Origin of the sequence: Reichenbachiella ulvae, assembly GCF_025833875.1 — a bacterium.
Lineage (GTDB): Bacteria > Bacteroidota > Bacteroidia > Cytophagales > Cyclobacteriaceae > Reichenbachiella > Reichenbachiella ulvae.
This window is the reverse complement of the sequence record NZ_JAOYOD010000001.1, coordinates 4657844-4888529: the sequence shown is the minus strand read 5'-3', so window position 1 is coordinate 4888529 and position 230686 is coordinate 4657844. Positions and strand designations below refer to the sequence as shown.

Here is a 230686-nt window from a genome sequence, read left to right as displayed (position 1 = left end):
CGATTTCCAAAGTCTAGGAGATCGAGCGGGCGTATATGCAGAGCCCAGCATGCTAAAGAAATCTGCTGCAGAATTCGAAGATCTAGAACAAATGATCACTGCGGCAGAAAACCTATATGGCGACTACAGATGGGATAGGTACGACATCATTGTCCTCCCTCCTAGTTTCCCCTTCGGAGGCATGGAAAACCCAAGGCTAACCTTCGCGACTCCTACTATCATAGCTGGAGACAAAAGTCTCACCTCTCTAGTGGCTCATGAACTGGCTCACTCCTGGTCAGGAAATCTGGTTACTAATGCCACATGGAACGATTTCTGGCTAAATGAAGGTTTTACGGTATATTTCGAATACCGCATCATGGAAGCATTGTATGGTAGAGAGTATTCGGAAATGCTGGCCTTACTCTCTTATCAAGATCTGAAGGAAGAAATTAAAGACATTTCTGAAGTCAATCCAGCTGACACTCACCTAAAGCTTGATCTCGAAGGCAGAAATCCCGACGATGGGCTGACAGCTATCGCTTATGACAAGGGTTATTTCTTCTTAAGATTATTAGAGGAAAGTGTAGGAAGAGAAAAGTGGGACCAATTCCTAAAGAACTATTTCAATCAAAATGCTTTTGAGGTAATGACAACAAAGGAGTTTGTGGAAATATTAAACAAGGAATTGCTTTCCCAGACTGAAACAGGACTTGATTCCAATTTCTACGACGCGTGGATCTATGGACCTGGTCTTCCAGACAATTGCCCTGTCCCTGTATCTAACAAATTTGAAAACGTAGATCAAGCCCTGACGAATTGGTTAGAAAATGAGGATGCAGGACAACTAATAGAAAGCTTTGGCAGTGACAGCTGGAGCACGCACGAATGGATGCACTTCATTCGCTCGATTCCTGACAATTATAGTTCAGAAAAAATGGCAGCTCTTGATGAAGCTTTTGGTTTTACCCAATCGGGGAATAGTGAAATTTTCTCAGCATGGGCGATTCACATTATCAACAACCAATACGAACCGGGGTATGACGCCTTGAGTTCCTTCCTGATTCAGACAGGTAGGAGAAAATTCCTGACGCCATTATATAAGGCCATGATCCAAACAGAGAGTGGAAAGGCCATGGCACTTGAAATCTATGAAAAAGCCAGACCCAACTATCATTCCGTGGCTTACAACACGATGGATGATTTGTTAGGATATAATTAAAAAGAAGAGGCTGTTTCAAAAGGTTTAAAAAATAGAGTTTGTCACATTGAGCTTAGTCGAAATGTACCTTTGAAGGTTGCAATTAATGTTTCGACTTGGCTCAACATGACAAAGAAAGACTTTTGAGACAGCCTCTTCTTTTAAAACTGATCGTAATATTCTTTGAGTCGCTCATCTGTCTCAGACTCCTTTATTTCGTCCAGCAAATCACTGACACCTTCTAAATCCGACATCAACACTAGTCCCTGGTAGGCGGACAATCTGGTATAATAGGTCGGATGGTTTTTGGCTATCTCTGCATAAGTCGACACAGCTGCCTTTCTTCTTGCATCAGAGGCTTTGATCAACTTCTCTGAATAACTATGAAGCAAGAAATATAGCGTCTCATCATCGACTACTTTGATTTTTTCTTCGAACCAATCAAAAGAATCTTCCCCATCCTGTTTCAAATAATAAGCCGACATGGCTAATACTACATTGATGTTTTTCTCTGCAGACAATCCCGCGATCAACTTCGGATCTACTGGCAAATCATATTCGAACAAATAAGTCAAGGCTGTGCTCTGCACCAGGTATGACTCATCTTCCAAAGCTTTTTTAAACTCCTCCAGATATTCTTCGAAATCCGTCTCTGCCAGATAAGACAAGGTGTAACTTCTTACCTGAGAAGATTCGTCTTTCAGACATGCCAAAACAAGAGACTCATACTTTTTGATCTTCACTTTGTTGTCTATCATGTAATTCAGAGCATATTGTTTGATCGCATAAAAAGGATCCTTCAATGCCTGAATCAGTATTTGCTGAATCAATTTCTTGTCACTGATCTCAGCAAGAGCTTCCATGACTTCCATGCGGCTTTCGAACCGATCAGAGTGGCTCATCTGAAAAGCTAAAGCCTCTGGAGATTTGGCATGGTTCACCTCAGCCAGCAACTGTCTTTCTGTATCGAAAATCACCAAACTCGGCTCCTCCTTCATGGCAAACTGATAGGTTTCTACCTCTGACTCCAGAATGATGGGGTAAGTCTCACTTTCTTCTCCTTGCCAGATCTCAACAAACAAAGGCAATTTGTAAGTCGGAAAATCTTCACTTTGGATCTGCTGCACTAAAAGAGTCAATGAGTCATTTTCAAAAGTTTCGGTGACAACAATCTCAGGATGGCCTGGAAAGAAATACCACTGATCAAAAAACCAATTCAAATCCTCTCCGCTCACCTCTTCAAAAGCCATTCGAAGATTGGCTAACTCTACTGATTCCAGCGCATTTTCTTCCAGATATAAATTAAGTGCAGCAAAAAAGGCCTCATCTCCTACATAGTTTCTCAACATATGCAGTACCGCCGCTCCTTTATTATATGAGTGACGATCAAACATATCCTCTTTATCCTCATAATAGTATCTCAAAAGATCTTTTGGGTCCTCGGCTGCTTCTTCAAAATATGACTCTCGGTCGTTGATAAAATTGTAGTCTGCCTCGTCTAATCCATATTTGTGTTCATTCCATAGATATTCGGAGTAGCTAGCAAAGCCCTCATTCAATGTCAGGTTGGACCAGGATTCACAAGTCACATAGTCGCCAAACCACTGATGAAACAATTCATGAGCAATAATATCATCCCAATGACTGTCCAAAAGCTCCTTTTTACTCACTTGCAATTGCTCCATGAAAACCGAGGCGGTGGTATTTTCCATCGCGCCAGACACAAAGTCCCGTACCACCACCTGATCATACTTAGGCCATGGAAAATCCACTCCTAATACATCCGAGAAAAAACCAATCATTTCGGGCGTATGGCCGAAAATAGCTTTTGCATCCTCCGCATATTCCTTCTCTACGTGATAAGCCAATGGAATGTCCTTCCACTTATCCTCAATCACTGCATACTCACCTATAGACATCATAAACAAATATGGAGCATGAGGAGTGTCCAGCCTCCATGTATCTATTCGAGTGCTGTCGTTGACTTTTACTTGTTCAATAAGCACTCCATTAGATAAGGTGCGGAAGCGATCCTGAACTGTCATCGATATTTCTTGTGTACATCGTTCATTGGGATAGTCCAAAGTTGGGAACCATACTGAATTGGATTCAGTCTCTCCCTGAGTCCATATCTGCTGTGGCTTATATGGATCACTCCCATCCGAATTGATAAAATACAAGCCTTTTTCTTGCGTGATGGCTTCACTGCCAGTGCCCTTCCACTCATTGGGTCTGGCGATGTAGTCTATTATTAAGGTCAGGGTATCCGTTCTTTCATACATGCGATCCAGTTTCACTTGTAGATCGTATCCATCATATTCATAGGACAGCTTTTGGTTTTGCTTTCCCTTCAGAGTTACCGAATTGATCATCATGGCCTTTGCATCCAAAGTCACATCCTGCTGAGCATAAAAAAGCGGCTTCAGTACCAATTCAGCCTTTCCAATCAATTGCTCTTTTGACCAATCAAAAGAAACCTCCAGATCGGTATGTATCAAATCAAAATAACGGGTTTCGGTCGCGCGATAGATGGCTGGTTCTTCATAATACTCATAAGCACTATCGGCCTCTTGACTCCATGAGACTAATGGCAATAAAACCATTAGCAATATTGTGGTTGTTTTGTGCATATTGTTAATGTTTCTCCTTCTGAAATAATGACTGAAGGGACGTAAAGCTAATCAATTAGACCTTTTGCAAAAGAGACTCAAAAGTGGATCAAGTGAAAAAATGTTAACAAATCGAAGTAAAATGAAGATAAGGCCAAACGAACTGATCCTTTGGTCAATAATTACTATTTTCGCCAGTCTAATTAAAATAAATCCATGATTGACTACAACAGACTCAACAACCTCACCGGTTGGATCATATTTATCATTGCGACTACAGTCTATGCATTGACAGTAGAGCCTACGGCTAGTTTCTGGGATTGTGGGGAATTTATCGCTGTATCCTACAAGCTAGAAGTACCGCACCCTCCTGGGGCACCTTTATTTTTACTATTAGGTAGAATGTTCTCCTTCCTGGCTGGGGGGGATACGACTCAAGTAGCCTATTGGATCAACATGTTGAGTGTACTAAGCAGTGGATTTACCATCCTTTTTCTGTTTTGGTCCATCACTCACATTGCAAAAAAATTGGTTTCTGCTGAAGAAAATCTAACCAACCATCTATTAGTAATAGGCAGTGGTGTGGTAGGGGCTTTGGCTTACACATTCTCAGATTCATTTTGGTTCTCTGCAGTAGAGGCTGAAGTATATGCGATGTCTTCTTTCTTTACGGCCTTTGTCGTTTGGGCTATTTTGAAATGGGAAAACATCAAAGATCCATCTGATGAAAACCGTTGGATTATTTTGATTGCTTACATGGTTGGATTGTCTATAGGAGTTCACCTTTTGAACCTTGTGACTTTACCTGCATTGGGCTTGATCTACTATTTTAAAAAGAGAGAAAAAGTCAGCAAAAAAGGCATTTTTACCACATTGGCTATCAGTGGGGCCATAGTGATGATCATTATGATTGGGGTGATCCCTGGCTTGCCTAGCATGGCCAGTAAAATAGAAATCTTCTTTGTCAACAATTTGGGTCTCCCATTTGGTTCTGGCATCATCTTTTTTACCATTCTCTTCTTGGGAGGCTTGGTATACGGAATCTTCTACTCGATCAAAAACAACAAAATCACGCTGAATACAGCGCTTGTCTCTTTTGCTTTTATCATCATAGGATACTCTTCTTATTCTATCGTTTTGATTCGATCGAATTACAATCCTCCGATTGATGAAAACAACCCTGAAGATGTATTGAGTTACGTTTCTTACCTCAAACGTGAGCAATATGGTAGTCGACCTTTATTACATGGACAATACTATACTGCAGAGCTAGTAGGTCAGGAAAAGGGCGCTCCTGTATATCGCAAAGGCAAGGAAAAGTATGAAATCGCTGATTATAAGCTGGAGTATAAATATGACCCTGCGCACACCACGATTTTCCCTAGAACCTATAGCTCTCAACCACAGCATGTACAGAAGTACCGTCAGGTAATGGGACTACAGCAAGGTGAAAAACCTAGCTTCAGCGACAACATCTATCATATGCTTCGTCACCAATTAGGTACCATGTACTTCCGCTACTTTATGTGGAATTTTGCTGGACGTGCCAGTGATATCCAGGGAGCGGGATGGCTTGGAATATTCGATGCGATGGAAGAAGTTCCAGCCTCATTGGCTGAAAACAAAGGAAGAAACACCTTCTTTATGATTCCTTTATTCCTTGGAATCATCGGATTGATCTTTCAGTATTATAAGGATCCAAGAAACTTCTCGTTCGTAGCGATGCTGTTTTTCCTGACAGGTGCTGCGATTGTACTATACCTAAACTCACCCCCTACAGAACCAAGAGAAAGAGATTATATCTATGCGGGTTCCTACTATGCTTATGCATTTTGGATAGGGCTAGCAGTCATTCCTATCTTCTCTTTGATCCAAAGAGCTTTAAAACCTGGAACCATCGCTGCAGCCTTATCAATTGCGATCTGTCTAAGTGCACCTGCTATCATGGCAGCAGAGGGATGGGATGATCACGACAGATCAGATCGTTATTTCTCTGTGGATTCAGCGAAGAACTTCCTGGCATCCTGCGAACCGAATGCCATCATTTTCACTGGTGGAGACAATGATACTTTCCCTCTTTGGTATGTACAGGAAGTAGAAGGGTTCAGAACTGATGTTCGTGTGATCGTACTTAGTTATTTCAATACAGATTGGTACATCGCTCAGATGATGCGGGATGCCTATGAGTCTGAGCCATTGCCTTTCGGCTTGAGTTTAGAGAGATATGCCCAGGGCGGATTGAATGATTATTTGCCATTGGTCGAAAGACAAAACATCAAAGGAGGAACCATGAACGCAGAACAGTTCATCAAACTGATCAACGATGAGCACCCTGCGCTACAAGTACCTACTTCTGTGAGCAAGTACAATTCAGTACCGGCGAAAAACTTCTATCTGGATGTAGATACAGCCAGCGTACTAAGTATGGGAATCATCCCAGAGCAGTACAAAAACATGATGGTAGATAGAATGCACTGGAGCATGAAAGGTGGCGGCCTGGAAAAGAAAGACTTGGCTATTCTAGACCTGATTGTTAACAACAACTGGGAGCGCCCGATCTACTTTAACAACACCTCTGCATCTAGTGTCAATTTCAACATCAAGAAATACATGATGCAGGAAGGAAATGCCTTCAGACTCTTACCTGTAGAGAATCCTGCCGGAAATGAAATGATGGTGGATACGGATAAAATGTATGACAACATGATGAACAATTTCCATTGGAGAGAATTGGACAATCCTGAGGTCTACTATTCTGAGGACTACAGAAACTTCGTATTGAACCACCGAGCAACCTTCAACACGCTGATCGATGCATTACTAATGGAGGGTGACACGGAAAGAGCTAAAGCGGCCACCATGAAATGTCTGGAAGTAATGCCTGATGAGGCCATTCGTTTTGACCACTTCAGTGTTCAGTTGGTTTCATATCTATTGACTTTGGAAGAAGACGAGTTGGCGATAGAAATAGCTGAGAAAATTGGAACACGTGCTGATGAGATGCTGAACTACATGTTTGAGAAAGGCATCACAGAGCGTTTCGAATTGCAAAAGAATTTGATCTCGCTTAGCGAACTAGCTCGATCCTTTAGGTCTGCGGACAAAAACGATCTCGCACAAAAATATGAGACCATGTTCCGAAACTATTACGGAATGGTACAATAAGAAAAAGCCCCAACCTAGGTTGGGGCTTTTTTATGATTTTAAACCTTAAATATTACTTTTTCAAAAACTTATAAGCTTCCTTGAACTGACTTTCCTTGTCTTCTACTATCAAAAAATAATAACCTGAGGAAAAGGTTCTCAAGTCAATTTTGTATTTATCCTTCCCCACTTCCTCCGCTGTGACGTCTACAGTATTGCCAATGACACTATGTAGCTGAAAGCTAATCTTCTTCAAATTGGAATTTTCAATCTTAACAATGATGAAATTGACAGATGGGTTGGGATAGATGTCAATTTGATTTGTGAGGTCTAAGGCCTCTGAGTAGGCCAGTGTTTCAGAATTCGAAGCGTACACATCACCTTCATTAGCCGTCTGACCTTGAACCAACAAGGCAGAACCGCTCAAAATGAGGCCGATGATAACTGCTTTTAACTCCATATTTACTGTATTCCAAATACACTGCTGCTATAAAACTACGGATAGAATCCGCAATGGTTATGATGAATATAATTAATAAATTATTAATATCCACGAAGCTCAGTCCTTAATCATCCCGGCATGGTGAAAAAACAGTTTTTCAACTTGGCCTTGTTTGAGCTTTTCGAAAAGCTCGGGGCAAAAAATTAATCAAGTCTGAAGCAATTAGTGTTTCAGTTGATCCATGCTCTAAAGCCAAATCTCCAGACAAGCCATGAAGATATGTGGCCAACAAGGCAGCCTCTAATCCACCATAGCCTTGTCCTAAAAATGCGGTAATGATTCCTGTCAACACATCCCCGCTTCCTCCTGTGGCCATTCCAGGATTTCCACTACTGTTGAAGAATATATTACCCTCCAGATCTGTGATTGAACTATTTGCTCCTTTTAATACAACCACTACTTGATATTCTCTAGAAAAGGCCCTTTGCTTCTCTAGCTTTTCAAAATCATTTTTCCAATCCCCTACCAATCGCTTAAACTCCCCGGGATGAGGCGTTAAAACACTCCCTCTTGGAATCAGAGAGGCTGAATTCTCCCTGGCAATGATATTGAGTGCATCCGCATCCAACACCAAAGGGAGCGCTGAATCGACCAATATTGCCTTGACCATCATTCCCGTTTCTTTTTCCATCCCCAGGCCAGGGCCTATACCCACAGCATGGTAGCCATCCAAATCTGGTGAATGAGAAAGCACATCTAGTGAAGGGCTTGTGATTGTCATGGCTTCTGGTACAGCTATTTGCATGATCTGATTGCCACTTTGCGGAATATAAGTAGTGAGTAGTCCAGCTCCTGATCGTAGACAGGCTCTAGCAGCCAGGACTGCTGCTCCCATCTTGCCCTGACTCCCTACTAGCAACAAGCACCTACCAGCCGTTCCCTTATGGGCATATTTACTTTTTGATCGAAACAAAGAAGTAATAAATTGAGGAGTAACAAAGTATCGCTGGGTAATTGATGCTTCCATTTGTCTTAAATCCAAACCAATATTCACGACATTTAATTCTCCAACATAAGGCTCGAACTCAGCTAACAGCTGAGTGTATTTGGGAACTTCGAAAGTGATGGTTTGACTGACTCTAAGTATCCTTCCTCCTTCAAAAACTTGATCACAACCTAAACCTGAGGCAATATCCACAGCCACAGCCTCCAGAGACTGCTCATTTAAATAATCGATCAACTCTCCAAACAAACCACTAACCGCTCTCGAAAGCCCAGATCCAAACAAGGCATCCACCACTACTACTGCTGAATCCAAAACTGGGAAATCTTCCTTAGAAGCTATGATATCACATGAGCAATAGGCTTTTAATACAGCATGATTCGCCTGAAAATCCTTGCTGCCTTTTTCTGGCTTCCCTACAACAAAAGCCTCTACCTTGTAGCCTTGCTCGACCAATAGTCTGGCTATGGCCATTCCATCTCCACCATTATTACCTGTCCCAGCTACCACTACAACGGATCGATCCCGCGGGTATGACTGGATAAAAGAACTGACGAAGGCTTCAGATGCTCGCTCCATCAAATCGATTGAAGGAATGGGCTCCGTTTTGATAGTCATTTGGTCTAGCAACTGGATTTGCTGTGGTGACAGGATTTTTTGACAGAGGTTAAAATTCATAGCTTGTTTGGTGAACTCCTACCAAGTTAAAGAATCCCCAGTTTTGTTAAAAACAACAACTTGAATATCCCTTTATGGTTCAACATAATGTGTTACTTTTATCTCAAATCCACTTTTATGAATGCTGAAGAGTTTCGCAATTTTTGCCTAAAGAAACCGGGAGTTACTGAGGGCTTTCCTTTTGGTGAACCTACCCTGGTTTTCAAGGTCATGAACAAAATGTTTGCGCTTTGTGATATTGACCAATTCGAATACATCAATCTCAAATGTGATCCTGATTTAGTACCCGAATTAAGAGAGCAATTTGCTGCAGTTAAACCCGGATATCACATGAACAAAAAACACTGGAATTCGGTGTATGTAAATGAAGATGCATCGGACCAGCAAGTGTATCAATGGACCGATGACTCTTATGAGTTAATCGTGCAATCTCTTCCCAAAAAATTGCAGGCCGAATTAGAAAATATGCAATAAAGCGCCCAGCTCATTGCATTATTAACAGAATTCATATAAATATTTCTAACTGTGACAGCTAAAGACACATATTAATACCACTATTCTGTACAGGATTAAGGAAATATTCTACAATTTTGGTTGTTAGTGTTATTGTATCCACCTGAACCTAAGTATTGAATAAAATTTGTGAGGAGAGCTACTTTCCCAATATTGATTTTGTGCTGTGTGTTGTTTTGCGCCTGCAAAGACAATGTCGTATGCCCAGCTTTTCAGAGTACATATATTCTGGATGACTCGCTACGCATGGCCAGATATTCTCTCTTTCTCAACGATACTACCCCAAAAATGCCCGTAGCTTCTCGTAGGAGCAAATACGGTATCAACAAAAAATCCAGTCTCTTCAAAAAGAACTACGATCTGATGACGGCTCCTAAAAAGAACCAAATTCGCTGGTTAGAAGAGGATTCGCTTGAGATGGATCAGGGAGAGTTTATTGCCAGTGATTTTGTAGATCAGGATACCCTGGGTGTAGACTCGGTTTCTACTGCCCCCATACTGGCTGCCGTCGAAGACGAGGAAGAAGCGGTCCGATACAAATGGAAATACTCCTTGGACAACAACTATAACCAGGAGCAGGTCTATTACAACAAGTACTACGGAGAACTGTTCATAGACACACGCCCCACACAGAAAGAACTCGCTGCACAGCAGCTGGATCATCTAGATGAAATAGCCAGTGACTCTACTATCCAAGAGACCGAAAAAAAAGGTTTGTTTGGAAGAAACAAATCTGAAGACAGTGACGTGGAAGAAGAAAGTGAAACGGAAGCAGAAGTCGACGAAGAAACCTTAGAAAATGTCATAGAGACAGAGGAAGACGAAGCTGAACCTGAAGACACTACGGATTCCGAAGAATAGTTCTTATTCTTGCCTAAATTTTCATTCCCAATTATTCAGTTATGTTGAATCAGTCACCGCTGGCAGAGCGCATGCGCCCTCATACCCTCGAGGAACTCGTTGGGCAGGATCATTTGAACAATATCCTGAAGCGAGCAGTGCAATCCGGAATCGTCCCCTCCATGATTCTTTGGGGTCCTCCGGGAGTAGGTAAAACAACCATCGCCAACATTATCGCCAATACGGCCAAAATGCCCTTCTTCTCACTGAGTGCCATCAATGCAGGAGTAAAAGACATCAGAGAGGTCATCACCAAAGCAAAATTTGGTTCCAAATCGATTCTATTCATTGACGAGATTCATCGCTTCAACAAATCGCAACAGGACGCCCTACTGGCGGCAGTAGAAAAAGGACAGATTACGCTGATTGGTGCCACTACCGAAAACCCAAGTTTTGAAGTCAATGCCGCCTTGTTGTCCAGATGCCAAACCTACACACTCAAGGCGCTGGAAAAAGAAGAACTACTGGAGCTGATCAACAAAGCCCTGACTCAGGACAGCGAGCTAAAAAAGCTGAAGGTGAAGATCGAAGAAGATCAAGCCTTACTGAGACTATCAGGAGGAGATGGAAGAAAGCTGCTGAATCTGCTGGAAATCGTGGTGGAATCCATAGAAGGAGAAGAAAAAGTGGTAACCAATGATCGCGTAATTGAAATCTCGCAAAAAAAGGCCGCCATGTACGACAAAAGCGGCGAGATGCACTACGACATTATTTCTGCCTTTATCAAATCGATCAGAGGGAGTGATCCAAATGCGGCGGTTTATTACCTGGCGAGGATGATAGAGGGAGGCGAAGATGTCAAATTCATCGCTAGACGATTGCTGATACTAGCCTCCGAAGACATCGGCAATGCCAATCCAACAGCACTGGTCATTGCCAACAATGCTTTTCAGGCAGTCAATGTGATAGGCTATCCTGAAGCAAGAATTATCCTGTCCCAATGCGTGACTTACCTCGCTTGTTCTGCGAAAAGCAATGCGTCTTACATGGCCATCAACAAGGCTCAGCAACTGGTACAGCAGACAGGAGATCTTTCCATCCCCATGGATATCAGAAATGCGCCGACTAAACTAATGAAGGACCTGGGCTATGGCAAAGGATATCAGTATGCCCACGATCATGCAGGCAATTTTGTAGAACATGAATTCATGCCAGACGAAATCAAAGGGACTACTCTATATGATCCCGGCAAAAACCCTCGTGAAGAAGACATGCGCAAAAAGCTCCGCGCACAGTGGAAAAACAAGTACGGGTATTAAACAAAAATGGCGATACCCATTGATTGTGAGATATCGCCATTTCTTTGAGCCAATTAAGACCTTTACTGAATCGTAAATTCAACTTTCAACTCGTCCCAGGCCATAGTAACTAAACCCTCAGGCGAAACAGTAATACTGAACATTTCCTGCAAGCTTGATTTTTTAGGTTTCACTTCAAAAGAAAACAGATTCTCTGCTTCCTTGTAGCTGTATGCGCCCCATTGATTAGGATTCTTATTGATAATAACCGTCCACTTATCCTGATTAGGGATGGTGAATATCGCATACTTACCTTTTTTCAGATCCTTGCCCGCAACTTTCACATCTGCTGAGACCTCCAGAGTAGTCGCCTCGTTGGCACCAGTCCTCCAAACCTTACCATAAGGCACCAACCCGCCCCAGATTTTGCGATCCTTTTTCGATGGTGCAGAGTATTCGATCGTCACGGTTTTACCATTGACTTCAGCCGATGTACTCTTAAACGGACTGGCCTTTGGGGCTTCTTGTGCGTAACTCAATTGGGATAAAAACAATACACTAAGTACCAGTGTAGACAAAAAGATGGATTTCTTTAACATGATATATAATTTTAATACGAAAGTAAAGACGAATTCTTCAACCTTCTGGTTGGAATTGTGCAATAAGTTAAAGAGAAAATTGGCAATAATGTATATTTGGGGTTTCTAATTGACTGAGCAAAACTCCCGAAAAGTAAAGCGCTAAAACATTAAATGAACAAACCTGTAAAAATATTGATCATCGACGATGACGAAATCAATAACCTGATTTGCACCAAAGTGATCAAAGATTACAATCCTGAAACAGTAGTAGAATCACTGACCAGTTCGACCAAAGGACTGAGTTATTTAGAAGAAAGAGTAAAAAACAATCCGGAAGACCTTCCTGATGTCATTTTGCTCGATATCAACATGCCTACGATTAGTGGTTGGGATTTTATCCGCGAGTATAGAAAAATGATGACTGCTGTAGAAGCAGAAAAGATCAAACTATTTGTCCTGACTTCCTCTCAGTACTATCAAGATGCCGAGCTGGCTGACCAATACAGGGAAGTTCAGAAACTATTTACCAAGCCACTGACCGCAGAGATATTAGAAGAGGTAGACACCTATCTGGCCAAAAACGCAGAATAGTTCAGTCGCTTTTTCACTTTTCAAACAATTGGAGCTATGATAATTTTGGACAATGCGGTTCTTTCGGATGACTTGAAAGAAAAGCATTTCGTATGTGACCTGAACAAGTGCAAGGGTGCATGTTGTGTCGAAGGAGATTTGGGAGCTCCACTAGAAGAAGAAGAATTGCCGCTGATCGAGGGAGTTTTGGAGGCAGTCAAACCCTATCTGTCCAAAGAAGGTTTGGAAGTAATCGAAAAAGAAGGAAGTTACATTCTCGATGAAGAGGGAGACTACTCCACCACTACCATCAATGGTAGAGAATGTGCCTTTGCCATCTATGATGAAAACAAAATATTGAAATGTGCCATCGACCAGGCCTATAGAGACAAAAAGATAAGCTGGCAAAAACCTATCTCCTGTCATTTGTATCCCATACGGATCACCAAATATGACCACTACGATGCGCTCAACTACGACAGATGGGACATCTGTGCACCGGCATGCAACCTGGGAGAAGAATTGAAAGTACCGGTATACAAGTTTTTGAAAGAGCCATTGGTCCGAAAGTATGGATCTGAATGGTATGAAAAATTAGAGGAAGAAATAGAAGGAAAGGAATAAGACCGCATGGAACAAGATTACCTGGAAAAGCTCAACCCACCTCAAAGAGAAGCTGTAGTCAATACAGAAGGTCCTACCATGATTATCGCTGGTGCGGGATCCGGTAAGACTCGGGTGCTGACCTATAGAATCGCTCACCTGCTCAAGACAAAAAATGTCGATCCATTTTCTATCCTGTCTCTGACCTTTACCAACAAAGCTGCCCGAGAGATGCGCGAGCGTATTGAAGGAGTAGTAGGCACCGATGCTCGCAACCTCTGGATGGGCACCTTTCACTCGGTGTTTTCCAGAATATTAAGATCCGAAGCAGACCGATTGGGTTACCCCAGTCATTTCACCATTTACGATTCGGATGACTCCAAGTCTCTGATCAAAAACATTGTCAAGTTTTACGGTCTGGACGACAAGGTGTATAAGCCCAATGTGGTACTCAACCGTATCTCCAGTGCCAAAAACCGTCTGGTTTCTTGGCAGGAATACATCAACAACCCCATCTACCTCGCCGATGATACAGAAAACGGCAAACCGGAAATGGGTAAAATCTACAAGGAGTATGTCAAGCGATGTTTCAAGGCTGATGCCATGGATTTCGATGACTTGCTCTTCAATACCAACGTGCTGTTTCGGGACCACATAGATGTCCTCAACAAATACCAACAGCGATTCCAGTACGTGATGGTGGATGAGTTTCAGGACACGAACATCTCACAGTATCTGATCACAAAAAAATTGGCTGCAGTGCGTCGCAACATCTGTGTGGTGGGGGACGATGCGCAAAGTATCTATGCCTTCCGCGGGGCTGATATCCAGAACATCCTCAATTTCGAGAAGGACTATCCAGAACTGAACATCGTAAAGCTGGAGCAGAACTACCGTTCATCCAAAACGATAGTCGGAGCAGCCAACTCCATCATAGGAAAAAATAAAAATCAGCTACGAAAGAGCGTATGGACTGACAATGGTGAAGGTGATCTGATCGATTTGATCAAGGCTACTACAGACAATGAAGAAGGAAAATTGGTAGCCTCCGCTATTTTCGAATCCAAGAATCAAAACCACTACCGCAACTCCGACTTTGCCATCCTCTATCGCACCAACAGCCAGTCACGGGCACTGGAAGAGGCCCTGAGGAGAAACAACATCAAGTACAAGATCATTGGTGGGCTTTCTTTCTATCAGAGGAAAGAAATCAAAGATGTGCTGGGCTACATCCGTTTTGCAGTGAATCAAAATGATGAGCAGGCGCTGCGCAGAATCATCAATATGCCGAAGCGTGGCATTGGGGCTACCTCAGTAGAAAAACTGGTGGTGGCAGCAACAGAAAACAATGCCGATCTCTGGACGGCCCTTCTGAATGTCAATCAAATCCTGGGTGGTAGAGCGGCATCAGCGGTCAGCGAATTTGTGACCTTGATCAAAAGCTTCAAAACAGCAGTCGAGAAAAAAGATGCCTTTGAGGCGGCTTCTCATATTGCTAAGAATTCCGGTCTATTGAAGGAACTCTATGATGACAAAACCATCGAGGGGCGCAACCGCTACGAAAACGTACAGGAACTACTGAACGGGATCAAGGAATTTGTAGAAAATCCAGAGAACGAGGACAAATCCATGCCGGCCTTTTTGCAGGAGGTAGCGCTCCTTACCGATGCGGACAACGAAAAGGATGAAGACAAGGACTACGTGACGATGATGACCATCCACTCCTCTAAAGGACTGGAGTTCAAAAACGTATTTGTAGTAGGAATGGAGGAAGACCTGTTCCCCTCGCAGATGATGATCAGTTCGCGTCAGGATTTGGAAGAAGAACGTCGACTGTTCTATGTGGCCATCACCCGTGCAGAGAAAAAACTCTACATGAGTTACGCCCTTACCCGCTACCGTTTCGGTCGATTGAAAACTTGCGAGCCTAGCCGATTCCTCGAGGAGATCGACAAGGATTACCTGAAGATCAATCAGAAGTTCAGCTCTTCTCCATCACCGGCTAACGACTATGCCAAGAACTTCATCAGCAAAAACACAGTTCAGCCTACAAGGAAACCTGTGAATCAAGCGGTGATTCATAAGCCTTCACCGAACTTCAAACCAAGTAATACGGCGAAACTTGCTGTGGGAGACAAAATCGAGCATCCTAAGTTTGGCTTTGGTGAAGTGACAAAAATCGAAGTGCAGGGTGCCAATAAAAAGGCTCACATCAGTTTCGAAAAAGCAGGAGACAAAACCTTGCTGTTGAGCTTTGCCAAGCTCCGAATCTTATAAAACATTTTCAATCAACTAAATTACTTTTTCCACATGCATTCTATTCTCAACCAGAATTTGTTCTTCGTGAAAGAACACGTGGGTATGTTCAAAGCATCCAACAACTACGACATTTATAATCCCAATAGTCAGGAAATGATCATGACCTGCAGGGAGGAGAAGCTCGGTTTCTTCACCAAAATGCTTCGATTCACGGACTACAAACGAATGACGCCATTTGATGTGGAAATCAAAACCACTTCTGGAGAGAAAGTATTGCGGGTCAAAAGAGGAGTTTCGTTCTTCTTGTCTGATGTAGAGGTCCTCGACGAAAATGAAAACCTTATCGGGAAATTCAAGCAGAAGTTCTTTTCTATCGGAGGGAAATTCGATGTTTTGGATGCACAAGAAAATCTACTCTGCCAACTCAAGGGAAAGTGGACAAGTTGGGATTTCAAATTCGTAAAGGATGAAGTGGAATTTGCTGCTGTTAGCAAAAAATGGTCAGGCATTGGCAAAGAACTTTTCACCACTGCCGACAACTACATCCTCAAAATCGATGAGAAAGTAAATGAAGGTCACCCTATGCGACTACTCATTCTCGCTGCTGTGATGTGTATCGATATGGTGTTGAAGGAATAGAAAACTTTCATCAAGTTTAAGGTTCAATGAATCGAGCCTTAAACTTGATTCACTTAAAATACAACTCGATAGGTTTCATCGCCTTTTCGTGAAAGTCCGGGCAAGTATCGACACCAGCAATCCCTCCAAATTCACAAATCACTTCCTGGTCCGCATTGTACACCACAGACATGGCATCCGGGCACTGGTAGCAATGATCGACCTGAAAAACACAGTCTCCCTCATATTCCCATTGTAGTACTTTGCTCACCTCCTGATCTTGCTCAAACCCAAAAATCATCCGCTCTAACCAATGGAGCTGCTGAATCGGGTTTAGGTAAGAACAAGCCCCAAAACCTACAAATCCAAAAGCCTCCAACTCATCGATGTACTGGTCCTCCACCAGCACCATTAGGTATTTTCCGTTCCCACAAGTGCAAGCTTCGCAATAGCCCTGGTCACTGATCACCTCATGAATCTTCAAAGCAATGATTGGGACTTTTAGACCCTTTTCGGATCGAAGAGCGTCTATGATTTCTTTTTCAGATTGGCCTCCCAGCTCCCAGGGGTTGGCGCATTGGAGCACTTGATAGTACATCAGCGAATACTGCTCTGGTAAGCCCTCAGTCATTTTCAACTGCTCAACCGTGCCACCAATCATCAGACCTATAGACTTGCCACTGGGAACAAAGGAGCTATAAGGTGGAAAAAGAAACGTACCTGGCGCCTGCAACACCTCTGGCAAATCAGTCACCAATACCGAAGTATCCTCCGCAACCTCTACATACCAACCGACTCCATCTGCGGCTGGATCTCCTCCATATTTGATCTGAACTACGTCAGATCCATGGATCTGACTGAGATAACTCGATTCAAGTTCCTCACCTTCACAAGCGATAATCAATAGGGGGAATAATAAAAGAGAAAACAAGTTTTTCATGCTTTGACATTTAAGTCTAAACCAAAGACACGGTTAACCCTCAAATGGTTGAAAGAACTAAAAATTAAACCAAATCTCTATTCGAGTAGGTCGCCTTTTCGAAATCACGGATGTTGATCGACACGATAGGAACCTCAGGAAACATGGCCTTCAACTCCCTGATGATGCTATCAGAAAGCTTCTTTTTTTGATCCACCGTTCTGCCCTCCATGATATTGCCAAATACATGAATAAAATCCTTTTGGGTCCCTCCCACTATATAATGCTCGAAAGCATTGATTCTGACTTTGATCTCACCAGGAGCAAAAAGCCCTGAAGCATCAGCGGTATCATATACCTTTTGGATGATCACTTGGGGTGATTGATGGGCAAGGATGTTTTTGGAGCAATCAATAACGAAATGGGGCATGTTTCAAATGTTTTTAAGCCTATAAAATTTATTCATCTCTTTCTAAATCCTTAAGGACAGTGCTTACAACCATTTTGGCAGCAATATCCTCTTTTAAGATGGTACTTGGCGGTAAAAACCATCAATCCCTCCTCATTGAAATAGAAATCCTCAGGAGCTAAAACGGGCTGTGACTTATTCGGTTCTTTGTCTGACAAGGGCGGGGAATTAACGTGGCTTTTAGTAATTTTGAGCGAATCTAAGGAGTTCTGACTTGATACTCCTTCTCATGTTAAAAATACACATCGATGGTAAACGAAATGACAAGCGAGCAAGCGATTGCTCTCGAAGACAAATATGGCGCACACAACTATCATCCACTACCAGTGGTACTGGCCAAAGGTGAAGGCGTACATGTATGGGATGTAGAAGGAAAGAAATACTATGATTTTCTTTCGGCATATTCTGCCATGAATCAGGGACATTGCCATCCGAAGATCGTAGGAGCGCTCACTGAGCAGGCGCAGAAATTGACCCTGACCTCTCGTGCCTTTTACAACGACGCATTGGGTGAGTACGAAAAATATATTACTGAATACTTTGGGTTCGACAAGGTACTGCCAATGAACACGGGAGCTGAAGCTGTAGAAACGGCCATCAAACTGACTCGTAAGTGGGCGTATGAAGTAAAGGGAATTCCTGAAAATGAAGCGAAAATCATCGTTTGCGAAAACAACTTTCACGGTAGAACTACCACGATCATTTCCTTCTCGAATGACCCAGACGCACAAAAGAACTTTGGGCCGTACACTGCGGGTTTTGTTCGCATCCCATACGATAATATCGATGCACTAAAGGCTGCCTTGAAGGAAGAAAATGTAGCTGGACTACTCATGGAACCTATTCAGGGTGAAGCGGGTGTTTATGTCCCTCAAGATGGTTTCTTGAAAGCTGCCAGCGAAGCTTGTAAAGAAGCGGGCGTGTTGTTTGTAGCAGATGAAGTGCAAACGGGTATCGCAAGAACAGGTAAGCTTCTAGCGGTAGATCATGAAGAAGTAAAACCTGACGTATTGATCCTGGGCAAAGCTATCTCTGGTGGAGTCTATCCAGTATCTGTCGTTTTGGCCAATGATGACATCATGGGTGTAATCAAACCGGGACAGCATGGATCTACCTTCGGTGGAAACCCGGTAGCAGCCAAAGTAGCCATGGCTGCTCTGGAAGTAATCAAAGACGAAGCTTTGGCAGAAAATGCAGAGAAGCTAGGCCAGATCTTCAGGGCTCGCATGAATGAATTCATCGAAAGCAGCGATTTGGTTTCTCTGGTAAGAGGTAAAGGACTATTGAATGCCATCGTGATCAATGATTCAGAAGACAGTTCGACCGCATGGGACATCTGTGTGGCCCTGAAAGAAAATGGTCTTTTAGCAAAACCTACGCATGGTAATATCATACGTTTTGCACCTCCATTGGTCATGACCGAGGAGCAATTGCACGATTGCAGTGATATCATCATCAATACAATCAAGAATTTCAAAAAGTAAATGGATCAATCAACTGCAGGAACACCACCTGCAGTTGATCCCTATATTTGTTTAATAGTTTACATTTTATATTGAACAAATATTCCTCCTCCTCGTTTCTTACCTCATACTCAGTAAGAAATGAAACACTTCGTAATCATAGGCGGCTCATCAGGAATAGGAAGAGCCATAGTTGAAAGACTTTTAGAAGCAGGGCACCATGTGACTGCCACCTATCGCAATACAGAACCCTTTACCCAGCATGATCATCTCACATGGATACCATATGATGTATGGTCTGACTCCCTGGATGAACAACAACTTCCTGAAGTGATCGATGGTTTAGCCTATTGCCCTGGAGCTATAGATTTATTACCATTCAAAAGACTAAAGCAAGAATCGCTTTTGCAGGATTTCAAATTGCAGGTGACCGGGGCAGTAAGTGTACTCCAGCATTTAGAATCCCGAATCAAAAAAGCAGAACAAGCCAGCGTGGTATTGTTCTCAACCGTGGCGGTACAAAGTGGTTTCAACTTCCATACCCAAGTAGCCATATCCAAAGGAGCGATAGAAGGTCTGACACGATCACTGGCAGCCGAGTGGGCTCCCAAGGTGAGAGTCAATGCCATCGCTCCATCTATCACCCAAACAGACTTAGCGAAAAAACTTCTTTCTTCTGAAGAAAAAATCAAAGCCAATGCCGACCGTCATCCACTCAAAAAAATAGGTCAACCTGAGGATATTGCCCAATTGGCTTCTTTTCTGCTACAGGACAGCAGCGGTTGGATGACCGGACAAGTCATCAAACTAGATGGCGGCATTTCAACACTTAAAATATAAAATCATGTTTGGAATATTTAAAAAGAAATCGGAGCGCGAAAAACTCAACGAGCGCTACAAAAAGTTGATGAAAGAATCTCATCAATTATCCACAACGGATCGGTCCAAAAGCGATCAAAAATTTGCCGAAGCGCAAGAATTGCTGACTCAGTTAGACAACATGGAGAAGGAGAATTCCTAATGAGACGCCCCTGGAACATCATCGATTTGCCCGTCTATAGTCTGGCTACCCTAGGGTCTACAGGGATCAATATGAATATCTGTACCTATGTATCAGGCATCAGTCGTAATCCCAAAAAGTACATGATTGCTCTGGAGCCTCAGTCTCAGACCTATCTCAATTTCAAGAAAAGGAAGACTGCAGTGCTACAGATCTTGAGTCAGGAGGATATGCAATGGGTCAACTACCTTGGTAAGAAGTCTGGCAAAGAAACGGACAAGGAAAAATATCTGCAGCAAAAGCAGGCACTTTCCGAATGGAAATCTCATGAGGTATTGAAAAATGCCAGTGCACTGGTACTTCTACAACTAGATCAGGAAATAGATGCAGGCGGCGATCATCAGCTGATGATAGCGGAAGTAATAGCCAGTAGAACCCTCCGAGAGGATAATATCCTTATGTTTCAGGATTTGGTTGAGTCTGGTATCATCTTATGATTTAACTTAAGGTTGATGATTAGCTTTCCTACCCAATATGCCAAAATCATAGAACGGATCGATCAGATAGATCCCGTTCGCTATTCCAAATCCCGAAACTATTTGGATGGAGCGGTTTCTTACTTGTCCCCTTACATCTCTCGAGGAGTGATCTCTACCAAACAGGTAATGGAACACGTGTTGACGCTTGGGTTGAAGTATTATCAAGTGGAAAAATTCATCCAGGAACTTGCCTGGAGAGACTATTGGCAGCAAGTATGGATCAACAAAGGTGATTTGATCAATCAGGATCTAAAACATCCGCAACCCCATGTCGTCCATCACGAAATGCCAGCATCTATTCTAAAAGGGGATACTGGTATCAAAGCCATCGACAAAGCCATCGAGGAACTCAACCGAATTGGATACATGCACAACCACGTCAGAATGTATGTGGCGGCTATGGCTTGCAACATCGCTCACAGTCATTGGTTGACGCCTGCCAGATGGATGTACTACCATCTGCTAGATGGAGACTGGGCCAGCAATGCACTCAGCTGGCAATGGGTGGCAGGTGCCAATAGCAACAAATGCTACCTGGCCAATCAAGAAAACATCAACCGATACTGCCATACGGATCAGACAGGCACTTTTTTGGATAAAAGTTACGAGGCACTAGGCGCATCATCCAGCTGTCCTGAAGTCTTGCAAGCAACCACACTACCCAAATTAGAAACTCAACTACCCACAACAATCCCATTAACTCTCGATCCAGAAATTCCAAGTGTGATTTACACTTCCTACAACCTGGATCCTAACTGGAAGTCAGATATTGCTGCCAATCGAATCCTCCACCTGGACCCGATCCATTTCAAACAGTATCCTGTTTCTTCCCATGTCATTAGTTTCATCATCCAGCTAGCCAAAGACAATATTCCCGGCATTCAATTGTTCACCGGAAGTTTTGATGAATTAAAACGTCAGTTATTGGGATCTCAAGTTTATTTCAAAGAGCATCCAACCACCCGGCACTATGAAGGGGTAGAGGAAGAGAGAGACTGGATGTTTTCTGTCAAAGGCTATTACCCTTCCTTTTTCTCCTATTATAAAAAGTGTAAAAAGGAGTTGGCTCATCTCAAGACTTAGCAGCAAACCTAAGCTAATGTGCGCGAACACATAATCGAGATTCCATGTTCATACATTGTTAAACATGCGTTTTCACAACTCTTACCAATAATTCATAGGCCAATGAAAATTCCACATAAGAAGGCCTTAACTTTCAGCATGGCAGCTAACAAATTATATCAGTTACCACCTCTACTTTCCCTAATTCTATTATTTCTCACACCCGTTCAAGCGCAGACGAACCGCATCAATTTTGAGCAGTTTAGTTTGACCGAAGGACTTTCGTTCAGTACAGTCAACGAAATAACCCAAGACCATAGAGGTTTTGTCTGGATCGCTACTGAAGATGGCCTCAATCGATATGATGGCACAACTTTCCGAATCTATCGCAGCACCAAAGGCGATAGCACCACCATCGGAAACAATGGCGTCAATGCCGTTTACGAAGATCCATTCGAACGTTTATGGGTTGGTACGACTGGAGAGCTGAGCCTCTATGACCGAGACCTGGATATTTTTCATACGATGAAAGGGACCGCTAACGTTTCCATTTCAGGTATAGCAGGTGTCAGCGAGTCAAAATTATGGATCATTGGTAATGCAGCATCGGGAAAAGACATTTTCAGCTATGACCTTGAAAGCAACAAAATCAGCCCCGTACCTCTAAACGCCATACAGGGTCTAAAAGCCTAGAAGCTCCTGCCCATAAAAAACAACTACCTACTCGTTTCTACCTTGGGTAATGGATTGATCAAAGTAAACCCTACTGCCAACGAAATCTTGAAGGGGTTGGAGGGCAAAATAGTAAGAGATTTCATCGAGATGAATGATGGTACCCTCTGGGTAGGGACTGAAGGTGATGGACTCTTTCATCTGGACGGCAGTTTGGCAGTCATCGAATCCTACAATACCAGCAACGGTCTCCTGGCAAGTGACAAAATATGGTCACTGACCCAGGACGCTGATAATAATATATGGATAGGAACCGATGGCATGGGTCTCTTTCTATTGAACCAGGAAGGTAAACTCACCAACTACCAAAAGGATGATCAAAATCAAAGAAGTCTAAGCTCTAATGTGATTCGCTGCATGTTTAGAGATCGTCAGGGGGACATATGGCTCGGTACTTATTTGGGTGGAGTTAACTACTTCAACAAGAAGAACAATCTCTTTGCACATTACCGAAATTCTTCTTGTGATGAAACTACCCTTTCTCACAACGTGGTCCTATCCTTCACTGAAAATGAGGATGGGAAAATCTGGGTCGGTACAGATGGAGGTGGGTTAAACCTCATGGATTCTGAGGGTAAATTCGAACGATTTTATCCAGAAAGAGGAGGCTTGAGTGGACCAGTCGTATTAGACCTATTCGAAGATAGCGATGATGATCTATGGGCAGGCACCTATGCCAATGGTCTGAACTTATATCGAAATGAGGAGTTTGAGGTATTCAACACCACCAATGGACTTGGCAACAATTCCGTCTGGGCTATCGGCGAACGAGTCCCTGGAGAAATCTGGATCGGAACCAATGGCAGTGGAATAAGTGTGCTCAATAAAAATTCTGGTGAATTCAAAAATTATCTCAGTGATCCTTCTTACCCTAAAAGTCTGAGCGACAACACTGTGCGCTGCATATACAAGGACAAAAAAAATCGTCTTTGGATAGGAACCTATGGAGGACTTAGCCTTTACAATCCTGGCACTGATGACTTCAGTCGATTCAAATATGAATCAGAAGACAATGAAAGAGGAACAGCGCTGGTACTATCTATTGCAGAGGACAATAATGGGGTTTTGTGGCTTGGCACCTATGGTGGTGGGCTGCTACGCTTCGACCCTAAGACAGAAAAATTCATGAATTACACGGAAGAAGATGGACTCAGCAGCGGCATTGTATTCGGTGTAGTAGTAGGCTCTCAAGGCTACATTTGGCTGAGTACAAGCAATGGACTATTAAAATTCGACCCCAAAGAAGAAAGCGTCATAGTCTATGGTGAGAGTGATGGATTGCAAGGAAGCACCTATAGTGTAGGATCCTATTTTAAGGATTCAAAAGGCAACATTTATGTTGGAGGCAATAATGGTTTCAATGTTTTTGACCCCTCCTTGATCAAAAACAGCAATGAGTCTCCTGAAGTGGTTTTGACTCACCTTTTGATCAACAACATAGCTGTCAAGCCCACCGATAAAAACTCGCCGCTGAAAAAACAAATCAGCGAGGCTGACGAACTCGCGCTCAGCGCTGATCAATCTGTATTTGGTTTCGAATTTGCAGCACTCAATTTCACCAATTCTGATAAAAACATGTACGCCTACCAGATGGAGAATTTTGAGGATGAGTGGAACTACGTAGGCAATAGAAACTTCGCAAGCTATACCAATCTGGATGCTGGCGATTATATCTTCAAAGTAAAATGTGCAAATGCTGATGGCGTATTCAACGAAGAGTATAGAGCCTTAGCAGTTACTGTTTCACCCTATTGGTACCACACCTGGTGGTTTAGATTTTTTATTCTCATAGTAGTGGTGACTGGTGTATGGTATTACCAGAGAATGAAATCAAGAGAGCGACAAGAAAGCCGAAGAATTCTGGAAGAAAAAGTGGAGGAAGCTGTAGCTGAGGTCAAAACACAAAACAATGAATTACTGACTCAGAAAGGACATTTACAATCGGCGATTGAAGACACTAATTTTGTAATGAGAGAGGCAGTAGAATCCGGAAATTTCAAAGCCAGAATATCTACTGACAACAAAGAAGGACAATGGAAAGCTCTGGCAGTTTCGGTCAATGAGCTATTCGAGTCAGTACTTACTCCTTTCAATGATATCAACTTTGTGATTCAAAAAGTAGCAGATAGTGACCTAACAGCTCGATACGATGGTAATGCGCAAGGAGATATTTTAGTTATCACGGACAATCTCAACACAGCCATGCATAACCTGGCGCTTTTGTTGAAGGACATCGTCGACAAAACAACGTTCATTGGGGAGGCTTCTGACGAAATGCTCCATACGACACAGGAGATGACCTCCAGCACAACGGAGATTTCAAGCTCCATTGGCGAAATGAGTCATGGTGCCAGCTCACAGTTGGCCAAAGTAGATGAGTCTTCCAATTTGATCGAAGACATGCTGGCTTCCTCTGGCGACATGAGCGAACAAGCCCAGTCCATCAATGAAACGGCTAAAGAAGGAGTAGAAAAGACGCAAGATGGGATTAGAATAGTAAACAAACTGAATGAGAGCATGAAGGACATCCTACTGGCCTCACAAAAAAGCTCTCTATCTATCGATGCCCTAACTACGCGCTCTAAGGAGATTTCAAGCGTCATAGGAATTATCAAACAAATTGCTTCTCAAACCAATCTACTGGCCTTGAATGCGGCCATTGAAGCAGCACAGGCTGGTGATGCAGGGCGTGGATTTGCGGTAGTAGCAGAGGAAATCCGGAAACTTGCAGAAGACTCTAAGCAGTCGGTGGATAAAATTGAAAATCTAATCACTGGCATCCAGGACGACACCCAGTCCACGGCCAAAATGGTAGGTGAAATGGATGGTTTCGTCAAAGTGAATGAAGAAGCCACCAATAGTACGCTTGAAATTTTTGATCTGATCTCCAAACAATACAACGAGACACTCGGCAAATCAGAAAAAATCGTTGAAGTAACTGGTAAACAAACCCAATCCTTACAGGAGGTGGTGAACCTGATGAGAAGTGTAGTGGTGATCGCTGAGCAAACGGCTTCAGGGACTGAACAGATTGCCAGTTCAGCCACTGAGCTTTCTTCAGGTATGATCAACTATTCGGACAGAAGCAAAAAGGTACTAGAGATCGTAAACGAACTCCAGGAAAAAGTGAAACAATTTAAACTTTAATCTCTGGGATCATGAGCAGCATAGGACAATGCAGACTCAGATTTGAGTTCAAGTAGCTTATGAATAAAGTTTTGATTCATTTCCGCATAATAGGCAGGAATCATTTTGAGTCGCCATTGTTCTGCAAACAGACTCAGATGCCCGGGACTTTTGTAGATCGTCAAACGATAATAGGGTAAAGCCAATACCCAACTATCCAGTTTTACTCTAAACCAAATAATGATTCCTTTGGGTCTTAGCTCTATGTTGACATGACGTTGGAAACTTCTGTCACCTATCAACAATTCTATCTCCTCATTTGCCTCTTCAATGACCAGTTTTTGAGAACCAATGCCCCTCATTTTAATCCTGTCCATAAAACCAAATGGCTTCCCAACAGTGTCATTGATGAGTTGATCAACTTCCTTTGAATAATTTGATACTTGCAGCAACATATTACTGTTTACTACTTAAATACCAACAAGTTGCATATTGATCAATTATTTCGATAAGATTCAATTACAGGACATTTAAGCCTTTGGAACTGTGAAGTAAAAAGTACTGCCCTCTCCTTTCTTACTCTCCACTCTGACACTTCCACCGTGCCTTTGTACAAACTCCTGACAAAGCACCAATCCAAGTCCGGTTCCCTTTTCATTATGCGTCCCCTTGGTGGTTGTTTTCTTATCAATCCTAAAAAGATTAGGGATAACTTCCTCGTCTATACCCACTCCATTGTCCTTTACAGATATCTCGATAAAATCTGTTTGATCGATTGCCTCCACTTTGATCTCACCGCCTTCGTTGGTAAACTTCAAAGCATTGGAGATCAAATTTCGGAGGATCGTAGACAGCATAAACAAATCAGCCATTACAATAGTAGTCGGGCTTAAGTTTATCTTCAATGTAATAGACTTATTGCTTGCCGAGACATGTAACAGTTTAGCTACATCTTCAGCCACCCCTTTCACAGAAATAGGCTCTGGGTTATATGCAAGATCTCTAGACTGTGCCCTTGCCCAGGTCAGTAGATTCTCAAGCAACTTGAATGCATGGTCACTGGTGTCTTTGCACATGGACAAGAATTTTTGACGTTCCTCGTCTCCGATTGATTGATAATTGCTCAATAAAAATTCTAAAGTTCCCGTCATCGAGCTCAAAGGGCTTTTAAGGTCATGTCCGATAATAGAAAAGAAACTATCCTTCGTGACATTGAGCTGCATCAGCTGCTCCCGGTTTTTGATCAGTTCCAGTTCAGTCAACTTCTTCTCATTGATGTCCCTGGACACTCCTAGTATCTCTATCTCCCCCTTTTCATTTTTAGTAAGCTTATTATCTACTTCGATCCATATCAACTCTCCGTCTGCTTTGTATTGCTGCAATTCCAATCTGACGCTTTTGACATACCCATCTCTTTCCAATATGGCTACAGATTCATTGATCGCATTTTGGGCGATTGCCCTTGATTCTTCCGTTAAGGTTTCTCCAATATTAATATTCCTAAGTTGATCTGGATTCAATCCAGAATATGATTCCTTTGAAGGACTCACATATTCAAAGCGGTTTTGAGTGAGGTTATAAATCCATATAACATCTGTTATATTCTTAGCCAGCAGTTCGTATTTTTCGTTTTGCATCTTGTTAGAAAAGCTCGCCTGCAGGGCAAATATCGTTATCACTAGGATTAGTAGCCAAGCTCCTCTGCCTAACCAAAGCAATGCAAAGAACAAATTGTGTCCATCCTCAATCTCATCGTGTAATACTACTATTTGCCAATTTTGACTTAGGAGTTCATGCTCTAATTTGATAAAGGGATTTTGTTGAAAAAGATTTTGGTTACCATACAGTGGGATCATGGCTCCTCCTTCCAGCTTTCTGATCGAAACATGATACCCTTTGTCTTTTAGTTCTGCTAGGGTTTCCTGAAAGAACTTCTCGATATCCATCACAATCGATAGTAAGCCCCAATATTCACCATCGATAATTACTGGACTTCTATAAATAAATGCTTCTCCACCCTGCACCAAATTAATAGGACCCGAGAGAAGCTGCTTTCGTGATTCGATTATCCGTTTAATATCGGGCCACTGATCTGGATAGTTTTTATAATCTATGCCAATTGCACGTTCATTTCCTTCAAGAGGAGCTACATATTTAAGAACTGTACCCCTAGACAGGCCTAGGCTTCTGATAAATGGAGTATTGAATTTTACTTGTTCCAGAACGGCCACTATGGCCTCAAAACTTGCAGAGTCATGATAAACCTGCAGATAGGCATCTACACCCGATGACAAATAGATTAGCTTACTCAACTCCCTTTCCAACCTCGGCACCAGTTCGTTTACATGCGAGAGGTTATGGATTTCTTCCTCTTTGGTGATTTGATCCTTGCGATAGTACATCATGGCCTCAAAAAGCCCAAGAAGAATAAATGACAACACGATTGCTACTACAAGAGATCGTCTTGAGAAATATTTATTATGTCCTGAACTCGTCGAAGAAAACTTGAATAGAGATCGCAGCATGTTGGTTAATGTTCTTTCCTTTCCGACAACCCACCCTCTTTACATTCAAATCGTACCGAAAAATGAATCGCCAGACAATATATTAAGCCCAGAAAGATTTAACAATTACTTGAATAAATAATAGCGAGAAGCTGACGATTATCAGACACGAACAGGTCACAACACCAACAGTCAGCTACTTAGAGGATTTGCAACCAATACACATTCTCATTGCCATTCATTCATAAATAAACGACAGTTATTCATTATCCATCTAATCAATAAGCCTTTAAGCGAAGATTTGCTAAATTCGCCATCTCTATTGAAGAGGATATTTGACAGATGGGAATGGCAAAAAGGTTAATTCCACCTATGTCTCTTCATACTTAGACTATTATTCAGTAAATAAGCGGACCACAAACGCGAATCAAGCAGTTTTAAAAACATGACAAAATCAAAGATCATTTACACTAAGACGGACGAAGCGCCAGCTTTAGCCACTTATTCATTTTTGCCAATCGTAGAAGCATTCACTTCTGCAGCAGGTGTCGAGGTAGAAACCAGAGACATATCGTTGGCAGGCCGTATCATCGCCAATTTCCCCGAATATCTGACAGAGGAGCAAAAGATCGGTGATGCGCTAGCTGAGCTTGGTGAGTTGGCTAAAACTCCAGAAGCTAACATCATCAAATTGCCTAACATTTCGGCTTCTATCCCACAGTTGCAGGCGGCCATCAAAGAACTTCAAGGTCAGGGATACAAACTGCCAAACTACCCGTCGGATCCAAAAACTGACGAGGAAAAAGAAATTAAAGCGAAGTATGCCAAAGTATTAGGAAGTGCGGTAAACCCTGTCTTGAGAGAAGGAAACTCTGACAGACGTGCCCCTAAAGCAGTGAAAAACTTTGCGAAAAAATATCCGCACAGAATGGGTGCATGGACGGCAGGTTCTAAATCACACGTGGCGAGCATGTCAGGTGGTGACTTCTACGGAAGCGAAAAATCTACGACTATAGCGGCCGCTACTGATGCAAAAATCGAATTTGTAGGAGCGGATGGATCAAGTGAAGTATTGAAAGCTTCTACTCCATTGCAAGCAGGAGAAATCATCGATGCGGCTGTAATGAGCATCTCTGAACTGAAAACATTCGTCGCTAAAGAAATCGATGATGCGAAAGCCCAGGGTGTGCTTTTCTCTCTTCATATGAAAGCTACCATGATGAAGGTTTCTGACCCTATCATCTTCGGAGCAGTAGTAGAAGTATTCTACAAGGATGTTTTTGAGAAATATGCAGATCTATTCGCTGAGTTAGGCGTTACCGCTACCAACGGTTTGGGTGATGTATATGCGAAAATTGCCGGTCACCCGAAAGAGGAAGAAGTGAAAGCTGCCATCGAAGCAGTATATGCGGACAGCCCAGACATGGCGATGGTCAACTCTGACAAAGGCATTACCAACCTGCATGTACCATCAGATGTGATCATCGATGCATCTATGCCTGCTATGATCAGAACCTCTGGTCAGATGTGGAACAAAGAAGGAAAGCAGCAAGACACCAAAGCGGTGATTCCAGACAGATCTTATGCGAGTGTATATCAAGCAACTATCGATTTCTGTAAAGAAAATGGTGCTTTCGATCCAGCTACGATGGGATCAGTGCCTAATGTAGGCTTGATGGCCCAGAAGGCTGAGGAATATGGTTCTCATGACAAAACCTTCCAAATGAAAGCAGACGGTACAGTGAAAGTAACTGATGCTTCAGGAGCTGTATTGCTAGAGCAGGAAGTAAAAGAGGGCGACATCTTCAGAATGTGCCAGGTAAAAGACGCACCTATTCAGGACTGGGTAAAACTAGCCGTATCAAGAGCAAAAGATACTGGAGTACCTGCAGTATTCTGGTTGGACGAAAACAGAGCACACGATGCACAACTGATCCAAAAAGTAAATACTTACCTGAAAGATCACGATACCACTGGTTTGGACATCCACATCATGGCTCCACTAGAGGCCACTCTTTTCTCATTGAAGAGAATCAAAGAAGGTCTGGACACCATCTCTGTGACAGGTAACGTATTGAGAGACTACTTGACTGATTTGTTCCCAATTTTAGAATTAGGTACTTCAGCAAAAATGCTTTCTATCGTACCATTGATGAATGGCGGTGGACTATTCGAAACGGGTGCAGGTGGATCTGCTCCTAAGCACGTACAGCAGTTCAACGAAGAAGGCTATTTGAGATGGGATTCTTTGGGTGAATTCCTTGCATTGGCTGTTTCTTTGGAGCACTTGTCTAAGGTGTTTGACAATCCAAAAGCGAAAGTATTGGCTGAAGCCCTAGACGCAGCGACTGGCAAATTCCTCGACGAGGACAAGTCACCTGCTCGTAAACTAGGCAGCATCGACAACCGTGGATCACACTTCTACCTGGCATTGTATTGGGCACAGGAATTGGCTGCTCAAGACAAGGATGCTGATTTGAAAGCGAAGTTTGAGCCATTGGCGAAAGTGATGACAGAAAACGAAGCTAAAATCAATGAAGAATTGATCGCAGCGCAAGGACAGCCACAGGATATTCATGGCTACTACCAGCCAGATTTCGAATTGGCTGCTAAAGCAATGAGACCAAGTGCAACGTTGAATGAGGCTTTGGCTTCATTATAAATATTAAATAAGCTGTCTTAAATTTACTCATCGTCACTTCGACCCTTAGGGAGAAGTCTCATGTGGGCTACAATGCCGAACCGGATATCTCGCTCTGCCTGCCTAAAGCCAGGCAAACTCGATATGACGTAGTTTTTTAAGACAGCTTTTTGTCTTTTTCGGGCAAAACAAAACATCGGGAAGAACTCGATAGAGTGCTACCCGTTCAAGCAATGGACATATGGAACCAAGCAACTACCAGATTATCCTTCTATTTGCCGTAGGCGGCTTCTTTGCCATCATGGGCGCATTGGTCACGGGCCGATTGCTACGACCTAGCCGACCTAATGAAGAAAAACTCACCACCTACGAATGTGGAGAAGACCCTACAGGTAGTGCCTGGGGCAAATTCAACATCCGATTTTATGTAGTCGCCCTGATTTTCGTACTCTTCGAAACAGAATTGTTATTCCTTTTCCCATGGGCCATCGTATTTAGCGATGAAGGTCTAAACACCTTGACTGAAGGAAAATGGGGTATCCTGGCTTTTGTAGAGATGTCTCTTTTCATCATCGTACTGGCTTTTGGGCTGGTATATGTGTGGAGCAAAGGATTTCTGGAATGGGAAAAACCTGATGTCAATACCAGAGATTTTCAATCCAAAGTACCCGATAATCTCTACGACCAACTCAACACAAAATACAGTTCAAATCAATAAATACATTAGTCTAGTATCTTGAATCTAATAACTATCTTCTAATCATATGAAAGGTTTACTCGATCAAAAGTTCAACAACGGCGGGGTAGTCATCAGCAGCCTCGAAGACCTGACCAACTGGGCACGTATGTCCAGTCTTTGGCCCATGGGCTTTGGTTTGGCCTGTTGTGCGATCGAGATGATGGGGACCATGGCTTCTGGCTATGACCTGGACCGATTTGGAGTAGTACCTCGTGCCAGCCCCAGACTATCGGACGTGATGATCGTGGCAGGTACAGTTACCTACAAGATGGCCGACCGTGTACGCCGCCTGTACGAACAAATGGCCGAGCCACGCTATGTCATCTCCATGGGCTCATGTGCGAACTGTGGCGGCCCCTATTGGGAACATGGCTACCATGTGGTGAAAGGAGTGGATAAAATCATCCCAGTAGATGTTTACGTCCCAGGCTGTCCTCCCAGACCCGAAGCGCTAATCGGGGGGATTTTGAAATTAAGAGAAAAAATTGAAAGCGAGACGCTGGTAGAACCAGAAGGCTTAAGAGAAATTGTAGAAAATCTAGACTAATGGAAATCACTGACTTCAAACAACTACTGACAGAGGAATTTGGGGAAGACGTGGTGCTTTCCATAGACGAAAATGCTACACCTAAAGCATTGGTAGTAGATGCAACTAAAATTCAGGCGATCTGCCTTTTCCTCCGCGATCATGAGAATAGCTTTTTCGATATGCTCTCATGTCTAACGGCCATCGACAATGGGCCTGAGGCCAACACGATGGAGGTCATTTACAATCTTTATTCCATCCCTCACGAGCATTCACTCATGCTCAAAACGGTGATCGATAGAGAAAGTAGTGAAATAGACTCTGTAGAATCCGTATGGCGCACAGCAGACTGGCACGAACGAGAAGCTTATGATCTGTTGGGAGTCAATTTCAAAGGACATCCGGATTTGAGAAGAATATTGATGGCGGCAGACTGGGAAGGTCACCCCCTCCGTCAGGACTATGTAGAGCCCGAAACCTATCGCGGCATGAAAACCATCAGAGAGGAGGGCGATCCATCATGAGTACAATAGAATACAAATACAAGCCCGGCAATCTAAACGCCTCGGCCCCCGCCTTCTACAAAGAAGAAAACCTGAAGCGGGAAGAAATGGTCATCAATATCGGACCGCAGCACCCTTCTACCCACGGGGTATTGAGACTAGAAGTGGTTACAGATGGTGAGATCGTAGTGGATCTGGTTCCACATCTCGGCTACCTGCATCGCTGCTTCGAAAAGCATGCACAATCTGTTCCTTTCAATCAGGCGATTCCATTCGTTGATCGACTGGACTATGTAGCAGCCATGAATTCCGAGCACGCCTTTGTGATGGGGATAGAAAAAATGCTCGGGATAGAAAACGACATCCCCAAAAGAGTCGAATACATCCGAGTACTCGTGGCAGAACTCAACCGTATCGCTTCTCACTTTGTGGCAATCGGCACCTATGGGCTGGACATCGGGGCTTTCACTCCTTTCCTCTGGGTGATGAGGGATCGCGAACATATCCAGCGATTGCTGGAGTGGATCAGTGGAGCACGCATGCTCTACAACTACATTTGGGTAGGCGGATTGTTTTATGACTTGCCTGTCGGGTTCGAAGAAAAATGCCTCGAGTTCATCAACTACCTCAAGCCGAAGCTGGTAGAGCTAGATGATGTGCTGATCAACAACAAAATATTTGTGGAGCGTACCGCTAACATCGGCGTACTTCCTCGCAACCTCGCCATCAACTATGGCGTGACAGGACCTGTGCTCCGTGGGTCAGGATTAAAATATGACCTCCGCAGAGTCGATGGCTATTCAGTCTATCCCGAATTGGATTTTGATATCCCTGTAGGAAAAGGCGAAATGGGTCAAACAGGAGACTGCTGGGACAGAACATTCGTCAGAGTGCAAGAGGTAAAAGAATCGGTAAAGATCATCGAGCAATGCCTCGAAAAACTCACCAAAGAACACAAACGCACCCGAGATTTTGATCCGAGAGCGATGGTTCCCAAAAAGATTCGTCCCAAAGCACAAGACTTTTATGCGCGTGCCGAAAACTCGAAGGGGGAACTGGGTTTCTTCTTCCGAACTGACGGCAGGTCTGATATTCCTGTTCGATGCAAGGCGCGGGCGTGTAGTTTTTCTAATCTTTCCGTATTGGCCGAAATCACACGAGGACACATGGTCGCGGATATGATTGCCATTATCGGTTCGATTGATTTTGTGATGGGGGAAGTGGATAGATAAATGCTCAAATCTTTTCTATCCACCCTCCTGCTAGTATGCTACTCTTGCTTGGTTCAAGCCCAATCTGCTGAGTGGAGCACTAAGGATCAGGAATTAGTCAAATCCCTCAATCAAGAGGTCGATTTGATCAACCTACTTGCGTTGAAGACCTACAAAAATGGAAGAAACTACCATCGCTACAATGAAAGGTTGAATCAAAAAGTCACCTCTGATGCGGAAATAACCAGAGTTCCTCGCTTTTACTTCACTCCAGTCCTATTGCCTACCGCAGACTTTGAGAAGGAGAAAAAACAGCTAGCTCAATACCTCGAAGGGTCAACGCTGGAGCAGCTTCTGGATTCACTATGGTCACTACAAAAAGCCCAAAACCAGACGGGCTCAGCACTCGCTGATCTTACTCAGGAACAACCAGAGCTAAATGATTCATTAGAAAATCAAATATATGCTCACCTCCTATCACTGGAGCAATCCAACGCAGGCTATAGGCAATTGTCATTGCAAATAGAATCTTTGGCCTATGAGACAATAGATAAACGCACTCCCGACAGAAACAATGATTGGAGCAGAAGTGCTACAGCATTAAAATCAGCATTAGACACCGCCCGCAGCTATCTGGCACTAATCAGAAATGGACAATTGACTGATGGCCTGGCATTTGACACAACTGCATTTTCCTCTCAATTGCGTCAATTGGAAGAAAGCAGAAGTGACAACATCGGCCAGATCATGGATCTGGGATCAAATAATGGCAACTCTGCCCCTTCCAGGTACGACAAGGTTTTGTTTCACCTCGATAGAATGATCTCTGAATTCAAAACGGGAAAAAACCTGCCGCTAAATGATCCTAGTAAGTATGAATACATTGTCAACCATTTCAATCAAGCAGTAGATGATTACAATGCCTTTGCACGCATCAGTACCATAAATAACATGGAACCTGCCTTTCTGCTCCAAACGGTGAAAGAACCTGGCATTTATACCATGACTCGACCTGAAAAAAAGGTGGTCCATCCCAAACTACAATCCGTCTCGATGGAAGGCTATGCCATTAACCATACCACTCTTGTACTCGACGTATCTGGCAGCATGAATCACCCTAGCAAACTCCCTGTGATGAAGGAGGCACTAACCGAACTATCCAGCATCATGAGGCCTTCCGATCGCCTATCGGTTGTCATTTATTCGGACGATGCGCGTGTCATCCTGCGTGACGTGTCCTTTACTGACAAAGCTGAACTAAACAAACTGAATACACTCGAGTCCTCTGGTAAAACCCATGCGCAAAAAGGCCTGCAGCTAGCTTATCAAATCGCCAATGAGGGCATGATTCCAAGTGGAAACAATCGGATCATCATCGCCACAGATGGAGATTTCGACATCAGTAGAGAGGGTCTGAAGCAAATTAGATCAGAAGCGAAAAATGGAATCAAACTGAGTGTGTTCGCATTTGGGTCCAGAATTAAAAATATCGATCAACTCAAAGAAATGGCGGATAAGGGAGAAGGCAATTACCAAAGCATTCACCGCCAAAACAGCATAGATGCATTATTGAAAGAGTTGCAAACACCTTGACCGCAATCAGTTACCTCCCTAATTTTAAAATTCGAATGGCTCCCTGAATCACCAGTAGGAAGACAATAGTACCTATGATCAAATCGGGTAGATGAGAATTTAACCAAAACACCAGCATTCCCGCCAGGATAACCCCTAAATTGATAATCACATCATTAGAGGTAAAAATCATGCTAGCCTTCATGTGTGCTTCCTCTTTGCTCTTGGATTTTTGGAGTAGATATAGACAAACACCATTGGCTATCAAAGCCAAAAAAGAAACTACAATCATCGTAGTAAAATCCGGCATCTGCTCAGCCCCAACAAATCGCCGAATTACCTCTGCGAACCCAATGAGAGCAAGAATAACCTGAAAATAACCCGCCAGACGAGCAATTCTTTTTTTTCGATTGAGCGTACTTCCGACAGCCAACAAACTAATACCATATACAAACGCATCCGCCATCATGTCGAGGCTATCTGCCACTAGTCCCATGAATTGAGAAAAGAAGCCAGTGGTCATCTCAATCAAAAAGAAAGCAAAATTGATTACTAGCACGCTCCACAGCAACTTTTTTTGATGGCTTTTTTCATCAAAGTCCATAGCCTCGATCTGCTCAGTACTTACCCTTTGGCCTCCCAGGTTCAGGTCCAGAATCAATGCTTCAATAGGAACAACCACCCCATCATGAAAAACCGTCAGTCTCCTTTTGGCAATATCAAAATCCAAATTACGAATACCTTCCACCCCGTCCAGCTTCATTCGGATCAAACTTTCCTCAGAGGGGCAGTCCATTTTGCTAATTATGAATACTGACTTCTCCATATTTCCCTTTGTTATTTACTCACAAATACTGCTCTCCTAAAATTAGTTTAAATTCTGCAGCAAAGCTCAGCGCGTCTTTTGATATAAGAGCCAAATTAGTGAGAATCTACTACCCTACTAGCGAATCTGTGACATCTGTGTTCCGCCGAGGTTGGCTAAATACTCATCCCGATAGCGGTTCGGAACGCACATGCACTCTACTCCTTGTTGTGCATCGTCTTTCTCAAATTATACCAATCAGAAATTTCAGAGTTAGGTAGGATATTAAAATAACTGCTGTAGAAATTGATAGTCCCAACGATTTCTTCTTGAAGGCCACAACGGCCAAAGTCAGGATTTGTCCTATTGAAGTTAGGTCAGCATGGAATCCAGGCGCCTGTTCGCTTGCACCCCATCCTAATACTAAAAATTCAAAAAAAAACAGAAGCGTAAATTAATACGACGAATATTATCAAATTCACCGTTACTACGATTCCAGTTCTTAATATAACATTATGAGGTAGTTTCATGGGCAGTTCAGTTGGTTATGCCACAAAGGGCATGATGCACAATGCTCTTACCAAACAGACATGAGAGTCAACCGAAGGGCGACCAAAGCGTCCTTGGTAATTATAGAGGATAGAAGTTCGGGCCAAAAAGGAGGAGAAGCAATAGCCAATGACGTTTAGTTGATGTTGTGGTATCGCTTTTCATAATTAGATCGAGTCAATTGCCATCGATTCACTTCTTGTTCAAAGTTTGAAGCTCCTGGGACGGTGACATGACTCATAACAAACTCAAACCCTACTTTTTCCACAGTTTTATTAGGTGCTGGATTAAGAGCATATGGTTCGCAAAATAGCGTCTGTAAATTGAGATTGTTGAAATAATAAGGAAGTGATTTTTTCACAAAATCAGTTCCTATTCCTATTTGTCTGTTTTGTGAATTCCACAGATGCAAATGCATAAATGCCTTATTGCCAAATTCTATTTGATTAACATTTGAACATCCAACTGCTTGTCCATTAATTAACCATGTCAGAAAGTAAGTTTTTCGATATTTCATGTCAATGTCAAACTGATCATTGACTAGTTTTTCTAGCTGGTCCTTTGTTGGTCTTATATTTATGTCAACTCCCATACTTTCTAGAAAGTCAGGAGAAGAACATAGCCAATAGTCTACAAATAATCCAACATCCTATGGTGTCATTTCTCTTACTTGAATCGAATTATCTCTAGTCATTTTAGTCTTTGATGCACCACAACCTAAACTAACAGGAGTGCGTCCCGAGCTTAACAAGTTCGGATAAAACTAATGAATCTGCCGGTGCTTCCAAAGTTTGCAGAAAGCACTCAAGCACATGCCTTAGTTCCCATGATATAACCCAATGGCGTATGAAGTATAAACCAAAGGATTTATATCATGGAAGATTTAAGCACTTACAATTTATTCATTGGCTTGGACGTACACAAGCGCAGCTGGTCGGTTAGCATCTTTGCTGGCCATATTCACCATCGAACTTTCACCCAGCCACCTGAACCAATCGCACTCAAATCCTACCTCGACAAGCATTTCCCTACTGCCAAGGTGATCTGTGCCTATGAGGCCTGCAAGATTGGGTTTTGGATCTGTAGAGATTTGGAGAGTTATGGCTATCGCTGTTTGGTAGTCAATGCAGCAGACATCCCCACCACTCACAAGGAAACCACCGAAAAAACCGACCCAATTGATAGTCGAAAGATAGCCAAAGCTCTTAGAGCTGGATTACTTCGGGGCATTCATGTTCCCAGTATCGAAGTAGAAGGTCATAGGCAACTGTTTCGTTACCGCAAGAAATTGTGGGCAGAGTTGGTCAGGATCAAAAACCGCATCAAAGACAAATTATTATTTGCGGGGATCCCCATACCTACAGAGTTTGATAATGCCTATTGGAGCAAAGCCTTCTTGGTTTGGATCTCGCAAGTTCAGTTTGAATCCAAAAACACAAAACTGACTGTCAACTTCTTGCTGGAGCATTATCATTTTACATATCGTCATTTGCTTAAAGTGGCGATACAGGTCAGGAAAATCCAACGATTAGCTAAGTACAAGCAACAGGCAAAATTACTCAGAGGCATCCCTGGGATCGGCCCATTGACCACTGTACAACTACTCATAGAACTGGAGAGCATAGATCGTTTTCCCAGCTTCAAACACTTCAATAGCTTTATTGGTCTCAAACCAACCAGTCATTCCAGTGGAGAAAGAGACGTGAAAGGCTACATGACTAACCGCCGGCACAAAGCCCTGCGTAGTGCATTGATCGAATGTGCCTGGAGTTGTGTGCAGAAAGATCCCGCTATGTTGATGAGATACGAGGAACTAACCAAGTCGCATACCAAGAAAAGATCAATAGTAATTATAGCCAGGAAACTGGTCTCAAGGATATATCATGTACTCAAAACAGGAGAAGAATATGAGATAGGATTAGTAAAATAGTAAAAAGACCAAAGACTTAAAATCAGCCCCTAACGACAGTTGAGCACCCTGACCTCTTAACACTCGCTGTGTCCCGAACACTATCTTAGTATGGGGCGGGGTGCCATTTTTAAACATCTGACGGGAAACTGTGGACTTTAACGGTACCACTAATGGAAGCATGGGTTGTTTTTGAATCTCGGTCAAAGTTAATAGGCAGCTAAAAGTAAGTAAAGGAGTGGGAGCTACATCAGAGCCCACACAGGAGAATTATGGCCATCCTTGACTTACTTTCATCCACCTATTGGATCAAAGATTCGATTCCAAAACGGCCAAAAGAAACATTATGAAGAAGTTTAACTAAATTTATGCTGCAGAGGGTTATTCATGGAAGTGTTTGTTGGCGATTCGTTATTTTTCTATTCTACTACTGAACCTAATCCCAACCTCCTTCAAAAACTCAAAATCATTTATCCACCTAACATTCATATTGTCACAGACATTAGGGATTTTGATACGTTTCGAGTTAAGTTGAGTGACTTTCTCTTCCTTAGTAACAACAGTTGCTCCTTCGACAAGGGAGTGTGCAATTATCCAAGGGTCTGCCAATGATCTAGCTTTTGTATTGTCAACTAGAAATTTATGTTTGGGATCAGAGGTGTAAATGTTTTGTAGCGCAATAGTTACAGACTCAGTAATTTGCTTTATCGGAATGCTACTTCGTTTAAGCCAGTCTGATAGATCATCTTCTGTTCGAATAATCTCATCTCGCACGGCATTAGGAATAAATATTCTTTCCGCTTTGCCCAGTTCATTCAGATTATCCCAATATTCAGGGCATAGTTGAGGAGAGTAATATTTTTGCCATGCTTGAATAAGGACGTTCGCATCCAAGCAATAAGTGTTAGATGCTTCAGTCATTTATAAATCTGTAGTTCTAATTTAGAGAAGTTGTTTATTGATGTATTCAGTAGAGTGCTAGCTTGAGTCGGCTCAATATTACCGCCTCTAAAAGCATCTAAAACCAATTGAGTAAACAGCCTGCTATTTTTGTTAACTCTCAATAAATATGGGTTAGGTCCACCTTCTCTTTGTTTTGCTTTTTGCTTTTTCTCTTCCTCACGAACCAAAAACTCATTGAAATCATTTTGGACTTGAGCTTTCAAAGTTTGATAATGATCAAATGAAATGATAGATAGATTCAATGCCCTTACAATTAATGCGAAACTACTAACGCCCAAAGTCTTGGCAGTTCGAAATACGGATTTAGAATTATCGTAAACTCTGTAGTCAAATGACTTGATGAGTTCCTCAGGCATTAGCACACTTGCTGCTACTTCGTTGCAAAACCTCTCTATTGGATTGCTGTTATTCGAATCCATTTCAACATCATTTGAGATCCCTGTTTCAGCAATCCATAAGTGGGCAAGTTCGTGAATCAGAGTAAAGAGTTGTGGCGCATCCCAGTCTTGCGAGTTAACAAAAACAAAAGGCGCATATGGGTCTGCAATTGCAAATCCTTGCAATTCATCTTTGTCCAGAAGCAATCTTGAATGAATAAAACTAGTTCTTGATACAAAAATCCCATTGGCTTCAATTTGGTCCACCCAATACTTCACCGAAGACTCTTGCCCATTCATATTCCTTGATATACCCAAGGTTTTTATAATATCCTCTGCGACTTCTGTTGGGCTGTTGTTTAGGGAAAATTTACCAATGAAAGACAGTTTAGATTCTCCGCTTTCTTCCATCACTTCACTAAGCCAATTTTGCTTTTGTTGTATTTCTCTAATGATAAAAATTGAACCAGTAGTAAGATTTTTGGAATCAGATTTGCGGAAATCTTGAAGAGGTTGAAAATCGTTTGGAATTTCTGGTAAAAAGAAAAGAGCAAACGGCCTCTTATAGGATTTAGCTAGTTTTTCCGCCTGCCTAATCGTTGGAAACTCTTCGCCTTCTTCCCACGCAGAAAGTTGCTCAGCAGACTTGTTAACCTTTGAAGCTGCTTCTTCAAGGCTCATCTTTGCCGATTCTCTTGCCCATTTCAGGACTTTTGGTGTTATGTAAGCTTTTTCTGCCAATTCATGGAATTTCTAACTCTCAAAGAAAACAGTTTATTAGATAAACGACAAGATTAATTTCTCCGTTCCAAAATGATCGCCAACAACCTAATATAAACAATGCACTTTACACCCATTTGTAAGTGTTCATAAACGTTCAAAAAAATATTTTCTCTTTCTCAAATACTTGCCGCGCGAAGCAGACTGCCGAACTACTTGCTTAAGCCAAACTAATCTATCTAAAGCATACATCCCAGCTATTGTACCCATTCAGCTTAAAATCAAAAAGACACTATGAGTCAAAGTCCAAGGTCGTCGAGGTTTTGAACCTCGACGACCTTCCTCCCAATTCCAAGCTGTCCACTTCAATCAGGATTTGTCCAAATACAGTCAACTGATTTCAGGACGAAAAACCCCTACCTCCAACTGTAATGGCAAAACCTCCAACAGCAACACTCCTGGCCCCAATTGTAAAGGCCAAAGTTCCAACTGTAACGCCCAAACCTTCAACTGTAACGGTGAAAGTTCCAACTGTAACGCCCGCACCTCCAACTGTAACGGTCAAAAGTCCAACTGTAACGGTAAAAAATGGAAATGTAACGCCCAAAGTCCCAACTGTAACGCTGAAAAATGGAAATGCAACGCCAAAAGTTCCAACTGCAATGAGGGGAAATGGGTCTATTCAGTGAACTGTGTCAGGATCAATAGGTCACCTGATTCAAGTGTCCTCTTTCGCCTTACCAGAACTGAAAATGCCACTCGTATCTGCTACAATTGTTCTCACAACTTTGACAAAGTTTCATGAGCCATCTGACACCTGCTATTCTCCGCCCAAATGGTACAAAGCATAAAATTCTTTCTATTTTAGGGTCCATAACTGCAAAACACACATGAAACAACTTTCCCTATTGCCCCTATTTTTCTTGATTTCGTTCACAGCCTGTCAGCAGCCAGATAAGCCTCAATCCCCTCAAAGCCTGACTACTCAGGAAGAGGAAGCAGCCAAAGCACTGATCCAAAATATCTTTGACGACATATGGTCGGATCTGGATTCGACCAAACTGGCCCACTATCATACCGATGATTTTTACTTGCTGGAGCAGGGAAAAGTCTGGGGCAATGCAGAAATCAAAAACTACCTGCGCGAGGCAAACTCACGCACCAACCGCGCCCTCAGGACCAATCGCATGGAATTTATCTCCATAGAAAAGATCGACGGCCACATCCTGATGGCCTACGACAACTATGCGGACTTTACCCGAGCAGATACGCTCGTAGGGCAAGCCCACTGGCTCGAAAGCGCAGTAGCCACCCTGACCGAGCAGGGCTGGAAACTCAAAATGATGCACTCGACGCGAGTTAGAAACGAAAACTAAATCAATCTCCAGTCTATGAATCTTAGAATCCTTCTCCTCACCATTTTCACGTCCATTTCGGCGACCCTATTGGCACAGCAATCAGCCGAAGAAATCCTCCAACAAGCCAAAAGCTATTACGAACAGGATCAAACCCGCCAAGCGCTGAACCTGTTCAGCAAATACATCGCTATGGACTCCAGCAACGCTTACGCTTTTTATTTGAGAGGCAATTGCTACGCGGATGTAAACCAGATCGAGATGTCTAAGTCTGACTACATGACAGCCATAGCACTGGATCCTGAGCTCGCCAATGTCTATTACAACCTCGGCAATACCTACGAGTCCATGGAGCAGCTGGACAGTGCAGAATATTATTTCCGGATCTACATCCGAAAGGACAGCACCGAGACTGACGGCCTGGTCCGACTAGGCAATGTGCTGAAATATCAGGACAAGACCGACTCGGTCCTCTACTACTTCGAAAAGGCCTACGCCATGGACAGCAGCAACCTCATGACCACCTACTTTCTGTCACAGGAATACTACGGCATGGCCAACTTTGAAAGGACCATAGAGCTATCCCGAACAGCCCAAAAAATCGATTCGCTGGACATCAACTTCTACTTGTTCCATGGGCTGAGTGCCATCAAATTGGGCCGATTTGAGGAAGCCCTGCAAAAAGCCGAAGCAGCCATAGCCATCGACTCAGTTAACATCGATGCGATACTGCTAGCCATAGAGGCAGAGATCTTGAGCCAAACAAAACCTGAAAGCATCCAAATGGACTCTAGCTATCGCTACAAGTTCACCAACTATCGCAGCTCCCAGCTCAGTGAGCTACTTAGCCGCGAGGACCTTGCCATGGCAGACTGGAGTCAACTGATCGAACAAAAGCAGGTGCTGGGTCTCGACCAATACTTCGAGCACTACATCGCCCAGAGCAAAAACGAAAGCTACTCCCCCTACTCTGCTCGTGGCAATGTCCAGCTCAGGGAATTCTGGCAATCTGAGAACCTGGCTGAAGTCGCCAACATGGCCCCTGATGTGATCAGTACCTGCCCCCTCAACCTGGACGATCTGTATAAAGTAGCCGTGGCAAACTACATGACAGGAGATATAAAAGGATTCAGAAACTATTACACCCTCTATTTCGGCCTGATAGAAAGCCTGATAGCTACTGGAGACGGTCAGGGATTTGAAACGGCCTTCATCGTCGCATCTACCTCCGACGAATATGCCATCCTCCACTATTTCGGACTGGGGAGCCAGGGCCAATCCCTCCATCACAGCGAGGGACACAGTTACGATGTGCTAAAAACGATCAATGATTACGAAGAACAGCAAGACCTCTACTTTATGATTGACTTACCTTTTGGCCACCTGGGCTCTACCTTATCTAATACAGGAGAAAAAAAGGACAAGAAAAAGAAGAAACGAAAAAACAAAGACAAGTAACGCTACCTCAGGCCTCTACACCAGTATTCCTCTGATTTTCGTCAATAAATTCCATTGATGAAGCCTTTTTCACTAGTCCTAGCGATTGACTCGCAAGGGATCCCACTCTATTTTCGCATTCTATTTATAATCAATCTAAATAAAAATAGTGCGAAACACCTGTCTGATATTATCTCTACTGCTACTCAGTATTACCGCCCAGGGACAAAATCCCACGGCCCAAATCAAGGGTATCGTTCTGGATGAAAATCAGGAGCCACTACCCGGCTTCACCGTCCGACTCAAAGAAAGTGACAGGGGAGCCATCACGGATCTGAATGGATACTTTCAGATCCAAAACCTTAAAGCTGGACATCACACATTGCAGCTCAGTGGTGTAGGATACCAAACCAAAAGTCTGGTCCGCCAACTGCAAAAAGGACAGCAGCTAGAAATCAAAGTCAATATGGAGGTGAGCACCCAGGAAATGAATGAGGTGATCGTCTATGGCAAATCTGAAGCTCGCCTAATCAAAGAAAAGGGCTTTGCCGTCAATGCCATCGAGGCAAAAGACCTGGAGGTTCAATCCATACAGGTCAACGATGTATTGGATCAGAGCGCAGGCGTACGTATCCGCCAGTCCGGTGGTATGGGATCTCGTGTTCGCTACAACATCAATGGCCTATCTGGCAGCTCAGTCAAAATATTCATCGATGGCATCCCTATCGACAACTATGGCTCCTCCTTTTCCCTCAACAGCATCCCTACCTCTATGATCAAACGCATAGAAGTGTACAAAGGCGTGGTTCCTGCCGAACTAGGCGGAGATGCCATGGGTGGCGCCATCAACGTGGTTACCAAAAACAGTACAGACAACAGCCTGAACGTTTCCTACTCCTACGGCTCCTTCAACACCCACCAGGCCAGCGTCAATGGTGTATTCAGAGCAAAAAAATCCGGCCTGACCACCAGAGCCTCTGCATTCTACAACTACTCGGACAACAGCTACAAAGTCTGGGGCAAAAATGTCTATGTAGTAGACGAGAGAGGCAAAGACCAATATGTCACCGCCAAAAGATTCCACGACAGCTACGAGTCCAAAGGCCTAAAAATGGATTTTGGCTTCACGGACAAAAAATGGGCAGATCAGGCCTTCATTGGCTTTCTGGCATCAGACATGCGAAAAGACATCCAGCATGCTACCACCATGGAGATCGTCTATGGCAACCGATGGGTAGGACAAAGCACGCAGATGTTGCACGCAACCTACGTGAAGAAGGAACTGCTTCCTGGCCTGGACATCAATGCATTTGCCTCCTATTCTCATCTAAAAAGAAACCTGGTAGACACCGTGGGATATATCTACAACTGGCTAGGTCAGCGCACCATCAACCCCAACACGGGAGAATACTACACCTGGCTGAGTGGCGCAGAAGGAGGAGATTCTACTCTCAACATCGACTATGAAAAAAAATATACGGGACGACTAAACTTCGCCTATCAGTTAGCCGCCAACACCCGACTTTCAGCCAACTGGCTCACCACGCACTTCGAAAGAGACTCGAAAGACGAGCTAGATCCCGAGTTGATCCAAAGTCTACAGGACACCAGAAGCTTATGGAAAAATCTCGTAGGCCTGGCACTGGAACAATCTGCCATGGACGAAAAATTAAAGGCATCTGTGTTCTACAAGTTCTATGCGCAAAAGGTAGGCATGAACCAACCCACCCTCAATAGAAACAACGAACTGGTCATCAATTCCTACGATGCACAAAGTCAAAACTCTGGTTACGGGATGGCCTTTTCCTATGAAGTCCTACCCCAATCCATCCTTCTATTATCAGGAGAGAACACCATCCGTATGCCTAACAGCCGCGAGCTATTCGGAGACGTTTCAGAGAATGTAGAATCATCCTCCTCTGCCCTGAAACCAGAGCGCAGCATCAACTTCAATGCCGGCCTGAACCTCGGTCCTTACAGATTCGCAGTGCATTCCATCAGCCTCAACACCAATGTTTTCTACCGTAGGATCCAGGATAGGATCATGCCAGGCGTCCCGGATCAGCAGGACGAAACTTTCAGCTACATCAATGTCAGCTCCGTGCTCAGCACTGGATTTGATACAGAGCTGATGTACGGATTCAAAGACTTGATCACCTGGAAATCCAGCTTTTCACTGGCCAATCCGCGTTTCAACACAAAATATGATGCCAATGGTTCTCCTTACCTCTACTATGGAGATCGCCTCAGAAACGAACCCTACCTCACGGCCAATTCCAATTTACGATTCAGTCAGGTAGACCTCATCCAAAAGGACGCTCGCTTTTCTGCCTTTTACAATTTGGGCTATGTCCATGAGTTTTACAAAAACTGGCCTAGCATCGGAGGAGCGGGCAAGGACCAGATCCCAAGTCAGCTCGTACACGATCTGGGCATTTCTTACACCTTCCCTGGAGAAAAAATCACACTCAGCTGTGATGCCAAAAACATTCTGAATGAGCAGGTCTTTGACAACTGGGCCCTGCAGAAACCAGGAAGAGCATTTTACGGAAAAATTACCTACAACATATTTTAAATAGATAAATAGTAATAATCATGTTTGATACAATGAAAAATATAATGAGCAAGATGCTCATTGCAGGAGTGGTAATGGCAGGCTTTGCCTGTGACAATGAAAATGGAGGAGAAACTCCAGACACCACTGGCGATAGACTCTATACCATTGCCTTTGCCGATGGCTCGGGCAATCCATCTGCAACTTATGTTCAGAGCCATACGGCACTGACTGCTGAGACACAAATTTCCTTCAAGGGTTTTGGTTTCGAACTACCTTCTACCCGTACCGCACGTGTTTTCACCTCTTCGGATGGAAAAACTATGTATAGCCTGGACTATGGTGGAGGCAGTATCTACAAATTTGAAAACCATGGCGGACAAGACTATGTGCAGGTAGACAAAACCAACATCGAGTTTGCCATGGGGACGGCCTACCCAAGATGGACGCGTCTGAATGACGATCACGCCATGTTGCACTCAATCGCTACCGAGCAGGTATTTGATGAAGAGACTGGAGACTATGTTTATACCAAAGCAATTGCTCGTCTGCTGCTGGTAGATCTGGAAGACCTGGGTATGAGCACCAACGTAGAATTCGAAATCCCAAGATCAGCCATGGACGAAGAGACTGGCGATTTTGTATTCCGCATCGACGCACCTGTAGTGGCTGGAGACAAAATCTACTACGGCATGGGCAAAAGAGGCGTAAACCCGGCCGATTTGGAAGAAAGAGCATCTGCGGCTTACAACAATGTAGAGACTTTGGTTTTGGACTTTCCAAGCTTAGAAAATCCAGGCGTCCTGTCTACAGACATGGCAGGTGGAGCTACGAATGGTTACAGAACTACTGTAGCTTATCAAGACGAGCTAGGAGATGTCTACCAGATCATTACTGTTCCTGACAACACCAAAGACACCTACATCCTAAAAATCACTAATGGAGCCTACGACGAAAGCTTCACTTTCAACCTATCAGAAAAGCTAGGCGTCAATACCATTTCCAATGGATGGTTTTATGTGGGAGACGGTATCGGCTATGTGCCATTTGCCAATTCCGACGAAGGAAGCACGAGAGAAGCCGTGTGGTCTGTGGCTAGAGTGGACCTTTACAAAGGCTCTGCCGTTCAGCTGAACACACCTGACAATCTATGGCTCCAGCAATACCAAAACAGTGTGGCTATAGATGACAAATTCTACATGGCACTGGCTCCAATAGGTGAGGAAGGTTTCGTCTATGAATTTGATATCAACTCCGAATCTGCGGATGCGCTGAGCCCAGCTGCGTCTATCGAATCAGCAGCTGATTCTTACTACATCGGCATTTATTAATCCCCAAAAACTACAAACAGCATCGACATGAGTACCAAGAAAAAAACGACCTGGCAAAAAGTAAGAAAGTTTTTGAACGACCTCCATCTATGGGCAGGAATCGGTGCTGGATTGGTGCTGTTTGTAGTTTGCCTTACTGGCACCATCTACACCTTTCATCAAGAAATAGATGAGGCTATCAATAGCGACCGCTATTATATACAAGCACCTCTTTCTGGTCAAGTCATGCCCATTGAGAAACTGGTGGCGGCAGTCGAAGCAGTGGTAGAAGGTGGCACTCCAGGATCGGTAAGCATCCCTCAGGATCCAAAGAAAGCCTATGCCATCAACGTCCGTGTCGAAGGACAACGACGCGGCACCAACTACTTGGTCAACCCATACACAGGAGAAGTACTCGGAGACACCCACACAGGCGCTTCCGAATTCTTCATGGTGATGTTTCGACTACACAGATGGCTGATGCTGGATATGGCAATCGGCCGACCTATTGTGGGATGGAGTACTGTCATATTTGTCTTTCTTTGTCTCAGTGGTCTAGTCATCTGGGTTCCTCAAAAAGTCAAATCCTGGCGTCAGGGACTCAAAATCAAATGGTCGGCCAATTGGAAGCGAATCAACCATGACCTTCACAATACGCTTGGATTCTACTCTGTCTTTCTTTTACTCGTCATGGGCCTTACCGGACTGTATTGGTCCTTTGATGCCTACAGAGATGGATTGTATAGCGTACTAGGAGTCGAAAAACCACAATGGGGTCGCAGAGGCAACAACGCCAAAGAAGAAGAAAAGAAGGAATATCCAGCCAGCACACTTCAGCTCGTAGACTTCTTAGAAGCAGCCAATCAAGCGCTTCCATACGAAGGAGATTACCGCATAGAGCTAACTTCCAAAGAGAAAAACACCCTCTCCATTTCCAAAACACATACAGGATTCTTTGTTAGCTCAGGAAGAGATCAATTGACCATGGACAAGTACAGCAATGAGATCGTAAAGAAAGAAATCTTTTCAGAAAAACCCCTAAACCAACAAATTGCTCAATCGATTAGATCTATCCATACGGGAGAGATATTTGGCACCTTTACCAAAATCCTATACTTCATTTCCTGCCTGATAGCCACCAGCCTCCCTGTCACTGGTACGATCATCTGGATCAACAAACTGAAGAAAAAGAGGAAAAGAAAGAGCAGTAAGAAAATAGTAAAAAACAATGCAGAAGCTTTAATTCCTGCATAAACCAAAAGGAGGAAACATCATGATACATACATGAAGCTTCCTCCTTTTAACTTTTCACTTTCAACTTTTAACTCCCCTAGAGCGTCTCCAGCACCTTCTTCAGCTCCTCCTGAGTTGCATCGATCTCGGTCGATACTTTGGTGCGACGGGCAAACTCTGCCAAACGCTCGGGCATTTCTACCTCTTGTTTGATGATCGGTTCTACCACATCACCAAACTTAGCCGGGTGTGCCGTCTCCAGAAATACCCCGATGCTGTTCGGGTGATCTTTCATGTATTCTTTCAAGCCCAAATATCCTACAGCACCGTGCGGATCCATGAGATAATCGGTTTTTCGATAGATATCAGCTACGGTTTCTGCGGTGATTTTATCATCATACGCATAACCCTTGACACCTTCCTTCATATCCTCCCAGGACGAACCGAACACCTCCTTCATGCGATAGAAGTTACTTGGGTTCCCTACATCCATGGCATTGGATATCGTGGACGTAGAAGGACGTGGCTCAAACTGACCAGAAGTCAGGTAAGAAGGCACAATATCATTCACATTGGTAGAAGCGATGAATTGCTTGATCGGCAAGCCCATCTTCTGTCCTAGCAATCCCGCAGTTAGATTACCGAAGTTGCCACTAGGTACAGACACCACCAGGTCACCCATATCCTTGAGCATGGCATAAGTCCAGAAATAGTAAAATGACTGTGGAATCAAACGTGCCATATTGATCGAGTTGGCAGAAGTCAGATTGTATTTTTCTTTCAGCTCTTTGTTGAGGAAAGCATCTTTGACCATTTTTTGACAGTCATCAAAGGTTCCACGCACCTCGCAGGCCTGAATATTCTTACCAAATGTGGTAAGCTGTTGCTCCTGTATTTTCGAGATCTTTCCTTTGGGGTAAAGAATGATCACCTCGATGTTTTCTACTCCATAAAAACCACTACCTACTGCCGCTCCCGTATCTCCAGAAGTCGCCACTAGAATGGTTGATTTCTTTCCTTCCTTAGCAGAAAAATAGCTCAGACATCTTGCCAAAAACCTTGCTCCTACGTCTTTGAACGCACAAGTAGGACCATGATATAGCTCCAAAGAATAGATACCTTTTTCCACCTCTACTATGGGCAAATCAAAGCTCAATGTTTCCTCAACAATGCGACGCAACTCCTTTTCTGGGATTTCCTCCCCGATGAAACGACTCGCCACTTCATAAGCGATATCATGCAGTTTCATATCCCCGATATTCTCGAAGAAGTCAGCCGGTAGCGTCGGAATCGTCTCCGGCATGTACAAACCATTATCGTCCGGCAATCCATTGAAAATCGCCTCCTCATAACTCACCTCTGGGACTTGTCTGTTCGTACTGTAATATTTCATTTTGATAGATATTAGATGCTAGATCCAAGAAACTAGACTATTGATTTATTTAATAACTCTGACACCTTCTGTACCAATTTTGGATAGGTAGGTGTAGGCCAGGATGCCTACCTCGTCGTAGATCGACTGCATGCTGGCTTTGATTTTTTCTGCCGTTTCCTTCCCTTTCGCAAAGGCGAAAATCGAAGGCCCTGATCCAGCGATGCTACAACCAATCGCACCATCAGTCATGGCCTGGGCTTTCACATCGTCATATAGAGGAATCAAAAGCTTGCGAATAGGCTCTACTATGTGATCCTCCATCGAGCGACCAATCAGATCGTAATCCGACTCGTAGAGTCCTGATACCAATCCGCCCACATTGCCCCATTGGGACACGGCCTTTTCTAACTTTACCGTCTGCTTCAGCATTCGCTTGGCATCCGTGGTTTTGACCACCACCTGAGGGTGCACGATGGCCACATACAGATCCTCCGGAGTAGGCAGCTGCAATACATCCAAAGGCCCATAAGCCCGCACCAACGTAAAGCCGCCCAGGAGATTAGGCGCTACATTGTCGGCATGCGCTTTGCCCGAAAGCATCTTCTCGCCCTCCATCGCAAACTCCACCAACTGCTTGGTATCGAATGGTCGACCGATCAATTCATTGACGGCAAAAACCGCCCCAGCAGAACTGGAGGCACTCGTACCCATACCGCTACCGGGATGTATGTGCTTATCGAAAGAAAAGCGGTAACCTTTCTCTACTCCAGCAGCCTCGAGCAGTGCCTTTGCTGCTACAGTGGCTACATTTTTTTCCGGCTTTAGAGGCAGATCGAACTTTTCGTTTTCTTCGATCTCCATCTTTCCGTCGGCCGTTTCGGTCACGATCATTTCTTCTCCTATGCCATCCAGGGCAAAACCCAACACATCATATCCACAGCCCACGTTGGCAACTGTAGAAGGAGAAAAAACCTTTATAGAATTTGACATGATCTCTGTTTCTATTTAGCTGTTGGCAATTCGCATTACGTCCGCAAATATACCGGATGCGGTCACTTCTGCCCCCGCACCAGCTCCTTTTATCACCAATGGCTGCTCTACATATCGATTCGTATAGAACAGCACAATATTGTCTTTTCCTTCCAGGATATAAAAAGGGTGATCTTTTGGCACTTCCTCGAGTCCTACGGATGCCTGTCCTTTGTCAAAAGTCGCTACAAACTTCAGCTTAGCTCCTTTCGCCTCCGCATCAGAAACAATCTTTTGGAATACCTCGTCGTGTTTTTCCAGACTTGAATAAAAGTCCTCATTGCTGGTAGTATCCATACATTCTTGCGGAATGAAAGACTTGCTTTCGATATCTCCCAGCTCGAATTTCAGCCCACTCTCACGGATCAAAATCAAGATCTTACGCATCACATCTACTCCGCTCAAGTCAATTTTAGGGTCTGGCTCAGTGTAGCCTTCTACCCCAGCCTGACGGACCACATCAGCAAATTTCACTCCTGGCTTGAAGCTGTTGAATATGAAGTTCAAGCTACCAGACAATACAGCCTGTATCTTGTTGATCTTATCACCACTTTTGATGAGGTCACCCAGAGTAGTCAAAACTGGAAGCCCAGCCCCGACATTCGTTTCATAGTAGAACTTCGACTGGTATTCTCTTGCCGTACTTTTTAGTGTGAGGTAATTCTCATAACCCGAAGCGCAGGCAATTTTGTTAGGCGTCACTACAGAGATACTCTTCTTGAGAATCTCCTCATATAGTCCCGCGATATCTGCATTGGCAGTGTTATCTATAAAAATGGAATTACGAAGGTTCGCCTCCACCATTCGGTTGACGAATTGAGTAGCCTCCATCGGCTCACCTTCTGAGTCGAGCTGACCTTTCCAATCTTCGAGATTGATTCCATCCTCATCGTTGAAGTACATCTTGCGACTGTTCGCAATCCCAACAATCTTCAATTCCAAATCTTCCTGTTCGTCGAGGTAGTGGTACTGCTTTTTGATCTGCTCGATCAATGTTCCACCTACATTACCGATTCCTACCATGAACAGGTTCATGCGTTTCTTCTTAGAGAGGAAAAAGCTCTCATGTAGTACGTTCAGGGCCTTCTTGAGGTGACGCTCTTCTAGTACTACGGTAATATTTCTTTCGGACGACCCCTGTGCAATGGCTTTGATACTGATACCATTTTCACCCAGAGCAGAGAACATCTGACCCCCGATACCCACATGCTGGCGCATATTGTCACCAACCAATGCTACGATCGCCATTCCCGTTTCTACCTCCAGTGGGTCGATCTTGCGCAGACTCAGCTCCAACTGAAACTCCGCTGCAATCGCCTCTTGAGACTTTTCAATATCTTTTTTGTCAATCCCCACACAGATCGAGTGCTCCGATGAAGCCTGCGTGATGATGATCACATTCACTTTTGCTTCGGACAGTGCCTTAAATAGTCTAAATGAAAACTTAGGCACGCCTACCATGCCACTACCTGTCAGGTTTAGAAGGGCGATGTTACTTACACTCGACAATCCTTTGACGAATTGCTTGCCTCCATTGGCATCATCGCAGATGGTCGTTCCGGGATCTTCCGGAGCAAATGTATTCTTGATCTTGATCGGAATCTTCTTATCCAATACCGGCTGAATAGTCGGTGGATAGATCACCTTCGCACCAAAGTGTGAAAGCTCCAGTGCCTCCTGAAAAGACAATTTTTCTATCGGGTGGGCAGAGGTCACCTGTCTTGGATCTGAAGTCATCATACCACTGACATCCGTCCAGATTTCGAAAGCATCCGCATCCAAAGCAGCTGCAAATATGGCTGCTGTATAGTCGGAACCTCCTCTACCCAAAGTAGTAGTCACCCCGTTTTCGTCCGAAGAAACAAACCCCGCACAAACCACCAAATCAGCAGCTTTAGAAATGTACTCAGTGATGTTTTTATTCGTCAGAGCAAAATCAACATTGGCATTGTTATGCGCACTGTCTGTTTTGATCAGCGCTTTGGAATCACCCAAATCCGTCTTGATATTTTCAGCATTGAGGTAGTCCACGATGATGTTGGAAGAAAGCGTCTCACCAAAACTCAGCACCTTATCCAGCGTCTTTGGTGACAGCTCACGAATGAGATAGACCCCTTTCATGATGTCCTCCAATTCATTCAACAGAATCTTGATTTTGCTGAAGGTGACAGACTGTGTCTTCACAGGCAACAGCTCCCTGATGGTGGACAAATGTCTCTCTTCAATTTGAGACAATAACTCTTCGTAGGACTCATCGCCTGAGGCAGCCAAATCGCTGCATGAATGCAGCAGGTTGGTCACTCCGCCAAGAGCCGAAACCACACAAACGGTTTTCTCAGGCTGACCAGCTACCAGGATGTCCTTTACGATTCGCAGATTTTCTGGGGTACCTACGGATGTACCTCCAAATTTCAATACTTTCATTTATCGATTTATTTATTTCATAATTCAATATTCATCATTCGAGATTCGTCATTTCTAAATGAATGTCGAACTCTGAATAGCGAATATTGAACGCCGAAGTATTTGTTAATACTTGTTTTTACCTTGTTTGCTTTCAGCTGTTTCTATGCTCTTAACAAAGATCGAAATCAGCTGATTATTTTCATCCAATATCTTATCCAAAGCTTCAATTGGCTGAAACAGCAATGCCTTTTTAATAATTCGCAAGTTGTTGAAAGACTCTCTCAACTCCTTTAAAACTACTTTCATTTTATGAACAAAATCACGTCTTGATTCTGCTGCCTGAGCTTCTCCATAATTTAGAGCAACTGAAGTTCCAGATCTCACCAGTTGGCTTGCCAAATGATTGCCCGCCTTTGAGTTTGGCATCTTATCTACTATCTCTATGACAGAAACTGAAAAATCAATTAACCTTTCTTCTAAATCATAATTCTGCTTCATTCTTGGTTGGTCATTGTTTGTTCAAAAGTTTCAGGTTGAAAGTTAAAAGTCTATCAACCTATGTTTTTTCTCTTTAATTTCAAATCTGTATTTACATCCCCCTAGCCCCCTGCCTACCGGACAGGCAGGCCTTCAAAGGGGGATTAATACTCCTCTTGTCTACCGACTGGCAGGCCTGAGGGGAGACACAGACGGGTGCTATCCAATTTCGAAGTTCGTACTTATTTCATTCATTCTTTGCATTAACTTCTAATTTCACACTTCTTTCTTGCCATATTCTAAACATATTCACCAAAAACAAGCCTGCAATCACAATCATGCTCCCGATAAAGTAGGCTTTTGATGAAATGAAGGGCAATTCCTTGTTCCATCGACCCAAATAGCTCACAAAAAACACCAGGCATGCACCGCTAAAACTTCCGTATATCCAGCGATAAGACGCAGAAGTCAAATGCGTTTTCTTTTGCAAATACCAAGGGGCAAGTAGAACCAAAATATAGACCAATATACCTCCGGAAGTTTTGAGTGTAAACAGCTCCCAACCCAACAAATAATGAGTAATAATCAAAAACAGCAAATGAAGCAGATGATTGAACGCAAAAGCAAAAACGCCAGCGTTGATTATGCTTCGTTTTTGTTCTGATTGAAACAGGGACTTCAAACCCTCACGAGCAACCCATGCAAATAGCGCAATGAATATGAGCAATGAAACTCGCGCGGAATAGCGTGCCGCCAACTGAAATTGAATACCCCAATCGTCAGTTGCCAATCCCGACAAGCCATAGATTGCGGCCTCCAAAACCAGAATAATTAGCACTATGATCCACCACTGTCTCACCATCCATCACACCAAATATTGCAGTAAATCGGGTTTATCATTCAGGTACTCGTAAACAAAATTCTTTTCGGTCATCTTCTCCAGCAAAGACTGCAAGTGATCCCTGTTTTGCAATTCGATCCCGATCAGGGCTGGTCCCTTCTCACGACTGTGCTTTTTGGAGTATTCGAAATGCACGATATCATCTCCTGGCGCCAAAATATCTGACACAAACTCCTTGAGCGCTCCTGCTCTCTGCGGGAATCGCAAAATGAAATAGTGCTTTAAGCCTTCGTATAGCAGCGAGCGTTCCTTTATTTCCTCTGTTCGAGTAATGTCATTGTTGCTACCACTGATCACACAAACGACATGCTTTCCTTTGATTTTTTCTTTGTAAAAATCTAACGCTGCTAAAGTCAAAGCACCCGCCGGCTCTACTACGATGGCTTCTTCGTTGTAAAGCTGAAGAATGGTCGTACAGATTTTCCCCTCCGGCACGAGGATGATGTCATCGAGCTGATCTTTGCAGATTTCTAAAGGCAATTCGCCTACTGCCTTGACCGCCGCCCCATCTACGAAAGTGTCGATCTTATCCAAAATCACATTTTTACCTGCTTGAATTGAGTCGCGCATGGCTGGCGCACCTTCTGGTTCTACGCCTATGATTTTAGTGTCCGGTGATAGTTCCTTGAATACTGTAATGATACCTGAGGCCAATCCTCCTCCACCAATCGGCACGAAGAGATAATCGATAGGCTCGCTGCTATCATTGGCTATCTCCAGCCCGACAGTTCCTTGCCCTTCGATAATCTTGGTATCGTCAAATGGATGCACGAAAGTTGAGCCATTTTCCTGGCAAAACTCCTGAGCCTGCTTATAAGCATCGTCAAAAGTATCTCCTATCAATACGACATCCACCTTGTCCTTCCCAAACATTTTAACCTGCTTGATCTTCTGCTTGGGAGTGACGCCAGGCATGAAGATGGTGCCTTTGATGCCTAGCATTTGGCAAGAATAGGCCACACCTTGAGCATGATTACCAGCACTGGCGCATACGATGCCCTTCGATTGTTCTGATGCCTCGAGATTTGCAATCTTATTGTAGGCACCACGCAGCTTGTAAGAGCGCACTACTTGTAGATCTTCTCGTTTGAACTCCACCTTGGCACCATAGCGCTCCGAGTAGTTCATATTAGTGACCAAAGGGGTATGCACTGCTACCCCTTCCAATCCTTTTCCTGCCTTCATCACGCCTACCAGCGTAGGCTTTTCCATTACTCCCGCATCCATAGGCTATGATACAGCCACTTCGGCCTTTTCGTCTACATCAGACGTACAAAATTCGTTGATGGCTTCAGCGATCTTGCTAAAGGTTTGGTGAAGCACTTCCTTATTTTCTTCGAGCAAAGTGATTCGGAATCCTCTCAATTCAGATTGAAAAGAGGACAATGGCACCACGCACACACCCTTGGCAGCCAATAGATAGTATACAAAGCGCTTGTCTGGTTCACCGATCTTCTCAACCCATTCCTCAGCCAATTCCTTCACTTCTGGATTCTCAATTTCCAGATATTGCTTGTTGTTGATCGCTCCATCCTTAAAAACAATGGTGTTATAGAATGCTCCATTGGTCTTATTGAAAGTGATGTATGGTATATTCTCCAAATGCTGAGAGATGATCGTACTTCTCTCCTCAATCTCTTTTCTTCTTTCTTTCAGATACTCCTGAAACTTAGGATGCTCATGTATGATAGGCAAAGCGCGCTGAGGCAAAGTAGTCGAACAAACCTCCACCATCTTCGCATTTTCCAAAGTCGCACAATAATTGTCAAACTCTGGGTCAGCCTTACGATTGTAAAATTCCATCCATCCGCATCTCGAACCTGGCCATGGCGTATCCTTTGATATACCTTTCATAGCGATACCTGGCACTTCGCCCAGCACTTGGGACAGCGCTTTCGTTTCTACTCCGTTGTAGATGATATTGGTATATATCTCGTCACTTATCAGAAACAAATTGAACTCTCTGGCGATATCGACGATTTGTTCCAAGATCTCCACTGGATATACCATCCCAGTTGGGTTATCCGGATTAATGATCAGGATGCCTACGATATTTGGGTTGTATTTTACTTTCAATCGCAAATCATCCAAATCAGGATACCAATAGTTTTCTGGATCCAAATTATAGGTCAACGGCTCCTTGTTAGAGTGTGCCGCCTCTAATGCAGAGTGAGTCGAATAGGCCGGTGAAGGCCCGATCACCCTTGAATAAGGATTCAAAAACTGGTATAGTTTACCAATCGCATCTCCCAATCCGTTGAAAAACAATACATCGTCAGCCGTGATTTGCACGCCTCCTTTGTCATTATTTTCTTGCGCTACATATTTTCTAGTAGCTAATTCTCCCTTGGAGTGGCAATAGCCGTAGGTCGAATTGTCATTGACCAGTTCGGTCATGATTTCTTTGATCCAGGCGGGTACCACTGCATGCTTGAGGATTGGATCCCCAATATTCTCCCAATAGATTTTTGTCCCATGCTCTTGCAAAGCCTCTGCTTTCTTGACTATGTCTCTGATCTCATAGTCCAGCTGACGGGAACCCTCATGAAGTAGTACTTGTCTCATTTTCTTAGATGTTAGATTATAGATATTAGATTTTAGACATTTTGCATCTCCTATCTATTCTCTAGTATTTGCCATTTATACGACTACCGAAGCTAGATACTAGCTCTTCACAAAGTCTAGTATCTAGCATCTAGTGTCTAATATCTAATTCAAAAATCCTTAATGCTCAAAAGGTTCTCTTTCGAATTTTCCAAGCCTTTGATATACTCTTCGGTTTTACGCTTGGATTTTGAAAGTGCCACACGGCCTGATCTCACGAATTCTAGTAGCCCTAATGGAACTAGCTTTTCGTATAGATCGTGTGTTTCATCTTTCAGACCTGTCTTCTCCAGGATGATGTGATCCTCTTCGATCACCAAAATTCTGGCTCCATTTTCTCTGACCAGCTTTTCTATGCTCTGTCCATTCAAAAACACCTTAGTAGGCACTTTGTAAAGCGCAATCTCTTGATAGTAAATCTGATCCTCATTGTACAAAAAGGCCCCAAGTACATCGACAATCTTACGAATCTGCTTGACGGCTTTTTCTGCCTCATCCAGTGTGCTGGTGATCACAATCGTAAAACGGCTAATACCAGGCACCTCTGTCGAAGAGACATTTAAACTGTCGATGTTGATCTTTCTTCTGGTGAAGATGATCGTAATCTGATTGAGCAATCCTGCTTTGTCCTCGGTTAATACCGATAATGTATGTTGTTTGTCCACTTTCAATCTAATTTTTTAGTCCAATCTGATATCAGAAACAGAAGCTCCTGTCGGAACCATCGGGAATACATTCCCTTCTTTTTCTACTACAACCTCCAGCAAGTATGGACCCTCATGATCCAGAAATGCTTGAATGGCATCATTCAGATTTTCTCTTTTTTCTAGCTTATTACATGGGATACCATATCCTTCAGAAATCTTCTGAAAATCCGGATTCACCATCTCGGTAAAGGAATAGCGCTTGTCAAAAAACAACTGCTGCCACTGACGAACCATCCCGAGGAAGTTGTTGTTCAAGATCAAAATCTTCACACCAATATTGCTCTGAAAGATGGTGCCCAACTCCTGAATAGTCATCTGGAATCCACCGTCACCGATTACTGCGATTACTTCTTTTTCTGGTCGTCCCATTTTGGCCCCCATAGCAGCTGGAAGGGCAAAGCCCATAGTTCCTAATCCACCAGAAGTTACATTGAGACGAGTATCCGAAAACTCATAATAACGAGTGGCAATCATCTGGTGCTGCCCTACGTCAGTTACCAAAATCGCCTTACCTTCTGTCTTGTCAGAGATCGCTTTGATCACTTCTGACATTTTCAACTCTTCGCCTGTCGGATGAAAATCATTCTTAATGACTTTTTCATATTCCATATCATCGCAAGCTTTGAACTCCTGCAACCATGATTCGTGTTTGTTCTCATTGACATGAGGAATCAAACTCAGCAGAGCAGCCTTTGCATCGGAAATAACCGCTACATCCGTCTTCACGTTCTTATCGATCTCTGCTGGATCAATCTCGATATGAATCACCTTGGCCTGCTTGGCATAAGTTTTCAAATCACCTGTTACCCTATCGTCAAAGCGCATACCGATAGCAATCAAAAGGTCGCACTCATTGGTTTTAACATTAGGCCCATAGTTACCATGCATACCCAGATACCCAACATAGAGCGGGTGAGCAGTAGGTACCGCTGACAAGCCCAACAAGGTAGAAGCCATTGGGATTCCAGCCTTTTCTGCGAAAGCCAATAGTTCACTTTGAGCCTTGGAGATAATCACCCCATGACCTACCAATATCATAGGTTTCTTGGCCTGATTGATCAAATCAGCTGCCGCTTCTACTTTGCTCTCATCCAATATAGGATAAGGATGGTAGCTACGGATACGATCACACTTTTCGTAAGCGTATTCGAACTCCTCGAACTGTGCATCCTTCGTGATATCAATCAATACAGGTCCCGGTCTGCCCGAGTTAGCAATGTAGAAAGCCTTGGCAATCGCCTCTGGAATTTCAGAAGCCTTGGTCACCTGGATGTTCCACTTAGTGACAGGCATGGAGATCCCCACTACATCCGTTTCCTGAAAAGCATCTGACCCTAACAGGTGAGAAGCCACCTGTCCGGTGATACACACCATCGGTGTAGAGTCAATTTGCGCATCTGCAATACCTGTGATCAGGTTAGTCGCTCCAGGCCCTGAAGTTGCGAAGCAGACACCTGTTTTACCATTGACACGCGCGTACCCCTGAGCAGCATGTGCGGCTCCTTGTTCGTGTCTTACCAGGATATGATTCAACTTGTCCATATACTTATACAGCAAGTCGTAGATCGGCATGATTGCGCCGCCTGGATAACCAAATATGGTGTCCACACCCTCTTCTAGCAAGCATCTCAATACTGCCTCAGAGCCTGTCATCTTTTCCGTTTTGGTCATCGTTTTTTGTTCTTGTTCTAATGTAGAAGTCTCCATTTCTCCTATTATTTATTCGTCTGTTACGCAGCCTTCAGAAGCTGACTTAACTTGATTTATGTACTTTTTCAAAACTCCTCTGGTCGCTTTGTAAGGAGGCTGCACCCATTCTTTTCTTCTCTTTTCCATCTCCTCATCACTTATTTTCACTTCCAGTTTATTGTTGACCGCATCGATCGCGATGATGTCTCCATCTTTGATCAACCCGATCGGTCCACCCTCTTGCGCCTCAGGTGTGATATGTCCTACCACAAATCCGTGAGAACCACCAGAGAATCTACCATCTGTAATCAGCGCTACGTCTTTACCTAATCCAGCACCCATTACTGCGCCAGTTGGCTTCAGCATTTCTGGCATACCTGGTCCACCCTTAGGCCCTGAATAGCGAATCACGATTACTTCACCTTTTTGAACTTCTTCGCCGATCCCTTTAATCGCTGCATACTCATCGTCGTAGCATCGGGCGGGTCCTTCGAAGTATTCACCTTCTTTACCTGTAATCTTTGCTACTGATCCCGTTGGTGCCAGATTACCATAAAGAATCTGCAGGTGACCTGTTTTCTTAATAGGCTCTCCGAATGAATAGATCACTTTTTGATCTTTTTTCAATGAAGGACCTTCTTCAATGTTTTCTGCAAGCGTTTTACCAGTCACAGTCATACAATCGCCATGCAAATAGCCTTCTCTCAAAAGGACTTTCATCACTCCTGGGATACCTCCTACATCGTGTAGATCTTGCATCAAGTATTTACCACTTGGCTTCAAGTCTGCGATAAACGGAGTTGTATCTGATATCCGCTGAAAATCATCCAAAGTCAAAGGAATATCTACCGATCTGGCCATAGCGATCAAGTGGAGCACAGCATTGGTCGAGCCACCTGTGATCATGATCAGTCGGATGGCATTTTCGAAGGCCTCCATCGTCATGATATCTCTCGGTCTGATGTCTTCTTTCAAAAGATTGTAAACCGCCTGCCCTACTCTATAAGTCTCTTGTTTCTTGTCCTCGCTCTCTGCTGGATTGGAAGAAGAAGAAGGCAAACTCATACCCATTGCTTCGATCGCAGAGGCCATGGTATTGGCAGTATACATACCGCCGCAAGCTCCTGGTCCTGGGATGGCATTTTTGATGATACCGTTGAAATCCTCATCAGAAATATTGTTGCCCAGTTTCTTACCATAAGCTTCGAATGCCGACACGATATTCAAATCCTCGCCTTTCCATTTCCCTGGCTTCACTGTACCACCGTATACCATCAAGCCCGGTCTGTTCAAACGGCCCAGTGCCATAATCGAACCTGGCATGTTTTTGTCACAGCCCACTACAGGCACCACAGCATCATAAAACTGCGCCTGGACTACAGTTTCTATAGAGTCAGCAATTACATCTCTGGAAACCAGCGAATATTTCATACCGCTAGTACCGTTAGATATCCCATCACTTACCCCAATCGTATGGAAAATCAAACCGACGAGATCCGCTTCCTTGACGCCTTTTTTGACCTGATGAGCCAAAATATTAAGGTGCATGTTACAAGGGTTTCCTTCAAATCCCGTACTGACGATGCCCACCTGGGCTTTGCCCATATCTTCTTCAGTTAAACCAGTCGCATAAAGCTGAGCCTGTGAGGCCGGTTGCGAGGGGTCTTGTGTGATCGTCTTACTGTGTTTGTTTAATTCCATTTTAGATTTCAAAATTTACTTGATGCTTTCCTTTATTATCCTACTGCCGACTCACTCAACTCTTCGTTGGTGACTCTAGCTCTATACATTTGAAACAATTCGTAGGCAATTGTATCTTTCCAATCTTTTTTAAACATGATATTGTCGATTTGCGCAATACTGGCGATTTCGGTAGCTGTACCAGTAAAAAACGCAACTTCTGCTCCTTCCATGTCCTCCGGCTTGAATAGCTTTTCTACTACAGGATAGCCCAGCTCCATGGCATATTCTATCACAGTCGCACGGGTAATACCAGGTAGTATATTACCCAATGGAGGCGTGTAGATCACATCGTCCTTGACATAGAAGAAATTCTGACCAGAACCTTCCGCTACAAATCCATCGGAATCCAAAAGCAAGGCCTCATCAAATCCGTTCTTCTTAGCCTCATTGGTAGCCAGGATTGAATTGGTGTAATTGCCAGTCACCTTAGCATCAACCGGGATCGATTTAGGGTTGGGTCTTTGATAGGAAGAGATCATAACCTTCAAAGATTCATCACCCAAATAAGGAGGCCATTCCCATGCCGCCATCATGATATGAACCTCTCCACAAGTGATCAACTTCATGTTAGCGCCGAGATAGATCATCGGACGGATGTAGGCATTTTCCAAATTGTTTTTCTCTAACAACTCATAAGAGATTTTGACCAACTCGTCTACCGAATAGGGAAACTTGATATCCATTCTTTCAGCAGAATATTTCAAGCGCTCAAAATGCTGTTTGGCCTTGAAAATATTTGGGCCGGCAGCACTTCCATACGAACGGATACCTTCGAACACCCCATTGCCGTGGTGCATGGTCTGACTATACAGGTTCACCTTCGCGTCGATGGCTTTCAACCACTGGCCGTCCTGGTAGATTATTGAGTTCTCGTTGTAATACATAGTCTAATCTCTTTTTTGGTTCTGATCATTGAAGCATAAAAAAGGCCCTTCACTGTACAGAGAAAGGCCTTTTTTATTGTGGTAAACACACCTCTCTCATTTTCCGTCGCTGACGGCAATACGTACAATGGCCACTAAGTCAATAATCGTTATCACTTTCAAGTCTGTTGTTTTGGGCAATAAAAAAGCGTCATTCCTGTGGGAATGACGCTTCAAATATTTTTCTAAAATTATTGATATATCACTCCCGACCGGTGGCCCACGCGACCACTGCTACAATCGTTAATGCTATGACAATAATTGTTATCATTTCGTTCTTTAATTATTGCCAAAGGAGATCATTTTAATTTTTAGTTCCAAACAAAAAGTTTGTTTTTTATCAAATGGCCTTCCCACACATTACAATTTCAATCCTGTATAGAAAAAATGAGGAACATTTTCCTCATTCTTCTTTCCCTTTGCCTTCTACTAAAGGGCTCGATTTTGTCAATTCAGGCTTTCCGCTCCAAATGCGAAGAGATAATGACTCTTGCTACCACGGCATTGACTCGAAGGTAGAAACATGCGACTATTCAATTCATGTTCTAAACCCTTATCAGCCTTTGCTTTGGACTGGTTGCCTTTTTCAGATTGTTTCGAATTCAACTTGTACTTCATATCTTTATTAAGCATCGATGGCCTGGTGTGCACTCATCAACTCCTTCAGTTGTTCGTCCTCCACCACACTATGCTGATCAGCTACTTTCAAAAAGTCCTGATAAATCACTTCCAATTCATCCTTAGACAATTTTGCTCCAAGGTTTTCTAGTCTATAATTCAACGCAGCTCTACCACTTCTTGCAGTTAGGATAATCGACGATTCGTTTACCCCTACTTCAGCCGGATCGATGATTTCATAATTGTCTCTGTTCTTGATCACACCATCCTGATGGATACCTGATGAGTGAGAAAATGCATTAGACCCCACTATCGCCTTGTTAGGCTGCACTGGCATTCTCATTTTCTCTGAAACCAGCTTACTGATAGCATTCAGTCTTTTCGATACCACACCCGTTTCTGCTTTCATCCAGTTGTGCTTGCGCATGATCATCACTACTTCTTCGAGTGCCGTGTTTCCTGCTCTTTCTCCAATACCATTGATGGTACATTCGATCTGACGAGCTCCGTTTTGTACACCTGCGATTGAGTTAGCAGTGGCCAATCCCAAATCATTGTGACAGTGAGTGGATATGATGGCTTTTTCGATGCCTTTCACATTTTCTTTTAGGTACTTGATTTTAGCTCCGTACTCCTCTGGCAAGCAGTATCCAGTAGTATCTGGAATATTCACTACAGTAGCACCTTCAGCTATCACCGCCTCTACCACTTGAGCCAAAAAGGCATTTTCTGTACGCCCTGCATCCTCTGCATAGAACTCAACATCATCCACGTACTTCTTTGCCCATCTTACGGCTTGCTTACTTCTGACCAAAATATCCTCACGAGTAGTTTTGATCTTAGTAAACACGTGCTGATCTGAGGTCCCAATACCTGTGTGAATTCTTGGGAACTTGGCATGTTTGAGTGCTTCGGCTGCCACTTCTATATCCTTTTGTACAGCACGAGTCAATCCACATACTGTAGCATTTTTGACGATTTTCGCAATCTCCGCTACCGACTCAAAATCCCCAGGGCTGGAGATAGGAAAGCCCGCCTCGATGATATCAACACCTAAAGATTCCAGTTCTTCTGCGATCAAAAGCTTATCTTTAGTATTCAATCTGCAGCCTGGTACTTGTTCTCCGTCTCTCAGAGTAGTGTCGAATATGTGTATGCGATTATCCATAGTCTTCTTTTATAATTCTAATGACTCAAAAGTAATTAGCGATAATTCGCTAAAAAATACCATAGTTTTATTTAATTACGATCTCTAACAGAGCAATAACCAACCAAAACAGAGCTAAAACGTATATTAAGATCAATTGCAATTACAATGTCTAAAGAAAGATCGGACTCATTATTTCTATTGATTAAGTCGCTCAAGAAAAGTGAAAAGCGCTATTTCAAAATGTCGAGCCAGGGGACGGAAAATGCAAAATACACAAGGTTGTTCGCCATCATAGAGAAACAGAAGCAATTTGATGACGAAGAAATATTGGCGATGGAACCTGGAATCAAAGCCAGTCAACTTTCTAACCTGAAGGCTCATCTCTACACCAAGGTTTTGGAATCTCTAAGGGACTATAACTCCAATACACTGCCTAACATTAAAATCCGTGACATGGTAGATCATGCTGAGATTTTGTTCAATAAGAGTCTGTACTCTCAATGTGCCGAGGTGATCAAAAAGGCCAAGAAGCTTGCAATCAAAAGTGACAACCTGGAAATGCAGCTAGAGATCCTAAAATGGGAGAAGCAAATGCTGACTCGACAAACAGTGCGCGATAGTCTGGAACGCACCAACAAGGTGATCACCGAAATAGAAGAAACCGCGATGCGCATCAACCACATCAATGCTTTTTCCAACCTTCAGTTCAAATTGCAAGCCATGTACAAGAAAATTGGCTTCATCCGAAACGAACAGGATTTTCGCGAGATCAATAACGTGTTTCAAACCAACCTTCCTCTATTCGAAGAAGACTCCTTTTCAGTTAGCGAAAAGATCGGGCTATACAACTTATATATTGGCTACTACTTCTTTATACAGGATTTCGACAGAGGGTACGAGTATGCGAGCAAATTGGTAGAACTATTCACTGGCCAAAAGACCTTGATTCTTTCCAGGCTGGAGATCTACATTTCCAGTCTGAATTATCTATTAATCGCCCAAAACAAACTGCTTAAGTATCGAGAATTTCAAAACACGACCCGTGAACTTCGCTCGCTCAATAATCTACCTTCTGCATATCTGAATGAGAACATCCGGTTGAAACTTCAGAAATACACTTTTGTTCACGAATTCAATCGCTTGTTTATGAAAGGAGATTTCGCTCGAGGAGTGGCCTTGATGGACAGAATCATGCCGGGCATCGAGCACTTTGCCTTGCAACTAGACCCACATTCGCGCGTGATCATGTACTTCAAAACTGCCTGTCTTTACTTCGGAAATGAAGATTATAAAACAGCCGTTTCGTGGCTCAACAAAATCATCAATTCTCACGAGGTGGATCTACGTGAAGACATCCATGGTTTTGCACGCATAGTCAATCTAATCAGCCATTATGAGTTGGGCAATATGGAATTGATCGAGTACTATGTTCGGTCGACTTATCGTTTTCTCCTGAAGAAAGAAGACCTCCATCAGTTTCAGAAATACATCCTCAACTTCCTGGTACGATTGAAGACGAACATTACCGAAGAGGAACTGAAAAAACGCTTCGAAACCCTGAGAAACAACCTTTTGGAATTGTCGAAGGACCCTTATGAAAAACGGGCCTTTATTTACTTTGACATTATCTCCTGGCTGGAATCGAAAATAGAAAACCGTCCGGTACAGGATATCATTCAAGAAAAAGCGTCCGATCGTTTGAGTATCGCATGAGTCATTGATTAAATTACCGGGGATAGTTTAATGGACAATAAAAAATAAAATAGTGGTGAACATAACATCGTCATATCACTGCAAATCTCCTAACAACTATCACCCATTAACAATTAACTCTCGAGCTTCGGATCGAGAATAGACCCAAAAACACAAAGAATTATGGAAGAAGTTTACATCGTATCGGCAGTCAGAACGCCTATCGGTAGTTTTGGTGGGAGTCTTTCCTCCCTTTCGGCAACTTCGCTCGGTACCACAGCTATCAAAGGCGCATTGGAAAAAGCCAATGTAAAGGCGGAAGAGGTGGATGAAGTCTACATGGGCAATGTCGTATCAGCTGGACTAGGTCAGGCACCTGCCAGACAGGCAGCAATCGGCGCAGGCATAGGCTACAACGTGCCTTGTACGACCATCAACAAAGTATGTGCATCTGGAATGAAATCCGTGATGCTAGCCGCGCAGTCCATCATGCTCGGCCAAAACAACCTAGTGGTTGCTGGAGGTATGGAAAGCATGTCGAACATCCCCTATTATCTACCCAAAGCAAGATATGGTTATGGCTATGGACATGGACAGATGCTCGATGGCCTACTCCACGACGGCCTTTGGGAACCTTATCACAAATTCCCCATGGGCAGCTGTGCTGACAACACCGCCAAGGAAATGAATATAAGTCGTGAGGAGCAGGATGAATACGCCATCAACTCTTATAAAAAATCTGCAGACTCAACAGAAAAAGGCGCATTTAAAAATGAAATCATTCCTGTAGAAGTTCCGCAGAGAAAAGGAGATCCAGTAGTTGTATCTGAAGACGAGGAATTCAGAAAAGTGAAATTCGAAAAAATCCCATCACTCAGACCTGTTTTCAATCCCGACGGAACAGTGACTGCTGCCAACGCCTCGACCATCAATGACGGAGCTTCAGCATTAATAGTCGTCAGCAAAACAAAAATGGAAGAGCTAGGACTGAAACCAATAGCCAAAATCATCGGCTTTGCAGATGCGGCACGCGAACCACTTTGGTTCACTACTGCTCCTGCTTTGGCCATCCCAAAAGCCATCTCAAATGCGGGTCTGAAGCCTGAAGATGTTGATTATTATGAAATCAACGAAGCTTTTTCCGTAGTGGCCCTGGCGAATATCAAGGAGCTATCTCTGGACAAGGAAAAAGTCAACACATTGGGAGGTGCAGTTGCGCTTGGGCATCCACTTGGAGCCTCAGGGGCACGTATCATTACGACTCTTACTTCCGTTTTAGATCAGAAAAAAGGAAAAATCGGAGTAGCAGGAATTTGCAATGGTGGAGGGGGTGCCTCTGCAATTGTGATTGAAAAATGCTAAAACGTCGAGTTAGTTAAAAATTGAATGAGGGCTTTGTTGTCTCAGGAAGCAAAGCCCTTGATAATATCAGGAATGAAAAGCAAAGTATTAAGTATCATTTTATCTCTTCTTGCAATTACAGCTTTCGCTCAAAAGAAAGTAACAACCAGATATGAGCAGGGTTCAGATGAAGGGCACCCGATCAAGGAGATCTATTTTACAATTGACAAGAATGACACCACCCTCATCGACGGTCCTTATGAAATGTATAGCTACTCTGGCAAATTAATCGTCACTGGGAATTATTCGGAAGGAAAAAGAAATGGTGACTTCATCAACTACTATGAAAATGGTCAGGTCCAACGTAAAACGACCTATTTAGAAGGCTTACGTCAGGGAGAAACACAGGTATTTGACATGGACGGTAATTTGATTCAGTCAGGCACTTTCAGAAATGATTCTTTAGTCGGCACTCTTCATTCTTACTACCCTGACGGTCAGGTCAAAAACGAGACGCAATTCAAAGATGGAAAACCCGATGGACTAGTCGTAGAGTACTGGCCTAGCGGCAACATCAAAGAAGAAATCACCTACCTAAAAGGCAAACAGCACGGCATTAATAAAACCTACTACGAAACAGGTGTTCTAAAGTCCCAAATCAATTACAAAAACGGGGTAATTGACGGTGAGCAACTCAGCTACTACCCCAATGGTCAACTCAATACCAAGGCCCATCAGATCAATGGTTCACAAGAAGGAGTTTATGAAAAATACTACGAAAATGGGCAGCTTGAAACTTCCGGCCAATACATCAATGGGCAGCTAAATGGAGACATCGTTTCTTACTATCCTGATGGAACGATCAAGCAAAAGCTTCATTTGCTGAAAGGGAAAAGGACTGGGCAAAACCTGAGCTACTACCCCAATGGCAAGGTCAAATCTAAAAGCAACTACTCCAACAATGAAAAAGATTGGCAGGAGGAACAGTTCAACGACAAGGGTGAATTGACCGCTAGCATTCGATATGAAGATGGATTCAAAACCGGAACATGGAAATACTTCAATAGTAAAGGCGACCTGCACATCGAAGAGCCTTACAAGGCGGGCAAATTGGAAGGCAAAAGAATGGTTTACAGTGAAAAGGGGAAGAAACTGCTGATAGAAAACTACCTAAAAGGAAAAAAACATGGCTCGAGTACTGCCTTTTATCCAAATGGGAAAACACTAGAAATAAAAAACTACAAATTTGACCGATTGGACGGAGAATACATCAAGTATTACAAATCTGGCGAGCCAGAAATAAAAGGAAACTATCAGCGAAACCAAAAAGACGGGACATGGCTTTACTATGATAAAAAAGGTGAAGTGGAGAAAGAGGAAATTTATGACTTTGGCCGTTTGATAAACTAAGTGTAGTTCTCAAGCCATAAGAACTCCTAAATACAGACCTTTGATCAGATCCCAAAAATGTCATCCAATTGAGTCCCTTTGACCCAAATAACAGGATGGAGCAGGACAATTCCTCTGCAAAAAAAATTCTAATTTGATCTCACAAATAATTCGACCTTATTAGGTAATAGATTTCTAAAACATGCAAACTCGACTAGTATTACTATTCACTCTTCTGTCTCATCTGCTATTGGCACAGCCACGTAGCAATCAACGCATCAATTTTGATTGGAAATTCAGTCATGCAGAGGACACAAAAGCCTTCTTATTCTCCTATGACGATAGCCAATGGCAAACCGTTCAGCTTCCCCATGACGCCTCGATCTATGGCGCTTTCTTCCAAGACAGCCTCAATAGTGATAAAAAAAATGGTTTCCGTCCCCGTCAGAAAGGATGGTACAGAAAAGAACTCAAACTAAGTCTACCTCAAGCAGATGAACGCTTCTTCCTCTATTTCGAAGGAATCTATCGAGATGCTAAGGTCTACTTCAACGAGAAAGAGGTCGCTCACCAACTCAACGGCTATGAGCGCTTCGAAATCGATATCACCGATCAAATCCAGGAAGGCAAAAACCTGATCGCAGTACAATATGACAACACTGACATGAATAGCTCCCGCTGGTACAATGGCGAAGGTATTTATCGCGATGTTTGGCTCAGAAAGCGAAGCGCCACCTACATCGTAGACAAAGGCACCTACATCACCACTCCAGCGATTAGTGACACGCAGGCTAGTATCCAAATCCAGACTGAAGTATTGAACGATGCTTCAGAAGCCAGAGAAACCACCCTGCTGACGGAAATTTTTGATCCAAAAGGAGAAAAGATAGCGACCACCCATAGCATCGTGCCTCTTGCAGCAGGCGAACTTTACTTTTACAATCAAAAACTAAAAATTTCATCTCCACAGCTCTGGTCGACACAAACGCCCAACCTGTACAAAGCACTAAGCACAGTTTCTGTAGACGGAAAAGTAACCGACCAATTCGAAACGACTTTCGGGGTAAGAAGCATCGATTTTCATCCTGACAGGGGGCTGCTCGTCAATGGCGAAAAGGTACTGGTGAAAGGAGTAAACATCCATCACGATCTAGGACCTCTGGGTGCGGCTGCCTTTGACCGTGGGTTCGAGCGAAGACTGGAAGGATTAAAAAAACTCGGCTGCAATGCCATCCGCCTAGCGCACAATCCTCACGACGAATTCATCCTGGACTGGTGCGACAAGAATGGAATCCTAGTCTTTGATGAAGCCTTTGACAAATGGAGTGATCAATTTTACGGTGAAGGCAATGCCTTCGAAGACCACTGGCGATCGAGCCTGGAGTCTTTTATCCGCCGAGACAGAAACCATCCTTCCATCTTTATCTGGAGTGTGGGTAACGAACCCAAGAAACAACGAGATCCGAAATACAATTTTGGGATCGACCAAATGAAGGCCATGGCGGATTTTGCACATAAGTTAGAGCCTATGCGCAAGGTCACTTGTGGCCTGCACCCCTCCAGAAGGAGTGGTGCTTATAGAACCGAAAATTACTACCGCGAAGGACCACCTGAAATGGAGTTTTACATGGACATCGTCAGCACCAACTATCGCGAGGAGTTCTGGCCTATCGATCGCGCTAATTATCCTCAGCTGACCTTCATTCTCAGCGAGGCACAAGTCGGCAATCTGGGCAACGAATGGTTCAACTTCAACCACGACTATGGCGTGGGCATGTTTTACTGGGGTGGTACCGACTACATCGGCGAGTCCTTCGGATGGCCAGCCAAAGGATGGCCCAATGGCATCATAGACTGGAATGACCACTGGAAGCCCTTCAGCTACTACATCCAAAGTCTCCACAGCGATGAGCCAATGGTTCACATCACTTCTTATGATCCCAGCGACGAAACCACTAAATATTGGAATGAAGTTAACTTAAGGTTCCAGCCGATGTTTTCTCACTGGAATTGGCAAGGAAAAGACTCTGTCCGACTGATGACTTTCAGCAACGCACAGGAAGTAGAACTTTTCATCAACGGGAAATCAGTAGGAACAAAACAGATTCCTGAACAATATTACACCAAAGACATTCAGTCCTACTCAGCAGAAGAGTACGACCCAGACAATCCCATCAACACCGGACCGGCTATGCACAAACAGCTCGAATGGATCGTACCATACCAAGCTGGAGAGATCAAAGCCATCGCCCGAATAGATGGCAAGGTAGTGGCAGAACACCAGCTCGAAACAGTAGGTGAAGCTTATCAAATCGTGTTGGAGCCTGATAGAACTAATTTGACAGCAGATGGACTGGACCTGTCCTACATCACTGTCAAAGTCACCGACCGAGAAGGCAGACTTGTCCCTGATGCTAGTCATAACATTCAATTTGAGGTAAGTGGTGCAGGCACTAACGCTGGAGTAGGCAATGCTGACGTAATAAGTGAAGAACTTTTTCAGTCCAACGAGAGGAAGGTATTCCAGGGAAAGGCATTGCTGATTATAAGAGGGGATCGCGACCCAGGTACCATCCGCATCAAAGCTACAGCCACGGGACTGAAGACTGGTAAGGCGAAACTACAGGTTCAACCCTAAACCATGAATCGAACATAATTTTAAGATAAGTGATATTCTCAACCCTAACTTTAGTGAAAAAAGCTAGGGTTGAGACATAAAGCAATAGGGCAGCACTTCAAATTACAAGTTGAGTGTTTTTTATCAACTTTCAATTGTCCAAAAAGTATCATAGTTTGCATGCACTCTATGAGAAAGTTGCAACTCTTACTTATCGTCACGCTATTAACTGGCCTTCCTTGTTTACAGGCTCAGCATGTCACTCATGACACCATTCAGGTCAGAAACATAGCCCAAGACCATGGACTCTCTCAGCTCAACGCACTTTCCTTAGACTTTGACAGTTTGGGCTACCTCTGGATTGCTACACAAAATGGCCTCAACCGATTCAATGGCATATCGATGGAGGTTTTCAAGGCGAATGGCAAATCCCATGGCCTGTTAGACGACCACATTAGAGATCTCTATTACTCTAACGATACACTTTGGATGGCAACCAACACACGGTCGATTATTGCATACCTTATTTCTCAAAATCGATACATCAATTTCGAAGACTCTCTTAATTTAAATCGATACCCACAAACCAAATTCGCCTACAAAATCACTGCACTTAATGACCAGTACATGTTGGCGGGTACAATCGACCACTGTATTCTTATCGACAAAAGAGACCTTTCCCAAAATATACTCAACATCTCGGAGGCCAAAGAAAATGAGTTTGTATTGGCTTTAAGTCCATATCAGACCGATCAATTTTTGTTTAGCACCAACTTTGGCAATAGCTATCTCCTAGACCTTTCTCAAAAATCAATCGTACCATTTGATTTAGGAGTAAAGGATGTCAAGGCTCTGCTTCCATTAGACCATTTCACCCTACTCGTAGGAACTGAAAATGGCCTTTTCAGCTGGGACAAAAATTCAAGCACCTTAAAAGCTATCCCCATGCCAGGTCAGGGCAATCAAGTCCGCTCACTCTTTCATTGGGACAATAAGCATGTCTTTGTGGGTGGAGAAAACGAAAACCACCTATTGGATAATAACCATAATTGGCAGGAAGTCATCTTCGCCAACAACATTGGTAAATCACTACAGACCACAGTCCTAAGCATAAAAAACGATACCCAGGGAGGCAAATGGATAGGCACAGATGGTAGAGGAGTTTTTTATCATCATCCAAATCAAAAAAAGTTTTCACCCTATCGCATTCAGGTTAAAAATGCGCCAAAAAAGGATTTCATCAGCATGTTCAATTTCCTAAGAGAGGGAGACACCTTATGGATGGCCACTGAATTTGGAATAGTAAATTACCTATTCAGTAGCGATACATACAAGCTTTACCTGACCCAAAATCTTGATTACACTCTGGCCAAAGATTTACAAGGAGGACTATGGGCTGGTGGATTTGGAGATGGATTGATGAAATACAACCGCAAAAATGATAGTTTCGAGAGTATCTCTCTGCCTATCGAAGACAAAGAGGTGATACAAATCACTCCTGTTTCCGAAGATTCTCTATGGATACACACCTGGTCCGACGGCATTTACTCATTCAACATCCTAGACCACAAAGTGAAGAAAAAGAGCATCAAAGGAAGCAACTTGATCAGATCCCGTAACAGCTTCATTGATTCCAAAGGTTCCATCTGGCTGGCCAGTGACAATGGTCTATATCAAATCCAAAACGGGAAAGAAACTTACTACGATTCCTTATCAAATGAACGAGTCTTTGCGATAGATGAAGACCCCGAGGGCAACATCTGGGTAGGAACAGCCAAGGGATTGAACAAAATCAGCAACGGCAAAACCACCTTTTATTTGGAGCAGGAAGGCCTCCCCAATGATTTCATCTATGGCTTGGAGTCGGACAGCAGAGGCCATATTTGGGTGAGCACCAACTATGGTATCTCGGAGTTCAATCCTGATACGGAAAGTTTCAAAAACTATACCGACCAAGATGGCCTTCAAAACAATGAATTCAACGGCAAAGCTTCTTACAAAGACGAGGCAGGATACCTGTATTTTGGAGGAATGAACGGCTTCAACATCTTTCATCCAGACAGCATCTATACCAACCAGATAGTGGGTCAAACGGTGATTGAAAGTGTCGAGCTTTTCGGTAAACCCATTGATAAAAACGTAAAATACCTTGATCAATTAAGTTTCTCTCATGATCAAAATGTAATCACCTTCAATTTTGTAACACTGAGCTACCTATGGCCAGAAAAAAACCATTACCAATTTATGCTCAAAGGTTTTGATCAGAGCTGGAGACCTGTTACCAAAGAAAATTCCACCACCTATACCAACTTGGATCCGGGCACCTACCAATTTATAGTCAAAGGCAGTAACAACGAAATGATTTGGGGTCCTTCTACAAAACTGACTATAACCATAAGGTCTCCCTGGTATGCAACTATGTGGTTCAAAGGCTTATTAATTGGGACAGTTGTTTTTGTCTTGTTGCTGGCCTTTGTAATTCGCGACCACCAACAAAAAAAGAATACCCTAAAGCTGAAAAGAATGGTCGATGAGCGGACCAAAGAACTCACTAAGAGTAATCGAGCACTCAACGAATCCCTTACGCTGACTAGAAAGCAGAAAGAAAACATCAGCTTTTTGATGCGCGAGCTCAACCATAGGGTAAAAAACAATCTTCAATTGATCACCAGTCTTATCGATTTTCAAAACATTTCGATCTCTGATCAGCCCCATAGTGACAAGCTCAAACAACTTCAATCAAGAATTTTTACTGTTTCCAAAGTGCACGACTTGCTTACCCAGAGTGAAATGGAGGACATTAGAATCGATCAATTCTTTACGGAACTATCGAATGATCTGATAGATTTTTCTGGCCTAAAAATAGATTTGCAATTAGACTTAGCCCCTATCTTTTGTCCTTCTGACAAACTCACCTATCTGGGATTGGTTCTCAATGAACTCATCACCAATTCAATCAAACACGCTTTTGACAAAGACCAAAAAGACAAAATCATTTCCATCCAACTGAACCAAAACGAAGAATTGCTAAAGATGCAGTATCGGGACAATGGAAAAGGACTACCAGACCTGAACTTGAGAAAAGACTCTAGCATTGGGTTTCAGCTTATGGATATTTTGACAGAGGAATTAAACGGCTCTCTGCAAACTAGATCCGAAAAGGGTGCTATATTTATTTTTGAATTTAAGATGTTAGGGCAAAATGGCCTTCACCTTAAGACTGTATCTATGGACGAGTAACCTACCTGAACCAAACGAAAGAAAGCAAAGTGGTGAATAATGGATAAGAAGGTTCTAATATTAGAAGATGAAGTGCTGGCAGCCAACAATATTCGATTGCACCTGCAGAAACATCAATACGAAAGTCATATCGCAACTAGTCCCGAAAGAGGGAAATCTCTTTGGTCTGACCATGACTTTGACATAGTTATTTGCGATATCAATCTAGGTAGTGATATCGACGGTATTGACTTTGTGACTGAAGTGGTAAAAAATCAGGCTGCAGTCGTCTACCTCACAGCTTACAGCGATATCTCTACACTGAAACGCGCAGAAAAGACACGTCCATATGCCTATGTCACCAAGCCCTACAACATTGATCAATTACTCGTTACACTCAACCTTGCTATCGTACATTCCAATGAAAAGGCCTCCTCGCAATCAGCAAAAGCCATAAACGATCTTGACCTCACCTCCAGAGAAATAGAAATCGCTGAACTACTCACCAGAGGACACAGTTCAGAAAAGATTGCTGAAATCCTTAATATCTCATTCAACACGGTTCGAACCCACCGTAAGAACATGTTGCAAAAATTGGGTTGTAACAATACAACTGAACTGGTGGTAAAATATCTTACAGCCCTGAGGGTGTAATCGCTGAACTACTTACCCTACTTATATTAGCAATTACAACTCTTTATTAACACCTTCGACCTCTTCAATTATCTTAGCGATCAACCAACATAAAGTCGCTCTTCTATTCTACTTTTTATCCAGATTTGCTCTTTCAACAGGTAACGGCAGGATGGGTAATTTATATGAAACTCTTTCTTTTGAAGGGTAATAAAAAATCAATAATGAAAACACCCATATCATACATAACATTGGCCATAGTGGCCATTCTGACTCTAAAGGGATGTCAATCTCCATCCAACACGCTTCCAACTGCAGACAAAACACTGGAAATCATGCAGCTGACCAATCAGTACTTCATGGACAAGTGGCCCGACACAGGAGCTCCCATCGTCGGTCGCAAAACATGGCCGAGCCATATCTGGACGCGAGGGGTGTATTATGAGGGACTGATGGCACTTTACAGTGTTGATCCAAAAGACAAATATTATGATTATGCTGTTTCTTGGTCCGAGGCTCATGACTGGAGCTTTAGATATGGCATCACTACTCGCAATGCCGACAATCAATGCGCGGGACAAACTTATCTTGACTTGTATGAAATCGACCCACAACCCCAACGAATAGATAGTGTAAAAGCCTCTATCGACAGCATGATGGTTACTGACAAAATTGATGACTGGGACTGGATAGATGCCATCCAGATGGCCATGCCTGTTTACTCTCGACTAGGCAGAATACTAAAAGACAGTAGCTACTTCGAACGTATGTATGCGATGTACGATTATTCAAAAAACATAGAGGGAGAAAACGGCCTTTATAACCCTGAAGATGGCTTATGGTGGCGAGATGCAGACTATGATCCTCCCTACACCGAACCAAATGGTGAAGATTGCTACTGGTCAAGAGGTAATGGCTGGGTGGTCGCTGCACTGGTGCGCGTACTTGAGGATATCCCCGCAGATGAACCGCACCGAGACGAATACCTGGCAGATCTCAAAGCTATGCTGGAGGCAGCAGTTAAAGTTCAAAGAGAAGATGGGTTTTGGAATGCCAGCCTCCACGACCCAAACAACTATGGAGGACCAGAAACGACCGGTACTTCTTTATTCGTCTACGGGATGGCCTGGGGTCTGAATCAGAACATTCTGGACTCAGCCACTTACCATCCAGTGGTGACCAAGGCCTGGAATGCCATGCTAGACAAAGCTGTACATCCCGATGGCTTCTTGGGTTACGTACAAAGCACGGGCAAAGAACCCTCTACAGGACAGCCACTCAGCTATGACAAAGTTCCTGATTTTGAAGATTACGGATTGGGCTGCTTTCTACTAGCTGGAAGTGAAGTGTATAAGTTGAGCCTTTAGATCACTTCCATCTTAATATCACATATCAGGTTGCAATCTGATATGTACCCCACCTGGATTTTCATATCAACCCAATTAATTGAAAATCCAGATGGGCCTTTATCCAACCTTTCGTCAATGTACTATAGCTTTATTACCATTTAAATAACAGTTGATTATGAACAAAGGCATGGTGAAAACAGCCGGACTTTTATTCGCAATAGGTGTATTATCCATATATCAAATACAAGCCCGAACTGTGGACAACTTCATCTCAGGGATTTCGATCCAGCATGACAGTGAAGGAAAGCAATTGGAGAAAAGACGGTTATCATTTTAAACTAATTTTAAGAGCCAGTAGATTATTCTAACTGGCTCTTTCATTAAAACTTGTCTCATGAGATACATTCCTATATTACTCCTAGTCTTAGTCAGTTGCAGCCAGACACATAAGGATGATTTCATCATCGATCCAGCAACTTTTGCTATCTATGTAGATGCGAAAAGCGACCCCTTGATCCATTGGGCAGTAAAAGATTTTGCCAGTGATATAGAAAGCATCACAGGAGAAAAGGTCAACATTATCACCGATGATCTGCCAGGTCCTGATACACCAGGTATTGTAATCGGTAGTCTTGGGGATCCCCTTATTCAAACCAACTCAAAAGACATCCTTAATGACCTTAGCCAGCAATGGGAAAAATTTATCATTCTAAAGCAAGGCAAGCAACTTTTGATCACAGGCAGTGATGTTCGAGGTACCGTTTATGGTTTGTTTGAAGTGTCAGAACGTCTAGGTATTTCTCCCTGGAAATGGTGGGCAGATGTAAAAACCATAAAGAAGGAACAACTCACCCTCCACTTACCCAACAGCAAGATAGAACAAAGTCCCTCTGTGCAGTTTCGAGGCATCTTCCTCAACGACGAGGACTGGGGGCTCCAACCCTGGGCTGCAAAAACTCTGGAACCAGAAACTGGAGATATTGGCCCCAAAACCTATGAAAAAATCTTTCAACTTTTGCTCCGACTCAAAGCCAACACCCTTTGGCCTGCCATGCACCCCAGTACGAAGGCCTTTTTTAGCATCCCCGGTAATCAGGAAATGGCAGAAAAATACCACATCCACATCGGTACCTCACATGCAGAGCCCATGCTTAGAAACAATGTAGACGAATGGAAGGAAGAGTATGGCGAATACAATTATTTCACTAATCGAGAGAAAGTACAAGCCTATTGGCAAGAGCGAGTAGCTGAGAGCCAATCTGGAGATTACATCTATACGGTGGGCATGCGTGGCATCCATGATTCGGGCATGGAAGGACATGCCAGTCCTGAAGAGAAAAGAGAATTGCTCGAGACCATCATCAGCGACCAACGACAAATGCTATCCAATGAATTGGATGTAGAGTTGAACAAAATCCCTCAGGTCTTTATCCCTTACAAAGAAGTCCTGGATATCTACAACCAGGGCATGGACCTACCAGATGACATCAGTCTGATGTGGACCGACGACAACTATGGATACATCAGAAGACATAGCGATGAACAAGAGCAAAAACGTGCTGGAGGCAGCGGTGTCTATTACCACCTTAGCTATTGGGGGCGACCTCACGACTACCTGTGGCTATCGACCACCCAACCGGGTCTGATCGCTTACGAAATGACAAGAGCCTATCAAAATGGCGCTCAAAAGATATGGATCGCCAATGTGGGAGACATCAAACCAGCCGAGTACAATATGGAGCTTTTTATGGACCTGGCCTGGGACATTTCTCAACCTTATGGCTCCCCGGACCAACATCTCCAGCAATATTGCGAGAGAGAGTTTGGCCCGGCAAAAGCCCAAGAGATTGCTAATCTTCTGGAGGAGTACTACCATCTGGCCTTTATCCGCAAGCCGGAGTACATGGGCTGGAGTCAGACAGAGCCTACCACAGAGACACATCCAGCTACTTTCACTCAAGCCAACAACAATGAACTGCAGCGAAGAATTGATGCCTATACCAAGCTCTATGAAACGGCAGAAGACTTAAAGAAATTCATCCCTGAAGAAAGAAGAGATGCCTACTTCCAATTGGTAGAATACCCTGTTAAGGGAGCCGCGCTGATGAACTTTAAATTTTTAAGAGCGAAACAGGCTATGCTCAGTGCTGACTCCTCGCAAAGGTCAGACTTGAGCCAAATGGCACAACAAGCCTATGATGAAATCGTCCAACTTACCCAAGAATACAACCATGAAATCAGTGAGGGTAAATGGCAACACATGATGTCAATGAGTCCCAGGAATCTTCCAGTTTTTTCCATGCCGGATTTTCATCTGACAGATACTCTACCTTCAGAGACAACTCAGCCAATCGAATCAGACGTCATAGCTATCCAGGCAAGCGAATATACTCAAGCCCAAGCAGCTAATGGATACGAATGGAAAGCACAACAAGGGCTCGGCTATAGCCAATCGGCAGTCACTCTTCACCCATTCTCTGAAGCACACTTTTCGAAAGAAATGCCCTATTTGGAATATGAATTTATGGTAGAAAAAGCGGGTAGCTATCAGGTTGAGATCCGATGCCTACCCACACACTCCAATGACTATAACTACAAACTAAGAGTGGCAATTGATGAAGATAAACCAGTGGAATATCCTATCAATACAAAAGGCAGAAGTGCCCAATGGAAAAAAAATGTTTTGAGAAATAGCACCCGTACTGTGCATACTGTCGAGCTCAGCAAAAAAGGAAAGCACAACCTCAGAATAGAAGTCAACCAAAGCGGTATCGTGCTAGATCAGATCGCCATCGTACCAGAAGGCTACCCTGATTTTTATGAGATAGAAAGCAAGTAATCCTTAATTAAGTCAGAATCGAGTCTCTCCAGAAACTAAAGACCCAAAAGATATAGAACTATATCTTTTGGTCTCAACATTTTTCCGGAGAAGACTCAAATCATTGTTGTATTACTTTTAGTATTGAGTAATCAGATCAATACCCTAAAACAGGCTAACTAGCGCACAAATGCTGCCGCTACTCCACCGTCTACATTCAGTGTATTACCTGTGCTTTTGCTAAGTTTTCCACCTACAAAGCTGAACACACCATTGGCGATATCTTCAGTACTGATGATTTCGTTGAGTAGCGTACGCTTGGCATAGTGACCTGGCAGCTCTTCTACAGAAATACCATAAGCCTTGGCACGTCCTTCTGCCCATTTGCCTTCCCAGATTTTGCTACCTTCTATCACAGCATCAGGGTTCACTACATTCACGCGGATTTTGTCCTTGCCTAGCTCAGCGGCCAGCAGTCTGGACATGTGCTGTTGAGCAGCTTTGGCAGTACCGTAGACCACATTGTTTGGACCTGAAACCAATCCATTCTTACTAGCAATATTGACAATATCACCACCTAAGCCTTGAGCACGCAAAATTTCCACTCCTTTTTGGGACACAGTGAACTGGCCTTTGGTCAGTACATTCATGAGCAGATTATAGTCATCTTCAGTAGTCGACTCGAGCGGCTTGGAGATGGCCAGTCCAGCAGAGTTAACTACCACATCTACTCCACCAAATTCTAAGCAGGCCTTTTTGTAAGCGGCCTCTATGCTTTTTTCGTCCGTCACATCCAACACAGCATAGGTAGACACATCTCTACCGAAGGTATCATTGGCCTCTTTGAGGCGATCCTCATCAATATCCGTAATGACCACACACGCTCCCTCAGCAGATAACACATCAGCCACTGCTTTGCCTATTCCGCCTGCGCTACCAGTGATTAACGCCACTTTTCTAGACATTGGTTTTTCTTTTGGCATACGCTGAAGCTTGGCTTCTTCCAGCAACCAATATTCGATATCGAAGGCCTCTTGCAATGGCAAAGAAACATATTCAGAAATCGCCTCAGCACCACGCATTACGTTGATCGCATTGATATAAAACTCACTGGCCACACGAGCAGTTTGCTTGTTTTTAGCAAAAGAAAAAAGTCCTACTCCAGGCCACAATATGATAACCGGATTGGGGTCTCTCATGGCCGGGCTGTTGTTTCTTTTGTGCTTTTCGTAGTAATCCTGGTAGGATGCACGATAAGTTTCAAAGGCTGGTGCAATCTTTTCTTTGATGGCCTCCTTGTCAGACAAATCGATATCCATAGGTAGGTCTAAGACCAAAGGACTAATTTTAGTTCTCAAGAAATGATCGGGACAGCTGGTTCCCAGTGGTGCCAGACGATCGAGATCCTTGCTATTGATGAATTCGAGCACACGATCACTATCCGAAAAATGCCCAACCATTCTCGCATAACTAGAGGCAAGACCTCTAAGCACAGGGGCTAGTTGAGACGCTTGTTCTTTTCTTTGATCTGCTGGCAAAGCCTCCACTTTTTGACCTCCAAAAACAGGTCTCTCTTTTCCTGCACGGTCTTCTATATACACGCTGGCCTTCTCTATCGCCTCTAAGCTGTTGATGTAACACTCATAAGCTGTTTCTCCCCAGGTAAAAAGTCCATGACCTCCCAGGTACAGTCCTTTCAAGTTAGGGTTTTCTTCTATGGCTGCCTCCAGTTTAAGCGACAAGTCAAAACCCGGTCTTTGCCATGGAATCCACGCAAAATTATCGCCATATACCTCTTTGATGATCTTTTCACCGTCTTTAGAAGCAGCGATAGCGATGGCTGCATCCGGGTGCAAATGATCGATATGCTTGTAAGGCAACAAAGCATGAAGTGGTGTATCGATAGAAGGAGCCCTAGAGTCCAAGTCATAAATACAATGATTGAACAAAGCCACCATCTCATCTTCATGTTCCAACCCTCTGTAAACATTTTTGAGGGCACGAAGCTTGTCCACATAGAGCCCAGCTAGTCCATCGCGCTTGAGGGTACCAATATCTCCCCCTGATCCTTTCACCCACATGACTTCTACCTCTTCTCCGGTCAATGGGTCTTTTTCCATGGTTTTACAACTCGTATTGCCACCTCCATAGTTGGTAATACGAAGGTCTGCCCCTAATATATTGGATCTGTACAGTAGCAATGCTACCTCATCTCCTGCGAGTGCCCCCGCTTTGTCTTCTTCCCACAAATAATCTACGTGCTTAAAAGTCTGTGTGCTCATTTTATCTCTGAAGTATATTTATTCTACAATTTTAAGTTTGGCTAAGTTGGGCACGACTACAGTAAGGGCCATCCTGTACTTTACCGCTTTTCAACAAAGAAATTTCTGCTAAATCTGTAGACAAATCACCACAAAAGAGCCTTTTCACTCCGACTAGGCAACCAATCAAAATCCACTATATTTGTGAATTGGGCTTGAGATACTTTAAAAAAAAGTGAATGGAAGAATTTCTGAGTTTGGAAATTAGTGAGGGGTCCAGTACACCCAAATACAAGCAAATTGTCAAAAGTATAATCGGGAAAATAGAGGCTGACTCCATCAAGTATGGCCAAAAATTACCTTCTATTAACAAACTTAGCTTTGATTATATACTGGCACGAGACACAGTCGAAAAAGCCTACAACGAATTAAAAAAACAAGGGGTAATTGAATCTGTCAAAGGCAAGGGATACTACATCAAAAACACCAACCCACAGTCCCGGCTAAAAATCCTTGTTTTATTCAACAAACTGAGCTCCTACAAGAAAGTTATTTTCAACAGAATCGCCTCCGAATTGTCCGAAAAAGCACATTTGGATTTATTCATTTACCACTGTAGTTACGAGATTTTCAGCAAGATCCTAAGAGAAAGGTTGACTGACTACAACTACTACATCATCATGCCGCATTTTATTCAGTATGATCTTAAGGAGTTTGATGCTATACTAAAGCAACTTCCCAAAGAAAAAATATTACTACTGGATCATCAAATAGATGGGGTTGACCATTTTCATTCCATTATCTATCAGGACTTTAAAATGGACATATATGATGCGCTAGTTTCTGGAATCGAGCAGATCAAAAAATATGAAAGGTTGGTGCTCGTATTTCCCGAAAATCAAAATTACCCCTACCCCAAAGAGATTATTCTGGGTTTTAGACGTTTTTGTTCCTTTCACCAGGTGCAGTTCGAAATCACGAATGAGATCAAACCTGAGGACAAGATAGAAAAGCAAGTTGCTTATATTATAATAGAAGAAACTGATCTAGTAAACCTGATCAAACAGGCTCGAGCGGCGGGCCTTCAACTAGGACAAGACGTGGGAATAATTTCCTACAATGACACCCCACTAAAAGAAGTATTGGTCGATGGTATTTCTGTCATCACCACCAACTTTGAAAAAATGGGCCAGGAGGCAGCCAAGGCGATTCTGGACAACAAACCAATCAAACTTAAAAATGATTTTGAATTAATCCCTAGAAATACACTCTGACAGCAGGTTTTATAGCGAATCTACCTGATTTTTCTGCTTCTTAACCTAGTCCGATACTCAACATTAGGAATCCAATCTATACGATCATAATAGACATTAAGCTCCCTTAGGATCACTCCCATCCATTTCTCCTTAATGGATAAAAACACTAAGCTCAGAAGCATTTTCAGGCAGTGTAAAATTTACCAATAGCAAGTGATGCTTATTTATTTCTTTTCCTCTCAATACCTTAGATTTGCCTCCATGAATAAAGGTCTTAAATCTACCGATTATCACTTTGCAGGTCAGACGAAGAAGTACACAGGCAAAGTACGTGATGTATATGAGTTCGAAGATCAATTGGCCATGGTGGCCAGTGATAGGATTTCGGCATTTGACGTAGTGCTACCTGAGCCGATTCCTTACAAAGGCCAGGTGCTCAACCAAATTGCCGCTCGATTTCTTGAAGCTACAGCGGATATCGTACCCAACTGGGTAGATAGCGTACCGGACCCAAATGTAACAATCGGTAAAAGATGTGACCCTTTCAAAGTGGAAATGGTGATAAGAGGGTATCTGGCGGGCCATGCCTGGAGAGAATACCGAGATGGCAAACGAATGCTATGTGGAGTGGCTCTGCCTGAAGGATTAAAAGAAAACGACAAGCTCCCCGCTCCTATCATCACTCCTACTACCAAAGCAGCAGAGGGACACGATGAGGACATATCGAGAGAGGAAATCCTAAAGCAAGGGATCGTAGCTGAGGACCTTTATACCCAACTGGAAGAATATACCCAGGCGCTTTTCCAGAGGGGAACCGAGATGGCAGCCGAGAGAGGGTTGATTCTCGTAGATACGAAATATGAATTTGGGATGTATGAAGGAAAGATCATCCTGATCGACGAGATTCACACCCCAGACTCTTCGAGATACTTTTATGCGGACACTTATGCCGAATTACAGGCAAAAGGTGAGCCTCAAAGACAACTTTCAAAGGAGTTTGTACGTCAATGGTTAATCGCTGAAGGCTTTCAAGGCAAAGAAGGGCAGCGCATCCCTGAAATGACCGAGGAGAAAATCACCTCAATTTCAGATCGCTACATCGAACTATTCGAAAAGATAACAGGAGACAGTTTTGTCAAAGAAGACACTTCAGATATTTCCAATCGAATAAAAGAAAACATCGAAAAATCGCTTAATTTACAATAGAAGAGGAGAAAATAAGATACTATGAAGTTCACATTAGACAGACAGGAGAAATACAATACGATTAAATTCAACGAGGAAAAATTAGACTCTACCATCTCTGCAGAGTTGAAGACAGAATTTCTGGCTTTTCAGGGACAAGGAGTAGCTAATATGATCGTAGATCTCTCTGATGTCAAGTACATTGACTCTTCGGGGCTTAGTGCTTTGCTAGTCGGTAACCGCGTTTTTACAGAGGCTGGAGGTTCTTTCATCCTTTGCAGTGTGTCAGATCATGCCATGAAACTGATCAGCATTTCGCAACTAGACAAGGTGCTCGAAATCCTTCCAACCGTAGAAGAGGCCATCGATTTGGTTTTCATGAACGAATTGGAGCAGGGCTTTAAAGAAGGGGAAGAATAATCCCCTTTTCACTTTCTTAGACCCCTTTCTATTGCCATTCAGTGTAAAAATACTCGGATCCAATGCGTCGGTTCCTGCACATAACAGAAACCAAACGTCACAACTGCTGACCATGATGCAAGTGCCCTTTCTCATTGATTGTGGTGAAGGAACGCAGTTGCAACTGAAGAAGAATAAAATCAAGGCTCAAAAAATTGATCATATCTTCATCAGCCACTTGCATGGGGATCATTATTATGGATTGATTGGACTGATCTCTTCACTGCACCTATACGGAAGGCAAAAAGACCTAAATATCTATGGCCCTCCGGGCTTGAAAGATATCATAGCGATCAATCTGAAGTATTCACAAACCAACCTCAATTACAAAATCAATCTGACCGAATGGGAATATGGTGATAAGCAGTTGCTTTTCGAAAACCAAAACATTCAGATTTATTCCTTCCCTCTCAACCATCGCATTCCTTGTTCAGGTTTTCTTTTCGAAGAAAAACCTAAAAAACGACGGATCAACAGAAAACTGCTCCCGATCGATCTCCCTCCTTCTCGCATCATTCAATTGAAGAATGGAGAAGACATACTTGACGAGGAAGGAAAGGTTAAATATGCCAATAAGGAATATACTTTACCTCCGGCACCATCTAGAACCTATGCCTTTTGTTCGGACACTAAATATGATGAAGCCATCATTCCTTATATCCAGGGAGTAGACATGCTTTACCATGAAGCCACATTCATGGAGGACATGAAGGAAAGAGCTGCGCAAACCCATCACACAACCACTACTGAAGCGGCATTAATCGCCCAAAAAGCCAATGTAGGCAGATTATTGATTGGGCATTTTTCTACCCGATACAAAGACCTACAACCCATGCTCGATGAGGCCAAATCAGTTTTCGAAAAAACGGAATTAGCACTGGAGGGGCATGAATTCTCAGAAGATTAATACATGAAAGAAACCGCATACCAAGAAAAGAAAAACAATCTGTTCCTAATTCTCGGTGGTCTGTTCATCATGAATGCCCTGCTGGCAGAAATCCTAGGAATAAAAATATTCTCATTGGAGAAGCTATTGGGTACAGCGCCCGCGCAGATCAACACCTTTGGAGATTTCGTCCTCAATTTTGATCTCACAGCTGGAGTTATTCTCTGGCCCGTGGTCTTCATCACTACAGATATCATCAATGAGTACTTTGGAAAGAAAGGGGTCAAAAAGATCAGTTTCCTAACTGCAGGATTGATCAGTGTAGCTTTTTTGATGATCTATGTGATCACTCTACTACCGCCAGCAGATTTTTGGCTGGACTTCAACAACCAGGACAATCAAGGCAATCCTTTCAATATTGATTTTGCCTACAAGCTGATCTTTCAGCAAGGGCTGGGGATAATCATCGGGTCTCTGGTCGCTTTTCTCATAGCCCAATTGCTAGATGTATTCGTTTTTCAAAAACTCCGTAGAATCACAGGCTCAGGCAAAATATGGCTCAGAGCCACGGGTAGTACGCTCGTTTCTCAGTTCATCGACAGTTTCGTGGTGCTGTTCATTGCCTTTTATGTCTGGGGCAACTGGCCATTCGAGCAAGTGATCGCCATCGGCATTGTCAATTATATCTACAAATTCATTATTGCCATTCTGATGACCCCATTCATCTACCTGGGCCATGCCATCATCGATCGCTATTTGGGCAAAAAAAATGCTGAACTCTTAGCCGAAGAAGCCGCCGAGTCCAGCAAAAACTTATTTTGACAATTTTGAAAAGTGTAATAACGAATCTTGATTCGCGATTATTTAAAAGTAAAAGTGAAGCAAAAGGTTTCGTGATTCCACCTTTTTCGACCAGTTAGGTCCTTTTGTAGACTACTTGATGAATTTCAAGGCAGAAAGGTCCCAGGAGAAGTTCTCATGATAGTAAATCTCCTCACCATCTATTGTGAGTGGAGAATAAAAATTGTTGGTATAAAGTTGACCCGTGCCTAGCCCCTGATGAGGCAAATTCTGATACTCGGCAGTAAACTGACAGATAGCATTTAAGCCAATGTTACTCTCTAGCGCTGAAGTAATCCACCAGCCAATTTTCAACTCCTCTGCCAAATCAATCCATTCCTTAGTAGCATGGAACCCGCCAAGAAGAGAAGGCTTCAAAATGATATAAGGAGGATTGATACCTGAGAGTAATTTTCGCTTTTCCTTTTTGTCAAATACTCCGATCAATTCTTCGTCCAAGGCAACTGGCACTGGAGATCGCTTGCATGTCAACTGCATCGCATGATACTGCCGAGGCATGATGGGCTGCTCGATAGAGTGCAAATCAAATTGTGCTAGCTGATCAAGCTTCAGCAGCACATCCTGCGTTCGGAATGCACCATTGGCATCTACACGAAGAGTCAGTTCATCAGCTGAAAACTTTTCACGAATAGAGCCCAATATCTTCAACTCCGTCTCAAAATCAATCGCCCCAATCTTCATCTTCAGACATTTGAAGCCTTTTTTGAGTTTTTCATCGATTTGATCCAGCATGAATTTTTCTTCACCCATCCAGATCAAGCCATTGATCGGGATACGTCGTTCCTTCTGAAAAAAATCATTTTTAAAAATCTGGAATCCCCCTCCATTGATCAAATCTAACAGTGCCGTTTCCAGTCCGAAGCGTATGGCCGGCTTTTGTTCATCTACCAGATTTTGAACCAACTTATAAACCTGCTCCGATGATTCTGGGAGTCTACTTCCCCTTATTTCTTCGGCGAGCAATTCTAATTCTACCTTGAAATCCAATTGATAATCATGGCTTAGGCGATCAATTGTACTCACCTCCCCATAGCCTACCAAATCAGGCATTTTGGTGTGGGTTAACTTCAGAATCCACGCATCCTTGGTTTTGAGAACCCCGCGCGAAGTACCTGCATCGAATTTAAATTCCAGGGTGTGTAAAGCAAATTCAAGTTTGAAACCCATAAGTGCCACTAATTACATAAGAAAATTGGACTTTACCATCAAATTATGCCAAGAAAACAAGAATTTTGAGGTCGAACTACATCTAGATATGATCAAAGAAAATTCCGCACTGGCCCATTATCTTTTCGACTTGCCAGAAGAAAAAATCGCCAAGCATCCCTTAGAAAATCGCGACGATTCTAAAATTTTGATCTATCAAAATCAGAATATTCGACACGATAGCTTCAAAAATGTAACTGATTTCATCCCAGAGGATGCCACTCTGTTTCTCAACAACACCAAGGTCATAGCCGCGCAATTATTCTTCCAAAAAGAGACAGGAGCTAAAATAGAGGTATTTCTTACCGAACCCGTCTCTCCATACACCGAATTTCAAAATGCACTGAAGGCGCAAAAAACCTGTACCTGGAAATGTATGATCGGAAACCTGAAAAAATGGAAAGATGGAACCACCATTTCGCTGAAACTCAACAATATCAAACTAGAGGCCAAATTGATTGACCGATCGCATGGACTGGTGGAGTTCAGCTGGGATACTGCCGATGAATTCCTGACCATAGTAGAATCAGCTGGTCATGTTCCTTTGCCCCCCTACCTCAACAGAGAAGAAACTGAAGAAGACAAAAGTCGATATCAAACCGTATTTTCTGAAAAGGAAGGAGCCGTAGCTGCTCCTACTGCCGGACTGCATTTCACCGATGAGATCTTAACAAAAATTGAATCTCAAGGCTGTAAAATCGACAGAGTAACACTTCATGTCAGTGCTGGTACTTTTCGACCGATCAAAACAGAAGACTTCAAGGCACATGATATGCACAATGAGCGCATCATCATCCATCGTCACAACATAGAAAATATCCTGGGCAGCAAAGGACCTGTGCTGGCAGTAGGCACCACGGCCATGAGGACATTGGAAAGCACCTATTGGTATGGTGCTATGTTAGCCCAAAACGCTAAAGCACAATTTTCGATTCAAAAAGACACAGCCTACCTCGAGGAGCTACAAGGAATCTCCCTGCAAACTGCCATGGAGGCCATTCTTCAAAAGATGGAAGATGAAAAAATCAGCACACTGAAAGGAGAAACAGAAATCTACATTTACCCCGGCTATGACTTCAAAGTAGTGGAAGGACTTTTTACCAACTTTCACATGCCGGGCTCTACGCTGGTCTTGTTGGTAGCGGCGTTTATAGGTGAGGACTGGAAGAAGGTGTATGAACAAGCACTGCAAAACGACTATCGATTCCTGAGCTATGGGGATACTTCTCTGCTGATGAGATAGACGATTCTATGTTGTGTTATTTTTTTATGATCAATTGGGTAGTGCTATACGTACTAGATGAAATTCTCAAAATATAGATTCCACCAGACAGTGTACTTGTCACAACCCTTATGGTCTGTAGTCCTGACCGTGAAATTATTTTAGTACTACCCATTACTTTTACTCCTTCCATAGTGAAGGAATCGATATACAATTTCTCTACAAGTTGACTTTCTAATGTAATAGCAATCATATCTTGAAAAGGATTTGGATAAACCGACACAAGCTTTGATTTTGCCTGCAACACTTCAATAAGATTCATTTCTCTAAGCTCTGAACATAGTGAGAACAACGATTCAGACACGTTTAACCTAGAAATAGAGTCCTGTCCTGGCGCAAAACTCTCGAACATACTTTTGTTATTAAGGATAGCCTTTTTTACCTGCAATGCGGATTTTGCTGGATTTTTTAAAATTAAGTCGAAAAAATTATTTGACGGTATTAAAAATAGCAAAGCGATTGTCCCGGTCACATAAGCAGCAGCTGCAGAAGTCCCAGAAAAATAGCCATAATCCCCATTATTTGGCGTTTCCCCAGTGTTATTCCAAATATTGTCATAGAGATCTTCATGATCAAGTTTTACACCTTTATCAATTATGGCTACAACAATATCATGTCCATAATAACTTTTTCCTCCGGCGGTTAATTTCTACGCATCCATTAAACCAATGGCCTCTTCGTACTGCCACTGCTTATGGTCGTAAGGCAACAAAAATTCATTATAGCCATATTGAGCATAACAATTAGCTGCCAACAGGTTTACCATTAGGTTAGTAATGAAAAGCAGTTGCCATTCTCTCATATCTATTTGGAGTAGTCCATCATGTTTACTGTATCCGCAGAGATATAAGTGGCAAAAAAATATCCCCGTGCACCACTACTCAAATTGGTTGAAATATTTCCGGGGTTAGATTTCAATATACCAGCAGACCAATCAGATTCGCTCAGCATTTCATAGACGAAATCATAGTAGGAATCAGACATAGACATGTAGTACACGACATATTTTTCATGCGGTCGTCCCCATAGTGGATGTATGTTCACTTCAGAGTTGTATAAACCTTCCATAGGAAAGAAATCATGAAGATAGAAATCGTACATTCTAGAAGTAAAGAAAGATAATATAGGTAAGCCCAAAGTGGTATTGGTAACAGAATCAAGTAGCCCAATCTTCAACTTTATAGGGTCATCATAGCCGAAGCTATGCCTAAACATTTCTAACCCGATAAAACCTCTTTCGCTTAACACCTGAGTGATGGGCAACGGGGGGAGTTCTGCCTCAAAACCCTTCATTCTGTCTTGTCCCGTATACACCCTGTCGTTCCAGTCTATCCTAATAGAATAAGTCGCCCCAATTTCCCCCTTAAAAGGCATTTTGCTATAATATACTCCCTTTTCTTCAGTATCTTTTGATTCATCGTATTGATATGTTTTCACACCATCCGAAACCACAATCTCAGCATCACTTATCGGCTTATTGCCCTCGACTCCACCCCATGTCCCAGGTGTCTTGAGTATGACAACTTGTGAAGAATCCAGAGACGTAACGCCACCATATACAACTATCTCTGTGGAAATCCCATCATTAAAATTGAACTCCTCCAAAGGCACTTCGGTCAATGAACAAGCACTCATCAAAAAAGTAGTAAAGGCAAACAAAAGACTAAAACGAAAATTCATAAGTAATATTGGGAAAGAAAGAAGTCATCGCATATTGAGAAATACTAGGCTGTGGTTCTTGTCCATAAAACCCAGTAAATGTGAAATTATAGCTCATAGGATTGCTCCTGGCATAGAGGTTATATACACTCAGGGCGATGGATTGTCTAAACCTCTCGTCCTTACTTTTCGGCAGCCATTTGGCGGACACATCTAGCCTGTGATAATTAGGGAACCGACCCGTATTTTTTTCGGCGTAAACAGGAATCCCCCTTCCCTCGATAATCATATAAGACACCGGGGGTGTAAAAGGCCGACCTGTACTATAAATCCAGTAGAGTGAAAATTGCCAGCTACTCGATGCCTTCAACCCAAGGTTGACTTTTATCTCATGCGGCATATCAAAGTTGGATGGATACTTTTCTGATTGCAGGGACGGAATATGGTTTATACTTCTGGACCAGGTGTATGAAATATCTCCAAAGAGTATTCCCACTTCTTTCGAAATTGATGTTTCGATACCATAGGAGATACTTGAGCCTTGCCTAATTTCGAGCTCCGCATTTGGGTTGCCGATCAATTGAGCCTTATCAACAAAATCAGGTTGGTTCTCGACTCTTTTGTAGTAAGAGGCCAGCTCTAAAGTAAAACGCTCTAACAAAGTGTGTCCCCAAGAAACGGAAAAATTGTTTGCGACCATTGGCTTTATATTGGGATTGGAAGGAAACCAGGACTCTAGTGATGTGTACCCAAGCTGCGAATTGTCAAGAACCATCACATTTTGAGCCATTCTGCCACATCTAGCTGACACCAGGTTCTTTTTGCCCATTTTCATGGAAACGGACAGCCTCGGCTGTAAGTAATTGTTATAGTGGTAAATTCCCCTTTCATTTTCGCGAACTCTTCCATTTGAACTATCATACCATGTCGCTTGACCATAATTTGCAAAACAGGACCAATGCAGACCCGCTGAAACAAAATACCTGTCCAACCATGCCCATTGGCATTGAATATAAGTACCTAGCTCGACAGCATTTGAAGATGGGATACTGGTGTTCTTAGATTGGCTTTCGCCAGGGGTGAAATCATGAATAGTTGAAGCAAGCCCTACCGAAATACTATTGGAATTGGTATGACTGTACTCTACGTTTGCCTTGAAGGAAAGGTCGCTAACACCCGTTTTCCAAAAAACATGTCGGATGGAGTCCTCTGTCTGATAAGTATTAGAATAAGACGACCCGATGAGAGAAAAGTCAGAGAACAATTTAGGCTTTAGTACTCTTTGGTACTTTAAGTTTACTGCTGTGTTCCCCCATTGATTATCAAACCCCATATCACTCTCCACCCAATCTCTCCCAGCATAAGAATACAATTGAATCCGGCTTTTTTCATCAATAATGTGCGTGAGTCCGATGTTTATATCTACATATCCTGGTATGAATTCTTGTTCCGGTTCAACAAACCAATTGATCCAACTTGCCCTGGTGGATAAAAAATAAGCGGTTTTTGCACCTTTTATCAAAGGTCCTTGAGCACTTGCCCTTAGCCCTAGTAAGCTTAGCCCTCCTTTTATTTCATGAAAATTAAAATTACCCTCATGTTGCCTAACATCAAGAATCCCAGATATACGACCCGCATAGTTGGCAGGTGCTGCGGACTTATAAAATCTAATGCTTTGAATAGCGTCTGGGTTAAATACTGACACCAGCCCCATCATGTGCGAAATATTATAAAGCGGCATGTCATTGATCATTATCAAATTTTGATCACTTGACCCACCTCTGATATACATACTACTAGTGCCTTCTCCGATTGTTTTTACACCGGGCTGAAACTGTATCGATTTAATCAGGTCCACTTCTCCAAACATATAGGGCATTTGTTTGATTTGTTCAATATTAATGATGTTCGACTCAAGGCTATTCTTTCCAAAATTGGATGAGGCACCTATCACCACTACCTCTTTCAATTCATTACTGTGGGGAGACATCTTGATGTTCAAAGTCATATTTGACTCGACATGGAGGCTTATTTTCTTTTTTTTATACCCCAGAAACGAAACAGTCAAGTTTAACTCCCCTTCGGGGCTATTGATACTAAAATATCCATAATCATTTGTGCTAACATGCCCTTGGCGTTCATTACCCAGCCAGGCAGAAGGAAGCGCTTGATTATTCAATGAATCAACAACAAACCCACTCACTGTGTATTGACTGTAGGCCTCCTGTACAGATAAACATAAGAGGAAAATGAGAAGATATGTAAAGCGCCGCAAGAATCCAGAGATGGTCATTGGGGCACTTGGTGATTTCGATTCAATCAACACTATCTAATATTAAAATTCATTTGTGTAAATGAGTGATTTATGACTGGCCAATCTATATTTTACTTTCATGTGCAACTGGTATGAACCTACTTGCCCCCAAAAAGGGGTGATTCCCCCACCATATATATCGACACTTTTTAATTGATAGCCATCAGGCGAATAACAATAATTATAGTACCCATTAGTGTACAACCAGTCTGCCTCAATTTTCCAACAGCATCTATTGTTTCTTACAGCACAATAATCATCATATGTAGGAGCCTTATAGAGCCAACTGTACCCCCTGTCATTAATAAATTCAGGAGCTGTAGAATCATCCGTTAAAGAATAACCCACAAAGCCATCCTTCAAGATGTAAACCATGTTTTCATAGCTTAGATTAATATTATTTCCATCATCCCACTCCTCATCACTAGTGTCATTTTCTAATTGGGAAGACAGTATAGAGGTATCTGCTTCAATCTCCAACAAATCACTATGGGTCACCATCAAATTTGAAATTTTCCTCAGAATAACTATCTAGTATCTCTTGACTTTCAGCCATAAGATCAAATTCCATTTCATTCCCGTGCTGATCAGACAAGGCAATATGTTTGGAAAATGGAAGTTCCATATTGTGCTGTTCTGTTTCAATAGCATCAATTTTCTCGTTGCAAGAAACAAGGTGATTTAATATGCAAAATAAGCATATGAATTTGAATATTTTTTTTCATTTGGTTTATTGATTTTTAGTTTATCCAAAAGAATACACTTTTACAGCCCTCCCCTATACCTAAATATGGGTATATTTTGCATCCGTGTAATAGGCTGCCTTTTTTCTATTGATCAGCGCAAGTTTTGTTTTTCACCGTCATCTAAAGGGGTATATTTATAATTAAACATTATCCGTCATGAAAAATAAAATGATCATCACTGCACTGGCGATACTATTAGTATCTGGAAGTGCATGGGCACAATGCCCCGGGCAAGCCAATGGCCCTAGAGGAGGTTTGAAAACAAACAGAATGGGTACACCGATAGAGAGAATGGCTTATCGATTGGATTTGTCAGAAGTGCAGCAGCAAAAGATCGAAGACATCCATCTCACTTATGCCAAGAAGAATCAACCGCTGAGAAATGAGGTGAATGAACTTCAGGCCAGGCTTCAAACGCTAACCACAACTGATAGCCCTGACAAAAAGGAGATCGAATCGACAGTAGCACAAATCAGTGATGCCAGAGAGACCTTGATGCTCAATCGCACGCTTTGCCAATTAGATATCAGGTCTGAACTAGATGAGAGTCAAAAATTGAGATTTGATCAAATGAAATCCGAAAAGGGTCGAGGAAATTTCAAAAGAGGACGATAAGAAGATTAATTTTATCGGGGGGAAGCCCCCGATAATTTTCCTTATTCAATAATATTGGAAGAATCACAATTGGTACGACTGGTCATCCAGCATGACGAACAAGCCTTCAAAGCGCTCTTTGATAGCTATGCTGGTATGGTATACAATACCACATTGAATTTGGTCCAAAATCAGGAAGATGCAGAGGATATTACGCAAGAGGTATTCGTTGATATCAGTAACAAGATCGAAAGTTTCAAAATGGAATCCTCTCTGAAAACCTGGATATATCGAATGACCTGCAACAAAGCACTCGAACATATCCGAAAGTCTAAGAGGAAAAAGCGATTTGGGTTTTTGGTAAGCATAGACAGTGACAATGATTTTCTGACACAGACTGATTCATCCATAGAGGAGGGGGAGGACAAAGTCAAATTGCTGCATCAACTGATCCAGCAATTGCCAGAAAATCAAAGATTGGCCTTCACACTTCACCATCTGGATGGACTGAGCTATGAGGAAATGGCTGAAGTGATGGAAACCACACTATCGGCAGTAGAATCTCTGATGTTCAGAGCAAAAAAGAATTTGAAAAATAAAGTCGCACTTTTAAATGAAAGAAATGAAAAAGTACAACTTGGATGACATGATCAATGCCCTGCCCACGGAGCAGGCAGCAGTACCAAAAGGTCTCTATGAAAAAGTGCTGGCAAAAAAGCGTCAGAAAAGAGAGATCCGTTTGACGCCCTGGCAATATGCTGCAGCCGCTTGTATCATTTTCCTCAATAGCTTTGGTCTATATTATGCCTGGAATGAAAATCAGGAAGACAAAGCCATTGACTCAACAGAACAAATAGCAGGCAGCTACAATTGGGATCAAACGAGTATTTATGAATTTGAATAGCATATGAACAGTCAAAAATATAGTCAGCTCAAAAATTTCATCATCATTGCACTGGTACTTTGCAACCTGGTGTGCATTTGGTTTTTAGTGGGTAAGCCGGGTTTTAATGATCCAAAAGTCCCCAGAGGAGAGGAATGGTTCATTCAGAATATCCTAAAAAAGAAAATTGGTCTTGATGACGATCAGGTTACGGAATTTTTAAAATTCAAAAGGGAACACCAGCAAGAATTACATGGCAAATGGGGGGAGATGCATCAATTGAGAAAAGAACTATTCGATAATCTGGGTAATGAAAATTATAATCTAAGCAGCCAAATCCAAAAAACCGGACAATTGCAGGCTGAATTGGACAGTATGGCTTTTGCCCACTTTACTCAACTCAGGTCCATCTGTAGACCCGAACAGTATGAAGCTTTTGATGCAGGAGTAAAAAGAATGATGTTGAGAGGTGGTGGCCGAGGAAGAGATAAAGACAGAAAATAATAAGAGCCGAAAAACACAAGGTTGTTCGGCTCTTATCTTAAAATCTGCTTCTGCCTAACTATCGAATATTTCGTGTACGCTGGCTTTGATTTTAGTGGTCAGGTTGTCCAAAGGCAAATCGTTGATATCCTTACCAAAAGGATCTTCGATTTCTTCTGATATCAATTCCAGACTCAACAAAAAGTAATAAACCGGCAATACGATCAAAGTAGTCCAGTACCCAAACTGCCATACCAAACCGAATGGCAAAGTGAAAATATAGAAGAAGATGAACTTCTTGATAAACATACTATAAGAGTACGGAATAGGGGTAGTATGAATCCGCTCACAGGCCCCAATGATATCCGTAAAGCCTTTCAACTCTTTGTCCATCATGAAGTATTCGAAATCAGTCAAAACCCCAGCATTTTTCATCTCCCTTATTTTCTTATAAAGCAATTTGTTGATGTAGTTGGGTCTGTGATTGCTATCAATGATTGCTTGCTTCAGCTTTTCATCGCTGACCTCCATCTCACCTATAATCCGGCTGTCTCTCAGATGCTCCTTCATAGCCAAGGTTATGTTTGGAATCATTTCCTTGAAGAAAGCGATCGTTTCAGGATCATCAGTAGTATTATTTATTTTGATGGCTAGGTTACGAGTATCGTTTACCAGCTGGCCCCAAAGTTTTCGTCCTTCCCACCATCTGTCGTAAGCAGTGTTAGTTCTGAGCACCAGAAATAACCCCAGGAAAATCCCCAGTATGGAATGAAAACTTAGGATACCGGGATAATGTAGCTGAAAAAAATCAAGTACAAAATATTCTAACACCACGGTAAAGGCAGCCATACCAATAAGCATGGGCAGTAGCCTTCTAAATACAAATCGACTGTAGAAATTAAATACCAGCCACCTTTTGGGATTGTATGCAATCATAGTTTTAAGTTATGTCTACTCCTAGCGGAGCAATATTTTATCAGTCATTCGGCGCAATTCGAATGGCGAAACTTAGGTTCAATGTATCCAATAGCGAGTGAATCTCTTACCATTATGAAATAAATGCGCTCATCTATGTCGCAACAGTAGTTGATCGCACAAAGAAAAGTATTTTTCGCCATATGAAAATAGATGTGCTGCTAAGTTCTTATTATCTTTCGAGTTGATCTAATACCATAATATTTCGATTCCGAATTTATGCACCGCCTGATTATTAGCTTATTCCTTTGTTTGAGTCTTCATCTAAAGTCAACTGCTCAGCAAGGTGACCTTTTCCTCACTCATCACTCCTTGACCATAGAAGGTCTCGATAACCTTAATTTCGATATTACCTCCAACAGTAAAGGGCAACTCTGTATTGCGAATCGATCTGGCGTATTGTTTTATGATGGATTCAAATGGGATTATATCTCCACTCCCAGTAGTGCCTTGTCGGTGACTTTTGATCCCAATGACAAATTGTACGTAGGCTGTGTCGGTGACTTTGGAAAAATCGACTACAAAGACAATCAACTGCAGTTCATCTCATTGAATCCCGACAAGCATGACCATGGTCTTTATAACAAGACTTTGTACAAGGATTCATCTATTTACTTTCTTAGCGAAAACAATATCACTCGCTACCACACTTTTCAGAACAAATCCTATTTGTTTCATCTGAAAAACACTGAGGACTACTTCACCAATATGTTTGAAGTCTACGATCAAATCCTGATCCAGACCCACGACACCCTCTATCAATATCAAGATGATTCGCTGGCCTTTTTGGATTGGAGTCCACCCGAAGGGGCTAAATTTCTATTTTTCGACAAACATCCCACTGAAGACAAATACATCGCGGGCACTACAGACAATCGCACATTCATCTATCGAAAACCCAAGTTCTACGAATGTAAAATTTCAGAATTTCTGGAGGAACACGAGTCATTCGTAAATGACGGAAAATGGGTAAATGATCGCTATTTTGCCTTGAGTACGCTCGAGGATGGTTGCATTCTTTATGACAACAAAAATTCGGAGATAAAAGAGATCATTAACCAAAGCAAAGGTCTACCCGACAATCAAATATTCACTATTGGGGCAGATCAGGAAGAAGGGCTATGGATAGCTCACGAATATGGATTGAGCAGAATGGAAGTCAGTATACCATTCCGTAGTTTCTCAAATTTCCAAGGGCTACATGGTAATTTATCGGAGGTGTATTTTCACAACAGAACCCTCTATGCAGCTACTAGCGAAGGCATCTATTACCTGGATAAAGAGGATGTATTCAAAAACACCGTTTACTATGTAGAAAAGAAAACAGCCTCCAAGCCTAAGCCAAAAGCAGAACCGGAACCTGAAAAGAAAAAGAAAAAACTATTTGGGCTTTTCAAAATCAAAAAAGAAGAAAAATTCACCAACCCACAACACATCCAAAAGTCCAACAAAAAGCAATATGAGAAACGCATCCGAAAGGAGTTTATTCATTCTAAATACCTTTTCAAACCTGTAGAGGGGGTACATTCTAAGATTGCAAAATTTGTAGTTTATAAGGGCAAACTACTCGGTGCAGGGACCAACGGAGTCTATGAAATCAATGAAGGAGTGGGGGAATTGGTGATCCATGAGCCTGTTAGGCTAATAGAAAGAGAGCGCAAAAATGACCGACTGATCATAGGCACCTATTTCGATGAAGTTAAAATTTATGAACTAATTGATGACATCTGGGTAATTGCCGACGAGATAGACCTGCATGGCAACACGGTACTAAACACACTGAATGATGTCAGCGGTCGGACCTGGTTCGTAACCGCAGGTTCTCTCTACGAATTCAATGATCTGGATTCAAAGAACAAAGACTTCAAACAATACGAATTCGAAAATCCCTTTGTCGACAAAGCCAAAATATCCTACATCGACAAGCAGCTTTACCTGATCAACAATCAGGGCTATTTCTATCTGAATACCAAGATGAATCGGATAGTTGAGGACACACTTCTTCTCAATGAAATAGGCTATCCAGTCAAACATCTTCAGCAAAGAAATGGGATCATTTGGGTCTACAACGGAGAGAATTGGTTTAGAATCAACCGGGACAAAACCATTAAGAAGCATGACGTGTTCCGCCTATTTCCAAACATGAATTACATCTCCGAATATGGAAATCATCTTTGGCTACTGAATGATTCGAAAGAGATACTACAATATGTACCTGCAGTGGCCGACTCTCTAGTAGCATTGAACAAAATGTTTTTCCGGAAGGTTACTAACAACCATGGCGATGTAAATATCGAAGACCACATGAGTTTTGAACATGACGAAAACAGCCTGCACTTCGAAATGTCAATGCCTGACTACCGCGGGCTATTGAAGGCAGAATATCAATATCGCCTCAAAGGTCTTAACAACAAATGGTCAAAATGGAGAAGCAACAATAGAGTTGATTTTCCTTACCTCCAACCAGGCAGTTATGTTTTGAGCGTACGCTCCAGAGACTCTTTTGGCAATGTTCAGGAGTCGGATGACATCCATTTCGTCATCAATCCTCCCTATTGGCAAACCTTGTGGTTTTACGGTCTTCAAATCTTCGTGATGACACTTTTGGTCATCGGATCCATATTCCTCAATAGATTTTCCAAATACAAAAATGTCCTCATCACCGAGGGATTAACAATCCTCACCATTGTAATGGTGATTGAATTTTTACAATCTGCTGCTGGCAATTACCTGAGCATTCAGAGCTCTCCTGTCGTAGATTTCGGGATAGATGTGGGGGTAGCACTGTGCGTATTCCCATTGGAGCAATTCCTTAAAAAAGTCATGCGAGCTGACAGCCAGGGGCCAGGGTTGCAAGGCAAAGGCATCATTGATATACTCAAATCTCCATTTAAGAAGAGAACGGAAGCGCTGAAGGCTTAGAAAAGGATAAGTCGAGAATCTGCTGCTATCGAACTCGTCTCATAGCGCCTTCTCCATGATCACAAAATCGAAACCGAATTTCTGATAGGCATGTGGCGTTTTCTGCATTCCGAATTTTTCATAGATGGCTACTGCCGTGGTGCGGGCATTGCACCAAATAGCCTTGGCCTGATATTGTGGAGCGAACGTTTCGAAGACATGCTTGAGCAAATAGCTACCATATCCCTTGCCTTGCTCTCTACGTTTGGTACAGAATTTTCGAAACTGTAAACGGCCTGATTCTAAAAAAAGGGAGATCACAGAAACCAATTTGTCATCATCATACAAACCCAGATGGATGCCTTTCGGATCAGAATCTAACTTCACCACTTCAAAAGCTTCATCAGGGTACATGATTTCGTGGCGCATTTGCCATACAACAGAAAGTGGCACTTCCTTGATCTCCCTCATGTACTTATTCAAATTATTCAGTAGTGCGAAGGTAGCGCTCAATATTGTATTGCTCCACTCCCAGGCCCTCAATTTTTTCTATCCCCTCTTGTATCAAGGTATCTCCATCGATCTTGACGGTAAATTCAAAATCATTTCCTTCCCATTCCCGATAGTTCAAAAATTGCAAATGCTCGGTATAGACATCCCCCTCCAATTGGTAGCTACCTCCACCAGCCACAAAAACAGCTGTCGAACTATCCTTGCCCTGTTCCAGGTCGTGGCGCAAAAAGGCGAAGTGCGACTCGTTGATGATTTTAATCAATCTCTGCCCCTTCGTATAATCGGTGACTGTCGTATCTCCTCCTTTAATGATCGTACCTTTCTGAAGTTCCCAAGTACCTATCAGAGGGTTAACAGTGGCCTTCTTTGACTTCAGAGATGAAGCAGGTGGCTGGCACGAAAATAGGACCGTGGCTAGTAAGATATAGATGAGTTTTGCTTTCATAGTTCCTTTTTTTTTGAAAGCAATAAATGCAAAGTCGAATACTAAGACCAAAAAATTAGCTCAATGACTCGATTCTAGCTCTATTGTGCTAAAACTACCCGGATATACCATCCATCGGACATTTTCAGCTTGATGTCCGTTTTAAATATCCGGTTGATCAACAAACTGGTGCCAATACTCGCTCCCAATGAGTAAAGCAGCTGCTCTGTTTCGTTCAATGAATTGTTGGCACTGATGGTATAATATATCCCGACCCCTACTCCTACGCTAGTCAGAGGAACTAAAAATGGTCGCATTTTCGACATGCGTCTAAAACCAGTGATATCACCAAGCATGATCGTTCGATTATCCATTAGCCCTTCCTTTTTAGTTGGTTGGATGTAATGAATAGCAATATCAGAAATCTCAGACACGTAATTTTCTACTTCCGCCTCCTGATCCAGATACCCCTTGTATCTCAGTTTGAGGTAATCCCCTTCTTTCACTTCGATGGTCTCTCCCAACTGATCGTTTTGAAAGACCAATTTCTTTTGAGCCATCAATGCTGACCCACTCAATACCAAAAGGAATGTTAAGGCAATTCTCATATTCAATATGACTACTGATTTGACAAGTTCGGCTCAAATTAAAGCAATCCTTCGGACTGAGTAGAAATTTAGGACTAATTTCGCCTTGTTTATGAGCAGTCTCGTCCAGGTCCAAAATATTTCCAAATCATTCGACAACAATGCGGTTATCAAAAACATTTCATTTGATATACCCGAAGGTGAGGTTATCTGCATTTTAGGTCAAAGCGGATCAGGCAAAAGCACCCTGCTACGGATGATCGGCGGGCTGGAAGATGCAGACGAGGGCACCATTATGGTAGACAATGAAGAGATCACCGGCCCAGCCAAAAACCTGGTGCCAGGATATGATTTCATCAATTTCGTTTCCCAACATTTCAAACTCGAGAGGTTCAGAACGGTAAAGGACAACATCTCCTCGGTGATCTCCTACTATCCAGACGAGGACCGTGAAGCCAGAATCCAAGAACTACTTGAACTCTGTAAGCTCACTGAGAAAGCCAAATCATTTCCTCATGAGCTATCGGGAGGCCAGCAGCAGCGTGTAGCCATCGCCATGGCTCTGGCAGACGAACCCTTTCTACTATTGATGGACGAGCCTTTTAGCAATCTGGACGTCAATATGAAGACTGAAATACGGGGTGAAATCGTGGATATCTTAAAAAAAGCAGAGGTGACGGTCATATTGGTAAGTCACGATCCTGTAGATGCCATGGCCATCGCTGATCGCGTGATGATTCTTGAGAATGGAGAAATCAGCCAAATCGACTCACCAAAAGAGCTTTACGAAAACCCAAAATCCTCGTATGCTGCTCAATTTTTGGGCCCAATCAATTATATCCAAACCAATGGAAGCGTAGAAGGGGTTCGACCTGAGCATTTTGTTTTGTCCGATTCGGGAACTCACGAAGGCAAAATCAGCCAATGCTTGTTCATGGGTATGCACTATCACCTATCCGTGAATTCAGGAATTGCAGAATCTAAACTTTTGATCTACTCAAAAGAAGCCCTACCCGTCGGTCAAAGCATTCGATTCGATATAGAAAAAGGGAGCTAAGAAAAAAATTTAACCCTTCGTGCAACTTTTTCAGGGTGACTTGTATCTAATAGTTAGACATCTAAAAGTTATCACTCATGAAAAAATTATTCGCTGCCTTCATATTGGTGGTTCTGACGCTGCAGTTGGCATTTTTGCCTTCGCATCTGCTTGATTCAGAAGTCCAACAAAACTTAAGTGACAATGGATTTGTCTTACCTCAAAGAGGGGACAACACGACCGAAACCACTCAGACGACCAACCTACAGTGCAAAGCGAATAGCTATTCTTACACGACCAGCTTTACAATAGCTCATTCGCCAAATTAGCCAACTCGGAGCGTTCGCCCTTCTCTAGGGTCACATGCGCAAACAAAGACTGTCCCTGTAGACGGTCTACCAAATACGACAAACCATTACTCTGCGAGTCCAGGTAGGGCGTATCGATCTGATTCACATCGCCGGTAAACACAATCTTACAGTTCTCTCCCGCTCGGGTGATTATGGTTTTTACCTCGTGAGGCGTCAAATTCTGCGCCTCGTCCACGATAAAGTAAATGTTAGATAAACTACGTCCGCGGATATATGCCAGCGGGGTGATCAATACTTTCTCCTGATTGACCATTTCAGTCAATTGCTTATGTTCTTTTTCTGTTTCCTTCCATTGATTCTGGATGTACTTTAGGTTATCCCAAAGTGGCTCCATGTAAGGATTCAGTTTGGATTTGATGTTGCCTGGTAGGTAGCCAATATCCTTGTTGCTCAGTGGGACAATAGGACGTGCAATATAGATCTGTTTAAAGTCCCTACGCTGTTGTAGCGCTGATGCCAAGGCCATCAGCGTCTTACCTGTACCAGCGATTCCAGTGATAGCCACCAGCTTCACTTCTGGATTCATCATCGCATGGATGGCAAATGCCTGCTCTGCATTTTTTGGTTTGATTCCATATACAGATCGCTTTTCTACGTGCCCCACACTAGAGGTCACAGGATCGTAAAAGGAAAGAGCTGAATTCTTACTGCTCTTCAGTATGTAATAGCAATTCTTGATGGGCTCCAATTTGCCCAAGGCCTTCTTAGCGTCTACAAATCCTTTTTTATAAAGCTCATCGATGGTAGTAGCCGCCACCCGATTCAGTTCGGTCTTGCCCATAGAGGACATAGACTCGACGTTCTTGATCTTACCTGTTTCGTAATCTTCGGCTGACAAATCCAAAGACTTGGCTTTGAGCCTTAGATTGATGTCCTTAGAGACCAGAATCACCTTTTTGTTTGGCTCTTCCTTCTGCAGTTTCAGTGCTGCGTTGATGATCTTATGATCATTCTTTTTCTCACCAAAAATCCGCTCTGCATCAAAGTCCGTTTTGGTATCAGAATACATCAATACCTTCAACTTACCCTTGGTTTTACCATTGAGCGGAATCCAATCCTGAAGCATATGCCCCTCTGCCAGTGTATCAAGCAATCTGGTGAATTCGCGCGCCTCAAAATTCAGCGTATCATTTCCTTTTTTGAAATTGTCCAGCTCTTCCAGTACAGTAATTGGGATTCCTACGTCGTGCTCAGCAAAATTCATGATTGCGTCATGAGAGAAAAGAATAACTGAGGTGTCTAATACAAAAATCTTCTTTTTACTGCCTTTTTTCGCCATACGTAGGGGTGGTTATTCGTTTGGTTAATCTGTATAAAAAACACTACAACTACAACTAAAATCCTAACGGGTTTCTCATAAATTTCAATTTTTCAACTCGATGCAATTGGAACATAAAAAAAGCCGATAAGTCCTTCGACCCATCGGCTTCTTTCATTATTTTTCCTAGTTACTACTTATTCAACCAGGCTTTTCTCAATGCCAGCTGTTCTTCCGTAGCATCTGGATTAAGAGAGATTTTACTATCCTTAGTCACCTCTACTTCTATTGCTCTGGCTTTTAATTTCACCTTTTTCAATTCACCATCCTCATTTTCGCGAAGGACAATAATCTTTATTTTGTCTCCTACCTCATGATTCTCCTTGTAGGCAGCAAATAGCTCTTGATAGTTTGAAATGTCTATATCCTCTCCATCAAACTCCAGAAAAATATCCCCTTGCTGATAGCCCATTTCTCTACCAAATGCATTGGCTTTAGAAACGGATTGAATCATGAGTAGGGTATCATGCACAGCAAAACCAATTTGACCTAAGCTCAACTCTTTAGTTGATTCTCCACTGTCAAAATCAATCCCTGCTTTGCCCAAAAAGTCTCCATACGGAATCGGCGTACCTCCTGCTACATACTGGTCAAAGAACTCTCCTATCTCCGGATAAGTCATCTCTGTGATTTGATCGAATAGCTCATCGTCTTTGAAAGATTGTTCTTTACCATATTTTTTAGACAAGTCGATCATCATCTGTTCCACGCCATACTCTCCACCGGACAGTTCTCTCAGACGGATATCCAAGGCCATCCCGATCAAGGCACCTTTTTGGTAGACATTGCCATATTGGTCTTTCGTCTCGTCCAGGCATTTCTTGCTAAGCTCTGTAAAAGGCAGATCATCCTGATAGTTGCTTCTGGATGATTTGATCTTTCCGAAAATCACATTGAGATAATCGTCCATACTCATCTCTCCGTATTTCACCTGTGCCAGACCGGCAGCATATTCAGTCATACCCTCATACAACCAAAGGTGTTTAGACATCTTAGGATTGATAAAATCAAACTCTCCGATCTCTTCAGAGTGGATATTCAAAGGAGTCACAATATGAAAAAACTCATGAGCGGCAACATCACGAATGATCTGTGCCAATCGCATAGGATCAAGCTCCGGCAAAGAATACATAGAAGAATAAGAATGCTCCAGCGCTCCGAATCCACCAGAACCAGACATGCCATTGAAGAGGTAAACCAAAAAAGCATAATTATCAACCGGTAGCTCGCCACCCATATATTCTTTTTGCGCCTCTAGGGTCGGCACGATCTGTTCCTTGACAAAAGAAGACTCTAGGACATTATTAGGAGAGTAAACAGATATCAAAATCTTAGCTCCACCTACCTCGAAAGTGGCAGTATCTGGCACACTATACATGATAGGACCATCAGCCAAATCAAAATAATTGCCAGTCGTGTAAACATCGGTGCTATCATTGATGATTTCTTTACTTAAGGCAGTAGCTCCAAATAGAGCTGCAGGTTTAGAAATCGTCACTTCGTAAGGCAGGTCCTTCATTCCTTCCAAATATCCAACCATGGCGAAGGTGTTGATCACATAGCAGGTATCGTCCTCGATGCTTGTTCCAGCAGGTTCGAAAATAAAATTGGACTTGTCTGTATCATAGGTATCGTCTACCCAATAGCTAATGCTGGCTAGATCCTTCGATCCGTAAATGGCTATTCTATTGTCTGTAATATTGGTGGTAGTCAAGGTATCACCATCGGCATTCATCGCTTTGAAATCCAACGCAAAGCGTCCAAAATCATAAATAGAATAAGTTCCAGGAACGATTTTAGGTATGTGATACTCTATGGTGTCTTTGGGAATAGCAGGCAGTTCACATGTCACCATGACACGGTCTTCTACTACATTGTTTAGGTCGATCGTTACTTTATATTTCTGATCTTGGGCCATCAGACTTGTGGTTGTCAAGGCTAGGGCCAATAGAGTTAGTACTTTCTTCTTCATTGTCTTTGATTAATAAAGGTTCAATCTACTGCGTGAATAGATAGGATAAAACGGATATGTGATAAATGGTTGGTTCAAATCCTCTAAAGGTATATTTGCTCTACTTAATTTCTATAAAACCATAGATCAGATTGAGCGGATCTAAATTTGGTTTGCCCTCTATAAGGACATCTTTAATTTTAAAACTTTGCTGGCGCTCGTTGAGTAGGACCGAGCGAATTTCCATTTTGTTATGGCTAAGCATGACAGGCACATCGATCTTCAGCGTATATATGTGCGAGGATTTTTGTTCGAAATCCAGTTCTAGCACCCCACGTTTGAACTTATAACTACACACTACATGCGGACGTCCGGGTACGACCAACCATTGATGAAAAAAGAACTTCAAATCCTGGCCTGAGACCTGTTCGGCAACTGCAATAAAATCATCTGTGGTAGCATTGCTGTATTTGTATTTCTCGTAGTAGGTCTTCACAATTTGATTGAACAGATCCTCACCTACATAGTGATGCAGCATGCGCAACATCCAGCCCGCCTTGTCATAGCTAAGCGCATTCAGGATATCATCTAATTGCTCATAGTTTTGATTCAATACAGCTTGGTTAGGATGGCTGTCCTCATAGTCCATGATTTTTAGCTCTATCTCATCCGCTAAAGCACGCATACTGTCCAGTCCATAAAACGCCTTGATCGTCAAATACTCATAGTAGGTTGCAAAGCCTTCGCTGAGCCAAATATGCTCCCAGCCAGCCTCAGAAGCACTGTTGCCAAACCATTGGTGGGCCACTTCATGGGCAATCAAACCGACGATTTCTCCTTTATCATTTACACTCGATTCTCTATAAAAAATGCAACCTGCATTTTCCATCCCGCCATATTTGGTAGTCGACTCCACATGATCCAGCTTATCAAATGGATATGGCGCTATCTGATCAATCAAAAACTGCCTGACCTTATTGGCCTCAAGAAAATCCGTTTTATAATCTCGTCCACCATATCGGTACAGCCATGTTTTGGACAGGCTATCCAGCTCATTGACCTCAAAATCGGCCACACCCATTGCCATCACTTTGGTAGGGATGGGATGCTTCATTTTCCAATGGGTTTTCTTCGCATTTCCGTCCAGAGATTCTTCGGATTGCAGTAGTCCATTACTCACTACACTATATTGGGAAGGAGCCGTCACTACAAATTCACAGCTGGCTTTTTCAGTTGGGTGATCCACCACTGCTAGCCAGTAATGCGCCCGGTTAGGCCAGTGATCTGAAAAAAAGGTTCTGCGACCATATTCGTTTCTAGAGATAATCAGACCATCCTGCGGCTCACCCGAGTAAGTCAATCCCAACTCCATCGCCTCGTTGCTCTCAGGCAAGGGAATCACTACCTGATCATTTTCATGGACGAAAGGAAGCTCCTCGCCATCCAGACTTAACGAAGCGACTGTCATACTCTCATCAAGATCTAAGCGAAGACTATCAGCCCACTGCGGTCTAAACTGAACCTGCTCAATCATCTGAATGCGGTCTGAAGCATCGGTGAGAGTGACATCAAAACGATAATGAAGAATATCTGGCGACTGTTGAGCCAGAGCAGTAAAACAAGAAAGGACAAGAAAAAGTAGCAGCTGGTATCGTTGGTTTGTCATTGAGGCTTGATTATAGATATTTCAAAAATAAGATTATTTGGAAGACATCAAAACAATCTCTTCCATTGATTCCAACTCAAAATCAGGATCATGGGCTTTTGCTGTTTTGATTACCGCTTTGCTTTCTGCGTTTTTCCCCAGCTGCTGCAAGGCCAGGGCCCTGATATGGTATTGGTATGTGCTGTCTGGCCAGATCTCCTGTGACCACTCAACCGCCTCGATGGCCTTGTCATATTCTCCTGTGACCAGATGCATCTGAGCCACTTTCATGTAGATATGATAGTGCTGTTCGGGAATCAAGGCCGCATTGATGATGATGGGATAAGCCCGACCTATGGTGATTTCATAGCTAGCCGCCGCCTTTTCAGCACATATTTTGTAATACTTGAGCGCCTGCACATGATCATTGACTCCCTCCTCATAGAGCTGCCCCATCTCATAGTAAAAATCCATAGACTCATAGCCATAGAGATGCAGCGTGCGATAGATGTCAATGGCATCTTTGATACGACCCATGCCTTTGTAGGTAAAGGCCAGCTTCTTCATGTAGGCTCTGGAGTGACCATAGGCATATTCCTTCAGCGCATCATACATGTCCAATGCTTTGGCATATTCCCCTGCCTCCAGGTATTCATCCCCTTTGTCTTTGATCTCTGTAAGCAGGTTTTCCTTGTAGTAGCTCATGTCCCGCTCTGCAGAATAAAAGCTCCCCATGTCAGCCAATAATTCCAGGCTCTCTACCAACTCACCAGACTGCTTCTTGCTCTGAATCTGATGAAAAATCGCTCGACGCTGAGTCAGCAGCTCCTCCATCTCAGCTTCCCGATACTCCTGATAGATGAAAATACTCGTCTTGATGATCACCGCGATGATGAAGGCAAACAGAAAAGCATAACCCGTGGCTTTCAGATTTTCCTTGGAGGTAACAGAAACAGGCTGTCTGCGATAAGCCTGATGTGGTCTGGGACGAGGGCGCTCGTAGGTAGTGCCGTATGCGCTGCTCTGTGAATGGCCGTAGCGCAAGAGCATGTCGTACTTGGAACGCGTATAGCTGTTGCTCAAAGTGCTGTAGGCTTCATTGACCTGCTTGAACACCTCCTCCTTGTGCGGATCACCAAAATTCCTATCCGGATGGTATTCTTTGGCCTTGGCTTTGTAAGCCGCCTTGATCTCCTCCTGAGTCGCCGAAGAAGACACTCCCAATATGTCGTAGTAGTTGAGCACAGTTTGGCAATTTGGTAACTTAATTTAGCTTTTAATCCCTACTATGGCAAGCGTAAATCTCATTAGCGCTTAGTTTTGTACACGAACGGCATGGGCACTGAAGAAAAAATCATATTACCTGAAAAATATTACCTGGACAACTTCAAATATGTGCTGGATTTTGTCCGGCAAAAATATGAAGCCCTGCTGCGTGAACCTGAGTTCAATTTCATCGATGACTTTCATTCCCTATCCGAAGATGCCCAGTGTCTTTATGTTCGTCTGAGCAATCGAAAGGGGCGCTTTTTTCGGATGGTAAAACTGCAGTACGCAGAAATACCTGATATACATCGAGCCCATGAAGAATTGCTAAGCACGGGGTTTTGTGAGCAAATCCCCAAGCTTGAAATAGAGGAAGAGTACGCACTGGTCAACATCTACAACAAGCCCGAGATTGTCAAAAAAACCAAAGCGCATAAGGAGACGCTCGACCACAAACTGCCCAAGTCAGAACTGGTGCTACAGATAGTAGAAAATATCCCCTCTCCAGAAATCCGAGTCCAGTTCTACGAGGAAGAGACGATCCTGACACAAGCCAAAGAAGAAGAGCTGGCCATGATCAAGCTTTTCTTTTTTGGGCACAACCATGGCGACATGTCGGACTTTGTGATCCGAGACATCGGCCATGCCAAATTCATAGAGATAGACGAATCAAAACTGGGGCAGTCCTTCGATACTCGAGAGGAAGCAGAAGCTGTAATGACACTATCCAATCATGCGCGTGATTTCGCAGTACTAGAAGAAAGTGGCAGTCCGGAATTGATCCTGCGATGGTTCGATGCTTTGGAGATCAACTACTTCCTGCAGATGGATCGCGCCAAACCAAGGGCGGATAAACTGATCCACAGGGTAGGCTACCACCTAGAGAAACAAAAGCACTTCGAAGAGGCACTGCGCATCTATCAACACACGGAGGCCTCACCCATGCGGGAGCGACAGATCCGCATCTACAACAAGCAAAAAGATTTCGAATCAGCCATGGCGCTGGCGGAACGCATCCTCGAAGCACCCAACGACAACAAAGAATACTACATCGCGCAAGACGTGATCAACCGCAACAACGAAAAGCTGAAATCCACCACCCGCAGACAAAAACAGGGCATGGAAATCGAAGTTTCGCAAGATTATCAGTACCGGGTGGAACAGGGCGCACTGGCCTACTTCGAGGAGCTGGGCTATCAGGGTGTTCACTCCGAAAACAGCATCTGGCGCAGCATCTTCGGACTGATCTTTTGGGAGGAAATCTTCGACCCGGAATACAACCAGATCTACCAACCGCTACAGCGTGACCCTAAGGATGCCTTTAGCAAAGACTTCTACCTCAATCGCAAAGAGGCCATACACCAGCGACTAGAGGGTCTTCGCACCAAGAAGCAAATCATCGATCGGATGCAGCGCTATTATGAAGCCAATCAGGGAGTGGCCAGCATGTTCGTCAACTGGGAGAGAATGAATCTGGAGGCAGCCATCAAGCTGGTAGAATTCCTGAGCCCAAAGCAGGTTAAGCAAACCCTACTGACCATTGCTCTGGATCCGAGGACGCGATCTTCTGGCTTCCCCGACCTCTTCGTCTGGAACGAAAAGGAATACCATTTCTACGAAGTAAAATCCCCCACTGATCACCTCGCCGAAAAGCAACTCTTCTGGCTAGAGCACTTCGATCAGCACAAGATCAATGCAGAGGTGGTGTTGGTGAAGTGGAGCTGAGCAGAAGCGTCAGTCCTGCATTTCTCTAATAGATTCCTGCCAGTCGCAGACTGGTCTCAAAAGTACCAATGAGGTGTTTTTATTACTTGTGTTTCTTGACCTTAGGAGGGATCTAAAAAAGTAACACAGATCAACAATACAGCTATACTGAAGGTTCAGCTCTGCTTGTTTATGGTTCGACAGGGCTCACCATGACAAGGAACCTAGCTGCTAGATTCCTCATGGATTTCCGGTCACACTGAGTCTATCGCCCAAATTGGGCAGGAAAGGTAAATTGGTAGCTCTGAAACCAACTCTTGTACACTACCTCCTCAACCAGTACCTGATGTCGTCTTCTTCGTTGAAGAGGCGCATTTCATCGCCTTTGCCGTAGGCTTGCCAGAGGGATTCTCCTTGGCTGAAAAACAGACTGCGGTAGCGCGAATAGATACCGACCTCTCCGGATTCGAGCAGGAGGCTATCTTTGTAGATGGCATATTGGCCCTGGTCGCTGAAGCTGAGCTGCATGTGCTCGACCTGCTCGGTATGTCCTTCTTTCTGAATTTTGTAGAGCTGCCAATCTCCCAAAATATCCTTTTCAAATTCATGATTGTCCTCCACTCGCTCTACTCGATGAAAGACGAGCGCAGAATTCAGTTCTCGTTCGAGAGGTCTTACTTTACTTAGATAGTGTTTATAGTTGACTTTCGCCTTTAGGTAGAGTCGATCATTGGTTTCCATCCAATGCCACTGGGTATTGAACCAGCCGTTGTCTTTGCCTACGAGCTTCAACTGCTGATCCTTCACATAATAGAATCCGCTGATGTCTCCGCTAGATTTGGCTACCTTGAAAACACCTGTAGAATCGATGAGCAAATAATGCGGTGTGAAATCTCGAGGTTCCTTATCAATTTTCACATATTTCAATTGCCAGAGACCATAGAGGTCTTCGACCTGATTGGACGAACTGCAACTGAGGCAGATAGCTAGTAGTGAGAGTAAGATTAGTCTGGTCATAATAGGTCGATTGAAGCAAAAATATGGCCAAGATTTCCAATCCTAGTTCAAAATTGATCAGACAGTCAAGAGATTCTATTGCATATCCCTCTTGATGGTTCAATCTTTTCAAATTTGAAACACATAATGATGAAATACTTACCGCTCTTGGCAATTGACCATTTGCTTATTGCCAGCAACCAAAACGTTTATTGTACTTCTTCGAACAAAGGCAAATAAACATGGAAAGAAGATCCTTTCCCTTCCTCGCTTTCTACTTCTATTTTGCCCTGGTTGAGATCGACGAATTCCTTGACGAGATTGAGGCCAAGTCCTACGCCTTTTTCCCCTTTGGTGCCCCAGCGCTTGCGATCTCCCTGGAAGGTAAATAGAGTCTCTATCTTCTCTTGTGGAATACCAATACCTGTATCCTGAATGGTAATCTTAGCATAGTTATCTACCTGAGTGACACTTAGCGTGATGCTACCCTTCTCAGGAGTGAATTTGAGGGAGTTGCTGATGATGTTTCGGATGATGGTAGAACAGCTGTTGAGGTCGGCACGGAGCATGAGTTCGCTATAGATCTCCTCTGTCATCTGGATGCCTTTGGCCTCTGCCGAGTTGCACATCACACGAAGGGCAGGGTTGCAGATCTCTTCTACGCTGATTTCTTCTGGTTTGTAGGAGACATGCCCTTGCTGGTTCATGGACCAGTCGAGCAGGTTGTCGAGTAGAGAGGATATTTCGTGAGACGAATCCTCCAGCACCATCCCGACACGCTGAATTTCCTCTGTGTTATTGTTGCGGATATGGGTCTGGATCAGCTGAGCCACTCCGCTAAAATTGCTGATCGGTCCTCGAAGGTCATGGGAAATAAGGGAGAAGAACTTGTCCTTGGTGGCATTCATCTCTTCCAGCGCCTGACGCTTGTCTCGGATGGCCTCTTCGGCTTGCTCCTTGATTTTATAGAGTTTGTAGAACACTACAGACAGAATCAGCAAAAACAAGATAAATACGCTACCCCCTATCTTGATGAAACGATTGACTTTAGCTTCTTCTTCCAGCAGGTTAACTTCGGCAGCCTTTAGGTCTACTTCTGCTTGTTTTTGCCCAACCTCATACTCGGTACGCAGGTCGGCCATTTTTCTGATGGTTTCTTCATTGTTGATGCTGTCTCGGTAGCTTAGGTATTGGTTTTGGTAGTCGTAGGCCTTTTGGTAGTTGTTTTGGGTCTTGTATAGCTTAGATAGTTGAAGGCTGGCGTCTCGAATTTGTTCTTTCAAGCCCTCTTCTTCGCCGATCTGCAGGGCATGATGGGCATACGCTAGCGCCTGCTTAATATTGCCACGTTTGACATAAATCTCAGCCAGAGAAGTTTCATATACTGCTATAGGGTAGCGATCCCCCATTTCTTCTAAGATGGCAATCGCCTCGTTTATGTTTTCTTCGGCCAGTTGGTATTTGCCTTGTTCGGCATAGACCAGGCCTATGTTGCCGAGGTTGTAGGCAGTACCAATAGGGTAGTTGGAAATGTTAAAAATTTCTGATGATTCTGAAAAAAGAATTAGCGCAGAGTCAAACACTTGGAAGTCGCGATACAGCTCTCCCATGTTCAATAAAGAAGCTGCCAAGGATAGGGAATCAGCGTGTTGTCTTAGTATTTTGCAACCTTGGTTATAATAGCTTCTGGCTACTTCAAAATTCTTTTGAACTCTGTAAAGACTACCTAGGTCTGATAAAGTGGCGGCAAGCCCTGAGTAATATTGGTTTTGTCTATATATCTTTTCTGCCTTTAGGTAATAGTCAATTGCATTTTCTAAGTTTCCTTGTCTTTTATCAACTACTCCGAGGTAGGATAGGCTATGTGCTTGTCCTATTGGGTAATCTATTTTTTCTGCTAGGTTTAAAGCCTTTTTTGCATAAATAGTTTTTTGTTCTAGGCCACCATGGAAGGCAATTTCAAGATATAATTGACATTTTGCTGAATCGGAGACTTGATTATGGTTTAAATGTTCAATTAAGCTATCAGCGATTTGTTGTTGTTGTCCGTATAAGGAAAAAAAGCCTGCAATCATGCAGGCTAAGAAAAAAAATATTTTAAGTCCTAATGGCCTCATCTTTTAGGTTCTCTTTATGATCATTTCTGGATCAAACTCCGGCTGTTCTACTCCATTCACCGAATATTGAATGACATAGGTTGCTCGACCAGAATCTTTGTCTTTGATTTTGGCATACCATACGCCATCTTGTTCGTAGGGAGATTTCTTTAAGATCTTGTCATTGTTGACAGTGATCTCAATGTTGGTAATAGTCAGCCCATTGGTTTCAGTCACCCACTCAATCTTGCCATTAGGGGAAACGTTAGTCAAAAAGCTACAGTCACTTGACCATGTAGAGCCGTCGTTGCTCAGGGACAAAGTGCTGCCATCATACTTTACTCGTACGGTTGCTGTACTCATGTTTATTGTGTTTATTGGTTATACATATTCGAATAAATTAATATGCTGCACTTTAATATTAGTGAATGACGGTCTGATTTGAAAATGTAATAAGAACACTTTCACCCCCTCGCTTAAAAGTATAATTGAAACTTGGGATAGTCATATTGAATAAAAAGGACTAAAAAGTGCTGCTAGTACTCCCAGATGCCTTTGCAAGCTGTTGCCAATCCCGAGCAAACAGCCGAAAGAATTTTTAGACAGTTGCAAGGCCGCCACAAATTGCAGCGAGTGATTACACAGAGTTGCAAGGACCCTGCAAATTGCAGGGGCAGATTTCAGAGAGTTGCAAGCTTGCTGCAAATTGCAGGAGACTTGCAACAAGCTATAATGTCTCCCTGCAGATTGCACGAGACTTGCAACAGCTTATAATAGCTCCCTGCAATCTGCGCGGGGCTTGCAACTTTAGTAAATGGGCTCACAATGATTGCTGGGGCACTTCTCTATCTATGTGATCTGCTCGCTAAGAAGTAATCAGGTTACTTGGAGTAACCTGATTACTCATGCTATTTGGCTTTGTATTTTTCGTAGAGCTGGTAGGATCAGTGAGGCGGCTTACAATCCATCACTACTCTTCAAATACAACTTCTTTCTCTATATTCGCCTTAGCTTAACACATCAACCATGAAAAAAGCCCTGGCATTGTTAATCCTGTTGTTTATTACCCAGCATTTCACTTATTGCTTTGATAGCTGCGATTGGCAAACTATTGGATTCGTAAGTTCATCCAACGGAATTAATCTAAGAGACCAACCCAGCCTGGAAGGAAAGAAAATAGCGGTAATACCATTTTGGGAACCTGTGGCTATATGTACCATCAACGCCAAAGAAGCAACAATTGATGGTGTCTGGGGAAGTTGGGTTAAAGCCAGATACAAACAAATGGAAGGATATGTTTTTGATCCTTATTTAGCTAAATCAGAAGTATTCGCTGGTGATGATCCTGATTATCGCTTATCCTTAGAACATGATGGATGTGGTCGAACCGACTTTGATCCTACGCTTAATTGGTATGGAATATATGAGGAAGGTGAGCAGTACATACTGAAATCAGTTGAGATCAATATGGAACGTGATAGTCAAAGCGAGGGAATTCCCATGCATACTAATCTCCCACAAGAATCAGTTTTTCTTATTGCCTCTAAAACACCATTACAAACAAATCAATCGCTTGGTAAAATCAATCCTCAATCCGAAACCTGTATGGGCTGCGGCAGGCTTTATCCAGGGCAGACAAGACGAATATTTCTCCAAAAAGAGAAGGGAATAATAAGCCATAAAACATTAAATGCCATTGGCACAGTAAATAGTATTGTTTGTGAAGAATATACTCATTGTTTGGATATTGAAAATTATCAACTCCGATGCTCAGAATTGAACTACGACCAATCCTCTCATCAAAACTTATCTCCAATTATTTATCAGGGAAAAAACTCTTTGGCGGAACTAGTATGGTATGGCGATCTAAATTCTGATAATGAACTTGACTTAATATTTGTTGTCTATAGAATGGAAGGTGGGCATTACACTTTGCTAATGAGTGATTCAAATGTTAGTAAGCAATTAAAAAGAGTCGCCATGACTTTTTGGGGATGCGACTAGTGACTTAATCATCAATCAAACAATAATCTTCGAATAAACATATCACCTCATCCCACTGCATCTTATACACCGCATCAATTGTACTTTGATCCACTTTAGCACCGGCATCTAATAACAACTCAACGGCTGGCAACCGCTTCATCATATCTTCTTCAGGCATTGGGCCATCTAAAGTATAAAAGAGCGCATTGTTTATTGGAGATCCTGATCTAGGATGAGAGAGATTCACATCGGCACCAGCCTCTATCAAAATCCTCATCGTATTCACATTGGGTTGACGAGCAGCTTCTATCAATGATAGGCCTATATCGGCACCCTTTTCTAATAGGTATTCTATAGTTTTCTCACTTTCCGTTAAAACAGCAAAGTGCAAAGGATCATAATCATTCTCTTCTGTTTCGTTAATTGCCGCTCCATTCTCACACAAAAGACGTACAGTACTTAATCTTTCTTCATCATTCAGATCAGGACTTCCTGCGGCCATTTCGATGGGCGAAACATTCATAAAACAAACATAACAATCACCACCAGGCTCCTCATAATAGAGTGCATTGGGATTTACCCCTTTTTCTAAAAGGTATTTGATGATTTCATTCTGTCCATAAATTGCGGCTATATGTAGTGGGCCATAGTTGAAGTTTAAGGAATCAGGCTCTAATGGAGCTCCAGCTTCAATCAAAAGTTTTACATTTTCTAACCGCCCCTTAAGTATTGCCTTATATATGGGAGTATATCTATGCTTACTGACAGTGTTCACATCTCCCCCTGCAGCCAGTAACAAGGAAAAAGCTTCCGTTTCTTGTCCCGCCGCAAAATGAAATGGACTCAACCATGAATCTCCCCTTTTATAATTGGGATCAGCTCCAAAATGTAACAAGAGCTGAATCATTGAAGTATCATTTTGAGATACAGCCCAAGTAAGAGGGCAATCACGGGAGATATTTTCAGGTCTCTCTTGACCATTTGGATCACAATCTGCCTCTAACAATTTTTGAGCTAAATTGTAATCTTTGTTTTTAACAGCGTTCAAGAGTTCCCTTTCACAACTTTCAGCAGTCCACTGATTCTGCTTCAATGAATCCACAAGAGTTTCATCTTGAATTGAGTCACTGGAAATCACTTGGCAAAAAACGCTAAGTGGTAAACAGAAAAGTACAATAATGAGGTTGGCTCTAATAGGCATGCAAATATTAACTAAGCTACATCACAATAATAGACAAGCCTAGGCACTTGTCGAAACCCTCCCCCACTCACCGGTCTCCTCGACCGCTCCCTACAAGATGCTGTGAATCGGTACAGCCCACACCTACTTTTGACTCATGAACAAAACACTAAACACCATGCGAAAACTAATCTGCAACCAAAACCCGCTGACACCCTGGATCGCCATCCTTATCGGTCTACTTACAGCCATCTCTGTCAGCTCCAATGGGCAAAGCGCCAACTCTCTATCTTTCGAAGTTGAAGTAACTGGGCAGGGCCCTGATCTCATTTTCATCCCGGGACTTACTTGCGATGGAGCGGTTTGGGACGAAACAGCCGCCAAGTTGAGCAACAGCTATACCTGCCATGTAATTACCCTTCCTGGCTTTGCTGGAAAGGAAGCCATCGATGTGTCTGAAGGATTCTGCCCTAAAATGAGCACTGAGATCATCACCTACGCACAAGGACTCGATCACCCTTCTATCATCGGCCATAGTCTCGGTGGGTTTCTAGCCCTGGATATGCTGAGCAAGGAACCTGCACTATTTGATCGTGCGATTATAGTAGACGGTCTACCTTTCCTCGCAGCAGTCACGAACCCCTATGCCACCGAAGAATCTATGAAAGAAGCCTCCAAGGCCATCATCGCTGCACAAGCGCAAATGAGCGAGGAGCAGTTCGTCCAGCAGCAGCGCAGCACGCTCCAAACTATGATCACTGCTGAGGAAGACATCGAAACGGCCATGCAATGGGGACTGGCCAGCGATCGCGCCACCGTCAATCAGGCCATGTACGAACTCTACACCACAGACCTTCGCGACGAAATGAGTCAGGTGAAAACGCCTGTTTTAGTGCTAGGCGCTTACATAGCCTACAAGCAGTACGGCGTGACCAAAGAAATGACAATGAAGAATTTCGAATCACAGTTTGCACTGCTCGAAGAGGTAAAGATCGAACTTTCAGACAAAGGCAAGCACTTCATCATGTGGGATGATCCTGAGTTTTTTATGCAACAGACGGAGGCTTTTTTAAGCGATATTTTCTAAACCAAAACAACTAAATTCGACTATCCATGAAAGATTCATCTAAAACACTCCTCTACTGGTTTTGCCAACTGCTCGGATGGGGCATTTATATTGCCATACTTATCCTTAGTGTAAAATTCAACAAGCCTGACGCTATGAGCCCGCAAATGATTGTGGCGCAATTCATCATCGGTACTTCTACCCTTTTTGCCTCTCATGGCATTCGCTGGACTATCAAAAAGAAACAATGGCTGGATTTGGGAATAGGCGCATTGATTTTAAGACTTCTGATGGCCAGTATCCTGGGCTCTATCCTCAGCAACCTGAATGTTCATATATTGCTCTATTTGATCTTCGATTGGTTCGACAATTTCCATGCTTTCGAATGGAGCAATGTCCCTATCTATGTATTTAATTTATCTTTTATGCTATTCATGTGGAGTATTCTGTATGTCGGATTCAAATCCATAGAAAGCGCCCGTAAAAACAAAATCGAAAAACTGACAACCCAAACCGCCCTGAAGGATGCAGAATTGATTGCGCTGAAGGCTCAGATCAACCCACACTTTCTTTTCAACTCGCTCAACAACATCCGAGCACTCATTCTACAGGATCAAATGAAAGCCCGAGACATGGTCACCAACCTTTCAGACATCCTGCGCTATTCCATCGAGTTTAGCAAGAGAGAAAAAGTAACGATCGCAGAAGAGATCGACATTCTGAAAAACTACCTGGACCTGGAAAGCATCCAGTATGACGGACGTCTAAACTACCAGGTCAAGGCGGATGAAAATACGCTCAACTGTATCATCCCTCCTATGGTCATACAGACTTTGGCAGAAAATGCCGTAAAACACGGGATCTCCCAATTGAAGGAAGGGGGTGAAATAACCATCGAAGTGACCAAAAGCGATGAAGATCTGGAAATACGCATAGCGAACACGGGGCAAATCAAACCATCCTCCAACGGAACGGGCATCGGAATAAAAAATGCTACTAGCCGTATCCAATGGTTGTTCAATGCGGCCCCTTCTTTTACTTTAGCACAAAAGGAAGAGCAAGTGGTGGCGACTTTAATACTACCGGCGAAATATGAAAGCGATATTAGTTGATGATACGAAACTAGCCAGACAGGAACTGGGCTACTTGCTGAAAGGAATCGCTGACATTGATGTGGTGGCCGAGGCAGCCAACGTTGATGAAGCCAAAACCTTGATCGAGGAACATCGCCCAGACCTGATCTTTCTCGACATCCAGATGCCGGGCAAAGATGGGTTTGCGCTACTCGAAGAATTGGACGAAGTGCCGGAGGTCATTTTCGTCACGGCCTACAACGAGTACGCGATGAAAGCCTTCGACTTCAATGCACTCGACTACCTGCAAAAACCAGTTAAGGCCGAACGCCTGGCGCGCGCACTCAACAAGGTACGCGATCGTCTGGCTGGAAAGCTAGCCCCGGAAAAAGAACGACTGACGGAAAGCAGTCAGGTATTCGTGAAAGATGGGGAACACTGCTGGTTCGTGGAGCTAAAAAACATCCGCATCTTTGAGATCTATGACAACTACACCAAGATCTATTTCGAAGACCAAACTCCTATGATTCCGCGTACGCTCAACTACATGGAGAAGCGACTCGATCCACAGGTTTTCTTCCGCGCCAATCGCCAGCAGATCATCAATCTCAAATGGATCGACAAAGTAGAACCCTGGTTCAGTGGCAGCATCCGCATCCATCTGCGCGATGACTCCATCGTAGAGGTATCACGCAGGCAGACGCTGAAGTTTAAAGAGTTGATGAGTTTTTAGTCCTTAACCTATTTGATAGAGATAATTCTAACCACGAACAAATATTAGAATCATTGCTCAATTCTTCAAAACCTTCTGCGTCAGCACTACTTCGTTTCCTGTACTGAGCTTTAGAATATAGGTGCCTGCAGGTAACTGGTCAACAGACACAATTTGCTGAAAAGCTTCGGATCGTTTCTCGAAAGAATACTCCATCACCACTCTGGCAGAAAGGTTGATGATACGTAGTGTTATTGGTCCCTGATAGTCATTGCTCAGGGTCAGGTTGAATTGCTCATTTGCCGGGCTAGGGTAGAGGCTTACTTCTTCCGCCCATGGGCTGGCCACTGCCAATACATCGTCTACGGTGACCACAAACTCAGCAGATACTTCCGCTGTACCATCACTGACAGTGACGGTGACGCTGTACTCTCCTTGCTGACCATCCACCGGTGTCCAACTGAAGGCTCCTGTGCTGGCATCCAGCGTCATGCCCAAGTCCAATGAGGCCTGATCCAATGTGTATGTCAAGGTATTGGCTGGGAGATCTGCGTCTGTGGCGGGGATAGTGTAGTTGAGTGTCTGCAGTGCATGGACGCTTTGGTTGGTCAGTGCAAGCTCAGGTGCTTGGTTGATTTCGTTTACGGTGATGGTTATAACCTGAGATAACTCCTCGTCTTCATATGAGAGTGTAATTGTTACTTCATATGTGCCGTTATCTTCTTCAGTTGGTGTCCAAGTTAATCTTCCTGTGTTTTCATCTAGCAACATACCTACATCTAACGACGCAGCATCTATTTGGTAGTGTAAGGTCGTGTTTTCATAGCCTTCCTTGAGTCGGTCTACCAAATAAGACATTTCTTCGTTTTCATTTCCTGACTTTCCACGCAAATTCTCCAAGCGACAACTCAAATCGAAGTTGTCGCCCACGATACTCCAGTTTTGTTCACTAACCAAAAGTGCCCTGGCATCCAATCCGGCACAATAATTCAATCCGCTGGCATCTAGTTGAATGTCACTTGGGATTTTAGATTCACCCTTATCCAGGCTTTGCCATCCAATCAATGTAGCGTCATAGTTGGTATCTGTAATTGCTGTTCCAGAGAATAGATTCTTCATGTCTGTGACTTGACTGATGTCCCATTGCCCTAGGCTTTGATTGAAAGTGCTGGCATTTTCAAACGTGCCCGACATATCTGTTACATTTGACACATCCCATAGATGGACAGTAGCATTGAACTTACTAGCCTCTTTGAAGGCATTAGATAGGCTTTTGACTTCTTTATAGTTAGGCGCATCACTTGCATTGATGATTAAATTGCTACAACCATAAAATGCACCTTCCATACTGCTCCAAAGTCCAGTGCCCCATTGCTCTACGGATTGGATCTTGTCTTTGTCACCAGCATTGTTGAAGTGTATTCTTGGAAAATCCCCACTAATAGTTACAGTATAGGTGCCTGCATCGGTGTAGCTGTGACTAGCACCAGCGGCATAAATCGTTTCGTCCGAAGACCCATCTCCCCAATCGACGGTGTAGCTGTATCCTGTGCCAGTAGTTGGTAAAGTAATCGTTTCGTCTGTGGTAGTGGTTTTCCACGTAGTGATAAATGAAGTACATTCCTGACCAGCATCATTTATTGTCCAACCATAGTCATTGATCAATTGCTCTCTTGCTTCCCCTCCATTGCAGTATGCTATTTCACTAGCTCCTAATGTTAAGCCTTCTGGAATTTGGGTTTCTCCATTATCTAGTGTGCTCCAGCCTTCAAGCAATCTATCATATTGATTGTTAGACATGCCTGAAAAATCAAACATGTTATCCATTTCTTCCAATTGACTAATGTCCCAGTTAGCGAGATCTTGGTTAAAAGACTTGGCTTCCTCGAACATTTGAGCGGTGTGGGTTACACTACTCACATCCCAGTCTGATATATTTTGATTAAAAAAATTGTTTTGCTTAAACATTCCAGTCATGTTAATCACACTACTTACATCCCAAGATGAAATGTCTCCATTAAAATCGGTATCATGAAACATATGGCTCATGGAGGCTACATTACTTACATCCCAATTAGATATGTCTCCATTGAATTGAGCCTTCTCAAACATTAAGTCCATGTAAGTCACATTACTGACGTCCCAATTAGATATGTCCCCATTGAATGAAGTCCCCAAAAACATTCCGCCCATGTAAGTCACATTACTGACGTCCCAATTAGATATGTCCCCATTGAATGGAGTTCCCCAAAACATTGCGGTCATCACAGTCACATTACCTACATCCCATGTTGATAGATCTTGATTGAATGATGAATGCCAAAACATATATCTCATATCTGTTACTTTACTCACATCCCAATCACTTAGATCGTCATTGAAGGCAGAGTAGGCAAAAGTGTGGTCCATATTGGTTACATTGCTCACATCCCATTCATTCAGATTGCCATTTATTAATGAACTAGTTCTATGAAACATGTATTTCATACTATTGACTCTACTTAAGTCAGGTGTGTCAGAAAGGTCTGGTGATAGAGTTAGTTTATTACAACCTGAAAAAGCACTTTCCATACTCCTCCACTCTATATCCCCCCATTGCTCGATAGTTAGTATTTTGTATTTGTTACTTCCCCTATCGTTGAAGTAGATTCTTGGGAAGTCTCCTGTGATGGAGACTGTATAGATGCCTGCATCCTCGTAGCTGTGTGTAGCACCTCTCGTATAGACAGTTTCATCTGTACTACCATCACCCCAGTCTACGGTGTAGCTGTAGCCTGATCGTGCGGTAGGGATGGTGATGCTTTCATTTGACTCTGTGGTCTCCCAGGTGGTGATGAAGGGACGATCCTGAGCCTGTGTGCTGTAGCTAGTAAGGAGCATGAGCGCTAGTAAGAGACGGAGGTATTTGCTCAAGCGAGCAAAAAATTTAAACTGAATTGATAATACATTTAACGCGGAGGGAATTCCTTCAGATAGTAAACCTTTCATATTGGCTGGTTAAATAGAAATAATAATTTTTGAATGCTATTATTTACCACAAGTAAATATCAAATAGCACTACACACAATGATATCCGTTATGACACAATTTAACAAAAATAAGGAAGCTATTGACAATCCAATATTTACACGATAAGCAAAGTCACTTGTAAAGTAGAGCCCTGGTTCAGTGGCAGCATCCGCATCCATCTGCGCGATGGCTCCATCGTAGAGGTATCACGCAGGCAGACGCCGAAGTTTAAAGAGTTGATGAGTTTTTAACGCCAATTATTCATCCCTAAGTACTTGGGCCGGATTGGTGCGAGCCGCTCGGATCGTGTGAAAGCTAATCGTGCCCATAGCGATCGCCAAGGCCATGCCACCGCCTAGCACAAATACCAATGGACTGATGTCGATCCTAAATGCAAAATCTGATAGCCAGCCATCCAAATAGGTATAGGACAAGGGCACTGCGATGACAAATGCGAGGAGGATCAATCCAGCGAAATTCTTAGACAGTAACATGAGCAGTTGACTGGTAGTAGCACCCATCACTTTTCTTACTCCGATCTCTTTGATACGACGCTCTATTGATAGGGAAGCCAGGCCAAACAAGCCCAAGCAACTGATCAAAACAGAAAGCACCGCAACCCAGGTAACCACAAATCCCATCTGTCTCTCGGACTTATACACCTCTTCGAAATGCTGATCGAGAAACTGAAAGCTCAAAGGGAAATCAGCCACATGCTCCTTCCAAACTCTGTCTATATCCTGAACAGCCTCATTTACATCTCCAGAGGCCAGTTTTACGGTCATCTCCCTAAAATTCCAATCCTCATAAACCACCAGTGCCAGTGCATTCACTTTGTGATGCAGCGTATTAAAATTGAAATTCTCTGTCACTCCGATCACTGTACCCAGCGAATCGTCAGGGTACCAGGATAGCCCCATAGACTTACCCACCGGGCTATCTTCTCCCATTTCTCTAGCCAACGATTGATTGATGATGAATGCCAAACCATTGTCATTGGCATATTCTCTGGAAAAATTCCTTCCTTCAACCATCTCGATACCGTAGACCTCTAAAAAGTCATAGTCCACCTGCAGATTGGATGGCGCCAGATTAACGATCGCCGTATCTTTTCTAAACTTTGTGCCCCACTGATGAATGTTATTGCCCAGACGCTGTCCAGATGCAGTCACCCCCTGCACATTGGATAGCTGCTTCAGCTCCTCCTTTAATACGGCATACTTGTCATTGACTTCATCGTTCATTTTGATCAGCATGATATGCTCTCTGTCAAAACCGACATCTTTGGAATTGATGAAGAAAAGCTGCTGCACAACGACCAGGGTACAAATAATCATCCCCATGGACAGACTAAACTGAACTACGATAAGTGAGCTACGAAGGAAACTTTTCTTTCTTTCACTGCCTCCTCCTCTGATGATAGAGGCAATCCGATAGGCAGACATCTTCAGTGCTGGATAGAGTCCTGTCAGTACACCCAATAGCAATACACCAGCAAGCAACATAAAGACTTGTTGAAGGTTCCAGAATGTTTGTATCTGTAGGTTTCTTTCTATCACCTGATTCAATGAAGGAAGAACCAAACTCACTAGCATAAGGGCGATCATAAATGCGCCGAGGGCCAAGAGCAGCGATTCTAATACAAATTGGATCACCAACTGCAGCCTTGTAGCACCGATCGTCTTTCTAATCCCTACTTCTTTGAATCTGGTATTCGCTCGGGCAATCGTCAGGTTCATAAAGTTGACGCAGGCTATGATCATAATAAAGATACCAGTCAGGATAAACACATCGATATACCTTCCGTTGAACTTGTTGTAATTATGATAATCATGCTCAATATCCGTGGAGGCCAAATGCACATCCTCCAGCGATTGCATAAAAAGGCTGTACATTTCATTGACATTATCATCTTCGGATAAGTATTCGAGATAGGCTGGGAACTTGGCTTCCATAGCCTCTACATCTGCTTCTGGATTGAGCAGCACATAGGTGATCATAAAATTAGATCCCGTAGATTGATTAAAATCCGGATTATCCTTTCGAAATGTTGATAAAGAAAGCAGCAGATCAAACTGCAAATGCGATTGTTCAGGAACATTGGCAAACACCCCTTTGATTTGGTAAATGTCCTCTCCCTGCTTTAGCGTTTTGCCTAGCACCTCATCTGTACCAAAATATCGCCTGGCCAACTCTTCGGATAGTAGTACCGTATTGGGTTCTACCAGTATATCCCTGGACTCCCCCTTGAGCACTGGAAAATCAAAGACTTCAAAAAAGGTACTATCAACCGCACCCGCCTTTTCTACGATTAGCTTTTTATCCTCTGTCTCCCACAACAGCTCTCGGAGACCCTGAAACCTGGCATAATTCTCCACCTCTGGAAAATACTCCGGTAGCGCAAACCCCATCTTCGGCCAGGTGATGGGTACCTTTTGAGGTTTGATTCCAGGCCAGGTTTGTAATTCGCAGAGTCGATAGATCCGGTCTTTCTTTTGATGGATGGAATCAAAAGAGTTTTCATTTTGAACAAAAAGGTAAATCAGCATACATGCTGCCATGCCTAGCGTCAGGCTCAAAATATTGATGGTAGAAAAGCCGGGTTGCTTGAAGAGATTTCTCCAGACTACAATGAGATAATTTTTGAACATGCCGTAGTAGTTGAGTCGATAATTGCCTCCCATGTTTCTGATTAGGCTGGGACGCATCAGTTGAATAGTTTCCTTCCAGAGCAGTCGTTTGGCTTTGGCAACAGCGTGTTGCTCCAGAAGTTCTGAATAGAGTTCCTCCAAATCCCCTTCTATCTCTTCCTGGTATTCAGGTTTGAGAAGAAAACGAATCAGCTTGAAGGACCATTTGGGTAATTTGAATTCCTCCGAACTCATATATTAGCGAAGGATACTTGAGGTTGCTTGATAGAATCCCAAAGACTAGATCGAATGTCTTTCATTTCTTGCAACACCTGCATGCCTTGGGTCGAAGCAGTATAAATTCTTTTTCGCTTACCCCCACGTTGTTTGGTAGCCTCTCCAAATTCGGAGGTCAAAAATCCTTTCTCCTCCATCCTCTTCAAAGCAGACTGGATCGATCCGACACTTAAGGTCTCCTCTAGTCGGGATTCGAGCTCTCTCTTGATCTCTACACCATAAGCCTCCTCCTTCAGCACCGCCACAGTGAGCAAAACCAGTTCCTCAAACTCCCCCAATTTTGTCTTTTTCATATCTATATCTTTCGTAATTGCAGTAAATATAAATACATATTATTCGCAATTGCAGTTTTTATATTAAAAAAGATTTAGAAAGTAGTAAAAAGGGTAAAACGGAGACTCAATCTTTCAAGACCATCTCCTTCTCATTTCGGCTCCATTCGCTCCAGGAACCTACATAGAGGTTGGGAATTGCCATCCCCGCATAGTCCATGGCTAGAATGGTATGACAGGCCGTAACACCAGAACCACAATGAATAATAACCTTGTCGGCATCAATACCTTCTAGTGCCTTGGAGTATTTTGTCTTCAGTGCCTCAGGACTTAAAAACAAACCATTTGCATCTAGGTTTTCAGTCAGCGGGATATTGATCGCTCCTGGTATATGACCTGCAACCAAATCGATGGGTTCGGTCTCTCCACGATACCGCTCTGCCGAACGTACATCTATCAACCTGTGATCTTCTTGCTGTGATATCTCTTCTACCTCTGTGATATCGACCATGGGTAGCAGCCAGGTTTCAAGTGGGTAGGCTACAGCTTTTCTTATTTCGACACCCTCAGCATCTATGGGCAAACCAAGAGCCTGGGCTGCCTTGAAGCCTCCATTGAGCACCTGAACCTTTTCGTGTCCCACGGACCGTAGCATCCACCAAAAACGAGAAGCCGCATTGGCACCATTCATATGATCATAAATCACGACATGGCTCTCAGGAGTAATCCCCAATTCACCCAAAAGCACCGAAAATCGTTTCAGGCTAGGCAAAGGGTGTCTACCGCCTAGCGACACATCTTCTTCAATCTCCGCCAGCTGAGTTTCTAAATCCACCCACTGTGCACCTGCGAGATGCTGACTTGTATAATCAGCATGAGCATTTGGCCCACCGCTGGCATCTATTAATATCAAACCATACTCGTCTATAATTTCTTTCAGTTCAGCTGCGTCAATGATTGGCCTCATGTCTTAGATAGTTTAATGATTGTCAAGGAAAGGGAATATAAGTATTATCTCCCGGAACCTTAGGAAAACTCTTATTCTTCCAGTCTTCTTTGGCCTGATTCAGTCGGTCTTTGCTATGCGAAACAAAATTCCACATGAGGAAACGCTCCTCTGGCAGAGGCTCTCCACCGAATAGCATCAGTTGAGTTCCCGCCTGCATGCATATTTCGCAGGCCTCGTTGGTCCTGCTGATCAGCATCTGACCGGTTCCTGCCTTCTGGTCGCCATCTGAGATCTCCCCTTTTACGATCACAAAAGCCACTTCTCCCTTCAGTTGTCCGCGCAGATCCAATGTAGTATCTTTTTCTACCAAAATATCTAACATAAAAAGCGGGGAAAAACCCTGAAGAGGAGCAGACTTCCCAAAAGCATTGCCAGCAGCCAAACGGAATGTCACGCCATCGGTCTGCCAGGTCGGTATCTCTTCGGAAGAATAAAAATCAAAGCGCGGCTCCATTTCTTCCATGTCTTTAGGCAATGCCACCCAGATCTGGTAGCCATGCATGGTAAAGGGGTGTCCCGTACGAAGACTCGTTGGTGTTCGCTCCGTATGAGTCACTCCACTCCCGGCGGTCATGAATCCCACATCTCCTGGTCGAATCACCTGATCACTACCTATGCTGTCTCGATGGTGAACTTCCCCTTCGAAAAGGTAAGTCAACGTACTGAGACCAATATGTGGATGCTGATCTACATCCATGTATTGTTGATTTTCGATCACTGTGGGTCCCATATGATCGATAAAAGTAAAAGGCCCCACCTGTCGCTTTTCGCGAAAAGGTAGTAAGCGCCCTACCATAAAATTGCCAATATCTGCCTGGCGTTCGTTGACTAGGAGTTTGTTGTTTGCCATAGGAATGAAATTTCTAAACTTGGACGGATCTTATCATCATTGGTTCAATATAAGTAAACTAATGTCCATTTAATGTTGAGACAATAAATTCACCGTTCGCCAATTGCGACTGGTAGCTCTTACCATCAATTTTTTCTCGATAAAATTGATATCCATCTTCGCTTTGCCCATGCCATTGTGATAGCAGGTATAGACTACACCGTCTACTATCGCATACTCATCGCCTCCTAGTTCTGCTGAAGCCAATCGATCCAGACCTTCCTGAGTCAGGTCATCATAAAGAAAAATGGCATAAAGTTTCTTCGGGTCATCCACTTTGGAGAGAAATGGATTCTGATCAATCACATTTTGGAGATAATTTTGCTCAAATACCAGAGTAGGAACATCAAAATTGTAGGCCTTGTATATCGCTCCCTCGATTCTGTTCGCCGCCTCCTCGCTGCTCTCCTCACTCTCAAATATCACATTGCCACTTTGGATATAGGTCTGCACATTTTGTAGCCCAGCACTAGCCAGGGTTTCTTTGAGTTCAGCCATCTTTATTTTCTTCTGACCGCTCACATTTATTCCACGCAGTAGGGCAATGTATTTCTTCATAAAGTGAAGATATAAAAAAAATAGACTCTAGTTTTCCAGAAACTAGAGTCTAGACTTTTACATAAGGGTTAACTCTTTTTTTCTAGGGTCATTTCAAAGAATTGCTGCCAGTTTTCTCCATCCATGCTGCGTTCTCCTGTTTCCTTCCACACGCCCTCTTCTACTGTCAGTTGATAACGGATCGTCATATTCGGCCCAGCCTTGAAATACCATTTGATTTTTCCCTCATCCAGAATCTCAACGGTAGCGGACGTTTTCATTCCTTTGGCCACATAGGCATCCATGCCATAGCCCTTGGTGAATGGATTGAAAGTGATCACCCCAAAGGCCTCATGTACTACCTTATCTTCTTTTGTCCCAATTCCATTGACTTGCAAAATGGTACCGCCAAGCGCATAGGAGATCGACTCCTTTACTTCCGTACTCTCTTTACCATTGGGCGTCATCGCCCAGCCGCTGCCTTCCCATTCTCCCACCATAAAAGCGAGAGACTGCATTTTAGATTTGACTTCAGCCGAAAAGTCAGGCTGTGCATAAATTTCGGTAGAAAAGGCAGCTACTGCCATGAATACCATTGTTTTGATTAGATTTTTCATTTTTAAACTACTTTATTTTATAAACCATAAATTCAAAAAAATATTAATCGATGTACTCCTTCAAAGCTTTGACGTATTGTTCAAAAGCTTCAAGACCTTTGGGTGTGATTTTACAAGTAGTCAAAGGTTTCTTACCTTTAAAACTCTTGGTCACTTCGATGTAACCTGCCTTAGACAACTTATCCAACTGCACACTCAAATTACCCGCCGTGGCTTCTGTTTTCTCCTTGATATAGGTGAATTCTGCAGATTCCAGACTCATCAGCAAGCTAATCACTGCCAGTCGAAGCTGGGAATGTAGCAAGGGATCGAGTGGAGTAAATGCCTTCATTTTTCTTCTTTCTTTAATAGATAACCAGGAATCAAATATCCCGCGAATATACCAATACCTGCCACCAAATATTGCTCCGTCATAGGGACAATAAAACTGACAACCGCAGCGACCCAAAGAATAAAAGCCCCGATCATCAATGGGTTGTATTTCATAATTCGACTAGTCATATAAGTACCTATCCCTGACAAAGTCAAGATCACCGCATTGTGATAAAAACCGAGCTGCGGCATAAAAAACAAGGATATACCAATCCCAACACCAATTGCTATCCAAAGCTGATGGTGCAAACTTTGAAGGTGGGAGGTCGACGAGCTATTTTTAGCGGATCTCACGCTACGAACTATCGTCCATATCACTGCAGGTACAGTTAGCAACCAAATCAATTCTGGATGCTCCATCAAGGACCATTTCATCGAAACATAAAAGCCAATACTGGCCCCCAGATACACCCAGCCCCAAAGTAAGAAGTAAAAACTCCCTCCTCTGGAATAGCTGCTCTTCGCCTGCTGAATCATCTCTGTGATGATTTTCAGGCTTTCTTCATGTGTCATTTGCTTTTCCATAGGACTAATATAAACTAGTTTATTTTATAAACCTTAATATTTTAAAAGAAATATTTTTCCTTATCTGTCTCTCATCCTGATTTATTCCTTAATCTCTGCACAGTATTGCCCGAATAAATTAATTTTGCCGCTCAATTTTTTGAATAAACACAATGATTTTAAGCGAACAGGAAATACTCAGACGTCAAACCCGTGAAAAATTAATAGAAGCCGGGATTGACCCTTATCCATCCGACACCTTCGAAGTGAATGTGACCACTAAGGACATTCATGAAAACTATGAGAAGCGAAAGACGGATTACAAGAATATTTCTATCGCAGGCCGACTGATGAGTCGTCGTATCATGGGATCAGCCTCTTTTGCTGAGCTGCAGGATGCATCGGGCCGAATCCAAATCTACTTGCGCAGAGATGACCTTTGCCCTGGTGAGGACAAGAGTCACTACAACACCGTGTTTAAGAAGATGATGGACATCGGTGACATCATCGGTATCAAAGGATATGTATTTACTACTGAAGTAGGAGAAATTTCTATACATGTGACGGATCTCAAGCTATTGTCTAAATCCTTGAAGCCTCTTCCGATTGTAAAGGAGGCCAAAGATGAGGATGGAAACACAAAGACCTACGATGCATTCAAGGATCCTGAACTAAGATACAGACAGCGTTATGTCGATTTGATCGTGAACCCTGAAGTTCGTGAAACATTCGTCAAAAGAACACAATTGGTTAACTCCATGAGAAACTTTCTGGCTGATAGAGGATATCTGGAAGTAGAAACTCCTATTCTTCAGCCTTTATATGGTGGTGCGGCTGCACGTCCGTTCAAGACCCATCACAACACCCTGGACATGACGCTTTATTTGCGTATCGCCAACGAGCTATATCTGAAGCGTCTGATCGTAGGTGGATATGATGGGGTTTTCGAATTCTCCAAAGATTTCAGAAACGAAGGAATGTCTCGTTTTCATAATCCAGAATTTACGCAGGTAGAGCTCTATGTAGCCTACAAAGATTATGAGTGGATGATGAACCTGACTGAAGCCATGGTGGAGAAAGTAGCCATGGACCTACATGGTACGACTGAAGTTCAGGTAGGTGAAAACATCATCAATTTCCAAAGGCCATGGAAACGCTACACGATGTTTGAAGCCATCGAGCACTTCACAGGAATCGATATTTCTGAGATGGACGAAGCTCAGCTGAGAGAAACTGCCAAGAAACTGGATGTCCCTGTAGACGAAACCATGGGTAAAGGTAAGTTGATCGATGAGATCTTTGGTGAGAAATGCGAAGGTCAGCTGATCCAACCGACCTTCATCACAGACTATCCAGTTGAGATGTCTCCATTGGCTAAGAAGCATAAGAATAAACCAGGATTAGTAGAACGTTTCGAAGCGATCGCCAATGGTAAAGAAATCTGTAACTCATTCTCTGAGCTGAACGACCCTATCGATCAGCGCAAGCGTTTCGAAGAGCAATTAGAGCTAGGTAAGCGCGGTGATGATGAAGCGATGGTACTGGACGAGGACTTCTTGAGAGCACTGGAGTATGGCATGCCTCCTACTGCTGGTCTGGGTGTCGGTATCGACCGCCTATCCATGATGATGACCAACTCCAATTCAATCCAGGATGTACTTTTCTTCCCTCAGATGAAACCAGAGAAAAAAGTCGTTCCATTGACGGATGCACAATACGAGGAGTTAGGGGTAGCACCTGATTTGATTCAGATCTTGCAAAAAATCGGAATGGTGACCAAAAAGCAATTTGCAGATGCCAAAGACGGCAAGTTGCACCAGGACGTTTGCGGCAACAAGAAAAAAATGAAGCTGAAAGAAGTGAAAAACCCATCACTAGAAGAAGTGCAGGGTTGGATCGCGAAAGCGGCAGAATAATATTTTAATATTTCTTATAAAAGCGACTATCCTCCAGAAAGTCGCTTTTTTTTATGTCGAAATTCTGACAAAAACACCTCTCACAAGAGTTGTCTTGCCTTCAAATCTGCTAACTTTCTTTTATGAATCCCTATGAAGAGAAAATCACAAAAGAACTCAGTGAATGGCAAAGCAGCATGCAGCGATCACCTGTAGGAGCCTCGGACAAAATCAAAAGCCTGCAACACCGATTCAACAAGATCATTCCTCAGAAGGTTCATGACATTATCACCAGAGCGATCAAAGAATTGACCCGAGCTGTACTATTTGGAGCAGACTTTACCACTACTCGGGTACGCGGACCTGTCAACCTCTACGAAGCAGAAGATCACATCAAAGAGCGAATCAATTTTTACACCTCCTCGGCTACTGCCGAAGGTGCTATTACCGGTTTTGGTGGAATATTGAGTGGCATGGCAGATTTCCCCATTTGGCTCAGCATCAAGATGAAAATGCTTTTTGAAATCGCCAACAATTATGGGTTCGACACCAGCGATTATAAAGAGCGTGTCTATCTTCTTTACGTTTTCCAACTGGCTTTTTCAAGTCAACGCAGACGGATCGAGCTCTTTCATTTGGTATCTAATTGGGAACAGCACCAACACGAATTACCCAAAGACATCAATGAATTTGACTGGTATACTTTTCAGCAAGAATATCGTGACCACCTGGACGTAGCAAAACTGCTTCAACTGATCCCAGGTATAGGCGCAGTGGTAGGTGCTTATGTCAATCACAAACTGACTAATCGATTAGGCAAAACGGCTATGAACGCATATCGCATGCGACTGATCCTACAGACTCCCAAACTGGATAAACATGACGGAGAAGATTAAGGCACTAATTGAAAAACTCGAATTGGCTCCTCACCCCGAAGGTGGTTACTTTAGAGAGACCTATAGAAGTACAGGAACAGTAGATTTGGGAGCCCCTTTTTACGGCGAAAGGAATCATTCTACTTGTATCTACTTTTTACTGACTGGTGATAGTTTCTCTGCATTTCATAGAATCAATCAGGATGAGGCCTGGCATTTTTATCAGGGCGACCCTATCGAACTACATATGATTCATCCTGATGGGACTCATGAAAAAATCATCATAGGCAATGAAATAGAACAGGGAATGCTTCCACAATACGTGGTACCAGCAGGCTCCTGGTTTGCCGCCAAAACTGTCGGTTCAGAAGGTTATGCATTGGTAGGCTGTACTGTTTCTCCCGGATTTGAATTTGCTGATTTCGAGCTTGCAAAAAGACAGGAACTAACAGAGAAATTTACTCTGCATGCAGAATTAATCACCGAATTCACTCGTATTTGAGGCTTTTTACGCAATTTCCCTAACAATTTACGTGGTATAACGCATTACAATTGATGTAAATGTATCTTTTCTTTGTGTTGAAGAAATTAATGAACAGTAGATTGATTTTCTTCAACAAGGCAAACTTACCATCCTGTCCTAAACGGGTACAATCAGCAGCAGAGAGAAGAATAGAGGGGTGAGGATTTATAAGGAGAAGATTAATTCCGAAGTAGAGGAATGGAAGGTGTCTATACAGACACCCCAACCAATTTCTTACAGCGGGATCAAAAGGTTACAACGCAAGATCAATAAAATGACACCTCACCGGGTGCATGAATTGATCACAAACACAGTCAAACAAATCACAAGAGGGGTACTAAGTGGTGTAGAATACACCACTTCGAAACCTGCTACTACATTAGCCATTCACAATGCAGAAGACATCATCAGAGAAACCATCTGGTTTTATGCCTCTTCTGCAGCTGCCCAAGGTGCCTTCACTGGCTTAGGCGGAATATTTAGTAGCATCGCAGATTTCCCACTATGGATGAGCATCAAGATGAAAATGCTATTTGAAATAGCAGGACATTACGGTTTTGACACGCAAGATTATAAAGAACGACTCTTCATCTTACATGTTTTTCAACTTTCATTCGCCAGTCCATCAAGAAGGCCCAGACTCTTAAAATTGATAGAAAATTGGGAGCAAAGCTCTGAAGAGCTCCCTTCCAATATTCATGATTTTGATTGGAAAAAGTTCCAGCTGGAATACCGAGACAATCTGGATATCTCCAAAGTTTTCCAGCTTATTCCTGGGATTGGAGCAATCATCGGTGGTTGTGTCAATCACAAACTGACCTATCGATTGGGCAAAACGGCTATGATGGCCTATCGTATAAGAGTTTTGCAAAATGAGCAATGCGCCTTAAGAAACTAGCTCTTATCTTTACTCCATGGGATTCGAAGCGAAGTTTATGCAGGAGGCCATTGCATTGGCCATTCAGTCAGTAAATGAGAAAAATGGTGGCCCTTTCGCTGCACTAGTCGTAAAGGATGGGAAGGTTATTGGAAAAGGGCATAATACGGTCACTTCGAGTTATGATCCGACTGCCCATGCAGAGGTGAATGCCATCCGAGATGCCTGTCAAAACATTCAGGATTTTCAATTGATGGACTGTGACATCTATACGACTTGTGAGCCTTGTCCTATGTGCCTGGGTGCGATCTATTGGGCCAGGCCTAAAGCCATCTACTATGCGAGCACCAAGCAGGATGCCGCTAAAGCTGGTTTTGACGACCAATTTATTTACGATGAAATTGAACTAACTCCCAGAAAAAGAAAGATTCATACAGAAAATCAAATGCGAAAATCAGCTGGTTCTGTATTTGAGGCTTGGGCTAGTAAACTTGATAAAACCAAATATTAACGAGACTGCAAAAAGTCAACGAGAGCCTGGACGGCACGTCCTCTGTGTGAGATTTGATTTTTCTGCTCTGCAGTCATCTCAGCAAATGTCCCTTCGTACCCCTCAGGTTGAAAGATCGGATCATAGCCAAAGCCTTCCGTTCCTTTAAGATCTTCTGTGATTACGCCTTTCACCATTCCCTCAAACTGAAACTTCTCTCCATCCAAAATTAGGGTTATCACTGTTTTGAACTGTGCCGAACGATCTTCCTTTCCCTCCAATTTTTTCAATAGGAGACTCATGTTCGCGATATTATCCTTGGCCTCTCCAGCATAGCGGGCGCTATACACACCAGGCTCGCCATTCAGCGTATCGACCTCCAGCCCAGTATCATCTGCAAAGCAATTGATCTGATAATTTTCCGCCACGAACTCCGCTTTGATCGCCGAATTCTCTTCTAATGTAGCTCCTGTTTCAGGAATCTCCTCATGGCATCCAATTTCGTTAAGACCTACGATTTCGAAACCACTCCCCAGGATCTGTCGAACCTCTCGAAGTTTATTCTCATTATGCGTAGCAAAGCAAATTCTCATCACTTAGGGACGAATGTTCGCCATGATAATTTCAAAGGAGATGACTGTATTTGGAGGTATAGAACCGGCTCCATTTGCACCATAACCAACAGCAGAGGGAAATATCATTACTCCTGTAGAGCCTTTTGACAAGTCGAATGTTAATTCATGTAGCCCTAGCCTAAACCCCTTTACAAAGTTAGTAGATATACCCGTGCCATTAAAAGTATGGTTATATGTGATAGGAGAGTAATCTCTTGAGGCGGAGTAAAATGCTCTATCCAAAGGATCTGATGAAATATTTAGACTAGACAACTTTTCCTTCGTGTTAAACCCATCAACATCTAAAGTATCCGCAGGCACTAGTACTCCATCATCGTTTTGAACTTCTCCTACATACAGAATATCCTGATCAAAATCATTCTCAGCCAGACTATAATTTTTCCATCTTTCAACCCATGCTATAGAATCTAAGCTAACGGCCAACGTATCCAAGGAAGTGTCAAAAACTTCACCATCAACAAACTTCCCTATATAATGAATCGAAACAATGTCGTTGATATCCGCTTCTTTCGCTCCTTCTACATAGTCCAAAACACCATATCGCAGGCCTGTTGCTGTATCTTTCGCTTGAAGTTCAAGTTTTTCATATCCATTTTCGAACCAAAAATCATCAATGATAGTCTCATCCACTCCTGCCTGAGCCACCGAGTCGTCATAGGCCTTCTGTATAGCCTCTTCCTCATCTCGTACTGGGTTGCTACAAGAAGCAATAGTTATTATGATCGCCAGCACCCCAAAAAACAAGTAATCTCTACTTTTCATCATCACTCTTAGCGTATATCTAGTACTTCTATTTCAAATATTAAATTTTCGTAGGCGCCCACTTTATCACTTACTGGTACATTACCATATGCCAACCAATAAGGAATGTACAAGGTGCCGGTTTGACCTTTTTTAAAGAAAGCCACCCCTTCATCAAAACCTTCAATCACACGACCTTCTCCTATAATAAAGGTAAGTGGAGTAGTGCCAGATTTATCAAACTCCACACCATCCAATGTTTTACCTACATAATTTAGCGTAACACTCTGACCAGTTTCCGGTGTGGCACCTTCACCCGGATCATCATCTATACTATAAAACAAACCAGTATTCGAATAAGCCAAATTGACAATTTCATTTTCTATGACATAGTCTTCTATAGACATATCCACCGATACTGGTTTCATAATGATCATCAAATCTTCATTAGGTCTGATAGTAGATCCTGCACCATACTCTCCATAAGCCAATTCACTAGGAGCCAATAGTACTACACTATCCTGCAATGAAGACATGAGCAATGCATCTATCATAGCTGGCACATAGACGGCATCTTCATCCGTCGAGGTTTTCCACAATTCATCCGCTTTAAATCCATCATACACCAGATTACCATCCATAGTAAATATCTGTGTATAAAAATTCACCACGTCAATAGTAGAAATAGACGAACCTTCTCCTTCTTGAGCCACTTTGAAATACATCCCAGAATCTGTCATAGTATAATCACTGACATCATTAGCAGCAATATACTCTTCTAGCGTACCACGTGGCGGCAGCTGACCATCATCTTCTGAACAAGAAGTAAAAAGGACAGATAAGGTTAGTAGTCCAACAAGAAAAAGGTTCGTCTTCATTTTTATTTTTTAATGTCTAATAACTCTACATCAAACTTCAAGATAGAGTTAGGCTTGATCACGGCTCCAGCCCCTCTAGGTCCATATGCTAATGCACTTGGAACATACAGAGTTGCCTTAGTTCCTACTTTCAAAAGTGCAATTCCTTCGTCCCATCCTGGGATCACACGACCCTGACCTAATGGAAACTCAAATGGCTGATCTCTGTCGTAAGAAGAATCAAATTTCGTTCCATCTAGCAGTGTACCATTGTAGTGTACAACCACTACATTACCTTTCTCCGGCATAGCACCATCGCCTTCTTCAGTGATCACGTATCTCAAACCTGATTCAGTCGTGATGGCTTCTAAGTTATTGGCTGCAAGAGCAGAATCAATCGCTACACCTTGTTCAGCTGTTAATTCCTTTTGCTCTTCCATCATTTTTTGTTGCTCCTTCTCCATTCTTGCTACTCTGTAGTCCTGGAACTCTTCCATAGTCATTTGATCCTCCAGTCCCAAATTGAACTGAATCATCGACTCTGCTGGAATCGAAGGAGGAACTGGCTGACCGAATGTATTCTGAAACAATTCATTGGCGCTGATTTGGAAAGCCACGCTATCACCTACGTTGATCGTTCCCAATACTTCGTAAAATACTTTAGTGGTATCCCACTGTGCTACGTTATAAGGTATGGTGATCGGCCCACCTCTTTCTTCTGAATCAAATAAAGTTGAATCAGTAGCAGTGATATATTTCATATTGATCAACAAGATGCTACTGTCTTTCAAAACTTCTTCTCCACGCTTTTCATATGACACTACAACACCTGATTTGGTTGTAGCAGTGTCCTTCTGAGAACAAGAAGAAACGATAGTTGCCACCGCAACTGCAGATAACATCAATAATTTATTAAGCTTCATAATTAAGTTCTTTTGTTTGGCCTTGAACCAATTCTTTAAATTTATTAATTGTGGTTTGTAGATCATCTGCGGAACTACCGCCTGCAGAATTTTTATGTCCTCCACCGTTGAAATACTTTCTTGACAGTTCGTTGATCGGAATATCTCCAAACGAACGAAATGAAATTTTAACCTTGTCTCCCTCCTCTATAAAAATGGCAGAAACATTTACTCCTTTGATCCCCAGACCATAATTGACTAGACCTTCTGAGTCTCCCTTCTGATAGTTGAAACGCTTTTTATCTTCCTCTGTCAGATAGAAAAAAGCTACCGAAGAACCTTCAATGACTTCTAACCTTTCGGATAGCGCAAAACCTAAAAGTTTTATCCTATCCAAGGAATTGCTATCATAAATGTTGTGACTCACTTTCGAAACATCTGCACCCAACTCCATCAATTGCGCCACTATATTGTGCACATGAGGTGTGGTTGCTGGCAGCTTAAAATTGCCTGTATCGGTAACTAGGCCGGCATACAAAGCCTCAGCCATACCTTTGGTCAATTTCTCCGTATCGCCTAGCATATCGATCAAATCGAAAATCAACTCAGCTGTAGCTGCAGCCTCTGTGCTCCACAACACGTATTTGGCAAAAGTCTCGGGATTCAAATGATGATCGACCAGCACCTTCTCGGCCTCTGACTTTCTCACCAACTCTCCCAATTCACCAATCCGACTCAGACTCGAAAAATCGAGACAAAAAACCAAGTCGGCATTTTCTACCAAATAGTTCGCTTTGTCCTTGTCCTCCTCGAAAACCAACACATCCTCATTTCCATCCATCCAGTTCAGGAATTCAGGATAATCAGTAGGGGTAATCACTCGCACCTGGTGTCCAAGTTTCAGCAAGTAACCCGCTAACGCCAAAGACGAACCCAATGCATCCGCATCTGGCTGTATATGGGTAGTGATTACAATTCTTTTAGGGAGGCTTAACTTTTCCTTAAGGGCTGCTAGATTCTGCATTTATCTTGATAAAGAGTGTGCAAAATTGACAAAAATAATGTGAAAACCAAAGCATGAGTCACATATAGAAGGGCACTAAGGACTCACTCATTGCCAGACTTTTATATCAGCGACATTAGACGTAGTTTTGCGGCTCGAAAAAACACTTTTTAATAGCATAATGGCAAACAACAAAACATTTACAATGATCAAACCGGATGCCTTCGCAGACGGTCATTCAGGAGCGATCCTAAAAATGATAGAAGAGGCAGGGTTTAAGATCAAAGCATTGAAGACCGTAAAATTAACAACCGAAGAAGCAGGACAATTCTACGCCGTACATAGCGAGCGTCCATTCTATGGCGAACTATGCGCCTATATGTCAAAAGGCCCGATCATCGCTGCTATTTTAGAAAAAGACAATGCAGTGAAGGATTTTCGCGAGCTAATCGGTGCAACTAACCCTGCAGAAGCTGCAGAAGGTACAATCCGTAAGCTTTATGCAAAATCATTGGAAGCAAATGCAGTACACGGTTCGGACTCTGACGAAAATGCAGCCATCGAAGGCTCATTTTTCTTTTCAGAGCTAGAAAAAATCTAAACATCGGTTGATAAAAAACTGCGAAAGCTGGTCTAATCTCTTAGTCCAGCTTTTTTTGTTTACTGTGAAGCAAGCAATTCCTAATCCATCTAGGCAAGAAGATCGCTCCTAATATCAGGTAAGGATAGTAAGACATCAGTCGCCAGAAGATGGCAGATACGAAGGTATAATCACCCAGGTATTCGAAAAAGAATTGATTAAAAAAGTACTCAGCGGTCCCAGAGCTACCAGGGGTAGGTGAAATCAGCATGACGATCCACATGATGATCTGTCTGGAAAAAACCACCATATGATCGGCTATCGACAAATCATGATAAGCCTCTACCAGACTATTGAGCATCAAATATCGCGCACTCCAAATAAACACCGTGGCAGTACAGATTTTCACCCAATAAGAAACGGCCTTGCCCTTGATGCTATTAGAGGCTAAAATGATTTCATCTCCATATTGGTTTGCCTTATCTCTCCAGCGATTGAGGTATTTGATCTTGGTTACTTTCAATAGGAACCACTTGAAAGCTCGAGGCTTGGCAAATAGCGCATAGGCCATCACCAGTGTGTATGTTGCAATGAGACCATAACTCAGGAAAAACAAGAACTGAAGACTGGTGCCAATCTCCAAATCCATGGCTTTCACATCCGGAAATATCAGCCCCTGCGTGAGCAGCATAACCAATGGTGCTGCGATCACAAAGAATAAGTTGTCCAATATAGCCGTCAGCATCACATAGGCCAAAGACTTACCCACGTTGATCCCCTCAGCCATGAAGACAAAGACCACCACTGCCGTACCCCCCACTACAGATGGAGTAACTGCAGAAGAAAATTCCCACAAGATAATAATGATGATACTCCGGCTCCAATTGAGCTCCCCGTCCGAAATTGTTTTGACACGATAGACATAGCCCGCATCCCTCGCAAAAAGGACGAAAAAAGCCACCAATACAGAAGACAACTTCGCATCAAAAATCAAATGCAGCGTATCTGCTGTGATGTTTGGGTCTGAATAAAAAAGATAAAAAACAATGGCAAGGCCTAATACGATAGGCATCCAGATCTTGTTAGGATCGAGAACCTGAAATACCTTCTTCTTATTGATGTCCATTAATCTACTGCTACTTCCTCCGGTCTTTCAATCCAAAAATTATTGAAACCCTCTCCCAGATGGATCTTGATCTGCTGAAGCTGCAGCATCTCAAGTATGGCCAAAAAGTTAAAAATAATATAAACCTTATCTGGTTTCTCTTTGATAATATCGGTGAAGGCCATCCTGCCAGAAACACGAAGATTCTCGAGGATGTAAGTTTTTTGATTAGAGATGGTATATGGGTATTGGACTACTTTATGAACAACCTTGTTTTTTTCTCGCTCATAGCGGCTCATTACTTTCTCATAAACCTTCAGGATTTTGAATAAATCCAGGTTCTGCATTTCAGCCTCCACATCTGTAGACTCTGCCAGTTTGCGAATCTCCTTGGCAATATTGCCTCGACGTTCTCGATCCATTCGGTCAGACTCCATCTGCATCAGCTCAGAGATCACCGACTTGTATCGTTTGTACTCCAGCAGATGTCGAACCAGTTCTTCCCTTGGGTCGATTTCATTGCCTTCTTCATCCAATACCGGTCTGGGCAGAAGCATTTTCGCCTTTATGCGCATCAGAGTAGCCGCAACCAGAATAAACTCACTGGCTACTTCGATATTCATCTGCTCAAGCTGATGCACATAATCCAAAAAGTCGTTGGTGATTTGGGAAATCGGAATGTCATATATATCCAACTCATCTCTTTCGATGAAAAAGAGCAAAAGGTCAAAAGGACCCTCAAAGAGTGGTAGTTTAACTTCGAATTTCAAATCGACTCGATCTTAGGTTCTCAAAGGTATACCGATTACTCGGATAGTAAAAGAGAGAAAATTTTTTCTTGGTTAAGATTTCACCTTGGGTCTTTTGTACAAGGGCACAGCACTACAGGCTTCTCCATACATCAAACTACTGACTACCGGTCTCAACAATCTCGTAATCTCAACGAAAGCGTATTCAGGCACTGGAAAATGCCCACATCCCTTGATGATGACTTTCGCATCTTGATATTCATTCAAGTCTACTCTCCTCAAGGCCTCTTGAAAAAGGTGATTCTCCAAATGAGTTAAATCTCCAAAAACGACAGTCCTGGCATATGGCTCCAGTACAGTGGTCAACAACATATAAGCCCAAGTCGGCACGATGGCATCTTCGCTGCAATAAACAGCTACATTCTTCCCTTCGTATTTTGACCAATCCTGATCCTTGATATATGCCCTAAAGTCTTTTTCTCTCAGCACCAGACCATTGAAAAGTTGATCCTTGATATCCAGTTGTACTCGGGAAGATTGATCATAATACTTCTCAAGATTAAACTCCACTAAAGAACTCTGGGCAACTTTATTTACAATTTCTCCTTCCATCGACTTCTCTGAATTTTTTCTAGAACCTTTTTCCTTTAATCAAACTTCGATCCGATAACTCGGACCGTTTAAAGTCCAGATTTATTTTTTCGCAGTTGCTAACCTAAACTCCTTTAAATAAAACGGCTCAAATGACACTACGTTTTCAAATGCCTGTTGTTCAAACTTTCGAGATGCCAATAGCCCGACATCTATCGCAGAAGGATGTACATGATCCACAAAGGTCGCATTTTCATGTGCCAGCACCTCCTTGCACTTGGCAGATCCATCACCAAAAAACATCACCTGATTCTGATCTAGTAACTCTTTATAGCTACCTTCATCTATGATCACCGGGCTCGTTTCTTCTATCACTTGAAAGTCCGAATCTAACAACATCGCATAGACCTCCATTCGTCGAGCGTCTATCATCGGACAATAAACCTCTGTTTTTGGTGCGTACTTATGAACCTGATATGCCATGGCTTCTAAGGTATTGATAGCGATCAATGGCTTATCCAATGAATAGCACAAACCCTTGGCAGCCGACACGCCGATTCTCAGACCAGTATAAGAACCCGGTCCTTCCGAAATAGCTATCGCATCCAATGCGCTGAGTTCTACTCCTGCATTGCTCATCAATTGATCGATCATCACATGTAGCAAGGATGAATGCGACTTATCGATATTGTAGTGCTGCGCACCTACCAACTGGCCCTCTTGCACCAAAGCAACTGAGCCACTTTTGGTTGAGGTATCTAAACTTAATATTGTGGACAATTTTCTATCCGATTTTAATTGGACAAAATTTGATTGTATCGTTTGGGATTGTTTAGAACTGCTTCGGCTTCCAAAATGATTGGATCATGATCCAACGCCGCTTCTATCAATCCCTGATGAAAGTAATAACGGCTGACAATTTCTTCTTCCAGCATGTTTCTTACCTCATCCTTATAATCGACTAAATAGTTTTTCTTAATGGTCGAAACCTTATTTTTCAATTCAGAGATAGAAGCCTCTAACCCCTCATAATATTTTTCTTCCTTGGACAACTCTACCAATTGATTGATTGCCTCATCGATTTGTGATGAAAAACTCAAATCCTTCGCCTCTAGCCAAGTCACAAACTCCTTATACTCTTCATCAGTCAAGCTAAATTCCCTTGCCCCTTTGATTTCGGGGTGTTTGGCACGATACATCGTAGCGTATTCAAACATGAAGTTGTTATTCACAATATTATAGAGCAAATGAGAGAACTTCTTCTCATCTACCGGAACGTCCGGATTGATACCTCCGCCATCATAGACTGTACGACCATTCGTGGTTTTGAAAGCCACTTTCAATGAATCAGGAATTTTACCTACACTTCCGTCTTCATTTCTTAGAGAATAGTCGATGGCCTGAATACATCTACCACTTGGAATATAATATTTGGCTGTAGTGATTTTCAACTGGGCATTGTAAGGTAGAGGTCGAGTCGCCTGCACGAGGCCTTTACCATAGGTTCTTTTCCCGACTAAAACTCCTCTATCATAGTCCTGTATAACTCCTGAAACGATCTCTGCAGCAGAAGCCGTCCCACTACTCGTCAATACCACTAGGGGGATTTCTTCGTCTGTACTCGGGTTAGGTGCCTCATAGCTCTTATTCCAGGACTCTTTCTTTCCTTTGGTTTTCACCACTTCTTTTCCTTTGGGGATGAAAACATTGGCTACTTTGATCGCTTCATCCAGCAGGCCGCCTGGATTGTCCCTGAGATCCAATACGATTTTACTTGCACCCTGAGATTTCAAATCCACTAGCGCCTTCTTAGTCTCTTCACTAGCATGCGTAGTAAAATCACTTAAGAGGATATAACCTATGTCTTCATTGAGCATCCCATAATAGGGCACATTGCTTATCACAATTTTATCACGCACCAAAGTAATCACTAAGGGTTGAGGTTCTCCATAGCGATCGACGATGAGGCTCAACTCAGTACCAGGTTGTCCCTTCAGCAAATTGCTGATTTCGTCAGAGCTTAGATCTTTGAGTAGCTGCCCATCGATATGGGTGATCTCATCACCAATTCTCAATCCGGCATTGTAAGCTGGAAAACCAACATAGGGCATCAAAACGGTGCTCACTCCATTTCTTTTTCCTACTACAGCACCTATCCCTCCATACTCTCCAGTGGTAGTGGTTCGATAGCTCTCAAGCTCGCTCTCGGGTATGTAATCAGTGTAGGGATCCAACGACTTGAGCATGGCATCTATACCAGTAGTAACTATCTCTTCGTTGGGCAAGTCATCTACATAGTGGGTATTGAGCTCCCTATAGAGTGTAGCGAATATGTTCAGGTTTCGAGATATCTCGAAATAATTGTCGTCATAGAAGGTAAAAGAGAACATCCCTCCCAGAGTCAGCACACCCAGTACTATGATGATGATTCGTTTCATTTACGCCTGTTTTTCGATTTGAGCTAATAAACGCTTCAAGGCGCCAATTAGTTTTTTCTGCACAAAAGCAAATTTGTGTATTTCTTTAGCAGTGTAAATATAAGCAATCGAATAATACTGCCCAGTGTCGTCCAGTATTGCTTTGTTGAGGCGATAAGACTCCCTCACCAGTCGCTTGACCCGATTTCTGTCTACTGCTCTTTTGAAATTTCGCTTAGACACAGATATCAGGGCCTGATGGCATTGAGCCTCAGAGTTTTCAGAAGGGGAGTATTTGATCAGAAAGGGATAAAAATAAAAAGATGCTCCTTTTTGAAAAAGAGCATCTATTTCCTTTTTGCTATTGAGTCTTTCTGCTTTAGAAAAACCAAATTTCTTATCCGTATCTTTTCCTTCCTTCATATCAGATGTAGAAGGAATAAAAGTAAGCAAATCTTACTTCTTGTGACTTCTTTCGTCAGAAACGGTCAATTTTTTTCTGCCTTTTGCTCTTCTTCTAGCAATCACAGATCTACCGTTAGCACTCTCCATTCTAGATCTGAATCCGTGCTTATTTTTTCTTTTTCTCTGCGAAGGTTGAAATGTTCTTTTCATCTTATTCTCTTTTTATCTTTAAACCGGATCAGATATTTATTCTGTCCCTTCTGTTTGTAATCTTTTTTTAATCTCCCAGAACCGCTCAGACGGCCTTTTCGAAAAACGGAGTGCAAAAATAAGTAGCTTTTATAGAATTACAAACCTAAACCCACTCTTTCTCAAGCCAAGTCTCTTAAAATGAAGCACTAAATCAAATATTCAGGAAAATAAGCTCAAAGCTAGCCCAAAATATTCCAGATTAATTGACAAACATGGCTAAAACAATACAAATCTTTGGAAGTAGGACTGACTGGGCACTACTATATTTGTACAAACACAAACATCAAATATGGTTTCTTGTCATTTTTCGGTCCCGACTCCTACTAGCCAGTTTCTAAAAATAGCTATTACATTTTCTGAATGTCAAAAGGGAAAAGTAGACTTTGAGCTACCCGCCTGGCGACCTGGCAGATACGAATTGGCCCCCTATGCCGATCATATCTTTCGATTCCAAATCACCGACGAAAAAGAAAAAGAAATCAGCTGGGTCAAAACCTCTCCCAATGTTTGGAGCGCAGATAACCCTAAGAAACAACAGCTGACGCTAAGCTACGACTACCTGGCCAACAAGATGGATGCAGGCAACAGTTTCGTAGATGACATGCAGGTCTACATCAACTTTGTCAACTGCGTTTTTTATACTCAATATTCTCTGAGCAAACCGCATGACATACAATTAGACCTTCCTATCGACTATATGATTGCCTGTGCTCTGGGACATGAGTTCACACTACAGAGCAAAGACTTTTACGAATTGGCTGATTCTCCTTTAATCGCTAGCAATCGACTCAATACCATGAACTACTATGTGGGCGAAAGTCAATTTCATATCGATATCATGGGTGACTGTCCGTTGGACGAAAAATCAATCATCAAAGAGTTCAGAAGGTTTACCGAAGAGCAAATCGAGTTGATGGGCGAAAGTCCAACGAAGGATTATCGATTTTTAATCCAATCTCTACCCTATAAACATTATCATGGTGTGGAACACCAAAACTCTACAGTTCTGGTTCTGGGGCCAAACACTGAAGAAGACAAAGAAACTTATCGCGAGAACCTCCTGGGTGTTGCGTCTCACGAGCTATTCCATGCTTGGAATGTCTGTAGAATCAGACCTAAGGAGATGTCTCCTTATGATTTCTCTAAAGAGACAATCTTCGAAACAGGATTCGCAGCAGAAGGGTTCACTACCTATTATGGCGACTGGTTTCTGAAACGATCCGGGGTATATGATGAGGCCGCCTATTTCAAAGAAGTCAATATTTTGCTCCAAAGACACTTTATGAATCCAGGAAGGCACGAAAGTTCACTCATCCAATCCTCCAGAAACCTATGGGTAAATGGCTATAAAAAGAATCCACCTAGCAAAGAAGTTTCGATCTATGTAAAAGGTGCACTTGCCTCCTTGATTCTGGATATTCATATCAGAAAAACAACTCAATTCAAGCATTCTCTCTTGGACCTCATGATCAAGATGTACGAAAGGCATCGTTATGACGAGGGAGGGTATACCAAAGAAGACATTTATCGCCTATTTGATGAGATAGGGGGTAAATCAACCCTGGAGTTGGCCAAGAGACTCTATGAAACTACAGAAGATCTACAACCCCTGTTAGAATCAGCTTTTGACCAGGTCGGCTGCCTGCTGACCTTCAAAAATCACAGTTCTAATCTTAGCTCTGCAACAGGGCTCCTATTAGAAGGAGCAACCATCTTAGAAATAGCACCAGAGAGCCCAGCCTACCAACAACTGATCGCGGGAGATAAAATACTGGAGATCAACGGGAAAGAATGGAGCGAAAAATTAGACTTTGAAACCAAAGAAATAACTCTACTTGTTGAAAGAGCCGGAAGAAAAGCCATAGCAAAAGTAAACATTGGCGAAGATACCTACTGGTCAACCCCTGTTATCGAGAATAAAAAGTCGCCGACTGTTGAACAACAAAAAGCCAAAAAAGACTGGCTGGGCGCTTAATTAATCCCCATTATCTTTTGAGCTAAGATTCTAGGCTTTAGCTTTGCGACAGATTCCCCTCCCGAAGCATCATGTATCACAATAGAAATAGGTCAAAATGAATTTAAAAGACTTGCTGGTAAAGTTTTTGGTATGGCGGCTAAAACACATCAGCAACAACAACTTCATTCTAATCATGAGTGGAATCGTCGGCCTTGTATCTGGTTTTGCCGCAGTTACACTCAAAAGTGCCGTACATCTGATTCAGCATCTATTGAGTGACTACCAAGAAAACAGTGGCCTCAGCTTTCTCTACATGATCTATCCGGTCATCGGTATTATCCTGACAGTACTGATTTCTAAGTACATTTTCAAAAGCACACATATTGGCGGACATGGGATCACCAAAATCCTATACTACATTTCCAAAAGATCTAGTGTAGTCAAAAGAACCCTGACCTACACACGAATGGTCACCTCAGCCATCACAGTAGGCTTTGGAGGATCTGTCGGGCTAGAGGCACCTATTGTAGTCACGGGTTCTGCCATAGGGTCTAACCTGGGTCGCTTGACCCACATGAACTACAAGAAACGAACTCTACTGATAGCTTGTGGAGCATCGGGCGCTATCTCAGCGATCTTCAACTCTCCTATTGCAGGTGTAATCTTCGCCATAGAGGTGATCCTAACTGATGTTACCATCAACAAATTCATTCCAATCCTCATTTCTTCTGTGGTCGGATCGATGGTTTCCTATACACTTTTGGGTAGAGAACTTCTATTTTCATTTAAGCTGCACGAAGCATTCAAACCTGAACATATTCATTATTACATCTTACTTGGTATCGCTTGCGGTATCATCTCGGTGCACTTTACTCGACTCACCTACCTGGTCGAGAACAGTATAGAAAAAATTAAAAACGACATGAATCGAGCCCTGCTTGGCGGAGTTGGGCTGGCCATTATCATTTTGGCCTTCCCTCCCATCTATGGTGAGGGTTACAATGTAATCTTGAATCTGCTCAACGGAAATGACGCAGTTATTTTTGATGAAAGCATGATCTATGGCGAAACAGATCAGACGTTGCTAGTTATCGTGCTGCTTTTTGCCATTCTGGTAATCAAACCTGTGGCCTCTGCTTTGACAATTGGAGCTGGGGGTAGCGGAGGTATTTTTGCTCCTTCTCTTTTCATGGGAGGTATTGGCGGCTATCTTTTCGCTCGTACGATCAATTACATTCTGCCTGTCCAGATCGACACCAGCCACTTCACCCTGGTCGGTATGTGCGGAGTAATGAGCGGAGTGTTACACGCACCTTTGACAGCCATATTTCTGATTGCAGAGATCACAGGAGGTTACGAACTTTTCGTACCACTGATGCTGGTTTCAGCCATTTCTTTTACTACCATCAATTATTTTGAGCCTTACTCTCTATACACCAAGCCACTGATAGAGAAAGGGGATTTGATCCAGCATGACAAGGACAGACAGGTCCTTAGCCAGATGAAAATGCGCAAATTGATAGAGTCTGATTTACTCTCGATCAAGTATGATGCATCGTTAGACGATTTGATCGATCTCGTAAAAATATCCAAACGGAACATTTTCCCCGTTTTGAATTATGAAGGCGGTTTGGAAGGCATTGTGACTCTGGATGACATCCGAGAAAAAATGTTTGATCCGGAAAAACGTTCTCAAATCATCGTAAAGCAGGTTATGCAACTCCCTCCTGCCGAAGTGGACCCAAAAGATTCTATGGAAGAAGTGATGAATAAATTTGAAGTCACGCAAGCCTGGAATTTACCCGTGATAGAAAACGGTAAATATCTGGGATTCCTGTCCAAATCACGCATTTTTAATGCCTATAGAAACAGACTGATCTCAACAGACAAAGAATAAACAAATTAGACTTTTCCAAGACCTGTACAAATTTTCACAACAACGCATTTTAATTTATCCACAGACAGTTATTTAAAACCCACAAAACAAACCCGATTAAAATAAATTATCGCTGATTTTCACGCCTATGTGGATAACTACTCAAATTGTGGATAAAATTAAATAATTACACGAATTGTACTTTCAGTATAAAAACTGCCTCAGTACACTATTACCACCTGCCACAACATCTTATTAAATTCAACCTAAAGACATTATATTTAGAGTTATCATTTATAAACAAACCGTTAATATGAAGACAGTCACTTACTTAGCTTCAATTGTAGTATTGAGTTTGGTCATTTCAACTTCGCAAGCTCAGAATATAGAAGTGATAAAGTATGAAAAACTGGAAAGTATCCTAAATGCAAAAACGGACAATAACAGAGTCATCAATTTTTGGGCTACCTGGTGCGGACCCTGCGTTAAGGAACTTCCTCAGTTCGAAGCTTTATTAGAAAAGTACAAAAATGAAAATCTAGAGGTCATTCTCGTGAGCATGGATTTCGCTAGCAATCTAGAGGGGAAGGTGAAGAAATTCGTAGAGAAGAAAGGTCTCAAATCAAAACTGTACTTACTGGACGAAACAGACTACAATTCCTTTATAGACAAGATCGATCCTAGCTGGTCTGGGGCCATCCCTGCAACTATGATGCTGAGCGCACGTAATGAAAAGAAATTATTTCTCGAAAAAGAGTTTAAAGAAGGTGAGTTGGAAAAAGCTTACCTTGATTTCACAAAATAAAACCACAGTCCCATGAAAAAATATTTGAGCATACTCGCAATTGAAACAGGATTATTATTACTCGTACTAATAGGCACTGCCTTTGGTGGCACCAAGGGCGAAGGTTATGAAGTTGGAGACAAGGCCATTGGCTTTGAGCTAAAAAATGTAGATGGCAAAATGGTATCGACAGAAGACTATAAAAAAGCAAAAGGCTTTATAGTCGTTTTTACTTGCAACACTTGCCCATATGCCAAACTATACGAAAGCCGCATCGACGAATTGAACAAACAATTTGCCGACAAAGGCTATCCAGTATTGGCGATCAACTCTAATGATGTAACCAAACAACCTGGCGACTCATTTGAAGCGATGGCACAGCAAGCAAAAGAAAAGAATTATTCGTTCCCTTATCTCTATGACGAAAGCCAGGAGATAGCAAAAGCCTACGGCGCTACCAAAACTCCACATGTTTACGTTTTGAAAAAAGATGGAAAGGATCTAACGGTGTCTTATATTGGAGCCATAGACAACAACCCTCAAGACGCTAATTCAGCGGATACTTTTTACGTGGCAGATGCCGTCAATCAACTTTTAGCAGGTAAGGAAGTAGCCACAAAGTCGACTAAGGCCATAGGCTGTACGATCAAATGGAAAGAAGCTTAAGCCTCACGCTTAGCATGATAATATAGGGTTGAGCTCTTTTCGGGGCTCAACCTTTTTTTTGCCTGATCGATCAATTGCTCCTCTGTCACCGCATGAATGGCCTCTACCTCTCGGTCTATCAAGCTCGTATCGCCCAGCAAGGTGTAGTAAGCCAGATTAATAGCACGATTGAGCAATTCTACTTCCGAAAACAAATGAGAAGACTCTGCATGCACTTTGACTCTGTCTAACTCCCCTACCTGCAGACCATTAGTGATAAGGTTATTGATTTCCTGATTCACTAGTAGATCCACTTCTTCAAAGCTCACTCCTTCTTTCAACTTTCCATTGATCACAATCAAACCTGGATCTGTAGATCCAGAAATATGGGCAGAAACCGAACTCAACAATTGCTTTTCCTTCACCAGAGTTTGATAAAGTCTGGATGACTTTCCTCTCCCCAAAACATCACTCAACAGATCCTGAACCTGGTAGTTTTGCCCTAATCTACCATCCATAGGATAGACACGATAAAAGACATCCAGAGGCACATCACCTTCCACATGAAGGCTTCTCTTTTCAGTTTGCTCTGGTTCTACAGGCAGATTTCTAGCGTTTGGATTCCCGGCAGGGATAGGGCCAAACCACTTTTCAGCCAGGTGCTTCACTTGATCAACCGTCACATCTCCTGCCACGACCAAAACAGCATTGTTGGGAACATAGTGCTGATAGAAAAAGGATTTCACATCATCCATGGTAGCTTCTTCTATATGCGAAATTTCTTTCCCGATAGTAGCCCAGCGGTAGGGATGAGATTTGTAAGCCAAGGGTCTTAATTGAAGCCAGGCATCTCCATAGGGCTGGTTGAGATAACGTTGATTAAATTCCTCTATCACTACTTTTCTCTGCACCTCGAGCACCACAGGATCAAAAGACAAGGCATGCATACGATCCGACTCCAACCAAAAGGCCGTTTCCAGATTATTGGAAGGTACCGTCATGTAATAATTGGTCATATCAGGACTGGTAAAGGCATTATTATTTCCTCCTACCTTTTGCAATGGATCATCGAAATTGGATACATTCTCCGAACCTCCAAACATCAAATGTTCGAAAAGATGCGCGAAACCTGTCTTCTCAGGACTTTCATCCCGAGACCCCACGTCATACATCAGATTTAGCACAGCTGTACGAGTCGAGTGATCCTCGTGCACAATCACTTTCAATCCATTCTCTAAATCAAATCGCTGATATTCCATAAGTATTAGATATGTCGCAAAAATAGGAGGAGTTTTCAGATAATCTTACGCATCGGATTAATGCTTCTGATTTATACATTAGAGTGACGCCATTCCTACCATTCAAAATATCCTATATAGATTTGCTGCGAAGGTAATCCGACAATCCACTGCCTGATGAAATTTGATAGTAAAGACCTAAATCAAGAGCAACTTATTGCTTTCTACAAAGCCCTACTCCTACCACGGCTTATAGAAGACAAAATGCTCATTCTGCTCCGTCAAGGCAAAATCAGCAAATGGTTTTCAGGCTATGGTCAAGAAGCAATTTCTGTTGGAGCTACTTTAGCCATGGATAGCGACGAATACATCCTCCCCATGCATCGCAATCTCGGAATGTTTACGACTCGAGGAATTCCACTACATAGACTTTTCGCACAGTTTCAAGGCAAAGCCAGTGGATTTACCAAAGGTCGCGACCGTTCATTTCACTTTGGGACTCAAGAGCATAAAATAGTGGGTATGATCTCCCACCTGGGTGCCCAATTAGGAGTCGCAGATGGGATTGCTCTTGCTGATCAGCTAAGAGACAAAAAGAAAAGCACTCTGGTCGTTACCGGTGATGGAGGAGCTAGCGAAGGAGATTTTCATGAAGCACTCAATGTGGCTTCAGTTTGGCAACTGCCTGTCATCTTTCTGGTAGAGAACAACTGCTGGGGGCTTTCCACTCCTAGCCATGAGCAATTTCGGATGGAAAGCTTCACACTAAAAGGCCCTGGATATGGCATTGAAACCATGCAGGTGGACGGCAACAACCTATTAGATGTGTATCATGGAATAGAACAGGCCAAAAAGAAGATCGCCGAACATTCCCAGCCTATTCTAATAGAATGCATGACCTTTCGAATCAGAGGTCATGAAGAGGCCAGCGGAACGAAGTATTATCCAGAAGGAATCGTTGAACAATGGACGAAAAAGGATCCTGTCCAAAATTTCGAATCTTATCTGATTGAATCTAAGGTATTGGATCCATCTACGATCGAAAATATCAAATCAGAGATCAATGAACAAATCAGGACTGAGCTAGATCGTGCCAATGAAGAAAGCAGCATCAGCGCCAATCCAGAAACTGAAATCAATGATCTCTTTCAAGCTCACAAACAAAGAATCACCATCCCTAAATCCAGAAGGAAAAGCACCTTAAGATTTGTGGATGCAATCTCAGAAGGGTTGAAGCAAAGCCTGGAAAAATATCCGGAATTGATCGTAATGGGACAGGATATTGCTGAATATGGTGGAGTTTTCAAGGTCACCGAAGGTTTTGTAGAATTGTTTGGCAAGGAGCGCATCCGAAATACGCCCATATGTGAGTCTGCCATTTTGGGAGCGGCACTTGGCCTTTCGATTCAAGGCATGAAATCGGTCGTCGAAATGCAGTTCGCAGATTTCGTCAGCTGTGGATTCAACCAAATCGTAAACAACCTCGCCAAAAGCCACTACCGTTGGGGACAAAATGCAGACGTGGTAGTTCGCCTCCCTACCGGGGCTGGTGTAGGTGCAGGCCCTTACCACTCACAGTCCAATGAGGCCTGGTTCTTTCATGTCCCTGGACTAAAAATCGTTTATCCTTCGACTCCATATGATGCCAAAGGTTTGCTCAATGCGGCCATCGAAGACCCTAACCCTGTATTGTTCTTTGAACACAAGGCGCTATATAGATCCAAACATCAAAATGTACCCGTAGATTACTATACTGTTGAAATGGGCAAAGGCCGCTACGTATCACGAGGAGAAGATCTCAGCATCATCACCTATGGTATGGGCGTGGAATGGGTCATCGAAGTATTGAGTGATCGAGAGGATTTGGATGTAGAAGTAGTCGATCTACGCAGCCTTCAGCCCTGGGACAAAAACATAGTCGAATCTACAGTCAAAAGAACGGGCAAAGTCCTGATTCTGCACGAAGACAACATGACTGGCGGTATTGGTGCTGAAATATCCGCCTGGATCAGTGAGCATTGTTTCCACTATTTGGATGCACCAGTGATGCGTGTTGCGAGTATGGATACTCCAGTTCCTTTTGCAGGACCTCTGGAGGCCGAATACTTACCCAAAAAGCGATTCGTGGAGAAGCTGGAAGAAATCTTGGCCTACTAACCTGTTCAATGGCTACTGCCTTGGCTTTTACAAAAGCTCTTCTATCGTACCATTTCAAACCACGGCTTAAATATATTTGCTAACTTTCCGTTGTGTTATGGGTGTATTAGAATAAATGAATAAAAAAAGCTTTCTTCTTGTGGCCTTTGGACTGCTGTTGATTCTTCTTTCAGCACAGGAGAGTAGTGCCCAGTTGCTAGAAGATCGCAACAAACTCAAGACTGCCAAGAAAAAAAGAGATGGTTTTTTATTCTTCAAAAAGAACGTCAAAAAATCTAAGGCTCAAGGAAAACCTGATGTAACCCGTGCTGGAAAGCCCAGATACTCAGAATCTGTAGCTGGAGGCGGTAAAACCAGAAAGGTCAACCCAAGGTACAGCCAGCCAAGTCGATCCAAAAGCAAATATTCTGTGCAACCTCGTTATTCAAGAGAAGTAGCCGGCAAATTCGATGGGGTAAAAAAAGTCAACCCGAGGTTTAGTCAGAATGAACCAGGCCGATCAGGAAAAGCCTATAAAGTCAATCCAAGGTTCACTCAAAAAGATCCGGGAAGAAGTGGAAAAGCCTACAAGGTAAATCCAAGATTTAGTCAAAAAGAACCTGGTCGATCCGGAAAAGCTCAAAAAATCAACCCTCGCTTTACTCAACAGCATGCGGGCAACTATGGCAAAAAATGGAACGTCACACCTAGATTCTCACAAGGCGACACAGAAAAATCAGGACGCAAAACCAAAATCAACCCGAGATTCACACAGCAGAGTGCTGGCAACTATGGTAAAAAATGGAATGTACAACCAAGATTTTCCAGAGGAGACACAGAAAAATCAGGTAGAAAAAACAAAACTACCCCAAGGTTCACGCAAGATATAGCTGGCAATTATGGAAAGAAGTGGAATGTGCAACCAAGATTTTCTCAAGGAGACACAGAGAGCAATCGCAGAAAGGACAAAGTGAATCCAAGGTTCACTCAAAGCAACAGAGGAGGAATTTTCAATCGCGAACCTAAAATCAAGCCTCGCTTCTCAGAAGATAAAAATGCAGGGAGAGCAGGACATTCTGTGGCTGTCAACCCTAGATTTACTCAGGACCATGCCGGTAACTACGGCAAGGCACGTAAAGTCGAACCAAGATTTACCCAGCGCAGCAGTGGCCTATTCGATAGAGACCCTAAAGTAAAACCAAGGTTTTCTGAAGACAGAAATGCTGGTAGAGCAGGACAAAAAGTTTCAGTTAATCCTAGATTCACTCAGGCACATGCTGGCACATACAAAAAAACTAAAGTCAACCCTAGATTCTCAAGAGAAACTGGTGGCCAAGCGGGTCATGGAGTCAAAGTCAACCCTAGATTCACCAAAGACATAGCCGGTGATTTCGGCAACAAGAGAGTTCGTACACGACGAACCAAAGACTTGCCAGGGGACGTGGGTAGAGTCAGAATCAATCCTCGTTTTTCTATCCCACCTGATTATGCTAAAGCAACAGCCAACAACAAACGTGGGGGATTCCTGACCTCTGTCAATGTGATGATTGATCGAGCCAAATACAAAAAGCAACACGAGCCTGATTTTGAAGGTCCTAAAGTAGAAAGATCCTATGGTGAATCTCATGATGTAAGCAATCACAATAAGAACATAAAAAGCTACAGCAAGCATTCTAAAGGGAAAGTAATGGAGTCGCCAAACTATCAAATGGCTACCTACACTGGTAAAATCAGAAAACAAAGAAAAGGAAGTGACATGCATCCTAGTGCCCGCTATCTATCTGCCAAAGATGACGATAGCAGGACCATTCGCAACACGAAACGCAAGGCTAGCGTAATGTGGGTGAGAATGTATGGGAACCAATCTCAACCCAAGGCTGTTAAAGAAAAAGGCGGAAAGATTAAATTCGATAGACACGAAAAAGAAATTTGGAATAATTAATTATGAATTGGGAATCACTCACATCCAGCAACCAACTAGAAGCCTTGATGGAAAAATCTAAGGATCAACCTGTCGTACTTTTCAAACACAGTACGCGTTGTAGCATTAGCAGTATGGCGCTCAATCGTCTGGAACGTTCCTGGAACGAAGAGGAGATGAAAGAAGTAACTCCGGTCTACTTAGACTTGATTCAGTACAGAGACCTTTCTGGAGCTATTGCTCATCAATTAGGAGTGGAACATCAATCTCCTCAGATAATAGTAGTGCACGAAGGGAAGGCCATTTATGACACCTCGCATATGGGGATCAGCTACCAAGAATTGCATAAGGTGGTGAACAACCTTACCATGGCATAATAATATACTGGAGCTGTCTATATCGACAGCTCTTTCTATTTATCCCATTTCATCAAGCGATTCGATCATTTCCTTGATCTGCTTGGCTTTTTTACCATACATATAATAGAAGACAAAATAAGCCACCACCAGACTCACCGCTATTACCGAAAAGGCGGCCACCCATCTATAGATTGATACATGTGACATCATATCCTCCACACCTTCATATTTAGAATAGCCTTGATAAAAACCAAAAGCGAAGGAGGCGACAGCAATGACGAATAGGGTAATCTTAAAGTGTCGAATGAAACGGCAAATATTCCCATGAACTTCATGAAGATACTGTACCACGTTATTACCGATTGATTTCTGATCCAGTTTTTTGATTAGGTTTCGATAGTAGAAATAAAAACAAAAGTCCAGAATCAACATAAATACCCCAAAGACCCAATAAGTCTCAATGAATAAAAAAACAGATGCTGCACTAAGGACTATCAAGTTGGCCCATTTCTCAAAATTGAGAGTTTTGACGAATCTAGAAACTATATTCTGAGGCCCTTGCTTTATGATAGCCTGAATCGCTTCTTCAGAATACTCAAACCTCTCCTTCCCATCGCCGCTCTTCCAAATCTCTTTAATATCCAGATCTTTCATCTATTATTTTCTTTAACTGATTTTTCACTCTATTGACCTTGGCCCCCACGTTAGTTACTGTGATACCCAGGATTTCAGCCATTTCTTTATAGCTCTTATCTTCCAGATACAATAGGATAATTGCCCTGTCCGATTCCTTCAACAACTTGATCGCTTTGTATAGCATCTCCAGTTGTTCTTCCTCTATGTTATCTGATTCTTCAACTACCTCAGGTAAAACCTCTCTTGCCTGACCAACCAACTTCTTCTTACCTCGAAGCTGGGACAGACAAACATTCAAGCATACCCTATAGACCCATGTAGACAACTTAGAAGCCCCCCTAAAAGAATCAAAAGAACGCCAAAGCTGGATGACGCACTCTTGATAGTAATCATTGAAATCCTCGGCAGTATCTGTATAGATTCTACAGACCTTGGCGATGATCCTATGATGGTCATTTAAAAAAGGTTGAAAATCAGAATTCATTCAGTGTTTATCAATAGGTTAGTTGAATAATCAGGCACAATATTACAACTTCTCTGAATTACTTAATCGGCAATCTTGAAAAGGGCCTGCTTCTATCAAATAAGTAGCGATAGGTATGATGAGTTTTGCCTATATCTCCCCCAACCTGCTTCAATACCAAAAGCATTTTTCGATTGAAATCTCCAATCCAATTCATTTCTATGGTTTCATATTTCTGATACTTCTTTTGGAGAAACTTAGCAACCTCCCAGATCAAGGCACCATCCAATCCTTTGCCCTGATGCTCAGGAACCACCCCAAACACAAGACCAAGCACCTTCTTATTAGTAGACAGTAATCGATGGAGCAGGAACTTAATTTTCCCTATGAGATTGAGCTCGCCATCCATGTATTTGAAAATTTGATTCACCTCTGGCAACCCTACAAAAAATGCGACGGGTTCATTTTGGTAGTAAGCAAACCAAATCAGCTTTTCATCCAAAACAGGCTTGAGCTGCTTCATGATCGCCAGAGCTTCATCCTTGCTCATCTCGGCAACCCCGTCATGACCCGACCAGGCTTTGTTATAAACGATCCTAAACTCCTCCGCATAATGAGAAAGTCGATACCTTCGGATATGTCGAAATTGGTATTCGCCTAGCGCCCTGACCTTTTCCGCTTTTTCTTCAATCCTAATATGTACCGGATCGGCAATCTCTCGAATGAAGGTGAATTGCTTAAAATAGATTTCAAAGCCATAATTCTCAAAAAGGAATCGATAATATGGCTTGTGATAGTTGCACTGGTAGTTGGGCTCGAGATGAAAGCCATCCACAAGCAAGCCCCACCATTTGTCCCTATCTCCAAAATTGATCGGGCCATCCATCGCTTCCATACCCAAATCTTCGAGCCACTCTTTGGCCGTATCAAAAAGGAGGTTTGCCACCTGTTGATCTTCTATACATTCGAAAAAACCAATCCCACCTGTAGGCTGGTCATTGCTCTTGTGTGCAGTCTTCCCGTTGATAAAAGCCGCAATTCTGCCGATTGTTTCTCCATCCCGCTTTAGTAACCACCTTGTACAATAGCCATGACCAAAAGTCTTATTCTTCTGCTTATCAAAAACCCATTCAATGTCCTGATCCAAGGGTCGAATCCAAAAACGGTCCTGACGATACAATCGAACGGCAAAATGCACGAATTCTTCGGCCTCCTCCTGGGTTGATACTTCTATCAATTTCATAGCCTAAACTTAATGCACAATGACCAACTGAAAAAAGAGTGAAATATTTATAAAAAAGTGAGGGGCCGAATTTGGAAAAATAAAAAGGAAATCTATCTTTGCAGTCCATTAGAAAATGCTCCGTTCGTCTAGGGGTTAGGACGCCAGGTTTTCATCCTGGTAACAGGGGTTCGATTCCCCTACGGAGTACCAAGAAGTGAGCAATTGAGGTTGTTCACTTCTTTTTTCTAAGACTCACTGACGCTCCGTTCGTCTAGGGGTTAGGACGCCAGGTTTTCATCCTGGTAACAGGGGTTCGATTCCCCTACGGAGTACAAAAAAGGAAGCCAAATGGCTTCCTTTTTTTTACCCAATTTCCTTTCATCCCTCCAGATCACTCTTATAATACCTGTCAGGTTTTTCACGAAACGAGCTTATCTTCAATCTAATTCAACTAGAAAAAACAGCCTATAAACCATAGGCTAAATAGCCTATTTTATGCTTAAAACCGCTATAAAGACCTATTATTCAGCATTTCATTCACTATTTTTAATACCTCTCCGACGTTAAAAAAACCAATTAACTAAACTTTTAATCACTATGAATGGAATTAAGTACACTGAACTTCAATTCAGAATAGGCATGTACTCATTCCTATTTTCCGCATTTATTCTGTATGCATGGGGCTATAACATCGACCACTTCACAGCAGATTCTGATAGCATGAAAATGAGTACTGCTTTAACCTTTGCGGTTCTAAGTCTACCCCTAATCTTAAAACAAAACGAAAAATTTCACGGGACTATCCAATTGATTTCGCAAGGTCTGGTTTTACTCTCTGGCTCCTGGTCCATCATTTCTATCTATCAACCATTGGGCATTTCTAATTTTGGACAAGGAGGAAATCCAATATGGCAACTGATGTCCCCTTCGACAGCAACTTGTTTTATTTTATTAGCTTTTTCTCAACTCTTATTAATTAGCAAGTTAAAATATCGAACAAGCATCAGTCAATGGACCCTCCACCTTGTCAGTACGCTTTCCCTAATTTCGATTCTCATCCATATGATAAGTATAGGCGTATCACAGCGTAGTCCTTTTTATGCTACTATGTCAGCGTATACCTCTATCCTCTTACTGGCCCAATCAATTGCCTACTCGCTCAATCATCCAGAGATCGGCATCACAGGTCTCCTATTGGGCAAAAACCAGGGCAGCAAATTGGCTAAGAAAAGCCTACCTATTATCTTATTAATTTATATGGTCATTACTACCATTATTTTAAATACTTATTATAGCCACAACCTAAACCCTCAATTTGCACTGATCTCCTTATCTATAGCCTTGTTATTTGTTGCTATTACTTTTGTCACAATTATATCCCATAGCCTAAATGAAGTAGACCAACGTAAGGGCGAAAACGAAAAAAAACTTTTCCAGGCCAATAGTAACCTTGAAGAAAAAATAAGGGAAGCTACTTCACATTTAAGTGCTCAAAACCTGAAACTAGAATCCTTTTATAAGGCTCTGGATCAAAGCAGCCTAGTTTCAATCACTGATAAATATGGCATCATCACAGAAGTGAATGAAAGATTCTGTAAGATCTCTCAATATTCCAGAGAAGAACTGGTCGGCCAAAATCACCGAATCATTTCCTCTAACTATCACAACGGTGCATTCTGGCATGAGCTATGGAAAACCATCAGCAATGGCCATACATGGAGAGGTGAAATCAGAAACAAGGCCAAAGACGGCTCATTTTATTGGGTAGATACTGCCATCTGCCCGATAAAGGATCAAGACAATAACATTTCAAATTTTCTATCCATTAGACAAGACATCACTGCCAATAAAAATATAGTAGACGATTTAACCTTAACTACTGAGATTTTGAATGAAGCTCAGGCTCTTTGCAATCTAGGCGGCTGGCAATTGGATGTAAAAACTGGAAAAACCATTTGGACAGATGAGGTATACAATATCTACGAAGTACCACAAGACTTTGATCACAATAAAGTAGAAGGGATTAGCTTCTATCACCCCGATTATCAAGAAACTATTATCAGTGCTATAACGGAATCTATCCAGGACAAGAAAAAGTTTAAAGTAGACTGCAAATTCATCACGGCGAAAAAAAATCAAAGATGGGTTCGAGTGTCAGGCAAACCTATTTTTGTCAATGGTGAGGTGGTCAAACTTGCGGGTGTAATTCAGGACATAACAGAGGAGGTTCGAGCCAAAAGAGAACTCGAAGAAACCAAATCGGCAGCCATTGCTGCTAGCAAGGCCAAATCAGAATTCATTGCCAACATGAGCCATGAAATCAGAACACCACTCAATGGAGTTATTGGGTTTAGTGATATTCTATTGAAGTCTGAATTGACAACTGTCCAAAGGGAACACATGAACCTGATTCAGAAATCGGGCCAGTGTTTACTAGACGTAATCAACGATATTCTGGACTTTTCTAAAATAGAAGCTGGCAAACTGGACTTAACACCTGAAAGAACCGACTTACAGTCGCTCATTGAGGGAGTAACTCAACTATTCGGTCATCAAGCCAATAGCAAATCCTTAGAGTTCATCCTAAATACCAACCCGATAGAACTCCCTGCTAACATATGGGTAGACGAAGTGCGTCTCCGACAAATCCTGATCAATTTGCTGAGTAACGCCATTAAATTCACAGAAACAGGCGAAATAGAATTAAGCATCAAAAAAATTAAAAGCAGTGAGGAGAATTGTACCCTTCGTTTTGCTGTAAGAGACACTGGAATAGGCATTTCCAATGAAGCGCAGAACAAAATATTTGGGGCTTTCAACCAAGCCGATGGCTCAACAACCAGAAAATATGGAGGAACAGGACTGGGACTTAGTATCTCAAGGTCTATATTGAACATGATGGGAAGCGACCTACAACTGGAAAGTCAGATAGGCATCGGCAGTAATTTCTTTTTCGACATCAATGTACAAGTAAGCGACAATACCATTCTAGAAAACATTCCAGAAGTCGAAATTTCATCAGCTCTGGTTGTTGACGACAACCTGACTAACCTGAACGTACTCAAGAATCTACTCTCCTTATTCAGCATTCAGTCTGTTTGCGTCCAAAATGGAATGGATGCCATTGAGACTTTAAAGAAAAACGACAGGTTCGACGTGATTTTTATGGATTATCAGATGCCAGAAATGAATGGGATCGAAACCATAAAGAAAATAAAACACGAGAAGTTAATTGATCAAGAAAAATGCAAACTCGTGTTATTCCAAAGCACCGCAGATGATCACTTCAAAAAACAGATCAAATCCCTAAAAATTGACCAATACATAACGAAACCTTTAAATATTGAAAAGCTTTCTGCTTGTCTAAGGTCACTAGGCAAATCAAACAAGATAGAAAACAGAAATGATAATATTAAGGAAGGCATTTCCCTTGAATTACCTGATCACAAAACGATCATGATTGCAGAAGACAATGCAGTAAACATGATTTTGTCCGTAACCATCCTCAATCGATTAATACCTGACGCAAGAATAATAGAAGTACCTGATGGATTAGAAGGCATAAAAGCGTTTAAAAAGGAAAAAATCGATCTGGTATTTACTGACATCCAAATGGGAAAAATGAACGGCTATGATATGGCCAAAGCCATCCGGCAAATCGATCAAAAGACCCCTATAATCGCACTAACAGCCGGTACGGTAGCAGGAGAAAAACAAAGATGTCTCGAAGCTGGAATGAATGACATGCTAACCAAACCAATGAGGGAGGACCAGATCGCAGAATTATTGAAAGAATGGTTCATCACTAAGCCCATTAACGTTGATCATCAATTAGACCAATTGGTAAAAGAGTCAAATGTTAATCTCGATCATTTCAACTTACCAAAAATGATGCAGGTACTTGGGGACCTCTCTAGTTTGAACAGATTGATCAAACTTGCGACATCCAGCCTAAATAGAGGATCCATGAAAATGGAAATTCTACTTAAATCAGAAAAAATGGTAGAAGTACACCGAGCAGCTCACAAACTGCATGGAATTGCCCGGTCTGTGTATTTGAATAGACTAAATGAATTATTAGAAGAATTCAGAACTAGTGATCATTCAGATGTCAAAACGGCCAAAATCCTTCATGAAAAAATTAAATCAGAAATTGAACATATTGTCACCATCGAATTTGACTCCCTAATTATCGAAACCAATCGCCTGCAGTTACAGACTCATTGATCTCTCCGGCAAATATTTTCTCAACAGTGTATTCCTTCGCCTGCTTTTTGGTCAACTGATGTGACCAGGACACGCGAGCTTCGGGATTAGCTCCTGCTCCTGAGCTATTGTACTCTGCGTAAAAACTGGTCTTTTCCGCTTCAGGTCTACTCCAGTTGTGCCAGCCTTCGGCTCGGATGTGATCGCCTAGTTCACAATTGATAAAAACCGTCTTAGCAAAATCTCTCCAGGGACGACCCAAATACACTTTTTCTGCCTCCTCATTAGATGTGAGTTTACAGTCTATGAATACATAGCCATATTTGACCCATTCAGGTGTGGAAGCAGCAGTAACGTAAGAATTCTTTTTGGAGTGAATCGTACAGCCCTCAAACAAGACGGTCGAAGGTCCAAAAATAAAATCTGTAGTCCCTTCGATATAGCAGTCTTTGAAATACTGACGTGAGCCCTGTCCGCCGTTGTACATCGTATCCTGATCTCCATAGAACCGACAGTTTTCAAACTTCAATCGATCGCCCTCTGCATGGATCGCTACTGCCTGCCCGACTCGTCCAGCCGTATTTTGTATCGTTAGGTTCTTGAAAGTCATATCATCGCCAACCACTTTGACCGAATAGGAATCAAAAGTGCCCATCTTGCCTTTTCCGGCATGATCGTCATAGGTCAGGATGGTCGTTTCGGCATCCTCTCCTATGATAGTCAGGTTCGAGTTCCAGCTATGAAAAACTATCTTCTCCTTGTAAGTCCCAGCCTTGATAAAAATAGTCAGGTGCTTTGGTGTAAAAGCACGGCAAGCCTCAATCGCATCCTGAACATATTTGAAATCTCCCGAACCATCTTTCGCCACCACAAAATCATATGTCTTTTCTTGAGCTGCAGAACACAAAGTCTGAACCAGAAAAAAACCAATTACCAACAGTACTCTCATCATTGTTTCAATTTCAATTCCTTCATTCCATCAAAAACACATTGTGCAACTGCAGTAGCTCCATCAGGCTGAAAGTGTGTATTGTCGCTTTGCCCATCAGGATATGCTTCATATTTGCCAGCTGGCAGGTTCATGAAATAATTATTGGTCGAATAGTCTCTACCGACTTTGGTAAATTGATCAATTGAACGCTGGGTTAAGTCAATCAACAGCACATCCATTTCCTCTGCTACGGCCTCTGCTGCCAATTCATACTCACCGTGACTACTTGTCAATTGTCCGTCTTTCCAGGGGTAGTTTCTATTGACTGGAGTTAAAATGATCGGGATGGCTTCTTTCTGTCTGGTTTGACTCACATAGAGACGCAAAAACTCCTTATAGCCTTCTATATTGACATACCTCTCTGTCTTATTTTCAGCCGCATCATTGTGACCAAACTGCATCATTACCAGATCTCCCGGCTTCAATGATTCATATACCGATCTCCATCGCCCCTCCTGAAAGAAAGTCCTTGTACTACGCCCTCCTCTGGCACGATCATCAACTATCGCACTATCCGTTTTGGTCAAATGCTTGATTTGAGAGAGACTATCGCTAGACATAAAAGGCTGAAAAACTTGTCCCCAGCCGGTCAATGGATAACGTGTCTTGTAATAATCTTTATCCGGATCATAGTCGCCGGAATAATCAGCCATAGTCGAATCGCCAATCAAATACACAGTGGTCACTTCTTTCTTGCCTACAAAAGCCCACAGCCCCGTGAGCAATAATGCCACTACAGCTATTGTTAATATTTTTTTCATGTGTTGTGTGTTTTGTAATGTATAGTCTAGTCGCTAACCCTAGCCAAAAACACCCCACGTGCAATGGGCATATGGGGTGTATTTTCACATCCTTCTTGAGAAGGTTATTTCTTAAAGAAGCCCTCTAATTCGGGCACTTCTCTTTTCAACTCCGAAACCGCCAAATCGCAAAAACGAAAAGCACCTGTTCCAGACAAGTGCGTATTGTCAGCCTCGTTTTCTTTATGTATTGGATAAAGCCCTGCAGGGTAGTGCAGATAGAGTTCTTTCGACTTTTTCTTACCCCAGCTTTGCACTTCAGCTCGTGTTCGCTTTTCCATATCCAAAAGCGGCACATCCAATTCTGCGGCTACCTCCCTGACTACTTCTGCATAGCGGCCATGGCTATCCACTAGTTTGCCCCACTTGAATTGTCTACGTACGATGGGAGTCGCTAATATTGCCTTCGCTCCCTTGGATTGGGCTTCTTTGACATAGCGTATCAAGTTAGCCCGATAAGCCGTATCAGGATCAGCATAGCGCTTTGGGTCTTTGATCTTCTGATCATTGTGACCAAACTCAATGATCACATAGTCACCCTCCTGGAGCTGCTCCATGACCTTGCCCCAACGCCCCTCATCTCTAAAACTCTTTGTACTACGGCCATTGACTGCATGGTTCTGTACTTCTATTCCTTCCTTTAGATACAGCGGCAATACTTGTCCCCATCCTTTCTCGGGATTTCCATCTCCATATGGCTTATCAGCTACCGTAGAATCTGCTACTAAAAAGATGGTAGGCACCTTCTTTTGCATAAAAGCGCTCAGTGCTACTACCATCAGAGAAAAGAAAATTATCTTTTTCATCATTGTAATGAATTTAAAATAAGGTTATTCTCTGTTTTACAGAGTTATCAGATGATTCTCCAATATTAAAATTACTGGAAAGTCACTTCTGCCTTTAGTGATTCACTTACGGATACTTGTCCTTCTTCCAGATTGGTCTTCAATGAGACAGCCTTCGTTTCAGCTCCCAATACTTTAACAATCGGTTCGTTACCAGCCGATTCTATTTGAGCATCTATATCTACATTGGCGCCATTGTAAATCACCACACTTGTACCTTTGCGGTTGACCAGCTTCACATTTTTTAGTGTGATTCCGTCAACGTCTACCATGGTAATACCCTTTTCAGCATCTAACATGGCATTTTCCAAAGTCACATTTTGCAATTTCATCTCTGGCAAACCCATGAAGAAAGCCGCCGCCTTAGAACCAGTCGAAGTGATGTTTTTCATGTGAATGTTGCGGAACGATGGTGTCTCTTCAGTCACGGGTACTGGCTCTGCCTTGGTGCCCATTTTGTCTTCCTGACCTTCTTCTAATACCGGCGATTGCCCACCGTAGAAGAGATTGAAACGGATCGCTTCGGTAGGAATGTTAATCATATCAATATTGGAGATATAAATGTTCTCAACAACACCTCCACGACCTCTTGTACTTTTGAATCTCAATCCAGTATCCGTACCGATGAAGGTACAGTTAGATACGTGCACGTTATTCATGCCCCCAGACATCTCGCTACCTACCACAAAGCCACCATGACCGTGATATACGACGTTGTTTTTCACGATTACATTTTCAGTAGGCATTCCTCTTTTACGACCGTCTTCATCTTTTCCTGATTTGAAACAAATCGCATCATCTCCAACATCAAACGTATTGTTGTAAACCAAAGCATTCTTGCAGGACTCCAGATCCAATCCATCGCCATTTTGCGAGTACCATGGATTTCTGATGTTCAAGTTTCTCAAAATCACGTTTTCGCACATCAGTGGGTGCAGATTCCAGGCTGGAGAATTCTGAAAGGTCGGACCATCCAACAATACTTTGTTACACTCCACCAGACTCAACATCACTGGTCTTAAAAAATCTCTAATTGCCTCAAACTCTTCCCGTGTCTCAAAAGGAGCCACGTTGAAATTTTTAGTCAATGCATTAGCATCTTTGTATGCCTGAGAAGGATACCAGGTATTTCCGTTATCGCTCAATACACCACCAGACTTCAGCAGTTTGCTCCACTGTGACGGAGACATCTTTCCTTTTTTCACTGCACGCCACACCTGACCATTGCCGTCGAAAGTACCTGTACCTGTGATCGCTATATTTTCCAATCCTTTTCCATTGATAGGAGAAGTCAATCGGTAAGTATCCAGCCCTTCGAAGCTCGTTTCGATCAATGGGTAAACCGACTTGTCCGTACTGAATAGCACAAGTGCACCAGCTGCAGCATGAAGATTGATATTGCTCTTCATTGTGATAGGTCCAGTCAGCCAAAGTCCTCTCGGAATCACTACTGTTCCCCCGCCATTGGAAGCCACATCGTCTATTGCCTTGGCGATCGCCTCACTATTGTCGACAAGCCCGTCTCCTATTGCTCCAAAATCGGCAATACTTACTTTATAGTCAGGGAATGAAGCCTCTTGTACCCGTGGCATATCAAATTCCAACCCTTCATATAGCGCATCCATTTCTGAAGTCTGCGCTAGCTCTGTTGGAGCTGACTGCTGCTGTGTCGGTTGACAGGCTACACCTGCCATCGATAGGGCCAAAGCGGCCAATAATATTCTGTTCTTTTTTAATTTCATGTGTAGTAGAATTTAGCTTTTCTCAATTTTCACGTTTACTGGTTGGGCTAGTTGGGCAGCCATCTGTCGGATGTAGGCATCAAACTCTTCGGCTGTTGTAATGCCATTAGGTTCTAACTCCCAGGCGGCTGCAAAGTAGTATTCCAGATCTCCCACATGTGGCTGCAGTACTACGATGTGGCTGTTTTCGTCCTCATCGAAACGAGCGAACTGTAGAGGGTGAAAGAAAACGACCATTCCCAGGTTGTCTCCATTCAAACTTTGAGCACCATAAGTTGCGATATAGCCATAATGGTTTTTGCTTCCGATTGTTCTAAATATCTCAGTACCCTCAATTTTATTAATGCCCGTGCATAGATTGTCTATAGACTGGTCGATGTGCAGTTTTTGACGAGTCAATCGTGTACCTGCGTGTATGGAAATATCAGAAGTCAGCTTAACTGATTGATCATGAATCTTCCACCCAAAGTATGTGGTTTCGAAAGAAGAATATATAGCTCCATTCTCTTCGATCTTGCAGATCACACTGTCTGTCTCGGCCACACGCTGAGCTACACTGTCTACAAATGATGCGACACTGCCGATTCCTAGCGATTTACCTACTTTGAGCACATCCATGCCCCAATCTTGCATCTCGTGATAGGAATCAAACCCGTCCAGTCCTACTTGCTGCAGTACAGGTTCGTTAGTAGTTTTTCCAAATACATCCGTGGCATTTCTCCAGTCCAGATAAAAACGGTAGCCTACTTTGTCAGACTCCCAACCAGGGCCTTCATATCGGATGTAATAGGAATGATCCGTATGCTCATCGGGCACTTTGAGCGAATCGATATTTTTGAAATCCCCTCCTATGTACTTTCTATTCTCAAACTTTCCTCCAGTCTTGACCGAAATCTCTGCCTGTGTTTTTTTGGGATAGGTCGTCGGTTTACTGCTATAGCTAACTGTGAATTGCTTTTCTTCCTCAGCATCCAGGTCCACTACGAAAGCCAGTCCCGCTTTACCTTTTTTGATAAACTGTGATGGAATCTCCTGATCTCCATTTTTGACTACAAAGGCTCCCGGCAAAAAGTCTGCTGGCAACTCTCTGACAGGAATATGCACAAAGGCAGCCTCACGATCAATATTGAGCGGGTTGCTCACCGTTACTGTAAATGGGGAAAAAGTATCTTCTGCAGGCTGACAAGCTGCCACCCCCACTAGTAAAGCCAATAAAATCCGTCTCAGTTTCATGGTTATTATTTTTTAGGTGTAATTCTGAACCAGTCGAAATCAGCGTATCCTGAATCGTTGATTTTATCTTCGCGAGTAGCAAACAAGCCTACCTTAGCCCCGATCCATCGGCCCGGAACTGCTACTAAAGGCTCACCTACATTTTTGTATTTCTTTCCATTTTCGCTGTAGCTAAACTGGCAATTGGCGTCTTTGTCTACAGTCACTCGGAAGTACAGATCTTTTGCCTCAATCTTTCCTAACAATTCCTGCTTCTCTTCACCCCCTTTTCTTGCTCCCTTGCAGGTGGTATATGCGAGGTAGGTTCCGTCTTCCTTGCTGACTACAGACAGGTATGCATAATCCTCAGCCATGATGATCAGCCCCGTTTGCTCATTACTAAGTTTTTCATTTGGATTGAAATCAAACTTGGTCGTCACCACAAATTCTCTCGCAGGAAACTTCTGTAACAATAGGTTGGGCACTGGCCATAAGTTCACAGCATCTTCAGGAATCTGGTCAGTATACAATCTCAATTTGCCTACAGATGGATTCTGAAATGCCCAGGTGCCTTTTGGATTGGCATGCCATTGCCACTGCAGTCCCATCTCTACTGTCTCAAATTCGTCAGACTCAGGAGGAGTTACGATTGGGTAAGTTTTTCCAACATTTGGCTTTTTGTATGTCATCACGGGATCACCGGCTCCATCACCGTCTTTGTCCTCTCCTATAATCGGCCAGTCATTTTTCCAAACCATCGGTTGCAAATGTACGATTCGACCAAAAGCCTCCATGTCCTGAAAATGCACAAACCACGACTCGCCTGACTCCAGCTCTACCCAGCCACCCTGATGAGGGCCATTGATATCAGTATCGCCTTGCGCCATCACGATCTTTTCTTCGTAAGGTCCATAAATATTTTTCGATCTCAAAACCAACTGCCATCCTGTAGACACACCTCCCGCTGGTGCAAATATGTAGTAGTAGCCATTTCTCTTATAGAATTTCGGCCCCTCTACTGTTGGGTGATTCTCATGTCCATCAAAAACGATGGTACCTTCATCTAACAATTTCGTTCCATCAGGAGACATTTTGTTCACCACGAGAATACTCTTAATCCCCGCACGGCTACCCGCATAGGCATGAACAAGATAGGCCTTCCCATCCTCGTCCCAAAGTGGAGTCGGGTCTATCAATCCTTTTCCTTCCTGTACCAGTAAAGGCTCTGACCAATCGCCAGCAGGGTCTTTGGCCTTGACCATATAAATCCCAAAATCCGGGTCGCCATAGTAGATATAAAACTCGCCCTTATGGTAACGAATAGAAGGCGCCCAGACGCCATTGCCATGTTGTGGAACAGAAAAGTGATCGAATGGAGGTTGTCTGTCAATGGCATAATTGATAAGCTTCCAGTTGACCAAATCCTTGCTATGAAGAATTGGCAAGCCTGGTACACAGTTAAAACTGGAAGAAGTCATATAAAAGTCATCCCCCACTTTACAGATGTCTGGGTCAGAGTAATCCGAATGTAGGATCGGGTTTTTGTACATGCCATTGCCTAAATCTGCCACCCATGTTTTAGACACTTCATTTTTCTGGGCGAAAGTACTTGCTCCCACCAGCAATCCAATCAGTAGTACGAATAGTCGTTTCTTCTTCATCCCTTATTTTTTCTGTCCAGGTTTCCAGTCCCCAAATATTTCTTCTTTTGTATAATTACTCAATTCATTTTTTTTCAATTCCTTCGCCCAAGTTACTCTTGCATCAGGATTTGCTCCTGGACCAGTAGAACCATACTCAGCATAGAAAGATGTTTTCTCTGCATCTGGCTTATTCCAATTGTGCCAGCCTTCTGGTTTGATATGCTCACCCATTTCGCAGTTGATGAAGACTGTCTGCGCAAATGGTCGCCAAGGTCTACCAAGATAGACAGAGTGCTTTGGGCTTTCCCCGGTCAGTTTACAATCAATAAATACAAATCCGTAAGCAGTCTCTTCCAGAGTGGAAGCTGCCGTGAGATATCCGCTCTCTCCTTTGCTGAAAATTTCGCAGCCTTCGAAAACGGCTGTTGACCAACCGAAAATGAAATCAACTGTCCCCTCTATATAGCAATTTTTGTAATATTGACGGCTGTTTTTACCATGCGGATAGAGCGTGTCCTGATAGCCAAGGAAACGACAGTTTTCGAACATTACTTTATCGCCATCTACACGAACTGCTACAGCCTGTCCCACTGGACCCGCGCTGTTTTCAAATGTGATATTTCTTGCAGTAAAGCCATCACCAAAAATGTAAAAGGCACTGGAACCTGATGTTCCTACTTCCTCGCCAAAACGATTCTGCTTGGAAGCATAATCGTCATAAGTTAAGATCGTTTGATTAACGTCCTCCCCTACAAAGGTGATATTGGTTTTTGAAGCAGCTAATACGAGTTTTTCTTTGTAGGTACCATTTTTAATCAATATGCGCGTTTCATTCTTTCTCAAATTAGGTACAGCATCTATGGCATCCTGCACAGTAGTAAAATCACCGCTACCATCTATCGCTACCACAAAATCATAGTCCTGGGCAGTTAATGCCCCGACTATGAAAAACATCTGAATAAGTACGAATATCTTTTTTATCATCATTTCTGTGCTTTTTCTCTTTCGATTGCAGCCATAATCATAGGCCCTACAGCCTTAGGATCGTTATCACGCTTTATTTCGTTGATGTAGTAATCATAGGTACCATCCCTATAAGGGTCGCCTCCCAAACCTGCAACAGCACACACCTCAGTGATACTGGTCGTACCATCTTCTTCTTCCTTGATCAGTCGATCCAAAATCCCCTGATAACCTTTGTCTGCTACTTCCTGAAAATCTGCGCCGAGATAACCATTATTCACGGCCTTATACAAGGCATATGTAAACATAGAAGAACAAGATGCCTCTAGATAGTTGCCTTCACGTCCTGGCTGATCCATCACCTGCCACCAAAGACCTGATGCTGGATCTTGAGAATTTTTAATAGATAAAGCCATCTTATCTAAAACCGCTAAAACATCAGCTCTCTTTGGGTGATCTTCCGGAAAATACTCGAGTACATCTACAAGAGCCATCGCAAACCAACCCATGGCACGCCCCCACGCATGTGGAGAACGTCCTGTTTCTGGATTACTCCATCGCTGTTCACGGCTTTCGTCCCATCCATGGTGGAACAAACCAATTTCTTCATTCCAGGTATACTTATCGATCAGGTAGATCTGATTGGCCACATCATCGAATAATTCTGGTTCATCAAATGTAGCAGCATATTTTGCCAAAAAAGGACTCCCCATATACAAGCCATCCAACCACATCTGATGTGGGTAGGCCTTCTTGTGCCAAAAGCCTCCCTCTGAGGTACGAGGGTGGTATCGCATCTGATCACGAAGGGTATCCACCGCCATTTTATATTGCGGTTCTCCAGTTTCCAAATAAAGATCTATGAGAAACTTTCCTGGATTGACTCGATCAATATTATAATCTCTCTTCTTGTATGTCTTGATCACGGCGTCTTCTGACACCATGCTATCGGCATAAGACTTAGCATACTCAAAATACTTCTTCTTACCAGACTGTTTCCAGGCCTTGATCATGGCTGTACATATCAGTCCGTTTGTATATTCCCACTTGGGCTTAGAACGAAAGTCCAGATACTGAGGGTCTGGTGTGCGCTTGATTTCTGAATCAGCTATTTCTTCATACAAAGGAAGCTCCTCTGCTACCTTCTCGTCAGTGGAAGATTTCTCTGGCTTGGGTTGACAAGCAACTAGTACAACTAGCGCCAAAGTGCTTAATTGTTTAATCATTTGTTATTGTTTTAATAGCCCGTTAAGGTAAACTTCCAAATTGGTATAAACCTCATCGAGCTCATTTCCTTTATAGTCCTCTCTACTTTCTGGGTTTAAACCCATTTTCCTTTCCCAGCGATCAGGCATTCCGTCCTTGTCACTATCCTTTGGTACTTGCTTGCTTTTAAGCTCCGGCCATCCGCCAACCTCCTCTGGTGAATTAATAATACCATTTTCACCCATTGCTGCAGTCCCACTTCTCACTTCTTCTATTAGTCTCTTATCTACATCATCTCTCATGTAACTGGCTCCTGCTGAAGCTAACACCTCTATGTAGGCTTCTTCTGGTGATTGGAAATGATCCAATGGCATCACATCAAATGCTTGGCTAACTCTGGCAGAGTCAGGATTATCACACTGCACTCCTCCAGACCAATTGTCCGAAGAAATATCAGGGAAGCCTTCTACAAAATTGCCTTCGATATAAAACTGACCATAGGGCTCATATGGATTTACAATTCTATTTTTTTTGTCATCATCAGTTGCAGGCCCTGACTTGTAATAATTGTTCACCAAGTTATACCTACCCTTTTCTCCTCCGTAGGTGCTATTTTCTACCCAATTATAAATGACGTTATTTCTAAAATCTACTAATTCATCAGGGGTGTTCGATGTAGAAGAAGAACCACTAAAACGAGGGGTTCGACTTTTATGGTGCATGATCAGGTTGTGATGAAAGGTGGCCTTAACACCTCCCCAAATACCTCCATAGCCATGTTCTCCTTTTTTGTGGATTGAATTGTTGAGACTCTCTGAAATAACACAATACTGCATGGTAAAGTTTTCATTTCCATAAAAGGAAGCTGCTTCATCAACAGACCAACTAATCGAGCAGTGATCAAGGATCACATCCTTTCTTCCTTTCGCTTTGAAGGCATCTTCCTGACTCCCTTTTTCATCTCCAAGACGAAAGCGCATGTAACGGATGATTACGTCATTGGAACTAACAACCATCGGAAAATTCTTTAGGCAAATACCATCGCCTGGAGCCGATTGTCCTGCAATGGTCACATGACCATTTCTTACTTTTAGTTCTGATTCTAATTCGATCGTACCACTCACTAGAAACAATATGGTTCTTCTTCCATCTGTTTCAATCGCAGCCCTCAAACTTCCAGGCCCACTATCATTTAAATTGGTTACAAAGATCAAATCACCCCCTCTGCCTCCCTTGGTGTATTTACCAAAGCCATCGGCCCCAGGAAAGGCCAAAGGCTGGCCCAAAATTTCAAATAATGGGCACATCCCTAGCCAAATGAAGACAATTGGGGCAATTGCTTTCCTTATGAATAACTTCAATATCATTTATTCTGGTTTTCCGTAATATCGGCTACCAAACTGTTGATATAAACTTCAATATTTTCATACCCAGTACTCAAATCATGCCCATTGGCTTCAAATGTTTCAGGGTCAAGTTTCATTTCTTCTTTCCAGGCATCTGGCATTCCATCCTCAGAAGTATCTAAAAGGGCTTCTTCAGAGACTAGTTCAGGCCATCCTCCTACATCTGCTTGTGAATCTATGATTCCTTTTGTACTTCCATTAGATCCTTCAAACTGATAACTGACACTCTCCATATCACTCAACACACGTTCGTCTACTGCATCCCTTATTAGTGATGCTCCACCATAAGCGACGATTCGATCATAGGCATCCTGGGCAGTATGAGTGGTGACATTATTTCCAATATCGTGTGGTTCGGTCAATCTCATAGCGACTTTATCCTCTTCTGATACTTCCCCATAAGAACTATGAAACTGATTGAACACTCCATAGTTCCAATTGTCATTGGTAGCAGAAGTGCTTCCAGCCATATAATTCCCATCGATGTAGAATTTGCCCCAGATGTCATAGACTTCTGTGCCTTCATTTTTATTTTTATCTATGGATATTATCCTTGACTTCTTAGTAGTCACTGGGCCTGGTTTGTAATAGCAGTTCACTATGTTCACATTCATGGCTTCTCCACCATAGCAACTGTTGCCTGCCCAATTGTAGATCACATTGTTTCTTAGATCAACCAGATCAGTTAGTGCAAAAGCCTTACCAGCCTCCTCTCCAAGTCTAGGGTTTCTACTATCATGATTGGCCAACAGATTGTGATGAAAGGAGGCATATTTACCACCCCAGATACCACCATAGCCATGAGCACCTTTATCATGTACAGAGTTTCTAAGACTTTCAGATATTATGCACCATTGAACTGTCGTATTTTCATTGGCATAAAATGAAACACACTCATCACTAGACCAACTCATAGAACAGTGATCGATAATAATATTTTTTTGAAATCTTCCACCAATTGCATCTCCTTCGTATTGGGTAACATCTCCCATACGGAATCTAAGATACCTGATGATCACATTATCTGCATTTACACTAACAGAATAATCTCTAAGCGTAATTCCATCGCCAGGAGCGGTCTGACCCGCGATGGTAATATCATTGTTAGATATTTTTAGAGGGGATTTTAATTTAATGGTACCAGAAACTTTAAAGAGAATATATCTAGGTCCACTCATTTCAACGCCATAGCGTAAACTTCCAATACCTGAATCGCTCAGGTTGGTCACAAAGTAGACCTTACCACCACGTCCACCAGTGGCATTCTGACCAAAACCTTCTGCTCCCGGAAAAGCCAAAGCTTCTTCTTCTACAGGTTCTGGTTTATCATCTGGGTTCGTAGGATCTATGGGGTTCTCTGGCTCGTCAGGATCAGCAGGCTCTACATTGTCATTTCCTCCACAGCTCGGCAAAAGGAACAAACAAAACACCATCAAAGGCAATAATTGTTGAATCTTTCTTTTCATGTCATTTGGGTACAAAATGGTGTGGCCTTTTGAAAAGGCCACACCGAAAAATCTATTTACCAATAATATAACAGCTAAAAAGCTTGTCACTAAACCTTACAACCCTGTTCTCCAACGAGGATCACCTGCACTAGAAGCACCAGGAAACCCTGTATCAGCGATGTTAAAATCGTTGTTTTCTGGATCTACCCACAGTTCTGCTGCAGTTTTACCATATACATTGAATCCAGAAATCTCATCTGAAGCAAAAGTCAAGTCACTTGGTATATAGCTATTTACTACATTGATATTAGTATTAGCTAATCCTTGATATCCTTTGATTGCGGTATTAGTACCAAGACCCGACATATCCCAACCTGGCCCTAGAATAGTATTGTTAATGCTGACACCATTCAAGATATCGTTGCTACCATCGGCTCCTCTCCATCTGAATAGTTGTCTTCCTCCTTCAGGAGCAGCATTGATAGTACAGCTCTCAATAGTGAGTGAATTGGTATTCGATCTACTAATGAGGAAATACTGACACTTATTGAAAGTAGAGTTTTCCAACAATATATCACCTGCTTGCCATCCATCGGTATCTACAGCAAATACTGAATAACCATTGATACTATCTGCAACACTTTCCACAATAGAGTAATTGTCAATCATACCAGTACCACCTTTTATTCTGGTGATTCCTCTCAACAGTCTCATTTCACATTCTTCGAATTTGATTTCTCCGATATTGCCACTTTTGTCAATATTGAAGGCATACTTTCCTCCGAAACCACTTGGACCGCCAGTTAGATGAATACCATTGAAAACTAGAGAATCTATACTTGCTCCATCTTCAATGTTATAATTAGACCCACAGTCAATGATTGGAAGAGATGGTACAAAACTCAAACCACGCATGATCTTTACAGATTTATTAAATGCATGACCATTAGCGTTATAAGTTCTACCTCCTTCAAGAATAACAACTGCACCATTACTAATATCTGGCAAAGTATCGGATAAAATATCTGGATTATCGATCCCTACTAAGTCAATTACATCCGTACCTGCAGGGAATATCAAAGACGCATAAGTAGTATAAGCTTCCCAGCCTCTCAATACATCTCCACTATATGTTGCGATGTTATATTCCGTCTCAGGATCCAATCCATCAATGATAATTTCACCGGCAGCATTATCTTCTGCACTCACCGTGTATTCTGCAAGCGGCGTTTCTAGTCTATTATCATCAATATCATAGATAACTACAGTAGTAATAGCATTACCCACCGGTTGCCAAATTACTTTCGCACGAGTATCCGTCACATCAAATTGGCCAGGAGCCATCTGGTTAGATGGGTACTTCTGGGTTCTAACATTTCCAAGTTCAGAAACTTTACTGTTGTATTCAACGTCATCAGCAATTGCCTGTGCTCTTACCTGATAGATGGTAAACCATAGCAATTCTTCCCCTACCTCAGGAATAGCTTCATCGATTACTACATAGTTTGTATCTACTTCGAAGGTATAATCTATGGTTTGAAAAGTGTCTCTACTCACTTCCAGGATATAACTTTCTGCCTCTTTGAATTTAGCCAAGTTGACTATAATGCTATTTCCTTCTGAAAACAACGCCTCATTCAACACTGGCTGAAACAACCTTGTTCTTGGAAACGAAGATTCATCCTCTTGACAAGAGTAGAATACTGATACTGCTGCTACTAATAGCAACAGTACCCATGTTTTTATATTGAAATTTAAGTTTTTCATAATTCTTGTATTCATGTTTTAATTAACAATGCTTACAGACCAAACTCGTATCCAGAGTTGTCAAGTGTGCCTTGACTACTTGAAATAGCATCTGCAGGCAAAGGGAAGATGTATCTAACCACACCAGGTACAGGTCCATCTATGTAGTTGGCCCAATCACGAGTGATCCATTCATCATATCCCAACTCATCATCGTGAAGTGACAGCAAAAATTGCTCCTGATTCCATTCTACTTGCTCTTCTGGAGATAGTACAACATTCGTGTTTCTATTAAGAATAACGAAGTTCCCACTTTCATCCAACTTCCAATAGATATAAATCGGAAGATTAGAATCTGCTAAAGGTCCAGTATTATCAAAAGCATAATCAGCCATATCTTTCAATCCCTGAACAGTTTCAGCCATTTTTTCAGAATAAATCCCCCATCGGATCAATTCGTACTTACGGATCATCTCTCCACCGAATTCCCAAGCTCTCTCATCTACCAATGCATCAAAAAATGCCTCCTTGGTAGTAAGATTATCCACATACTGATCAACTTTTTCAGTTTGATCTACATCGTTAAATGCTCTGGCTCTAACTCTTTTAAGTGCATCCTTTGCAGCAGCAGTAGGTCCACCATTTAATTCATTTTCTGCCTCAGCAAACATCAACAATACATCTGCATATCTCATCATTGGCCAGTTGATACCAGTACCTTTTGCAGTACTCGCCCCTGGAGGATCATCAAGATCCCATCTGCTCCATTTAGCCTGAGAGATACCTCGAGTGATGTATTCTGGCTCTCCATCCTTGTTGATTTTGTACAATCCACAAGTAACATCTCTACGCAAATCAGTTGTGTCAAATGAACAATAGTAGGTCAAAGGCATTCTCATATAGTTATTACCTGATCCATAGTCGTGAGCAGCATCATTACCACCCTCAACATCAATACCGATATTCCAACCTACATCACCATTACCCAATGCAAATGGGATTTCAAACAACACCTCATCGTTAACTGGGCTTATGAACTTGGCTTGGTTCAAGAAAATCTGACGAAAATCTGTAGGCAATTCTCTGTCCTTAAGATTCATCAACTTTTGCGTATAGTTTCTAGCTATCTCATAATAATCCAAGTAATCATCATCTCGTACCACACTCATTTCTGGTGTTAAGTAATAACCCCCACGCTGAAGTGCCAATCTGGCAATCAATCCTAAGGTAAACTCTCTGTTTACTTGCTCGATTCCATAACGAGTTTGATCAGCCCATTGCATATCTTCCTCAATTTCGATCAAGTCATTGATCACATGAGTCAAGATTTCATTTCTATCTGTTCTTTCTAAGAAAAAGTTTTGACCCGCCTTTGGTGCTTCGATACTAAAAGGAACATCACCAAAGTAGTAAATCAACATACTGTACCAATAAGCACGTAAAGTATAAGCCTCACCTAGCAATTGGTTCGCTGTATTTACTTCTACCTGATCCGATGAACTTAGCAAAGGACTAGCTAACAAACCTTCAATAGCAATGTTCGCATCTCTGATGGCTGTATAAGCTGCAGACCAAACTTTACCTAAATCCCCATTGTTCTCTTGAGGATTTAAATCCCAAATCTGGTATCTATCACTAGTGCTACCCCATCCACTGGAGTGCTCTATATCTGTATTACCCGTCATGTTGTTAGAAAGACGAGATCTAAATCCATCTACACCAAATTGCACATAGATTGCATTGACCCCCATTCGGGCATCATCCACGTTAGAAAATATCAGAGACTGGTCATAAGTCGACAGTGACTCTGGTTCTAAGAAGTCTTCGCATCCCATCGTCATCAAAACGATCAATGCTATTAATATTTCTTTTGCTTTCATATTAAAATGCTTTTTTATCGTCATTCAATTAAAATGTGATGTTCAAACCTGCAGCGAAAGATCGTGGGCGTGGGAATGATGAATAATCCACCCCTGGAGTAGTCGCGGCAACTGACGAACTGCGAGACGTACTCACCTCAGGATCATATCCAGAATAGTTCGTCCATACATGTAGGTTATATCCAGTCACGTATACTCTGAACTTAGACATGCCAAGTTTAGAAATCCATTGTTCTGGAAACGAATAACCCAAAGTCACATTGTTTAATCTAATAAATGAACCATCCTCTACAGCCCAGCTATGAATAGTCGCTTGTGCAATACCAAAGCTATTGTGAGACCACATTTCTTTGCCTTCATTCATTTCTGCTAGCTGAGTCAAGTCAGTTACAATTTCACCAGGTGTTCCGGTATAGCTACCATCTACATCCACGTAGGTAAATCTGTTGTCAGAATTCATGGTGTTAAGGATGTTTCCATTTCTAACTCTTCTGAACTGACTATGCTGAATTTTGTCAGCGTTGTAGATATCATTACCATAAGAGTAGTTGAAGAACACAGAAGCATCAAAACCTTTAAACATCGCATTCAGACCAAAACCACCTTGAAATACTGGTAGAGCATTACCTATTACTTTTCTGTCATTGCTATCAATAATTGAATCATTATTGATATCCTTTAGTTTTAAGAAGCCAGGACGAATATTAGTATTTCCTACTGTTCCTGAGGAATTAGCCACACCATCTTTTAGCGTATAGGTATCTGTACCAGCATCGTACGAAGAAAAATCATCGGTAGTATAATAACCATCAGTTACGTAACCATAAATGTCACCAATCTGACCTCCTACTCTCAAGTAGTAGTCCTCATAATCTTTCAAATCTGTACTAGCCCACTCAGACGCATAGAATCTATCGTCAGCTGCATCTAACTCATCGATATTCGATTTGTTGTAGCCTATGTTGAAATTAGCAGACAAGTTAAAATCACCTTTATCAACTAGATATCCGGTCAAGCCTAACTCAACCCCTTTGTTCGTGGTACTACCAATATTGTCCCATTGAAATTGAAAACCAGTGTTTTCTGGGATTTTAGATCTCAACAAAAGATCTCTTGCAGTGTTTTGATATAGATCAAGACTACCAGCCAATTTACCTGTAAACATAGAGAAGTCAATACCCGCGTTTCTGTTTACTGTAGTTTCCCAAACCAAATTAGGATTATATAGTACAGAGCTAGAAGGTGTATAGTAGTTATTGTCAAAGTTGTTAAAACCAGGACCACGAACTGAAGAAGGGCTTAACAAGAACTGTGCTGCCGTGGCATCCACTCTATCATTACCCGTTTCACCATAACTGGCTCTAATTTTAACGTCATCTATAAACCCTAAACCTTGCATAAATCCTTCTTCAGAAAGTTTCCATGCTAAGGCTACAGCTGGAAATATACCAGTTCTATTCTCTTTAGAAAACTTACTTGTTTGATCAGATCTCACCGTTACAGTTGCGATGTATTTGTTATTAAACATATAGTTAGCTCGACCGAACAAAGAAAATCTTGCTGTTGGAGTATACTCAGTAGTGAAGAAATTATCTACACGACCAACTCCCATATTTGCAAACAATTCTTCCGGAGTAATAGACATACGATAATCTTCACCTCTTACGTAATTTCTATTTCCACCAGCCTCATAGATCTCCTGCCCAATTAAGAAATCTAAGTTACTTTTGCCTAAATCCTTAACCTTATAAGATAAGGTGTTCAACCATCTATATGTATAAGTATCTCTGTTGTCCTTATAACCCAATGGTCTACTACCACCATTATTGAATGACTCACTTGTCAATGGACCATAGTATCTCAATCGCTCTTCGAATTCTCTTTCTCCAGTAACTGAAGATTTGTAATTCAACCCGTCGATCACTGTCCAGGTCACTGCCGCATTCAACACATATGATGCTCTGTTTCTTTGTCTCCAGTCTTGTGCAGCTACTTCATTTGGATTCAAAAATGAGGTAATGAAGTTCTGATAATCGTTATCTGAATTGGTCTGAGTAAAATCGATATCAATATCATCAGCAATACCATTGACTGGACGAGACTGTACAATATCCTTAATTCTCAACTGAGCACTACCTGAAGTACCTGCACCATCTACTGTACTATATGTGATTCTGGCACCTGCATCAAATTTCAGGTTGTCATACATCTGGTAGTTCAATTTGAAATTGATTACATCTCTTTTGTAACCAGAACCCTCCATCAAACTCTTATCATCATTGTGAGTCAAACTTAGGTTGGTTTTGATTTTTTCAGTACCACCTGTAATACTCAAGTTGTGATATTGGCTAAGAAGGTCGTTACTAAATATCTCATCTTGCCAATCAGTCTCTTCTTTGTACTGATATAGCTCTAAGTCTTCATATTTTCCAAAGAACTTTTCAAAGTTCTCAAGATCTTGTGGAGATCTCAATTTTGCATATTCATAGTTAGCCATTACGTACTCGTATGGGTCCAACACTTCATGCTTTCTATTTTGAGGTAACCACTTGTGCTGAACAAAACCATTGTAGTTAACGGTAGTACGTCCTGCTTTTGCTTTTTTAGTCGTGATTACAACCACACCATTTGCTGCCTGCGCACCATAAATGGCAGTAGCTGAAGCATCTTTCAATACGTTGATGCTTTCAATATCTGAAGGAGGAATATCATTGATTGAACCAACAATAAATCCATCAACCACAAACAACGGATCATTACTCTGTGTAATAGATCCTCCACCACGTACTCTAATAGTGATTTGAGAATCTGGAGAACCATCTCCAGTAGACACTCTCACACCTGGTAGACGACCTGTCAATGCTTCGGCAGCACTAGCTACAGGTACAGACTTCAGTTTTTCACCAGATAAAGAAGCAACTGCTCCTGTCATATCTGTTTTCTTCACCGTTCCATAACCATAATCCACAACAACAACTTCTTGAAGTTGTGCTACATCATCTTCCATTGTAATATCCAGGCTTGAGCGGTTTCCCACATTAATCTCCTGGGTTTTCATACCAACAAATGAGAAAATTAGCGGTCCCTGACCACTGTAATTGACTTTGAATGTTCCATCGATAGATGTCACAGTACTGTTAGAGGTTCCTTGCTCGATGATCGTTACACCTGGCAATCCCTCACCCGTCGAATCAGTCACTTTACCGGACACTGTTTTGTCCTGGGCGTAAGCTACTGGATTGAGCCATGCACATCCTATGAAGAACATGAGCGCCATGATTCGAGTTAAGAGTAGTAAGCTTTTACTCATAATAATAAGATTATAATACAACAATAATTTAGTCTAACCGGGAACTTTCACCCGGACGCCGTTTTAGTTGACACAATATTACTGTGCAAACGTTTACATAGATATTGCTTTTTTTTTAGAGTTCAAAACAAATAGACAATTTTTCACTTATGCTATTCATTACTGACTATACGCAGAGAAGATACCGGCATTTAACTATATTTAAATCATGACAATTTATAAGTTCACACAAAAACATGTAAACGTTTACATGTTTTTGTGCAACTTTTTGACTAACATTATTCATTCATTGCATTGATTAAACCCAATCAAGCATAAATATGAAAGCATTAAGTCACTAACAATGGGCTTTTTATTAAGCCAAAGTTGGTTGCATTACATCGGATGTATTCTATTTTTGAGGCGGTTTATTAAAATATCATGAAGTTGAAAGTATGTTAGGCAAAACCAAACATATATTAAGTAAACCCGGCGAAACAAATAGATGGTTAATAAATCCAAAGTAACGATAAATGACATTGCAAAGGCTGTAAACGTAACTGCCGCCACCGTGTCGCGTGCGCTCAATAATAATCCAAGGATTAGTGAAGCGACTCGAAAAGCCGTACAAAAAGCTGCTAAGGAGTTGAATTATCAACCCAATAATATTGCTGCGGCCTTGAGACATGGCAAAAGTCATTTAATCGGGGTAATCGTCCCTCGAGCAGATAGAGCTTTTTTCTCTTCGGTCATCAGAGGCATAGAAGAAATTGCCAATGAAATCAACTACAAGGTGATTATCTGCCAAACCTATGAGGACTTAGAAAAAGAAGCACAAACGATAGAAACACTAGTGAATGCACGTGTCGATGGCATTATTGCTTCTATTAGTAAAAACACCATTGATTTTTCTCATTACCAATCTGCTATTGACAAGGGCTTTCCTGTTGTGCTCTTTGACCGAACATCTGACCAAGTCACTGTCAATCAAGTGGTAATAGATGACTACTATGGTGCATACGAAATCACGAAACATCTAATAGATCAAGGCAGTAAAAGCATTGCCTACTTGACTAGCCCTATAAAAATCAACATTTATAAGGATCGTTTAAGAGGATATATGGATTGCCTGGCAGATCACAATATAGATTATGATGAAAGGCTCGTAGTAGAAAGTAATCTTCAACTCCAGGACGGGAGACAAAGCATGGAAAAACTACTCTCAGGACAAAGAACACCTGATGCGGTTTTTTCTGCATCAGATTATGGAATCATGGGAGCATTGCAGGTTCTAAAGGAACGAGGGATTCGCATCCCAGAGGATATCGCACTGGCAGGATTTGGTAACGAGCCATTTACCTCCTTCACCGATCCAACCTTGACAACTGTTGATCAGCTCAGTATAACTATGGGGCGGGTAACTGCCGAATTATTTTTTGACCAACTCAAAGGGAGCAAGAAAAAGCATCATGAACCTCACAAAACCATGCTTAAGCCCGGTATCATAGTTAGACAATCCAGTTTAAAAAAAGGGCTGAATCAAGAGAACAGCCCAATATCTGAAGAATATAAAGAGTTGCCTTAACAGACAACTCTTTTTCATTTCTTAATCCACCCAGGTTTTAATCACCTTTTGCTCTCCCTCTTTTATTATCCTAACAATTATTATCCCTGAGACTACATCCATCGTGAGCAAAGAACCTGTACTAATTTGTTTTTCTAAAAGAACTCCCGACATTGAATACACAGCAACTTGATCACCTTCAATCAAGCCTTTCACAAACAACTGTTTGTCTCTTCCGTACACTATTACATCATCAACTTCTATTCCTGCAGCCAAAACAGCAGACATCTCAAAAATGGCTCGAATTCTAATATTACGCTCCACTTTCATAGACCAGGGGTTTTGATCCGAAAGAAAAACACCATTGATATCCTTCCATTCTACAAACTCATAACCTTCAGCTGGAGTTGCCACAAGTTCTATAGTAGCACCCGCTTCATAATAGTCTGAAGGAGATGTAATCGCAAGAGTTCCGCTATTGTCCCCCACTTCTAGCAGCTCTACAGTAAAAAGAGCCACGAAAACCGCTTTAATCTGTTGATCCTGATCCATAACTAGGCTGATACTAGCGTCTGTACTGATGTCATTACCCGTTGCGTCGGACCAGTGCGAAAAACGATAGCCCTCATTGGCCACAGCAGTTAATGTCACTTCCGTACCCTCATCAAAGATCGTTTTATTAATCGACTTGTCGACTTGACCTGCCAGACCATCACTCAATTGAACATCTAAATAAAAGGTCTTAACAAATTCGGCAGACAAGGTTTTATTTGCATCCATAGTCACATCCAGTGGATTTTGAGTGGACACTTGTACACCGCCTTCATCCAGCCAACTCACAAAACGGTATCCATCACTCGCGGTAGCTGTGACTTTCACTATCGTACCATCCAAATACTGCTCCATGGCCGGGTCTACGCTAACTGAACCTGCTTCAGCCAATGTAGAAGATGCTGTCAAGCTATAATATACAAGCTCATCTTCTGAAATGAGCACAGCCTGTACCGACTGATCTTCATACATGGTCAATTTCAAAGGATTGTTTTCCGAAATCTTCTGAGCATTTTCATCCTGCCAGTACAAAAACACATACCCAGTAGCAGGAACAGCCTCTACAATCACTTCAGTACCTTCGTCATAGCTCTCTTGATTTGGGCTAATAGACACGCTACCAAAGCTAACATCATTCACGGTTGCGCTTAGGCTATATTGCGCCGCAAATTTACCCATCAACTCTGCATCAGTAGATAGCGTGAAAGTGTGGGGATTAATCTCACTAACCAACTGATCATTTTGATCATACCAGCCTACAAATTTATACCCAGCATTGGCCTGTGCAGTCACAGTAATCTCAGTATTAATATCATATTTTTCTGCTATCGGACTTTGGCTGACTGTACCTGCGCTCTGGTTGTTGGTACTCAGCAGTAAAGACACCTTTGGCACGCCATCCACTACGGTCAATGTATTAGACATAAAACTTAATGCACCAAAATCACTCACCGCCTGTACCGCATAGACGTAGGTCTCCCCAGCCACTATATTCTGGTCCACATAGGAAGGCTCAGTGGTAAAACCCTGAAACTGATTATCCCTAAAAACAATGTACAATCTAGCATATTGATTATCCTCCCAGCTAAGCGTATTCTCAGAAATGGACAAAGACTGAGGTGCTTGTGGTGCATCCATAATGAAACGAGGATCCCAATCATCACCAGACCTTAGCATAATATTGCCATAGGTATAGGCGGCCGCCTCTTCATCTGTCAAATTATTTTTGGCAGTCCCGGTTATGGTCTCTCCAGTGTCTCTATCTTCATATTCATAATCCGAAATTCGCTGAGACAAATCGACCGGGTTACCTGCCTGGTCCATGGTTCCATAATCGGCAAAAACAGCTGGAATCGCCCCCATCTTATAATACCAACCAGAAGCATATACATCTACCTTCAATGTCGAATTAAGAAATACCGCCTTTGGCGCATTCTTCCAGGGTCTACCATAATAGGTAGTCACTCCATCAGCACCGTCCAGTATACAGTTGTTAAAAACATATCCCCAAGCTGTACCCTCTTCATGACTTGGCGCCACTATATATCCACCATCCTTTCTCATATTGTTGAGTACACAGTCATCAAACAACACATCTCCTCCACCATAGATATAATCCACAGCTCCTTCAATCTTACATTCATTTAAATAATGTCTATCAGAAAGATTTCTCGTAGAGGTGAGATAGGTGTCCTGATAACTTCTCAGATAACAGTTTTTCAAACCAATTCGATCATTGTTGGTATACAGTGCCAGTGCCTGTGGCCCTGACTGATTCTCGTATCCATAACTGTTTTCGAATGTGATATTCTCGAAATAAATGTCGCTAGCCTCTACCACCATAGTAGCTCCTTCGCTCACATGATATACGGGACTTCCATTGCCATCATCCCCTGAGAGACGATTATCAGAAATAATAACCCCTTCTCTACTTTGCCCTATGACATGCAAATTAGGCTTGGTTATAGGTATCAGATGATGCCCCGTATATTTTCCATTCTTTACAAAGATTACCCATGGAAATGCACTTGAACTTGGTGCATTTTCAATTGCATCTGTGACTGTCATATAGTCACCAGAACCATCCAAAGCCACCACCGCATCAAACATCTTTTTAGTAGCTGCTGTTCTCGAACGGGTAGTAAAAGTAAAACTCGTTCCTTCGTAAGGATTTCCTGAAAGATCCGTCAAAGATCCAGATGGCACTGTAAATGTATAGCTGGTGTTATAATCTAATCGCTCATAAGAAAAGCTAGCGGTCTTGGAACCAAACGTTCCGGTCAACACCTGATCTCCCAGGGTAATCTCTCCAGAACCAGGCTGAACTTTTTCATCAAAGGTCAATACAACTGACCCTGTCACCGAGGCATTGGTAGCATCAGACGCTGGCACGGTCGAAATCAAGACTGGTGCTTGGTCATCATTTTGGATCACCGCATCTGCATAAACAAAGATATTGGTAAATGCGGTACCGTCATTATCACTCCCTTCCTGAACAATAGTACTGGTTTCATCAGCCTCCCATCTTAAGTAAAGCATTTCCTTACCTGAAGCTTCTGACGGCAATTGTACATTTAGGTCTTTCCATCCAGAATTATGCACATCGCTGATATCCACTCGGGCCACTTCATTAAAATTCGTTCCATCTACAGAATATTGTAGCGTAATCTCCGAATACACTTGATAGTTACCCCCGACCATAGAGTGTACTTTTATATTTTCATGTCCTACGGTAGAAAGCTGAGCCTGTAGGTAGCGTCTTCTTGTTTTAAATTCTGACCCTGGAGTCCAAAATCTAATACTCGGATAGCTAGGTGAGAAGCTACTGGCATTAGCCAACCAATTGACGGTATTGCCATCTGGCTCATAAATTGAAATAATCCCCTGATTAGAACTAGAGGAATAAAAATCACCCGCTCGGTTCGATCGGGGCTCCTGCGCTTCAAAATCCCAACCCACTATAAAAGGTATCTCATCAAAAGTAGCAATGACCGTTTGATCACTATTCATAGTTAAGCTCCTTTCAGTAGACGTAGACCCATTGTCCCAATAACTAAATGATGTCACTGCATTTGGATTCACCTTCAGCAGTACCTGAGTACCAGCCTCATATTTTCCCCCTACGGGCTCAGGAGACAACTCTACCTCTCCCCACAAACTTCCTGAGACCTCCAGATTGAGAGCAAAAGTCTCCTTTTCTACAAAAACAGCTTTCAAACTCACATCTGTATTCAAAGTAACAGTATATGGGTTGTCAGTAGTCACAGGATTTCCATTTACATCTTGCCATTCCACAAAGTCATAACCAAAATTAGGAGTAGCCAGCACCTCAACACTGCTACCTTCATCGTAAGTGTCGCTATTAGGAGATTGGGTAATGGTCCCCGCTCCCTCAATATTGGAACTTACATTGAGTGTTTTTTGTGGGAGATTAGAAACATAGTCTCCGTAGATCTCCAGGTCGAACATGTAGGCATTTTGAGTTTCATCAATATTGGTAAACTTCAATGCCACATCTGTATCGTTGATAGCCAACTCCACAAGCATCCCACTAGAAGGATTGATCACCTGCTCGTATAGCAACACCCAATCAGCATCACTAGCATTTTTCTTCCACACCTTGTATCCTCGATTGCTTCCAGTCGCTCCTTCGATAAAACGAATCCTGGTAATAGAGGCCAAAGGAGAAAGCTCAATAAATGAACCTGGGGTTTTCTGAGCTTGTGCCCATCCTGCACTGACCAAATCGTAATTGAACCGGCTTTCATTGACTGAAGTGGGTGAGATATGCACTTGATTGAGGCAAAAAGTGAGGGTCTCATTAGAAAAGTCTGTCGTTTTATCAACGGTAGCCGCCTCTGTGGCCACAGCCTCCCAATCTTGAAAATCGGTGGAATAAAGTAATTTCTCTTCTGCACTGGCAGATTTAGCTCCACAAAGTAGAACCACCAAAAAAAGTAAAAATTTTTTCATCATGCTTTGATTTTAAATAGCAGCCTATTATTCAGCATCCCTTTTCTGAAGACAACCTTTCACTACTTATTTCCTTCATCATGGTCAAACTCATCAACTTGACATTATCACATAACAGATCCAAATTTTGCGCAATCGATTACGCTTAGTGATAAAGAAAAATAATGAGTTGAGCAGTACAGAAATACTGCCTTAGAAGAGAAAGGATTCCGAATAACAATAGCATTTTAGTCTAATTTAATGATTAACACCGCTTTAATATCCATTCGTCCATTATTCTATGGACATAAAGCAATGTTACTTGAGTAATGAATGAAGCTTTTTACATCTCTCCATCCCTACTAAACACTAAATATAGTACAAACGTTTGCACAAAGACAAATTAAAAATCAACCAATTAAAAAAGAGCCAACACTTAGGCTCCTAATAACAGTCTGAAAAGAAAATATTGAGTCAAATGGAGAAGTACTACAACCTCTCCATCACCTCCATCATGGCCCTTCCATTATGGTAGGGGCATTTCCAGGGACCGGCCTTATCTTCACCAGTCACCAACTGATGATCACGCGTGACGCGCCAGTGCCATTCGCCGGCAGGATCGATGATGTACTCTTTCGTGAATTGCCAGATCGAAGCGGCTACTATTAGATATCTCTCATCCTGACTGAGCTGCCATGCATTCACAAAACCAACCAGTGCTTCTGCCTGTGGCCACCAATGTTTATCTGTATCTGTCAATCCATGCGGACTTGCCTCGTTCATTAATCCACCATCTTTGTCAAGGCCTCTAAGCGCCGCATCAGCCATATTCAGAGCCAATTCGTTGGTTTTTTGAATCAGCTCGTCATCTTCTATCACATCAGCTGCTTCGGCCAGCAACCAGCTCCCTTCTATGTCATGACCAAATGAAATTTCATCTGAAAGCAAATTCCAATCATCGTCAAAGAACAAATTGAAATGTTTCTTATCACTAACAAACCTGGTACTCATCTCATTGATCAGGTTTCGCAGATCCTCCTCTAATTTTTCGTCTTTCCAAACACGATAGAGATTGGTATAAGCCTCCAAAACATGCAGATGAGTATTCATCGTTTTGGTAGCATTCATGTCCTTTTCGCTCAGGCGCACATCTTCGATTAAGGACCAATCCTGAGCAAATGCCTCAAAATAACCATTTCGCTGTGGATCGAAACTATGCTTCTCCAGCAATTCGAATAGGCCAATCGCCAATTCTAAAGCTTCCTCACTTCCATTCATCCTCACATATTCTGACAAAGCATAGATAGCAAATGCCTGTGCATAGACCTGCTTTTTAGGGTCCTTCACCTCTCCCTGATAATCCAACATCCAAAACACGCCTCCATGTTCCGAATCAAAGAAATGATCACAGATATAATGGTACGCCCGATCCGCCATTGCTTTGTGATTGGGATTCTGAGTGTATCGGTAGGCAGCGGAAAAAGTCCACAATATTCGTGTATTCAATATGATAGCTTTGTCGGACTGGGGATGTAAAACACCTTCCCCATCGATTCGGCCATAGAAACCGCCATTTTCATTATCCACCATTCTCTCCTCCCAAAAAGAAAGAATATTCTCATTCAATACTTTTTCTGCTTCCTGTTTTGTGATCATTTTCAATATTCTTTATCCCATTTTACCTACGCGCTGAAGCAAAGCCTTGGTGGCTAAAATCCCCTCCGCCTCACTCAACTCGTTGCCTTCATATTCTATCCCGATATAGCCATGAAAATTCGCTTCCTTAGCGATTTGCATCATCTTTTCGAAATCGGTACTCGTCTCATTTCCCTCTGCATCAAAGGCATGCGTCTTGGCGCTCAACCCCTTTGCAAATGGAATCAAATCCTTCACTCCCTGGTATCTGTCGTACTCATTGGCACAACCTTCAGGCCCTCGTTCGATACAGAAGTTTCCAAAATCCGGAAGCGTACCGCAGTACTCACTCCCTACCTGACTGATCACCTCTGCTAGCCACTTGCCATTGGAGGAATAGCCTCCATGATTCTCAACGATGACATTGACGCCATTTTGCGCACCATATTCGGTTAGTTTGCCCAAACCATCTATGGCTGCTGACTTAACTTCCTCTTCTGTTCCATTACCCGCTGCATTGACACGGATGCTGTGACAACCCAATATTTTGGCAGCATTGATCCATTTGTAATGATTTTCTACTGCCTGCAGCCTGGCCGCATCATCCAGATCTCCCAGACTGCCCTCCGCGTCGCACATGATCAGCTGACTACTCACCCCCAGATCATCGCAGCGTCTTCTCATCTCCTGCCAAAACGTTTCATCGCTACCTTTTGAGAAATAAAAAGTATTGACATACTCAACCGCATTGATTCCAAAATCACGTTGGGCGATCTCAGGAAAATCTTCAGGTTTCAACTCTCCTTTCAGCAAAGAATCAGGATCTGATTGAATCGTGCTCCCGAAAGTAGCCCAATTGGGTGCCCCTCCGAAAAACGAACGATGCAAGGACCACTGCGCCAGAGAAATTCCAAAAAACAAAGCAGATGCCTTGCCTTCTCCTCCCTGACCGGATATTTGTTGATATTCTTTTTTTCCTGTTTTGCTACAACTGCTGAGTAGGTTGACGCCACCTAAGAGAGCCATCCCTGCGCCGGCAGCACTCATCAGTTTGATTGCTTTTCTTCTGTTGGTGTTCATGATGTTTATCGGTTTAGATGAAATTTGATTTGATCCACCCCCACGAGTGGGCTTTCTGATTTGAATACTAAATAAATATCTTGTTTGCCTTCAGCCTTCAATTCCATCGTCAAACTCTCCTTTCTCATCGCTCCAGATTTCCAATCTACCGAAGACAATAATAGCCCGTCTGGGCTTTCACCATGGAGTTCAATCTTCACAGCTTTGGGGGTCATTTGCTCTACGGGGCTCGAAAGTACCAACTCCAATCGATCGATGTTACTTAAGTCCACCTCTCTGTATCCAAAAAATGCTGTACTGTCCTTCATTTTTAAGAAACGGGCATCTCCATCGGCAATGTCTCCTTCTATTGAAAACCCACTGACCGAATCTGCAGACTCAGCTTGCAACACAGGCAATCTCAAGGTTACTTCCGTCATGGCACTTAGAGGAGAAGTTCCTTTCTCACCCCCTCGATCTTTATAGCTCGCCTCAAAACGATAATTCGCTTTGCTCTGGACTTTTGTCACAACCTGTCCCTCGGTTTTAATCACCTCTGCTTCTTGAGCGGCAGCATCATTTACAGAGAAAATAAAGTCTACAATCTCTTTCGCGGCCTTTACCGTAAAGTCCGGATGAGCTGGCATTTGCCCTTCACCCCAGTTGCCCACTCCACCCCCAATGATGGTCTTTGCCAAAACCTCTTTGGCTATATAATCCTTGTCGTAGCGCTCTGCCACCTCATAGAAACTTGGTCCAATGGATTTTTCATTAATCTTATGGCAACTACGACAATCACTATTTTGGATCAACCTCAGCCCCGGAGCGATCCCTTCCTGACTCATCCCATCCAATAGTGCCAAACTCGCCGGTGCTCGGTTGTCGCTCCCCGTATAGTTGGTCAGACTCACTTTTACTTCCTTAAGATCTATCCCTTCATTTAATCTGCCGTCCTCTTCATCCTCCAATTGCAAAGCATATCGAATCGGACGTCCCGGCCAATAAAAAGTACTATTATCCGCAAATTCGAAATTTAATTCAGGTTTAGCATTCCCTGCAATAATGGTAGCACGGCTACTGGCACTTGCGTTATATCGATCTTTTACAACCAAAAGCACCTCGTATTCTCCGGCTTTGGTGAAGGTGGTCTCTGCCTCAAAACCAGTCAAACTGATATCCTCTGGCCCCTGAATGATCCATAGATATTCAAGACTATCCTTCTCGTCCCAATCCATACTGCCCGCAGCGGAAAACGCTACTGTCAGCGGTAGTTTTCCATTGTCCTGAGACAGGGCAATATTCGCTACAGGTGCCCTGTTGCCATAGGTAAAATCCAAACGTATCAATTTAGAATCGTGGTTGTCTGTAAAGTAGCCAATGCCATATTCTAGAATATAAAGTGCCCCATCCTGCCCAAAAGTCATATCGATAGGAGCAGCTACGACCGATGCATCAAGCAATGGTTCTATGGATAGAAAATTCCCTTCCTCATCCAGCGAAATGACTTTTACCCAGCTTCTGGCCCAGTCAAATGCAAACAACTTATCTTGATAATAGGGAGGAAAAGCAAAGCCTTTGCTCTTGATCGTTTCATAATCGTAAACTTCTCCAACCCCTATGGAACGGGACCCTTTCCCCACTCCAGGAAACTGCCGTGTTTCATCAAAAGTGTAATAGAGCAAGGCAGGAACAGCCGGTGGCAACTCCTTTGCTCCAGTATTGTTGACAGAAGTATTGACTGGGTTTTTAGGGTCGAATCTTGGCCCCAACTCCCCTGTTTCAAAATCATAGTCCGCATAGGCCTTGTTGTCCGCATTGAAATAGGGCCAACCGTAGTTGCCCGACTTTTTAGCCATATTGATTTCGTCATGAGCGGAAGGGCCTCTCTCGCTAGTCACGTTACCATCAGGTCCCACATCGCCCCAAAACAACCAGTTTCTTCTTTTGTTGATCGCCAGTGTAAAAGGATTCCTTGCGCCCATCACGTAGATTTCGGGCAACCCTTCAGAGCCATCTTTGGCAAATAAGTTGCCATCAGGAATCGTATAGCTACCGTCCTCCTCCGGATGAATCCTGAGAATTTTACCTCTTAAGTCATGCGTATTTGAGGAAGATTTTTGGGCATCCCAGGGCGATCGACCCGAGCGCTCATCTAACGGTGTAAACCCGTCTGAATCTCTGGAAAAAGTATCATCGCCCGTACTGATGTACAAATTGCCCTCCGCATCGATCTCCAGGTCACCCGCCGAGTGGCAGCACTCATCTCGCTGAACTGGTATCTCCATCAACACAATTTCTGATTGGCGATCCAGTCCCTTAGGAGTGAGTCGAAATCTGGATATGTTCTGTTTGGGCTCCTCTCCAGGATCAGAATAAAAAACATAAGCCCATTGGTTCTCTGAAAAATTGGGATCCAAGACCAAACCGAGCAATCCATCTTCCTCTCCGCTGTAAACAGCCAGACTATCTATCTCTTGATAATCCTCTGTCCTGAGATTGTAAAGATTGATGGTTCCTTTGCGCTCCACCCAATAGACCAGCGATTCCTTTGTCACCGCGATACAAATGGGTTCTCTGAGAGGCGCCACCAGTACCTGGCGTTTCAGTCGGTCAGGTGCTGGCATGATCGGTGTTTCGGCCAGACTGTAATCAAGATTTGCTTGACGAAGACTCAATTCTGTCCCCTTGCAATCGATTTGCACTTGGTTGGATTGAAAAAAAGGTTGAAGCTGTCCCCAATTGTAGATGGTGTCCACGCAAGTGAAAGTCACTTCGCCTCCAGCCTCTAAATATCGCTCAATCGTATTTCGCTCATTGAAGCTAAGCTGTGTCGGGTCTGCTTTCACCCACAGATGACTAGCCTGCAAGAGGTCTTCGGCAGCTATAGTCTCCAAATAAAGCAATGAGTCAAAGCCCTCCTGTTTCGTTTTCGAAACATCGGCTCCACTCCGAATCACTAAAAGTGATTTTTGCTGCTCACAAGCCCAGAAAAAAAATAAAATAAATACCCCTACCCAGAGAGGCATAGCTCTCCTCATGTCTAATTTTTTAGTCATATTCATACATTTCTAACCCAGAAACCTACAGACATGATAAGAGGGGCCGTCATGCATGGCTTCAAATAATCTCCTCCTTAAATATGAACAATTTTTATCGAATGACAATTGTCATGATTTTGTGTTAAACGTTCACTCCATGTTGATCATAACAATTTCATCATCCCTCGATATCAGAGAGATAATCTGCAAAATCAATCTTTGCTGTTTTTATCAAGCGAATGCAGCACGCCATCATGAAATATTTTTGTTACTTGTCTTTGTTGGCTCTTGTGTTACCAGCCTGCGACCTGTCTAAGGACGAAGTATCTTCCAGAGCTACTCAAGAAGTCGACCGCATCCTATTACAAGCGGAACAAAACATCCTGCATGCCGATAGTCAACTATTTCAGATTCGTCGCGCCCTCAACCTGGCCGAAAGCCTGGAATACAAAAAGGGAATAGCACAGAGCAGTCTCCTCATGGGAAAAACTCTCTACCAAATTGGGCATCTGGACCTTTCTCTTCAACACCTCCATGATGCGCTCAACTATTATGAAAATGATCCGCATAAACGTGCGGAATGCAACGTCACTATTGGTGAGGTGTATCTTCGGTCCGAAAATTACGGACAGGCCCTCCTCCACACACAAGAAGCCCTGGAGCAATTCAAAATATTGAACAATCCCAGAGGGGAAGCACAGGCCATGGGTCAACTGGGCCATCTCTTCGAGAAGAGGGAGCAATACGACTCTGCCCTCTACTATCAAGAGCAGGCCTTGGCCTATTTCGATCAAAGCCAGGACAGCAGCGAGCTGGCTGTGATCTACGACAACATCGGCAGCATCTACGAAGACCTGGGCTTTTACCGACAAGCTTATGAACATTTCGTCCGAGCCTATCGCTACAGCCTTGCCCTTGGCGACACCCATGGGTCGCTAGTCAATCTCAACAATATGGGAGACAGCTATCGCAAAAGAGGGATGCTCGACAGTGCCTATTTATTGACCAAAGCCGTCTATGACCAATCCCTCGAACAACAGATCGACTACCAGACCAAAGCGGCTGCCAGAGACTTGTCTAAGTTATTTCTGGAGCTAAAGCAGCTAGATAGCGCCTATTACTATCTGGACCAAAGCTATCAACTGACTGAGGTTATTTTTGGTCAGGAAAATGCCAAAGAACTGGCCAATGCACAATCCATCTTCGAACTGGAAAAAAAGCAACAAACCATCCGTCTCCTGGAGCAAGAAAAAAGCCTGACACGCAAGGTCACAACGGGCGGATTTCTGGCTGCACTGATCATGATAGCCCTATTCGGATATGGCTCCTACCTCCGAGTAGGCAAAGCGCGAAAAGAACGCAAACTCCTGCAGACAGAAAATGAACTGAGCAAGGCAGAACTGATCAACGCCCAGCTAAACGAAGAGAAACTGAGAGCCGAACTGGAAAACAAACGCCTGGAAGAAGGACAACTGCAGCTAGAGCTGGAGATGAAAAACAATGCACTTTCTCGTTCAGCGCTCCACTTGATTCAGAAAAATGAATTTTTACAAAGCCTCCGTAGCAACCTAAAGAAGATCAAAAAAAGCGAAAAAGAAGACCTGCACAAAAAGATCCAGAAGCTGACCAAATCCATAGACCTGAACTTCAATATGGATGACGACTGGGAAGAATTCGAAAACACCTTTAAGCAAATACACACGGAGTTCTTCGACAAACTGAGCCAGCAACACGGCAACCTCAGCACCTCAGAGGTTCGGCTCTGCGCCATGATCCATACCAACTTGCACTCCCACGAGATCGCCTCAATCATGGGCATCTCCAGCGATAGTTTGAGAATCGCCCGCTATCGTCTCCGAAAAAAGCTCGGTTTAGAAAAAGGTGCCAATTTATTCAACTATCTCAAGGACTTCAGTTAACGCAGATTTAACATGCAACCCACTGTTTTCAAAAGACTTACAAATACATGTTTACGTTTTGATGCTGCCAACCCTACCCCCTGTTGCCCTTATGTTGAGCCCGCTGTTAATATTCAATTCACATCTGGAATCATTCTTTGCCTCGTCAATTTTTTAGGACATCAAATAAAAAACTAGATGAAACAAAGCATTACCATTTTACTACTAAGCCTGTGGAGCCTCACAGCTTTCTCTCAGGAGAAAGTAATCAAAGGCCGAATCACAGATGGGATCAGTGGAGAAGCACTGACAGGCGCTACTGTCTTACTCAGTGGCACCCAGAAAGGAACCATTACGGACCTCAATGGCGAATTCAGTTTGCGATTGACACCCGGAGCAAAAACGCTTTTGATCAAATACCTGGGGTACAAAGACTACAACATCACTATCGACCCGGCTGAGAGCGATTTTGTAGATCTGCAGCTGACTGATATGTCAGCCGAGCTGCTGGAAGTAACCGTTCGTGGTTCGCTAGAGGGACAGCAAAAGGCCCTCAACCAGCAGAAAAATGCCGGTAATATCAAAAACATCATAGCAGCGGATCAGATCAGCCGCTTCCCAGACCCTAATGTAGCTGAGGCCATGCAGCGCATGCCGGGCGTTACTTTGCAGCGCGACCAGGGCGAGGGACGCTACGTCATCGTTCGTGGATTGTCTCCGCAGTTCACCAACATGAGCATCAATGGGGAGCAAGTACCTTCTCCAGAGGCAGGCGTTCGTTTTGTGGCCCTGGATGCCGTGCCTGCAGATCAGCTTTCCTCCATCGAGATATCAAAAACACTGACGCCTGATATGGATGGAGATGCCATCGGTGGCTCAGTCAACCTTGTGACCAGAAAAGCCAATAGCAGCAATCTGGAAGTACAGGGTACAGTTGTAGGAGGCTACAATGCCCTGATGGGAAAACCCAATGCTCAAGGTTCCTTGATGCTAAGCAAGCGATTCGGTGCTAGCGAAAAGCTGGGCATTTTGATCAATGGTAGCCACTTCTACTCCGACCGGGGATCAGACAACTGGGAGCGAGATGGAGACGAAATCGAATTGAGAGATTACCAACTGAGAAGAACACGTACGGCACTCAGCAGCACCATAGATTACCGTTTCAATCCCAACAGCGAAATCTACCTGCGAGGCATCTACAACAGCTTTTCGGACAGGGAGTGGAGACGTAGATATGTGATGGTGCCCAACGCGGACGATTCTCCTTTCGAGGACCACGAGATTGAGCGCCTGACCAAAGACCGATTCGAAAGACAGGATATTGCCAGCATCAACCTGGGAGGAAAACATGTGCTTCCTAAACTCACACTGGACTATGAAGTATCCTACGCCAGAGCGATCCAGGACACGCCTTTCGATTTTGAAGTCAATTTCATCGCAGAACCGGACGCACTCAGCACCGATTTTTCTAATCCTAATTATCCTTCCTTCCAAACCAATAGTGAATTCGACTATCTGGACAACAGCAACTACGAGTTTGACGAACTAGAAGCAGGAAACACTTTTGCCAAAGACGAAAACATCACGGGCAAATTCAACATCGGCATCCCTTACCAACTGGGCAACAACCAGGGACTTGTCAAATTAGGCGCTAAATACAGAGCCAAAGACAAAAGTCTGGAGGTAGTCAACAACAAATATGGCTGGGCCGGTGGAGACATCTCCTTCGAAGGGCAAAACGGTGATTTTACTCTGGAAAAATTCGAAGGCGGACTAGTCGACGACAACTTCTTAGGCGGTCGCTACGAGCTGAGCAAAGCGGCCGAAATGGAGCGCGTGATCCGCTTTTTCAATGCGAATAAAAATGGATTCGAACTGGAGGTAGAGGACAAACTGGTAGACGAAAGCGTAGAAAGCTACGAAGCATCAGAGGACGTGATGGCCGCCTACCTGATGACCGACCTGACGCTGAACAAACTACAGATCGTAGGTGGTGTTCGCTTCGAGCAAACAAATGTGGACTACACTTACAATACCGTGCTATTCGATGACGAGGGAGATCTGGACGACATCATCTCAGAGGAAGGCAACACCCACTATGCCTTTATTCTGCCTCAGGTCAATTTTAGATACTCGATCGATGGCATGACGAATCTGAGGCTGGCTGCTACTACCTCCTATGCTCGTCCCAACTTTGAATCCATCGTCCCCTCTCAGGAGATCAACATCGCTGACAGAGAAGGAACGATAGGCAACCCTGAGTTAGATCCGGTATCGGCCATCAATCTGGACCTAATGATCGATCACTACTTCGGTACGGTAGGCGTTTTGTCCGCAGGCGTTTTTTACAAAAACCTGAACAATTTCATCTACAAGAGACGCTTTGAGACGGATAATTACCAGGGCATTGATTTCGGGACAGCCATCGACCTGGTACAGGACGTCAATGGCGATCGAGCAGATTTGATGGGAATCGAAATTGCCTACCAGCAAAACCTGACTTTCTTACCAGGTGCATGGGCTGGTCTGGGCATCTACGCCAACTACACCTACACCTCCTCTAGTGCAGAGCTGAAGGACCGATCTGAGTTGGGTCAAAACGACAAAATCAACCTTCCGGGTCAGGCAGAGCATGTGGGTAACCTCAGCTTGTCTTACAGTCTGAAAGGATTTACGGCTCGCGTTTCGGGTAACTTCGCTGGCGCCTACATCGAGGAGCTGGGAGAGGAAGCGGATGAGGATCGCTACATCAACGACCGCTTGCAAATCGACGCAACGGCCAACTACAGCATCAGCCCTCGATTCAACGTATTCGCTGAATTCCTCAACATCACCAACGCTCCCTATGAGGCCTACCTCGCAGGAGACAAAGACCAGATGATACAAAGAGAATTTTACAGCTGGTGGTCCCGCGTAGGAGTGAAGTTCACGCTGTGAGTGGAAAGTTCTTAAAGTGGAAAGACTACTTGAGTCAGACATAGCATCAATGCTCTTACGGTCAGTCGAAAATTTCACTTGTTTGAGCGCAGCGAGTCTGAAATTTTCTAGCCTTTTTGCTTCGTTTTTTGGCAATGAAAAAATGAAGAGCCAGTCCGGCTTGAGGACAATAAAGGTTATATGTAGCAGGATTCTATCTTGAATTCTGCTGGGTTCAACTAACAAAAAACAAAATGAAAATTAAAAACATACATATACTGGCACTCGCAGGCCTCATCTCCTCCTGTGCCCTCAACGAACCTGAAGTCAACATTCAGGACGACAATTTCCCATTCCGTTTGGAAATCGACGAAGAAGGAGCTGATTTGGCAGATGCCGAAGATTATGGGATCGAAATCGCCTTTGCAGATTATATCGGCGATCTACCTGCTCAGCCCATCACACTCAGCTATGAGCTGACTGGAGAGGGAGACTATGCAGGTGCTGCGATAGACGAAATCTTATATGTCTATGAAGAGGATGATTGCGAGTTTGAGCGTGAGATTGCTTTTACAGCCAACACCATCACCATCCCAGTGGACGAAGACATGGGTACTGTCCCAGAAGAATTCGAAATCGTCGTTTTGATGAATGAATCTGGTGATGATGCCAACGAGGACAGTCAATTCAGCCTGAGCATCACGCAGATTGAATCAGCCGATGAGGTGCTATTCTCTACTGTCAATACTTTCGAATACGAGATACTGGACAATGACCTGGCCGGCGAATGGTTGCTGGAAATCGGTTCCCAGGAAGAGCTAGAAGCCTTTCAGGAAGTCTTCGGGCCTATCTCTTCGGATTTGGCTGAGCTCACTTTCGCTGATATTTCTGGCGAAGTAAAGTTTGAGTTCGAATTTGAAGAGGTGAAAATCGAAGTAGAGCTAAACGAAGAGGAAGAAGTAAGCAAATGTAAAATTGGTGAGATCGAAACCGAGATGGAAAACCTGATCGTGGAGATCGAAGCAGAATACGATGCTGAAGATGGCGAGCTAGAAATGGAGGAATCCTATTTCACTGAAGATGGAGAAGAATTGGACTTCATCATCGAGGCGGAATACGAACTAGGCACTGCGGAGGATGCCACTCTCACCTTCACCCTGGTGATCGACGAAGACCACTACGAAGAAGGAGACGAACTCTTCGCTGGATCTCAATCTTTCACTTTAATTAGAGACTAATAAAGAGCTTGATTCAAAAGTCATATTGCTGTCAAGCTGAGGCCCTCGAAGCTTTGCTGCTAGTTGCAGGCAGACACTTCGATAAACTCAGTGTGACAAGTAGTAGAGGCTTTAAGACTTTTGATAAAAGCTTAAACAACCACATTTAATATTTAAAACCATGAATAAAAACATCATATATATACTCGGCCTGGGATTGGCAACTTCCTGCCTACCATCCTCTAAAACAGCCGAAACACAAAGCGAAATTACCCGCATTCAACCCAAATACGTAACCGATTCGGTCAACTACGACAGTGACGATCCTGCCATCTGGATTCACCCCAGTGACCCAGCTCAGTCCCTGATTCTCGGAACGGACAAAGGCGATGACGGCCAGGGAGGCGTATTTGTTTTTGACCTTCAGGGAAATGAAATCGCTGACAGGCGCATCTCCAACATCGATCGCCCAAACAACGTCGATATCGCCTATGGCTTTCAACTGGATAGCACGCAGCAGACGGATATAGCCGTGTTCTCAGAGCGGGGCAAAGAGCAAATCAGAGTCTTCAGCTTGCCTGACATGAATCCCATCGATGGAGGCGGACTACCAGTCTTCGAAGACAGCGAAAACCGCCTGGTCATGGGAGTAGCCCTCTACAAAAGAGCAGACGATTCGATCTTCGCCATCGTGAGCCGAAAAGGTGAGAATGCCCCTACTGAAGGGTATCTATACCAATATTTGCTCTATGCTGAAAACGGCACAGTCAAAAGTCAACTGGTTCGCAAGTTTGGGAAATTCAGCGGGGGAGATGGAGAAATAGAAGCCATCGCAGTTGACGCTGAAGCAGGCTACATCTACTACTCAGACGAACTCTACGGCATCCGCAAATACTATGCTGATCCTAACAAGGGCAATGAGGAACTCGCACTTTTCGGACTGGAGAACTTCACCGAAGACAGAGAGGGTATTTCCATCTACCCAACGGGTGAGAAGAGCGGATACATCCTCATCTCAGACCAGCAAAACAGACGCTTTCATGTCTACCCAAGAGAAGGCAGTTCCAGCAATCCTCATCAGCATAACTTGATCACCGTCTTGCCCATGCAGGTGGTCGAAAGTGATGGATCAGAAGTGTCTCCTGTGGCCTTCAACGCAGACTTCCCGAAAGGAATCTTTGTCGCCATGTCCGACAACCGCACTTTCGAAATCTACGACTGGCGCGACCTGGAGCAAGCTATTCAGGACAGCACAGAGTCTCAAGAATTGACTCAGAATTGATGAATACTCTACAAAAGGCCGTCTCAAAAGATTTTCATTGTAATGTTGAGCCTTTTGAGACAGCCTCAATTGCCCTATTCTGGTTCAAGCGTCCGCTTGGACCTTAACCAATCAAAATTGAAAAAGTGACCTAATCCACCTTTCTACTGATTTGATTCCAACCACTTTAGAAAAAACACCCCTATAATCCCCTCAAGGGGACACTAGATCGTGCTTCAAGCGAACTTTAGTCACATAAACAAACACCAATTGAATAACACAAAAACTAGCCCAACACAAATCAAATCCCCCCCTGAGGGCAGGGCTGTTGCATTCTAATTGATTAGTTTGTTTAGAGTCTCAATATCATTGGCTACCAGTCTGGTGGCCTTTGCTATTTGATTCATGCCTTGTTTTCTAAATATATTCATTGCACCATTTTTAAGCGTGGATATAATTGATGGAGCGTTGCCTAATCTGATTTTAGAGGCATCTTCTTTCATCGTTACATCTTTGGTCCAGTGTAGACTGTTTTCAATGTGCCAATGATTCCTTATCCCATAGTTGTATAATAATGCACTTCCATTCTTTATGCTGCTTAAATAATACGCGTTTTCTTCCCTGTAGCGTCCATTGACTTTTACTTCTCTTCTAATTTTGATGCCGTGTTGTGCACCAGTCCATTGTTTTTTTATTTCCTCTGGCAAATTGAACACTGTTACATCTCTATTTTCTATTCTTCCTTTGTTTCTCTCTAGCTGAGAATAATAACCTATAGGCTTTTCTTGGGCACACTTTTCGATGCTCTGGTAGAGTGTCTTTTGATTTTTCTTCACTCCAATTACATAATTATTTCCACTAGCTATAATCACTTCTACCGTTTTTTTTGACAATGAAGAGCATCCATAGTAAAGACCACATCTTTGAGATCCAGCATCTCTATTAATTGACGAACTACAGGTATTTCACTCTCTTTTGAGTTAATGACTTCTCCATTGGCTAATACCATTTTCTGTCTGGAAACGAATACGGTCACTAGATTGATGAAATTCTGATACGACTTTGAATAATCACTCATTGTACCACCGATGGCCTTGCCATCTACACTAAGCCACTCTCCAGACTCTATCGAAACATAGGCTTTACTCCACTGATAGAATTGATGAGAAAAGGAATCAAAATCCAATCCCATCAACACTCTTCGAATAGTATAAAAAGTCGGTAATCTGTCTTGTTTGGGCTGAAAAGTAGACAATAAGTTCTCTCTATTTCTTTCTATAAAATCTCCAATAGCACGATAACCATAGTAGCCGCTCATTACCGACATCAGCACGATGACCAGTACCAATTCCAGAGAATGTCGCTGACCCGCACCACGCCTGTGATCCTTCACTTTTCCTAAATACCAAATGATACTTTCTGATGCCATTTTTAATTTTCAAGTTAATCCATTTTTTAGAATGCAACAGCCCTGCCCCTGAGGGGGGCTTGGGGGGTGTTCTCCCCATAAATCTAAGCCATCCCCTTTGCCATTGACCCTCGGCGGTTTAACTTTGAACATTATCAAAACATTATTAGCCGGAGTAGAGGCGTAAATGCAGCGCTTCGATTTTGTGGTCAACTATCAATGAGCAAAGCAAAAGAAGAGTGGGACACGGTCATATTGCCTGAGAGAGGCTTGCTCGATGTGCATCTGGGAGAGATATGGAAATACCGTGACCTCCTGCGTATGTTTGTCAAAAGGGACTTTGTCACCTATTACAAGCAGACCATCCTGGGTCCACTGTGGTTCTTCATTCAGCCCATTTTTACTACCCTGACTTATATGCTGATCTTTGGCAATGTCGCAAAGATCTCCACCGATGGCATGCCCCAACTGCTCTTCTACATGAGTGGAGTCACTGCCTGGAACTACTTCTCCGAGTGCTTCAACAAAACCTCAACCGTATTCAAGGACAACCAGGCCATTTTTGGCAAAGTGCATTTCCCGAGATTGATTACTCCTTTGAGCATTGTCATTTCCAATCTGGTCAAATTCGGGATTCAATTGCTGCTCTTTGTACTGATTCTGCTCTACTACCTATGGAGTGGCACCAGTGCTGCACCGAACATGGCCCTCTTGCTGCTGCCCTTCCTCATTCTACTGATGGCTGCCTTAGGCCTGGGCGCGGGCATGCTGATCACTTCTTTGACCACCAAATACAGAGACCTTGTTTTTCTATTACAGTTCGGGATCCAACTGCTGATGTATGCCACTCCTGTGATTTATCCCCTGTCCACCATTCCCGAAAAATACCAATGGATCATCATGGCCAACCCCATGTCGGGTATCGTCGAAACCTTTAGGTATGCCTTCCTGGGTTCCGGTCAACTCAACTGGCAATTGCTAGGCTATGATGCGTTAGTGACCTTTTTCATTTTGATTATCGGTATCTTAGTGTTTAATAAGACCGAAAGAAGTTTCATGGATACGGTGTAAAGATATGAGCGACATTGCCATCAAAGTAGAAAACCTCTCCAAGCAATACCGACTGGGCCAGATCGGCACGGGCACCATCAGCCACGACCTCAACCGCTGGTGGCACCAAATCCGAGGCAAGGAAGACCCCTATCTCAAAATCGGGGAAGCCAACGATCGGGCAGTCAAAGGAAACAGCGAATACGTCTGGGCACTACAAGACATCAACTTCGAAGTGAAACAGGGAGAAGTACTCGGCATCATTGGCAAAAATGGCGCGGGCAAATCCACGCTGCTTAAAATTCTCTCCAAGGTCACCAGTCCCACTACGGGCAGCATCAAAGCCAAAGGTCGCATCGCCTCACTGCTAGAGGTAGGAACAGGCTTTCACCCAGAGATGACCGGACGCGAAAACATCTTCATGAACGGCACCATCATGGGCATGAACCGCCATGAGATCCGAGCCAAACTCGACGAAATCGTGGAGTTCGCCGGAGTAGCCAAGTACCTGGACACCCCTGTCAAACGCTACTCCTCAGGGATGACCGTGCGCCTGGGATTCGCCATAGCCGCCCACCTGGAGCCCGAAATACTCATCGTCGATGAAGTCCTCGCTGTAGGAGACGCCGAGTTCCAAAAGAAAGCCATCGGCAAAATGCAAGACGTGAGTAAGGGAGAAGGGAGAACGGTGTTGTTTGTGAGTCATAATATGGCGAGCATAAGAAAATTATGTAAGAGTGGAATTCTTCTTGAACAAGGAAAGGTATCAATGAGTGCTCCTGTTGAAAAAGTAATTGCAAAACATATTAATGAAACAGATCTGATAAATACATTCCAATCTGAGAAAAGGGAAGGTAACTTTATTCATAGTATAAAGCTCAATCTGGATTCAAAACACGGTTGCATTATGATGGGAGAAAAAATGACACTAGAAAGTGAATTGCATATCGATGAACCAATGGAGAATGCTGCTTTCTCCTATCAAATCAGGGATTCAGAAGGTAACAACATAATACATAACTTGATTTTAAGTGAAGAACAAACATTTGGAAACACAAAGGGGAAAGTGAAACTTAAAAATATAATTGAATCTATTCAGTTATATCCAGGCAAATATTCCTTAAGCGTCTTCTTAGCAGATGCAAAATCGAAAATCGGCTTTGACAAGGTGCAAGAAAAGATTCACTTTGAGGTACAACGAGAAAACAGTGTAAGAGACTATTACTGGAAACAGGGGTCTGCAATTTATTATCAGGAGAATGAGTGGTATACACAAACATAAGGAAAGAGGAGAAAGACTTTATCCGAAGAAAAATTCAAGCAGATATTATATCCTAAGCCTACTCAGATTAGTTAACGAAGAAATATTAGAAAACATTCAACCCAACTCAACCATGTTGGATTTTGGCTGTGGAAACATGCCGTATAGACGCTTATATGAAACTAAATGTAAATATCTGGGAGTTGATTTTGAAGGCAATGAGGATGCAGACATCTATTTCGAGTCGGGTAAAATCCCAATGAGGGACAATACAGTTGACTATATTATTTCCACTCAGGTTTTAGAGCATGTAGTCTCCCCTGAAGAGTACCTATCCGAATGCTTTAGAGTCTTAAAAAAAGATGGCAAGCTATTACTTTCGACACATGGTCACTGGAAGTATCACCCAGACCCTACAGACTATTGGAGGTGGACAAAAGATGGTCTAGAAAAATTACTTTCTGATAATCAATTCGAAACCACACATACCTATGGATTGATGGGCTTAGCAGCTAGCGGACTCCAATTATTTCAAGATGGTTTTTCCCCTAATTTGCATTATAGATTTAAAGGGTTATTTTTTTGGATCATAGCTTACCTTCAAGTTAAAATTGACAAATGGAATCTATATTCTAGGGATGCCAGTGTTTTCTTTACCATTAGCCAAAAGAAATGAATCAAAACACCACGGTTAAAGTCTTTTATGACAATTTCAAGGGCAAGCTGCTCGAAGACTTTCTCAAGCCTAACATTAGAATAGCTAACGCCATTAGGAGAAGCCTCCTTCGTATCCCATGTAGTACAAAGAGCATATTAGATTTAGGATTTGGTCTAGGCTGGAGTTCATATGAGTTTGCACGACACTTTCCTCAAGCAAAAATAGAAGCCTATGATATCAGCAAAGAATTATATGAGACGGCTAGATCATTATTTCAACTGCCCAACCTTAACTACAATAACCTTGACCTAACAATCGAATTTCCAAAAGGGAACTATGATGTTATTATTCTACTAGATGTTTTTGAACATATTCCTAAGGCTGCAAGAACACAATTTTACAATAATATCTCTGACGCCCTTAACCCCAATGGACGAGTGATCATGACATGCCCAACTGTAGATCATCAAAATTATTTGCGCAAGAACAACCCAGAGGGGTTGCAACCAGTAGATGAAGATGTGGACCTGGTAATATTGTCAGAATTCTCCAAAAACATTCAAGCTGAAATAAGCCTATTTGAAAACCTAAACATCTGGAATCCCAAAGATTATTTATTAGCCGAAATATCAAGATACAACGATCAATCGCTAGAAAATCTTCAATACCTACCTTCAATCTCTCTGATTGACTTTTATCAAAAATATGAGCTGCTTAAAAACAGCAAAGAATTACTTCCTTATTTACCCAAACTTACATTCAAACAGAAGATAAAATCCATTCTTCATTAATATTTAGGTAAGATGAATAAAATTAAAGTAGCACTCATATCTCCCAGTCAAAATGCCTATTCAGAGACCTTCATTCAGTCTCATAAACGGTACCTGGATGGTGATATCTTCTATTATTATGGAGGAAAGCTTCCTTTATATTTGGAAGGAAGCCAATCAATTGTCCCCACAGCCATTAGAATAATCAACAAGCTAGCTGGATGGATAAGAAAGGATACTTCGTTCGAAAGTGCCGCTAACTTAGAATACTCCCTTAAAAAGAAAAACATTCAAGTTGTCTTTGCAGAATATGGACCAACAGGAATGGCAGTACTACGAATTTGTCAAAAATTAAAATTGCCCTTGATTGTTCATTTCCATGGTCATGACGCATCTGTTCTCAAAACCATAGAGAACAATAAAAGTTACATTCCGATATTCAATTATGCACAGCAAATCATTGCAGTCTCACAGGCCATGAAAAACAAACTAATTGATCTAGGCTGTCCCAAAGAAAAAATCATCGTAACCCCCTGTGCTCCTGACGATTCCTTTTTCGAAATTTCATCTACACTCAGTGAAGAAACTTTCGTAGGGGTAGGGCGATTTGTTGATAAGAAAGCCCCCTACTATACGATCTTGGCTTTCAAAAAGGTGCTGAACAAACATCCCAATGCCCAATTAATACTCGCAGGAGATGGACCACTTAGAAATGTCTGCAAGAACTTGATTCAACATTGGGGAATTCAACAAAACGTCCAGTTACCTGGCGTCATTAAACCAACAGATTTTAAAGAATTATTATCCAATTGTAGAGCATTCGTTCAGCACTCTATCACAGCAGAAAATGGTGATATGGAAGGAACACCAGTAGCCGTACTAGAGGCATCAGCTGCTGGAGTCCCAGTGGTTTCTACCTTTCATGCCGGGATTCCAGATGTGATTATTCATCAGCAAACAGGGTTGTTATCAGATGAACATGATGTGGAAACTATGGCCAGGCACATGGATCAACTGCTGTCTGATTCGGTCTTCTCTAAAAAGATGGGGACTAAAGGAAAAGAACATGTTGCCAATCATTACAGTATGGATAGGCATATTGGGCTGCTCAACAAGCTCATTCAACAAAGCCTACAAAAATGACAAATCAGCAGCCCCTGGTATCGGTAATCATCCCTTCTTTCAATAGAGAGAAATTAATTGGAGAAACACTCCAATCTGTACTCGACCAGACCTATTCTCATTGGGAATGTATCATAGTGGATGATGGATCTACTGATGGGACAATAGATATTGTTCAGAGTTTCGTCAAAAAAGACAATCGCTTTAAGCTTTACAAGCGTCATCGAGAACCAAAAGGAGCTCCTACTTGCCGTAATATTGGAATTGAAAGATCTAAAGGAGAGTATATTATCTTTTTGGATAGTGATGACATAATGTTAGAAGACTGTATTAACTCAAGGCTTCAAATTACTCAAGAAAAACCTTGTTTTGATTTCTATATATTCCCTGTTCGAATTTTCTATAATGGCATAAATGATTCTAAATATTTCTTAAACAAAGAATTTGATAAGAAATTCATACTAAGCAAATTTTTGAGCCAAGACATGCCCTGGATTACTTGCAGTGCATTTTGGAGAAGAACTACAGTGACAACCCTTGATGGCTTTGACGAAGACCTTATCTCTTGGCAAGATTGGGACTTACATGTTCGGGCGATTATTTTCGACTTCAAATTTCATCAAAGTAGTAATAACTTCACCTCACCCATTTTTTATAGACAAGACTCAATTAATACAATACGGTCCTACGGAAAGCACGAAAAAATAATAATCAATAGGTTGAAACTTTTCAAAAAAACCTATCAATTACTCGCAAACAAATCAAGAGTCTCAGAGCACAGAAAACCTTTAGCTCAACTCATCTTTACTAATGTTTGCAAATCTGATGAATTCAATGTGAAAAATATAAAGCTGATTAAAGACTTAAAGTTAATACCATATTTTGACTACTTCTTATGGGTGGTCTATGCCAAAACTCTCAAAACAAATGGTCACAGCAGCATGATTTTGCGACTATTAAACTTCTACTTTATCAAAATTAGAAAATACCATATAGGCGACTTAGGCAAAAGAACCTTTAAAAAATGGACCGAATTTGAAAATCGATGTTAACAATACACCAACGAATCCAATATAATCTAATGAAGGCCTCGGCCTTCCTGCCAGTACAAAAGAAAAGAACTAACATTATCATTTCGGCCTATGGAAGAGGTGGAAGTACCTGGCTTGAAGCCATGCTAAAGGCTTATCCAAATGTCGTTAGTTTCTACGAACCACTCAGCGCCGCATACCAATATATGTGCAAAGACCTAAATTTTGGGCAATACCATTATCTCAAGCCACAGGAAAAAAAACCAAAAGCAATTAATTTTTTTAAAGGCTTATTTTCTCAAAAAAAATTTGCCTTTGAAATGATTAACAACTTTGACAGAAAAGTCTCATTATATCAGTTCAGGAATCGAGAAGTTAATTTATTCAAGTTTATACGGCTCAATACACTGTTACCATGGCTTGAAAACAATTTAATTCATTCCCCAACCATTTTATTATTGAGACACCCTTGCGCAGTTGTAAACTCCCAAATAAATTATGCCAAGAATAAAACATACAATGGCTCTTGGACTCCAAATGATAAATTTGAGATTGATTCATTTACTCAAAATGGCTTTGACAAAAAAGACTTTGCTGAAATCCTAAGTAATATTTCATCTAACGAAGAAAGACTTGCTGCTTGGTGGTCAATAAACACAAAAATTGCGTTGGAACAATGTAAAAACACGCATGTTGTGTTTTATGAAAATTTATTAGAATCACCGAGAGGCGAATTATCAAAAATATTCAAAATCTTTAATCTTGATATTCAATATCTAGATCAATGCCTGTCAAAAAGCCAAACCCCAAGCCCAACCTCATTAAACTCTCCCTCTGAACACAATTCTAGATTAGAATATTGGACCCATAATCTAAGCCAAACACAAATCACGGATATCTTAAGTATTGTTAATAGATTTGGCTTGGGACATCTTTATAATGAATCCATTTCACCCTTAGTCGATGAAAGTTTCCGTAATTATACCAGTGTACAATGCTGATAGATTTATCCAAAAATCTATTGAATCTATTCTGAATCAAACGCACCGTAACATAGAAGTTATTATTTGCAACGACTGCTCTACAGATTTAACCAAGGATATTTTAGGGAAAATTTCGGATTTTAGAGTAACAACTTACGAAAACAAACAGAATAAGGGGTATCAAAGAACGATTAACTTCCTTTTTACAAAAGCAACGGGAGATGTCATTGCCTTTCAGGACGCAGACGATATATCTCACCCAAAAAGATTTGAACAACAACTAGCAATATTGGATCAAGAAAACCTAGATCTTATCGGTACGAATTTTTGCATCATAAATGAAAAAGATGAAATTATTCAAGCAAAAGTACCAGTCCTATCAGACCCTAAACACATCAAAGACAATCTTATTCATAGCAACCTTTTCCAAAAACCGTCAATTTTATTCAAAACTTCCATCCTCGATAAAATTGGTGGGTATAGACTCGAACTATTGAAATTCGGTATAATTAGTGAAGATTATGATTGGTTACTAAGAATTTGTGAAGCAGGTTTTCGTATGGGGAATGTTAATTACAAGGAACCGCTCTATAAATATAGATCTGTTAGCACTGCAATGACTAAAGGATTTAACAATGCTAATCAGTTTTTAGGACATGAGATAGTTCGATTCTTAGCCAAAGAGAGGAGCAGTTTAGGTATAGACTCTTTAACCTCCAACAATATAGAAAGACTTACTTCCTATATCAAGGAATTAAAAACTCCTTTTACTCAAGACCCTTCATTTTTTCACCGAAAAAAAGCTGAAAACCTGATGTATTCCGGACTTTATTCAGCTGCCATCGCCAACGCATGGAAAGGCGTAAAAAAAAGACCTAGCAATTTTCAAAACTGGCGTACCTTACAATACTGCATTAGAAAAACATTATTTAAAATTTGAAAATTCTCCACATCACTTCTTGGTATCCCACCCGCAAAAACCCCAAGTCGGCTCTCTGGGTGGAGCGACACATTGAGGCCTTGGCAAGTGCTGGTGATGAAAACAAGGTATACCATCTGGAACTCAACAAGGGGAGATTTGAATTGAGCCTTGGGAAGACTGAACTGAGAGGAAACAAAAAGTACTGCTTGATTTCCTCTTTTGCACCCTGGTTTGCGATGGAGCTTGTTGCCATTCTCTTTCTGTCATGGATACTATGGAAAGAAAGAAAGCAGCAATACGATATTATCAATTTTCACATTGCTTATCCTAACCTCACCTACTGGCATTGGATCAAACGGTGGATCAAAACTCCGGTTGTGATTACTGAGCATTGGAGCGCTTATCATGACAATTTCGGACTGGCTAGTGCCGATCAACTTCCTAGGATTCAGCGAATTTTTCGTCAGAAGATTCCTGTCATTGCAGTCTCTCAAGCATTACTAAACGATATCAAGACTTTTAGTTATAGTAACTTTCCTTCATTTGTTGTACCTAATGTAGTAGATACGCAAGTTTTTCATTACCAAAATGAAGTACAGCCTCAAGCCCATCGCTTTTTTATGGTAAGTCAGTGGAAGTATCCTAAGGATCCCTTTAGCGTCATTCGAAACTTTGCAGCTTATAGTCAAGTACATCCTGAGGCTGAATTGAGAATAGGTGGCTATGGGCCGCAAATAGAGAAAATGAAGAAGTTGATCATATCTCTTTCCCTACAAGAACATACCCAATTACTAGGCTCTCTCAATTCTGATGAAATAGCCCTGGAAATGAATCAAGCCTCAGCCTTAGTTCATCTATCTAATTACGAAACTTTTTCTGTGGTATGCGCTGAAGCAATCTGCTGTGGATGTCCCGTTATTGCGTCAGACATTGGTGGTATTCCTGAGTTTATTAATGAATCCAACGGCTACCTTATCAAGGATAAAGATCAGCTCTTAAACTCAATGAAATTAATCAATCATACCTATTTCAATCGCGAGCTCATTAGTAATACTCTTCAACTTGATAAAAGCTCAATTGGTGAGAGATATTCTAAAATTCTAAAATTACTGAGTAACAACCACAAATAAACCTGTCTAAAATCTAATTTTTTCCTGTTTTATTTCCATTTGTAAATTTCCTTGTTTATCATTGGTATAGCAGCATTCGGAAACTAACCATTAATAAAACAGACTAAAATGCTACAAAACCAGCTTAACCATCCGCCTTCATTGAAGCAGGTATCTCATTTTCATTCTTTTCTGCACTCTATCTTCTCAATCCCTTTCAATTCTAGCGTGAAAGCACTTAAAGATATTCGAGACATCAGTATTTGTACAGTCAATAAGTGCAAACCCCAGTCAAGGAGTCACAGCTCCCAAACGGGAACGGTACCTCCCGCATGGGAATGATATCTCCCACCTCGGGAGTCATATCTCCCGCCTGGAAATGACAGCTCCCGCATAAGGAGTCATATCTCCCGTACCGGAACGACATCTCCCATCTCAGGAGTCGCATCTCCCACTTGGGAACGGCACCTCCCGTATCAGGAGTCGCATCTCCCATCTCGGAAAAGTACATCCCTGGGATATGGCTAAATAGCCATCGGATTTACTAAAGTAAACCTCTAATACAAAGAAGAATTCTTAAATCATTAATAACCATAAACTATAATCATTATGATGAATCAAGCAATTGACGCTACACTATTTAAAATCGAAATGGCTGTAACTAACCCCATCAAAAACAATTCTCTCAAAACACTTCTGGGTGAATTTGGCTATGATGAAGAGAGTTTGAATCATGGCCTGGCACTTTTAGAAGATGCCAAGTCCAAGCACCTGAAACAGAAAAAAGAGTACGGTGAGCAATATGATGCCACCGACAAAATGACTCAAAAGATGGCTGAAACCAACAAGATTTTAATGAAGGATGTCAAGATATCTCGAATACTGTTACAAAAGGAAAGAGGAGCATGGGAAGCACTTGACATCAAAGGACGGCGTAAAAAAACCTATTATGGATGGATCGAACAATCCACTGTATTTTACAAAAACGCGATAGCAGACGAAAAAATATTGAGTCAATTGGCAAAAGGTGGGATCACCAAAGAAAAACTCGAACAAAGATTAGCTATGGTGGAGGAAGTGGCCTCCTTATTAGCCATTCAACTAAAGGAAAAAGGGGAAGCTCAAGAGGCCACCCAAATCAGAGACAAATCCTTCGAAGTACTCATGGACTGGTACTCTGACTTCATTCAAATCGCACGTGTCGCACTAGAGGACAACCCACAGATGCTAGAGATCATGGGCATCGTTCAACCTTCTGAATAGACTTGAATAGATTTTAGACGATAGGTCTTAGATTGTTGGACTTAAGACCTGACAGGTTTTCGGAAACCTGTCAGGTCTTTTTTATTGACCTCAACAAACAAACCTCCAAGGTTTTCTTTCATCCTGCAGATAAACCTTGGAGGTTTTCCTTACCCGACTCCCCATTTTATACGTCATTACCCGAAAAGGTCGACGTTAGGAGAATTTTATCGCCCGCCTTCCGGAGGACAGGCCCTCCATTCGGCGGAAAGGGGTAATCTCCCCATTCTATGGCACCAACCCATCCGCCAGCCTTTGTTCTTACCGCCAGGGGATACCCCGGTCTATGCCGGGGCATGACGTGGTAGTGGAGAAGGACAGTGCCTTTCGTGAAGTATGCTCGATTATAGCCTCTTGAACGAATCACCTCATATCTTTGACCTCATCAAATAAATCCCTTCTCTCTGGATTCATTTCATCGATCAAATCCCACTTCCAATCTCGTTTGTACTTTTTCAAACGTTTTTCCCTTTTTATTGCTGTTTCGATGTCTGGATGAAATTCATAATACATCAAATCCACACAGTTATACTTTTTGGTAAAAGCAGAGCCATATTCATACTTATGCTGATAAACTCGCGTGTATAAATCTGAAGTAACCCCAATATAGAGGGTCGTCCGGTGCACATTGGACATGATGTATGTATATCCTCCTTTAGCTCTGGTCATGATTTAAAGGTAGTAGAAAGTCATCCAAACAGAAACGTCATTACCCGACTCCCCTTTTTATACGTCATTACCCCACTCCTTTTTTTAACCGTCATTACCCGAAGGTTCTGACGCAGGAAGAATCTATCGGGTAATCTCATCCTTAGATGGTACCAACCCATCCGCCAACATTCACTCTTACCGCCAGGAGATAGTGGTAGGCGGTTGCGCCAATCGCGAACATAACTTTCAACTTTTCACTTTCAACTTTTCACTTTCAACTAAATTGCAAAGTCATGAAACTAACGGGCAAAAACATCCTACTGATCTCACCAGAGCCCTGGGAGCACATCAATGTGTCGAAACACCACTATGCCCGACATCTGGCGCAGCGGGGCAATCAGGTGGTTTTTGCCAATCCTGCCAGTGATCATTGGGAATTGAAAGACACTGATACGGAAGGCCTGCAAGAACTCAACTATCCCAAATTCCTCAAAGGTCTCCGTTTGCTCCCTGCTTTCATCAGTCAGCGTCTAATCCTTAAAAAATTCAATCAGATTCAAAACTACTGTCAACTCAATTTTGATATCGTTTGGTCCTTTGACAACTCCGTCTTTTTTGATTTCACATGCCTTCCTAGCTTCAACATCAACCACATCGTAGATTTGAATCAGGATTTCGAAACGAAAAAAGCAGCAAGCACTGCTGATCTATGTTTGGGGTGTTCTGACTTGATCATCAATCGACTGACCCAATATCAAACCAACTGCCACCTGATCCAGCATGGCTTCAACGATAAGACGCTCACTCAAGAAATAAAGCTACCCGGCCAGCAGATTACCAAAGCGCTCTATGCAGGCAATCTGGACATGCCCTATTTGGATTGGGGCATTTTTCACCAAATCGTAACTGACAATCCTACGGTTGATTTCATATTATTAGGACCATGGACGGGAAAATCAAATGCACAAAACAACACCTCATCAGTCATTGAGACTGTATTTGCCGCAAACAATGTCCACCACTTGGGACCCATTGCAGCAGATGATTTGCCTAATTACTATGCCGCTGCAGATCTATTATTGATATTGTATCAGGAGGAGCATCATCTCGATCAAGCGAATCCTCACAAAATGATGGAATATCTAGGCACAGGCAAGCCCATAGTGGCCACCTATACTAAAATGTTTGATGGACTAGATGAACGCATCATCAGGATGAGCAAAAAGAATCAAGGTTACCCTGAGCTGTTTCGTCAGACCGTGAAGCAACTATCTGAGTTGAGCCATGCGGAACTATGCGCCAAAAGAAGTTGCCTGGCCATGGATAACACTTATCCAAAGCAGATAGAAAGAATTGAAAAGTTAATCCCTTCCTAATGTCTGATCTGGTATCCATCATCATGCCCGTTTACAATGGGGAGCAATATATAGCAGAGGCCATCGATTCGGTGCTGGCACAGGATCACGAAAACTGGGAACTACTCATCATCAACGATGGCAGCCAGGATAAATCTGCTGAGATAATCCATACCTACCTAGATCCTCGGATCCACTACTTTGAACAAGAAAACGCTGGGGTAAGTGCGGCTAGAAACCTAGGGCTTACTGCCATGAAAGGAGACTACTTTTGTTTTTTGGATGGGGATGATCGGTTCACCCCTCACAGTTTGTCAAGTAGGTTAGCTGTGTTCGAAGATCAAACGGATGTCGACTTTGTAGATGGGCAGGTTGAAAAATGGAATCAAGATTTTTCAAAGCACCTTTCGACCTGGAATCCAAAATTTAGAGGCCAACCATTGTCTGATCTAGTTAAAATGACTGGCCATTCATTTTTTGGTCCCTCTTGGTTGATCAAAAGAAAAGAAGGAAAAACTTACCAAATGATGGAAGGCTTATCTCATGCAGAAGATTTGCATTTTTATATTAAACTCGCTGCAGATGGGGGGAACTATTCCTTTAGTAACGAAACCTGCCTACTATACCGAGTACATAATCAATCTGCCATGTCCAATTTGAAAGGTTTGGGAGCAGGCTATCTCACATTGGATATTAATCTGGATCAGCTCGATTTGCCTCCTTCTCTTCGTCGAGCCTACACCCGAAAGAGAAAAAGCATCATGTTCAAGTCATTTTTGAGGGCGGGTAAGGTTTGGTCTGCTTTTCGCTATTTGTTTGGTTAGACTCTAGAGGCTAGACACTAGAGTTTACCTTGATTACCAGTCGAAACGCTCCAATAAAGGAAGTACTACGGAGGGGTAAACAACTACAAAAGATTCTTATATAATCCTTCCCTCGGGAAGGTGCCGACAGGCGGAAGGGGTCTTGAACTATAAGGTATTAAACTATTTTACTTAAATATAGAACAGACCCACCCCTACCCCTCCCAGGAGGGGATTACTGCGGAGTGAAATATCGAAAAAATGTCTAAAATCTAGTGCTATGACGTGGTAACAGTGTGCGGCTGTGCCTACAGCGAACTTAACTTTCAACTTTCCACCTTTCAACTTTCCACTTCTTCCTATCTTGCATACATAATGAATATTCTTTTTTTCGGATACTGGGGAGCCAATGAGGGGCTGAGTCAGGCGACTATCAATCCCCACCTAAAAATATTGGCGGACTTTGAGAAGGTCAATCAAATCCTATATGTATCCATAGAAAGAAAAAAAGAAAAGGAGTATCAGGTACCCAATCACCCCAAAATCAAGCACCTCCCCTTCCAATCGCTCAACTCTGTACGATTCCTATCTAAATTCGGCGATTTTATTCAGCTTCCATTCTATTTGAAGAAACTTATTAGAAAAGAAAGGATCGACCTATTGATGTGCAGAAGTTCATTGGCTGGGGGTATTGGATACTGGGCGCATCGCCTCACAGGTGTACCCTTTACTGTAGAATCATTTGAGCCGCATGCTGACTACATGGCAGAGCATGGGATTTGGTCAAAAACGGGTATAAGCTATCGATTACAAAAGCATCTAGAGGAAAAACAAAAACAAGAGGCCTTTCGTCTGATGCCTGTAACCGAAAAATATAAGGAAAAACTCATCAATGAAGGGGTGAATAAAAAAAAAGTAACCGTCATGCCCTGCACGGTGGATATTGAAAAATTCGCTTTTTCGGATGAAAGCAGAAAGAAAATCAGGCAAGAGTTGAATATTCCCTCATCAGCTCAGGTGGGCATTTATGTAGGAAAATTTGGAGATATCTATTGGGACAAAGAAGCCTTTCAACTATTCAAAAGTGCCTTTGAGTATTATCAAGTTTTTCATCTGATCTTGCTTAACCCTGCTCTCAAAGACTTTGTGATATCCCGATCCTTGGAATTTGGAATACCCATTTCTAACATCCACCACTGGCTAGTTAAGCATGCTGAAGTTCCAGACTATCTAAGTGCGGCAGACTTTGCCTTTAGTCTTCACAAGCCTTCTAAACAATCTTTCGCCTTTAGCCCCATCAAAAATGGAGAATATTGGGCCAATGGATTGCCCATCATTAGTCCCGATGGAATAGGAGATGATAGTGACATTATCAGAAACGAAAATGGGGGGCTCATTATTGAGAATGATCTACTGATCAATTGGTCTCAATTGATCAAAAGGAATGAACTGCCAAAAAACACCCTCGAATTAGCAAAAAAATACCGTAATTTGCAGACGGTTAGTGATATTTACACCTTTATCTTAAATGAAGGCTTGAATTATTAACCTCCCCTCCTGCATCTCCCCAATAAACATTCAAAACCAACGTTGACTGAATTAGACAAATGACAAAACGACTTTGTTATATATTACTCTTATTGAGCACATTTTCAATTACTGTTTGGGCACAATGTCCAACAGCTGATTTTAGTATTGAAACTGATATCTGTCTCAATGAAAATTTAGTCATTAATAATTCTAGTACAGGGGCGTCATCATACCAATGGAATTTTTGCCCAGACCAGATAAACGCTACGCCTACAGCTAGTTTGCTTAGCTCAAGCGTAAATACTGCATTTGCCCCAGATTTAGTAGAAGTTGATGGCAGTTATCATTTGTTCGTTACTAGTCGAGGGAGCAATACCATATATCGAATAGATTATGGAGACAGTCCTGAAAACACCATTGTATCAACTACCAATCTTTCATTAGCTACAGGCAATCTTTTGAACATCAAAATAATAGAACAGTCCGGCAATTATTATGGTTTTGTAAATGCCTGGGACAATAAAATTTATCTCGTTGAATTTGGGACAGACATATCCAATAACACCCCTACCATTAGCCAAATTGTTGTATCAGGTTTATCTCTCAGTAACCCGATAGATTTTGACTACATTTCTGACGGTACTAATCACTATGTGATTCTTGCCAACTATAACTCCAACAAAATTACCAGATTGGACTTTGGCACTGACATTACCAGTACACCTAGCTACGAAGACATAACAATTACGGACCTCAGCTCAAATATGTCAGGGATCAGTATAATAAAAGAGTGTGATGAATACATTGCCATGCTTACTTCCCGGGGAGATGATGCATTATTTGAAATCCAATTTGGATCAGACATTACTAATGCTAGTCCTACTCAAACAGAGATCAGTTTAACAGGACTAACCATGACAGATCCTAGCGGACTTGAAACCATCCAGGATGCTGGTTCCTTTTATAGCATTGTTCAAGCCAGTGGAGGGAATATTTATAGAATTGATCATGGAACTACTTTTAATGGAAATGCTACTGGGGAAGACCTGGGAGCATTAAGTATGTCAAACAATAGATGGGGCTTCTCTATGTTTCAACACCAAAATTATTGGATCAGTTTCAGCGCTAGAAATACAGGCAGTGATATTCAAAAAATATCTTTTGCTTCTAATTGCTATGCTTCTTCTGCTTCGTCTACAAGCCAATCCCCTAACAACATCTCCTTCTCCCAAGCAGGCACCTATACCATCGCACTCACTGCCATCGATGACAATGGAAGCACTAACACCACTACACAATCCATTACAGTATCCTCTTCTACTGCTCCAAACATCTCCTTCACCCTAGATGACTCCCGTTGTATTGACAATACCAACACCTTCTCTGCTGTAGATGACGGTAACATCGCTTCCTACTCCTGGGATTTTGGAGATGGCTCTCCCTCTCTGACAGGTGCTAGTAATACTCATCAGTACGCTACTGCGGGAACTTATACCGTTACCCTTTCTGTAGAAAGTACCGATGGCTGTACCAACTCTACCTCTCAAGAAATCACTCTCTACAATGTCCCATCTACTCCCAACTTTGACTTTACCGGTAATACCTGTAGCAATTCTGATATCACCTTCTCTAACCTCACTAATGAAAATGGTTCCGCTGATGTGGTCACCTACAGTTGGAACTTCAATGGAGAGGCTATTTCTGCTGATAAAGATCCAGTCTATGCATTCGCTACTGCGGGTACCAAAACCGTCTCACTAACGGCCATGATTCCTGGATGTACTACGACCGTTTACTCCGAAGAGATTATCATCATCGAAGGACCTACTGTTGACTTCTCTTACACCAACAACTGCTCTTCTGCTTCTGACATCCAGTTTACAGATGCGACTACTGGATCAGGTATTGACCTAAGTAGCTATGTATGGGACATGGGAGAGGGTACCATTATCAATGCAGTGCAAAACCCCTCGCATACTTTTGCTGCCGGTGAGTACACAGTCTCTCTCACAGTGGCCAACGACAACAGCTGTGAAACTACTGCCTCTCAGACTATCTCTGTATCCGATGACCCTAAAGCCAGCTTCTCTTATGGAGAGGCCATCGAAAACCTACCCGTCTCTTTCACTGGCAATGACCTCACTATCGCTGATGATGCCATCAACTCATGGGCTTGGGACTTTGATGGACTTGGGGCTTCTTCTGCTCAAAACCCTGAATTTACCTTCTCTTCTCCCGGTGATTATAATATCAGTCTGACCATCAATACCAACCAGGGTTGTGAAGAAACCATCAATCAAACAGTATCTATTGCTGAAGCCAGCTGTCCAATTGCGGACTTCTCTGTTCAAGCGGATGTTTGTATCGACGAAAATTTCTCCCTTCAGAACCTATCCATTAATGCTGACTATTACACTTGGGACTTCTGCCTACAAGACTTTTATGCCCAACCTTCTCTCGAAGTAGAAGCAAATGATATCCCTACTTCTTTCAAAGTAGAAATGGTCGATTCTCTCAATAATTTCTACGGTTTTGTGTCCAGTAGGGGAAACTCCACTATTTACAGACTTGACTATGGTACTGACCCTTCTTCAGTACCTACTGCCATTGATCTTCAAGTTGCCACCGGACAGCTTCTTTCTTTAGAGGTTTTTAATCAAGCGGGAAACTGGTATGGTCTTGTCATTTCTTATGACAATCACATTTATCGATTAGAATTTGGTACTGACTTGACCAATAACTCTCCTTCTATTATTGATTTAGGGGTGTTTGACAACCTAAGCAATGCAATCGATCTGGTTGTTGAAAACCATAATGGAAACCTTTTTGCCTTAGTCACAAGCCTCAACAGTAATATCCTTGCTTCTTACCACTTCGGAAACAGTATCCTTAACACTCCTTCTGAAAACCTACTTACTGTTACTGGTGCTAGTAAACTTGCAGGAATCACTCTATCCAAAAACTGTGGTCAATATCTTGCTTTCGTTTCTTCCAATGGAAATGATAAAATATTCTCTATCAATTTTGGTGCTGACCTGGCTAATCTAACTCCCGACATTAATGAGTTAACAGCTACTATCACTGATCCAAGAGGGATTGCTCTCATTATGGAAGGCGAAGAATACTTCCTTATCATTCAATCTGCCATAGGAAATATCTACAGATTAGAATTAGGAAACGACCTCTACAACTCTACCCCTAACCTCTCTGATCTAACCGACTTCTTAACCATATCTAACAACTTTGCGCTAAGTGCTTACAAACTTCAGAGTAACTGGAAAATCTTCTCTTCCAGCAACGCTAGTAGTGAAATCTATGAAGTCATTTTTGATAACCAATGCTTCGCTTCCACTCCTACTTCTTCGCTTGCATCTCCTTCCAACGTCTCCTTCTCCCAAGCGGGCACTTACGACATTGCGCTCACTGCCATCGATGACAGTGGAAACACTAACACCACTACACAATCCATTACAGTATCCTCTGCTACTGCTCCAAACATCTCCTTCACCATCGATGACTCCCGTTGTGTCTCCAATACCAATACCTTCTCCGCTGTAGTAGATGACCCAGCCGCCATCAACTCCTATTCCTGGGACTTTAATGGAGATGGGGTAGAAGATGCTACGGGCGCCAGTGCAGATTACAGTTTTAGTACGGATGGGGCAGGAACTTATGCTGTCACCCTATCTGTAGAAAGTACAGATGGCTGTACCAACTCTGCCTCTCAAGACATCACTCTCTATAACGTCCCATCTACTCCCAACTTTGACTTTACCGGTAATACCTGTAGCAATTCTGATATCACCTTCTCTAACCTCACTAATGAAAATGGTTCCGCTGATGTGGTCACCTACAGTTGGAACTTCAATGGAGAGGCTATTTCTGCTGATAAAGATCCAGTCTATGCATTCGCTACTGCGGGTACCAAAACCGTCTCACTAACGGCCATGATTCCCGGTTGTACTACGACCGTTTACTCCGAAGAGATTATCATCATCGAAGGACCTACTGTTGACTTCTCTTACACCAACAACTGCTCTTCTGCTTCTGACATCCAGTTTACAGATGCGACTACTGGATCAGGTATTGACCTAAGTAGCTATGTATGGGACATGGGAGAGGGTACCATTATCAATGCAGTGCAAAACCCCTCGCATACTTTTGCTGCCGGTGAGTACACAGTCTCTCTCACAGTGGCCAACGACAACAGCTGTGAAACTACTGCCTCTCAGACTATCTCTGTATCCGATGACCCTAAAGCCAGCTTCTCTTACGGAGAGGCCATCGAAAACCTACCCGTCTCTTTCACTGGCAATGACCTCACTATCGCTGATGATGCCATCAACTCATGGGCTTGGGACTTTGATGGACTTGGGGCTTCTTCTGCTCAAAACCCTGAATTTACCTTCTCTTCTCCCGGTGATTATAATATCAGTCTGACCATCAATACCAACCAGGGTTGTGAAGAAACCATCAATCAAACAGTATCTATTGCTGAAGCCAGCTGTCCAATTGCGGACTTCTCTGTTCAAGCGGATGTTTGTATCGACGAAAATTTCTCCCTTCAGAACCTATCCATTAATGCTGACTATTACACTTGGGACTTCTGCCTACAAGACTTTTATGCCCAACCTTCTCTCGAAGTAGAAGCAAATGATATCCCTACTTCTTTCAAAGTAGAAATGGTCGATTCTCTCAATAATTTCTACGGTTTTGTGTCCAGTAGGGGAAACTCCACTATTTACAGACTTGACTATGGTACTGACCCTTCTTCAGTACCTACTGCCATTGATCTTCAAGTTGCCACCGGACAGCTTCTTTCTTTAGAGGTTTTTAATCAAGCGGGAAACTGGTATGGTCTTGTCATTTCTTATGACAATCACATTTATCGATTAGAATTTGGTACTGACTTGACCAATAACTCTCCTTCTATTATTGATTTAGGGGTGTTTGACAACCTAAGCAATGCAATCGATCTGGTTGTTGAAAACCATAATGGAAACCTTTTTGCCTTAGTCACAAGCCTCAACAGTAATATCCTTGCTTCTTACCACTTCGGAAACAGTATCCTTAACACTCCTTCTGAAAACCTACTTACTGTTACTGGTGCTAGTAAACTTGCAGGAATCACTCTATCCAAAAACTGTGGTCAATATCTTGCTTTTGTTTCTTCCAATGGAAATGATAAAATATTCTCTATCAATTTTGGTGCTGACCTGGCTAATCTAACTCCCGACATTAATGAGTTAACAGCTACTATCACTGATCCAAGAGGGATTGCTCTCATTATGGAAGGCGAAGAATACTTCCTTATCATTCAATCTGCCATAGGAAATATCTACAGATTAGAATTAGGAAACGACCTCTACAACTCTACCCCTAACCTCTCTGATCTAACCGACTTCTTAACCATATCTAACAACTTTGCTCTAAGTGCTTACAAACTTCAGAGTAACTGGAAAATCTTCTCTTCCAGCAACGCTAGTAGTGAAATCTATGAAGTCATTTTTGATAACCAATGCTTCGCTTCCACTCCTACTTCTTCGCTTGCATCTCCTTCCAACGTCTCCTTCTCCCAAGCGGGCACTTACGACATTGCGCTCACTGCCATCGATGACAGTGGAAACACTAACACCACTACACAGTCGGTAACCGTGTCCTCTGCTACCGCACCCAACGTCTCTTTTACCATAGACGACTCTCGATGTGTCTCTAACACCAACACCTTCGCTGCTGTAGTCGACGATCCAGCAACCATCGCTGCCTACTCCTGGGATTTCAATGGGGATGGCGTAGAGGATGCTACGGGGGCTAGTGCAGATTACAGTTTTAGTACGGATGGGGCAGGAACTTATGCTGTCACCCTATCTGTAGAAAGTACAGATGGCTGTACCAACTCTGCCTCTCAAGACATCACTCTCTATAACGTCCCATCTACTCCCAACTTTGACTTTACCGGTAATACCTGTAGCAATTCTGATATCACCTTCTCTAACCTCACTAATGAAAATGGTTCCGCTGATGTGGTCACCTACAGTTGGAACTTCAATGGAGAGGCTATTTCTGCTGATAAAGATCCAGTCTATGCATTCGCTACTGCGGGTACCAAAACCGTCTCACTAACGGCCATGATTCCTGGATGTACTACGACCGTTTACTCCGATGATATTGTTATCATCGAAGGCCCTACCGTCGACTTCTCTTACACCAACAACTGCTCTTCTGCTTCTGCCATCCAGTTTACAGATGCGACTACTGGATCAGGTATTGACCTCAGTAGCTATGTATGGGACATGGGAGAGGGTACCATTATCAACGCAGAGCAAAACCCCTCGCATACTTTTGCTGCCGGTGAGTACACAGTCTCTCTCACAGTGGCCAACGACAACAGCTGTGAAACTACTGCCTCTCAGACTATCACCGTATCCGATGACCCTAAGGTCAGCTTCTCTTACGGAGAGGCCATCGAAAACCTACCCGTCTCTTTCACTGGCAATGACCTCACTATCGCTGATGATGCCATCAACTCATGGGCTTGGGACTTTGATGGACTTGGGGCTTCTTCTGCTCAAAACCCTGAATTTACCTTCTCTTCTCCCGGTGATTATAATATCAGTCTGACCATCAATACCAACCAGGGTTGTGAAGAAACCATCAATCAAACAGTATCTATTGCTGAAGCCAGCTGTCCAATTGCGGACTTCTCTGTTCAAGCGGATGTTTGTATCGACGAAAATTTCTCCCTTCAGAACCTATCCATTAATGCTGACTATTACACTTGGGACTTCTGCCTACAAGACTTTTATGCCCAACCTTCTCTCGAAGTAGAAGCAAATGATATCCCTACTTCTTTCAAAGTAGAAATGGTCGATTCTCTCAATAATTTCTACGGTTTTGTGTCCAGTAGGGGAAACTCCACTATTTACAGACTTGACTATGGTACTGACCCTTCTTCAGTACCTACTGCCATTGATCTTCAAGTTGCCACCGGACAGCTTCTTTCTTTAGAGGTTTTTAATCAAGCGGGAAACTGGTATGGTCTTGTCATTTCTTATGACAATCACATTTATCGATTAGAATTTGGTACTGACTTGACCAATAACTCTCCTTCTATTATTGATTTAGGGGTGTTTGACAACCTAAGCAATGCAATCGATCTGGTTGTTGAAAACCATAATGGAAACCTTTTTGCCTTAGTCACAAGCCTCAACAGTAATATCCTTGCTTCTTACCACTTCGGAAACAGTATCCTTAACACTCCTTCTGAAAACCTACTTACTGTTACTGGTGCTAGTAAACTTGCAGGAATCACTCTATCCAAAAACTGTGGTCAATATCTTGCTTTCGTTTCTTCCAATGGAAATGATAAAATATTCTCTATCAATTTTGGTGCTGACCTGGCTAATCTAACTCCCGACATTAATGAGTTAACAGCTACTATCACTGATCCAAGAGGGATTGCTCTCATTATGGAAGGCGAAGAATACTTCCTTATCATTCAATCTGCCATAGGAAATATCTACAGATTAGAATTAGGAAACGACCTCTACAACTCTACCCCTAACCTCTCTGATCTAACCGACTTCTTAACCATATCTAACAACTTTGCGCTAAGTGCTTACAAACTTCAGAGTAACTGGAAAATCTTCTCTTCCAGCAACGTTAGTAGTGAAATCTATGAAGTCATTTTTGATATCCAATGCTTCGCTTCCACTCCTACTTCTTCGCTTGCATCTCCTTCCAATGTCTCCTTCTCCCAAGCGGGCACTTACGACATTGCGCTCACTGCCATCGATGACAGTGGAAACACTAACACCACTACACAATCCATTACAGTATCCTCTGCTACTGCTCCAAACATCTCCTTCACCATCGATGACTCCCGTTGTGTCTCCAATACCAATACCTTCTCCGCTGTAGTAGATGACCCAGCCGCCATCAACTCCTATTCCTGGGACTTTAATGGAGATGGGGTAGAAGATGCTACGGGCGCCAGTGCGGATTTTCAGTTTCCTGCTGCTGGGCTTTATCAGCCGAAATTGATCGTATCGGATGGGGTTTGTTCGAATTCGGCGGTACAAGAATTGTCTGTTTATGAGGCGCCTCCTGCTCCGGTATTTGAAGTGAGTACTGCGGCTCCTTACTGTAGTAGCAGCGAGTTGCTGTTCGCTAACAACAGCGACGAAAGCAATCACGGTGAAGCGGACATCAACTATAGCTGGGACTATGGAGATGGAAGCGCTCCCTCCGATCAGAACACGCACACTTTTGCGAATGCGGGAACCTATGTGGTACAATTGACCATGGCCATTCCTGGCTGTGAAACCAGCACTACTCAAAGCTTAGATATCATTGAGGGGCCTAGACCGGATTTCATCATCGAGAATGATTGTTTTGGTGAGACGGCTACCTTTACCAACCTTACGATAGGGGATGGTTTGGTCAATCCATTCTGGGACTTTGGGGATGAGTTGGGTTCATCTAACCTTTCGAATCCAGGCTATCTATACGGAGCAGCTGGAGACTATCCGGTGACACTCACCATGGAAAACGATCAGGGCTGTTCAAACCAAATCACCCGAAGCATCCGCATCAATGGAATCCCGGAGGTGTCTTTTATCAACACGCCGGGCTGTGAAGGAAGTGCTGTAGACTTTACAGACGAATCGACCTCTGGAGATGCCATCAATAATCTCCAGAGTTGGGAATGGGACTTTAGTGCCTTAGGCAGTTCAGGAGATCAAAACCCAAGTTTCCTTTTTGATGAAACGGGCAGCTATAACGTGAGCCTGACGGTTACCAATACGGGCAATTGCAGCAATACGGCTACCCAAACGGTCATCGTTCGAGCTAGTCCCCAAGTAGATTTCAATATCGATGTAGCTTGTTTGGGTACAGAAAGCACCTTTACAGACCTCAGCACCACCGAATCGGACAATCAACTGGCCGCCTGGTATTGGTTGATCGATGGGCAGGAATATTTCACTCAAAATGTGACCGAGGTCTTCGATACGCCTGGGACTTATACCGCCCTGCTCTCTGTCACTCCTAACAACCTCTGCGTGGCTCAGGCTGAGCAAGAGTTTACCATTTACGATTTGCCACAGGTAGATTTCAGCTATTCTGCCAATTGTGACAATGAAGCGACCCAGTTCAGCGACCAGAGCAGCAGCCAGGGGCCTTCCATTCTTTCACGTACCTGGGACTTTGCGGGAGAAGGTACTGCCAATGGCAGTCAGGTGAGTCATTACTTTCAAGAGGCGGGTAACTATGACGTAAACTTGCGAGTAATCGATGACCTGGGTTGTGAAAATGAAACCAATCAAAGCATTACCGTTCAGGCTTCACCAATTGCCAGCTTTGAGGTGGATGATGAATATGGCGGTGCACCACTGCCTGTTAACTTCAGCAACCAGTCAGAAGGAGGCATCAGCTACCTCTGGAACTTTGGAGATGGCAGTGCCACGAGTATAGAAACGGACCCAAGCCACGTATATGAAAGCAACGGAGATTATGTGACCGAACTGATTGCATACAATGAATTCTGTAGCGATTCGGCTTACATGGATATTCTGGTTGCCGAACCTGAATTGGATCTACAACTGTTAAGAGTACAGGCCATAGAGGAAAATGGCATGAACCGACTCTATATCACAGCACGAAACAACAGCAGTTTCAATTTGGACGGGTTCGATATCCGCATCGATTTTGAAAGTCAAAGTTCCATTTTTGAGAGCTATGATCAGCGATTGAGAAAAGACGAGAGCGTCACGATTCCACTCAATTTCAATCTCCCAATAGCAGGAAACAACATCCAATTCGTGTGTGTAGAGCTACTGGACAGAAAATCAGACCTGGAGGATGTGAATCCGCTCAATAACCAGGGCTGTATCAACTTCGAGCAAGAGATGGTCATGGAGCAACCATATCCTAATCCTCTGCCAGTGGGGCAGCCCACTTTGTACATTCAGACCATTCTGCCAGGTAAAGCACCCGTTCAGCTCTACCTGATCGATGCTACTGGCGCTGTGGTCTTCAACGAAAGATACATGGAGGTCAATGCAGGGCTCAATACATTTCTGATAGATACAGACAACTTTGGAGCGGGTCTATACATTGTCAAGTTTGTATACAACGGACAGGAAAAAACTCAGAAAATCATTAAGCAGTAAAATAAGAGGCAAGATTGTGAGAGGCAAAAGGCAAGAGGAGTCGGGAGCCAAAAGTTAATAGCCGACCGCTTAGCGCTAATCGCTAACCGCCAAACGAAAAAATCTTGAACATAAAACCTGTAACAAATAAGTTGGGAAACAAAAGACCAGAGTCAAGAGCCAATGGCTAAAAGCCAACAGCCAAGCGCCAATAGCCAATAGCCAATGACCAAAAGCAATAAGCCAACTGCCAATAGCCAATAGCCAATGACCAAAAGCAATAAGCCAACTGCCAAGAGCAAAAAAGCAAACATCAATAAGGGTTTGTTCTTACTTACTTGTTACCAAAACATTATGGAACAATATTTCGTGTAATGTTGTTAAGCTAAGAATTATATATAACTTATTTTGTTGATTACATTTGCTTGAAATAAAATTTCGGCAAAATCCAATCTAGCAATATAGACTGAAATCAAATAATGAAAGGAAACATCAAAATCGACAAGACGGATCGGAAAATCTTGAAGATCCTGCAAAACAACGGAAAAATCACCAATGCCAAGCTTTCCGAAGAAGTAGGGCTCTCACCGGCTCCTACTCTTGAGCGAGTCAAAAAACTCGAACAAGGCGGAATCATCAAAAGCTACCATGCTGAATTGAACGCTGAAATGCTGGGTTTGGGGGTCAACACTTTCGTTCAGGTATCTCTCAAAGGGCATAACAAACAGAACATTGATTCTTTCCTATCTAAAATCGCTCAAATAGACGAAGTAGTCGAATGCCATCACATCACAGGCTCTGGAGACTTCATCCTCAAAGTGATCGCTAAAGACATTGCCTCCTATCAATTGCTGATGTTGGAAAAAGTCAGTGACATAGAAGTAGTGGACAGTTTGCAGTCGATGGTAATTTTGTCTACTTTCAAAAACAACAAAGAAATTCCGATTCCAGAATCTAATGCCTGAACATAACATGTCAAAGGATATTATATTAGATAGCGCTCAGATCGATCAGCGCATCATACGTATTGCCTATCAGATTTATGAAAATCACTTGGAGGAAAAGCATCTGATTTTGGCCGGTGTATCCGACAATGGCCATGAGTTTGCCCAGATGCTAGAAAAGGAATTGAAAAAAATTTCGAACCAGAAGTACACGGTTGGCAAAGTAGACATCAACAAAGAGGCCCCTCTGTCTGAAGAAATTGAATTAGACCTGGATGACAAAGAATTGATCAAAAAGCCTGTGATACTGATCGATGATGTCCTGCACTCTGGCAAGACGGCGGCCTATGCATTGAAAGCGCTGCTCAACGTTAACATTAAGAAGATAGAAGTGGCCGTAATGGTCAACAGAAGCCACAAGTCCTTCCCCATCTACCCGAAGTATTCAGGATACGAACTGGCTACCACGATGAACGATCACGTGACGGTGGTTTTCAAAGGCAAAGAAAAAGGCGTCTACTTATCATAGACGCCTTCGTTTTTTGTTGATCAACACTGTTATTTCTAGATAATCCATATCTTCAATAATTCCTAAAAAAATAATTCGACAAGAATCAAACTTTGGCCAAAAGTAACTTTTAAGTTACCTTTGATAAATGCACAAAGTCCGAGAGGTCATTGCTTACAAACATTATTTTGAAGATTTTCTTAAGAACCAATCTACCAAGGTTCAGAACAAAATCTTTAAGATCATTGAAGCAATCGAAATTCTCGAACGTGTTCCATCCAGTTATTTAAAACATATAACTGGCAGTGACGGGCTCTATGAAACAAGGATTCAATTGGGACCCAACATTTGGAGAGTATTTTGCTTTTTTGATGGAAACCAATTAGTCATCCTTCTTAATGGATTTCAAAAGTAAACACAGAAAACCCCTAAGAATGAAATAGAAAGAGCTCTGAAACTAATGGAAGAGTATTATAGAGAAAAAGAAAACAATCATGACAACTAAATCCTGGAAAACCATAAAAGATGACGTCTTTGGAAAAGTAGGCACGCCAAGACGTGACCAATTAGAAAGGGAAGCAGAAGGCTTAAAAATAGGATTGATGTTGCGTCAAGCTCGTGAGCAAAAACAACTAACCCAACAACAATTAGGCGAACTAGTAGATAAAAAAAGAACCTATATTTCTAGGGTTGAAAATGATGGGAGCAATCTCACATTGAAAACGCTATACGACATAGTAGAAAAAGGACTTGGAGGAAAGGTAACTATCAATATTGACTTATAAGTAAACACGAAAGTTTAAATAATAAGAAAAGAACGGCTTAGTTTTATAACCCATAACAAAGCCGTTCTTTACAAGATTCTTACTACTCCTTCATCGTTTCAGGATATAAAACGATCTGAGCATACTCAGAAGTATCTACATATTTCTGAGCGGCTTTTTGAATGTCTTTCGCGCTTAGCGCCTCGATTCGCGTGTCCAGCTCCTTCATTTCGCTGAGCTCAAACCCGTTCTTCAGGTAACTTCCTATCGCCCCTAACCAGAATCCATTTTCTTTCCAACTCAATTCCATCTCGCGACGCTGCGTTTCTTTTATCTTGTTAAGGTCCTCTTCGGATACTCCATTGTCCTGCACGTCCTTGATCACATCCAGGGCTGCCATGACCAGCGTATCCACATTTTCGGGTCCACAAGGGAATTTGACTGAAAGGGCATAATGCTCATAAGGTCTTTGACTTCCCTGACCACTCGCTCCTACACCGTATACTCCTCCTTTTTCTTCTCTCAAGATTTCCACTAGCTTGATATCCAATACTTCAGCCAAAGACCGTAGATAATAGCTTTCTTCTTGCTTGTACTTCGCTTCCTCGTCAAAGCTCATCACAACTGTACTTTGCTCCTCAGTTCCTTTATAGATTTTTTCTTGTAGCATTCCTGAGGGATGACGCACGCCACGATCGATATAGGTATTCTCTGCCCTGGTTTCCTTTCCTCCTGCTAAATACTGTTCAATCAATGGCAGAAGACTCTCCTCTTCGAAATTGCCCACAAAGACATAGGTAAAGGCGCCAGCTACTCTAAATTCCGATTTGAAAAAAGCAATGGCCTCATCCAAATTCACCTTTTCCAGATCCTCTACTTTAGGAATTCCTCCCCCACGCAAATGATCCTGACTCAGAATCCGTGCCATGCGATCCTGAAAATAGTAAGACGGATTGGATAGCACATTGGACAATATGGCCTTGTTGCGCTGCATCAAAGACTGAAAAGCCTCTTCATCTTTCCTGACCTGATTCATATACAGGTAGGCGAGTTGGAACATGGTCTCCAGGTCCTGAGGAGAAACATTGCCTCGAAAACCAGACTCTAGCTCTCCAATGTAGGGAGACAAGCCAACCGACTTACCCGCCAGCGCTTTCTCCAATTGAGTGTAGGTGTAGTCGCCCACTCCGCTTAACCCTACTATATTAGAAGCCATCTCTGCTGACCAAAAACCATCGTCAGATGCCAGAGAAGTTCCTCCTTCCTTAAAGGCTGAAAAAAGAATCTGATCATTCTTAAAATCCGTCTGCTTAAGATAGACCTTGGCACCATTGGACAGTGTCAGGACTTTCGTATCTATTTCATCGATTGTTTCTTGCGAAACGATGCTGCCTCCTTTAGGCTCTTGCTTCAATAAATTGGCATCAATCACCTCTTCTTCCAAAGGCTCCAATTCTATGTTCTCATATTCCTCAACCCAGGCTAGTATTTCTTCTTCTGTAGGCAATACCAGGTCTTCCTGCTCGGGAGCTGTCATATAAAGGATTCTGTTCTCCTTCTTGATCCATTTGCCGATGATGCTGTTCACTTCTTCTAATGTGATGCCATCCAGATGCTCCTTCACAAAATTGTGTTCATAAGTGATACCAGGCACGGGCTCCTTTTCCAAAAAATGTCGGATCAATTCATCGGCATAAGAAGCAGACTTTGATTTGTCTCTTTCCTTGTATGCACTTTCATAAGCTTCCATTACATTCAGCTTAGCAGTCTTCAATTCTGAGTCATTGAATCCATGCAATTGGACACGTCTAATTTCTTGCAGCATGGTAGTGATGCCCGTTTTGATATCGTCTGGCTTGGGAACCGCAAACCCAGAAAAAGCGGTAGTCGTTCTCGAAACCGGCGATCCTATATAAGTGCTTGCATATAGGTAAGGAGGATTGCCAGACTGCAACAAATCGCTCAATCGCTGGTTCATCATCTCTAGAAACAATCCCTGTACATGCCCTCTTCTAAAATCCTCTTCCGTTTTCGAATCCGTCGCTTCCTTTTTAAACATGATGTTGAAAAGGATGTTGGTAGCCTCTGGATCCGAAGCAATAGCTACCAATGGCTCATCATTATCTGGGAGATCAAATTCTTTTCTTTCTCTTTCCTTCTTAGGGTTGGTCAATCCAGAAAAGTGATCCTTGATACGCTGTTCCATTTGCTGGACATCAATGTCCCCTACAGCCACTACTGCCATCAGGTCTGGACGGTACCAATCCTGATAGAATCTGGTAATCGCTTCCCTTGGAAAGGTCTCTAAAATCTCCTTCTTGCCAATCGGTAGTCTCTCAGCATACTTAGATCCTTTTAGAATTACAGGTAAGTATTCCTCCATCATTCGCGTATCTGCTCCCTGGCCGAGTCTCCACTCCTCGATCACCACGCCGCGTTCCTTGTCCAATTCTTCAGCGTCAAAAAGAATATTGCCAGCCCAGTCTTCCAAAATCGTCATTCCCTGGTCCAA

At 42.7% G+C, this 230686-nt stretch carries 181 protein-coding genes, 2 tRNA genes and 2 pseudogenes (2 of these 185 cut by a window edge); 95 read left to right on the top strand and 90 right to left on the bottom strand.

The features are described 5' to 3' along the window. Positions 1-1201, top strand: the 3' portion of a protein-coding gene (locus tag N7U62_RS20030) for a M1 family metallopeptidase (RefSeq protein WP_264139882.1). It extends 605 nt beyond the left edge of the window; only the last 1201 of its 1806 coding nucleotides appear in the window; the start codon falls outside the window, past its left edge; its stop codon occupies positions 1199-1201. A 140-nt stretch (positions 1202-1341) separates the two neighbouring features. Here the strand turns inward: N7U62_RS20030 and N7U62_RS20025 are convergent, their stop codons facing one another. After that, a complete protein-coding gene (locus N7U62_RS20025; protein ID WP_264139881.1) occupies positions 1342-3810 on the bottom strand; it encodes a M1 family aminopeptidase in 2469 nt (822 codons plus the stop codon). A gap of 195 nt (positions 3811-4005) precedes the next feature. Between N7U62_RS20025 and N7U62_RS20020 the strand changes: the two genes are divergently transcribed. After that, on the top strand, positions 4006-6954 hold the full coding sequence (locus tag N7U62_RS20020) for a glycosyltransferase family 117 protein (RefSeq protein WP_264139880.1): 2949 nt from the start codon (positions 4006-4008) through the stop codon (positions 6952-6954). A 52-nt stretch (positions 6955-7006) separates the two neighbouring features. On the opposite strand, the gene N7U62_RS20015 is transcribed toward N7U62_RS20020, so the two are convergent. Together N7U62_RS20015 and N7U62_RS20010 are read right to left on the bottom strand one after the other, a co-directional pair. Then, positions 7007-7393 carry a T9SS type A sorting domain-containing protein gene (locus tag N7U62_RS20015; protein WP_264139879.1) on the bottom strand — a complete coding sequence of 129 codons (387 nt, stop codon included), beginning with the start codon at positions 7391-7393 and terminating at the stop codon, positions 7007-7009. A gap of 139 nt (positions 7394-7532) precedes the next feature. Further along, positions 7533-9056 (bottom strand): NAD(P)H-hydrate dehydratase, encoded by a 1524-nt coding sequence (locus N7U62_RS20010; protein ID WP_264139878.1) that lies wholly within the window; start codon positions 9054-9056, stop codon positions 7533-7535. A gap of 117 nt (positions 9057-9173) precedes the next feature. Here N7U62_RS20010 and N7U62_RS20005 point away from each other — a divergent pair, with 117 nt between their 5' ends. From N7U62_RS20005 to N7U62_RS19995, 3 genes are all read left to right on the top strand, one after another. Further along, a complete protein-coding gene (locus N7U62_RS20005) occupies positions 9174-9530 on the top strand; it encodes an MmcQ/YjbR family DNA-binding protein (RefSeq protein WP_264139876.1) in 357 nt (118 codons plus the stop codon). Positions 9531-9698: 168 nt separating this feature from the next. Then, a complete protein-coding gene (locus N7U62_RS20000) occupies positions 9699-10430 on the top strand; it encodes a hypothetical protein (RefSeq protein WP_264139875.1) in 732 nt (243 codons plus the stop codon). 41 nt (positions 10431-10471) lie between these two features. Then, entirely contained in the window at positions 10472-11728 is a 1257-nt protein-coding gene (locus N7U62_RS19995) for a replication-associated recombination protein A (protein WP_264139874.1), read from the top strand. A 62-nt stretch (positions 11729-11790) separates the two neighbouring features. On the opposite strand, the gene N7U62_RS19990 is transcribed toward N7U62_RS19995, so the two are convergent. Beyond that, a complete protein-coding gene (locus tag N7U62_RS19990; RefSeq protein ID WP_264139873.1) occupies positions 11791-12306 on the bottom strand; it encodes a DUF2911 domain-containing protein in 516 nt (171 codons plus the stop codon). 153 nt (positions 12307-12459) lie between these two features. Between N7U62_RS19990 and N7U62_RS19985 the strand changes: the two genes are divergently transcribed. From N7U62_RS19985 to N7U62_RS19970, 4 genes are read left to right on the top strand one after another with little or no spacing between them, the layout of a single operon-like run. After that, a complete protein-coding gene (locus tag N7U62_RS19985) occupies positions 12460-12879 on the top strand; it encodes a response regulator (RefSeq protein WP_264139872.1) in 420 nt (139 codons plus the stop codon). Positions 12880-12915: 36 nt separating this feature from the next. After that, entirely contained in the window at positions 12916-13482 is a 567-nt protein-coding gene (locus tag N7U62_RS19980; protein ID WP_264139870.1) for a DUF3109 family protein, read from the top strand. Positions 13483-13488: 6 nt separating this feature from the next. Beyond that, a complete protein-coding gene (locus N7U62_RS19975) occupies positions 13489-15738 on the top strand; it encodes an ATP-dependent helicase (RefSeq protein WP_264139868.1) in 2250 nt (749 codons plus the stop codon). 3 nt (positions 15739-15741) lie between these two features. Then, positions 15742-16359 (top strand): LURP-one-related family protein, encoded by a 618-nt coding sequence (locus N7U62_RS19970; RefSeq protein ID WP_318840752.1) that lies wholly within the window; start codon positions 15742-15744, stop codon positions 16357-16359. A 49-nt stretch (positions 16360-16408) separates the two neighbouring features. Here N7U62_RS19970 and N7U62_RS19965 read toward each other — a convergent pair whose 3' ends face one another. The 3 genes from N7U62_RS19965 to N7U62_RS19955 all read right to left on the bottom strand — a co-directional run bounded on the left by N7U62_RS19965 (position 16409) and on the right by N7U62_RS19955 (position 17884). After that, positions 16409-17278: a DUF6970 domain-containing protein gene (locus N7U62_RS19965; protein WP_264139866.1), complete on the bottom strand. Its 870-nt coding sequence runs from the start codon at positions 17276-17278 to the stop codon at positions 16409-16411. A gap of 64 nt (positions 17279-17342) precedes the next feature. Beyond that, positions 17343-17687 carry a 5-carboxymethyl-2-hydroxymuconate Delta-isomerase gene (locus tag N7U62_RS19960; protein WP_264139865.1) on the bottom strand — a complete coding sequence of 115 codons (345 nt, stop codon included), beginning with the start codon at positions 17685-17687 and terminating at the stop codon, positions 17343-17345. Positions 17688-17737: 50 nt separating this feature from the next. Beyond that, on the bottom strand, positions 17738-17884 hold the full coding sequence (locus N7U62_RS19955) for a C1orf53 family protein (RefSeq protein ID WP_264139864.1): 147 nt from the start codon (positions 17882-17884) through the stop codon (positions 17738-17740). Between the two features lie 90 nt (positions 17885-17974). Between N7U62_RS19955 and rocD the strand changes: the two genes are divergently transcribed. The 7 genes from rocD (at position 17975) to N7U62_RS19920 (ending at position 25669) form a co-directional block, all read left to right on the top strand. Beyond that, complete coding sequence (rocD, locus tag N7U62_RS19950) at positions 17975-19210, top strand: ornithine--oxo-acid transaminase (RefSeq protein WP_264139862.1); 1236 nt, start codon at positions 17975-17977, stop codon at positions 19208-19210. A gap of 120 nt (positions 19211-19330) precedes the next feature. Beyond that, on the top strand, positions 19331-20029 hold the full coding sequence (locus N7U62_RS19945) for an SDR family NAD(P)-dependent oxidoreductase (protein ID WP_264139861.1): 699 nt from the start codon (positions 19331-19333) through the stop codon (positions 20027-20029). 4 nt (positions 20030-20033) lie between these two features. Beyond that, a complete protein-coding gene (locus tag N7U62_RS19940) occupies positions 20034-20210 on the top strand; it encodes a Lacal_2735 family protein (RefSeq protein WP_264139860.1) in 177 nt (58 codons plus the stop codon). Further along, a complete protein-coding gene (locus N7U62_RS19935; RefSeq protein ID WP_264139858.1) occupies positions 20210-20686 on the top strand; it encodes a flavin reductase in 477 nt (158 codons plus the stop codon). Before N7U62_RS19940 ends, N7U62_RS19935 begins: the two co-directional genes overlap by 1 nt. A gap of 15 nt (positions 20687-20701) precedes the next feature. Then, positions 20702-21811 (top strand): FAD-binding domain-containing protein, encoded by a 1110-nt coding sequence (locus tag N7U62_RS19930; protein WP_264139856.1) that lies wholly within the window; start codon positions 20702-20704, stop codon positions 21809-21811. A 102-nt stretch (positions 21812-21913) separates the two neighbouring features. After that, positions 21914-22483 (top strand): ligand-binding sensor domain-containing protein, encoded by a 570-nt coding sequence (locus N7U62_RS19925; protein ID WP_264139854.1) that lies wholly within the window; start codon positions 21914-21916, stop codon positions 22481-22483. 54 nt (positions 22484-22537) lie between these two features. After that, the gene (locus N7U62_RS19920; protein WP_264139853.1) at positions 22538-25669 is read left to right on the top strand and encodes a two-component regulator propeller domain-containing protein; all 3132 of its coding nucleotides are present in this window, start codon (positions 22538-22540) and stop codon (positions 25667-25669) included. Here the strand turns inward: N7U62_RS19920 and N7U62_RS19915 are convergent. Together N7U62_RS19915 and N7U62_RS19910 are read right to left on the bottom strand one after the other, a co-directional pair. Further along, positions 25666-26103 carry a hypothetical protein gene (locus N7U62_RS19915; protein ID WP_264139852.1) on the bottom strand — a complete coding sequence of 146 codons (438 nt, stop codon included), beginning with the start codon at positions 26101-26103 and terminating at the stop codon, positions 25666-25668. The genes N7U62_RS19920 and N7U62_RS19915 overlap by 4 nt on opposite strands. Positions 26104-26178: 75 nt before the next feature. Then, positions 26179-28173: a sensor histidine kinase gene (locus N7U62_RS19910; RefSeq protein WP_264139851.1), complete on the bottom strand. Its 1995-nt coding sequence runs from the start codon at positions 28171-28173 to the stop codon at positions 26179-26181. A 424-nt stretch (positions 28174-28597) separates the two neighbouring features. Between N7U62_RS19910 and N7U62_RS19905 the strand changes: the two genes are divergently transcribed. The 6 genes from N7U62_RS19905 to N7U62_RS19880 all read left to right on the top strand — a co-directional run bounded on the left by N7U62_RS19905 (position 28598) and on the right by N7U62_RS19880 (position 35365). Continuing rightward, complete coding sequence (locus N7U62_RS19905; RefSeq protein WP_264139850.1) at positions 28598-30814, top strand: NADP-dependent isocitrate dehydrogenase; 2217 nt, start codon at positions 28598-28600, stop codon at positions 30812-30814. A gap of 220 nt (positions 30815-31034) precedes the next feature. Then, positions 31035-31511 (top strand): NADH-quinone oxidoreductase subunit A, encoded by a 477-nt coding sequence (locus tag N7U62_RS19900; protein WP_264139849.1) that lies wholly within the window; start codon positions 31035-31037, stop codon positions 31509-31511. A gap of 46 nt (positions 31512-31557) precedes the next feature. Then, positions 31558-32079 carry an NADH-quinone oxidoreductase subunit NuoB gene (nuoB, locus tag N7U62_RS19895; RefSeq protein ID WP_264139848.1) on the top strand — a complete coding sequence of 174 codons (522 nt, stop codon included), beginning with the start codon at positions 31558-31560 and terminating at the stop codon, positions 32077-32079. Continuing rightward, the gene (locus N7U62_RS19890) at positions 32079-32582 is read left to right on the top strand and encodes an NADH-quinone oxidoreductase subunit C (protein WP_264139847.1); all 504 of its coding nucleotides are present in this window, start codon (positions 32079-32081) and stop codon (positions 32580-32582) included. The genes nuoB and N7U62_RS19890 overlap by 1 nt, the downstream gene beginning before the upstream one ends. Continuing rightward, positions 32579-33793 (top strand): NADH-quinone oxidoreductase subunit D, encoded by a 1215-nt coding sequence (locus N7U62_RS19885; RefSeq protein ID WP_264139846.1) that lies wholly within the window; start codon positions 32579-32581, stop codon positions 33791-33793. The genes N7U62_RS19890 and N7U62_RS19885 overlap by 4 nt, the downstream gene beginning before the upstream one ends. Beyond that, positions 33794-35365 carry a vWA domain-containing protein gene (locus tag N7U62_RS19880; protein ID WP_264139845.1) on the top strand — a complete coding sequence of 524 codons (1572 nt, stop codon included), beginning with the start codon at positions 33794-33796 and terminating at the stop codon, positions 35363-35365. It begins immediately after the preceding gene. Between the two features lie 10 nt (positions 35366-35375). On the opposite strand, the gene N7U62_RS19875 is transcribed toward N7U62_RS19880, so the two are convergent. Then, complete coding sequence (locus tag N7U62_RS19875; protein WP_264139844.1) at positions 35376-36170, bottom strand: cation efflux transmembrane domain-containing protein; 795 nt, start codon at positions 36168-36170, stop codon at positions 35376-35378. 664 nt (positions 36171-36834) lie between these two features. Continuing rightward, positions 36835-37308 (bottom strand): annotated as a pseudogene (locus tag N7U62_RS19870) (GNAT family N-acetyltransferase); the annotation flags it as partial. 264 nt (positions 37309-37572) lie between these two features. On the opposite strand from N7U62_RS19870, the gene N7U62_RS19865 reads away from it, so the two are divergent. Then, a complete protein-coding gene (locus N7U62_RS19865; protein ID WP_264136247.1) occupies positions 37573-38628 on the top strand; it encodes an IS110 family RNA-guided transposase in 1056 nt (351 codons plus the stop codon). 390 nt (positions 38629-39018) lie between these two features. Here N7U62_RS19865 and N7U62_RS19860 read toward each other — a convergent pair whose 3' ends face one another. Together N7U62_RS19860 and N7U62_RS19855 are read right to left on the bottom strand one after the other, a co-directional pair. After that, complete coding sequence (locus tag N7U62_RS19860; protein ID WP_264139843.1) at positions 39019-39528, bottom strand: DUF4411 family protein; 510 nt, start codon at positions 39526-39528, stop codon at positions 39019-39021. After that, complete coding sequence (locus tag N7U62_RS19855; protein WP_264139842.1) at positions 39525-40688, bottom strand: ImmA/IrrE family metallo-endopeptidase; 1164 nt, start codon at positions 40686-40688, stop codon at positions 39525-39527. Before N7U62_RS19855 ends, N7U62_RS19860 begins: the two co-directional genes overlap by 4 nt. A 410-nt stretch (positions 40689-41098) precedes the next feature. Between N7U62_RS19855 and N7U62_RS19850 the strand changes: the two genes are divergently transcribed. The 6 genes from N7U62_RS19850 to N7U62_RS19825 all read left to right on the top strand — a co-directional run bounded on the left by N7U62_RS19850 (position 41099) and on the right by N7U62_RS19825 (position 48577). Beyond that, positions 41099-41356 carry a hypothetical protein gene (locus tag N7U62_RS19850; RefSeq protein WP_264139841.1) on the top strand — a complete coding sequence of 86 codons (258 nt, stop codon included), beginning with the start codon at positions 41099-41101 and terminating at the stop codon, positions 41354-41356. A 201-nt stretch (positions 41357-41557) separates the two neighbouring features. Next, a complete protein-coding gene (locus N7U62_RS19845) occupies positions 41558-42043 on the top strand; it encodes a DUF4440 domain-containing protein (protein WP_264139840.1) in 486 nt (161 codons plus the stop codon). A gap of 15 nt (positions 42044-42058) precedes the next feature. Beyond that, entirely contained in the window at positions 42059-43480 is a 1422-nt protein-coding gene (locus tag N7U62_RS19840) for a DUF4919 domain-containing protein (protein ID WP_264139838.1), read from the top strand. Positions 43481-43628: 148 nt separating this feature from the next. After that, complete coding sequence (locus N7U62_RS19835) at positions 43629-46034, top strand: TonB-dependent receptor (protein WP_264139837.1); 2406 nt, start codon at positions 43629-43631, stop codon at positions 46032-46034. Between the two features lie 32 nt (positions 46035-46066). Beyond that, positions 46067-47344: a DUF4374 domain-containing protein gene (locus N7U62_RS19830; protein WP_264139836.1), complete on the top strand. Its 1278-nt coding sequence runs from the start codon at positions 46067-46069 to the stop codon at positions 47342-47344. A gap of 27 nt (positions 47345-47371) precedes the next feature. Next, positions 47372-48577, top strand: coding sequence for a PepSY-associated TM helix domain-containing protein (locus tag N7U62_RS19825; RefSeq protein WP_264139835.1), 1206 nt, complete (start codon positions 47372-47374; stop codon positions 48575-48577). Between the two features lie 76 nt (positions 48578-48653). Here the strand turns inward: N7U62_RS19825 and thrC are convergent, their stop codons facing one another. The 12 genes from thrC to N7U62_RS19765 all read right to left on the bottom strand — a co-directional run bounded on the left by thrC (position 48654) and on the right by N7U62_RS19765 (position 64196). After that, positions 48654-49949 carry a threonine synthase gene (gene thrC, locus N7U62_RS19820; protein ID WP_264139834.1) on the bottom strand — a complete coding sequence of 432 codons (1296 nt, stop codon included), beginning with the start codon at positions 49947-49949 and terminating at the stop codon, positions 48654-48656. 45 nt (positions 49950-49994) lie between these two features. After that, positions 49995-50921, bottom strand: coding sequence for a homoserine kinase (locus N7U62_RS19815; RefSeq protein WP_264139833.1), 927 nt, complete (start codon positions 50919-50921; stop codon positions 49995-49997). Positions 50922-50936: 15 nt separating this feature from the next. Continuing rightward, positions 50937-53384 carry a bifunctional aspartate kinase/homoserine dehydrogenase I gene (gene thrA / locus N7U62_RS19810; protein ID WP_264139831.1) on the bottom strand — a complete coding sequence of 816 codons (2448 nt, stop codon included), beginning with the start codon at positions 53382-53384 and terminating at the stop codon, positions 50937-50939. Between the two features lie 105 nt (positions 53385-53489). Continuing rightward, a complete protein-coding gene (locus N7U62_RS19805; RefSeq protein ID WP_264139830.1) occupies positions 53490-53864 on the bottom strand; it encodes a four helix bundle protein in 375 nt (124 codons plus the stop codon). A 226-nt stretch (positions 53865-54090) separates the two neighbouring features. Next, the gene (locus tag N7U62_RS19800; RefSeq protein WP_264139828.1) at positions 54091-54705 is read right to left on the bottom strand and encodes a hypothetical protein; all 615 of its coding nucleotides are present in this window, start codon (positions 54703-54705) and stop codon (positions 54091-54093) included. Positions 54706-54708: 3 nt separating this feature from the next. Further along, on the bottom strand, positions 54709-55956 hold the full coding sequence (ilvA, locus tag N7U62_RS19795) for a threonine ammonia-lyase IlvA (protein ID WP_264139827.1): 1248 nt from the start codon (positions 55954-55956) through the stop codon (positions 54709-54711). An 18-nt stretch (positions 55957-55974) separates the two neighbouring features. After that, complete coding sequence (locus N7U62_RS19790) at positions 55975-57309, bottom strand: pyridoxal phosphate-dependent aminotransferase (protein WP_264139825.1); 1335 nt, start codon at positions 57307-57309, stop codon at positions 55975-55977. A gap of 149 nt (positions 57310-57458) precedes the next feature. Beyond that, positions 57459-58013 (bottom strand): acetolactate synthase small subunit, encoded by a 555-nt coding sequence (gene ilvN / locus N7U62_RS19785; protein ID WP_264139824.1) that lies wholly within the window; start codon positions 58011-58013, stop codon positions 57459-57461. Between the two features lie 15 nt (positions 58014-58028). Further along, complete coding sequence (ilvB, locus tag N7U62_RS19780; RefSeq protein ID WP_264139823.1) at positions 58029-59762, bottom strand: biosynthetic-type acetolactate synthase large subunit; 1734 nt, start codon at positions 59760-59762, stop codon at positions 58029-58031. 12 nt (positions 59763-59774) lie between these two features. Continuing rightward, entirely contained in the window at positions 59775-61445 is a 1671-nt protein-coding gene (ilvD, locus tag N7U62_RS19775) for a dihydroxy-acid dehydratase (RefSeq protein WP_264139822.1), read from the bottom strand. A 35-nt stretch (positions 61446-61480) separates the two neighbouring features. After that, complete coding sequence (locus N7U62_RS19770; protein ID WP_264139820.1) at positions 61481-62371, bottom strand: branched-chain amino acid transaminase; 891 nt, start codon at positions 62369-62371, stop codon at positions 61481-61483. Positions 62372-63035: 664 nt separating this feature from the next. Further along, positions 63036-64196, bottom strand: coding sequence for a 2-isopropylmalate synthase (locus N7U62_RS19765; protein WP_264139818.1), 1161 nt, complete (start codon positions 64194-64196; stop codon positions 63036-63038). A 147-nt stretch (positions 64197-64343) separates the two neighbouring features. Between N7U62_RS19765 and N7U62_RS19760 the strand changes: the two genes are divergently transcribed. The 8 genes from N7U62_RS19760 (at position 64344) to N7U62_RS19725 (ending at position 79257) form a co-directional block, all read left to right on the top strand. Next, entirely contained in the window at positions 64344-65891 is a 1548-nt protein-coding gene (locus N7U62_RS19760) for a hypothetical protein (protein ID WP_264139817.1), read from the top strand. 162 nt (positions 65892-66053) lie between these two features. After that, a complete protein-coding gene (locus tag N7U62_RS19755) occupies positions 66054-67232 on the top strand; it encodes an acetyl-CoA C-acyltransferase (protein WP_264139816.1) in 1179 nt (392 codons plus the stop codon). A gap of 72 nt (positions 67233-67304) precedes the next feature. Continuing rightward, positions 67305-68621: a toxin-antitoxin system YwqK family antitoxin gene (locus N7U62_RS19750; RefSeq protein ID WP_264139815.1), complete on the top strand. Its 1317-nt coding sequence runs from the start codon at positions 67305-67307 to the stop codon at positions 68619-68621. Between the two features lie 181 nt (positions 68622-68802). Beyond that, positions 68803-71238, top strand: coding sequence for a glycoside hydrolase family 2 TIM barrel-domain containing protein (locus N7U62_RS19745; protein ID WP_264139814.1), 2436 nt, complete (start codon positions 68803-68805; stop codon positions 71236-71238). 168 nt (positions 71239-71406) lie between these two features. Beyond that, complete coding sequence (locus N7U62_RS19740) at positions 71407-74457, top strand: ligand-binding sensor domain-containing protein (RefSeq protein WP_264139813.1); 3051 nt, start codon at positions 71407-71409, stop codon at positions 74455-74457. A 39-nt stretch (positions 74458-74496) separates the two neighbouring features. After that, positions 74497-75090 carry a response regulator transcription factor gene (locus tag N7U62_RS19735; protein ID WP_264139812.1) on the top strand — a complete coding sequence of 198 codons (594 nt, stop codon included), beginning with the start codon at positions 74497-74499 and terminating at the stop codon, positions 75088-75090. Between the two features lie 203 nt (positions 75091-75293). Next, a complete protein-coding gene (locus tag N7U62_RS19730; protein WP_264139811.1) occupies positions 75294-76436 on the top strand; it encodes a glycoside hydrolase family 88/105 protein in 1143 nt (380 codons plus the stop codon). 376 nt (positions 76437-76812) lie between these two features. Next, positions 76813-79257 (top strand): glycosyl hydrolase 115 family protein, encoded by a 2445-nt coding sequence (locus N7U62_RS19725; RefSeq protein WP_264139810.1) that lies wholly within the window; start codon positions 76813-76815, stop codon positions 79255-79257. Between the two features lie 158 nt (positions 79258-79415). Here N7U62_RS19725 and N7U62_RS19720 read toward each other — a convergent pair whose 3' ends face one another. After that, complete coding sequence (locus tag N7U62_RS19720) at positions 79416-81518, bottom strand: bifunctional aldolase/short-chain dehydrogenase (RefSeq protein WP_264139809.1); 2103 nt, start codon at positions 81516-81518, stop codon at positions 79416-79418. Positions 81519-81736: 218 nt separating this feature from the next. Between N7U62_RS19720 and N7U62_RS19715 the strand changes: the two genes are divergently transcribed. From N7U62_RS19715 to N7U62_RS19695, 5 genes are all read left to right on the top strand, one after another. Beyond that, entirely contained in the window at positions 81737-82771 is a 1035-nt protein-coding gene (locus N7U62_RS19715; protein ID WP_264139808.1) for a GntR family transcriptional regulator, read from the top strand. 243 nt (positions 82772-83014) lie between these two features. Further along, positions 83015-83959 carry a phosphoribosylaminoimidazolesuccinocarboxamide synthase gene (locus N7U62_RS19710; RefSeq protein WP_264139807.1) on the top strand — a complete coding sequence of 315 codons (945 nt, stop codon included), beginning with the start codon at positions 83015-83017 and terminating at the stop codon, positions 83957-83959. Between the two features lie 21 nt (positions 83960-83980). Then, positions 83981-84358, top strand: a complete 378-nt coding sequence (locus N7U62_RS19705; RefSeq protein ID WP_264139806.1) for an STAS domain-containing protein — start codon at positions 83981-83983, stop codon at positions 84356-84358. 31 nt (positions 84359-84389) lie between these two features. Continuing rightward, the gene (locus tag N7U62_RS19700) at positions 84390-85304 is read left to right on the top strand and encodes a ribonuclease Z (RefSeq protein ID WP_264139805.1); all 915 of its coding nucleotides are present in this window, start codon (positions 84390-84392) and stop codon (positions 85302-85304) included. A 3-nt stretch (positions 85305-85307) separates the two neighbouring features. Next, on the top strand, positions 85308-86105 hold the full coding sequence (locus N7U62_RS19695) for a queuosine precursor transporter (RefSeq protein ID WP_264139804.1): 798 nt from the start codon (positions 85308-85310) through the stop codon (positions 86103-86105). A gap of 111 nt (positions 86106-86216) precedes the next feature. Here N7U62_RS19695 and N7U62_RS19690 read toward each other — a convergent pair whose 3' ends face one another. After that, entirely contained in the window at positions 86217-87311 is a 1095-nt protein-coding gene (locus tag N7U62_RS19690) for an o-succinylbenzoate synthase (protein ID WP_264139803.1), read from the bottom strand. An 88-nt stretch (positions 87312-87399) separates the two neighbouring features. On the opposite strand from N7U62_RS19690, the gene N7U62_RS19685 reads away from it, so the two are divergent. Then, positions 87400-88593: an S-adenosylmethionine:tRNA ribosyltransferase-isomerase gene (locus tag N7U62_RS19685; RefSeq protein ID WP_264139802.1), complete on the top strand. Its 1194-nt coding sequence runs from the start codon at positions 87400-87402 to the stop codon at positions 88591-88593. 16 nt (positions 88594-88609) lie between these two features. Here the strand turns inward: N7U62_RS19685 and N7U62_RS23300 are convergent, their stop codons facing one another. From N7U62_RS23300 to N7U62_RS19660, 6 genes are all read right to left on the bottom strand, one after another. Then, positions 88610-89182: a T9SS type A sorting domain-containing protein gene (locus tag N7U62_RS23300; RefSeq protein WP_404818041.1), complete on the bottom strand. Its 573-nt coding sequence runs from the start codon at positions 89180-89182 to the stop codon at positions 88610-88612. 99 nt (positions 89183-89281) lie between these two features. Beyond that, positions 89282-89434 carry a hypothetical protein gene (locus N7U62_RS19680; RefSeq protein ID WP_264139801.1) on the bottom strand — a complete coding sequence of 51 codons (153 nt, stop codon included), beginning with the start codon at positions 89432-89434 and terminating at the stop codon, positions 89282-89284. A gap of 2 nt (positions 89435-89436) precedes the next feature. After that, the gene (locus N7U62_RS19675; protein ID WP_264139800.1) at positions 89437-90312 is read right to left on the bottom strand and encodes a DUF4249 family protein; all 876 of its coding nucleotides are present in this window, start codon (positions 90310-90312) and stop codon (positions 89437-89439) included. Beyond that, positions 90296-92584, bottom strand: coding sequence for a TonB-dependent receptor (locus N7U62_RS19670; RefSeq protein WP_264139799.1), 2289 nt, complete (start codon positions 92582-92584; stop codon positions 90296-90298). Before N7U62_RS19670 ends, N7U62_RS19675 begins: the two co-directional genes overlap by 17 nt. Before the next feature lie 42 nt (positions 92585-92626). Further along, positions 92627-93106: a hypothetical protein gene (locus N7U62_RS19665; protein WP_264139798.1), complete on the bottom strand. Its 480-nt coding sequence runs from the start codon at positions 93104-93106 to the stop codon at positions 92627-92629. Further along, entirely contained in the window at positions 93093-93230 is a 138-nt protein-coding gene (locus N7U62_RS19660) for a hypothetical protein (protein WP_264139797.1), read from the bottom strand. The genes N7U62_RS19665 and N7U62_RS19660 overlap by 14 nt, the downstream gene beginning before the upstream one ends. Positions 93231-93507: 277 nt before the next feature. On the opposite strand from N7U62_RS19660, the gene N7U62_RS19655 reads away from it, so the two are divergent. The 4 genes from N7U62_RS19655 to N7U62_RS19640 are packed head-to-tail and all read left to right on the top strand — an operon-like array spanning position 93508 to position 95332. Then, positions 93508-93966 carry a Spy/CpxP family protein refolding chaperone gene (locus N7U62_RS19655; RefSeq protein ID WP_264139796.1) on the top strand — a complete coding sequence of 153 codons (459 nt, stop codon included), beginning with the start codon at positions 93508-93510 and terminating at the stop codon, positions 93964-93966. Between the two features lie 54 nt (positions 93967-94020). After that, positions 94021-94590 carry an RNA polymerase sigma factor gene (locus N7U62_RS19650; RefSeq protein ID WP_264139795.1) on the top strand — a complete coding sequence of 190 codons (570 nt, stop codon included), beginning with the start codon at positions 94021-94023 and terminating at the stop codon, positions 94588-94590. Continuing rightward, a complete protein-coding gene (locus tag N7U62_RS19645) occupies positions 94568-94849 on the top strand; it encodes a hypothetical protein (protein ID WP_264139794.1) in 282 nt (93 codons plus the stop codon). The genes N7U62_RS19650 and N7U62_RS19645 overlap by 23 nt, the downstream gene beginning before the upstream one ends. 3 nt (positions 94850-94852) lie before the next feature. After that, positions 94853-95332, top strand: coding sequence for a periplasmic heavy metal sensor (locus tag N7U62_RS19640; protein ID WP_264139793.1), 480 nt, complete (start codon positions 94853-94855; stop codon positions 95330-95332). A gap of 54 nt (positions 95333-95386) precedes the next feature. Here the strand turns inward: N7U62_RS19640 and N7U62_RS19635 are convergent, their stop codons facing one another. Further along, positions 95387-96247, bottom strand: coding sequence for a bestrophin family protein (locus N7U62_RS19635; RefSeq protein WP_264139792.1), 861 nt, complete (start codon positions 96245-96247; stop codon positions 95387-95389). Positions 96248-96505: 258 nt separating this feature from the next. Between N7U62_RS19635 and N7U62_RS19630 the strand changes: the two genes are divergently transcribed. Next, entirely contained in the window at positions 96506-99208 is a 2703-nt protein-coding gene (locus tag N7U62_RS19630; protein WP_264139791.1) for a triple tyrosine motif-containing protein, read from the top strand. Between the two features lie 39 nt (positions 99209-99247). On the opposite strand, the gene N7U62_RS19625 is transcribed toward N7U62_RS19630, so the two are convergent. From N7U62_RS19625 to N7U62_RS19615, 3 genes are all read right to left on the bottom strand, one after another. Continuing rightward, the gene (locus tag N7U62_RS19625) at positions 99248-99658 is read right to left on the bottom strand and encodes a GNAT family N-acetyltransferase (RefSeq protein ID WP_264139790.1); all 411 of its coding nucleotides are present in this window, start codon (positions 99656-99658) and stop codon (positions 99248-99250) included. Positions 99659-99671: 13 nt separating this feature from the next. After that, entirely contained in the window at positions 99672-100145 is a 474-nt protein-coding gene (locus tag N7U62_RS19620; RefSeq protein WP_264139789.1) for a hypothetical protein, read from the bottom strand. Positions 100146-100225: 80 nt separating this feature from the next. Further along, the gene (locus N7U62_RS19615; protein WP_264139788.1) at positions 100226-100732 is read right to left on the bottom strand and encodes a hypothetical protein; all 507 of its coding nucleotides are present in this window, start codon (positions 100730-100732) and stop codon (positions 100226-100228) included. Between the two features lie 91 nt (positions 100733-100823). On the opposite strand from N7U62_RS19615, the gene N7U62_RS19610 reads away from it, so the two are divergent. Both N7U62_RS19610 and N7U62_RS19605 read left to right on the top strand, forming a co-directional pair. Then, positions 100824-101768, top strand: coding sequence for an ABC transporter ATP-binding protein (locus N7U62_RS19610; RefSeq protein ID WP_264139787.1), 945 nt, complete (start codon positions 100824-100826; stop codon positions 101766-101768). Positions 101769-101845: 77 nt separating this feature from the next. After that, positions 101846-102076 (top strand): hypothetical protein, encoded by a 231-nt coding sequence (locus N7U62_RS19605; RefSeq protein WP_264139786.1) that lies wholly within the window; start codon positions 101846-101848, stop codon positions 102074-102076. Here N7U62_RS19605 and N7U62_RS19600 read toward each other — a convergent pair. The 4 genes from N7U62_RS19600 to N7U62_RS19585 all read right to left on the bottom strand — a co-directional run bounded on the left by N7U62_RS19600 (position 102051) and on the right by N7U62_RS19585 (position 108277). Next, positions 102051-103397, bottom strand: coding sequence for a PhoH family protein (locus N7U62_RS19600; protein ID WP_264139785.1), 1347 nt, complete (start codon positions 103395-103397; stop codon positions 102051-102053). The two genes, N7U62_RS19605 and N7U62_RS19600, sit on opposite strands and share 26 nt — an antisense overlap. 172 nt (positions 103398-103569) lie before the next feature. Beyond that, entirely contained in the window at positions 103570-105408 is a 1839-nt protein-coding gene (locus N7U62_RS19595) for a M61 family metallopeptidase (RefSeq protein ID WP_264139784.1), read from the bottom strand. Between the two features lie 100 nt (positions 105409-105508). Then, positions 105509-107053, bottom strand: a complete 1545-nt coding sequence (locus N7U62_RS19590; RefSeq protein ID WP_264139783.1) for a M1 family metallopeptidase — start codon at positions 107051-107053, stop codon at positions 105509-105511. Positions 107054-107086: 33 nt separating this feature from the next. Further along, a complete protein-coding gene (locus tag N7U62_RS19585) occupies positions 107087-108277 on the bottom strand; it encodes a J domain-containing protein (protein ID WP_264139781.1) in 1191 nt (396 codons plus the stop codon). 90 nt (positions 108278-108367) lie between these two features. Between N7U62_RS19585 and N7U62_RS19580 the strand changes: the two genes are divergently transcribed. Beyond that, on the top strand, positions 108368-110023 hold the full coding sequence (locus tag N7U62_RS19580; protein ID WP_264139780.1) for a VRR-NUC domain-containing protein: 1656 nt from the start codon (positions 108368-108370) through the stop codon (positions 110021-110023). 303 nt (positions 110024-110326) lie between these two features. On the opposite strand, the gene N7U62_RS19575 is transcribed toward N7U62_RS19580, so the two are convergent. The 3 genes from N7U62_RS19575 to N7U62_RS19565 all read right to left on the bottom strand — a co-directional run bounded on the left by N7U62_RS19575 (position 110327) and on the right by N7U62_RS19565 (position 113457). Next, a complete protein-coding gene (locus N7U62_RS19575; protein WP_264139778.1) occupies positions 110327-111019 on the bottom strand; it encodes a hypothetical protein in 693 nt (230 codons plus the stop codon). 188 nt (positions 111020-111207) lie between these two features. Continuing rightward, positions 111208-113073 (bottom strand): ATP-binding protein, encoded by a 1866-nt coding sequence (locus tag N7U62_RS19570; protein ID WP_264139777.1) that lies wholly within the window; start codon positions 113071-113073, stop codon positions 111208-111210. Between the two features lie 45 nt (positions 113074-113118). Continuing rightward, the gene (locus N7U62_RS19565; RefSeq protein WP_264139776.1) at positions 113119-113457 is read right to left on the bottom strand and encodes a hypothetical protein; all 339 of its coding nucleotides are present in this window, start codon (positions 113455-113457) and stop codon (positions 113119-113121) included. Positions 113458-114120: 663 nt separating this feature from the next. On the opposite strand from N7U62_RS19565, the gene N7U62_RS19560 reads away from it, so the two are divergent. Further along, complete coding sequence (locus tag N7U62_RS19560; RefSeq protein WP_264139775.1) at positions 114121-115098, top strand: SH3 domain-containing protein; 978 nt, start codon at positions 114121-114123, stop codon at positions 115096-115098. A 4-nt stretch (positions 115099-115102) separates the two neighbouring features. Here the strand turns inward: N7U62_RS19560 and N7U62_RS19555 are convergent, their stop codons facing one another. Beyond that, positions 115103-116281, bottom strand: coding sequence for an ankyrin repeat domain-containing protein (locus N7U62_RS19555; protein WP_264139773.1), 1179 nt, complete (start codon positions 116279-116281; stop codon positions 115103-115105). Between the two features lie 136 nt (positions 116282-116417). Between N7U62_RS19555 and N7U62_RS19550 the strand changes: the two genes are divergently transcribed. The 3 genes from N7U62_RS19550 to N7U62_RS19540 are packed head-to-tail and all read left to right on the top strand — an operon-like array spanning position 116418 to position 119132. Continuing rightward, positions 116418-117347: an alpha/beta fold hydrolase gene (locus tag N7U62_RS19550; RefSeq protein WP_264139772.1), complete on the top strand. Its 930-nt coding sequence runs from the start codon at positions 116418-116420 to the stop codon at positions 117345-117347. A gap of 26 nt (positions 117348-117373) precedes the next feature. Then, positions 117374-118438, top strand: a complete 1065-nt coding sequence (locus N7U62_RS19545) for a sensor histidine kinase (RefSeq protein ID WP_264139771.1) — start codon at positions 117374-117376, stop codon at positions 118436-118438. Beyond that, positions 118419-119132 carry a LytR/AlgR family response regulator transcription factor gene (locus N7U62_RS19540; RefSeq protein WP_264139770.1) on the top strand — a complete coding sequence of 238 codons (714 nt, stop codon included), beginning with the start codon at positions 118419-118421 and terminating at the stop codon, positions 119130-119132. The genes N7U62_RS19545 and N7U62_RS19540 overlap by 20 nt, the downstream gene beginning before the upstream one ends. 57 nt (positions 119133-119189) lie before the next feature. Here the strand turns inward: N7U62_RS19540 and N7U62_RS19535 are convergent, their stop codons facing one another. After that, entirely contained in the window at positions 119190-122024 is a 2835-nt protein-coding gene (locus tag N7U62_RS19535; RefSeq protein WP_264139769.1) for a BspA family leucine-rich repeat surface protein, read from the bottom strand. A gap of 209 nt (positions 122025-122233) precedes the next feature. Here N7U62_RS19535 and N7U62_RS19530 point away from each other — a divergent pair, with 209 nt between their 5' ends. Next, the gene (locus tag N7U62_RS19530; RefSeq protein ID WP_318840751.1) at positions 122234-122371 is read left to right on the top strand and encodes a LytTR family transcriptional regulator DNA-binding domain-containing protein; all 138 of its coding nucleotides are present in this window, start codon (positions 122234-122236) and stop codon (positions 122369-122371) included. 6 nt (positions 122372-122377) lie between these two features. Here the strand turns inward: N7U62_RS19530 and N7U62_RS19525 are convergent, their stop codons facing one another. From N7U62_RS19525 to N7U62_RS19490, 8 genes are all read right to left on the bottom strand, one after another. Beyond that, on the bottom strand, positions 122378-125005 hold the full coding sequence (locus tag N7U62_RS19525; protein WP_264139768.1) for an ABC transporter permease: 2628 nt from the start codon (positions 125003-125005) through the stop codon (positions 122378-122380). Further along, positions 125002-125340 carry a PadR family transcriptional regulator gene (locus tag N7U62_RS19520; protein WP_264139767.1) on the bottom strand — a complete coding sequence of 113 codons (339 nt, stop codon included), beginning with the start codon at positions 125338-125340 and terminating at the stop codon, positions 125002-125004. Before N7U62_RS19520 ends, N7U62_RS19525 begins: the two co-directional genes overlap by 4 nt. A gap of 106 nt (positions 125341-125446) precedes the next feature. Continuing rightward, positions 125447-126286 carry a sulfurtransferase gene (locus N7U62_RS19515; RefSeq protein WP_264139766.1) on the bottom strand — a complete coding sequence of 280 codons (840 nt, stop codon included), beginning with the start codon at positions 126284-126286 and terminating at the stop codon, positions 125447-125449. Positions 126287-126308: 22 nt separating this feature from the next. Beyond that, positions 126309-127178: a pirin family protein gene (locus tag N7U62_RS19510; RefSeq protein ID WP_264139764.1), complete on the bottom strand. Its 870-nt coding sequence runs from the start codon at positions 127176-127178 to the stop codon at positions 126309-126311. Positions 127179-127247: 69 nt separating this feature from the next. Beyond that, on the bottom strand, positions 127248-127775 hold the full coding sequence (locus tag N7U62_RS19505) for a DUF1697 domain-containing protein (RefSeq protein WP_264139763.1): 528 nt from the start codon (positions 127773-127775) through the stop codon (positions 127248-127250). A 68-nt stretch (positions 127776-127843) separates the two neighbouring features. Then, positions 127844-128371 (bottom strand): hypothetical protein, encoded by a 528-nt coding sequence (locus tag N7U62_RS19500; RefSeq protein ID WP_264139762.1) that lies wholly within the window; start codon positions 128369-128371, stop codon positions 127844-127846. Between the two features lie 43 nt (positions 128372-128414). After that, positions 128415-128702 carry a winged helix-turn-helix domain-containing protein gene (locus N7U62_RS19495; protein WP_264139761.1) on the bottom strand — a complete coding sequence of 96 codons (288 nt, stop codon included), beginning with the start codon at positions 128700-128702 and terminating at the stop codon, positions 128415-128417. Beyond that, a complete protein-coding gene (locus tag N7U62_RS19490; RefSeq protein WP_264139760.1) occupies positions 128699-129268 on the bottom strand; it encodes a hypothetical protein in 570 nt (189 codons plus the stop codon). Before N7U62_RS19490 ends, N7U62_RS19495 begins: the two co-directional genes overlap by 4 nt. Positions 129269-129420: 152 nt before the next feature. Between N7U62_RS19490 and lysS the strand changes: the two genes are divergently transcribed. From lysS to N7U62_RS19465, 5 genes are all read left to right on the top strand, one after another. Continuing rightward, a complete protein-coding gene (lysS, locus tag N7U62_RS19485; RefSeq protein WP_264139758.1) occupies positions 129421-131163 on the top strand; it encodes a lysine--tRNA ligase in 1743 nt (580 codons plus the stop codon). Positions 131164-131285: 122 nt separating this feature from the next. Continuing rightward, on the top strand, positions 131286-132038 hold the full coding sequence (locus N7U62_RS19480) for an EcsC family protein (protein WP_264139757.1): 753 nt from the start codon (positions 131286-131288) through the stop codon (positions 132036-132038). Beyond that, entirely contained in the window at positions 132022-132519 is a 498-nt protein-coding gene (locus tag N7U62_RS19475; RefSeq protein WP_264139756.1) for a cupin domain-containing protein, read from the top strand. The genes N7U62_RS19480 and N7U62_RS19475 overlap by 17 nt, the downstream gene beginning before the upstream one ends. A 178-nt stretch (positions 132520-132697) precedes the next feature. Next, on the top strand, positions 132698-133438 hold the full coding sequence (locus tag N7U62_RS19470; RefSeq protein WP_264139755.1) for an EcsC family protein: 741 nt from the start codon (positions 132698-132700) through the stop codon (positions 133436-133438). 16 nt (positions 133439-133454) lie between these two features. Beyond that, positions 133455-133928 carry a nucleoside deaminase gene (locus N7U62_RS19465; RefSeq protein WP_264139754.1) on the top strand — a complete coding sequence of 158 codons (474 nt, stop codon included), beginning with the start codon at positions 133455-133457 and terminating at the stop codon, positions 133926-133928. On the opposite strand, the gene N7U62_RS19460 is transcribed toward N7U62_RS19465, so the two are convergent. The 5 genes from N7U62_RS19460 to N7U62_RS19440 are packed head-to-tail and all read right to left on the bottom strand — an operon-like array spanning position 133925 to position 138066. Beyond that, the gene (locus N7U62_RS19460; protein ID WP_264139753.1) at positions 133925-134500 is read right to left on the bottom strand and encodes a non-canonical purine NTP diphosphatase; all 576 of its coding nucleotides are present in this window, start codon (positions 134498-134500) and stop codon (positions 133925-133927) included. The genes N7U62_RS19465 and N7U62_RS19460 overlap by 4 nt on opposite strands. A 3-nt stretch (positions 134501-134503) precedes the next feature. Continuing rightward, on the bottom strand, positions 134504-135307 hold the full coding sequence (locus tag N7U62_RS19455) for a hypothetical protein (protein ID WP_264139752.1): 804 nt from the start codon (positions 135305-135307) through the stop codon (positions 134504-134506). A 5-nt stretch (positions 135308-135312) separates the two neighbouring features. After that, complete coding sequence (locus tag N7U62_RS19450; protein WP_264139751.1) at positions 135313-136161, bottom strand: FKBP-type peptidyl-prolyl cis-trans isomerase; 849 nt, start codon at positions 136159-136161, stop codon at positions 135313-135315. Positions 136162-136163: 2 nt separating this feature from the next. Further along, a complete protein-coding gene (locus tag N7U62_RS19445) occupies positions 136164-137063 on the bottom strand; it encodes an FKBP-type peptidyl-prolyl cis-trans isomerase (RefSeq protein ID WP_264139750.1) in 900 nt (299 codons plus the stop codon). Continuing rightward, entirely contained in the window at positions 137053-138066 is a 1014-nt protein-coding gene (locus N7U62_RS19440) for a DHH family phosphoesterase (RefSeq protein ID WP_264139749.1), read from the bottom strand. Before N7U62_RS19440 ends, N7U62_RS19445 begins: the two co-directional genes overlap by 11 nt. A gap of 160 nt (positions 138067-138226) precedes the next feature. Here N7U62_RS19440 and N7U62_RS19435 point away from each other — a divergent pair, with 160 nt between their 5' ends. Continuing rightward, positions 138227-138646 carry a nucleoside-diphosphate kinase gene (locus N7U62_RS19435; RefSeq protein ID WP_264139748.1) on the top strand — a complete coding sequence of 140 codons (420 nt, stop codon included), beginning with the start codon at positions 138227-138229 and terminating at the stop codon, positions 138644-138646. A gap of 40 nt (positions 138647-138686) precedes the next feature. On the opposite strand, the gene N7U62_RS19430 is transcribed toward N7U62_RS19435, so the two are convergent. The 7 genes from N7U62_RS19430 to rpmH form a co-directional block, all read right to left on the bottom strand. After that, entirely contained in the window at positions 138687-139751 is a 1065-nt protein-coding gene (locus N7U62_RS19430; protein ID WP_264139747.1) for a lysylphosphatidylglycerol synthase transmembrane domain-containing protein, read from the bottom strand. Beyond that, positions 139751-140500 carry a segregation and condensation protein A gene (locus tag N7U62_RS19425; protein WP_264139746.1) on the bottom strand — a complete coding sequence of 250 codons (750 nt, stop codon included), beginning with the start codon at positions 140498-140500 and terminating at the stop codon, positions 139751-139753. The genes N7U62_RS19430 and N7U62_RS19425 overlap by 1 nt, the downstream gene beginning before the upstream one ends. A gap of 72 nt (positions 140501-140572) precedes the next feature. Further along, entirely contained in the window at positions 140573-141091 is a 519-nt protein-coding gene (locus N7U62_RS19420) for a DUF2480 family protein (RefSeq protein ID WP_264139745.1), read from the bottom strand. An 81-nt stretch (positions 141092-141172) separates the two neighbouring features. After that, positions 141173-141850, bottom strand: a complete 678-nt coding sequence (gene tsaB, locus N7U62_RS19415; protein WP_264139744.1) for a tRNA (adenosine(37)-N6)-threonylcarbamoyltransferase complex dimerization subunit type 1 TsaB — start codon at positions 141848-141850, stop codon at positions 141173-141175. Positions 141851-141864: 14 nt separating this feature from the next. Continuing rightward, positions 141865-143508 carry a S41 family peptidase gene (locus N7U62_RS19410; RefSeq protein WP_264139743.1) on the bottom strand — a complete coding sequence of 548 codons (1644 nt, stop codon included), beginning with the start codon at positions 143506-143508 and terminating at the stop codon, positions 141865-141867. After that, positions 143509-143910, bottom strand: a complete 402-nt coding sequence (rnpA, locus tag N7U62_RS19405; RefSeq protein WP_264139742.1) for a ribonuclease P protein component — start codon at positions 143908-143910, stop codon at positions 143509-143511. Between the two features lie 33 nt (positions 143911-143943). After that, positions 143944-144102, bottom strand: a complete 159-nt coding sequence (gene rpmH / locus N7U62_RS19400) for a 50S ribosomal protein L34 (RefSeq protein WP_264139741.1) — start codon at positions 144100-144102, stop codon at positions 143944-143946. Positions 144103-144433: 331 nt separating this feature from the next. Here rpmH and N7U62_RS19395 point away from each other — a divergent pair, with 331 nt between their 5' ends. The 4 genes from N7U62_RS19395 (at position 144434) to N7U62_RS19380 (ending at position 149427) form a co-directional block, all read left to right on the top strand. Continuing rightward, positions 144434-146119, top strand: a complete 1686-nt coding sequence (locus N7U62_RS19395; RefSeq protein ID WP_264139740.1) for a M61 family metallopeptidase — start codon at positions 144434-144436, stop codon at positions 146117-146119. Between the two features lie 97 nt (positions 146120-146216). Beyond that, the gene (locus N7U62_RS19390) at positions 146217-147998 is read left to right on the top strand and encodes a chloride channel protein (protein WP_264139739.1); all 1782 of its coding nucleotides are present in this window, start codon (positions 146217-146219) and stop codon (positions 147996-147998) included. A gap of 292 nt (positions 147999-148290) precedes the next feature. Continuing rightward, positions 148291-148782 (top strand): TlpA family protein disulfide reductase, encoded by a 492-nt coding sequence (locus tag N7U62_RS19385; protein ID WP_264139738.1) that lies wholly within the window; start codon positions 148291-148293, stop codon positions 148780-148782. Between the two features lie 12 nt (positions 148783-148794). Beyond that, positions 148795-149427: a thioredoxin family protein gene (locus tag N7U62_RS19380; RefSeq protein ID WP_264139737.1), complete on the top strand. Its 633-nt coding sequence runs from the start codon at positions 148795-148797 to the stop codon at positions 149425-149427. Here the strand turns inward: N7U62_RS19380 and N7U62_RS19375 are convergent. Next, a complete protein-coding gene (locus tag N7U62_RS19375; RefSeq protein ID WP_264139736.1) occupies positions 149424-150665 on the bottom strand; it encodes a M16 family metallopeptidase in 1242 nt (413 codons plus the stop codon). The two genes, N7U62_RS19380 and N7U62_RS19375, sit on opposite strands and share 4 nt — an antisense overlap. Before the next feature lie 156 nt (positions 150666-150821). On the opposite strand from N7U62_RS19375, the gene N7U62_RS19370 reads away from it, so the two are divergent. From N7U62_RS19370 to ytxJ, 3 genes are all read left to right on the top strand, one after another. Next, positions 150822-152801: an alpha-ketoacid dehydrogenase subunit alpha/beta gene (locus N7U62_RS19370; RefSeq protein ID WP_264139735.1), complete on the top strand. Its 1980-nt coding sequence runs from the start codon at positions 150822-150824 to the stop codon at positions 152799-152801. A gap of 115 nt (positions 152802-152916) precedes the next feature. Beyond that, positions 152917-154722 carry a hypothetical protein gene (locus tag N7U62_RS19365; RefSeq protein ID WP_264139734.1) on the top strand — a complete coding sequence of 602 codons (1806 nt, stop codon included), beginning with the start codon at positions 152917-152919 and terminating at the stop codon, positions 154720-154722. Between the two features lie 2 nt (positions 154723-154724). Next, entirely contained in the window at positions 154725-155078 is a 354-nt protein-coding gene (gene ytxJ, locus N7U62_RS19360; RefSeq protein WP_264139733.1) for a bacillithiol system redox-active protein YtxJ, read from the top strand. Between the two features lie 39 nt (positions 155079-155117). On the opposite strand, the gene N7U62_RS19355 is transcribed toward ytxJ, so the two are convergent. Genes N7U62_RS19355 through N7U62_RS19345 form a run of 3 tightly spaced genes read right to left on the bottom strand, consistent with a single transcriptional unit; the run spans position 155118 to position 157402 of the window. After that, positions 155118-155714, bottom strand: a complete 597-nt coding sequence (locus tag N7U62_RS19355; protein ID WP_264139732.1) for a hypothetical protein — start codon at positions 155712-155714, stop codon at positions 155118-155120. Then, positions 155695-156180 (bottom strand): RNA polymerase sigma factor, encoded by a 486-nt coding sequence (locus N7U62_RS19350; protein ID WP_264139731.1) that lies wholly within the window; start codon positions 156178-156180, stop codon positions 155695-155697. Before N7U62_RS19350 ends, N7U62_RS19355 begins: the two co-directional genes overlap by 20 nt. Before the next feature lie 58 nt (positions 156181-156238). Further along, on the bottom strand, positions 156239-157402 hold the full coding sequence (locus N7U62_RS19345; RefSeq protein WP_264139730.1) for a hypothetical protein: 1164 nt from the start codon (positions 157400-157402) through the stop codon (positions 156239-156241). Between the two features lie 117 nt (positions 157403-157519). Here N7U62_RS19345 and N7U62_RS19340 point away from each other — a divergent pair. From N7U62_RS19340 to N7U62_RS19330, 3 genes are all read left to right on the top strand, one after another. Further along, positions 157520-157594 (top strand) — tRNA-Glu (locus N7U62_RS19340). A 50-nt stretch (positions 157595-157644) separates the two neighbouring features. Continuing rightward, positions 157645-157716, top strand: a tRNA-Glu gene (locus N7U62_RS19335). 265 nt (positions 157717-157981) lie between these two features. Beyond that, positions 157982-161611, top strand: coding sequence for a response regulator (locus tag N7U62_RS19330; RefSeq protein ID WP_264139729.1), 3630 nt, complete (start codon positions 157982-157984; stop codon positions 161609-161611). Here N7U62_RS19330 and N7U62_RS19325 read toward each other — a convergent pair. The 13 genes from N7U62_RS19325 to N7U62_RS19265 all read right to left on the bottom strand — a co-directional run bounded on the left by N7U62_RS19325 (position 161574) and on the right by N7U62_RS19265 (position 180782). Beyond that, entirely contained in the window at positions 161574-162542 is a 969-nt protein-coding gene (locus N7U62_RS19325) for a pectinesterase family protein (protein ID WP_264139728.1), read from the bottom strand. The two genes, N7U62_RS19330 and N7U62_RS19325, sit on opposite strands and share 38 nt — an antisense overlap. Further along, positions 162539-163342, bottom strand: a complete 804-nt coding sequence (locus tag N7U62_RS19320) for a rhamnogalacturonan acetylesterase (protein ID WP_264139727.1) — start codon at positions 163340-163342, stop codon at positions 162539-162541. The genes N7U62_RS19325 and N7U62_RS19320 overlap by 4 nt, the downstream gene beginning before the upstream one ends. 104 nt (positions 163343-163446) lie before the next feature. After that, positions 163447-164190 carry a rhamnogalacturonan acetylesterase gene (locus tag N7U62_RS19315; protein ID WP_264139726.1) on the bottom strand — a complete coding sequence of 248 codons (744 nt, stop codon included), beginning with the start codon at positions 164188-164190 and terminating at the stop codon, positions 163447-163449. Between the two features lie 68 nt (positions 164191-164258). Continuing rightward, positions 164259-165968, bottom strand: a complete 1710-nt coding sequence (locus tag N7U62_RS19310; protein WP_264139725.1) for a glycoside hydrolase family 28 protein — start codon at positions 165966-165968, stop codon at positions 164259-164261. A 12-nt stretch (positions 165969-165980) separates the two neighbouring features. Beyond that, on the bottom strand, positions 165981-167201 hold the full coding sequence (locus N7U62_RS19305) for a DUF4861 domain-containing protein (protein WP_264139724.1): 1221 nt from the start codon (positions 167199-167201) through the stop codon (positions 165981-165983). A gap of 5 nt (positions 167202-167206) precedes the next feature. Beyond that, positions 167207-168841, bottom strand: a complete 1635-nt coding sequence (locus N7U62_RS19300; RefSeq protein ID WP_264139723.1) for a glycoside hydrolase family 43 protein — start codon at positions 168839-168841, stop codon at positions 167207-167209. A 3-nt stretch (positions 168842-168844) separates the two neighbouring features. Next, on the bottom strand, positions 168845-169807 hold the full coding sequence (locus N7U62_RS19295; protein ID WP_264140450.1) for a pectinesterase family protein: 963 nt from the start codon (positions 169805-169807) through the stop codon (positions 168845-168847). Next, positions 169807-171012, bottom strand: coding sequence for a glycoside hydrolase family 88/105 protein (locus N7U62_RS19290; RefSeq protein ID WP_264139722.1), 1206 nt, complete (start codon positions 171010-171012; stop codon positions 169807-169809). The genes N7U62_RS19295 and N7U62_RS19290 overlap by 1 nt, the downstream gene beginning before the upstream one ends. Positions 171013-171015: 3 nt before the next feature. After that, positions 171016-172299 carry a pectate lyase family protein gene (locus N7U62_RS19285; protein WP_264139721.1) on the bottom strand — a complete coding sequence of 428 codons (1284 nt, stop codon included), beginning with the start codon at positions 172297-172299 and terminating at the stop codon, positions 171016-171018. A gap of 56 nt (positions 172300-172355) precedes the next feature. Continuing rightward, the gene (locus N7U62_RS19280) at positions 172356-173864 is read right to left on the bottom strand and encodes a pectate lyase family protein (RefSeq protein WP_264139720.1); all 1509 of its coding nucleotides are present in this window, start codon (positions 173862-173864) and stop codon (positions 172356-172358) included. 96 nt (positions 173865-173960) lie between these two features. Further along, entirely contained in the window at positions 173961-175613 is a 1653-nt protein-coding gene (locus N7U62_RS19275; RefSeq protein ID WP_264139719.1) for a DUF5123 domain-containing protein, read from the bottom strand. A gap of 32 nt (positions 175614-175645) precedes the next feature. Then, a complete protein-coding gene (locus N7U62_RS19270; RefSeq protein ID WP_264139718.1) occupies positions 175646-177472 on the bottom strand; it encodes a RagB/SusD family nutrient uptake outer membrane protein in 1827 nt (608 codons plus the stop codon). A 28-nt stretch (positions 177473-177500) separates the two neighbouring features. Beyond that, positions 177501-180782 carry a SusC/RagA family TonB-linked outer membrane protein gene (locus N7U62_RS19265; protein WP_264139717.1) on the bottom strand — a complete coding sequence of 1094 codons (3282 nt, stop codon included), beginning with the start codon at positions 180780-180782 and terminating at the stop codon, positions 177501-177503. A gap of 484 nt (positions 180783-181266) precedes the next feature. Here N7U62_RS19265 and N7U62_RS19260 point away from each other — a divergent pair, with 484 nt between their 5' ends. Then, the gene (locus tag N7U62_RS19260; RefSeq protein ID WP_264139716.1) at positions 181267-182346 is read left to right on the top strand and encodes a LacI family DNA-binding transcriptional regulator; all 1080 of its coding nucleotides are present in this window, start codon (positions 181267-181269) and stop codon (positions 182344-182346) included. Between the two features lie 21 nt (positions 182347-182367). On the opposite strand, the gene N7U62_RS19255 is transcribed toward N7U62_RS19260, so the two are convergent. From N7U62_RS19255 to N7U62_RS19240, 4 genes are all read right to left on the bottom strand, one after another. Beyond that, positions 182368-186852, bottom strand: coding sequence for a pectinesterase family protein (locus tag N7U62_RS19255; RefSeq protein WP_264139715.1), 4485 nt, complete (start codon positions 186850-186852; stop codon positions 182368-182370). Between the two features lie 465 nt (positions 186853-187317). Continuing rightward, positions 187318-188484 carry an AGE family epimerase/isomerase gene (locus N7U62_RS19250; RefSeq protein WP_264139714.1) on the bottom strand — a complete coding sequence of 389 codons (1167 nt, stop codon included), beginning with the start codon at positions 188482-188484 and terminating at the stop codon, positions 187318-187320. Between the two features lie 12 nt (positions 188485-188496). After that, positions 188497-189543 carry a sugar phosphate isomerase/epimerase family protein gene (locus N7U62_RS19245; protein WP_264139713.1) on the bottom strand — a complete coding sequence of 349 codons (1047 nt, stop codon included), beginning with the start codon at positions 189541-189543 and terminating at the stop codon, positions 188497-188499. Positions 189544-189548: 5 nt separating this feature from the next. Further along, positions 189549-192578 carry a PQQ-dependent sugar dehydrogenase gene (locus N7U62_RS19240; protein ID WP_264139712.1) on the bottom strand — a complete coding sequence of 1010 codons (3030 nt, stop codon included), beginning with the start codon at positions 192576-192578 and terminating at the stop codon, positions 189549-189551. 236 nt (positions 192579-192814) lie between these two features. Between N7U62_RS19240 and N7U62_RS19235 the strand changes: the two genes are divergently transcribed. The 4 genes from N7U62_RS19235 (at position 192815) to N7U62_RS19220 (ending at position 199873) form a co-directional block, all read left to right on the top strand. Further along, complete coding sequence (locus tag N7U62_RS19235) at positions 192815-194479, top strand: tetratricopeptide repeat protein (RefSeq protein WP_264139711.1); 1665 nt, start codon at positions 192815-192817, stop codon at positions 194477-194479. A 177-nt stretch (positions 194480-194656) separates the two neighbouring features. After that, on the top strand, positions 194657-197395 hold the full coding sequence (locus N7U62_RS19230; protein WP_264139710.1) for a TonB-dependent receptor: 2739 nt from the start codon (positions 194657-194659) through the stop codon (positions 197393-197395). 233 nt (positions 197396-197628) lie between these two features. Beyond that, on the top strand, positions 197629-198612 hold the full coding sequence (locus tag N7U62_RS19225) for a hypothetical protein (RefSeq protein ID WP_264139709.1): 984 nt from the start codon (positions 197629-197631) through the stop codon (positions 198610-198612). 160 nt (positions 198613-198772) lie between these two features. Further along, positions 198773-199873, top strand: coding sequence for a phytase (locus N7U62_RS19220; RefSeq protein ID WP_264139708.1), 1101 nt, complete (start codon positions 198773-198775; stop codon positions 199871-199873). 314 nt (positions 199874-200187) lie between these two features. On the opposite strand, the pseudogene N7U62_RS23295 reads toward N7U62_RS19220, so the two are convergent. Next, positions 200188-201281 (bottom strand): annotated as a pseudogene (locus N7U62_RS23295) (ISAs1 family transposase). A gap of 198 nt (positions 201282-201479) precedes the next feature. Here N7U62_RS23295 and N7U62_RS19205 point away from each other — a divergent pair. The 10 genes from N7U62_RS19205 to N7U62_RS19160 all read left to right on the top strand — a co-directional run bounded on the left by N7U62_RS19205 (position 201480) and on the right by N7U62_RS19160 (position 211429). Beyond that, complete coding sequence (locus tag N7U62_RS19205) at positions 201480-202331, top strand: ABC transporter permease (RefSeq protein WP_264139707.1); 852 nt, start codon at positions 201480-201482, stop codon at positions 202329-202331. A 4-nt stretch (positions 202332-202335) separates the two neighbouring features. After that, the gene (locus N7U62_RS19200) at positions 202336-203592 is read left to right on the top strand and encodes an ABC transporter ATP-binding protein (protein WP_264139706.1); all 1257 of its coding nucleotides are present in this window, start codon (positions 202336-202338) and stop codon (positions 203590-203592) included. Further along, positions 203570-204247, top strand: a complete 678-nt coding sequence (locus N7U62_RS19195) for a class I SAM-dependent methyltransferase (protein ID WP_264139705.1) — start codon at positions 203570-203572, stop codon at positions 204245-204247. Before N7U62_RS19200 ends, N7U62_RS19195 begins: the two co-directional genes overlap by 23 nt. Further along, positions 204244-205020, top strand: coding sequence for a class I SAM-dependent methyltransferase (locus N7U62_RS19190; RefSeq protein WP_264139704.1), 777 nt, complete (start codon positions 204244-204246; stop codon positions 205018-205020). The genes N7U62_RS19195 and N7U62_RS19190 overlap by 4 nt, the downstream gene beginning before the upstream one ends. A 12-nt stretch (positions 205021-205032) precedes the next feature. After that, a complete protein-coding gene (locus N7U62_RS19185) occupies positions 205033-206142 on the top strand; it encodes a glycosyltransferase (protein ID WP_264139703.1) in 1110 nt (369 codons plus the stop codon). After that, positions 206139-207173 (top strand): glycosyltransferase family 2 protein, encoded by a 1035-nt coding sequence (locus N7U62_RS19180; protein WP_264139702.1) that lies wholly within the window; start codon positions 206139-206141, stop codon positions 207171-207173. The genes N7U62_RS19185 and N7U62_RS19180 overlap by 4 nt, the downstream gene beginning before the upstream one ends. 29 nt (positions 207174-207202) lie before the next feature. Then, on the top strand, positions 207203-208153 hold the full coding sequence (locus tag N7U62_RS19175; RefSeq protein ID WP_264139701.1) for a sulfotransferase domain-containing protein: 951 nt from the start codon (positions 207203-207205) through the stop codon (positions 208151-208153). Next, positions 208116-209075, top strand: a complete 960-nt coding sequence (locus tag N7U62_RS19170; protein ID WP_264139700.1) for a glycosyltransferase family 2 protein — start codon at positions 208116-208118, stop codon at positions 209073-209075. Before N7U62_RS19175 ends, N7U62_RS19170 begins: the two co-directional genes overlap by 38 nt. Next, a complete protein-coding gene (locus tag N7U62_RS19165) occupies positions 209072-210187 on the top strand; it encodes a glycosyltransferase (RefSeq protein WP_264139699.1) in 1116 nt (371 codons plus the stop codon). Before N7U62_RS19170 ends, N7U62_RS19165 begins: the two co-directional genes overlap by 4 nt. A gap of 588 nt (positions 210188-210775) precedes the next feature. Next, a complete protein-coding gene (locus N7U62_RS19160) occupies positions 210776-211429 on the top strand; it encodes a PQLLE family protein (protein ID WP_264139698.1) in 654 nt (217 codons plus the stop codon). 402 nt (positions 211430-211831) lie between these two features. Here the strand turns inward: N7U62_RS19160 and N7U62_RS19155 are convergent, their stop codons facing one another. Then, on the bottom strand, positions 211832-212137 hold the full coding sequence (locus N7U62_RS19155) for a GIY-YIG nuclease family protein (RefSeq protein ID WP_264139697.1): 306 nt from the start codon (positions 212135-212137) through the stop codon (positions 211832-211834). Positions 212138-212412: 275 nt separating this feature from the next. On the opposite strand from N7U62_RS19155, the gene N7U62_RS19150 reads away from it, so the two are divergent. The 8 genes from N7U62_RS19150 to N7U62_RS19115 all read left to right on the top strand — a co-directional run bounded on the left by N7U62_RS19150 (position 212413) and on the right by N7U62_RS19115 (position 228195). Continuing rightward, positions 212413-213495: a glycosyltransferase family protein gene (locus tag N7U62_RS19150; RefSeq protein WP_264139696.1), complete on the top strand. Its 1083-nt coding sequence runs from the start codon at positions 212413-212415 to the stop codon at positions 213493-213495. Then, positions 213495-214298, top strand: a complete 804-nt coding sequence (locus N7U62_RS19145) for a glycosyltransferase family A protein (RefSeq protein ID WP_264139695.1) — start codon at positions 213495-213497, stop codon at positions 214296-214298. Before N7U62_RS19150 ends, N7U62_RS19145 begins: the two co-directional genes overlap by 1 nt. Positions 214299-214652: 354 nt before the next feature. Continuing rightward, on the top strand, positions 214653-215825 hold the full coding sequence (locus N7U62_RS19140) for a glycosyltransferase (RefSeq protein WP_264139694.1): 1173 nt from the start codon (positions 214653-214655) through the stop codon (positions 215823-215825). A 92-nt stretch (positions 215826-215917) separates the two neighbouring features. Continuing rightward, positions 215918-225979, top strand: a complete 10062-nt coding sequence (locus N7U62_RS19135) for a PKD domain-containing protein (RefSeq protein WP_264139693.1) — start codon at positions 215918-215920, stop codon at positions 225977-225979. A 458-nt stretch (positions 225980-226437) separates the two neighbouring features. Next, the gene (locus N7U62_RS19130; RefSeq protein WP_264139692.1) at positions 226438-226923 is read left to right on the top strand and encodes an Lrp/AsnC family transcriptional regulator; all 486 of its coding nucleotides are present in this window, start codon (positions 226438-226440) and stop codon (positions 226921-226923) included. Between the two features lie 7 nt (positions 226924-226930). Beyond that, complete coding sequence (locus tag N7U62_RS19125) at positions 226931-227431, top strand: phosphoribosyltransferase family protein (RefSeq protein WP_264139691.1); 501 nt, start codon at positions 226931-226933, stop codon at positions 227429-227431. Positions 227432-227558: 127 nt separating this feature from the next. Beyond that, positions 227559-227825, top strand: coding sequence for a type II toxin-antitoxin system RelE/ParE family toxin (locus N7U62_RS19120; protein WP_318840718.1), 267 nt, complete (start codon positions 227559-227561; stop codon positions 227823-227825). Between the two features lie 79 nt (positions 227826-227904). Beyond that, positions 227905-228195, top strand: a complete 291-nt coding sequence (locus tag N7U62_RS19115) for a helix-turn-helix domain-containing protein (RefSeq protein WP_264139690.1) — start codon at positions 227905-227907, stop codon at positions 228193-228195. 82 nt (positions 228196-228277) lie between these two features. Here N7U62_RS19115 and N7U62_RS19110 read toward each other — a convergent pair whose 3' ends face one another. Continuing rightward, positions 228278-230686 carry the 3' portion of a M16 family metallopeptidase gene (locus N7U62_RS19110; RefSeq protein WP_264139689.1) on the bottom strand. It continues 411 nt past the right edge of the window, so only the last 2409 of its 2820 coding nucleotides appear in the window; its start codon lies off the right edge, out of view; the stop codon is at positions 228278-228280.

Bases quoted from the DNA above. Each gene is read 5' to 3' on its own strand.
- N7U62_RS19615 (WP_264139788.1), bottom strand. From the start codon at position 100,732: ATGAGAATTGCCTTAACATTCCTTTTGGTATTGAGTGGGTCAGCATTG.
- N7U62_RS19240 (WP_264139712.1), bottom strand. From the start codon at position 192,578: ATGACTAAAAAATTAGACATGAGGAGAGCTATGCCTCTCTGGGTAGGG.
- N7U62_RS19190 (WP_264139704.1), top strand. From the start codon at position 204,244: ATGAATCAAAACACCACGGTTAAAGTCTTTTATGACAATTTCAAGGGC.
- ilvB (WP_264139823.1), bottom strand. From the start codon at position 59,762: ATGGAGACTTCTACATTAGAACAAGAACAAAAAACGATGACCAAAACG.
- N7U62_RS19280 (WP_264139720.1), bottom strand. From the start codon at position 173,864: ATGAAAAGAAAGATTCAACAATTATTGCCTTTGATGGTGTTTTGTTTG.
- N7U62_RS19565 (WP_264139776.1), bottom strand. From the start codon at position 113,457: ATGAGTACAGCAACCGTACGAGTAAAGTATGATGGCAGCACTTTGTCC.
- N7U62_RS19960 (WP_264139865.1), bottom strand. From the start codon at position 17,687: ATGCCCCATTTCGTTATTGATTGCTCCAAAAACATCCTTGCCCATCAA.
- N7U62_RS19605 (WP_264139786.1), top strand. From the start codon at position 101,846: ATGAAAAAATTATTCGCTGCCTTCATATTGGTGGTTCTGACGCTGCAG.
- N7U62_RS19235 (WP_264139711.1), top strand. From the start codon at position 192,815: ATGAAATATTTTTGTTACTTGTCTTTGTTGGCTCTTGTGTTACCAGCC.
- N7U62_RS19310 (WP_264139725.1), bottom strand. From the start codon at position 165,968: ATGAAATTAAAAAAGAACAGAATATTATTGGCCGCTTTGGCCCTATCG.
- N7U62_RS19540 (WP_264139770.1), top strand. From the start codon at position 118,419: ATGAAAGCGATATTAGTTGATGATACGAAACTAGCCAGACAGGAACTG.
- N7U62_RS19450 (WP_264139751.1), bottom strand. From the start codon at position 136,161: ATGAAGACGAACCTTTTTCTTGTTGGACTACTAACCTTATCTGTCCTT.
- N7U62_RS19885 (WP_264139846.1), top strand. From the start codon at position 32,579: ATGAGTACAATAGAATACAAATACAAGCCCGGCAATCTAAACGCCTCG.
- N7U62_RS19505 (WP_264139763.1), bottom strand. From the start codon at position 127,775: ATGAAGAAATACATTGCCCTACTGCGTGGAATAAATGTGAGCGGTCAG.
- N7U62_RS19550 (WP_264139772.1), top strand. From the start codon at position 116,418: ATGAACAAAACACTAAACACCATGCGAAAACTAATCTGCAACCAAAAC.
- N7U62_RS19690 (WP_264139803.1), bottom strand. From the start codon at position 87,311: ATGGGTTTCAAACTTGAATTTGCTTTACACACCCTGGAATTTAAATTC.
- N7U62_RS19255 (WP_264139715.1), bottom strand. From the start codon at position 186,852: ATGATGAAAAAATTTTTACTTTTTTTGGTGGTTCTACTTTGTGGAGCT.
- N7U62_RS19515 (WP_264139766.1), bottom strand. From the start codon at position 126,286: ATGAGGCCAATCATTGACGCAGCTGAACTGAAAGAAATTATAGACGAG.
- N7U62_RS20020 (WP_264139880.1), top strand. From the start codon at position 4,006: ATGATTGACTACAACAGACTCAACAACCTCACCGGTTGGATCATATTT.
- N7U62_RS19665 (WP_264139798.1), bottom strand. From the start codon at position 93,106: ATGGTGACCCATAGTGATTTGTTGGAGATTGAAGCAGATACCTCTATA.
- N7U62_RS19975 (WP_264139868.1), top strand. From the start codon at position 13,489: ATGGAACAAGATTACCTGGAAAAGCTCAACCCACCTCAAAGAGAAGCT.
- N7U62_RS19435 (WP_264139748.1), top strand. From the start codon at position 138,227: ATGGCAAACAACAAAACATTTACAATGATCAAACCGGATGCCTTCGCA.
- N7U62_RS19860 (WP_264139843.1), bottom strand. From the start codon at position 39,528: ATGACTGAAGCATCTAACACTTATTGCTTGGATGCGAACGTCCTTATT.
- N7U62_RS19865 (WP_264136247.1), top strand. From the start codon at position 37,573: ATGGAAGATTTAAGCACTTACAATTTATTCATTGGCTTGGACGTACAC.
- N7U62_RS19185 (WP_264139703.1), top strand. From the start codon at position 205,033: ATGAATAAAATTAAAGTAGCACTCATATCTCCCAGTCAAAATGCCTAT.
- ytxJ (WP_264139733.1), top strand. From the start codon at position 154,725: ATGAATTGGGAATCACTCACATCCAGCAACCAACTAGAAGCCTTGATG.
- N7U62_RS19630 (WP_264139791.1), top strand. From the start codon at position 96,506: ATGCACCGCCTGATTATTAGCTTATTCCTTTGTTTGAGTCTTCATCTA.
- N7U62_RS19760 (WP_264139817.1), top strand. From the start codon at position 64,344: ATGTCTAAAGAAAGATCGGACTCATTATTTCTATTGATTAAGTCGCTC.
- nuoB (WP_264139848.1), top strand. From the start codon at position 31,558: ATGAAAGGTTTACTCGATCAAAAGTTCAACAACGGCGGGGTAGTCATC.
- N7U62_RS19945 (WP_264139861.1), top strand. From the start codon at position 19,331: ATGAAACACTTCGTAATCATAGGCGGCTCATCAGGAATAGGAAGAGCC.
- N7U62_RS19330 (WP_264139729.1), top strand. From the start codon at position 157,982: ATGAATGGAATTAAGTACACTGAACTTCAATTCAGAATAGGCATGTAC.
- N7U62_RS19250 (WP_264139714.1), bottom strand. From the start codon at position 188,484: ATGATCACAAAACAGGAAGCAGAAAAAGTATTGAATGAGAATATTCTT.
- N7U62_RS19265 (WP_264139717.1), bottom strand. From the start codon at position 180,782: ATGAGTAAAAGCTTACTACTCTTAACTCGAATCATGGCGCTCATGTTC.
- N7U62_RS19195 (WP_264139705.1), top strand. From the start codon at position 203,570: ATGAGTGGTATACACAAACATAAGGAAAGAGGAGAAAGACTTTATCCG.
- N7U62_RS19410 (WP_264139743.1), bottom strand. From the start codon at position 143,508: ATGAAACGAATCATCATCATAGTACTGGGTGTGCTGACTCTGGGAGGG.
- N7U62_RS19875 (WP_264139844.1), bottom strand. From the start codon at position 36,170: ATGGAGAAGTCAGTATTCATAATTAGCAAAATGGACTGCCCCTCTGAG.
- N7U62_RS19380 (WP_264139737.1), top strand. From the start codon at position 148,795: ATGAAAAAATATTTGAGCATACTCGCAATTGAAACAGGATTATTATTA.
- N7U62_RS19315 (WP_264139726.1), bottom strand. From the start codon at position 164,190: ATGATGAAAAAGATAATTTTCTTTTCTCTGATGGTAGTAGCACTGAGC.
- N7U62_RS19580 (WP_264139780.1), top strand. From the start codon at position 108,368: ATGGGCACTGAAGAAAAAATCATATTACCTGAAAAATATTACCTGGAC.
- N7U62_RS19445 (WP_264139750.1), bottom strand. From the start codon at position 137,063: ATGAAGCTTAATAAATTATTGATGTTATCTGCAGTTGCGGTGGCAACT.
- N7U62_RS19660 (WP_264139797.1), bottom strand. From the start codon at position 93,230: ATGGAACTTCCATTTTCCAAACATATTGCCTTGTCTGATCAGCACGGG.
- ilvA (WP_264139827.1), bottom strand. From the start codon at position 55,956: ATGGAAAAGCCTACGCTGGTAGGCGTGATGAAGGCAGGAAAAGGATTG.
- N7U62_RS19825 (WP_264139835.1), top strand. From the start codon at position 47,372: ATGAGTACCAAGAAAAAAACGACCTGGCAAAAAGTAAGAAAGTTTTTG.
- N7U62_RS19225 (WP_264139709.1), top strand. From the start codon at position 197,629: ATGAAAATTAAAAACATACATATACTGGCACTCGCAGGCCTCATCTCC.
- N7U62_RS19460 (WP_264139753.1), bottom strand. From the start codon at position 134,500: ATGAGAATTTGCTTTGCTACGCATAATGAGAATAAACTTCGAGAGGTT.
- N7U62_RS19680 (WP_264139801.1), bottom strand. From the start codon at position 89,434: ATGAGAGAATGGCAACTGCTTTTCATTACTAACCTAATGGTAAACCTG.
- lysS (WP_264139758.1), top strand. From the start codon at position 129,421: ATGATTTTAAGCGAACAGGAAATACTCAGACGTCAAACCCGTGAAAAA.
- N7U62_RS19480 (WP_264139757.1), top strand. From the start codon at position 131,286: ATGAATCCCTATGAAGAGAAAATCACAAAAGAACTCAGTGAATGGCAA.
- N7U62_RS19475 (WP_264139756.1), top strand. From the start codon at position 132,022: ATGACGGAGAAGATTAAGGCACTAATTGAAAAACTCGAATTGGCTCCT.
- N7U62_RS19645 (WP_264139794.1), top strand. From the start codon at position 94,568: ATGAAAAAGTACAACTTGGATGACATGATCAATGCCCTGCCCACGGAG.
- N7U62_RS19720 (WP_264139809.1), bottom strand. From the start codon at position 81,518: ATGAGCACACAGACTTTTAAGCACGTAGATTATTTGTGGGAAGAAGAC.
- N7U62_RS19300 (WP_264139723.1), bottom strand. From the start codon at position 168,841: ATGAAGAAGAAACGACTATTCGTACTACTGATTGGATTGCTGGTGGGA.
- N7U62_RS19510 (WP_264139764.1), bottom strand. From the start codon at position 127,178: ATGGCAAACAACAAACTCCTAGTCAACGAACGCCAGGCAGATATTGGC.
- N7U62_RS19490 (WP_264139760.1), bottom strand. From the start codon at position 129,268: ATGGAAAAGCAAATGACACATGAAGAAAGCCTGAAAATCATCACAGAG.
- N7U62_RS19545 (WP_264139771.1), top strand. From the start codon at position 117,374: ATGAAAGATTCATCTAAAACACTCCTCTACTGGTTTTGCCAACTGCTC.
- N7U62_RS19695 (WP_264139804.1), top strand. From the start codon at position 85,308: ATGAAAGAAACCGCATACCAAGAAAAGAAAAACAATCTGTTCCTAATT.
- N7U62_RS19430 (WP_264139747.1), bottom strand. From the start codon at position 139,751: ATGGACATCAATAAGAAGAAGGTATTTCAGGTTCTCGATCCTAACAAG.
- N7U62_RS19220 (WP_264139708.1), top strand. From the start codon at position 198,773: ATGAATAAAAACATCATATATATACTCGGCCTGGGATTGGCAACTTCC.
- N7U62_RS19150 (WP_264139696.1), top strand. From the start codon at position 212,413: ATGAAACTAACGGGCAAAAACATCCTACTGATCTCACCAGAGCCCTGG.
- N7U62_RS19275 (WP_264139719.1), bottom strand. From the start codon at position 175,613: ATGAAAAACTTAAATTTCAATATAAAAACATGGGTACTGTTGCTATTA.
- N7U62_RS19610 (WP_264139787.1), top strand. From the start codon at position 100,824: ATGAGCAGTCTCGTCCAGGTCCAAAATATTTCCAAATCATTCGACAAC.
- N7U62_RS19715 (WP_264139808.1), top strand. From the start codon at position 81,737: ATGGAAGAATTTCTGAGTTTGGAAATTAGTGAGGGGTCCAGTACACCC.
- N7U62_RS19390 (WP_264139739.1), top strand. From the start codon at position 146,217: ATGAATTTAAAAGACTTGCTGGTAAAGTTTTTGGTATGGCGGCTAAAA.
- N7U62_RS19420 (WP_264139745.1), bottom strand. From the start codon at position 141,091: ATGGAAGGAGAAATTGTAAATAAAGTTGCCCAGAGTTCTTTAGTGGAG.
- N7U62_RS19670 (WP_264139799.1), bottom strand. From the start codon at position 92,584: ATGACCATCTCTGGATTCTTGCGGCGCTTTACATATCTTCTCATTTTC.
- N7U62_RS19465 (WP_264139754.1), top strand. From the start codon at position 133,455: ATGGGATTCGAAGCGAAGTTTATGCAGGAGGCCATTGCATTGGCCATT.
- N7U62_RS20025 (WP_264139881.1), bottom strand. From the start codon at position 3,810: ATGCACAAAACAACCACAATATTGCTAATGGTTTTATTGCCATTAGTC.
- N7U62_RS19940 (WP_264139860.1), top strand. From the start codon at position 20,034: ATGTTTGGAATATTTAAAAAGAAATCGGAGCGCGAAAAACTCAACGAG.
- N7U62_RS19170 (WP_264139700.1), top strand. From the start codon at position 208,116: ATGAAAGTTTCCGTAATTATACCAGTGTACAATGCTGATAGATTTATC.
- N7U62_RS19590 (WP_264139783.1), bottom strand. From the start codon at position 107,053: ATGACAAACCAACGATACCAGCTGCTACTTTTTCTTGTCCTTTCTTGT.
- N7U62_RS19180 (WP_264139702.1), top strand. From the start codon at position 206,139: ATGACAAATCAGCAGCCCCTGGTATCGGTAATCATCCCTTCTTTCAAT.
- N7U62_RS19710 (WP_264139807.1), top strand. From the start codon at position 83,015: ATGAATAAAGGTCTTAAATCTACCGATTATCACTTTGCAGGTCAGACG.
- N7U62_RS19745 (WP_264139814.1), top strand. From the start codon at position 68,803: ATGCAAACTCGACTAGTATTACTATTCACTCTTCTGTCTCATCTGCTA.
- N7U62_RS19200 (WP_264139706.1), top strand. From the start codon at position 202,336: ATGAGCGACATTGCCATCAAAGTAGAAAACCTCTCCAAGCAATACCGA.
- N7U62_RS19525 (WP_264139768.1), bottom strand. From the start codon at position 125,005: ATGAGTTCGGAGGAATTCAAATTACCCAAATGGTCCTTCAAGCTGATT.
- N7U62_RS19440 (WP_264139749.1), bottom strand. From the start codon at position 138,066: ATGCAGAATCTAGCAGCCCTTAAGGAAAAGTTAAGCCTCCCTAAAAGA.
- N7U62_RS19320 (WP_264139727.1), bottom strand. From the start codon at position 163,342: ATGAAAAAAATATTAACAATAGCTGTAGTGGCATTATTGCTCACGGGG.
- N7U62_RS19295 (WP_264140450.1), bottom strand. From the start codon at position 169,807: ATGATAAAAAAGATATTCGTACTTATTCAGATGTTTTTCATAGTCGGG.
- N7U62_RS19120 (WP_318840718.1), top strand. From the start codon at position 227,559: ATGCACAAAGTCCGAGAGGTCATTGCTTACAAACATTATTTTGAAGAT.
- N7U62_RS19560 (WP_264139775.1), top strand. From the start codon at position 114,121: ATGAAAAAAGCCCTGGCATTGTTAATCCTGTTGTTTATTACCCAGCAT.
- N7U62_RS19830 (WP_264139836.1), top strand. From the start codon at position 46,067: ATGAAAAATATAATGAGCAAGATGCTCATTGCAGGAGTGGTAATGGCA.
- ilvD (WP_264139822.1), bottom strand. From the start codon at position 61,445: ATGGAATTAAACAAACACAGTAAGACGATCACACAAGACCCCTCGCAA.
- N7U62_RS20005 (WP_264139876.1), top strand. From the start codon at position 9,174: ATGAATGCTGAAGAGTTTCGCAATTTTTGCCTAAAGAAACCGGGAGTT.
- N7U62_RS19245 (WP_264139713.1), bottom strand. From the start codon at position 189,543: ATGAACACCAACAGAAGAAAAGCAATCAAACTGATGAGTGCTGCCGGC.
- N7U62_RS19900 (WP_264139849.1), top strand. From the start codon at position 31,035: ATGGAACCAAGCAACTACCAGATTATCCTTCTATTTGCCGTAGGCGGC.
- N7U62_RS19160 (WP_264139698.1), top strand. From the start codon at position 210,776: ATGATGAATCAAGCAATTGACGCTACACTATTTAAAATCGAAATGGCT.
- N7U62_RS19765 (WP_264139818.1), bottom strand. From the start codon at position 64,196: ATGGATAATCGCATACACATATTCGACACTACTCTGAGAGACGGAGAA.
- N7U62_RS19890 (WP_264139847.1), top strand. From the start codon at position 32,079: ATGGAAATCACTGACTTCAAACAACTACTGACAGAGGAATTTGGGGAA.
- N7U62_RS19205 (WP_264139707.1), top strand. From the start codon at position 201,480: ATGAGCAAAGCAAAAGAAGAGTGGGACACGGTCATATTGCCTGAGAGA.
- N7U62_RS19840 (WP_264139838.1), top strand. From the start codon at position 42,059: ATGAATCTTAGAATCCTTCTCCTCACCATTTTCACGTCCATTTCGGCG.
- N7U62_RS19230 (WP_264139710.1), top strand. From the start codon at position 194,657: ATGAAACAAAGCATTACCATTTTACTACTAAGCCTGTGGAGCCTCACA.
- N7U62_RS19625 (WP_264139790.1), bottom strand. From the start codon at position 99,658: ATGAGGGAGATCAAGGAAGTGCCACTTTCTGTTGTATGGCAAATGCGC.
- N7U62_RS19620 (WP_264139789.1), bottom strand. From the start codon at position 100,145: ATGAAAGCAAAACTCATCTATATCTTACTAGCCACGGTCCTATTTTCG.
- N7U62_RS19935 (WP_264139858.1), top strand. From the start codon at position 20,210: ATGAGACGCCCCTGGAACATCATCGATTTGCCCGTCTATAGTCTGGCT.
- N7U62_RS20010 (WP_264139878.1), bottom strand. From the start codon at position 9,056: ATGAATTTTAACCTCTGTCAAAAAATCCTGTCACCACAGCAAATCCAG.
- N7U62_RS19290 (WP_264139722.1), bottom strand. From the start codon at position 171,012: ATGATTAAACAATTAAGCACTTTGGCGCTAGTTGTACTAGTTGCTTGT.
- N7U62_RS19455 (WP_264139752.1), bottom strand. From the start codon at position 135,307: ATGATGAAAAGTAGAGATTACTTGTTTTTTGGGGTGCTGGCGATCATA.
- N7U62_RS19500 (WP_264139762.1), bottom strand. From the start codon at position 128,371: ATGAAAAATCTAATCAAAACAATGGTATTCATGGCAGTAGCTGCCTTT.
- N7U62_RS19985 (WP_264139872.1), top strand. From the start codon at position 12,460: ATGAACAAACCTGTAAAAATATTGATCATCGACGATGACGAAATCAAT.
- N7U62_RS19640 (WP_264139793.1), top strand. From the start codon at position 94,853: ATGAACAGTCAAAAATATAGTCAGCTCAAAAATTTCATCATCATTGCA.
- N7U62_RS19980 (WP_264139870.1), top strand. From the start codon at position 12,916: ATGATAATTTTGGACAATGCGGTTCTTTCGGATGACTTGAAAGAAAAG.
- N7U62_RS19350 (WP_264139731.1), bottom strand. From the start codon at position 156,180: ATGAATTCTGATTTTCAACCTTTTTTAAATGACCATCATAGGATCATC.
- N7U62_RS19845 (WP_264139840.1), top strand. From the start codon at position 41,558: ATGAAACAACTTTCCCTATTGCCCCTATTTTTCTTGATTTCGTTCACA.
- N7U62_RS19155 (WP_264139697.1), bottom strand. From the start codon at position 212,137: ATGACCAGAGCTAAAGGAGGATATACATACATCATGTCCAATGTGCAC.
- N7U62_RS19755 (WP_264139816.1), top strand. From the start codon at position 66,054: ATGGAAGAAGTTTACATCGTATCGGCAGTCAGAACGCCTATCGGTAGT.
- N7U62_RS19815 (WP_264139833.1), bottom strand. From the start codon at position 50,921: ATGTCAAATTCTATAAAGGTTTTTTCTCCTTCTACAGTTGCCAACGTG.
- N7U62_RS19345 (WP_264139730.1), bottom strand. From the start codon at position 157,402: ATGAAATTGATAGAAGTATCAACCCAGGAGGAGGCCGAAGAATTCGTG.
- N7U62_RS19575 (WP_264139778.1), bottom strand. From the start codon at position 111,019: ATGACCAGACTAATCTTACTCTCACTACTAGCTATCTGCCTCAGTTGC.
- N7U62_RS19880 (WP_264139845.1), top strand. From the start codon at position 33,794: ATGCTCAAATCTTTTCTATCCACCCTCCTGCTAGTATGCTACTCTTGC.
- N7U62_RS19375 (WP_264139736.1), bottom strand. From the start codon at position 150,665: ATGGAATATCAGCGATTTGATTTAGAGAATGGATTGAAAGTGATTGTG.
- N7U62_RS19260 (WP_264139716.1), top strand. From the start codon at position 181,267: ATGGTTAATAAATCCAAAGTAACGATAAATGACATTGCAAAGGCTGTA.
- thrA (WP_264139831.1), bottom strand. From the start codon at position 53,384: ATGAAAGTATTGAAATTTGGAGGTACATCCGTAGGTACCCCAGAAAAT.
- N7U62_RS19730 (WP_264139811.1), top strand. From the start codon at position 75,294: ATGAAAACACCCATATCATACATAACATTGGCCATAGTGGCCATTCTG.
- N7U62_RS19905 (WP_264139850.1), top strand. From the start codon at position 28,598: ATGACAAAATCAAAGATCATTTACACTAAGACGGACGAAGCGCCAGCT.
- N7U62_RS19965 (WP_264139866.1), bottom strand. From the start codon at position 17,278: ATGAAAAACTTGTTTTCTCTTTTATTATTCCCCCTATTGATTATCGCT.
- N7U62_RS19130 (WP_264139692.1), top strand. From the start codon at position 226,438: ATGAAAGGAAACATCAAAATCGACAAGACGGATCGGAAAATCTTGAAG.
- N7U62_RS19145 (WP_264139695.1), top strand. From the start codon at position 213,495: ATGTCTGATCTGGTATCCATCATCATGCCCGTTTACAATGGGGAGCAA.
- N7U62_RS19355 (WP_264139732.1), bottom strand. From the start codon at position 155,714: ATGAAAGATCTGGATATTAAAGAGATTTGGAAGAGCGGCGATGGGAAG.
- N7U62_RS19570 (WP_264139777.1), bottom strand. From the start codon at position 113,073: ATGATTGCAGGCTTTTTTTCCTTATACGGACAACAACAACAAATCGCT.
- N7U62_RS19635 (WP_264139792.1), bottom strand. From the start codon at position 96,247: ATGATTGCATACAATCCCAAAAGGTGGCTGGTATTTAATTTCTACAGT.
- N7U62_RS19735 (WP_264139812.1), top strand. From the start codon at position 74,497: ATGGATAAGAAGGTTCTAATATTAGAAGATGAAGTGCTGGCAGCCAAC.
- N7U62_RS19790 (WP_264139825.1), bottom strand. From the start codon at position 57,309: ATGAGACAAGTACTACTTCATGAGGGTTCCCGTCAGCTGGACTATGAG.
- N7U62_RS19125 (WP_264139691.1), top strand. From the start codon at position 226,931: ATGTCAAAGGATATTATATTAGATAGCGCTCAGATCGATCAGCGCATC.
- N7U62_RS19270 (WP_264139718.1), bottom strand. From the start codon at position 177,472: ATGAAAGCAAAAGAAATATTAATAGCATTGATCGTTTTGATGACGATG.
- N7U62_RS19750 (WP_264139815.1), top strand. From the start codon at position 67,305: ATGAAAAGCAAAGTATTAAGTATCATTTTATCTCTTCTTGCAATTACA.
- rnpA (WP_264139742.1), bottom strand. From the start codon at position 143,910: ATGAAGGAAGGAAAAGATACGGATAAGAAATTTGGTTTTTCTAAAGCA.
- N7U62_RS19705 (WP_264139806.1), top strand. From the start codon at position 83,981: ATGAAGTTCACATTAGACAGACAGGAGAAATACAATACGATTAAATTC.
- N7U62_RS19655 (WP_264139796.1), top strand. From the start codon at position 93,508: ATGAAAAATAAAATGATCATCACTGCACTGGCGATACTATTAGTATCT.
- N7U62_RS19365 (WP_264139734.1), top strand. From the start codon at position 152,917: ATGAATAAAAAAAGCTTTCTTCTTGTGGCCTTTGGACTGCTGTTGATT.
- N7U62_RS19325 (WP_264139728.1), bottom strand. From the start codon at position 162,542: ATGATGAGAGTACTGTTGGTAATTGGTTTTTTTCTGGTTCAGACTTTG.
- N7U62_RS19595 (WP_264139784.1), bottom strand. From the start codon at position 105,408: ATGAAGAAGAAAGTACTAACTCTATTGGCCCTAGCCTTGACAACCACA.
- N7U62_RS19395 (WP_264139740.1), top strand. From the start codon at position 144,434: ATGGTTTCTTGTCATTTTTCGGTCCCGACTCCTACTAGCCAGTTTCTA.
- N7U62_RS19285 (WP_264139721.1), bottom strand. From the start codon at position 172,299: ATGTGCCCATTATTTGAAATTTTGGGCCAGCCTTTGGCCTTTCCTGGG.
- N7U62_RS19675 (WP_264139800.1), bottom strand. From the start codon at position 90,312: ATGAATTTTCGTTTTAGTCTTTTGTTTGCCTTTACTACTTTTTTGATG.
- N7U62_RS19685 (WP_264139802.1), top strand. From the start codon at position 87,400: ATGATCAAAGAAAATTCCGCACTGGCCCATTATCTTTTCGACTTGCCA.
- N7U62_RS19520 (WP_264139767.1), bottom strand. From the start codon at position 125,340: ATGAAAAAGACAAAATTGGGGGAGTTTGAGGAACTGGTTTTGCTCACT.
- N7U62_RS19925 (WP_264139854.1), top strand. From the start codon at position 21,914: ATGAAAATTCCACATAAGAAGGCCTTAACTTTCAGCATGGCAGCTAAC.
- N7U62_RS19115 (WP_264139690.1), top strand. From the start codon at position 227,905: ATGACAACTAAATCCTGGAAAACCATAAAAGATGACGTCTTTGGAAAA.
- rpmH (WP_264139741.1), bottom strand. From the start codon at position 144,102: ATGAAAAGAACATTTCAACCTTCGCAGAGAAAAAGAAAAAATAAGCAC.
- N7U62_RS19800 (WP_264139828.1), bottom strand. From the start codon at position 54,705: ATGGTGAGACAGTGGTGGATCATAGTGCTAATTATTCTGGTTTTGGAG.
- N7U62_RS19600 (WP_264139785.1), bottom strand. From the start codon at position 103,397: ATGGCGAAAAAAGGCAGTAAAAAGAAGATTTTTGTATTAGACACCTCA.
- N7U62_RS19850 (WP_264139841.1), top strand. From the start codon at position 41,099: ATGGCAAAACCTCCAACAGCAACACTCCTGGCCCCAATTGTAAAGGCC.
- N7U62_RS19910 (WP_264139851.1), bottom strand. From the start codon at position 28,173: ATGCTGCGATCTCTATTCAAGTTTTCTTCGACGAGTTCAGGACATAAT.
- N7U62_RS19140 (WP_264139694.1), top strand. From the start codon at position 214,653: ATGAATATTCTTTTTTTCGGATACTGGGGAGCCAATGAGGGGCTGAGT.
- N7U62_RS19725 (WP_264139810.1), top strand. From the start codon at position 76,813: ATGAGATACATTCCTATATTACTCCTAGTCTTAGTCAGTTGCAGCCAG.
- N7U62_RS19740 (WP_264139813.1), top strand. From the start codon at position 71,407: ATGAGAAAGTTGCAACTCTTACTTATCGTCACGCTATTAACTGGCCTT.
- N7U62_RS19555 (WP_264139773.1), bottom strand. From the start codon at position 116,281: ATGCCTATTAGAGCCAACCTCATTATTGTACTTTTCTGTTTACCACTT.
- N7U62_RS20015 (WP_264139879.1), bottom strand. From the start codon at position 7,393: ATGGAGTTAAAAGCAGTTATCATCGGCCTCATTTTGAGCGGTTCTGCC.
- rocD (WP_264139862.1), top strand. From the start codon at position 17,975: ATGGTAAACGAAATGACAAGCGAGCAAGCGATTGCTCTCGAAGACAAA.
- N7U62_RS19915 (WP_264139852.1), bottom strand. From the start codon at position 26,103: ATGTTGCTGCAAGTATCAAATTATTCAAAGGAAGTTGATCAACTCATC.
- N7U62_RS19495 (WP_264139761.1), bottom strand. From the start codon at position 128,702: ATGAAGGCATTTACTCCACTCGATCCCTTGCTACATTCCCAGCTTCGA.
- N7U62_RS19990 (WP_264139873.1), bottom strand. From the start codon at position 12,306: ATGTTAAAGAAATCCATCTTTTTGTCTACACTGGTACTTAGTGTATTG.
- N7U62_RS19385 (WP_264139738.1), top strand. From the start codon at position 148,291: ATGAAGACAGTCACTTACTTAGCTTCAATTGTAGTATTGAGTTTGGTC.
- N7U62_RS19805 (WP_264139830.1), bottom strand. From the start codon at position 53,864: ATGAAGCAGAATTATGATTTAGAAGAAAGGTTAATTGATTTTTCAGTT.
- thrC (WP_264139834.1), bottom strand. From the start codon at position 49,949: ATGAAATATTACAGTACGAACAGACAAGTCCCAGAGGTGAGTTATGAG.
- N7U62_RS19770 (WP_264139820.1), bottom strand. From the start codon at position 62,371: ATGTATTACAACGAGAACTCAATAATCTACCAGGACGGCCAGTGGTTG.
- N7U62_RS19305 (WP_264139724.1), bottom strand. From the start codon at position 167,201: ATGAAACTGAGACGGATTTTATTGGCTTTACTAGTGGGGGTGGCAGCT.
- N7U62_RS19370 (WP_264139735.1), top strand. From the start codon at position 150,822: ATGAAATTTGATAGTAAAGACCTAAATCAAGAGCAACTTATTGCTTTC.
- N7U62_RS19175 (WP_264139701.1), top strand. From the start codon at position 207,203: ATGAAGGCCTCGGCCTTCCTGCCAGTACAAAAGAAAAGAACTAACATT.
- N7U62_RS19995 (WP_264139874.1), top strand. From the start codon at position 10,472: ATGTTGAATCAGTCACCGCTGGCAGAGCGCATGCGCCCTCATACCCTC.
- N7U62_RS19930 (WP_264139856.1), top strand. From the start codon at position 20,702: ATGATTAGCTTTCCTACCCAATATGCCAAAATCATAGAACGGATCGAT.